Origin of the sequence: Halomonas sp. ALS9, assembly GCF_001651035.1 — a bacterium.
In the GTDB taxonomy this organism is placed as follows: domain Bacteria; phylum Pseudomonadota; class Gammaproteobacteria; order Pseudomonadales; family Halomonadaceae; genus Vreelandella.
The window spans coordinates 519,045-749,730 of record NZ_LXRG01000192.1; the positions used below are offsets into that span (position 1 = coordinate 519,045).

Consider the following 230,686-nt stretch of genomic DNA (forward strand, 5'->3'; position numbering starts at 1 on the left):
CCAGCGCCAGAAAAGCAGTATTAGCACCAGCAATACACCGCCGCCGATGATCCAAAGGTCGCTTTTCCCGACAGCCAGAATGTCGCCAAACAGATAAGCATTGAGGTCAATACGCACCCCAGCAAGAAACGACACGGCCACCAGGCCAACCGCCAAGGCCGAGTGCGCCATGACCCCGAGCAGGGTATCCATGGCATAGCCGCGCCCGCTAAGTAGCGACACACAACCTGCCATCACCAGGGCGACCGTCAGCACCCCCAAGAAAATGGAGACGTTCAGTAACAGCGCTAATGCGACGCCCAGAATGGCGGCATGCGCCGTCGCATCACCGAAGTAGGCCATGCGCCGCCACACCACGAAACACCCCAACGGAGCAGCCGCCATCGACACCAGCACCCCGGCGAACAGCGCACGCCACATAAAATCATCCAACATTGGCTGCCTCCTGATGATGGTGGCGATAGAGCGCCAATGTCTGGGCGGTCTGGTCGCCAAACAGCGCCTGATAATGCGGTGATGAGGCAACGTGCTCGGGTTCACCTTCGCAACAAATAACCCGATTTAGGCACAGCACGTGATCGGCGGTGCGCATCACCACGTGGAGATCATGACTGACCATCAACACAGCGCAGCCGTAGGTGTGGCGTACGCTTTCAATATGTTGATAGAACGCAGCGGTACCCCGGTGGTCGAGCCCTTGGGTCGCCTCATCGAGAATCAGAATGTCGGGCTTTACCAGCAGCGCCCGAGCCAACAGCACACGTTGAAACTGGCCGCCCGAGAGTTCGCTCATGGCGGCATGAATCAGCGCCTCGGCACCGGCATCTTCCAGCGCCTTTTGTAAATCGCGACTCGAATGGCGACGCGGCAAGTTGATAAAGCGCTTGACCGTCATGGGCAAGGTGGGATCCAAGTGCAGCCGCTGCGGCACATAGCCGATACGCTGCTGGGGGGCGATGGTCACCTGTCCCGAGGTCGGCGTGACCGCACCGATCAGCGTTTTCACCAGCGTGGATTTCCCCGAGCCGTTGGGGCCAATCAGGGTCACCACCTGCTGTCGATATAAGTCGAGATTGATGTTCTCAAGAATCTGCTGGCCACCGAAGCGAACGCCCAGTTGGCGAACGCTCAGAATCGCATCGCTATCAGGAGGGTGAGCAAGCCGCATGGTTAACATTCACTCTTGACGTATTTGTTATGTTATAACATATAAGTAAAATATAGGCGAGCCTCGACTCACTGTTGCGTTTATTAACCATTAACTTTTTTATCAGGAGAACCCCATGAACAACCGTTTAGCCCGTTTATCATGGCCGCTACTGGCGGCTTTCCCCCTTGTGGCCGCCGCAGAGGTGCCGCGTGTTGCGGTGGATATTCCGCCCGTCTATTCGCTTGTTGCCAAGGTAATGGGGGAGCGCGGCAATCCTGAGCTGTTTATTCAGCCCGGCGCTTCACCCCATGGCTATTCGCTACGGCCTTCTGAAGCGCAATCGCTCAATGATGCTGACCTGGTCATATGGGTAAGCGACGCGCTCACACCCTGGCTATCAGGGCCTATTGAGAACCTGGCGGGAGAGGCACACCAACTTGAGCTAATGGACGTGCCCGGGATCACGACACTGGAATACCGTGAAGGCGCGACCTTTGCGCTAAACGATGCTGATGAACACGATCATGCCCACGGCAATGACGACCATGACCACGCTCATAACCATGGACATGACCACGACCACGACCACGACCACGACCACGACCACGATGAGCATGATCACGGCGATCACGAGCACCACCATGAAAACAGCCATGACGAAAGTGGTCATGACCATCACGGCCATGACCACAGTCATACCGGCATGAATCCGCATGCTTGGTTGGATCCTGCCAATGCACGTCGTTGGCTGGATGCCATCGCCGAGCAGCTAAGTGAGATCGACCCTGATAACGCCGCGTACTATCGCGACAACGCCGCCCAGGGCAAAGAGGAGTTAACCAGCCTTCAGGAGCACATCCAGGATCGTTTGGCCAACAGCGCCGACATACGCTTTATTGTTTTCCATGATGCTTACCAGTATTTCGAGGAGGCCTTTAACGTGCACGCGGCTGGCGCCATTTCCATTGGCGATGCCTCTTCACCTAGCCCCGCGCGTATAGAGAAGCTACAAACGCTGGTGAATGATGAAGGTATCCAATGTGTGTTTAGTGAACCCCAGTTCAATCCGCAGATGGTCAATAACGTTTTCGGCGATACATCGGCGTATATCGGTGTCATGGATCCCTTGGGCGTGGGTCTGACGCTGGATGCTGACCTCTACGATGCGCTGCTGGGGCAGTTGGCCGATGAAATCACCCGCTGCACTGACGCCTAAACAGCTTTTTCTTAAACAGCTTTTTTCTGAAACAGTTTGCCGAGTTGATAGAGGTCGTGCATATATCTATCAAACGCCGAAATAAGCAGTGAGGTAAAGATTAAGGTATAAATCAGCAGCATCACTGCCATGGGGTCGTTTAGCCAAGCCAGCCAAGGCGTCGACATTGGATAACCCAGCGTATAAACACTCATGGCAGCCAATAGCTGAACCAAGAAACAGTTCAAAATAACCAGTGTAATCAACGCTGCGCGTATATCGACACGTGGCAGCGTTGTTTTCCAAAACGGCCAGTGGCGCACTTTTACGCTGATTATATTCGCACTGCTTTTATTTACACTGCTTTTAGCCACACCGCCTTCGCCGTTAAAACGCAACCGCGCTTTGCGGCGCAACAACGGGATCGCGTAGACGCCTTTTTCCTCTTCAGCAAACGCCTTCAGCACGATATCCCGATCGAGATTAGGGCCCAAGACATTGGCTGCCGCTTGATCAAAATCTGACCGGGCATGGGTTTGCGTGGCGGTTTTGGCTTGATCAGAAAGCGCTTGTAAGTGGCTTTTATCAGCCTTCGATAACTTTTTATCATTGCCGACGTTGATGTTGTAATGAATTTCATACACCTGATATAAAGCAGCGGTTACGCCCACAAAAATCATAAAAAAGACAATATATATCAGCATATTAACAGACACCTCTTAAACGAAAACTCACTTAGTCAGGCGAAAATAACTTTGTTAGCCTTCAAACTAACTTGCTGACTATGCCTTATACATCGTCTATCTGTACAGGCTCAGAGAGCTGCTAAAAAGGCGGATCAGATTCAATGTGGATAGAGTTCAATCATGATGATGGCATCATTAGGTATACAGTACTGTGTAACTTCCAAGCTAATGCCTGAAAAGAGTGTCTCAGCGAGTCTCATCGGTATCTTGGGGAGCAACGAAGAGGCCAAGTCGAATGGCTTCGTGGACTAAACCAGCAGTATGCCTAACGCCCAGGCGACGCATGATATCGGCACGGTGGGTCTCGATGGTTTTGATGCTGACATTGAGCTGATCCGCGATGGCTTTACTGCGAAAGCCGTTTGCAACCAGCTTAAGCACTTCGCTTTGACGCGTGGTCAAGGGATTTGCATGCGTGGCCGCAGCCCCCACCACCGAAGCAGCATCAACGAAGTTTTCAGGCTCCATGGCAGTGAGCACGAAACGCTCGCTCAGCGCTGCTTTACGAATGGCCACTTCCAGTTCGTTCACATTGGCATTTTTGTGGAGAAACCCACAGATTCCCTCTTCAAACAGGCGGCGAATAAAACTATCGCTAGAGTAGGTGGAAAGCACGACCACGCGGATATCTGGGCAGAGTTCCTTCAGTCGGCTTAATGTCTCCAGCCCTTTCAAAGAGACCACTGCGGCGTCGATCAGCGCCACATCAACAGCATGGTGCGCGGCATCTTTTAAGAGCTGTTGCTCAGAGCCCACCTCGGAAACTACCGTCATATTATCGAAGGTTTCAATGAGGGAACTGATCGCAGAACGTACTAGCCGATGCTCATCGGCTAGTAATATCCGGATGGTATCTTCTGAACGTTTCATGGAATTATGCCAGGCCTTGACAAGGTGAAACCTGCAGTAAACCCCCTTGCTCGTGCGGGTTCATTAGTTATCAATAGATCTATCAGGTCTCGCACGGTTCTTAGCTGCAAAAAGCGAGAAAAAAATGAGTGTAGAAACCCGTTTGCGCCTGTTCGCCCCCGCACCGTAACGCACTGACTACCAAATCAGTATAAGCAAAAACCCTGATCATTGTTCGTATTGCAGGATACCCTGGCGCAGTGCTTTGCTAATGATATCGTCAAGCGAATTACCATCATTCGTGGCATTGATAAACCTGCGCCCATCCGCTGAAAGTTCTTCCAACGCCAGTCTTTCAGACAAGCGTTTGATTATAGTAGGGCAGAGAAATATGTCACCTTTAACGGCCGCATGAAGCGCTATTTCAAGTTCACGGATACCTGCTTCTCGCAGCAGAAACCCGTTAGCGCCTACCTGAAGCGCTAATTTAACCTCAGAAAGACTCGGATTAACCGACAGGATAACAACCCGCGCTTTGGCGCCGCTTTGGCGCAGCTGTCGAGTGGCTTCAAAACCTGTTTGGCTAGGCAACTGCGCATCAATTAAGGCCACATCGACGCGCAACTGCTGTACCAGGTCTCCTAGTTCTTGAGGGCAGTATATGCTCGCTACAACATTTATATCTTTAAGGCTCCCAAGAAGCCTGCATAGCCCCTCACGAATAAAACCACTTTGATTGACGACCACTACCCTAATCGATGACTCAGAATTGCCGCGTGGGTTCATTCGCGCATCTCCACCAATGCCTGCCTGTGTCGCAGCGCGCCCTGCCAATTAGAACGCTCCCTGTTAGCGCGATAAAAATCTATCAAGTAGTGTTTTCAAGTGTGACTAATTGACTAATGCTACCTTGAGCTGCTGTGCTTTAAAGCGTGCTATGTATCAATTAGACTACATACAAACCCTTAGCAATATTTGAAAAATACCAGTAAGAGTGATTAAATCAAGCGATATTCTTTTTTAAAAGCAAGAGTGTGAATGTCACCGACTGAACGCTCACGCTCAGTAGGCAATATCTATGGATGACACCAATGCCCGCATCACTGGTCTTAAAGACGAGGATGCTAGGCTTAACGAACTACGTTCGCTCGACATCCTGGACACCCCGCACGAAGAGCATTTTGATCGTTACACACGCTTAGTTGCTCAGGTCTTCAATACTCCTATCGCCCTTATTTCACTCATCGATGAAAGTCGCCAGTGGCTAAAATCGTCGGTTGGCATGGAGGAGCGTGAAGTTCCCCGCGAATTTTCCTTTTGCGTACATGCCTTGGAACATGGCTACCTCGAAGTATCTGATACCTTGCAAAACGATTTTTTTCGCCATCATAGAGCAGTGGTCTCACACCCCTATATTCGATTCTATGCTGGCGTTGTCTTGCATGGCCCTGGTGGGCAAGCCATTGGCACCCTGTGTATCAGTGACGCCCAGCCGCGTGCGTTAACTGAAGTTGAACGTGCCTGGCTGATCGCTTTTGGCAACATCGTCGAAGAACAGATTCAGCTTAAAACACAGCTGTTCAACATGCGTCACCAAGCGAGCCGTATTAATCAACGCGACGCCCGTACAGGCCTACCCGATGAAACCCTGCTAGGGGAGACCCTGGATAATTTGCTTCATCTGGCACAAACGGAGTCTTACAACCTGGTGGTACTGCACCTTCGCCTGAACAACCTCGACGAAATCAGCCGTCTTTATGGGCGCGAAAACCGTAATGCCATCCTTAAAGCCTTAGCTGATCGCCTAACTGCCCCGGACACCGGCATACTGGCCGTGGGTACGATGGATATTGATCGTTTCGGCGCAGTGGTCTCTATCTATTCATTGCGTGACATCTTCAGCGTTATTAAACCCATCCTCAGCAAACTAAGTGCCGCCATTGACCTCAATGGTCATACAATACGACCCAGCATTGATGTGGGTATTAGCGTCTCCCCGGATGACGGCATAAGCCCAGACGATTTGCTTGAAAGAGCTCGAACAGCGCTTAAAGGGCCCAAAAGCTTCGAAAGTATCTATATTTTCACCCACCGTACCGAAGAGAGTGCGTTACGTCGGCACAATATTGAGCAACGCCTAGAATCAGCGATGCTGTGTAGCAGGCTAGAGCAGTATTATCAGCCGCTGGTATTCGCAGATGGCAGCGGCGTGATCGGATTTGAGGCACTGGCCCGCTGGCAAGATAAAAAGCTGGGTACCGTGAGCCCTGGCGAGTTTGTGCCCATTGCAGAAAAAAATGCCCGGCTGTCTCGGTTACTGACAGACTGGTCATTAGGGTGCGTTTGCGAAAAAGCTCACCATTGGCCCATCAAACCCAGCGATCCCCCGCTGAAATTGAGTGTTAATATTCCTGCCAATCAGTTTTATCAGCGCAACTTTGTCGAGCACATTCTGCAAACGCTGGAAGAGAACGACTTAGCGCCACAACGCCTCACTTTAGAGCTTACCGAGGAGAGCCTGCTAACCGATATCGACAGCGCCATTTTAACCATGCGCAAGCTACGCGACAGCGGTATTTCCTTGGCGCTAGATGACTTCGGTACCGGATACTCTTCCCTAAACTACCTCAAACGCTTGCCTGTTGACGTACTCAAAATCGACAAAAGCTTTATTGATGATCTTCCCCATGACACCAAAGCAGTCAACCTTGTCAGCGGTATTATCCGCATCGCCCATGGTATGGGCTTAGAGGTGGTTGCCGAGGGCGTTGAGCACGCAGCACAACAAAAATTATTGCACGAGCTTGGCTGCGATGTGCTGCAAGGCTATTTGTTCAGTCGGCCAGTTGATGCCAACCAAGCATTGGCTTTTCTAAAGAAATGGCCCCCACTCTCCCAACCGGCCGCCATCTAAATGGCTTCGAGGCATCCCATACTACTCATAAGCAATAACTCCTCAGCCTTCCAGTTCGCCCTGCCTTCAACCCGAGCCCAGTGGCAGGCCCATGCGCGTATGCTACAAAAACTGCACAGGGTCGCTGGCTTAGGTTATTGGCAGATGTCGCTAACGACAGGCGAGGTGTATTGGTCGAGCGTGGTTTATGAGTTCTTTGGCGTCGAGCCCAGTAGTTTCATCCCTGGGCAAGAAGCCTTCATGGCAATGGTTTACCCATCTGACCGGGAAAAAGTCGCTAAAGCGCTGCATGCAATGCTGGAAACGGGCCTTAATGACATTACATACCGGATCGTCCGACCAAACGGCAGCATTCGCTGGCTACACGAAATGGCCGATAATACGTCTCCCGATAACCCACACATTATTTTCGGCACCATGCATGACATCACTGCACAAAAAGCGCTTGAGGAGAAACTAAGAAAGCAGGCCATTACCGATGATCTGACAGGCGTATTTAACCGACGCTATTTCATGAAACGCCTTCGGCAAGCATTTTCGCACTTTCGGCGCAGTGGACAGAATGCGGCGGTTCTACTCTTTGATGTTGATTACTTCAAAACAGTCAACGATACCTATGGGCACGCCACCGGCGATCTTGTATTGCAGCAGCTCTGCAGCTTATTCAAAGAGCGATTTAGAGTAACCGATGTGGTCGGACGCTTGGGCGGCGAAGAGTTTGCCGTACTGCTGTTCGAGGTTTCATCCGAAGATGCGATGGCAATCGCGGAGGATATTAGGCAAATGCTCGCCGCCAAAGCACTCACCACAAAGTCGGGCAGCACCTGCCATATATCGGTTACCTGCGGCGTGGCCCGCTTCGCAGAGGACGACCCAACGGAAGAAAGCATCCTCCACCGTGCGGACAGATCCCTTTATCTGGGCAAACACCACGGACGCGATCAGGTGGTAGGTGATGGGGATCATTGAGGGTTGCAATTGTTATTGCTCTGCTTATCGCTGGAATGCGAGCAACCGTACTATGTCGTATCGCGATCAATGTCGTATCACACTTTATGTATACTGGCCTCGTAGGCTGCTCTCATGGTTAGCTTTATAACTAAACAACTTTTTAAGCTGATAAAGATCATGCATATACATATCAAGTTTAGAAATAACGTACGACAGGAATATTAATGCATAGATAACCAGCATCACTATCAATGGCTCATTAAGCCAAGCCAGCCAAGGCGTCGACACTGGGTAACCCAGCGTATAAACACTCATGGCAGCCAATAGCTGAACCAAGAAACAGTTCAAAATAACCAGTGTAATCAACGCTGCGCGTATATCGACACGTGGCAGCGTTGTTTTCCAAAACGGCAAGTGGCGCACTTTTACGCTGCTTTTATTCGCACTGCTTTTATTCACACTGCTTTTAGCCACACAGCCTTCGCCGTTAAAACGCAACCGCGCTTTGCGGCGCAATAAGGGGATCGCATAGGCGCCTTTTTCCTCTTCAGCAAACGCCTTCAGCGCGATATCCCGATCGAGATTAGGGCCCAAGGCATCGACTGCCGATTGATCAAAATCTGACCGGGCATGGGTTTGCGTGGCGATTTTGGCTTGGTCAGAAAGCACTTTTAAGTGGCTTTTATCAGCCTTCGACAACTTTTTATCGTTGCCGACGTTGATGTTGTAATGAATTTCATACACCTGATATAAAGCAGCGGTCACGCCCACAAAAATCATAAAAAAGACAATATATATCAGCATATTAACAGACACCTCCTAAACGAAAACTCACCTAGTTAGGTGAAAACAACTTCATTAGCCTTCAAACTAACTTGCTGACTATGCCTGTATACCGCTTATCTGTACAGGCTCAGAGAGCTGCAAAAAAGGCGGATCAGATTGCAACCCTACAATCAGTCATATCTAACGTATAGTGACTACTCCCCCGCAGGCCCCAGAAAGCGTGTTTCACTGACGCTCACTATCGAGGGGTCGTCTAATGCAACGAAGCGCAGTTCAATGGTATGGCTGGGCCGTGACAGATCACCAGCATCGGCGGTGAAGGCTAGACGTAGGCTGCGTGTCTCGTTAGCCGCCACTTCTAACGTATCCATCCCCTGCAGACGAAGTCCTGGCAAGCCCGTTGCCGATAACGCGTAGCGATGGGTCTGATCATCCTGGTTGCGTAACGTTACGTTGTAATAATTGATGATGCGGCCCTCTGCCGTGCTTTCAAATAGCGTTTGGCGGTTGCGCACAACATCGACATCGATGGGCACACGAGAATTCAAGAAACCGACTAACAGCACCACCATAGCGAGTAACGCCGCCGTATAAGCCAACAGCTGAGGGCGCCAAAAGCGGGTCGTTTTACCCTTCAGCGCGCGTTCGGTGGTGTACCGAATCAGGCCAAGCGGTTTATCAATCCGAGCCATCACGCTATCGCAGGCATCGATACACGCCGCGCAGCCAATGCACTCGTACTGCAGCCCGTCACGAATATCGATCCCGGTGGGACAGACCTGAACGCATAGCTCGCAGTCGATGCAGTCGCCAGCGCGAGTAGCCTCAACGCCCTTCTGAGAGTGATTTCGGCGCGGCTCACCGCGGGCGGCATCGTAGGAAACAATCAGCGTATCGGCGTCGAACATCGCCGACTGAAAGCGCGCATAGGGGCACATATGCAGGCACACCTGATGGCGAAGCCAACCGGCATTCAAGTAGGTAAACAGGGTAAAAAAACCAATCCAGAACAGCGCCAGGGGGTGCGCACCCAAGGTGAACGTATCCACCACTAACGTTCTAATGGGCGTGAAGTAGCCGACAAACGCTATCCCCGTTGCCAAAGCAATCAGCAGCCAAGCCGTATGTTTAGCCGTCTTTCGCCAAAGCGTATCAATGTTATTAGGTGCTTTATCACGTCGAATGCGACGGTGCCGAGGCCCTTCCAGGCGATGCTCAAACCAGATAAACAGAAACGTCCACACGCTTTGCGGGCAGCTGTAGCCACACCACACGCGCCCAGCCACCACCGTGATCAAAAACAGACCAAAGGCGCAGAGCACCAGAATCCAGGTGAGTAAGATAAAGTCTTGGGGATAAAACGTCGCCGCAAACAGATGGAACTCCTGGGCAGAGAGGTCAAACCACACCAGCGGTCGGTCGCCCCAATTGATCCACGGCAAACCGAAATACAGCGCCATCAGCAGCCAGTTTGAGTGGTGCCGAATACGCTGAAAAAAACCACCTATTTCTCGCACATAAATATGCCCCAGCTTAGGAGACTGAGAGCTAGGAGACTGATAATTGGGAGACTTAGACGGAGGCGTATGGTGTTCAACCGCCGCCTCGGTGGTCAGGTCTTGCAGTGGAATGCGTTGCGTCATACCGATATCCAAAAAAGAGGGAATGGAGGTTTATGCGGTCGAGGGGCGTCGCGGGGTAGATGATTAAGCATTTGTTAGCAGGCGCGACTTTTAAGTTAGCCGCTACTATGCCCATACAGAGATGACACAAACAGACGCAGTTTTAGAGAAATAAAGCGTATCAGTTAGTACCAGCGCACCCACACCACTGCTTTCTGATATGCTGTTTATTACTATATTTGAGCCTGTTTTACGCTTCTCACATGAGACACAGTGGTATTTTCTATAAGCAGAGAGCCGCGCTGTGCCAGCTAACACTGTGATCGAGTATTCGGGCGTTCTACTCAATGCACCGACGGTTTACCCCATGAAACGCTACGAACAGTTTGCCGATGAGATAGCCACGCTGATTCGCCAGGGCGTGCTTGGCCCTGGGGAACGCATTCCTTCGGTACGCCAGGCCAGCCGTCATCACGGCATCAGCCCTTCTACAGTATTTCAGGCTTACTACTTGTTGGAAAACCAGGGGCTTATCACCGCTCGGGCACGCTCAGGCTATTTTGTCCGCGAGCACGCTCGGCGCTTGCTGGACGAACCGCGCGTGACACTGCAGCCCACTGACCCGGCGGAGGTAGAAGTCAGCGAGTTGGTGTTCTCGGTGCTGGGCTCGCTGCAGGATGACCGAACAGTGCCCTTCGGGTCGGCTTTCCCCAGCCCCGAGCTGTTTCCGCTTTCTCGCTTGGCCACTAGCATGACACGTGGGTTGCGCGAGCTTTCGCCCCAGCAAGTGGTGGCTGATATGACCACCGGGCACACCGATCTGTGCCGACAGATTGCCCTGCGTTACATGCTGGGTGGCATTCAACTGCCGATGGGAGAGCTGGTGATTACCAATGGCGCAATGGAGGGGCTTAATCTAGCCCTGCAGTGTGTGACTCAGCCGGGCGACCTGGTAGCGATAGAGTCCCCAGCGTTTTATGCCAGCCTGCAAGTGTTGGAGCGGTTGAAACTACGCGCGGTGGAGATTCCGGTTCACCCACGGGAGGGGATCGACCTAGAGGTGCTGGCAGAGCGGCTGGAGACGCTGCCGATCAAAGCCTGCTGGTTTATGAGCCACCTGCAAAACCCAGTCGGCGCCAGTATGAGTAAAGAGCGCAAGCAAGCCCTTTATCAGCTGTTGAAACAGCACCAGGTACCCATGCTAGAAGATGACGTATATGCCGAGTTGTATTTTGGCAGTGCGCCACCTGCACCGGTCAAAGCCTTTGATGATGAGGGCTTGGTCATTCACTGCAGCTCTTTCTCAAAGTGCTTGGCGCCTGGCTACCGGGTTGGCTGGGTGGCGGGCGGCCGCTATGCACAGGCCATCTCGCGGCTGAAACTGATGACCACCATCTCGCCCTCCGTGCCCGCCCAAGCAGCCATTGCCGACTACTTGCAGCATGGCGGTTATGACCGCCATCTGCGCAAGCTCCGCCATGCTCTGGAAGCCCAACAAGGCAGCATGCTGGCAGCGGCGGATCGCTACTTTCCTGCCCATACCCGCATCACCCGCCCGGCAGGCGGCTACTTTTTATGGGTGGAGTTTCCCGAGCAAGTGGATTCGCTGCGGCTATTTAATACCGCGCTCGAACATGGCGTAAGCATCGCGCCAGGCCCGATTTTTTCAGCGACCCAGCAGTTTCGCCACTGCGTACGGCTAAGCTATGGCCACCCCTGGACACAACGCAGCGAACGCGGCATGGAAACCTTGGGCAGGTTATTAACGCTGTTCTGACTATTTTTTCAGACTAATTTATCTTTCCAGACCAGTATTGAGCCGCTGCTAGTCATACTCTCAACTTGTACTTGCAGCGCTAGCATCAGCAAAACTGATCCTTTTTTTTTAATAAATAGCTGACTCTGCTATGAAAGCCACGGAACTGTATCTCAGTCTCTTCACACTCACTTGCATTTACGCAGCCTCAGTTTTATTAACATCAATATTTACTGCACAAGCCTATCCTGATATTTTGAATGACAATCAGTCCAATTTAGACGGACTGAGTCTATTGAAGCTGGCAAGCAGTTAAGCCAGCTTCCTTCTATGGGTTTAATTAGGACGATTATACCGCCATGGAACAAGCAAAACTGGCGGCTAGTGATTGAAAAGCAGGTTGCCTGCCCCTGTAACGGAGGCCCTCACCGTATTGTTAGTGCGGCCTCCACCACCTTTGTTGACGGCTTACCCGTCGCCCGCGTTGGTGACCGCAGCTCCTGTGGTGCCAGTATCGTCACCGGCCTTGACTGGTACCCCATTGAAGGTGCTGCTGCAGCTATTCACGGCAGCAAAACCTCCTGCGGTGGGGTCGTTATTGCGGCCTCCACAGCAATCACCGGCCAGCCAAGGGGCGGCGCAATCGCTTCATCACCTCCTGCCATTCAACCGCCGCGCTACAACCGTCGCGTTGTGTTTCGCGACGAATACGGTGCTCCTCTTGCTCACGAAACCTATCGCCTTGTGCTAGAAGGTGGCGAGACCAAAGAGGGACAGACCAACGCCGAAGGTGAAGCTGAACTTATGGATTCAGACCTTGCCGCCAAAGTGGTCGATATACTGATTAGGAGCAACTGAAATGGCCGAGTGGCAACGTATCGCACAAACAGTCACCACCCCAGCCACGCTGGATGATCCTTTTATCGTCACTGTGCCTTGCTTACATAAAGACCAAGCACCTGAGATCGCTGAGTGGATTGTCGAGGAAATTCAGGTCAACGTAGAATCCGAAGACGGCCAGCGCATAAAACGACAGAATGCCTACAACGCTCAGGAGGCAATGGATCGCTGGCGACGGGAAGCCGAGTCGCTAAACAGTGCTCAGCGTCTTGCCCGAAATATGGCAAGGCCGAAGTTTATGCAAATCGAACGACATGCCCGCCGAGCGGCACTTGCTAGTTGGGCTTGGCTCACGATGCCTGGAGGCGTGTGGGATCATAAACAATACTTTGACCCAAGAGTGGATCCTGAAAGGGGAAGGCAGTTTGAAACATCAGGAGAAACGACTAGACGACACCACCATAAGTACCAAGGCTACGAATATTTTTACGATATTTGGTCTAATATTCACTATGGCTACGTTGGCCGTTACATTGGCTTCTCTGAAGACGCTCTATTAGACGGCGCGGGTCTCGCGCAGTTCGCAAGCGATGTTGCAGAATTTAAAATGCCAGAAAACCGGAGCAACACTAACGGTGAGGGGTTTCGACGCTTTGACGATGATACCGACTACCTTTCGGTTCGCTTAGGTATATCAATGTTTGAACGTTTTACCCCGCAACAGCTAACAGGCCCCCTGCTGATGAATGAGATTACTCAGGTAGAGTACCCGGAGAAAGTGGGCTCCAAAATACCCCATACTTGCCAAGGCGTCAGAGAGCGAGAAGAATGATTCCACTCTACCGTCGTAAGATGATAGTGCTACCACTAGTTATCATTATTAGCTTTCTCGTCTGGCTAAGTTACCTATGGGCGATTGAGAGCTACCGGCCCAGTTTTAAACAAACACAAGTCCTGACGGAGATTGCGGATAAAATCCAGATCATTATGCTACAAAATGATCTAGATTGGATTCAAATAAAAGATGGAAAAGTATGGCCAGAGTCACTGCGTGGGAAATTTTTCAATACTCTTATTAAAGATATATCAAGTGCAAACAAAAAAATAGAACAGGCGCGTTTTTCATATTTGTGCCGAGACAAATGTTATTTTACTGCATATTTTTACTTAAATCTACCAGATGAATTTGTTCTCGAACCATATCGATATTTTCAGTACAACCCTGATGGTCACTTAAAACACATAGTAGGCCAAAGGTATCAAACTAGCTCTCAACTCACTGAGCATCTGCAATTCAACCGACTCGGATGGGATGAAGAGTTTGTTCCATCCATCTCCGAAGCCCTTAAAGAAGACGTTGGAAACGTATATTTCTTTTGCGAGCCTTTAGAGCAAGAGCACTGGCATTTTTGTCGTGGCGAGTATGACTGATAGTTATAAGCTTGCACTATATCTTTCCTAAAAATCGGGGCAAGCGCGCTACCGTGTTTTATGTAAATAAGCGCGCCCGATAAACAAAAAACACATAAAAGCTCCAATACCGCCGAAAATCGTCATCATCAAGCCTCTTACAACTATGCAATAGGAACTTCGATGGTCACAGCCTGTAGCCCCCTGCCAGCGGGCACCGCCGCCATCACCGTACCAAGGCCCTAACATGAAGAAAGCCGCCCTCTCCGCGCTGGTTATCGCCTCGCTTCTCGCCCTGTTTTTTGGCTGGAGCCTATACAAAACAATCAGCGCCCCCGCCAGGACTCAAGTCGTCAGCCCACAAGGCGGCTACCTGATCGAGTCCGTGACGGTTTTTGACCCCCTGGAGATTTTAAGCGGCCTTCTTGTTCCCTTTTCAGAGTGGGGCCAGATGTCGTACCTGCGCATCATCGACCGCCAGGATCCGTCGAAGGTTTACCGCACCCCGATGTTTGCCACTTCGTATACAGATTTCTCGCTTAGATCAGAAGATAGTCGGTACCTGGACGCGATAGTATGGGTAAAATTCGACAAGCAAGAGCAACGCTTCATTATCGGCATGCCGGACTGGCGCCCGAACTGGCGCAACATTTTTATCAGCAACACACCCTACAAGTCGGACGGGGATTTCACGCCTTGCATGGAGCGACTCTCTCCGGAGGAGCGTGCCTTAGGATTCGGGGGGAAATGGCTGAGTCGCCTGAGAGCGTTTACGATGGTGACGCCGTGTTCAGCCAACCGCTAGGCTGGCTGGAACTTCGATGGGCTAGCACCCAGCCTGCTGGATACTAAGCCGCCTTGTTGGAATAACAGAACTCCCTCTAAGCGCCAAAATCGCATAAAGCGAAATTAGCTTATTGACCAGGTCGGGCTTGAAGTTCGGCATGCTGACCACTCCTCGACCGTTTTAACGATCTCACCAAGACCAAGGCGTTGGTGGTTTTTTACAGCATCAATGCTGACCGCATAGCAACTGATCTGGTTTTTTAGTGAAAAACTGGGTCTGTTATGAAATACAGCGAACGATAGACTATTCCGATGAAGTCACACAGTGGCTATACCGGCCCACTCTTTAGTTAAGACAGTGGCTGTCATCGGAGGAAGCGTCATGCTCGGAATTGAGGCCATTGATCTGGCCAGGGTGCAGTTTGCCTTTACTATTTCCTTTCACATTATTTTTCCCGCCATCACCATTGGCTTAGCCAGCTATCTGGCCGTGCTGGAAGGGCTATGGTTAAAGACCCAGCGGGATACCTATCGCCACCTTTACCACTTCTGGTCAAAAATCTTTGCCGTCAACTTTGCCATGGGCGTGGTCTCAGGCATTGTGATGGCGTACCAGTTTGGCACCCACTGGAGCGGGTTTTCCGCCTTCGCAGGCAGCGTCACGGGGCCACTACTCACCTACGAAGTGCTCACGGCCTTCTTTCTTGAGGCCGGCTTTCTAGGGGTGATGCTATTTGGCTGGGAGCGCGTCGGCCGAGGCCTGCACTTTTTTGCCACCTGCATGGTCGCACTCGGCACGCTCGTATCGATGTTTTGGATCCTCTCCTCCAACAGCTGGATGCAGACCCCGCAAGGCCACGAGATCATCGATGGCGTGGTGATTCCCGTTGATTGGATGAAGATTGTCTTCAATCCCTCTTTTCCTTACCGACTGGCCCATATGGCGCTGGCGGCTTTTTTAAGCACAGCACTGTTTGTCGCGGCCTCTGCCGCGTGGCTATTGCTACGCGGCAAACAGTCGCCTGAAGTTCGCACCATGCTCTCCATGGCGCTGATCATGCTGGCGATCACTGCACCGCTTCAGGCCGTGGTGGGGGATTTTCATGGTCTGAATACGCTGGAACACCAGCCCGCCAAGATCGCCGCTATCGAAGGGCATTGGGATAACAGCAGCGGCGAACCCACGCCACTGATTCTGTTCGGCTGGCCCGATATGGCGGGCGAAGAAACACGCTTCAAAGTGGAGATTCCCGTGCTGGGCAGCCTGCTGTTAAAACACAGTCTGACCGAGCAAATCCCCGCACTTAAGGAGTTCGCTCCGGAAGACCGCCCCAATTCGACCATCGTGTTCTGGAGCTTTCGGTTAATGGTCGGGCTTGGGATGTTAATGATCTTACTTGCCATCGTGGGCAACACCCTGCGCGTCAAAGGGCGGCTATATACATCCCGCCGCTTTCTGCTGTTCACGTTAGGCATGGGGCCAGCGGGGCTCGTGGCCTTGCTGGCAGGATGGTTTACCACCGAAGTAGGCCGTCAACCCTGGGTGGTTTACGGGTTATTAAGAACCGCCGATGCAGCCTCCGCGCACAGTGCTGTGCACCTAAGTATTAGTTTGAGTGTTTTTGTGGTGGTGTATTTGGCTGTCTTCGGCACCGGCGTTATCTACATGATGCGCTTGGTCAATAAAGGGCCAAGTGATCCTTCCTCGCCTGCCTTAGGTGGCCCTGGCCATCAACGCACGCCTGCCCGCCCTCTCTCGGCGGCTAACGAATCGCTGACGACTCACTAAAGGATAAGGGGTGCACCATGGGAATCGATCTATCGCTCACCTGGGCCATTATCATTATGTTCGGCGTGATGATGTATGTGGTCATGGATGGCTTTGACTTAGGCATTGGCCTACTTTTTCTACGCGTTCATGACGAGCAGGAACGCGACATTATGATGAACACCGTTGCCCCCGTGTGGGACGGCAACGAAACTTGGCTGGTGCTAGGCGGCGCAGGACTATTCGCCGCCTTCCCACTCGCCTACGCCGTCGTGTTGGAAGCGCTGGCGATTCCACTCATCGTGATGCTGTTAGGGCTTATTTTTCGTGGCGTCGCCTTTGAGTTTCGCTTCAAAGCCTCCCCCCAGCGGCGCCATGTGTGGGATAAAGCCTTTATTGGCGGCTCGCTGATGGCGACCGCGGCACAAGGGGTTGCCTTGGGCGGCTATATTCAGGGTATCGCTTTCGATGGCGCTCATTTCAGCGGTGGCTCACTGGACTGGCTAACGCCTTTCTCGCTGTTTTGCGGCATTGGTCTGCTGTTTGCCTATGCACTACTGGGCAGCACCTGGCTGATTATGAAGACCGACGGCGCTCTGCAACAACGCATGTACCGGATCACTAAGCCTCTGATGCTCGGGCTGCTGGTAATGATCGCTTTCGTCAGCGTATGGACGCCGCTGGCCTACCCGAACATTGCAGAACGCTGGTTTTCCCTGCCCAACTTGCTGTGGTTCTTACCGGTACCGCTGTTAGTGGCGCTGACCGGCTGGTGGCTATGGCGCGCTATCACCTTTCAAGACAACGCGCTGCCGTTTGTGCTGGTACTGGCGCTGGTCTTTCTAGGCTACAGCGGTCTGGGAATTAGCCTGTGGCCGACGATTATCCCGCCTGATGCGTCCATCTGGCAGGTCGCCGCCCCCGCCCAAAGCCAAGGCTTTGCCTTAGTAGGCACGCTGTTTATTCTGCCGATCATCTTGATGTACACCGCCTGGAGCTACTATGTATTCCGCGGCAAGGTGAAACCTGGCGATGCTTATCATTAACCCCTTTCGCCACCCGTATTGAGGAGCAAGACAATGAAACCTCTCGCCAAGCGCCTGGGCTGGTTAGTCACTATCTGGCTTTCGAGTGTGGGTGTTCTATTGCTGATTTCGTTGGGGCTTAAGTTTGTGATGGGAATGGCTGGATTGACTAGTTAAAACGCTCAACCCAAGAAGAGGCGTAATTCGGCTTTGATGGGCTCGGTGATATGGCGTGGGTGTTGATTTGCTTATCTAAACAAACTTGTGCAACCAGTCCTTCCATTAATCCACTCTGGATAATCTGTCTGAGCGTTCTGATCTGCAAATCTATTGAGCGTAAATTTTTCGGCGACACGGGAGAAGTGCTGATTAGCTGCCCAATGACATTCCTTAAGAGGTTACTTCTATTCAATACCCTAACTTAGCTTTTTTTACTAAATTAACCTTGTTAAGATAGCTAGAAAACTAGGCACACTGATTAAAATTTGCTAGGGAACGCTGGACTTGTACTCACTCCATCTCGCGTGCAACGCACGCCCTGCCCTTGCTTTATTGAACTCGCTGTTTTGACACTGGCTCACCTGAACCAGTTATAAAATGGTTCTATCGAAGTAAGGTTCAGAAATGACATCCCTTTTGTTGCATAGCGGTAAGACAGAGCAGTATCGCGCACTAGGCGAAACGGGTCAGCCGATCTATCACTCTGCTTTACAATTACGCAAAGCCATTGCCCGCCGATTGAAAGGCCGGGAGCGTCACCTAGCAATCCCACAACGTGACCAGCAAGGCGAGGGTGTAGACTGGTACAGTGGAATAACAGGCGACGTAGTGCCTTGGAGAAGCGCGACCGAAAGCGAAAAAGAAGATGCGCGCCTTCAGCTAGAGTCCTTTAGAAAAGAGATCCAAGCGGTTGAAATACCCGATGAAGGACAAGGCGGCGACCGTGAAGTCTTTGCCCGTTTGCTCAAATGGGTTTGCCATTTTCCAGATGATAACTTCGTTTACTTAGTTAATGGTACACCGGTGCTCACTTTCTGGGGTTTTACACACCCGGAAACCGACCGACATGCCAACCCACTTCAGTGCCTTTATCCTGAAGCCATACCGGAGCCTTCATCGCCGATTGCTTCCACCCCTAAATCACTAGCAGCCCAAACGCCGCTCGCTGAAACGATGATAGTTGAAGAAACAAAGCGCCCCTGGTGGCGTCGCATGTGGTGGCTGCTACCTCTCCTGTTGCTTCTTCTAGGGTTGCTTTTGTTTTTTGGCTTAAAGGCCTGCTCTACTTCAAATACTGGGATAAATTTGCCATCCGGTAAAGTGCCCGAACTGACGTCTTCTCAGCCGGTGTGGAAGGGGTGGGATGTATGGCCTTTTAAGGTAGAGTCCAGAGACATTGCATTGCGCGATGGAACCATAGGGTTGAATGGTGATTTGGATCTGCCAGCGTTCAGAAGCAGACTAGGAGCGCTAGATTGGGCGCTCCCAACTACTGGCCTCCCAACCACAGGCCTCCCTAATATCGGCCTGCCTGATGCTAACAATACTTTGAACTTACCCGGCACATCACTTCCTACCGGTGAGTTGCCAGAAATAAGCGAATTGCCGCAAGGAACGGCACCACAAGAACCTGTCGCAGTGGAGCCGGGAAGCCCTGATACCATTGCGCCTCCCGAGCTGGAGCCACTAAGCCTGCCCGCCGACTCTCCGGACGGTGCCGCAGAGTTTCTCAACGGTAACTGGCGCGGTGCTGGCGTAATGGATAGCCAAAGCGGCCGCCCGCTTCAGGTAAGGTATGTATTTGATCAGGGTGAAGGTCAAATGCAAATCCGTCGCGGTGGTGCTAACGGCATGGTTTGTATTGGCCCTGTGGCCGCCACGATGCAAGGCGGTGAGCTACAAGTTGAGGCCCAAGAACATGCTCGCTGTGAGGACGGTAGCAACTACGAGATGCCGCGAGTGGAGTGTCGTCAAGGCAGTGGCGAAATAGCTGACTGTGCAGCCAGCTACGATGACGAGCCTTTTCCCATGCAGCTGCAGAAAGCCAGCGAATAGGACGGTAAATGCACTATGTTGCCTGAGATAATTAATTTTGAAGAGGTGGTCACTTTAGTCAGCCACTCCGGTGTTCAATTCATCGATTTCGGTTTAACACTGGACCCACGTAAAGAGCCGGCTGGGGAATTTATGTACCTAGCCACCGCTGACAAGATGCTGGCTCGCCTGCTGGTTAACGAAGAGGATGGCTCTCTTTTTCACGAAGTAGAGCCTGGTAAGTTTGAAACAGTCAAACAACCGCAATTCGATATGGCGATGGCAACCAGCCTTGAGCAACTGAACGCCACTTGGCTTCCGCTCCCATTCTTCCGTTTTCGCCCGCCAAGCAAGTTTGATGAAGGTCCCGCTAACTGGGCACGTATGCGCCTTATTGCCCTTGATGAGCCAGATATTGATGGCCATACCCACCGTCTGACGCTGGCGTTTGATACACAAACACTTCCACGTCGCGACAATACGGCTTACCTGTGCCCCACCAATGACGATGTAAACTCTGGCACTAACTTCCGCTTAGCCACTAGCACATCCAATATGCGCTGGTTTCTTGATCAGTCTTGGGTCAAGGAGTGGCTTGAGGAGCTTTTTCGCGAAGCCAACCCTAAGCTCGACAGCCAAGAAATGCGTGAAGGGCTAGACGAATGCCAGCACTTAGCACACTACCTTAACGTGCTCAGTTTGCTGCGGCGGCCAATTGAAGAAGAGCATAAAAAGCAAGATCCGTATGTTGAGATCCCTGATATAAAAGTGATTTCTCAACAGGAAGGCGTGATCCCTGTTGACTTAGTACTGGATGTAGGCAATTCGCGCACATGCGGCATCCTGGTCGAAGACCACGGTCAATCAGGCATGGGCTTGAAGCATAACTACGTGCTGGAGTTACGTGACCTCGTTGATCCTGAACGTGTCTATCGAGAACCTTTTGAAAGCCGGATCGAGTTTTCACAAACCTTCTTTGGCAAAGATCATTTATCAGTCAAAAGTGGCCGCCACGATGCTTTCCAATGGCCAACAATTGCACGAGTCGGTGTTGAAGCTGGCCGTTTAGCGGGGCGCAGGCGAGGTACCGAAGGCTCTACAGGACTCTCAAGCCCTAAGCGCTATTTGTGGGATGATGACACCTACCGCCATGGCTGGCGTTTTAACAGCGCCTATGTGCGCACTGATACCGAACCCCATGCCACAGCCGCCCCATTCTCTCACCTAATCAATGAGTTGGGCGATGCCCTCTACACGCTGAATGAAGAGGATCAGCTACCGGTTTTCAAACCTCACTATTCGCGTAGCTCATTGATGACGTTTATGCTGGCAGAGGTGTTAGCTCAAGCGCTGATGCAAATAAATAGCGCAGCACAGCGCGTTCGCCAAGGCCACACGAACCGTGCTCGACATCTGCGTTCCATTACACTCACTGTCCCGCCAGCCTTGCCTCAAGCAGAACGAAGCCTGTTTGTGTCCCGCTTAGAGCAAGCAGTAGCGCTCATCTGGAAAAGCCTGGGCTGGCATGAAGATGAAGAAGAGAGCAACCCCTTTGAGGCCAGCGATGACGGTACGCTGCGTGTACCGATGCCACGTTTACGCGTGGAGTGGGATGAAGCTTCCTGCGGGCAGTTGGTGTACCTTTATACCGAAATAAAAGAGAACTTTGCTGGCCATCCTGAGGAGTTTTTCGCGACCCTTGCCCGCCCCGACAAGACGGATCGCGAGCGGATCACTCTAGCGACGATTGATATTGGCGGCGGCACAACCGATTTGGTCATTACTGACTACTATCTTGATCGTAATGGCGCTGCTAGCGGCGGCAGCAATGTCTTCGTGGTACCTGAGCAGCGATTTCGCGACGGTTTTCGTGTAGCAGGCGATGATATTCTACTGGATGTTATTCAGCTTTTTATCCTTCCAAGCCTCGAGGCGGCACTCAAGGAAGCAGGGGTCACTTCAGCTGATGCCATGATGTCACGGCTATGTGGTCAGGAAGGGGCAAACGCTCAGGATCAAGTGCTTCGTCAACAGCTCAACCTTCAAGTATTTACCCCTCTCGGGCTAGCACTGCTTGAATCCTATGAAACCTTCGACCCTGAAAAGCCTACAGGGCCTACGACTCTTACCTACGGCGAACGCCTGGGCGAGCAAGCAGTGAGTGATTCGGTACATCGCTACGTAAACAATGCGCTGCGCCGTGAGCTTGGTCTTGATGTCACTTTTAACTTGATGAGTATTCCACTCACGTTCAATTTATTGGAAGTTCACCACGCCTTTATAAAAGATCGTTTTAATATCTGCAAAACACTCGCCTCTCTGTGCGAAGTGGTCTTTCAGTATCAGTGCGATAACCTATTGCTCACGGGCAGGCCTTCACGTTTACCAGGTATCCAAGCATACCTGCGCAAATTATTGCCCCTTCCCCCTGGACGTATTTTGCCAATGCAAGGGTACCGCACTGGCAGTTGGTATCCTTTCCATCGCAATGGGCGCATAGATGATCCAAAGAGCACTGCTTCCGTAGGCGCTATGCTTTGCCTGCTGTGCGCTCAGCGCAACCTCTCTAACTTCTTTTTCAATGCAGCGGCGTTACGGCCCTACTCAACCATTCGCCATATCGGCCTGATCGATAACAACAATACGATCCCTCACACGGATGTGACTTACCGCGACATCACGACTACTGAAAATGGCACCACCATTACGCTGGATAATGAAGGTGTAGTGGAACCTCCCACTATCGAAATGCGCGGACCGTTAAGGATTGGTTTCCGCCAGCTAAGTGCACAGCGCTGGACAGCATCACCTCTCTACACCCTGGACTTTACTGCGACAGGCGCCGAAAAGCTGGCTAAGGCGGAAGCCAAAACTGGCCAAGCACCAGTGTTGAAAGTGAGATTAGATGTCGATGAACGCGCTGGGAAAGGAAGTTTAATCAGCGATCGCCTGAAGATCGTCAGCGTTGATACTGATGGAGAAAGCAGTTTTAGCCCGCGTGACCTCAAGCTACAGCTCAATACCCTTAATGATGCCGGGCTGGGAGATACCAACTACTGGCTGGATAGCGGGAGCGTGAAGCGCATATGAACCAGGTGACCCAAGAACAGTTAACACCAGAGCAACAACGACTCAGCGAAAGCTGGAAAGCTTTTCACGTGGGGGCTGGCGCAGCCATTGAATGGATTGAAGAAGTCCGCGATAGCGCACCAAGCCTTGATAGTGAAGCTGACAACCTTGAGCTGGCTCTCTATCGCTCCCGAAACCTGGCACAGAGTTTGTCAAAAGCGGCAACTACGCCGATGACCGTGGGGTTTTTTGGTCTCTCACAGGCAGGTAAGTCCTATCTAATTTCAGCCTTAGCGGCGGGGAAAAACGGTAAGTTAGAAACCCGCTATGGCAATTCCCGCCTAGACTTTATTGAACATGTAAACCCGGTAGGAGGAGGCAAAGAAGCAACGGGATTAGTCACGCGCTTTAGCCGTGCATCCACCTCTTCAGGCTCCGATGAGTTCCCAGTTGAGCTCAAGCTGTTTAATGAGGTAGAAGTAGCGAAAGTACTGGCAAATGCCTGGTTCAACGACTTCGACCACGAGCGTGAAGATGTTTATGAAATCGATGAAAGCAAGATAGCCAGTATCCTATCGCCTCACGAAGGTAAGTTAGGTCAGGAGTCTCAGCTCGGCGTAACGCCGGAAAACGTTGTAGAGCTATGGGACTATCTACAAGCAAGCTTTCCGAAGTCAGTCAGCAAGCTCAATGCTAGATACTGGCCCCAAGTGGTCAGACTCGCACCAACGCTCAGTAGCCATCAACGAGCAGATCTGTTCTCTATTCTATGGGGCGAGCAACCCGAGCTAACCAACCTCTACCGCCAGCTAGCCCAGACACTCGGCTCCCTAGGGCATGCAACTCGTGTTTTTGCGCCACTCCGTTGCCTAGTGGTTAATGATGGCGATGGTTTTAGCCAGCGCGACAGCATTATGAATGTCGACATTCTTGAACGTCTAGGAACCGCGCAAGACCAGCAGCTTAATATTTGCCCAGCCACAGGTGATGCACTTGGAGCGCCCGTCAACTTGCCAGTAGCTCAGCTTGCAGCACTCACAGCCGAGCTGACGTTTCCTCTGGTTGAACCCACCCGCGATCCAAGAGTAGAAAAAGTTGACCTTCTAGATTTCCCTGGTTACCGAGGCCGACTGAGCCTGCGTAATATCGGCGAAGCGGGCAGCCAGGAAGGGCTCTCCCAGCTACTCTTGCGCGGCAAAGTCGCATACCTATTCGAGCGTTACACCGATAGCCAAGAAATGAATGGCCAAGTGGTATGCACTAGCTCCGACAAGCAGAGCGATGTGACCAGTGTCGGCCCCGTTCTAACCCGCTGGATAGAAAAAACACAAGGGGCCACGGCGGCAGAGCGTGGTCAACGTGACCCAGGATTAATCTGGGCGCTCACCATGTTTGATAAGCGTATCTCGGGTGCCTTGCAGCAAACTGAAAGTCAGCTACGCGAAGGGTGGGAAGGCCTGGTCAAGATGACCATGCTTGAACGCTTTGGAAGCTTTGAATGGATGCAGCAGTGGGCACCCGATAAGGCCTTTGACAATACATTTCTGGTTAGAAAGCCGCGGCTCCCCGTGCCTTTTTTGGTCAGTAAAGAGGGTTGTGAAATTGCCATCGAAGATGATGCACGTGATGCCTTAACCAGCATGCAAAGAACCTTCGTTGCTAGCCAAACCGTGCAACGCCACGTAAACCAACCCGCCGACGCTTGGGATGCCATGCTCGCCCTCGATGATGGCGGCATGGCGCGTATTGGAGACTACCTAGGACGAATCGCGGGCCTAGAGTACAAGCTAGGACGCATCGAAAGCCAGCTCAAGGATAGCTACCGCACCTTAATCACCGATCGTTTAGCGCGATGGCATTTTGGCGACACTGGCGGTGAAGTGGCTGAAAAACGCGACATTGCGAGCCGTTTCTGGAAGGAGCTGCAAACGCGCCTGTATTCGATGGGGGAGCTGCAACACAACCTTGAACTCTCTGACGAGCTAGTGCGTGACCTCTACTTAAGCGACAGTGAAGACAGCCTGTCAATAGAAGCAGGAGGTGATAACAACATAACTGCCAATGATGGTGGGTTATATGGCAGCAGTGGCTTCGGACTAGAGAGCGGTTTTGGTGAAATGCCCTTCGGTGATAGCCAGGGGGCGACATCAGACACTCCGGCCATCGCTTCGCAAGCCCCCATTCTGCAAAGCGCTGATCACCGCTTTGCCCGAGCTATCTACAACGCATGGGTTGGACATGTACGCGAGCTTCCCCAGCGTCAGGGGTTACTCAGCATGCTTGGGCTTGATCGTGAACTGGTTAAGCTATTGGCGGATGAGCTCATCACTGCCTCTAGCCGACTCAAAGTACAAGACAAATTACACGAAGCATTATTACAGCGCATACAAAGTGGAGCCCGTCGGGATCGGCTAGTAGCGCGTCAGGTACTCGCCGCCCAACTGGTGCTGCGTGACTTTATTGCCTGGCTGGGCTTCCACTACGTTCCCGTGGAGCAACGCCCGAACAGCTTCGTTGGCGCCAAAACGCATCTGTTCGGCTACGAGCGCCTCTCTATCCCTAAAGGCGACCTCCCCCAATTGCCTGAACAACCGGTCAATCAAGCCATGGTTTATCTTGGGGACTGGTTATCAGGGCTTTGTCTAATGACCCAAGAGAATGCTGGTCACAGCGGTGGGCGTGAAATCACCATCGAACAAAACGAGCGGCTCGGCGAGGTGTTGGGGCTGTTCTCTGCAAAGGAGAAGGAGCATGCGTAAAATCGAGCTCCGCCCACTTTCTACCCCCAAACCAGGTTACGGGCAGCTAGTGATTATTGGTGGCAATGCTACCGGCGCGGGGATGTCCGTAGACATTCAGCGCAATCAGGATGAGCACTTCTTACAAGATAATGGCCGATGGGGAAGTCACCCTTTCAAATTTGAACTGCCTGCCCTGCAAACCGATAGCGATGGCAACCAGACGGCGGTTGTGGACAAGCAGATCGTCGACCCACTGCTGGAAAACCCCCATGCCACCAATATGGCCAGATTTTACGGGCCAGATGGGGCTGAGCTGGGGAGAGCGCGTATAAAAGTCGCTCGCGACCTGATCTCTTCTGGTGCCAGTGGCAGTACACCATCTTTGGTGGCAGGTGCTGCCTTAAACACTCCACCTGAGCCGCCCCCCGCTCAACCAATTCCTGAGCCTGCGCTCGTCGAGCCTGAAATAACAGCGGCGCCACCCGAGCCCCCTAAGGAGACGAAAAGTGGTGGTCGGCGCTGGCTGTGGGTAGCGCTAGCGGCTCTATTGCTACTCATTATCTTGGCCGCTGCCGCATGGTTCGCTTTGTCAATGCGTCACGACGAGCCCAATGAGAGCGAAGCAATACAAGAAGAGCCTTTACTAGAAGAAGAGCCTTCCGAGCCAGAAGAGGAAGCTGAAAACGAGGCCGCTACGGAAGACAGTAGCCCTCAGCTCGCTGATCCCGATGCTGGAGAAGACACAGCGTTGTGTTCTTTGCAGCGAATGAATGAGCAAAGCGAACTAGAATTTATCCAAGCCTGCACTGCTGCCGACAGCGATACGTCAGCAATGATAGACGTGATTGGTGAAGCCCTTGCCAATGAGCACTGCGGCATCGCACGCCGACTCTATGCTAATGAGGCGCTCAACGGTGATATCGAAGCAGCCATTGGATATGCCCGTCAATTTGATCCTGAGCAACATTCTCCAAGTGCCTGCTTCCCCGAGCCAGACACCGAAACGGCTATTTTCTGGTACGAGACGGCACAAGGCATTGATGCTGATAATACTGAAGCCAACCAGCGGCTTGAGGCGCTTCAACAATGACGTTACGCGCAGCATTACTCACCCTGACGATAAGTCTGCCTATCGTCACAGCGCCTCTCGTTTTCGCTGACCAACGCCCTTTATTACAAGAGGGCAAAGAAACCCTTTTCCAGCGGATACTGACCACACCCGGCTGTCATCTTACTCAGCAAGCTGGTGCAGCTGACGGAGATATTCAGCCTGTTTTTAGCCGCTTTTATGTCTACCAACGCAGCCAAGAAAACAACGAAAACTGGCTAGAAGTAGGACCCGACAGCTACGGCGGCACCATCGGTTGGCTGCCCGAGTCCTGTACCGTCGACTGGAAAATGCAGCTTACGCTGTCATTCACCAGCCCAGCCAATCGTGAGCGCCTAATGTTCTTCGAAGAGCAGGATGGATTGACGAAGATATTGGATGACTTCGAACCCTCCGGCCAAGTGGCGCCCTTGCGCGCTAAACTGCTCAGAGATGGGGAAGCCCCCGGTATTGTGGCGCAGGAGCCTGAATACTTTGTCGACCTTCACGAGCAGTTTTATTTGCTGCCGATTCTTGAGGGTGAAGAAATCATGACCGAAGCGGGCTTTATGACGCGCTTACTGCGTGTTGCATCGGTTAGTGAAGCCATTGAAGAAGGACAGCAAGAGCAGCAGGATCTTTCCGCACAGCTACGCGAGTTTAATGCTGGTGTGGTATTTGTTATCGATTCAACTGCGTCAATGGGCCCTTACATTGAACGAACCCGAGAAGCCGTTGGGCGCATATATCAACGAATAGAGGATCAAAACTTAACAGACCAAGTAAAATTTGGCTTGGTGTCATACCGCGATAGCATAGAGGCTGCACCGGAAGTTGAGTACGTCACTCGTATGTTTGCTGACCCTAATAACGTCGAAAGTGGAAGCGATTTTATGGCCAGTGTCGCCGACCTTAGCGAAGCACAGGCGTCTACCGTTGGCTGGGAAGAAGATGCTTTTGCTGGCGTTATGCAAGCAGTAGAAGATATCGAGTGGAGCAACTTTGGAGCGCGCTATATCGTATTGATCACCGATGCGAGTGCGATTGAGGGAGACAGCGAGCGCTCTTCTACAGGCTTTAATGCGGATCAAGTTCGCTTAGAGGCTGGCCGCCAAGGTATCGCCGTGTATACGTTACATTTGAAAACACCCGCCGGCGAAAATAACGGCGACCATGCCAGAGCCGAAGCCCAGTACAGCAACCTATCCACTTTCGCGGGAACGGGTACCTCCCTGTATTACCCGGTCAATACGGGTGATGTGGAGCTATTTGGTCAGCGAGTTGATGCGTTAGCCTCGGCGATTACCGACCAGGTTCAAGCAGCCTACCTAGGTGATGAGGCTATCGGCAGCGCTTTAAATGCAGATGAGCCTGATGATCCAGGCGAACAGCGTCTAGTGAATGATCTTGAGGTGATTGGTCACGCCATGCGCCTGGCCTATCTTGGTCAGGTCACCGGTAGCCAAGCTCCTCCGGTGTTCGAAGCATGGATCAGCGATCGCGATCTTATTGCCCAAAATATACCCACCACTGAAGTACGTGTGTTGCTGACAAAAGGGCAGCTCAGCGATCTTAGCGACGTCGTTAGTGAGATTCTTAATTCTGCCAATGCCGGCCTTATCTCACCCACGGATATGTTCGAGCGGCTACGCTCTGTCGCCGCCGCTATGGGCGCTGACCCCAGCCAGTTACAACAAAGTGAAGGGCAGCACCTAGGTGAACTTGGGTTGCTGGGAGAGTATCTCGAAGACTTGCCCTATCAAAGTGAAGTACTCAATCTCGATGAGGAGACCTGGCTTAGCTGGGATGGCCTTCAGCAGGAGCGCTTCATCAGGCGCTTGGCAACCAAGCTACGCCATTACCAGCGTTATAACGAAGATGTTGATCGCTGGGTCTCATTAGCGGAAGGCGCTGACCCACGCGACGATGTTTACCCCATTCCTATTGAAATGATGCCCTGAGCGCCACCATGCTAAATTTAACTGAATTACGCGTGGCGCGTGGGAAAGGTAGTGAACGGCATGAAGTTCATCTCCCTGAGCTAGCACTTGCAGCAGGCCAAGTGGCGGCTATTGTCGGCCCAAGCGGCTGTGGAAAAAGTACGCTACTGGAAGTCCTTGGGCTTTTGCTGACACCAACTACATTAAGTAGCTTCACGCTTGGTCCACAACAAACAAACGTGGCGGCGTTGCTGCATGCTAGCGACGAATATTCTCTCGCTGAAATCCGTTCCAGAGATATTGGCTTCCTATTGCAAAGTGGTGGCCTCTTACCGTTCTTGAGCGTACGCGACAATATTGCCCTTCCCCGGCTATTGATGGGGCTCCCGCAGCAGAGTGAACGTGTTGATCATGCCTGTGCAACGCTCGGCTTAGAGCCACTGCTTGATAAGCGCCCGGGGGCACTCTCCATTGGCGAACGTCAACGTACTGCTTTTGTACGTGCGATGGCACATGAGCCACGCCTACTCCTCGCCGACGAGCCAACAGCTGCACTTGATCCAACCTCTGGCGAGCGATTATTTGGCCTTATTGTTTCACTTGTAAAAGAACTCGATATGGCTGCGCTGGTGGTATCCCATGACTATACGCTGGTGGCTCAGTTCAAGCTGCCACGCTTAACCGCCTCCTTGACGCCGGGAGGTTGTCGCTTTGCCTTCGCACACTAAACGCTTGGTCTTAATTGCTCGCTTAGCCCTTAAGGATCTTTGGCATGACCGCCAAGTTTCGCTATGCATTGCAGCCGCGTTGGTAGCCGTTATTGCCCCACTGCTGCTCCTTTTTGGCCTAAAGCACGGTGTCATTAGCCAACTACAGAGCGAGCTACTTGACGATCCACGTAACCTCGAAGTGCGCATGCTCACTAGTGGCAGCTATGACGATAGTTGGCTAAACGATCTTCGTGAACGCCAGGAGGTAGGTTTCGTCATTGGGCAAACGCGCTCACTTAACACTCAGGCCGATCTACTCAATGACTCTCAGCGCTTCGTGGAGGGCGCAGAGCTGATCCCTTCCGCACCGGGTGACCCGCTATTAGCCAGCCTGGGCCGTCACCCCGAAGGCACTGAAGTAATACTTAGCGAACCTGCCGCTAGACGCCTTGAAGTGGCAGAAGGCGATCTATTAACGCTCGCTGTCAGCCGTCGGCTCGATGGCCAGCTAGAGCGAGGCCGCCTGGAAGTAGCGGTAGTGGGGGTGCTGGCAGCTGATCGCTTTCCGCGCCCAGCAGCGTTTGTAGACCTCTCTTTGCTAATCGAGCTTGAGCATTTCCGCGATGGTCATTCGAGCCCAACGCTTGGGGTAGAAAGTGGCTTAACGCGTGGTGATTATCCCTTGCGTTACGCTCGCGCGCGTATCTATGCCAAGGATGGGGACGCAGTCCAAGGGTTGGTGAGCTGGCTTGAAGAGCAGCGCATTGACACCTCCAGTCGCCTGGCTGAAATCGAGAATGTTCGCACTATCAATAAAGTCCTAGAGCTTGTTTTTGGTGTCATCGCCGCGACCGCCCTGGTGGGTTGCATGGCTTCAATGAGCGGCGCCTTCTTAGCCAACATTGACCGCAAACGCCGTGAGTATGCAGTGCTGCGCTTGCTCGGCTTCCAACGTTCAGCCATCGCAGCCTTCTTAACCGTTCAAGTTGGTGTATTAACGCTACTTGCCTTTGTTGTGGGACTCGGCCTATTTGCGCTAGGTTCCGCCGTCTTTAATCGCGCCTTGGCCACTAGTTATATGGCTGCGGGGGTCGTTAGCCACATAACCCTCACCCATGCATTGATCGCTCTGATGCTGACGCTTGGTATCGGTTTACTGGTGGTCGTCGTGGGCGTTGCCCGGGCCTATGGGATTCAGCCATCGGAGAGTCTACGTGAAGCTTGAACGCCGTCTTATTGCTCTTATTGCAGGCCTGGGTGTCTCGTTTACAGCTCACTCACAACCCGAGTGGGATGAACGACTCTATAACCCTGCTCCCCTTGATGACGATGTCGTACTGCCCATGCCATGCGGTGGCGCGATGACGTTTCGCCAGGTTCATGTACCAGTCACCAAGCCACTAGATGACTTCCCTGTGCAGGTAGGCCAAGACGGTACGGGGTGGGGATATGTAGAACAGAGTCGCCCGGCTTTTATTTCTGGCAGCTTTGCTGATGAGCAAGCGGCGTCCTCACGCCATTACCTTTTAGCCAAGTACGAGTTAACTGAACTTCAGTACGACGCGCTCATGGAAGATACTTGCCCCGAGCCTTCTAATCGAAAACGCTTTCCCAAAATAGAGCTGAGCTGGTTTGATGCCATGCAGTTTAGTGACACTTATAACCTTTGGTTGCGCGAGAATACTCCTGAATCGCTACCCCAAGAGGACGGTGCGCTTGGTTTCATGCGATTACCTACTGAGACTGAGTGGGAATATGCCGCGCGGGGCGGCCTTGAAGTCAGCACTGCAGAATATCGTGATTCACGCTACCCCATGCCAGAAGGGATTAACGCTTATGAGTGGTATTCCGGCGCCCAGTCGTCCAACGGTCGACTTCAACTGGCGGGGCTTTTAGCACCTAATCCGCTGGGTTTTCACGACATGCTTGGTAACGCCAGCGAGATAATGTTTGAACCTTTTCGCCTTAATAAACTTGACCGCCAGCACGGCCAGGCAGGTGGTTTTATTGTTCGAGGTGGCAACTACTTAAGCCCACTTGAAGATATCCGCACGGCACTGCGTGGAGAAGAGCCTTATTACAGCAACGAAGGACATACGCGTGGTCGTGCCAACAGTATGCGTCTAGCGCTGGTGGCACCGACGTTAACTTCCCGTGAGCGTATTTCTGCAATAGAAGAGCAGTGGAAAGCCCTAGGGTTAGGTGACGTTGAGGAAGATGGCTCCCCTGGTGCCGCAGTGCAGCTGGCGGCGCTAGCCTCTGAGATAGAAGATAATGTTTTACAAGAAGAGCTTCAGTCGCTGGAGCGCCAATTACGCGCCAGCAACCAACGCCAGGAAGAAGCACGCAATCAAGCGATTCGCGCAAGCCTCAACCTGGGCGCCTTCTTATGCACCAAGTTAGAGGACGATGGCGTCTTTTTTGACTTTCTCGCCGAGAACTATCGCGTCAATTGTGAAGGTGATAGCCCCGATGCCAGCTGCGGCATGCGCGAAGCTCGCTTATCGGAGCAAGAGCAGCGCCTTCAAGGCCTTAGCCGCTATTACGCGAGCAGCTTGGTTGAATCAGCAACTCTCTACGGCTCAGAGCCTATTGAGGAGCAAGTACAAGTATTCAGCGAAATCCTTACTCGCAACTCCCAGTTAAGCGGATTAGAGCCCTACCTTCAGACTTACTGGCAGCATCAGCGCCAGTTTATAGATGACCAGCGCATTAACGCCGAGGCTTGGCTAGAAAGCTGCAAAGCCATGGCAGAACAATAACGACCACTAACTAGCACTAGGGAATATCTCATGAAGATACATATACCTTTTTTTAAACAACTTCTGCTTAGTACCGCTATTGCCAGCACTTTATTTCTTGCTGGCTGTGCCAGTACAGGGAGCAGTGTACTTAGTGGAAACAACAGTGGCCGCCAAGCCGCAGATCCTCGTTTAACTCAAGGCGATGATGCCGAGTTTTTCAGTAAATCTGGCCTTCAATCGTGTGCAGCAGGGGCGGCTGTCGGTGTCATGGGCTGCATGCTCAGCGGCACGAGTAATCATGCCCAATGCGCCATTATTGCTGGTATTAGCGCCTGTGGTGTAGCGATGGGGGCCAACTACTATCTAGATCAGCGTCGCAGCGAATACGCATCTAGTGCAGAACGCCTCGCAGTAATGAGCCAAGATATACAAGAAGATACCCAAAAGGTAATCGCGCGAACTGAAACTGCTCGTCTTGTCATGGCCGAAGACCGCCAACGTATTGAACGTATTGAACAAGAAATTGCTGAACAGCGTGTCAATCAAGTATCCGTGCAGCGAGAGTTAGCCGGTATCGACAGTAATATTGGCATACTGCGCCGCGATCTTAGCAATATGCAGAAATCTGTTAGTGAATATCAGAGTGTTGCCCAGCTAGAGCGCCAAGAAGCCAGCCCTGCTGAAGTACAGAAGGTAGAGCAAGAAATTGAAGTCATGAACCAACAAGTACTCGCTCTTCAACAAGAAGTAGATGACCTCTACAGCATGCGTTCAGCAATTACTCTTGGCTAAGGAGCCCCTATGAAACTTCGACTTATCGTCGCTGCCAGCAGCCTAGCGATACTCAGCGGTTGTGCAACAACGCCTGAAGCCTGTGACCCAAGCCAGGAGGCCAGCTTACTGGCTAAGCTCTCTTGTGATGCTGGTGGAGGCTACCGGGCTCGCATTGATGCAGGCGAGGAGCAGGTTTACCAAGACCAAGAAGAGAACGCGCTATTTCGAGATATTCAGCGTCAGATTATGGAACAGCAGCGCGCCACCCGAAATGAATTGCGGGTTACTAACCAACAACAATACGAACTTGAGCGCACGATGGAACAGCTGGTTGCTCGATTACAGAATCGCACACAGGAACAGCTAGGGTTACAGCACCAGTTGAGCGAGGTAGAGCAGCAGGTGCAGGCAGGCTCTTCTTCACAAGAAGCTGACACGGAAACCTTCGCAGAGCGGGAAGAGCGGCTCAATGCTCTACAAGAACAAGTGAATCGGCTTCAGCAAAGTTTAGGCTATACTCCGTGACGCCAATGCCACTGTCTTATTTCATGGAGGAACGCTATGCAGCGCGTTCTGCGTGAGGAGAACCTAGCGCTAGCTGAGCCTCTGCAGCCTGAGCGGTTGCAGAAGCTCGTCTATCGCTATTGCCCCCCCAGTATTGGCAACTTGTTCGCCCTACCGCGAGTAGGCAGTTTGAATACTTTGGAATGGTGGACGGAGTTATCTGGTCAGCCTCGCCACTTGAACGAGCTATCAGCAGATGAGCAGGAAGTGCTGAAGCAGCGCCTCAACCAGCGCTTATTAGCGTTAGGCAACCTGATCACTGAACTTGAAAAGCGGGGCGACCCCGCTGCTTCAGAGTTGCGAGTATTACCCACTCATCCAGATACCAACAACCTCTACTCGATTAATGGTGAGCCGCTTTTAATCCGCTGGGTGCCCGTGTTTTCAACGTCGGCGCCCTCCAGTGTGATATCTCCAAACGCGACACCTAGACCTCCGCCGACTGCCATGAGGCCACCTTCTTCAGCACCTGCCTCTCCCCGTCGTCGCTGGGTCATTCCGCTGCTATTGCCGCTATTAGCAGGACTGGCACTGCTGGGTTTATGGCTGACTTTCGCACACTGGGAGCGCTTTTCTACTCCTTGGCAACGCAGCGAAGGCAAAACACTACCTTTTGCCTGCCGGAATGACGATGCGCCGCCACCTGAATTCGTCACTATCTTTGATACTTCTGGCTCGATGAATCTTAACATTCAGACGTCTCCGGAAGATGAGCAGTGGTTATTCAACATGCCAGATTTTTTACGTGAGTTAAGAGCCAACGATCCACGTATGCAACGGCTTATAGCAGGCCCTTCGCGTCTTACTGTCGCCCAACATGCATTTAGTGATCTTGTTCAAGCCATCGATCCTAGCATCGACATTGGGTTAGTGACCTATCAAGGGTGTGATACAACAGTTGTTCAGGGCATTTTCTCTGCAGATCAGCGCCCTCAGCTCATAGAGGGAGTGCACCGGCTTGTCGCCGACGATGGCACACCACTAGCAGCAAGCCTAATAAGGGCTGCTGATATGGTTGATGGCATAAATCGCGATGCCGTCATCCTAGCCTTTGTCGACGGTGCAGATGGCTGCGATCAAAACCAGTGTGCAATTGCTCAAGATATAGCTAATCGACAGCCCAGGCTTCGGGTTAACGTCGTAGACATTTCTAATAGCGGACTTTCCAACTGCATTGCCGAACACACCGGTGGACGTGTCTTCGGATCTCAAGATGCCGAACTGATTAGCAAAATGCTTATAGATGCTGGAAGAGATGCTCTTAGTGAAGATTACTGTGATGGCTAGCTCTTTAGCCTGCTGCTCAATAATAGCTTTATAGTAATTCCGGCAGTTGGTCTTAATGCACAAGTGCAGCAACTGAACATTCTGACCAGAAGCTCTGTTTACCCACCTAGGCTCTAGAAACACGCTATTGGCGTGAGAGTGGAGCGTTATCACAGCAAATTACGCAAAAAAACCGCCGGGAAAATCGAGAAAATGGCCATTTAGAATCATTGCCACGCGGCACTTCAGGGCTTACAACTACATAGCGAGCTTTAATTAATAATTCAACAACAAGGCGGGTAACGCTATGTCAATTGAGCTGTGGCTGTCGTTTGTGCTGGCTTCGTTTTTAGTTATCGCATCCCCCGGCCCCGCCGTTGCCCTGCTGGTAATCACCGGCATCAATCAAGGCCGCAGAGCGGCTCTGGCGATGCTGCCCGGCTTCTTCTTAGGTGACTTGGTGGCTATGTCGCTTTCGTTTGCAGGCGTGGGCGCCCTTCTGATGGCGTCGGCGGAGCTATTCGCCATCGTCAAATGGCTCGGGGTTCTTTATCTACTTTATCTTGGCATCAAGATGTGGCGTGAATCCGGCCAATTGAATGACCTGGAAGCCTCTGGAGCGAGCGTCAAGCAAGGCACCGCAAAGGCATTTTGGGTGACACTCCTGAACCCCAAAAGCATTTTATTCTTTATGGCCTTCATGCCGCAGTTTATCAACCAGTCCCAGCCCTTGGCGCCCCAACTGGCAATTCTGTTTACCACCTTTCTTGTGATGGGTGTCATCTCCGATCTCGGCTATACATTGCTATCAACAACCAGCCGACAACTGATGACCGCCAAGTTTCGCCGCCTGCTACATCGTTGTGGTGCTGGCAGCTTGATTGGCGCTGGGGTATTGATGACCGTGATGCGCCGCCCAGCAGGGTAGTATCAGCTTGGTATTTAGGCCCTGCGATAACGCGGCATCCACCACATCGCAGGGCGAACAGTGTTACAGCGTGAGGCCAAGCAACAGATACATAGCCAGGGAAAGCAAGGCGACGGCTAGCGCAAAGGGGATTTGCGTTTTGATATGATCGATATGGTCAGAGGCGGCCCCCGTAGAAGCAAGCACAGAGGTATCCGACAGGGGCGAGCAGTGATCTCCAAAGACACCGCCTCCCGCCACAGCAGCCACTGTGGCATACACCAGCGGTGTAATCATATCGCCGCTAAAGTTGAAAGCGAGCGGCACAGCCAGCGGCATCATGATAGCGAAGGTGCCCCAAGAGGTACCGGTTGAAAAGGCGATAACGGCGGCAATCAGGAACGTCATGGCCGGAAGCAAAGCCGGTGTTAGCCAGCCTGCGGTGGCTTCAACGATATAGTTAGCCGTACCCATGTCTTTGGAAAGTTGATTTAACGAATAGGCTAACGCCAGAATGATAATGGCGGGCATTACTCCCTTCATCCCCGCCATCGAGGTTTTCATAATGTCGCTAAAGGGAATGCCCTGAAGGCGCATAACGATACCGAGAAACACGGAAGCCGCCAGAAATGCCTCCATGGTCTTGGCCGAGTCCATGACGATAAAGGTGCCTACGGCAACGCCGATCACTACCAGTACCGGAGCGAAAAAATTCCAAAATAGGCTGGTACGTGCTCCTTCATAAGGCGGAATTTCCGTCAGCTCCTCCCCCACCAGCGGTTCTGCCCCATCACGCAGTACTTTGCCCTCTTCCTGAGCCCGACGCTCGGCTTCGCGCATCGGCCCAAAAAGCGGAATAACGCCTACGATCACCAGCCCGACGACCAACACTGATAGCCACGCATAGAGATTGAAAGGTATGGCATGCAGAAATACCCCCATTGCCTGCGCAGCATTTTCGATGGGCCCCATGCCGATCAACAAACCCGAGATAAACACTGCCCAGCCCGTGATGGGCACCATGACACTCACCGGAGCCGAGGTGGAGTCGGCAATGTACGCCAGCTTTTCCCGCGAGACCCGGTACCGATCCGTCAGGCCACGCATCGTACTACCGACAAACAGAGGGCTGAAGTAGTCGCTGAAAAAAACGAACATACCCATCACCCAGGCAACCAACTGAACCCGCACCCGCGATAAAGCACGACGTTCCACCCAGGCGGTAAAGTTCTGAATCGCCCCTGTACGTTGGAAAAAAGCGATTACCGTGCCAATGAATAACTCCAAAAGCAGTATCCAGGAGAAGCTAGTGGTGCCCAGGGTTTCCTTTAACAGCGTAGGAAACCCCATCAGCCCATTGCCCAAGGTAATCACCCCAACGAAACAGGCAACAGCCAGCGAGAAAACCGTATTGCGGGTGACAAATGCCAGCACGATGGCCAATGCCGCCGGCATGATGGACAGCAGCCCAATATGATCTTGAGGATCCATTGTCATCTCTCTTTTTATAGTGGTAGGTGGGGTCAGGTTTCGTTTTTTGCCTTACGGCGCTCCATTTCACTGGTCAGGTAGAAACCCAACCGACGCACGGGGTCGGGCGGCATCCAGCTCGCCTGGCCGAATAGCGAGGCAATATCCTCAACCGGCTGGCCGAGCGCATGGCGCGCCAAGGCATCGCCCAGGTAGGTACCTTTGACGATACCGCCGCCATTGCACCCCGCCGAAACATACAGCCCGGGCTGGATTTCACCCCAAAGCGGAGCTCCGTTATAGGTCAGCCCGGTGGTACCTCCCCAGACCTTTTCAAAGTGCACGGGGGTGAGTTCGGGATAGCGGGCCTCTAGGCTTGCTTTCAGTCCGGCCTCGATACGGGCGTTATCGGCTTCGCGTTCATAGCTGTAACGCGAGCGGATCATCAAACGGCCGTCAGCGGTGGTACGCAACGTACAGCCTAGGCGGTGTGCGGGTAGCAACCCCCAGGTCGTCGCGGCGATGCGTTGGCGCTCTGGTTCCGGCAAAGGCTCGGTAATGGCGGCATAGGTATAAATAGCGGTGAGCCGCGAAGGATCTGCACCCAAGGATCTAGAAAAAGCGTTATTGGCCAAAATCACCTGCCCAGCCGCCACGCTGCCTTCGGGTGTAGTAACGCGCCATTTCTTGCCATCAGGTACTATTTGAGTCGCTGGCGAGCGCTCATGCAGCTCGATACCGGCTTCCAATGAATCCGCTAAACCCACAATCAATGCGGCGGGCTGGACGAGATAGCAGTCCGGCGAATAAATCCCCTGGGTGTAGTAGTGCGTACCGATTCGCTCAGCGAGTTGGCTACCGTTCAAAGTTTGGTAGGAAAGCCCAGCAGCCTTCAGAAACGCTTCATACTGGTTCAAGGCACGCTGGCCTATAGCGCTACGGGCAGCGCGATAGGTGCCACTACGCTCGAGCTGGCAGTCAATACCCAAACGTTCGACACGCGCGCGCAGTAACGCCATGGTTTGTCGGCTTAACGCGTTCAGCTTCTCCATGCGCTCAAGCTCTTCGGGGCGAGCATCGTTGGCTAAGGCAATTTCCAGCATAAAGCCGGAGTTACGTCCTGGACTCCCCTCGCCTACCCGGTCAGCTTCGAGGATTTTGATGCGATCTTCAGGGCGCGCCTGCTGCCAGGCAGAGGCTGCCGCAAAACCGGTATAACCGGCTCCGATGATGACGACATCTGCCTCAGAGTGACCGCGTAGAGCGGGGCGCGGCTGGCGCTCGGCTAGCCAAGCGTTCCAGCCGCAAGGGCGCTGATGGGATGGGTGCGTAGTGTGTGGCATAGCGCGTTAATCCAGATACAGCAGGCCATGGGCCTGATTGACCATGGCGGCAACCTCTTCCTGCATGCCTTGGAGCACTTCCCGCTTGTGATCTTCCGTCATACGCGATTTGAGCATCGAACAGCTCATGGCGCCCAAGGGGTGGCCGCTATGGTCAAGAATAGGAATGGCCAGGCCGCTATATTCCGGGAGCAGAGAGCCCTCTACGCCCCGGGCGTAACCATGTTTAAGTTGGTGGGCAATTTCGGCGTCGATGTCAGCGATGGCAATCGCGTATTCGTCTATCAGCCGTTCCGCGTTATGGCTGAGTATTTCATTTCTCTCATCCGCGCCGAGATACGCGAGCAAGGCAATCGATGCTTGGCCGACGCCTAGCGGCAAACGGCCACCCGTCGCCCTAACGAAACTGCCCACGGGATAAGCGCCGTTCTGTACTTCCAAGCAGACAGCATTGACGCCATCACGAGCGAACAAATAAAAACTGTCTCCCCAGCGCTGCGCCAGCGCCAGCAACCTGGGCCGTGCCAAATCGCGCAACCCCGCGCCATTGCCCGCCTGAGCACCAAGCACTAGCAACTCATAACCCAGTAGGTAACGCCCGCGAATGGGAGAAGGTCGCAAGAATCCTTGCTGCTTGAGACCTTTTAACAACCGATAGAGCGTAGGACGACTGAAACTCAACGCATTCAAGTAATCGTCTATACTCGCACCGCGGTGACCGCCACGTGCAGTAACCTGCAATATTTGCATGGCATGAACGAGCGTCGTAGGGCCTGATGTGGTGCTGTTTTCATTTGCCGACATTATGTTTATCGTTATTTGTTTATATGAGCTAAAACATAGCAAGACAAATTCACGAGTTCATCTCACTAAATGAGACATAGCCGTTTTCAGACGATAAAACGGGCGTGAGCAGTGAGTACTTAGGGGGTTTCCCCAATAACAGGACAAGGAGTGTGTATCGATGGGGACACCTAGCAATATCGTGGCTTTTTGGCGTCTGGTTGAATGGCTGACACCCACCTCATTCCCCAAGACCAGCCCTAAACGCGATGAGCGCGAGCCGATTTACGATATTCGCACTGACTCCAAGGATGACCTCCCCTGGCAACCCGATCACCCTCATACGATCTATCGATGTGCCCAAGCGTCCCCTGGGATAACCGAGGACAATCACCGGGAAAAGTGGGCCTATGGTATTTACGCAGGGCTGATAAACATCAACACCGCACGCGAAGAGATCGAATCCTGGCTTGGGGAAAAACTTAATCATGTCGTACGCGATGAACGCCAACCGCTGGGGACATCCGCCGTCGGCTTTCAGGTCGATAGCGCAGGCTGCGTCATCGCCGAAACGTTGGTGCTATCGAGCTTCGCCTGGGCCTTTGGTGCCCTACGCAAGCAGGCCGCACAAGGGCGAACCACTCTTCATGCCAACGCATTAAAAAGCGAAGATTTTGCTGATGCCAATGGCGTGGTGTACGACCGCTTTGCCAGCGAGCTGTCAGGTGCCGAACTAACCAGCGAGAACCTATACCGCTTTTTGGCGTGGTTATTTGGCTACCTCGGGCTTGCGACGCAAACCCTGACGCCTACGATATGTCGGGTACAGTGTGTCCGCCGCCCGGTGACAAACACGACACCAGCGACCCAAACGGATAACGGGGCACATACACAGACGGAGCCACCTAGCCCCCGCCTAACCGCCGCGCTAGAAATGCTCAACAGCCTTTTTCTGGATGATCTTGCGTTAGTACAGCACAACGCCGAAAGCGGTGATATTGGCGAAGCATTAGCACACTATCTGGGTAAGCGCCCCCCACGCCATATTGATCTTCGCAAAGAGCACCAAGAAGCCTGGGCACTACTTGCCCCAGTGGCATACCCACCAGGGCGGTGGCCTACGAAAAATCGCTATCCGTTAGTCTTCAGCCAGCAGCTTGCGGTAAACCAAGCGCTGCACAGCCTCGGGGGAGGCGGAAGTGGCCTGATGGCAGTGAATGGCCCACCCGGTACCGGGAAGACGACGCTGCTAAAAGATATTGTGGCAGGCATCATCATTGAACGTGCCCAGATCTTGGCACGCTTTTCGTCTCCATCTGACGCCTTTGGAAAATCACGCCCTGCTTGGCAAAGCGGTGAGTGGCGGCAGTTTTTTGCCCCACTAGACGCCTCACTGCTTAACTTTGGCATCGTGGTGGCATCCAGCAATAACGGCGCGGTGGAAAACGTGACCTTAGAGTTTCCGAAAGCTGCAGATGTTGACCCTGAATGGGGCGACCGAAAGCATAGCCCCTTCACTGAAATCGGCTCCCGTTTGCTCGGCGATACTGGCGAAGCCTGGTCGCTATTGGCAGCGTGCCTGGGGAAGAGCAAGAACAAAACAGCGTTTGCTGATGCGTTCTGGGGCTGGGAACAAAAGAAGTCCGAAGACGACCCCGTGCATATTCCCGACTTACTCAAAGGGCCTCGACCAGCAAACGTGCCCGGTTGGCGTCAGGCGGTGGCGTCCTTCCAAAAGGCGCTCGATGAAGAGCAGGCGTGTCGCTACGAACGGCAACATGTCTACCAAGCAGTAACGACCATCAGGCAGATTGAGCAGGACATCGCGGCCTTACAACACCGAGAACAGACGCTGGCCGCGGAGTTGGCTCAAGCAGAACAGCAGCGAGCAAACGCCCTTGAACGGCAAGATGAGCACAAAGCGACGCTTGAACAAGCGTTCTTGGGGGTTAAGAGCGAGAGAGAAGCAGTATTAAAATCGGCAGAACGTGACCTGGAGAGTCAACAAAATTACTGCTCTGCCGCGGAGCACTCACTGCAAGGAGTACAGCAGCAGCTTGAACATTGCCGCGAAGATGGCCCGAGTACAGTTAAGCGATGGTGGAGTAAGTGGTTGCGCACCTTATCCAGCGTGAAAGCATGGCAAAACACTCTACGCATGCTATCCGATCAAGAAGTTGCCGCGCGCCAGCAGGTGTCAGAGAGTCTCAAGCGCAAGGCGCTTGCGCTCAACGCCTGCAACCATGCTGAACAACAGTTGAACCACTCAGCATTGTCCGAGGCAGTCGCCACTGAGCGCCAGCAGTATCAACGCAGTGAAGCTACGACCAAGGAAGCGGCCAAGCACTGCGAGCAAGTCCGCACCCAGCTTACTCAGCAGCAGGCAGCACGTGCGACGGCAGAAAAGAAAGCACTAGCGGCATATCAGACGATCGACACCTATTGCGAAAAGGTCGGTCACCGTTATTGCGTAACCCCAGACCTGCTTACCGAGTGTCCAAAAACCAAAGAACTTGCTTCGCCGTGGGCAGATCCCGAATGGGAGTCTGCCCGTGTTCGGGTGTTTCTAGCCGCGCTGGATCTTCATGATGCCTTTGTGCTCGACGCAGGAAAGCCGCTGCAGAACAACCTGCGCGGCATGATGCAATTATTACGCGGCAAAGCTCCCAACGAACTTCCAGAAGGGGTAGCGGAAAGCCTTTGGTCAAGCCTATTCCTCTTGGTGCCGGTCGTCTCAACCACGTTTGCCTCTTTTGGTCGTCAATTTGCTGAATTGGGCCGCGAGAGCCTCGGCTGGCTTATGGTTGATGAGGCAGGTCAAGCCGCGCCACAGCAATCAGCAGGTGCTCTTTGGCGAGCCAAATCGGCGTTGGTGGTTGGCGATCCCTTGCAATTAACCCCTGTCGTGACGGTGCCGGATCGCCTGCAGGGCTCGCTAGCGGAAAGCCTAGGCGTCAGCATGGAGTGGTTGCCCGGCAGCACCTCAACCCAAGCATTAGCCGATCAAGCCAGCCTATATGGAAGTACCATCGGGACTACATGGGTCGGTGCTCCATTACTGGTTCATCGTCGCTGCGATAGCCCCATGTTCGAGATTTGCAACGAAGTGGCCTATGACAATGCCATGGTGCACGGCAAACCCTGCTCCAATAGTTCGCTTTTTGAAAGCGCCTGGGTCGATGTGCCAGCGGAACAAGCCGACGGCCACTGGGTGCCCAACGAAGGGCGAGCCGCCAAAGCATTAATCGAACGGCTTATTGAGCAAGACGTAACAGCCGACGATATTTTCCTCATCTCACCTTTTCGTGCCGTGGTTAAAAAACTGCATCAAGTGGCAGCGAACTACCCTGGCATTAAGGCCGGTACGATTCACACAGTTCAGGGCAAGGAAGCCAAGGTCGTCATTTTAGTGCTGGGCGGTAACCCGCAGAAGGCTGGCGCAAAAGATTGGGCATCGGCCACCCCCAACCTCTTGAATGTCGCGGTCAGTCGCGCCAAATTGCGCTTATTTGTTATCGGTGCACGAGAGGACTGGGCCAGATATCCCTATTTTGGAAACTGTGCCGAATGGTTGCCAACACTATCGGCAGATAGCTTCCAAAAAATGGTGATTAGCTGAAAGCACGTCTATCCAAGCAGCCAATGTCAAAGAAAAATTAGCCAAGTATCATTACCCTACTCCGGATGCAGCCACTTTTCGAACGCCCCTGGCGATAGCGGTCTAGCGATGAGGTACCCCTGGGCCTCGTCGCACCCCAGTTGCACGAGCCGGCGGTAAACAGCATCGCTCTCTACGCCTTCGGCCACCACGCGGTAGCCCAGATTATGGGCCATTGAGATCATCGATTTGACCAGTGTCGCAGCACGCTCATCATGGTCTAGATGAGTGATGAAGCAGCGATCAATCTTCACGGTATGGGCGGGTATCTCATGCAGGTAGGAGAGACTGCTGTAGCCGGTGCCGAAATCATCGATGGCAATCCGCAGTCCAGCCGCGATGAGCGCCGTGAGTTGAACCGTCGCCACCTCTCCCTGGCCAACCAACGCACTTTCTGTAAGTTCCACCTCCAAGCTGGCTCGCGGCAGGGCCATGTGCGCCATCTCTCCCAGTAGCCGTAGGGCAAAATGCTCTTCCTCAAGATTGGTCGCCGACACATTGACCGAAATCTGCAGTGTCTCGCCTTGTTGATGCCACGCCGATGCCTGGCTAATGGTATGCCGCAACACCCACTGCGTGAGTGGTTTAGCCATCGGCGTATGTTCGATCAATGGGATAAACTCGTCAGGCGATAAGTCACCCAAGAGAGGATGGCGCCAGCGCAACAATGCTTCTGCTCCCGAGCATTCGCCGCTCTCTAGGTGGACACGAGGTTGAAAGACCAAGTAAAGCTCATCCTCGCTTTCCAGCGCCCGACCGATGTCGTTCAGCAGCATATAACGCCGTTGGTAATGGGCATCCAGCTCCGAGGAGAAAAGCCCCGCCCCTTTTCTCGCCTGGCGAGCATCCAAGCAAGCGGCATAAGCACTGCGCAAAATATCCACAGCTGCGACCTCGCCCAGACAAAATGGCGCGAGACCCACAGTGGGGCGAACCAATACCGGCACTGCGCGGGCAGATTCAAGCGCCAACAGCGCCTGACGAAGCCGCAGCGCCTCCTTCAACAAGTAGGTATCGCTCGCATGGTTCACCAGATGCACGAACTGGCAGCCACCCAGGTGGTAGAGCTTCACGCCCGACCCGATGGCCTGTTGCAAGCAACGGGCGGAAACTCTCACTAGTTCATCAAGGTACGCTGGCCCAAGAGTACGATGAAGCGCACTTATCTCGCCGACATCGACCACCTCGGTCAACAGCGCGACTCTCCACTCGTTTGGCGAATCTAGCTGTATATCCTGTATGTCTTCAGCAAACTGGTGACGATTAGAAAGGCCTGTTAACGGGTCAATTCTGCCAAACGCGTGCTGCAGCTCAATCTGGGCCATGACCATGGCGGCTAGATCGCAAAGCATTATCTGCTCTTGCTCAGAGAGCTCGTTTGGCTGGGTGTCCAGCACACACATCGCGCCCAGGGTGTGGCCTTCTCGCGTTACCAACGGTGCGCCCGCATAAAAACGGATGCCTGTCTTTGCCAGGTAGCTATTGCGATAGCAGTCCGAGGCGAGAAGATCGGGAATGACCAGGACTTTCGAGGCATCGCAGACCTCCCCGCAGGGAGCCGTGTCCCGGGGGATCTCCCAATGTTCGACCCCAACCCTGGACTTAAACCACTGCCGGTTCTCGTCGGTGAGGGACACGGCAGCGATCGGCAAACCGAATAGCTGACTAGCTATCCGTGTTATGCGATCAAAACTCTCACTTGGGGAGGTATCCAGCAGATTTAGCTGGCGGAGCGCGAACAGTCGATCCTGTTCCTGGGCATTCATGTACGTAACCCTACGCCAAGATGAACACTGATCCTTTAATAATATATATCAGCCCCATAATAAAATGGCATTTAATAGCGCTCATTTTTCTAGTGTTGTTATTTGTTTATCGGGCTTAGGGCTGGTTCTAGCTCAGCGTTATATTGATAAAAACCAGCATAATCAGCGCCGCTGCCGCCGGCCACGGGCTTCGCAGCACAACCCCGAACATCGTCAGCGGGATCAGCACGGTGAGGGCCGCTAGAACATGAGGCAGTTCTGCAAGCCCGCTTTTTTCCATACTCGCGATATACACCAGCCCAAGAACGCCAAGCAGAAGCCCAAACCAAACATGGCGGTTACGCAGTCGTGATGACATCTTCCTACCTCCCTTTGTGGTTAAGCGTTGATCGCCAACAGTTCGCTAACCTGAACATTACCCATAAGATGGCAAGACAAACTTAAAGGAACATATCCATGACAGATAACGTGTCATCAAGAGCTGTTGCCGCACTTAAAAACCTGTTTATTGCCGACTCACTGGCGATGCCGGTGCACTGGTTCTACAACGTCCACGATATCGACCGTGCGTTTCCAAACGGGATCACAACGTTTGAAGCGCCACCTGAGTTTCATCCGTCATCGATTATGTCCCTGCACTCCACCAGCGCCGGTGGGCGAAAGAATGCGGGGAGTCAATCACAGCGCGAGATCGTTGGCGATGTCATCCTTAAAGGCAAACAGTCGTACTGGAATCGTCCTAACGTTCATTACCACCAAGGCATGCAGCCAGGGGATAACACCCTTAACGCCTATTGTGCGTTAACCCTGATGCAAACAATGAGCGCGCCTGACCAGCACTATGACCGCGATACTTTTCTGCAAGCCTATATCCGCCTAATGACCGCAGAGATACCGGCCCATCCGGATACCTATGCTGAGTCTTACCATCGCGGCTTTTTCGCTAACCTCGAAAAAGGCCAGCCTCCACACAAATGCGGCGCCGTTACCCACGACACGCCGTCCATTGGCGGCTTGACCACTATTGCTCCCTTGGCGATTGGCGAACGCTTAAGAGGTACTTCGCTGGCCGATACCCGCAAGCTTTGCCGCAACCACCTGGCATTGACCCATCCGGACAACTTTCTCGCGGACGTTTGCGATGCCTACGTTGAGCTGATCGACGCGCTCATGTTCCGCGATGGCGATGTCAACGTGCAGGAACTGCTGCTGAAGGCAACACGCGGCTTATCCCGTCGGGATTTAACGACGCTGGTGGAAGGCACTCGCCCCGAACGTGAGGTAATAGGGAAACAGCTATCCACCGCTTGCTACATTACCGACGCGTGGCCTGCGGTGTTATACCTGGCCTGCAAGTACCATCAGGAACCACTGCGCGCCTTACAGATCAACGCAGAGGTTGGAGGCGACAGCGCACACAGAGGCGCGTTACTAGGCGTCTTGTTGGGCTTAATCAATGGCCAGGAGACTGGCGACCTGTTTGCCCGGTTAACCGAACACGCGTCGATTAACCGGGCCATTGAGGGGCTTATTGAGAAGCGTTAGGAACGCCGCTCCCACAGCGTGACTTCCGAGAGGCTATGCTGGTATTTATGCATGGTCTCGCGGATCACAAAGGGCACTTTCTCGGGCTCGCTGATCATTTTGAAGTGGGGCTCCAGCAGCTCCTTGAGGCCATCCAGGGTGCTGAAGTTTTCGCCGTTTTTCTTGAACCCACCGATCCACTCCTCCATCGGCGTGTACTCTTCCAGCCAGGTATACGGCGATGCAATCATCAGGATGCCACCGGCATTGATACGCTGATGAATGGTTTGCAGGAACTGGGCAGGCTTATACAACCGATCAATCAGATTCGCGGCCAGCACTAAGTCATATTCGCTGAACTGCGGCTTGAGGTTGCACGCATCGCCCTGATGGAAGCTGACCCGATCGGCAACCGTTTCCAGCCCCATACTTGCCAGGGTGCGTTCCTGGTAGCTAACAAGCTCACCCTCTTCGGTGCGGGTATAACGCAGCACTTTCTGCTCCGCCATTTCCACGCCCTGGCGGATAAAGTTAGCCGAAAAGTCCACGCCATCGACGTGCTCAAATTCACGGGCCAGCTCAAAACTGCCACGCCCGCTGGCACAGCCCAAATCCAGGGCGCGTTTCTTTTGACGCCCGGCCATGGCGGTTAGCGCCTTGTTGGCCAATGCTTGGGGGAAGTTGGCAACGCCAAACCATTCGTCGCCGTAATGAAATTCCGCGTACTCCGCCATACGGGCATTGCTTTCGTAATAAGCGCTGGGCAGCGTGACTTCAGCATCTGACACTACGTAGCGGAAACCCGCATGCTGGAAGAAGTGGCGGCGAAATGCATAGCGTGCGCTTAGGCGGGTTTCGTTGCCACAGGATATCCAGGAGCCGCCCTTGATCAGGTTGTGCTGGTTGTCGAACGTCGGGGTGGTGAAGTCATCGTAGAGTGGATGCACGTCAAAACCTGGGAATGGGTAAGTCGGTGTTTCTACCCACTGCCATACATTGCCCACCACATCGAACCACTGGCCGTGCTGGAAGCGCGTGACCGGGCAAGATGAGGCGCCATGATCCAAGTGCAGGTTGGCGTTGGCCGGTTGATCACTTTCAAGCTCGGAGACACCCGCTTCCTCCGCCAGGCGATGCCACTCATCTTCCGTCGGCATACGCACAGGTTGGCCTGTCTGCTGGCTTTTCCAGTTACAGAAGGCTTTAGCCTCGTGGAAGTTGACCTCCACCGGCCAATCCCAGGGCATCTCAACCTCTTCGGTCATTAAGCGCAGGAACCACTCGTTTTTCCACACCCAAAAAGTGGGATGGCTCGCTTTGGCAAAATTACGCCATCCCAACCCCTCTTCCGACCAGTAAGCATCGGTTAAATAGCCACCGGCTTCGACGAATTCGAGAAACTCGCTATTGCTGACCAGAAACTGGCTGGCTTTAAACTCTTCAACGTCGGCACGGTGATGGCCGTACTCGTTATCCCAGCCGTACCACGGGTCGTCAAACGGCTTGCCCAGCGTTACCTCACCCTGGGGAACCGTGATCAGCGCATTCTCCGGTGGCTCACCGGTGGTGCGAATGGGTGCCCAGGCAGGCTGTGGCGTCACCAAATCAAGCGACTGCTGGCGAATCAACACCGACGACGTTTCAAGATGAATGCGCTCGTGCTCGATGCCCATGATGACAGGCCAGAACGGGCTATCCCAGCCGATGGGCAGCGACACCGGCAGCTCGCGGATCAGATTAAGCACCGCCGCGCGCACCTTGGCGCGGTAGTCCATCACCTCGCTGACCGATGGCCATGAATAGTGGGCTTCGTTGAGATCATCCCAACTCATCTCATCGACGCCTACGGCGAAAATAGACTCCATATTAGGGTCGATTCGAGCGGGCAAGAGTTTCGCCAGCACCAGCTTATTGACGAAGAATGTTGCGGTATGCCCGAGGTAAAAAATCAGCGGATGCCTGAGCGAAATAGACTTACGCAAATAAGCCTCTTCACTCGCCAGTGTAGTGAACAGTGACTCATAGCGATCAAACGTAGCGGTGAAGCAAGCCTCAATCTCTCGGCGCGTCGCTTCAGGGTCGTTTCCAGCCAGATACACAGTGCGGGGAAAAAGAGCGGACGATAGCGCTTCTGGTTGCCCCAATGGCGAGCTAGTGGAAGTCATAGGTTAGAGCACCTTTTATCTTTGAACGACGATGGTTTGCATGGGTAAATGTATGGCAACATTAAAAACCAAAAACTCATACAAAAGCTAGCATCGGTTGTACAAAACTTTCCAACGTCGTCTTTGCCGGCATGTGGAGCAGTCGAAATCGCACGCTATTCTTTTTCATGCGACCTACAACACAACATTCAAGGCGCATCTTTCTCTTCTACCTCGGGCTCAATGGACTCGTTGGCTTCAATGGGTTCACCATTTTCATCCAGCAATTGGTAGTCATAAGCTGCCTGAAGGCCGGTATCTTCCACTATCGGCTGCTCTTCTGGTGCTTCTTCTACCGTTTCGTCTGTCCAGTCAGCCCAGTAATCGATATGGCCTGGATAGATGGGCGATAGCACCGCAATCAGAATGCCCACCACGGAGAAGATCGAAAACGCCTCCGCATAGCCAACGCCATCAACCAGAATACCCACCACCGGGGAGCCCACTGCCTGCCCAAGCGCACAGGCCATAAACGGCAGTACTGGCCCCATGGATAGCCGCCCCGGCAATAGCCGAATACCCGTCATCAGATACAGCCCCGTTAAGCTCATATAGGCAAGCCCAAAGACCATCGCGGAAAACATCGCCAGCGGTAACTGACTGGGGCTAGCGGCCAGCAATGCCAAGCTTGAAGACAGCATCATCAGCATCAATGCCTGGGTAATGGGCGGGTTATTGCGGTCGGCTAAATCGCTCACCACGGCACCGCCGAGCCCAGCGATACCCACCGCAAACCACAGCCAACCGGTTTGGTTAGCGGGCAGCGCACCCAGGGTAACCGCCAAGTCGGGGGCGAAAAGCCAGTACGGGGCAGACACAAAGCCCATGGCGAAAGCGAATAGCGTAAGCCGAATGAGCCGCGACCACTGCAACCGGGTGATGGGCGGCGGCGGTGCCGCGTTAGCGGGAATCACCCGTGACACTGAAGGAATGAAGTACCACGCCGCCGCTACCCCCAGACCGGTCAGAACGGCAAAGATCGTGTAGGTCAGCCGCCACGCGTCCGCAAGAAACACCACCGTCGGCACTGCCACGATAATCCCCACGCTGGTGCCTGCGTTCATAATCGAACTGACACGCCCGTGCATCGTCCGGCTTACCAGCGCCTGCATCGCGGCGGTGAGGGCGGGCATCATCAAACCGGTGCAGATACCGCAGATAAACACCCCCACACCCAGCGCAAGTGAGCCTGACGCCTGGCTGATCAACCCCAGGCCAGCCACCCCGAAGCCACCCGACAGCATCGCCAGATTACGTGCACCGAGTCGATCAGCGGCAAGCGGAGCAACCAGTGTGGCCAGCACGAAACTAATAAACGGCAGTGCCCCGATGATACCAATGAGGTACGGCGTGAGACCCAGCTCGGCGCTAATGGAGGGCACAAAAAGACCAAACGCAAAACGTGCCAGCCCGTAACTAATCGCGACCAGCGCGGCACCGAAGATAGCAAACCCTATGTTCGACAAGGTTCTCATACTAAATACTCCTAGGCCGCGTGTGACATAAAAGAAAATTCCCCTGTCAGCCTAGTGGTCACGTTGCTTATCTGCACATCACGGTGTCGATATTGGATACGAACGGGGCGCTTTAAGGCGTTGTTCGGCAAAATATCGGGGTTGCTGTGGCGATAATACTCATGGCAAGCAGATACATTTATCTACTCAAACCGTTTAAGCTGATCACTAACGTGCAAAAGGTTACTTGTTATGACCAGCGTGGCGATATTTGTCGATATCCAAAATGTCTATTACACCGTTAAAGAGTCGTATCGCCGCAACTTTGATTACAACAAGTTCTGGGCCCAGGCAACCGCTAATAGAAACGTGGTGAAAGCGATTTGCTACGCCATCGATAGAGGCGACCAAAAGCAGCGAGAGTTTCAAAACATCCTCCGAGCGATTGGTTTTGAGGTAAAGCTGAAGCCTTTTATTCAGCGCTCAGATGGCTCCGCAAAAGGCGATTGGGACGTGGGCATCGCGCTCGACGCCATTGAATACGCCGAACAGGCAGACGTGATCGTACTGGTATCCGGCGATGGCGACTTTGATCTGCTGGCCAATAAAATCCGTGTTAAGCATGGAAAACGAGTCGAAGTTTATGGTGTCCCGCAGCTTACTGCAGCGTCACTAATCAATGAGGCCAGCGCGTTTATAGCGATTGATGAAGGGCTTTTGCTAGGTTAAATTTAATTCAGAAAAGCGCATCTGCACGGTTTATGATAACTGTTGCCAACAGCAGGCCACCGCAAGAGAACGGGAGTGCCAGATTGTCGGCAGGCAGCACATTTCAGCGCTATAAAAAAACCTCAACTGCTGCAAAACGTTTATCCATCGTTTACTGGGTTATGAGAAATAACTGAACCAAACCTTCCCAATGCATACTTTCGTCTAAATTCCCTAGCCTATTCGCCCATACCGAACCTGCATAGGCTATGCACAGCAGCATGCTGCCAGTTAAATATTCCAACGCTCTGGCCAGCCAATACTCTGTTGAATAACGATGACGATATGCTCCGATGCCTTACGTTCACGATACGCTGACACGACTTAATAAAAGCAGCCCTGCACAAGCAGAATTCTATCAGGCTACCGAAGAAGTGCTCGAATGCCTGCGCCCGCTCATCGAGCAGAGCGACTACTATCACCAACACAGCATTATTGAGCGAATAGTCGAGCCCGAACGGCAAATCATGTTCCGGATAAGCTGGGTAGATGATGCTGGAAAAGTACGGGTCAACAAGGGCTATCGCGTACAGTTCAATTCCGCCCTTGGCCCTTACAAGGGCGGCTTACGATTCCACCCCAGCGTTACCTCGGGCACCATCAAATTTCTCGGCTTTGAGCAGATTTTCAAAAATGCGTTAACCGGCTTGCCGATAGGCGGCGGGAAAGGCGGCGCCGATTTTGACCCGAAAGGAAAATCGGATAACGAGATCATGCGATTTTGCCAGGCGTTTATGAGCGAGCTGTACCGTCATATTGGCCCCCACTGCGATGTGCCGGCAGGTGATATCGGCGTTGGTACGCGTGAAATTGGCTATCTCTTTGGTCAGTACAAGCGGCTCACCGGCCACTATGAAGGCGTCCTCACCGGCAAAGGGCTGAACTGGGGAGGCTCGCTTGGCCGCAAAGAGGCCACCGGATACGGCGCGGTGTACTTTGCGCAAAACATGCTAGCTGCCCGTGGAGAAGAGCTGCGCGACAAGACCTGCCTGGTTTCCGGCGCTGGCAATGTCGCCATCTACACCATTGAGAAGTTATACGAGTTGGGCGCTAAACCGATCACCTGCAGCGATTCACGTGGCACTATCTACGATAAAAGCGGTATTGATCTAGGCTTACTCAAACAGCTCAAAGAAGTGCAGCGCACCTCGTTAGAAGCCTACTTACACGAGCATCCTGATGCGCACTACATCTCGGCACGTGACTACCCCCAGAACGGTCATGCCGTATGGCGTATTCAAGCCGATGCAGCGTTCCCCTGCGCCACGCAGAATGAGCTGACCGCAAGCGATGCGGAAAGCCTACTTGCGAATGGCATCACGTGTATTAGTGAAGGGGCCAACATGCCCGCTACAAAAGAGGCCGTCGACCTGTTTCTAAACGCTAAAATTGCCTATGGGCCAGGTAAAGCCGCCAATGCAGGAGGCGTCGCTACCAGCCAGCTAGAAATGGCACAAAATAGCAGTATGGAGCAGTGGCCACTGGAAAAAGTCGACCAAAAATTAAAACAGATCATGGCCAACATTCACCGCCAGTGCGCCGATACAGCCGAAGAGTTTGGTGATAAAACCAACTTGGTTCTGGGCGCCAATATTGCAGGCTTCAGAAAGGTGGCTGATGCCATGATTGAACAAGGAGTCACGTGATCGTCTTTACTTTATAAATCGCTTATACTTTTAAAAGCACGCAGTCCTTCCTTTATTGGGGAAGGGCTGTTTTTTATTGGTTTAAACTTATTGCTTTCCAAGGAGAGTAATCATGGGACAACGTCCTGCTATTATTATTAACCGCCTTGATGCCGAGCGCCTCCAGCGCTTAATCGACAATGCATCTGATAAAGACATGGCCGTGGCCCAGCTACTAGAGGAAGAATTAGCGCGAGGTGAAGTCCGCGACCCAGAAGATATTCCGGATGATGTTGTCAGCATGAACAGCCAGGTTCGCTTCACTGACCTCACCCGTGGGCTTAAGATGATTCGAACGCTGGTCTACCCGCATTCACTGGAAAGCGTAGCAGATGGTATTTCGGTCATGGCACCCATTGGCGCGGCATTGATCGGCCTCAAAGTGGGCGACATCATCGAATGGCCGTTACCTAATAATACCGAAACACGGCTACGTATCGATGCCATTTACTGGCAGCCCGAACGCGAAAAGCAGTTCCACCGATAAGGTGCGGAAGAGAGTGAGCTAGCTCCGCTAGCTCATGGTTAGGTCAACTATTTTATAGCGATCAATAAAAAGCTATAACTAAGCATCATTTAGTTTTGCAATTTAATAAGAGATACCGCCCTCCTACAAGTAACGGTACCTGACGTCCGAGACTCGCTCTTCCCAACTGCTGTCGGCTACGTAATTTTTACGTCTGAGAGTATTATTATGAAACCCCACCACTGTTGCTTTCAAAGCAACAAACATGTCACTCAATGGTCTCTTTCCTGCCTGTCAAGTCGCTTAACGTTAAAGCACCAAAAATTACATCGATAACGGCAAGGACAGGACATGTTTTCAGAGCAAGTATTTTCAAAAAAACAGCTGCAGGAAGCTATCGAACTGCGGCATGAGCTTCACCAGAACCCAGAGCTTAAATTCCAAGAAAATGATACCGCGAGACTCGTTGCTAATCGCCTTCGCAAACTTGGTTATCAAGTAACGGAAGGCATCGCCACCACTGGCGTCATGGCAGAGCTGGGTACAGGGCGGGAAGGGCCTGTGCTTGCATTTCGTGCCGACATGGATGCACTGCCTATCAATGAAACCAACGCCTTTGCCCACCGTTCCCAGCGAGAGGGCCTAATGCACGCTTGCGGCCACGATGGGCATACCGCCACACTGTTGCTCGCTGCAGAAGCTATTATGGCAATGCGGGACGAGTTGTGCGGCCATATAAAACTGCTGTTTCAGCCGGGCGAAGAAGGTGGCAACGGTGCCGATTTAATGGTCAAAGCGGGTGTGCTGCAAAACCCTAAAGTGGACGCAGTGTTTGGCTACCATAATCGCCCAGGCTTCCCCGCGGGTCAGCTGTTCGTTAAACCTGGCCCAGCAATGGGGGGGAACGACACTTATAAAGTCACTATAGAAGGCGTTTCTGGTCACGCAGCCATGCCGCACTTGGCGGTGGATCCTATTTATATAGGTTCATCGCTGGTACAGCAGTTGCAGGGGTTGGTAGGCCGCCATAAATCACCGCTGGAAGCGGGTGTTATTACAGTAGCTTCCTTCCATGCTGGCGATGCTGCCAACGTTATTCCCGGCCATGCCGAGCTGCTGGTTAATATTCGTAGCGACCGGCCTTCCTCCCGCGACGCCCTGGCAGGAAAACTTGAGCAAGTGACCCAGGGAGTATGTGCAGCGCATGGTGCTTTTTACCATATAGAGCACTTGCACCAAGTTCCCCCGCTAGTAAATGACCAGAACTGGTCCGAACGAGTGTTGTCCATCGCCACCAAACACTCCGTTAGCAACGATATTCAAAAGTTGGACTATATGCCCACCATGGGCGCGGAAGACTTTGCTTTCTATCTTCAGGAAGTACCTGGCTGCTTCTTTTTTGTCGGCAACGGCGACGGTGCTTACCTGCATAACGAGCGTTATGACTTTAACGATCAAGTCCTACCAGTGGCAGGCGGCATGTTCGTCGCACTAGTTAAAGAACTGCTAACAAAGCACTAAAAAAACCTTTACTTATAGTCCTTTACTAAGCCATTAGGTTTAAAAATAACGTTCAAAAATAAGGATCAAAACTATGCAAGGCGTACTCTCTTCTATAGAGCGAGTGGGCAATAAGCTGCCCCATCCTTTTATTCTATTTGCCATTCTGGCGGCTATTGTCGTGGTGGTTTCCGCCATACTCGCTACCTTGGGTGTTTCTGCGATTAACCCCCAAACCGATGCAGAGGTTTACGTGCGCAGCTTGCTCTCAGCGGATGGGATCGAGTTCATGTTGACCAGTGTGGTTAGTAACTTTGTCAACTTTCCCCCGCTGGGGCTAATTCTGGTCGTCATGTTTGGCATTGGCCTGGCGGATAAAGTCGGCCTGATGTCGACGTTGATGCAGGTCAGTGTGGCGAAAGCGCCGCCCTCTCTGCTTACTTTCTGTGTTTTTATGGCCGGTATCTGCGGAAGCATCGCATCGGATGCCAACTATCTAATCTTAATTCCCTTAGCGGCTATGGTGTACTACTCAGTTGGACGGCATCCGATTGCGGGTGCAGCTGCTGCTTACGCTGCCGCTGGAGCGGGGTTTGATGCCAGCCTCTTCATTACTGTGGGGGACGCACTGTTTGCCGGCATTACTACTGACGCTGCACGCTTAGTCGACCCTGAAGCCTATGTGTCACCAATCGATAACTACTATTTCGTCGCCTGCTCGGTGTTTGTACTCGCGACTGTTGGCACCTTGATTGTCGATAAAATCGTGGAGCCCAGGCTTCAGCGTACCCTGCCGATGGGCAAGGACTTTAAAACTGATATCGTCAAACCGGAATTGACCGAGGCAGAAAAGCGAGGCCTCAAGCGCGTCGGCATTGCCACTCTGCTCTATCTAGCGCTGGTGCTAATAGCCGTGGTACCGGAGACATCGCCACTGCGCAATGACGAAGGCGGGCTGATTCCATCGCCGTTCCTACGCTCGCTGGTGCCGCTTATGTTTATCTACTTTGTCACCATTGGGTTGGTTTACGGTATCACCACCGGAAAGATCACCAGTAGCCGCGATGTACCCCAACGCATGGCAGAGTCGGCTAGCGACCTAGCCCCCACCCTAGTGCTGTTCTTTGCCATTTCGCAATTTATTGCCTACTTCCGCTGGTCGGAGCTTGGTCAGTACATTGCCATTGAAGGCTCAAACATTTTGCAAAGCACCGGGTTTACTGGGCTCCCGCTAGTGGGCGCGTTTATTGCTATGAGCGCAGTTCTTAACGTCTTTATGACCAGCGGCTCGGCCCAATGGGCATTAATGGCGCCGGTTTTCGTTCCCATGCTGATGATGATCGACTTCGATCCCGCCTTTGTATTGGCGATGTTCCGCATCGGAGACTCCAGTACTAACATCATCTCTCCAATGAGCCCCTACTTCTCGGTCGCCCTGGTGTACATGCAGCGCTACAAACCTGATATGGGATTAGGCACGCTCATCGCCACCATGCTGCCATTGGCCATGAGCTTCTTGATCGCCTGGTCTGCATTTCTGATGTTCTGGCTGGCTATGGGGTGGCCGATTGGCCCCGGCGTTTACATGATGGCGAACTGATGCCGCTAAGCATCACTGCATCGTCAGCATAAGTTTCCATAAATAGTCGGCAGCGGGCGACAGCCTTCTGCCGACTCGGCGCACTAGGTTACCCTGACTGGTGGCAGCCATGGGGTGCTGGATGGGTACTGCTTTCAGCAACCCAGCCTCTATTTCATTGCGCGCAGCCGCCGCCGTCATAAATGAAACCCCAATGCCCGCACTCGCCATTCGTCGTGATACGGAGTGCAAATTGCAGCGATAGCTAGGCGTTGCCGGTTGCCCAGCAGCGCTGAACAGGGCGTTAACGAATTGCTGCGACCCCGACACATCCGGTAGAAAAATTAGCTTATGTTTTAATAGCTCCGCCACCGAAACACTTTCCTGACTAGCGAGAGGATGAAACAGAGCAACCAGTGCACACAGCGGCCCTCGCTCAAAAGAATGCACAATGAGCCTTGGATCAGAAACTGGGCCATAAGTAATAGCGATATCAACCTCGTCGTTAGCCACCATTTCATGGGGTTCACGTGGATAGTAAATGCCTGTTTTGATATCGATAAGCACGTCTGGATACTGCTTCGAAACCCGTCGCATCACGTAATTGATAAAGCTATCCACAAAGCCATCGCCCACAGATACCACCACCTTCCCCGCCTGCATGTTACGCAGACGAGCAAGTGTATCCTCCAACTCTGAATTCAGCCGACGCTGAGCTAGAAAACTATCCACCACCAGTTGGCCCGCTTCCGTCAGCATGACATGACGCCCCTGCCGTTCTAGCAGCGCCATACCCAAATCCTGCTCGAGGCCTCGCACCTGGCGGCTCACCACGGAAGGGTTGATATGCAGATGCTCTGCCGCTGCGCGGATACCGCCGCAACTGCGAACTTCCAACAAATAGAAAGCACGTTTATCCAGTATGTCCATGAGCTAGCCGTGAGGAACGGAAACAATAGATCAGCATAATAAACTGACGTTAGCTAGCTAATCGAATTTTTACCAATCATAGCTATCGCCTACGCAAACTCGATCTCTAACCTCCCCGAGTGCGCCGCTGGCCGGGCGCTGCAGAGCAGGATTTCCCCGTCTGGTGCAGATATGCCATTCGGATAGGTAACTTCCCCCTGCACTAACAAACAGGCACACTCGCCACAGCTCCCGCTTCTGCACCCATAGGCAGGCTGAAGCCCGGCTTTCTCGGCGGTTTCTAACAGGCTTTCGCCCGGCTGCCAGTGGGTAACGACGTTTGAATTGGCAAAGCTGACTTCTACCGCCTGTTCTGCAACGGGCGCTGTAAACGCTTGTGCCAGCGCTGAAGGGCCAAACGCTTCCGTGTGTATCTGCGCGGCTGATAACCCGAGCTCTAACGCCTCCTGATGGTAGCGCTGAACAAAAGCCGCGGGGCCACAAAGATAGAGCTGCACCTCGGCAAGCGCCTGCTCGCTAAGGAACTGTTCACTAAGAGCACGTTCCAGCGACACCCGACCAGCCATCCACTCTTTTCGAGCAGTCGCCGCACCCGTTACATGGCGCCGCAAACGCAGCCCTCGCTGCTCAAGGTCGAGCAGCTCCTCACCGAAAGGCGCCTCAGCCATAGCGCGTACGCTCTGAACTAACGTCACCGGGCCACGGCCTGCAGCGGTTAGCTCATGGGCCAGGCTGACTAACGGCGTAATACCGATGCCGCCGCCCAGTAGCACCCAGTGGGCGCGCTCCACCCCGCTGGCCGCCGCTGTAAACGAACCCGTTGGTTGACTGACGGCTAGCTCCGAGCCCACTTTTAGCGCTTGGTGCAAGTAACGCGAGCCTTCTCCGTCTGCCTTGATACTGATGCGGTAGCTCTTTTCGCGGCGACTGCCGGATAGCGTATAGCTGCGCACCAGCGGCGTGCCATCCAGACGCGGCACACGCAGCATGATGAACTGCCCAGCTTCAAAAGGAGCCAGCGCTATGCCCTGCTGACAACTCTGCAAGTAGAAAGAGCGAATCTCGGGTGTCTCCTCCACCACGGCGGTCACCTGAACACGCTGTAGAGCGGAAGGCGCAAGCGCCTGCCAGGGCCCATGGGGTTCAGCCTCAACTGCTACTGCACCTGCATGACTACGCCAGCGCAAGGCCCCCGGTCGCCACACGATATGCCGTGGCGTTAAACACCAGTAGCGTTCAGCGCCGGGATAACGCGCCCCAGCGCTCTCCTCGTCCACCAGCCGCGCTTCACCGGAGAGGTGCAGCACATCGCCGCTGACAAAATCAGGTATTACCAATGCAGCGCGACCGCTGGCCAGCACGTTGCCCAGGGTGTTGAAGAACTGATTGCCTGCAAAGTCAGGCAGGATCAGATCAGCCCCCTGGCGGCGAATAAACCCCGCTTGCCCACCGCGATGGGAGGCGTCCACCTGCACGCCCTGGTCGGTAGGCGCATAACTCCCCACAAACGCCGTTAACGCCCGATCAATATGCGCCAGCAACGGCTCTGGCAACTGATCAATGGTCGCGTCGCGCAAGGTTAGCACGGGGCCCGGCTGGGGCTGCACCGACCTCATCACCGACCAGTCGTGAATGTACTGCGGGCAATTACCGAAGGCGTGAACGACGTCTAGCTGCCATTGACCTGCTGAACCCCGCAACACGCCATTGACCCGATTACGCCGGCGCGTGGGTAGCTCGATACCCAGCATCCCCAGGCTAGCACCGCTGGTAAGCAGCGGTATAAGGGGGTCATCTGCAGGCGGGGTTATGGCGAGATCGAGCCGTGTTTCGTCAGAAGCCTGAACAAACCCCGGCGCCCCCTCCAACAGCGTGATCCACGGCCAGCCGTCACTGTCCACCGCGGCCGCAGCCACAAACGGCAGTTGAGGAAAAAAGTGCTGCAGTTGGGGCGTTAGAAAGGGCCGCATCACCTTGCTGCCAATCTGCGCCATCTGTTGCTCCACCCCGACCACGCGCTGCAGGGCAAGCTCGCCCGCGTGCCACGGGCTGGTAGTAACGGCGTTTTCCACTCTCGACTCCTGGCGGGCAGATCGTCCGCTCCGTGTTAAGGCGTTGTGTCAGTTAGCTCAGCGCACCAGGCCTACTTGGGTAACCGCCATAGGCACAAAGCCTTCCAGCGCTTCGATACGCTGCAGCCAAGTACGGATATGCGGGTAGGGTTCCAGCGACACATTGCCTTCGGGGGCGTGAGCGATATAGCTGTAGAGCGAAACCTCCGCCAGCGTAGCCTGCTCTCCCGCCAAGAAGGGCTGATCAGCCAAGTGAGCATCGATAATTTCAAACAGCGCGTGGGCATCGGCAATCAGCGGTTCAGGTTCGAACGGAGCATTAAAGACCGTCACCAAACGAGCCTTCATAGCGGAGTTCGCCAACGGCCCTGCCGCCACGGACAGCCAGCGCTGCACCTGGGCTTGACTCAGCGGATCGTCCGGCAGCCAGCGGCCAGTGCCTTGCCCAGAACCATAGCGGCGCTCCAGATAGACCAGAATGGCATTGGAATCCGCCAGGATCACCCCCTGGTCATCAAGCACCGGCACCTGCGCGAAAGCGTTCAGATTCAGGAAAGGCGACGCTTTGTGCTCGCCTGCGGCAAGATCGACATCAATAAAAGTGGCGGGCAAGCCAAGCAGCGAAAGCATCAGCTCAATACGGTGGCAGTGACCGGAAAGCGGGTGGCGATAAACCTTGATAGCGTTAGACATGGGTTGGCTCCCTGAATTAGCTGTTTAAGAACTGGCGAACGTCAAAGCCGTTAGCGACGTTGTCTATCCTGAGCGAAAACAGGAACCGCAAGAATGGTGGTTTTTAACAACAGAAAATTGCGCTGGATGAAATAATCAGTTGACCAACTGCTTCCGCAGCCAGGGGGTCGCAAGTTCCAAAAATGTCATAACGCTGGCAGGTGCCCGTATGCCAAGGGCGTAGGTCAACGCCAGGGAGTGCGCCGCGGGCCAGAGTGATTCAGCGACAGGTTCGAGCAGCCCCTGCTGGCAAGCCCGGCGCGCCTCTAGCTGATAGCAGCACACAATACCCGCGCCCTCAATGGCGGCCCGCAGCGCGGCACTAGATGCGCTAATGGTCAGCCTCGGTTCAAAACGCAGGGATTGGCCTCCAGCCAACCGCCAAACGGACGCCAGCCCCTCCTGTGAGCAGTGAATAAGCGCGTGGCGGGCCAGGCTACTCAGGCTATCCGGCCGCCCTGCCTTATTTAGATAGCGGGGGCTGGCAAACAAGCCAATGCGCAAATCGCCCAGCTGCCTGGCGTAAACGGCGGCAGGCAGCGGCCCGCGCATCAGGTGAAGGTGCGGCGGTGCTTGCGTTCCAATTCGGTGGGAGTGCTCATCGGCCAGCAGGCAGACCTTCAATGCCGGGTGCTGCGCTTGCAACCGCAGCAACAGAGGCAGCAAGAGGGGTTCTAGCAACGACTGGGGTGCCTGCAAACGTAGCGTGCCGTTAAGCTCGCGGTGCTCCTGGCGCGCGCTGGTTTCGGCGTCGGTTACCGTGTGGATCAGCGGGTCGGCGTGTTCGCGTAACCGCTCGCCCGCCGCCGTCAACGAACTCCCCCTGGTCGAGGTAGTGATCAAAGCGACACCCAGGCGCTGCTCCTGAGCGCGCAGCAAGCGGTGGAGCTTGGGCGACGACACGCTGCTCGCTTCAGCCGCGGCCTGCACGCTGCCGTGCTTGGCAACGGCAGATAGTGCCGTTAAGGCTTCAAAGCGCAGCGGCGATTCAGGGAGGAGCGCCATGGTCAGCCACGGTAGGCGAGCGCCGGGTCGGCACGCAGCTGCTCAGCAAGAAAATCAACGAAGGTGCGCACGCTGGCAGCGCGCCCACGGCCTGCCGTTACCCAAATATTGATAGGGATGGCCACTGGTTCGAAGCGCGTTAACACTCGCTGTACCCTACCTTCAGCTTCACTGGCAGCCACCTGGTAAGACAACAGCCGCGTAAGCCCGGCACCCGCCTCAACCGCCGTTAACGCCGCGTGAATAGCGCTGATGCGCAGCCGTGGCGAGGGCGTTACCTCAATGCGCTTGCCCTCCTCCTCGAACCACCAGTGGCCGCTCAAGTTGCCGCCTTCAGCCACCACCGTGGGCAGCGTTTCCAGCTCAAGGGGGTGTGTCGGTTCGCCGTGTCGGGCTAACCACTCGGGGCTGGCGCAAACCACTTGGCGCACCTCACCAACCAGCACGGTCAAGTGTTGGCAATCCTCGGGCACATGCCCGATGCGCACCGCCACATCGACGCCCTCCTCCTGCAGGTTAACCGGCCGATCGATCAATTCGGCACGCACCTGCACCTCTGGGTATTGATCCAGATAAGCGACGATTTGTGGGGTAACGAAGTACTCACCAAACAGCACCGGCGCGGTCACGTTTAAAAGACCGCGTGGAGTAAGATAGCTACCGGTCGCGGCGGCCTCAGCCTCGGAAAGCTGTGCAAGCACCTGCTGAGCATCCTCCAGATAACGACGCCCCGCCTCCGTTACGTGTACCTGCCGCGTAGTGCGCTGTAACAACGCAACGCCCAAGCGCGCTTCAAGCGCCGCCACCGCCCGAGTCACCCGAGGAGGCGACAGTTCAAGCTGCCGCGCGGCAACCGAAAAACTCTCTAGCTGAGCCACCGCTGCAAATACACGCATCTCTTCGAATCTATCCAAGTTCGCTCCAGGAACAGCGGTAGAAATAACTGCCATATTTTACATCGCCACCAGCGGATAAAATAATGCCCTCCGCTTAACCGCCCTCACAAGGCGCTTAACTTACGTTTTCTTCCACCCACTGATCTAGTTTCATCGTGACATCTTCGACAGTGACCATCGCCATTGCCCCATCGAATTCAGCTTTGGCGCCCCAGCGGGCCTGAGATACGGTCTTGCCAGTGAATTTTTCTAGCGCTTCTGAATAACGGTTAACACACCATTGCACAGAGCTATAAGGGCCTGACCGATGAGGATTACTGGCAGCAAACAGGCCTAACACGTCGGTACCCACCGCGCTGGCTATATGCGCGGGGCCGGTATCCGGCGCGACCAGCAAGTCAGCGTGAGTCAGTAGTGCCGTTAGCTGTTTGAGATTATCCTGGCCGCAAATATTGGTGGGCACCTCTTTCATGCTAGCGGTGATCGCCTCGCAGTACTCTATCTCGGTGGGAGATGGGCTACCGACCAACAGCACATTCATATCATGCTGCCGAATAGCGTAGTCAGCTAAATGTGCGTAGCGATCGACGCTCCAGTTCCGCAAGGAATGGCTGGCACAAGGGCTGATGACAAGGTTTTTACGATGAGGGTCTAGCTTGGCCCAGGCAAATTCATGATCCCCTTCTTCAAGCGGAATGGACCATCTCGGAGGGGCAGCAGTAAGCCCAATCGGCTCAAGAAAACTGGCAAGACAATCCCTGACATGCTGTTGCGGCGCAGGGGCTATGCGGCAATTAATAAACAAGCTATGGAGATCTTTACTACGGGCTTTATCGTAGCCCACTTTTAACTTAGCGGGCACCAGCGCAGCGACCAAATTAGCGCGTAAAGAGACCTGCATATGAAGCAAGACATCAAATCGTCGGCCTTGCATTGCCTGACGAAATTCATGGTAACCCCGCCAACCGGCATTTTTATTGAAAACAATAAACTCCACACCCGGTATGTCACCCACTAATTTTTCCTCAAGCTTGCCAATTACCCAGACAATATGGGTATCTGGGTAACGCTCTTTAAGCTCTAAAACAATAGGAATGACGTGGGTAACATCACCAATGGCAGACAAACGAAGCAAACAGATTGAATTAATCAATGGAACCCCTTGTTGTATTATTTTAATAATTGAGCTAAAAGCTGGACATATCGATAGCGACCATTCTCCTTGTAGCGATATAATATCCTTATTGTTAATTATCGAAGATAATAAAATAATAACTACCGAAGATGACCAAACTTCAAAAGCACCTATCTATTAGCTTTCACTCAATAAGCTGAATACGATTTCTCTTCTATAAGACGTGAACCCAGTAATACATTGACTTCTTTTTTGATTGCAGCACGCCTATCGTTAGTTAAATAGACAGAGCGAGCCAGCTCGATAAACGCGGGCCCAAAGTCCTGACTTTTCTCATGATCGCGAATGGAATCTTCAATATCCCACAGCTGCTCATTGATGCTCCTCAGCTGGCCACGCAGTTCAGCTACTTCGGGGCTATCCGGTATCTCATCTTCCCATGCCTCACCTAATTCATTTAGCTCTTGGTGAACATTTTCAAGCTTATGCTGATCTTTAATTCGCGCTGACTTAATCTCAAGGATGGTAATTTTGTCCAGCACCTCGCCAAAAGAAATCGCCACTTCCATTGCATCTGCCATTCTCAAACACCCTTATTTACTCGTGAAAATTAACCATTCCTGTGAACATAGAAACAGGGCCAATCCAAACCCATAAAACGAGCTTAGTGAGATGCCCTGCGCTCAATGGCACTTTTACGGTATCCCTCTCAGGACACGCCCGAACGCTTCAAGTTCCAAGGCGTATAAATCCACTCACTACACCTGTGCTAGGCTAAATTAAGCTTCACCGCTAACCGATGCCCCATCTGCACAGCCATTGATCAACAGGATTTAGGCAGCGCCTCTTTCCAACGTTGACAGAATTCTTATCGCCTCTCTTCGCGATTGCTCTATAGTCGAAGAATGCTAACCGGATGAGCCCAGCCTATGGCCGTTGACCTGCAAGCGCTCTACCCCAAACTGATTCATCTAATGCTGGACGCCGTCTTCGTGGTCGATAAAGACAACCAGATTGTCTTTGTGAGTGATGCCTGTGAGTCACTACTCGGTTACGCACCCCGCGAGTTGATTGGCACCCTGATTACTAACTACATGCACCCTGACGATTTAGCGGCCACACGGGACTCCATTGACCGTGTGATGAACGGCAAACCCCACATGGATTTCCGCAACCGCTATATCCGCAAGGACGGCGGCATCGTGCATATCCTGTGGGCTGCCCGCTGGTACGAAGAAGAAGGTGTGCGGATCGGTGTCGCGCGAAATGTCACAGCGCTTATGCAGGCCGAGGAGGAACTACGCTATCTTGCTCACCATGATCCACTGACAAAGCTGACCAACCGAGCGCTATTCTATGATCGGTTGGTCTCGGGGATAAGTGCGGCCCACCGTCACCAGAACATCCTGGCGTTGCTGTTTCTGGATATTAATGACTTCAAGGGCATCAATGATGTTCATGGGCATGCCGCGGGAGACCGAGTGCTCTGCACGGTAGCCAGACGGTTGGAAGGCTGTGTGCGAGAGACGGATACAGTCGCCCGGATGGGCGGCGATGAATTCACAGTGCTATTAACGGATATCAAGTCGACGACGGCTGTGACGGAAAAGGTAGATCAGATACTCACCGTCATGAGCGAGCCATTAGGCGCTGAATTTGGCGAAGTGAGCATGCCATCTTGCAGCATCGGCGTGGCCTGTTATCCCGAAGATGGCAGGGACGCCGATACCCTGCTAAGCCGTGCAGATAGCCATATGTATCAGATCAAAAGGCGCAATCGCTAGCAGGCGACAAGCTTGCGGAAAACCAATATGGATCCGCAGCCCACTTAAGCAGCCTGCGCTAGGCCATTTTTAATGGAAAATTGACCGAATATACTTACTAATATTATAGAACATAGATATTGAGTCTACATGCCGCTAACATCCCTTAGCCGGCGTGCCGGAAAATGCAGTAGGTGCGCGAATCTTGAACATACAGCCTAATTTAAATTTATAATTTGGCGTCTCTACTTGAGGTGTTATGATTCAGGGAGGATTGGTGCATAAATTCTATGTCGCTTTAGTGGCGTTTTTGCCAGTCGCCGCACATGCGAATGCTGTCTGGCCCGCGTTATATTTAGAAACTCGCCTATTTTCGTGGTGGGCAATATCTGTAGGTTTATTGATCGAGTATCTTTTTGTACGAAAGTTGCTCCTTACTCCCCCTCAGAAAGCGGCGGCGGCAACAGTCACGGCAAATATCGCATCTGCAGTTTTGGGCGTCTTGCTTATTCCTTTAGCAGGTATTGCTTGGGAGGTATTTCCTGGGCTAGTTTTCTATCATGTATTCAATATGGGTACTTTTAACCCTATTACGTGGTGTGCGACGTTCCTTCTGGCCTGCACAGTGAATGTGGCTATTGAAGGACTGGTGTATAAAAAAGTGTTTAGGCTTGGTTTTATCTTTAAAAGCAAGCTGTTCCTGTGGTTTATGCTGGCCAATGCCGCAAGCGTTGGTGTTGCTATGGCAAGTTTAGCAATGTATCCGGTGCAGCCATGAAACATAACCAAGCCATTAAATTCGCTCTCTTCGGTCGCCAGACGCGCGTTCCTTGCGCCGTTTATAGCGGGCGTTAAACCTAGCATGGAATCTAGAGCAGGAGTTATCGTTGGTAATAAATGAAGTACCACCTTTAGATGCACCGATGGATCTACTTCTTTTGGCGGATCCGTCTAAGGAGGCAGTCAAAAAGTACCTGGATCAATCTCGGTGTTTCGTAGCGTACTCCAAGGATATGGCAACTGGAGTTTGTGTCGTCAAACCGATCGCAGGAGGAGCGCAAGAGCTGATGAATATCGCCGTTTCGCCAGCGATCCAGCAGAAAGGTGTTGGCACGCGACTTCTAAAGCATGTTATTGAAAAAGCGAAAGAGTCAGGTGCACAGTTCCTAGAGGTTGGTACTGGCACTTTCGGTTATCAATTGACTTTCTACCAGCGGGAGGGCTTTAGAGTTAAACGCATCGATAAGGATTTCTTCTTGAAAAACTATCAAGAGCCAATCATTGAAAATGGGGTTCAACACAGAGATATGCTTAGGTTGGCTCTTTATTTTTAGAGCGATGATTTTCGTCAACGAATGGTTTAACAAAATAGTGCACGCGTCAAATACGTGACTACGGCGTTGTATCAGTGCAGCCTAAAAATCCGCTCCTGGCAGGATGCCGCTACTAGCGAACCTGAGCGGCCTTTCACGATGGGCGGGAAACGGCCCATGGCTGCAATTAAGAGTCGCCCTGAAAAGGTCATTTTACACTATTCAAAACTTACCATTTGAAGGGTAGTAGGATACCTCGCGGCGGTGTGCCTACTCGCATTAATGGGGACAGAATATGAATCTACACAAATATGCCGCGTGCACGGAAATAACGTTGCTAGGCCTTACCATCCCCACTGTGCATCAACAGACTGCTTCGGATCAGACGGCGTGGTTCTCATCATCAAAAATTCTCTCGATAGGCAAACCGAATGCGCGAGAAATCTGGAAAGCAAGTGGCAAACTGGGGTCGTACCTGCCATTTTCAATCGCGTTAATCGTCTGACGTGAGACGCCCAAGATCGTGGCCAATTTCTGCTGCGACCAGTTGTGCTGGGCTCGTAGCTCTTTAAGTTTGTTTTTCATTGATATCGGTTCTTAGCAATCATTAACCCCACGATCCACATCAGCCCCATTATTGGCCAAACCCATAGCCATGGCAGATGAGGTGCACCAATGTTTTCCATGAAGCCATAGCTAAACGTCAACAGTGCAGAGGCTGCAAATGCGAATCCCAGAGCTTCGAACTGAATGCGCAATTGCATCTCATCCAGCCGTCGCATCTGCCGCACTACCGCCCAACACATAAATGCCGCAGGGATAACGGGGGAAAGTGTGATGGCCACACGGACTACAAAATCGGCATCATGAAAGTGAATCAGAGCGAACAATGACACCGCTAGCACTACCATGTAACACGCCAACGCAGCACCCATCTCGTAAAGGTATCTCATCTATGCAGCCTCCTTTGTAAAGTAAGCTTTACGGTAGCTAATGCACGACTGATAGTAAAGCTTGCTTTACATTTTTTTGGGAGGGGGTCGTGGGATGCTCTCAGGGATCACTTCTTTAAAAGCGGCCTGCTTGGCAGTCGATAGCAGCCCCGTGTCAATGTGGGTAAAGGGGACGGGGTTATTGGTCGACGGCGGCGACCCATTTCACCTAGGTCTCGATCAGGCGCTCCTTGTGCTCCTCGCGCAAAGCGGTGAGCTCTCAGCAGGCCTACTCACAAAGGTTGCTCCCTAAGGGTTTGCCTCCTTTTTGTCTGCGCCCAGCTTGGCGTAATCAGCCTATAACTCCTACGTTGTTATAGAAGCTGGTCAAAGACGGGTCGTGAAAACGAGTCTTGAAAACGGGTTTTAAAAACACAGGGAGACGTAACGATGGATGCACTTGCGCGCAAGCTGGGCCTCAAGACGGATCCCACCATATTTTTCACCTCTGCTGGGATTATGATCCTTTTTTTAGTGGCGCTGTTGATTGCGCCGGGCCCCATAGGCGAAGCCTTCGGCGCTGGGCGGCAATGGATCGTGACTAACCTTGGCTGGTTTTTTATTTTCGGGGTCACAAGCTGGGTGGCATTTCTACTGTGGGTGGCGATCAGCCGATACGGGGCAATTCGACTGGGGGGCAATGATGCCAAGCCCGCTTATACCAACGCTTCCTGGTTCGCCATGCTGTTTGCTGGCGGTATCGGCACGGTATTGATGTTCTGGGGGGTTGCCGAGCCTATTTCCCACTTTGCGACGCCTCCACGGCCGGGTGTTGAGCCCTTCTCTGTTGACGCCGCCGACGATGCCATGAGCTTTTCGATTTATCACCTGGGGCTGCATACCTGGGCGATTTTCGCCATGCCGGGGCTAGCATTTGCGTATTTTATCTATCGTTACAACCTGCCGATGCGTTTTAGCTCGGTCTTCTTCCCTCTGTTAGGCGAGCGCATTTACGGCCCCATCGGTAAAGCTCTCGATATCTTTGCCATACTCGGCACCCTATTTGGCGTGGCGGTTTCTATCGGCTTGGGCACCCAGCAGATTAATGCGGGGCTAACAGAACTGTTTGGTGTGCCGGATGCCGTGATAACGAAAGTGTTGATCATCGCCGTTCTGACCACCGTGGCCGTGGGGTCCATCGTGGCGGGGTTGGATTCAGGCGTGAAGCTGCTCTCTAACATCAATATCGGCATGGCCGTTGGCCTGTTGGTGTTTGTGCTGTTTACCGGCTCGACGGTTTTCCTTTTGCGTGCCGTTGTCGAAACCTTTGGGCTGTATATCACCAACCTGCTGCCCATGGCTTTCTGGAATGACACCCTAGCACGCTACTCCAGCGATGGCGGTGCCTGGGGGTGGCAAGGCAGTTGGACGGTATTTTACTGGGCCTGGACGGTGACCTGGTCTCCGTTCATCGGCATTTTTGTAGCGCGGATTTCCCGCGGGCGAACTATCCGCGAATTCGTGCTGGGGGTGCTGTTCGCTCCCTCCATCTTTACGCTGATCTGGTTTGCGATTTTCGGCTGGTCAGCGATGGAAATTGACGGCATAGGGCCAGAGGCCCGGGCAGCCATGGGCGATCAGGCCGGCACCATATCCGCTGCCGTCGCCGAAAGCATTCCGCTCGCCATGTTTGCGTTTTTTGAGAACTTCCCCGCCGCTACTTTGATTCAGGGCCTGGCGGTGGTGATCGTCGCCATCTTCTTTGCCACCTCCTCAGACTCCGCCTCCCTGGTCGTCGATATGCTGTGTACCGGCAGCTCCGACCCTGGCCCATGGCACCAGCGGGTATTTTGGGGCGTATCCGAGGGCATGCTGGCTGCCATGCTGATCGTGTTGGCGGGCGATGCCGGGCTTACCGCCCTGCAGGAGGTCATCACCGTTGTCGGTCTGCCGATGTTTATCCTGGTATTTATCATGATGTTCGCGCTATATCGCGGCCTCTCCCATGAAGAGCTCAGCGAAGTACGAGTAGGCAGCCCACCCAAGCAGGAAGAGCTAAGGCCGGAAGATTAGGCTGCACACAATAGTGGCCTGCGAGAATTCACAGGCCACTATTACACATCGATAGAGTTCTACCTTTCTAGACCAAGCCAACTCTGGCTTATTCAGTGAGTGTTAGCGCCTACCTACGTTAAAAGGGAATGCTTACCGGAATGCACACAACCACCCGTCGAGTGACTTAGGGTTCATTTCAGGCGCTAAAGATTAGCAATACGGTAGCGGCTTAGAGATTGGGTGGCCTGGGCAAAGTAGAAGCACCTACCCGGAGATAAGAACTAATAAAAATTAGATTAATGTTAATAAAACGATGGGTAGATCATTAGAGCAAAACGCTACTTAATGGATGGCTGATGTTCTCAGCGCTTAGATAAATTATCGCTCACTGAGCAGGCTCAGTGAGCGTTTTATGGGTAATTTTGCCAAGCCGGCGCCATCACCCAAAGTAAACATCAGTTTTATTACGCGATTTCGTTCACAACCCAACTGACCACTTCTTCATTACCAAATTCTGCTTTCCACCCTTGAATGACTTTGTGGTTCCCGCCACGGGTTTCTACCACTTCGCCAGTGTGTGGGTTCTTGTAGACCTTCAAAGGGCGTTTTTTACGGCCATCCGTATCGCTTGTGCTTACCTTGCCCGCTTTTGCTGGTTTAGAGCGGTAAGATGGGTCAAGCATTTCGCATACGTCGCGCGCTAGTTTTCCGTGCTCAGTCATAAGCGCTTGCAGTCTTTCTTTGAACTCAAGCTCTTCTTTTAGCTCACTGTTATTTTCCAGTGCTTGCAGCTCTTCTTGTAGCTGCTTTAACAACTGTTCTTTTTTGAGATAATCACTCAGTACCGACGCCATGGTCTAAATTCCTATATTTTTAAAATTTATTTAAGATAACTCTTAAACGTATATCTTACGCATTATAGCTTTAATATCGTCATCGAGAAAAGGAAAGCTCAAGTTTAATCAATGAGCATGGGCGCGCCATTTAGTCGCAGGCGCCTTTTTAACAATTTGTTTCGCTCGGCAGGATTTGAACCTGTCCCCTCGGCTTCGGAAGCTAATACCTAACCGTGCCGATCAGCCACCCACTGAAAAACCTTAGCGGCACAATCTATTTTATCCCGATTGATGCCGACTGAGCTTGCCCGCGCTAGGCGTACAAGAGGCATCTAGGAAGCGATTGATGTAGAGTTTTCAAGCGTCGAGCGCCAGATTGTAGCTTTTGATGTAGAAACGATTAATTAGCCAATCAGCTCTGAGTAATTTTGAGCCATATAGTGAATGAGCTCTACGCATTTTTTCGGTTGAAATAGGGCAATTACCGTGCCTACGAAACTTGGGACGATTCACTTCTTCACAAACCGTTGGCACCAGACTCCCTGGTAACGACTCCGGCCAAACCACCAAAAAACGTGATACGATAATCTGCTATATTCGTTATATTTTCTGTCATTTCTACCGACAATATCATCGTAAAGGAAAACAACTTTCACCATGTCGTCAGCTACAGACTGCGTCGCCACGCTTATTGATGACTTCCAGCAACGTCGACCAATCCGCGCCGGTTCACTGATTATTACCGTCTATGGCGACTCTATCGTTCCGCGGGGCGGTACCGTGTGGCTTGGTAGTCTGTCGAAACTGGTGGAGCCTATCGGTATCAATGAGCGGCTAGTGCGTACCTCTGTTTACCGGCTGACCCATGAGACCTGGCTACGGGGTGAAAAGGTGGGTCGTCGCAGCTACTACCGATTGAGTGGCCCTGGGCGGCGGCGTTTTGAACAAGCTTTCAAACGCGTCTATCACGGCGCTCAGCCTCCTTGGTCGGGCCAGTGGACATTAGCATTGCTGACACAGCTCCCCCCAGACCGGCGTCAGCAGATTCGTGACGAGCTCGAATGGCTGGGTTTTGGTAGTTTTGCACAGGGCGTGCTGGCACACCCTACGCTGTCATGCGCAGAAGCCATGGCGGCCTTGCAAGAACTGGATGCGGCAGACGATACGATCGTTATGCAAACTCAGGCCATGGAGCCCATGACCAGCAAACCGCTACGACTCCAGGTCAGAGAGAGTTGGAACCTCGACGAATTAGCCGAGCTCTACCAACGTTTTCTGGTTAAGTTTCGCCCCCTCTGGAACGCCCTCAACACAGAGAACCATTTGGGCCAGGAAGCGTGCTTCATTGCGCGAACCTTGCTTATTCACGAGTATCGCAAGGTTCAATTACGCGATCCTCTTCTGCCGGACGAACTCCTCCCCACGGCGTGGGAAGGCCGCTATGCCCACCAGCTCTGCCGCAATCTCTATCGTTTGCTCTACGAACGCGCAGAGCGCTGGCTAGATCGACACCTGGAAACCGCCGAGGGCCCATTACCCGCCCCCGGGCCCAGTTTTTACCAGCGCTTCGGCGGGCTGGAATGAGCACTTAACAAGATCACTGAACAAGTCGTCATATCGAGCATACCGCAATTTATGATTATGACGACTGATCCAGCGTCTGCTGTTTAGGCTGAGTGTCACCGGCTAGCAAAGCTGGGCGGTCAGCATCGAGTTCTGCCAGCGGTTCACAGGCTTCCAAGCTGTCACGGCAACGGGTCACTAAACGCTGATACTCTTGGGTGCCCTGCTGCTTCCAGGCAAACTCCTCATCGCTCAGCGTGCGCTTGACCTTTGCAGGTGACCCCATCACCAGTGACTGGGGCTCACACTCGAAGCCCGCCTTAACGAAGGCTGCTGCCGCCACGATAGATCGCTCAGCAATGTTGGCACCGTCCATCACCACGGCGTTCATCCCCACCATGGCATCACGCCCAATCACGCAGCCATGCAGTACCGCGCCATGTCCGATATGGCCATCCTTCTCAACCTTAGTGACGCAGCCCGGAAAGCCGTGCATCACACAGGTATCCTGAAGGTTGGATCCCTCTTCCAGCACAAGACGGCCGAAATCGCCGCGCATCACCGCGCCAGGGCCTACATAACAGTTGGGACCCACGATCACATCCCCGATCAACACCGCAGTAGGGTGTACATAAGCCGTCGGGTGAACCACTGGCGTCACCCCTTCAAGTCGATAGTAAGGCATAACGTTCTCCGTTAGTTTGATTGGCCGTGGCGACGGCTTTGCACCACCACGAAGCGGTTGGCAACAAAGGCTTGATTACATAGGGAAGCATTCGCGGCAGGATTGTTAGACGGTGCCGCTTTAACGGCATCCTCAGGGTATTTGCGCATGCTTTCTGGATAGGGTGTCCAAAAATCACGGCCATAGGTAGCGGCGACAGCCCGGTCAAGAATCTCACGATGAAGGTCGAACATCTGCTGCGCTGATTGCGTCATGGGGCGCTCCTGCACTCACTTATTTTTTTGATACGCTATATTCTTGAAGACTATCTTTCCCGTAACAAAACATCAAACGCTTTCCCTGCCACCACTTACTTAAGTAGTGATGTACTAACTGTCGATAAACTCGATAGATATGAGCTGGGTATGCCTTCTTGAGCTACTTAACCGTCTTTCATACCATGGTCTAAGGCCCCTCATCTCTTTGCAAAAAATACATGCAAGCTATTGTTAAAAAAGCATAAATAAACCAAAACAATCATAAGCGACACACTAAAGACAACTAAGCAATATTGATGTGTATCAAAATAAACCTATACTCGGCAGATATTCATCCTGCGCACCCCAGGCCGAACTGAGGTAAAAATGCCCTCTACTCTAAAAATAACCACACCCATGGAAGGCGTTTTATGCATCACGCTGAAACGCCCGGAAGCACTGAATGCGCTTTGAACGCCATGCCTTCACTTTTCTGGCGGGCACCGCCGACTGCGACGAGGGTATTCGCGCCTTCCTAGAAAAACGACCAGCCTCTTTTAAAGGGCACTGAGACAAGGATATTCCCCATGAGCCAAGCGCCCCTGCTTTACAGCGTCGAAGACGGCGTCGCCTGTATTACGCTGAACCGCCCCGACAGCCTGAACAGCTTCAATACCGAAATGCATGCCGAGATGCGCAAGGTGCTTAAGGCCGTGCGCCAGGATCCAAGCGTTCGTGCTCTGCTGCTGACGGGTAGCGGCCGCGGCTTCTGCGCCGGTCAAGACCTTTCCGACCGTAGCGTCGCGCCCGGCGAGCAAGCCCCCGACCTCGGCGAGTCGCTGGAGAAACGCTATAACCCTATGCTGCGCGCCCTTAAAGACATGCCGTTTCCGACTATTTGTGCGGTGAACGGTGTGGCTGCAGGTGCTGGTGCCAACATCGCCCTGGCTTGCGACATCGTGTTGGCGGCTCGCTCGGCAAGCTTTATTCAGGCCTTCTGTAAGATCGGTTTAATACCAGACTCCGGCGGCACCTGGACACTGCCTAACTTAGTCGGCATGGCCCGCGCCAAGGGCTTGGCAATGCTGGGCGACAAGCTTCCCGCCGAGACTGCCGAGCAGTGGGGCATGATCTGGCGCTGCGTTGACGATGAAGCGCTCCAAGAAGAAGCCATGAACATGGCTCGCCACCTGGCCACTCAACCCACACGCGGCTTGGCACTAATTAAGCGCGCCCTGCATGCCAGCAGCGATAACAGCTTCAACGAACAGCTCGATCTGGAGCGCGATCTTCAGCGGCTGGCCGGGCGCTCGGAGGATTACCGCGAAGGCGTCAGCGCTTTCATGGAGAAACGTCACCCCACCTTTAAGGGAGAGTGATATGCCAGCACTTCCTAGCACCGCCACTATTGGCGTTATCGGCGCAGGGGCCATGGGTGCCGGTATCGCTCAGGTAGCCGCCCAGGCTGGCCACTCGGTGATTCTCTTTGACAATCAACCGGGCACAGCAAAAGCCGGTATCGACAACATTCGTCGCCAGTTGGAAAAGCGTGTTGCCAAGGGCAAAATGCCTCAAGGTGATGTGGATAACATCATCGCTCGCCTGCAGCCTGCCGATGCAATTGATGCCCTGGCCGATAGTCGCCTGATTATCGAAGCCATCGTCGAGAACCTTGAGATTAAGCGCCAGGTGTTTGCTCAGCTCGAAGCGCTATGCTCACCGGAGACCTTGCTCGCCAGTAATACCTCATCACTGTCGATTACTTCCATTGCCGCCAATCTTGAATACCCCGAGCGCATGGCGGGGCTGCACTTCTTCAACCCCGCGCCGGTGATGAAGCTAGTGGAAGTGGTGTCTGGACTGGCGACCACCACCGAGGTCGCTGAGACTCTGTTCGATACCGCCAGCGCCTGGGGCAAGGTCGCGGTGCACGCCAGTTCCACCCCGGGCTTTATCGTGAACCGCGTGGCACGGCCCTTCTATGCTGAAGGTCTTCGCCTGCTACAGGAAGTTGCCAGCGATGCCGCCACCCTGGATGCACTGATGCGCCAGGCCGGCGGGTTCCGCATGGGGCCTTTCGAGCTGATGGACTTGATCGGTCATGACGTTAACTACGCCGTGACCCGTTCGGTGTTCGATGCCTACTACGGCGACACCCGGTTCAAACCCTCCCTGGTGCAACAGGCGCTGGTTGAAGCCGGTAGCCTGGGGCGTAAGTCTGGCCAAGGCTTCTTCGACTACCCTCCTGAAGGAGAGCGTGCAAATACCGTTATGGCTCAGCCCAAGTTTGCAGCACCAGCAAACGCGGAACTGCCCGCACTTGTCGTACAGGGCGCGAATAGCACCATCGCTCCGCTGCTGGAACGCGCTCAGGAAGCCGGGCTTGATGTGGTACATCGCGAATCGCTACAACAAGACGGTACGTCTCGCTTGTACCTAGGCGACCTGGTGCTGGCCCTCAGCGATGGGCGCTGCGCCGCCGAGCGCGCGGTTAATGAAGGGCTCGAAGCCCTGGTACTGTTCGACCTGTGCCTGGACTACCGCAGCGCCAGCGCCATAGGGCTTGCTGCCAGCCATACAGCGTCGCCCGAGGCCCGCCAGCTTGCCACAGCTTTCTTCCAACGTTTGGGAATGGATGTGGCCTGGCTGACCGACACGCCGGGGCTGGTGGTATTGCGCACCGTGACCATGCTCGCCAATGAAGCCGCCGATGCCGTTTTGCAAGGTGTCTGCAGCGCCCAGGATGGCGACCTGGCCATGCAGGCCGGGGTCAACTACCCACGCGGCCCCTTGGCCTGGGCGGACTCGCTGGGACTGCCCTTCGTTCACCGTACCCTTACACACCTGCAGCAGAGCTACGGCGAAGAGCGCTATCGCAGCTCTTTCCTGCTGCGCCGCAAAGCCCTGAGTGAGGAAAGCTTTCATGAGTGACTCCCAACTGACCCCGCAACAGCTGGCGGAAGCCTGTGCCGAGGCAATGTTTTCCCGCGACCATGCCAGCCAAGGGCTGGGTATGCGCATTACGCGCATGGCACCCGGCTTCGCCGAACTGACCATGACCGTGCGTCAGGACATGGTGCAGGGGCACGGCAACTGCCATGGCGGCTTTCTGTTTGCCCTGGCCGACTCCGCCTTTGCGTTTGCCTGCAACAGCTACGATGAAGCCACCGTCGCCGCTGGCTGCAGTATCGACTATCTCGGCCCCGCCCAGTTGGGCGATGAGCTCACCGCCACCGCCGAAGAGCGCAGCCGCCGTGGGCGCACCGGCATTTACGACATCACGTTGCGCAATCAGCACGGCGATACCATTGCCTTATTCCGTGGACGTTCCTACAAAATCCGCGGCAGCGTACGCCGCCTGGAAGACACCGCTGCTGGAGACAACCAATGAAAGACGCGCTAATTATTGATGCCATACGCACTCCGATAGGTCGCTACGGCGGCGCACTTTCAAGCGTGCGTGCCGATGACCTGGGGGCCATTCCCATGCGCGCCCTGATGGAGCGCAATCCGAACATAGACTGGTCGCTGGTAGACGATGTCCTTTACGGCTGCGCCAACCAGGCAGGGGAAGACAACCGCAACGTAGCACACATGTCTGCGTTGCTCGCGGGGCTTCCCGTTGAGGTGCCCGGCTCCACCATTAACCGTTTGTGTGGTTCTGGAATGGACGCCGTCGGCAACGCTGCCCGCGCCATCAAGACCGGTGAAGCGGGGCTGATGATTGCTGGCGGTGTGGAGTCGATGTCCCGAGCCCCTTTTGTGATGGGTAAGGCAGAACAAGCTTTCTCACGTCAGGCCGTCATCTTCGACACCACCATCGGCTGGCGCTTTGTGAACCGTGCCATGAAGGCCCAGTTCGGCATCGACTCCATGCCCGAAACCGCCGAAAACGTCGCCGAACAGTTTGTTATTTCCCGGCAAGACCAAGACGCCTTCGCACTCCGCAGCCAACAGCGTACCGCCGCCGCCATGGAGGCCGGCCGCCTGGCCGAAGAGATCACTCCTGTCGAAGTCCCCCGGCGCAAACAGGATCCGCTGGTGGTAGATAGCGATGAGCATCCGCGCGCCACCACGACCGCCGAGCAACTCGCCAAACTGCCCACGCCCTTCCGTGAAGGCGGCAGTGTTACTGCGGGCAATGCCTCAGGCGTTAACGATGGCGCCTGTGCGCTGCTGATGGCGTCACCTGAGCAGGCCGAACGTTTTGGCCTGAAAGCCCGCGCTCGTGTAGTAGGCATGGCCACCGCGGGGGTGGAGCCGCGGATCATGGGGTTCGGCCCCTCACCCGCCACCCGCAAGGTCCTTGCCCAGACCGGGCTTACCTTGGATCAGATGGATGTTATCGAACTCAACGAAGCGTTCGCTGCTCAGGCGTTGGCGGTTATGCGCGACCTAGGGCTTAGCGATGATGCCGAACACGTTAACCCCAATGGCGGCGCCATCGCACTCGGCCACCCGCTGGGCATGAGCGGCGCTCGACTCGTCACCACCGCCCTGCATGAACTCGAACGTCGGCAAGGACGCTTTGCGCTATGCACCATGTGTATCGGTGTCGGCCAGGGCATCGCGATGGTCATTGAGCGCGTATAAGCCCATAACTAACACCATTCTCTAGACCATGGCGCATTTAGACACTAGTCCAATAACAACTTGCTTGACCGGAGCCCCCTGATGAATCAGCCCGCTACGCCTATCGACACTGCAACTCTCGACCCCTTGGAAACTGCCAGCGTCGACGAGCTGCGCGCCACTCAGTTCAAGCGCCTGAAGTGGAGCCTGAGGCACGCTTACGACAATGTGCCGTTCTACCGGCAGTCTTTCGATAAAGCCGGGGTACATCCCGACGATATCCAGACACTGGCGGATCTCGCCAAACTGCCGTTCACCACCAAGGCCGATCTACGCGACAACTACCCGTTTGGCATGTTGGCCACGCCGATGAGCGAGATCGTGCGTATCCATGCCTCCAGCGGTACCACGGGGCAACCCACGGTGGTTGGCTACACCCAGAAAGATATTGATGTGTGGTCCGATGTGATGGCGCGCTCAATCCGTGCCGCTGGCGGCAGCCGCAATGACAAGGTGCATGTGGCGTATGGCTACGGCCTGTTCACCGGTGGGCTGGGCGCGCATTACGGCGCCGAACGCCTGGGTTGCGCGGTCATCCCCATGTCAGGCGGCCAGACCGAGAAACAGGTTCAACTGATCCGTGATTTCGAGCCGAACATCATCATGGTCACCCCTTCTTACATGCTCAACATCGCGGACGAAATGGAGCGCCAAGGCATCGACCCTCACAAGCTGCCCCTGCGCACTGGCATTTTCGGTGCTGAACCCTGGACCGACAGCATGCGTACTGCTTTAGAGCAGCGTCTGGGCATCGACGCCCTCGATATTTATGGTCTCTCCGAGGTAATGGGGCCGGGCGTGGGCATGGAGTGTCTGGAAACCAAAGATGGCCCGACCATCTGGGAAGATCATTTCTACCCCGAGATCATCGACCCCGCCAGCGGCGAAGTACTCCCCGATGGCGAATACGGCGAGCTGGTGTTCACCACCCTGACCAAAGAAGGCCTGCCGGTAATTCGCTACCGCACCCGCGACCTGACCCGCCTGCTACCCGGCACCGCACGCCCCATGCGGCGCATCGACAAGATCACTGGCCGCAGCGATGACATGCTGATCATTCGCGGGGTGAATGTGTTCCCCACACAGATTGAAGAGCAACTGCTCAAGATCGCGTCGCTTTCGCCCCACTACGAGATCGAAGTCAGCCGCCAAGGCAATATGGACACGGTACTTGTACGTGTCGAAGCTAACCATCATGACATCGCCCGCGACCCTGTGGCCTGTGAACAAGCCGCGAAAGAGCTTCAGCATGCCATCAAGACATACATTGGTATCAGCAGCCAAGTTGAAGTGTGCCCGTTAGAAAGCGTTATGCGTTCGATGGGTAAGGCTAGGCGCGTCAAGGATCTTCGCTGATTCAGTTCTCTAATTGCTTGATGTCGCTATGAACGTGCATCGGCGCATAAGCATTAAAGTATTTATACGTAGGGGATTGCTCTCATCGAACAAAGACAATCCCTTCCTGAAAGAAGGATAACTTCGTGAGCAATTGATGTCGTGTATGAGGACTATCATGTTGAGCACCTCACTATTCCCGTAGACAAAAGCCCCTAATTAAGCCGCTTTATTAGTAATCACTTAGAACCCTCAACAAAAACAGACAAACTACCAAACGTAAGTACTAACACATGTACTTACGTCTATATTCCCGCGCGACAGAAACAGCAAAAAAATCCTAACCCCATGTTTATTAAATACTTTAAATATTCTTTCCAATTCGGAACTGATTAGCTGATGATTCCGACCTTTTAGGTGTTCAGCGAGTGTCTTAGGTTTGGTTGCATAACAACGACAATGTCACCCAGCGAGATACTGCAATGCAACAAACCCCAAAAGGCAAAGCTGTCATCAATGAGGTGGGCTTACGCGATGGACTACAGAACATTGCCTTCACCCTGCCAACCAACAAAAAAATAGCGTGGATTCATGATGCCTATTTAGCGGGCATGCGTGAAATGGAAGTGGGCTCCTTTGTTCCACCCAAGCTGCTGCCACAGCTGGCGGATACTGCAGAGCTTGTGACCTACGCCAAAACACTACCCGGTTTATTCGTATCAGTTCTTGTGCCGAATTTAAAAGGGGCCGAGCGAGCCATCGCCAGTGGGGCAGATCTGATGATCCTGCCTATTTCCGCCAGTCGCCAGCATAGCTTAGCCAATGTGCGTAAGACACCCGATGAAATGATCGCAGAGGTGGCACACATCATAACGGCGAAAAAGAACGCTGGTTCCGAGATATTGGTTGAAGCCGGCATCGGCACGGCATTTGGCTGCACGCTTCAGGGGCATGTTGACAGTAGCGAGGTACTGCGCATTATGCAGGCAGCGCTAGAAGCAGGCGCTGACCGCGTCAGTATGGCGGACACCGTAGGCTACGCCGATCCAGCCATGGTGCGAGAGCTGTTCGGACAAGCCATCAAACTAGCGGGGGATAAGTGCTGGCGAGCACACTTTCACGATACTCGGGGCTTAGCACTGGCCAATGCCTACGCGGCGCTTGAGGTAGGGATCACACGCTTCGACGCCTCTCTAGCAGGGATCGGTGGCTGTCCTCATGCACCAGGAGCAAGTGGCAACGTGGCCTCTGAAGATTTGGCCTACATGCTGGGCAGCATGGGGTATGAGACCAAGATAGATATTCCCAAACTGCTAACACTCAGGCAGAAGCTGGCGAACTGGCTGGAAGGTGAGGAAATGCACGGCACTCTCTGGAAAGCAGGTTTACCGAAAACGTTCCAGCCTAACCACCAACTTGCTGAAGTGTAACGAGGTTATTATGAGCAGTTCTATTCCTGGCAAGACCACGTTGCCCCTCGACGGTATCCGCGTCATTGAATTTAGTCACATGGTTATGGGCCCCACTTGCGGCATGATCCTGGCAGATTTAGGCGCCGAAGTTATCAAAATTGAGCCGCCAAGCGGCGATAAAACACGCCAGATGACCGGTCTAGGGATGGGCTTTTTCCGTACTTATAACCGTAATAAGAAGAGCGTAGTACTCGACATCAAGTCTCCCGAAGGAAAAGCGAACCTGCTAGCGCTATTAGCCGAATCGGATGTCATGATTGAGAACTTTCGCCCTGGGCTGATGGACTCGCTGGGGCTAGGCTACCAAACGCTGTCAGCGAAGTTTCCCGAGCTCATCTATGTGTCTCATAAAGGATTCCTGCCTGGCCCCTACGAAAATCGTTTGGCCCTTGATGAAGTCGTGCAGATGATGGGCGGGCTCGCCTATATGACCGGCCCCGAAGGCCGACCATTACGCGCCGGCGCCTCCGTTAACGATATCATGGGGGGAATGTTCGGAGCGATTGGAGTGCTTGCCGCCATTATGCAACGCGGTAAAACCGGTAATGGGCAAGAAATTCAAAGCGCTCTATTTGAAAACTGTGTGTTCCTCTCCGCCTCCCATATGCAGCAGGCTGCCATGTCTGGAGACATACCGCCTCCTATGCCATCGCGGGTCTCTCCCTGGACGATCTATGACGTCTTCACGCTAGCCAATAATGAACAGTTGTTTATCGGGGCTGTGAGCGACAAACAGTGGGCAATCTTATGCGACGTGCTGGAGCGACAAGATCTCCTTGACGATCCGACGTTGCAGAAAAACGAACAACGACTCAACGTCCGCGATGATCTGTTGGCAACCTTAGGCGAGACCCTTAAGCATCATCATATTGATGAACTCTCAGCGAAGCTGGATACCGTTGGCTTACCTTATGCCCCCATTACCCGTCCCGACGAACTGCTGCAAGACGAGCACTTAAAGGTGAGTGGTGGACTGGTGCCCATGCAGACGGATGACGGTGATACCACCGATGTCGTGCTGCTGCCATTAATGATGGGAGGTAAACGCCCTCAAGTGCGCCATCCCCTGGCCAAAATAGGAGAACACACCGAGGAAGTACTGGGAAGACTGACCAACCGGGCATGACGCCATGCCCAGCTACTGACATATGATTCATAAAGACAACTATAAAGACAATGACAACAATGGACATCGCTATGAAAGCAACTATTAAAACACTTATTGCATCAGTCTCTATCGCCAGCTCCATCAGTAGTGCCATCGCCGCTGATTATACGATGCGCCTCGCTCATCAACTGCCTGGCTCACATCACGTCGCACAGGCAATTGAAGCCTTCGCAGATGAGGTGAAAACTAACAGCAATGGTCGTATCGAGGTGCAAATATTTGGCGGTGCCCAGCTTTACGGGCCTACGGAATTCCATGCCGCTGTCGCGCGTGGCCACATAGAAGCGGCATCGATTGTTAGCCTATTGTGGGGGGGCACCATTCCGGAAATGCAGGTATTTAACATCCCCTATCTGATGACGGGCCGCCACCAGCTTGAACAGTTTCCAACCTCCGAAGCGGCAGCAATACTGGATGACAAGATGGCATCCAAAGGGGTCAAGAATCTGGCTTGGTTGCTAGACGCCAACAATGCAGCATTCACCTCCTCTGACGCACCACTCATTGCCCCTGACGATTTTCAGGGTACTAAGATTCGCGGATTGAGCCGGGTATTTGATGCCGGCCTGATCGCAATGGGAGCCTCACCCGCTACCATGCCTGGCTCGGAGGTCTATCAGGGGTTGCAGACTGGCGTTATCGATGCCGCCATTACTAGCACCGATGCTGTCTATTCGAGGCGCTATTTTGAAGTCCAGGACTACGCGGTAGCCTCCAACCTGATTACGGTCTATCAAAACATTATTGTTAATCCACAATGGTGGGAAAGCCTGCCAGAAGACCTCCAAAGCTTGGTCGAGTCAGCAGCTTCTAGCACCGAAAATGTATTGCTACCGGAAACTGACGAAATCGATCCTACGGGGATCGCAAAATTAGAAGAGAACAATGTGGAAGTCACTGTGCTATCCGACGAACAAGTCGATGCTCTGCGGATTGCGATGCAACCGGCCGTTGAGCAAGCATTCATTGAGAGTGCCAACGACGGTGAACGGCTGATTGAGCTGATTAAGCAACTCTAAGCTACCAAGATATTTTCTATATCGACATGGGTAGTAAGAGGAGAGGCCGCCTCTTCTCTCAATAACAGCCGAGCCGGGGGTGTTGATGCTCCTCGAAAGGATAGATTATGAATAATTATACAAAATCTTCTATGGGTAAGGCCGACGTCTTTCAACCGCCGTTGGTATGCCGTTTATTGAGCCAGTTAGTATACTGGATTACCACCTTCGCTATGGCGATATCTGCCGCTAGTGTTTTGGTAGCACTAGCGCTGATAAGTTACGCCGTGGTGGCTCGTTATCTGCTTGGGCAACCCTCTCTCTGGATTAACGATGTAGTGACCTTCATCTTAGTTGGCATCGTTATGTTAGGTGCCGCAGCCGCCCTTAGAGAAGGCCGACACCTTGGTGTCGATTTGTTCACTGAGCGCCTCAAAGGTCGTCGCCAGCGTGGGGCACAGGCTTGGTCGATGTTTGCTGTGCTACTCGTCGCACTCTACTTGGTGGTCGACGGCTGGCAGACTGCCATGTTCTCAAAAATGCTTGGCATGACAACGCTGGGGTACGTGGAGATTCCCCTGTTCTGGCTACAGTTGTTGATTCCTCTGGGCGGAATAATGCTGATGATGGTATGCCTGGATTCATTGCTACGATTGTGCTTCGGTGGCAAAGCTTTCGTCGATTCATGTCAGGAAGAGGAACACTGATCATGATCACGATACTACTCATTCTTCTTGGCTTGGTTCTATTACTGTTTACCGGCCTCCCCATCTTTGCTGGCTTGTCGATCTTTGGTGCTGCTTTGCTGGCGGGAACGCCAGGTTCCCTGGGCGGCCTTACTGAGATAGTTTTCAATAAAGTCAGCATGTATGTACTGTTGGCGATTCCTCTGTTTGCGTATATGGCCCATATCATGATTCGTGGCCGCATCGTAGATGACCTTTATGACACCGCCTATACGCTGACTCGTCATCTGCCAGGAGGGGTCGGGATAGCCACTATCATGGCGTGCATGATTTTCTCAGCTATTTCCGGTTCAAGTGTGGCGACTGCGCTGACCATCGGCGCGGTAGCGATTCCGCAGATGATTCGCTACGGCTACGACCCTAAAGTAGCCTATGGCCTAGTCGCAGCTGGCGGCACGCTGGGAATTCTGATTCCACCCTCCGGCCCTATGATCATCTATGGCGTTGCCACGGACACCTCCATAGGCGGGCTATTTATGGCGGGTCTTTTCCCCGGTCTAATGCTAGCCGGGATATTCATGATTGCGACCTCCTTTCAACAACGTCACGCCAAGCGGGCGCAACGAGCCTCTCTTACTGAAGCCATTCAGGCAATCCGCAAATCAGGTTGGGCAATCGCCTTACCGACCATGGTACTCGGCGGAATGTATCTAGGGGTCTTTACTGCGACAGAAGCAGCGGCTATTGGCGCAACACTGGCGCTATTAATCGGTTTGTTAGTGTATCGCAGCATTGGTCTGCGTGAGATATGGACATCAGCCATTGATGCCAGCCGTACCTCCGCCATGCTATTTATGATCTTGGCAGGTGCCGCTATCTTTAGCCATGCATTGACTAAAATGATGATCCCACAGCAAATTGTAGCGTTTGTACTGAATGTTGACCTAGGAGTCTACAGCTTCCTGATCCTCATGATGTTAATGATTTTTATACTCGGCATGTTTCTAGAGTCCATTGCCATTATTTTAATTACTTCGCCTGTCGTTATGCCGGTTCTAGCGCTGCTGGAAATTAACCCAATCTGGTATGGGGTACTGCTAGTCATTAATTTGGAATTAGCGATGATTACGCCACCAGTAGGAATGAATTTATTCACTATTAAGGCGGTGACCAACGCACCGATCGGCCAGATTATCCGTGGTTCAGCACCCTTTGTAATGTTAATGGTAGTGGGGTTAGCGCTGGTACTAATTTTCCCCCAGATTGCCATATGGCTGCCTAACAGCATGATGAGCATGGGTAACTGATAATTCTCAGTGAGACAATATTCGGTTTGAGCTTGGCGAGATTAGCCTGTCATCATAGGTTAGTCTCGCCTTTCTAAATACCCTATATCAAAAACGGCTAATATTTCTCAATTTGTATTAGTCAAGTGATCGAAAAGCGCCCTTGCTGGAACACTAAGTTTTGCATAATCCCTCACGCAAGCGACGAAAGTGCGTGTTGCCCATGAATCATTGAGCGGAATGGCCTTAATGTTCATTGCTGTTTCATATAATGTTGCAACTTCCAGCGGAACCACGGCAATAGCAATGTTGGAGTCAACAATCCGACAAGCCGCATCAAACGTAGTGACATGTATACGAAATCTAATGGGACTGCCTAGCGCACTAGCCTCTCTCTGCAGTGTCAAACTGACAAGGCTGCCTGGAAGAATCTCTACATGGTCATAGGGTAACGTGTCTTCAAAAAAAAGGCTGGGCTTGTCTGCCAATGGATGTTGAGCATTGACGACAATCGCTAACTGATCAGTAAGGTATGGCTGAGAATAAAGGTTTTTAGTGTGGGCATCCGCCCAGCAGATACCTATATCTCCTCGGCCCTCTTCAATACCTCTGGTGATAAGCGAGCTGACCTTCTCCTCAAGGGTAATACGTACCTTCTCATGAGCTTGCATGAAAGTACTGATCTGTTTCGGCAAAAACTGACAGATCACCGACAGGCTTGCCAAAATTCTTAAATTCCCCTGCACACCATCGCTAAACTCACTAAGTTCAGCGTGCATCCTCTCAAGAGCAACGAGTGTCTCTTTTGCAGACCTTAATAGCACTTCACCGGCTGGAGTGGGTACTGCACCTCTCTTACTACGCTCCAATAGTTTTACGCCAACCTGCTCTTCTAAAGCACTTAAACGTTTGCTGACGGCGGAGGGTACAATTGCAATTCTCTCCGCAGCACCTGTGATACTTCCTTCTTCACAGACAGTAATAAATATTTGAAGTGCATGTGGATCGTAATATCTCACTGGTTACTCCAGTTTTGAACAAACATGGCTCAGCTTGCTCGTAGCCAAACAGTATCGTAGCTCGCAAAGCGGCAAGAAGAACCGCACTTTTATTAACGCAAGTATTTCACTCCACCAACACCTATCGTTATCCGACTAAAGTAGTGATATCAGTTTCGACACCCCCCAAACAGTCATCTTAGTTCAGAAAAAAAGGAAGTTAAGAATCACTTATCTTTGGCTGCTTTCCCTTTATAAACCAAGCATATTGGCTCCATGGGTCATCACAAAGTCTTAAAGCGACACACAAAAATACTTATTGATAAAATATTTTGTGTCACTATACTTCAAGTAAGATAAGTCACACTCCCTGACACACCGACGCCGCGGAGGTCTCTATGTACGCGCAGCTCGTGGAAACCGGTTCTAGCAAACTCAAAACGCTTGATGAGATGGATCCTGAGGAACGCCAGTTCCAGGAACGCATCAATAACGAAATTAAAATCGAACCCAAGAATTGGATGCCGGATGCCTACCGCAAGACATTGATCCGTCAGATCTCACAGCACGCGCACTCCGAGATCGTCGGTATGCTGCCGGAAGGCAACTGGCTGACACGCGCGCCGACCCTTAAGCGCAAGCTGCAGCTAATGGCCAAGATTCAGGATGAGGCGGGTCACGGCTTGTACCTGTACAGCGCCATGGAAACCTTGGGTGCCGACCGCGACGAAGAGGTCGATAAACTCCACGACGGCCGCGCCAAGTACTCCAGCATCTTCAATTACCCGACGCTCAACTGGGCTGATATGGGCACGATCGGCTGGCTGGTCGACGGCGCAGCCATCGTCAACCAGGTGCCGCTACAGCGCACCTCTTACGGCCCCTACGCGCGCGCCATGATTCGTGTGTGCAAGGAAGAGAGTTTCCATCAGCGCCAGGGTTATCAAATCCTGCTGACCATGATGCAAGAGGGCACTGACGAGCAGAAAGCCATGGTGCAGGACTCCATAAACCGTTTCTGGTGGCCTTCGCTAATGATGTTCGGGCCCTCCGACGAAAACTCGCCCAACAGTGCTCAGTCGATGGCCTGGAAGATCAAGCGTCACAGCAATGACGAGCTGCGCCAACGTTTCCTTGACCAAACCGTACCGCAGCTAGAACTGCTGGGCTGCACCGCGCCTGACCCGGATCTCAAATATAACCAAGAGACCGGTCACTATGAGTTCGGTGAAATCGATTGGCAGGAATTTTTCGACGTAGTGAAGGGCAACGGCCCCTGCAACCGCGAGCGTGTCGAGGCACGCCGTAACGCCATTGATAACGGTGCCTGGGTGCGTGAAGCCGCCGTGGCTTATGCCGCCAAGCGTCAACGCCGAGCGGCCTGATTTTTAAACCTGTCTTTCAAAACTTGTCTTTCAAAACCTAGCTTTTAAAACCCAGCTTTTAAAACAATACAGAGCCCCGTGGCACGGGGCTCCTTGACCACAGAGGCTTTCCTCATGGCTGACTGGCCCCTCTTCGAAGTTTTTATACGCAGCAAGCACGGCCTTAATCACAAGCACGTTGGTAGCGTACACGCCGCCGATCGCCGCATGGCCATTGAAAACGCCCGCGAGCTTTATACCCGCCGCAATGAAGGAGTGAGCATCTGGGTGGTTCCGGCCAGCGAAATCACCGCCTCTTCTCCCGATGAGAAAGAGCCGCTGTTTGACCCGTCTAACGACAAGGTCTATCGCCATGCATCCTTCTACAAACTGCCGAAAGAAGTCGGCCACATGTAAGGGAGGCAGCGATGAAAAACATAGCTCAGAAAACACAAGCACCGCTGACCGATTACCTGCTGCGCCTTGGCGACAGCGCCTTGGTACTCGGCCAGCGCCACGCACAACTTTGCGGTAAGGCGCCAGCGCTGGAAGAAGAACTGGCCTTGATGAACGTGGGTCTCGACCTCTTCGGTCAGGCGCGCAACTGGTTGGGCTATGCTGCTGAACTGATGGCCGCTGATCTGATGGCTGCTGAACCAGAAGGCCAGGTTCATGATGCCGACTCTTTAGCCTTTCGCCGCGATGCCCAGGACTTTCGCAACCTGTTGCTCGTCGAACAGCCTAACGGCGACTTTGCCGATATTATGGGGCGCCAGTTCCTGTTCGATGCATGGCACGTCCACCTGCTTGACGGGCTGTCTCACTCCAGCGACCCGCGCATTGCTGAAGTAGCCGCCAAGTCGCTTAAGGAAGCGACGTACCACCTACGCCGCTCCTCTGAATGGGTGATTCGCCTGGGCGATGGCACGGAAGAGAGCCACACCCGCATGCAGCGAGCGCTCGACAACCTTTGGCAGTTCACTGGTGAGCTACTGCAGGGCGACGAGATTGATCACGCCATGTTAGCAGCCGGCATCGCGCCTGACCTGGAAACCGTTGCCACTCGCTGGAAAGCCACCGTGGAAGAGGTGCTTGAAGAAGCCACGCTGGTGCGTCCTTCCTACGACGCCTGGATGTATACCGGCGGCAAAGTCGGACATCACACCGAGCACCTGGGCTTTCTGTTGGCGGAAATGCAATACCTGCCGAGGGCATATCCCGATGCGACCGTCTGGTAACCATCCGTCTGCGTCTATCAATAACAGACCTAACGTTGACAGGCTTACCGATGACTGGCCTTCCAGCGACTTGATCGGCAGCGACCGCAGCGGGCTGCCGCCCGCCGGTGACGAAGGCGATGTCAACGCCGTGCTGGCTGTACTACAGGAAGTGCCCGACCCGGAAGTGCCTGTGGTCAGTGTGGTTGAGCTGGGCATTGTGCGCGATACCGCTTGGCTTGATGGACGGCTGGTGGTCAATGTGACCCCAACCTACTCCGGCTGCCCGGCCACGGAAGTTATCGAACAGCATATCCATGAAGCGCTGGTGGCCGCTGGCTACGCAGACCCACTCATCCAGCGCCGCCTGTCACCCGCCTGGACTACCGACTGGTTGACGGACGCCGGTCGCGAAAAGCTGCGTGCTTACGGCATTGCGCCACCGGTAGGAAGTGCTAGCAAGCGCAGCCTGACCGGCCAGTCTGATCCAGTCGTGCCCTGCCCTTTATGTGGCAGCAACGCGACCGAACGCGTCAGCGAATTCGGCTCTACGGCCTGCAAGGCGCTCTACCGCTGTCGCGATTGCCTGGAGCCTTTCGATTATTTCAAGTGTCTGTAAAACGACGAGACCATTTCCCATGAGCCGATTTCACGCCTTGACCGTCAAGGATGTACGCAAGGAAACCCATGATGCCGTTTCCATTGCTTTCGACATTCCCGACGACCTGCTGGACGCTTTTCGCTTTACCCAAGGGCAGTACCTGACGCTGCGCCGCGATATCGAAGGTGAAGATATTCGCCGCTCCTACTCCATCTGCACCGGCGTCCACGAACATGAGCTAAGAGTCGCCGTCAAGCTGGTGCCGGGCGGCAGCTTTTCGACTTTTGCCAACCAGCAATTGCAGCCCGGTGACCGCCTGGAAGTAATGCCGCCCCAGGGCAAGTTCTTTGTGCCTCTCGACCCCAGCCGAGAAGGACACTACCTGGCGGTGACCGCTGGCAGTGGCGTCACCCCCATCATGTCGATTGTTTCCACCACCCTGGAAAGCGAGCCAAAGAGCCGTTTTACCGTCATCTATGGCAACCGTTCTACCACGGGCACGCTGTTTCGCGAGCGCCTGCAGGATCTCAAAGATCGCTACCTGGAACGCCTTAACATCATTTACGTGTTCAGCCGCGAGCAGCAGGAAATTGATCTGTATAACGGTCGGATCGATGCCGATAAGTGCAACGCCCTATTTGACCGCTGGGTAGACGTGCCCAAGCTCGACGCCGCGTTTATCTGTGGCCCGCAAGAAATGACCGAGATCGTGCGCGATGTGCTGACCCACCATGGCATGCCAAAGGAAAAGCTACACTTTGAGCTATTCACGACAGGGCTACCCACGGCAGGCGCCAAGCGCCGCCAAACGACCAGAGCCGCTCAGCTTGAAGCTGAAACTTCGCACATCAAGGTAATCATCGACGGCCGCACTATTGAATACGACTTGCCCCGCAATACCCAGAGCATCCTGGAAGCAGGTAACGAGCATGGGGCCGATCTTCCATTCTCATGCAAGGCCGGCGTGTGCTCCACCTGCAAGTCAAAAGTCATCGAAGGCGAGGTGGAAATGGACGCCAATTTCGCCCTGGAAGATTACGAAATAGATGCAGGCTACGTACTGTCCTGCCAGTGCTATCCAATCAGCGACAAGGTGGTGCTTGACTATGACGAGGTATAAACCCTAACCCACCTACGCCCAAGCCGGCGACTCCGTCGGCTTTGTTGATCCTGATACCAGCAGCTAATACCAACAACTGATCCCCAAAAGATGGGCGGGAGAACACTCAATGCCAGTTTTACAGAGTTACATCGCCGGCCAGTGGTTCGGAAAAACCGAGGCCAAAGCACTGATCAGCGCCATCAATGGCGAAACCGTTGCGCATACCCACCAAGAAAGCATCAACTTCGCCGAAGCAGTGGCGTATGCCCGCAACACCGGCGTGAAAAACATGTTGGCGCTGGATTTCCAGCAGCGGGCAGCCATTCTCAAAGCGCTGGCCGCCTATATCCAAGAGCGTAAGCGTGAGCTCTATGCCATTTCTCATCACACTGGCTGCACCAAGGCCGACTCCTGGATCGACATTGACGGTGGCTTCGGCACCCTGTTTACCTACGCCTCCACAGGCCGCAAGGAACTGCCCTCCGGCAACGTGGCTCACGAAGGCCCGGTCACCCAATTAGGGAAAGATAACCACTTCAACGGCACCCACATCTTGGTGCCCCGCCGCGGTGTTTCTGTCCATATTAATGCGTTCAACTTTCCCATCTGGGGCATGCTGGAGAAGTTCGCTCCCGCCTTTCTGGCAGGCATGCCGTGTATTTTCAAACCAGCAACCGCCACTAGCTACCTGACCGAAGCTACCGTACGCATCATCAACGACTCTGGCCTGTTGCCGGAAGGAGCCTTGCAACTGGTGATTGGTGGCGCCGGTGACTTACTAGACCAACTGGAAGAACAGGACTTTGTCACCTTTACCGGTTCAGCAAACACGGCCCTGATGCTGAAAAGTCACCCAAACATTATGGCCAAGAGCATCCCGTTCAACGCCGAGGCGGACTCACTCAACAGCGCCATCATGGCCCCGGATGTCACCCCGGAAGATGAAGAGTTCGAGATCTTTGCCAAAGAAGTCGTCAAGGAGATGACCGCCAAAGCAGGCCAGAAATGTACCGCCATCCGGCGGGTGTTAGTGCCCGCCGAGCACCTGGATACATTGGCGGACATGATTAAAGAACGCCTTTCCAGCATCGTCGTCGGCGACCCTTATGAAGAAGGTGTGCGCATGGGCGCCCTCTCTTCTCGTGATCAGCTCCACGACGTCAACGAAGCCATCGAACGCCTACTGGAAACCAGTGAGTGCGTGTTGGGCAAAGATGGTAGCTTCAAGCCTGTCGGCCAGGGAGTCGAACACGGCGCGTTTATCGCTCCCCACTTGCTGATCAACCACAATCCGTTGAACGACGGCGGTGCGCACGACATTGAAGCCTTTGGCCCCGTCGCTACCCTAATGCCCTACCGCGGCATCGACGAAGCGCTGGCCATCGCTGCCAAAGGCAAGGGTAGCCTGGTCACCACACTGACCACCAAAGACCCGGCCATTGCTGCCGAGATGATTCCCGTCCTGGCCGCGCATCACGGCCGCCTGCAGATTCTGGATGCCCAAGCCTCAAAGGAATCCACTGGCCACGGCTCACCGTTACCGATGCTCAAACATGGCGGGCCCGGCCGCGCAGGCGGTGGCGAAGAGCTGGGTGGCATTCGTGCGGTTCATCACTATTTACAGCGCACCGCTATTCAGGGGTCGCCCACCATGGTCGCGGCAGTGACAAGGCAATATGTGCGTGGCGCGAAGGTGATCGAGACTGACGTCCACCCGTTCCGACGCCATTTTGACGACCTCCAGGTTGGGGAATCATTGTTAACCCACCGCCGTACCGTCACCGAAGCCGACATCGTCAATTTCGGCTGCCTTTCCGGCGACCACTTCTATATGCACTTCGACGATATTGCCGCCAAAGAGACCCAATTCGGCCAGCGTATTGCCCATGGCTACTTTGTGCTGTCGGCTGCTGCCGGTCTATTCGTTTACCCAGGCGAAGGCCCCGTGCTGGCTAACTACGGCCTGGATACCCTGCGCTTTATTACGCCCGTGTTGGTCGGCGACACTATTCGCGCCCGCCTCACCTGTAAACGCAAGATTGACCAGGGCCGGGTGTCACCTGATGGTCACCCGCAGGGCGTGGTGATGTGGGACGTGGCGGTGACCAATCAACATGATGAGTTGGTCGCCAGTTACGACATTCTAACGCTGGTCGCGAAGCGGCAGTAACGGTTCAGCCGGTAAAACCAGAAACAAAAGTAAGGCAAAAGCAAAACGGATGACAGGGCATACGCTCTGTCATCCGTTTGTTTAGCAAGGACGTTTTTAATACAGCAACTGCGGCAGGAAAAGCACAATAGCGGGGAAGATAAGCACGAGCAGTGCGCGTAGGGTACCCGCGACCCAGAAGGGGGTGACACCACGGAAGATAGTGCCGGTTGATACATCCGGCAATACGGCTCGCAATACGAACACGTTCATACCGACAGGGGGCGTTATCAAACTGATCTCGATCACGATCACTACCAAGATGCCGAACCACACCAAATCATAGCCAAGTCCCGCCACGACCGGGAAGAAGACCGGCACGGTCAGCAGCATCATCGACATACTTTCGAATACACAGCCGAGCAGTACGTATATGGCCAGGATGGCGAGAATAACCACGAAGGGCGCTACGTTCAGCCCGGTGACCAACGCCAAGAGATCATCGGGAAGCCCCGCACGGTTAATAAAATTAGCAAAGATGAGCGCCGTCAACACCACCGCAAATAGCATCGCTGTTGTACGCACAGTGTCCATAAGGACATTCATGAGTATAGTCGGCGTCAAAGCACGCTTGAGTAGCGCAATTACAAAGGCACCCATTGCGCCAATACCCGCTGCTTCAGTTGGGGTGAATATACCCAAATAGATGCCGCCGATAACCAATACGAACAGCGCTAGGGTGCTCCCCACATTTTTTAGCGCTGAAAAGCGCTCATTCCAGGGGACTTTTTCGGCCGCTGGCCCAGCGCTGGGATCACGCCACAGAACCCACTTAACCGCGCCAAGATACATCACAATGCCCAGCATGCCGGGGATAAAACCCGCTGCAAACAGTTCACGAATGCTGGTCTCGGTAATGATGCCGTAGATCACCAGCATCACGCTGGGAGGAATCAGTATCCCAAGGGTTCCGCCCGCTGCAATGGAGGCCGCCGCCAGCGAATCCTTGTACCCGTATTTGCGCATCTGAGGCATTGCTACCCGCCCCATAGTGGCACAGGTCGCAAGGCTCGACCCACAAATAGCACTAAATCCTCCACAAGCCACAATGGTTGCCATCGCCTGACCGCCCTTACGGTGACCAAGGAAACCGTTAGAGGCTCGGAATAGCGCATCTGAGAGCCCAGCATGGGACACCAAATTACCCATCAAGATAAACAGGGGTATCACCGATAGTCCGTAGTCCCTAGCGGTGTCTACCACCCGCCGCGACGCCATGGCTTCAGCCGCGTTCCAGTTACCCGTCAGGTAGTAGAAGCCCACAAAGCCCACGATCCCCATGGCAAACGCCAGAGGCATGCGCAGGAATACCAATATCAACAGCGCTGCAAACCCATAAAGTGCTTCAGTCATGCTTATCTCCCTGGCTGACGGGGCCACCACACTTAATCACACCCACGCCTTCTAGCAGGTAACTCACCGCTCGGCCTAGGGTGAGCAGAGCGGAAAGAAACAACATGATGGCAATCAGGTAGATAAGGTAACCATCGGGAATACGTAGAAACTCAGTGACATCGCCCCACTCGAAAGCACGCACGCCCAGCGCCCAAACCCGTGTAGCAATCACCCATAAAGCCACTGCGATAATTAGGTTGACGATCATCTGGCGCAGCCATATCCAGCGCGCAGGGAATACGGCGTCCAAGAGATCCACGCTCACGTGCTCTTCACGCCAGCATGCTACTGGCAGTGACAGGAACACCACAGCGGCCAGCATCTGCTGAGTCAACTCGACGGTTCCAAGGATAGGTAGATTAAAGAAGTAACGGCCTACTACGTCGGCATTCGTCAGCAGCATCAAGGCAAATAGGGTGGCACCCGCCACCCCCTCCAGCGCCAGCTGCATGACCCTACCGACATTTGACCAGCGAGTCGTCAGGATCGGCATAGTCGCCCTCCACTTGGCGAAGGGTAATTATGATTGTGGCACTAAAGATGCCACGCTCTCTTGTGTAGCAGCTTCTTCAAGTTGTTGGTGGAAGTACTCAAGCGCCGCTTGCGCATCGATACCCCGCTCACTGACGTTCTCAGACCAAGTGTCAACGAGGTCATTACTGATACCACGCAGCGTTTCAAGATCTTCGTCACCAAGAGCCGTAAAGGTATGACCCTGCTCTTTGGCGAACTCGACGCCTCGCTCATCGGATACATCCATCATGTAGCCGAATAGTCGCGACAGCCGCTCACCCGAGACTTCTTCCACAGCGGCACGATCCTCTGCAGACATCTCATCCCAAATACTCGGATTAACCACGATGGTGAAGCTGCCTCGATAGAAGCCCCCATCCACCGTCAAGGTATAGGGAAATATCTCGGCTACCCGAAAGCTTCTAAGACCTTCCGGCACCAGCATAGCGCCATCAATAACGCCCTGAGAGCCAGCTTCATAGACCCCGGTTGGCGGCAGAGCCACACCGGTCAGGTTCAGGGCATTAGAGAGGTCTCCCATCACCCCGCCACCGACGCGAATGCGCTCGCTCTCCAGATCGGCAAGGGTTTGGTACTGCTCACGACTAAAGATCCAACCTGGGCCGTGCACGCCCGCAGCCACCACATCAACGCCACGATGCTCATCAGCTTGCGCTAAGTGCTCCTGGTGCGTATGCCAGTAAGCCGCAGAGGCGTTCTCCGACGAGAAGTCTTCGAAGGTAGGGAACTCAGGTAACTGAGTGGCCAGAAAGCGCCCAGCGTTATAGCCATGGAACACCCAGGTAGCGTCTGCGATACCATCGGCAACCATTTCCATCTGGGAAGCTGGAGGCCCCATATCATGTATCACATCTACGGTTACGCGACCTTCCGTCGCCTCTTCAATCCACGCTTTCCACGTTGGCCATACCATGGTGTTGATGCCGTGATTAGGGCCAGCCCAGGTACTCACGGTGATAGTGGTTTGCGCTAGAGCGGTGGTACTCAGCGTCGCAGCGGCGATAGCGCCGATCATCAGGTTTGTTGTTTTATTCATTTTTCTTTCCTCTGGTCGTCACGAACGGGGAGCGTCAAACGTGATACTTTATTATTGCTATAAGAAAAATATCTGAATCACGTTAGTTATCACAATGCCTGCAGATGCGTGGATCGTGCAACGATCCATCGACTAAAAGATGCTAATACTTAAGTAGTAATTTATATTTTTTGTTAAATTACAAACGGTTAATCTAAAAAATAGATTCTTAGAGTTATTCCCAATGACCACAGGGAAATAATTTTTCGCCAATTTTTTTGTTACATAAATCACATCATCCGAGACACTAATGACGCGCCATTGATCAGGTAAGGCTTAACATCGGCTACCAGAGGACGAGTCACCTGTATCGAGCCTTTAGCCAATTCTTTCCAACTGCCGTTCAAGCTTGCGCATGGTATTGAGCAAATCACGATATTCACCAACGCTTAGGGTCGACACCAGATTGGCTTCCCACGCCTGTGCTTCGGGTACTAACTTATTAAGTAGCGCTTGCCCGGCCTCTGTCAGCTGTAAGTCATGTAGTCGCTGATCTTGCTGTGATGGCGTGCGGTTTATCAGCCCACGGTCTTCCAGCGACTGAATAGCTCGAGACACACGAGCTTTATCCATATTGGTGTAGGCGCAGACTTTTTTAGCGGTTAAATCATCACAGTGGCTGAGCCACGCAAGCACACGCCACTGGGCGATGTTGAGTTGATAGGAGTCGGCATAAAGCTTTTCTAGCGCCTGACTGATCCGATCAGCCAGACGGTTAAGCTGATAGGGTAAAAATTGATTGAGGTCGAGCTCTGCCCTGGCCGAAGACTCCAGAGATGCATCGCCGCCGACTTTATCCATCGTCATTATATTTCTCCTAGAGCCGCCATTTATCTGGGGTGGTAATGAAAAATCAGCACGATAGCTGGGAATGTGGGCACCAGCAACGCGCCTATCGTACTGACCACATCATACTGACCACCTAGCGCAAGAGAGTCATCCTCGCTCCATCCAATAACACTCTTAGCTTCCCCCAATAGCACCTCGTCACTTACTGCTCCTCAACATATATGGGCGTCATCAGGCGTAGCCACACCCTATCAGAACAAGGTGAAACAGTGCCGACAGGTAATCTCTCTTGCAACCGATTTATCGATTTTAATTATTATACTTAAGTATAGATCTGCAACAATCATCTGATTTATTGGGCATTATTGCTAATCCCGTGCAGAAATAAGACTGATTTATCTGTAGACCACTGGACATTTAGTTTCATTAGAAACTATCCTCCTGGCATACAACAATCCAATAAATACCTGAACCACCCTGATAGCACCGGAGAAATCATGAGCAAGAAATTCGCGTCCCATGCCGACACCCAAGAGAAGCAGATCAGCTTCACCAAGCTGGCAGAAGGGCTCTATGCTTACACGGCTGAAGGCGACCCTAATACGGGCATAGTGATTGGTGATGACAGCGTAATGGTCATCGATACCCAAGCAACGCCTATCATGGCTCAGGACGTCATCCGCCGTATCCGCGAGGTAACCGACCTACCGATTAAGCATGTCGTGATGACCCACTACCATGCCGTACGTGTTCTCGGTGCTTCCGCCTACGATGCGGAGAATATCTACGCCAGCCAGAGCACCTATGACCTGATTGTCGAGCGTGGCCAGCAGGACTATGAATCTGAAGTCGGCCGTTTCCCTCGCCTGTTCAAGGGAGTGGACTCTGTACCTGGACTAACCTGGCCAAACATCGTCTTCCAGGAAAAGCTGACGGTGTACATGGGTGAGCGTGAAGTACAGATCATTCACCTGGGCCGCGGGCATACCAAGGGAGATACCATCGTCTGGTTGCCGAAGGAAAAAATCATGTTTTCCGGTGACCTCGTTGAGTATGGCGCCACCCCTTACACCGGTGACGCTTACCACGAGGACTGGCCTTCCACGCTGGATCGCCTACAGGCCATGCAGCCCCAAAAGCTGGTACCCGGCCGTGGCGATGCACTGCAAACGGTTGAACAGTGCCAGGAAGCCATTCAAGGCACCCGCGACTTTTTGAATGATATGTATGGCAGTGTCAAAGCGGGCAAAGCGGCGGGCAAGTCTCTCTCCGAGTGTTACGCCGAAACCTACGCGGTACTTAAGCCGAAGTATGGTCACTGGGTCATCTTCGATCACTGTGTGCCTTTCGATATCACTCGCTGCTACGACGAAGCAGGCGGCGAATACCCGGATCCCCGCATCTGGACGGCAGAGCGCGATACCGCTATGTGGCACTCGCTGCAGGACGCCGTCGAAAATCAGTAAGTGCCACCAGTGACACCCACTGATCATGCCCAGCAGTCGGGTGTAATTCACCCGACGCTGAAGGGGAGCAATAGATGCCAACAACCTATAAAAATCCTGTCTATCCTTACCGGCGCCCGCCTGAACTCGATGTTCAAGAAGCTCGCCACTATCCGGTAGTGATTGTCGGAGCGGGGCCTAGCGGCCTCGCCGCCGCCATCGATTTGGCTCAGCAAGGCGTTAATTCGATCGTTCTGGACGATAACAACACCGTTAGCGTGGGTTCACGAGCGCTGTGCTTTGCCAAGCGCTCCCTGGAAATTGTCGACCGCCTGGGCTGTGTTGACCTGATGCTGGAAAAAGGCGTCACCTGGCAGCGTGGCCGCGTTTTCTTTCAGGAGCGCGAAGTCTATGACTTCAACCTACTGCCGGAAGATGGCCACCGCATTCCCGCCTTCATTAACTTACAGCAGTACTACTTTGAAGAGTTTCTGGTCAACCGCACTCACGACTTTCCAGAGCAAATTGACCTTCGTTGGCAACATAAGGTCATCGACGTTGATGCTCAGCCTGACAGCACCGCCATCAAGGTCTCGACCCAGGATGGTGATTACCAGCTGACCTGTGACTACCTCCTCGTTTCCGATGGCGCTAACAGCCAAATTCGCGACATGCTGGGCCTTGAGTGCAAAGGCCAGGTATTTCAGGATCGTTTCCTGATTGCTGATGTGGTGATGAAGGCAGACTTCCCAACAGAGCGCTGGTTCTGGTTTGATCCCCCCTTCCATCCTAACCAGTCAGTGCTGCTGCACAAAGAGCCCGATAATGTTTGGCGTATCGACTTTCAATTAGGCTGGGATGCTGACCCGGAAGAAGAAAAGAAAGAAGAGAACATTCGGCCACGCGTGCAGGCAATGCTGGGCAAAGACGTGGAGTTTGAGCTTGAGTGGGCCAGTGTCTACACCTTCCGCTGCCGCAAGATGGATAACTTCATTCATCACAGCGTGATCTTTATGGGCGACGCGGCGCACCAGGTATCACCCTTTGGTGCCAGGGGAGCCAATGGTGCCCTGCAGGGCGTCGACAACTTAGTCTGGAAACTGGCTCGGGTTCTCAAACAGCAGGCACCCAAGACGCTTTTGTCCACCTACAACACTGAGCGCCAACATGGCGCGGCAGAAAACCTCCTTAACTCTACCCGCGCCACTGATTTTATTACCCCGAAAAGCCATATCAGCCAAGTGTTCCGAGATGTGACGCTGGAGCTGGCTGAGCAACATGCCTTTGCGCGTAGTTTGGTCAACAGTGGCCGCCTCTCCATGCCATGCCGCTATGACACCTCACCGCTCAATACACCCGATGTTAATGGTGGCCCGAGCGAACTGCGCCCCGGCAGCCCGGCCAAGGACGCTCCCATTCGATTGAGAGAAGAGAACGCCTGGCTACTCAATCAATTTGGCGATGGCTTTGTGTTGTTACTCGACGGACGAATTGATGGTGTGCACGCCGACACGCTTGCCACATCGTTTAAAGCGCTATTAGGCCGTTGCACTGATTTAAGCATGGTGGTCGTGGGCCCTGCACCGGATGTGCTTAGCGCTCTACCGCGCACAACCATGGTGGACGACGCTGAGGGGCTAGTGACGCAACGATATGGCCTGAAAGCAGGTGGCGGGTACCTTATTCGCCCTGATCAGCACGTTGCTGCGCGCTGGCACGCTATTACTGCCCGCAAGGTTGAAGACGCATTAGACCGCGCGCTAGGCGTTTACCTTGCGGGTGCCGCTGACACTACCTTCCAGGAAAGTTGCCATGCCAAGGCTTGAAATGAACCCGAATTTCACTGATCCAGACGCCTTTTACGCCGCGCTAACGGCGCTACATCGCGACCGTAGCGAGTCAGAGAGCGAGCGCATCAATGCACGCCTAATCCTGTTACTGGCTAACCACATTGGCGATCAGCAGGTGCTTGAAGAGGCAATTTCCCATGCAGGGTTAGTGGGCGACAGTTAGTGGGCGATAAGTAGCCGACATACATTGTTCACTATAACGTTCAAATAACGCAGGACTTAACAATGACTGAACAATTGCAATATCAGAGCGGTTTTCATAATCACTTTTCAACCGAAGCACTTCCAGGGGCATTGCCGATTGGGCAAAACTCCCCTCAGAAGTGCGCTTATGGGTTATATGCAGAGCAACTAACCGGCTCCGCATTTACAGCGCCACGTCATCAAAATTTCCGTAGCTGGCTTTACCGTATTCGCCCTTCTGTCGTTCAGAGCGCGTATCAGCCACTCGAAAATCACAAGGTACACACCGCTCCATTAGATAAACCAGCGGCAGATCCCAATCAAATGCGCTGGGATCCCGTTTCTCTACCGAGCGAGCCGACTGATTTTATCGACGGCTTATTTACCATTGCCGTCAATGGCGATGCGGGTACACAGGCTGGCGTAGGCGTGCATGTCTACACCTTTAATAAAGACATGACCGAGCGTTTTTTCTACAACGCTGACGGAGAACTGCTGTTTGTTCCCCAACTGGGCGCCATTCGTCTACGTACCGAATTTGGTGACATCGAGATCGATAATGGTGAAATTGCCGTTATTCCACGCGGTGTGAAATTCCAAGTGCGCAGAGCTCAGGGTGTTGATGCTGCGCGGGGATATATATGCGAGAACTATGGCAGCCCTTTAGAGCTTCCAGGCCTCGGCCCCATCGGGTCTAACGGTTTAGCAAACCCGCGTGACTTCCAAAGCCCCGTGGCAGCCTATGAAGACCTGGAAGGCGACTACCGTTTAGTGGCTAAGTTCTCTGGGCGTTTCTGGGAGAGCAAACTCGACCATTCGCCGTTAGATGTCGTGGCGTGGCACGGCAACTGCGCGCCTTATAAATATAATCTGGCTAATTTTAACACCATCAATACGGTTAGCTTCGATCATCCGGATCCGTCAATCTTCACCGTATTGTCGTCCCCCTCCGATACGCCGGGAATGGCGAATCTTGATTTTGTCATTTTCCCACCGCGCTGGATGGTTGCCGAGAATACCTTTAGGCCACCCTGGTTCCATCGCAATCTAATGAGCGAGTTTATGGGGCTGATACACGGCGAGTACGATGCCAAAGCGGAAGGCTTCACGCCTGGCGGCGCCAGCCTACATAACTCAATGTCGCCCCATGGCCCCGATGCTGAGACATTTGAGAAAGCCTCCAACGCGGAGCTCAAGCCCCATTTCATAGGCGACACCCTGGCCTTCATGTTTGAGAGCCGCTACTTCTTTCACCCGACCCCTGCGGCGCTGAATGCTGACTTCCGTCAACGTGACTATGTGGATGTTTGGTCGACGCTGCGCTCCCACTTCAACCCCAGCCAGCCCTGAACCCTATATTTCCCTGACGACAAGGATTGATTCACCATGAAACTTGCAACACTTAAGCAGGGCCGCGACGGAGAACTTATCATTGTTTCCCGTGACCTTTCACGTGCAGTGAGCGCTGTTGATATTGCGCCCACCCTTCAGGCAGCTATCGAGGAGTGGGCGACGGTTAGCCCCAAGTTGGAAGAGCGCTATGCACAACTTAACAGTGGCAGTGCTGAAGGTGCTTTTGCGCTGGACCAGAGTACGCTGCACTCCCCTTTACCACGTGCCTATCAATGGGCTGACGGCTCCGCCTACCTGAACCATGTCAAGCTGGTACGCCAGGCACGTAATGCCGAGATGCCCGACACCTTCTGGACTGACCCGCTAATGTATCAGGGCGGTAGCGACGGTTTCCTGGCCCCCACTGAGGATATCGAGGCGGTGAGTGAAGAGCATGGCATCGATTTTGAAGGTGAGATCGCCGTTATTACTGACGACGTGCCGATGGCAGTGACCCCCGAGCAAGCCGCTAAGCACATTAAGCTAGTGATGCTGGTCAACGATGTGAGCCTGCGTGGGCTGATTCCCGGCGAGCTAGCGAAGGGCTTCGGCTTTTTCCAAGCCAAGCCCGCCTCTTCTTTTTCGCCTATTGCGGTGACTCCCGATGAGCTGGGCGATGCCTGGCAGGATGGCAAGGTACACCTGCCGCTGACCGTACACCTCAATGGCGAGAAGTTTGGCGAGCCTGAAGCCGGGCCAGATATGATTTTCAGCTTCCCACAGCTGGTTGCCCATGCGGCCAAGACCCGCTATCTAGGCGCGGGTGCTGTTATTGGCTCGGGCACTGTTTCCAATCCCGACCCCGATGGCGGCCCTGGAAAGCCAGTGGCTGATGGCGGAGTGGGCTATAGCTGTCTAGCCGAAGTGCGCATGGTGGAGCAGATACTCTACGGCCAAGTAAAAACGCCCTTTATGCGCTTTGGCGACCAAGTGCGCATCGAGATGTTCGACCGCGATGGTAACAACATCTTTGGTACGATCGACCAGCAAGTCGTGAAGTACCAGCCAAAATGACGCGAGGCAACATAAGGAAAGCAACATGACGACACTTTACGGCTATTTCCGTTCGTCGGCTGCTTATCGGGTACGTATCGCCTTAAACCTGAAGGGCCTGGACTACGACCAGGTGCCGATCAATCTGGTGAAAGGCGAGCAACGGGGTGGCGACCATTTGGCACGCAACCCCCAAGGGATGGTGCCTAGTCTAGTGCTGGATGACGGCTCAGTGGTTAACCAGTCGCTGGCTATCTGCGAGTATCTCGATGAAGTGTATCCCGAACCCGCGCTGCTACCGGCGGATGCGTTAGCCCGCGCCCAGGTTCGCGCCCTCGGGCAATTAGTGGCTTGTGAAGTTCACCCCCTCAACAACCTGCGGGTGCTCAAGTATCTCGTCGGTGAGCTGGGGGTAGATGAGGAAGCTAAGCTAGCCTGGTATCGCCACTGGATTGCTGAGGGCTTCACAGCCATGGAAGCAACGCTCTCGACTGACCCCAGCAGCGGTGATTTTTGCCATGGTGACACCCCAACGCTTGCAGATATCTGCCTAGTTCCCCAGGTGTATAACGCCGAACGCTTCGAGTGCGATTTATCAGCGTACCCGACACTCCAGCGCATCGCTGCCAACTGCCGGACACTGCCAGCCTTCCAAAAGGCAGCACCCGAGGCGCAGCCTGACGCCAGCTAAACCCTCCTGAACAGGCCGCGCATTGCGCGGCCTGCCTTTCGCTTGGCGGGCAGCCTCAGGCGGCTTCGACAGCGATGGTTTTCGAACGACCTTGGCGTAATTCGATCAGCAGCTTCTCGCGGCGCGCATTCGCTTTCTCGGCGGCAGCTTCGCGGACTGGCCCGTAGCCACGAATCTCTTCCGGCAGCTTGGACAGTGCCAAAGCAGTGGCATGATTAGTGCCATCAAGACGCGCCACTAGCTCGTCAATCAGCTGCTCGTAGTCCGCCAGTAAGGCACGGTCGAGCTTCCGGTCTGCGCTGAAGCGGAAAGGGTCGAGGGCCGTGTTGCGCAAACCGCGCATCTTGGCCAACGCGCCCATTGCCTTCAACATCCAGGGGCCGAAGCGACGCTTCACGGGCCGCCCTTGCGTATCCTTACGGCCACTCAACAGCGGTGGCGCCAAGTGGAAGGTTAGCTGGTAATCACCCGAGAACGTTGCTTTCACTTCATCCAGGAAATCGCTCTGGGTGTAGAGCCGCGCCACTTCGTACTCATCTTTATACGCCATCAAGCGATAGAGCTGATGGGCGACGGCTTCACTCAATGCTTGGCCACCGTTTAACGCTGTTTCTGCTTCGCGCACTTTTGTCACCTGGGTGACATAGCGCTCAGCCCAGGCACGGTTCTGATAGCGCTCCAGGTGGCGACGATTACGCGCGACCACGTCGTCGAGAGTGGCATTCGTGAGCAGTGGCATCGTATCAAGGTGCTGCTGTAGATAGTCGGGCTCCACCGCTGCCAAACGGCCCCAAGCAAATGCCTGGCGGTTCTTTTCCACAGCGACGCCGTTAAGCTCCAGGGCACGCTGCAGCGCAGGCTCAGACAGCGGTACCAACCCTTGTTGCCAGGCAAACCCGAGCATCATCATATTGGAAAACACCGTATCCCCTAGCAGCTGTTCAGCCAAGCGGTTGGCATCCAGCGATGCAAAACGTTCGTCTCCTACCGCTTCACGCAACAGATTAAGGCGTTTGCTGGGCTGCATATCCGCGTCGCGGTAAAGGACATAGTCCGCGGTGGCTAGCTCCGCCAGGTTGGCAACAATACGGGTGGTCGGCTGAAGCACGTTCAGCGCTTTCTGCGAACTGGCCACGACCATGTCACAAGCAATGACAGCATCGGCCTGCCCCGCTTCGATGCGTACTTGATTCAGCTCGTTGGGCTGCGCTGCCAAGCGAACATAGCTAAGTACCGCCCCGCCTTTTTGAGCGAACCCCATAAAGTCGAGCACGCTGGAGCCCTTGCCTTCCAGGTGTGCCGCCATCGTGATCAACTGCCCGACGGTCACCACGCCCGTGCCACCAACGCCCCCCACCAGCAGGTCATAAGGGGCCTTCAGAGGCGCGATAGCAGGATTAGGCAAATGCGCTATACGCTGCCAAAAGGCGTTATCCGCCGCAACCCCCTGGCCTTTACGCAGCTGGCCACCTTCAACAGTGACAAAACTGGGGCAAAAACCACTGACGCAGGACATATCCTTGTTGCAGGAGGACTGGTCTATTTTGCGCTTGCGGCCTAGCTCGGTCTCCCGCGGCACCACCGATAAACAGTTGGACTGTACGGAGCAATCACCACAGCCTTCGCAAACATGATGATTGATGAACACCCGGCGGGCGGGATCTTCCATCAAACCACGCTTGCGGCGACGACGTTTCTCCGCCGCGCATACCTGGTCATATATCAACACGGTGCAGCCGGGAATCTCGCGCAGTTCACGTTGCAGCGTATCCATCTCCTCTCGCCCGTGGAAAGTCACCTCCTTAGGAAACTCTTTTTCATGCCCTCGATACTTTTCGGGTTCATCGCTGACTACCATGACCCTGCGCACGCCTTCATCCAACGATTGCCGGGCAATCATGGGGACATTGATTTGCCCATCGACTGGTTGACCACCCGTCATGGCCACCGCGTCGTTGAACAGAATCTTGTAGGTAATATTGACGTTGGCTGCCACCGCCTGGCGAACGGCCATGGAGCCCGAATGAAACCAGGTGCCTTCTCCCAAGTTCTGGAAAATATGGCCATTTCCGGTAAATCGGCTTTTACCTACCCAGTTAACACCCTCGCCACCCATCTGAATTAACGATTCGGTGCTGCGATCCATCCACGAAGCCATAAAGTGGCAACCAATACCCGCCAGGGCTTTGCTGCCTTCAGGCACCTTGGTTGAGCTGTTGTGTGGGCAACCCGAGCAGAAATACGGCATGCGGCGCACACCGCCAAGTTCCTTAACGCCTGCTTGGCAAGCATCAACGGTTGCCAGCTTGTCGCTAAAATCAATCTCGAAAAAGCGCGTAAGGCGCTCTGCCACGAAACCAGCCAAGAGACGCGGGCTCAGCTCGCCAACATAGGGAATCAGTGGTTTGCCGGTTTCATCCTGCTTGCCGGTAACGATTACCTCGCCGGGATGGTCGGGTTCCGACATGTACTCCTTCAACTGACTTTCGATAATCCCGCGTTTCTCTTCAATGACCAGCACCTCACGCTTGCCATGAATAAACTCAAGGATGCCGGGGCGATGGAGTGGCCATACCATCCCAACCTTATATATTTCCATCCCCAGATCACGCAGTTTGGCTTCATCCAGCCCCAGTAAACGCAGCGCCTCAAGCAAGTCCAAATGACCCTTACCTGTGGTAACCAGCCCAAAGGTCGCCTGCTCTTGGCGAAATAGATACTGATCAATCGGATTAGCCGTGGCAAACGCCTGTACGGCGGCTAGCTTGTGCTCAATGCGGGTCTCGAGCTGTGGCCCCGGCAAATCGGGCCAGCGATAGTGCAGCCCGCCCTCCGGCACTTCGAAGTCGGGCGTTAAGTAGTCGGGCAAGGGAGGCACCTCGACTGAAGCACCACTCTCCACGGTTTCAGACACGGCTTTAAAACCCACCCAACAACCCGAGAAGCGTGAAAGGGCATAGCCCCAGAGCCCAAAGCGTTCATACTCCGCCAATGACGCAGGGCTTACCACCGGCATAAACCACGCCATAAAGGCGACATCAGACTGGTGCGGCATGGAGGACGACACACAGCCATGGTCATCCCCCGCAACCACCAGCACACCACCCGTCGGCGAGCTGCCGTAGGCATTACCGTGCTTCAAGGCGTCACCCGCGCGGTCAACGCCCGGCCCTTTGCCATACCACATGCCGAAAACACCCTCGACTTGGCGGTCAGGATCCGTTTCTACCTGCTGGCAACCCAGCATCATGGTGGCGGCCAGGTCTTCGTTGATAGCAGGGACAAAGTCGATGTGATGCTCTTCCATGGCGGCTTTCGCCCGCCAAATCTCTTGGTCTACACCGCCCAGGGGCGAACCACGATAGCCGCTGATGAGCCCTGCCGTATGGCGACCATTGCGGCGGTCAAGCTCGGCTTGGCGTAAGGCAATGCGTACCAAGGCTTGGGTGCCAGTGAGAAAAATACGGCCTTCGCCACGGCTATAGCGGTCGGCCAACTGATAGTCATCGAGGGCAATATCGAGAGTCTGGGTAATAGAACCCGCCTGCTCAGCGATTGAGGGGGTGGTCATGAGCGTTCACCAGTACGGTTGAAGAGTTATGGTTGTAATACGCTTGAGTCTAGCCAAGAGCGCACTAAAGGTGCTTGCTAATTCACCCTTCAAAACCCTGGTTATCAATCATTAATTTCATTTTTAGCGTTTTTTCGCAATGATATTCAACAAATCACAAATAAATGAAATATCCCTATGAAAGAAGCAACCAAAGAAATCACCTTAGACAGGCATGATCAGCGTATCCTTACCTTGCTTCAGCAGCAGGGGCGCATTACCAACAATGAGCTTGCCGAACAAATAGGCCTCTCCCCCGCCGCCTGCTGGCGACGCGTCAAGGCGTTGGAAGAGAGTGGCGTTATTCGCCGCTTTGCTGCACTGGTGGAACCCAGCTTGGTGGGCCAGCCACTATCAGCGCTGGTCATGGTGACGCTGGTTCGCCATCACATCGACAATACTGTCGAGTTCGAAAACCGCATCCTGCAATACCCGGAAGTGCTGCAGTGCTATGCCACCACCGGCAACGCCGATTTCGTGCTGCGCGTGGTGATTGAAGACATGGCCGCTTATGACCGGTTCCTGAATGAAAAACTCTTCACTCTGGATGGTATTTCCCAGGTCAACTCCAATTTCGTGCTGCGTAATATCAAAGAAGAGACCGCTATCCCGATTCGCTGAATCAGCCAGCATGGCTCGCTCTCACCGAGCACTACGCCTTAAAATTTAAGACGTAAATAGAGTGCCAACCTCTCCAAAATTAGTTGCCATTGAAACTATTCAGAGGCAAGGTAACCCATGTGATTTACGCAACCCAGGAAGACGCCTTTGCTTGAGGATAGGCGTTACCAATAACAACATTTATCAATAACAACATAGACGCTAATAGCGTCGGCTCTGGAGTTTCAATATGAATAAATCAGCTCGCTTACTAGTGGCTGCCACGGCTGTTTCAAGCATGGCGTTCAGTATGTCTGCACTTGCACAGGCAACGATCACCGTCAGCACGTGGGGCGGCCCTAATCATGGCGTTAATACCATTGTTTGGCCGACCTGGAAGGCATGGATTGAAGAAGCCACCGAGGATCGTGTCACGGTAGAAGTAGTGCATGATATGGGGCCTCCACCGGCACAAATGGAGATCGTTGCGGATGGTATTGCGGATGCCAGCTGGATTTTTCACGCTCATATGGCGGGCCGTTTTCTAGCAACGCAGTTGCCTGAATTCCCTACGTTTGAGGAATTTTCCTCAGAAGATGCTTCCGCTGCGTATTGGCATACCCATCAAGAGTATCTGCAGCAAGCCAATGAGCATCGCGGCGTCGACGTGGTTGCGATGGGGGTACATGGCCCTGGCCAAATATTCACCCGTGATCAAATTAGCTCAATTGATGAGCTTGCGGGCAAACGGCTGCGCGTGGGTGGCGGCGTGATGAGTGGTTTAGCCGAGGCAATGTCCGTGACCGGCGTCGCCATTCCTCCCACTGGCACCTACGAGGCCGCCTCTCAGGGGGTTGTAGACGGTGCGATGCTAACGCTTGAAAGCTTGCGCAGCTTTCGCGTTGCCGAAGTAGCCCCACATACCCTCACCGTAGACGGCGGCTTCTACCGCGGCAGCTTTGCAATTGTTATGAACCCCATGTTTTGGGATCAAGTATCAGACGAAGACCGCGCGGCGATTGAAGGCGTATCGGGTGAGCAACTTTCACGCTTGTTTGGCTACATGATGGATGTATCCGACCAACGCGGCGTTGAGTTTGGTGAGGAAAATGGCGCGACCTTTACCCAGGCATCGGAACAAGACATTGATTACCTGCGGGGCGTTGCTAGTAATTTGCTGGATACCTGGAGTGAGGCCGTAAAGAGCCGAGATGTGGACGCACCAGCAGCGCTTGCCTTCTTTCATGAACAGTTAGTCAATGAGGCGGCTGAAGAAAGTATCGCCTCGAGTGTTGTTAGTGACTGAAGCAGTAGATTGAACGTTCTCGCCGCTGCTTATGGCTGACGGCGGGAACCTATTGTCAATTAGTCACGCTTCCCCAGTACTTATTTTTTCCAGTGCTTATTTTTTCCAGTGCTTGTTTTTTCTAGTACTTAGTTTCCCCAGTACTTACTTTATCCCATCACTTAGCTTCCATACCCATTTCAATCTAAATCCTCCGCATCCTGTTTCATTTGAAACCAACTTGATCCGCATCAAGATACTTCACCTCTCAGCGACTAATACTACTACCCTCATCAAGAACGCCTGAGGGAGAACTATCATGGGCATGGGTACTGCGAAGAACGCAGACAACACCTTTTGGTGGGGACGCCTAATAGAGCGCTCCCAACAATAGTGGATGGGAGCGCTTTAACTGCTCTAATTCAGACGCTACTTAGAATCTGTTTCTGGAATTGGGTCAGGAAGCCTGGTGACGCAGCCGCGGGCTAGCCAATTCTCCCACCACGGTGATAAGCACCAGCAGGGCCAACAGCCACGGCCACTGAGTGCCTACCTGGAGGGTCGCAAGGCCCAGCGCATCGATGAAAATTAACACGATGCCTAACGGGCTAACGTAACGCACCATAAACAGCCACAGCGTGTACTGGGTACGGGAGAGCCCTAGTTCCTGCCTGAATATTTCAGTACGCAGCAGGAAGCCTGCCATGAGTGCCATGCCCAAACCGCCTAACGGCATCATCCAGCGGGAGGTTAGGTAGTCCAGCCAGTCGAAGAAAGTGCGGCCTGCTAGCGTCCAATCCGCGCCCATGTTGAATGACAACATGGCCAAAGTACTCACCAACCACAGCACAATACCCACACCCCAGGATGCCCGTTTACGCGTTATTCCTTTGCTTGCCACGAGCCAGGCCACGGTCGCTTCGATCATCGAGATCGACGATGTCAGCGCGGCCATCGATAGCATCACAAAGAACAGGACGCCAAACAGCGTACCAAACGGCATCGCTTGGAAGGCCAATGGCAAGCTCATGAAGATCAAACCTGGCCCTTGGCCGGGATTCATTCCGTTAGCGAAAATAATCGGGAAAATAGCCAAGCCTGCCATTAGTGCGACAACGGTATCGGCAATGGCCACGCTGAATGTCGTGCGCGCGATGGAGTGCCCTTCTGGCAGGTAAGAGCCGTAGGTAAGAATCGCGCCAGAGGCGAGCGACAAGGTAAAGAAAGCATGCCCCAGTGCCGCTAACAACCCTTCGCTGCTTAATCCTTCCGTATTGAAAGAGAACAGAAAACACCATGCGTCGGCGAAGCCACCGGAAAAAGCACCGTAGCCGATCAGTATCCCCAGCATGATGACCATGCCTGGCATCATCCAACTGACGCTCTTTTCAATGCCGGCTTGCACGCCTTTGCCCACGATGAACATGGTCAGCACCGTCACCAGCGTGCTCCAGGCACCTAGCGTCCAAGGGTTAGCATTATTGGCGGCAAAAATTGCCGCCATGTCATCGACGCTATTACCCGCCAGCCCACCGCTCAGCATCTTCCACAAATAGGAAAACGACCAGCCCGCAACCACGACGTAGAACGACAGAATCATGAAACCACACAGCATGGCCATCCAACCGAAGATCGACCAGAAGCTACCACGGCCCGACTCATGCACTACCCGGCGGATAGCGTCAATCGGACTGCCTCGCCCACGGCGGCCGAAGCTGATTTCAGCCATCATGATGGGGACGCCGACCGCCAATATGCAGGCCAGGTAGACCAGCACGAAAGCACCACCCCCGAACTCGCCAGTGATGTAAGGAAACTTCCAGATATTACCCAGTCCCACTGCAGAACCAGTGGCTGCCAGTACAAATCCCCAGCGGCCCAGCCACAGCGTCTTGGGAGGCGTATTTGTCGTTGTCATTGGGAAACCTTATAAATTGATATTGTTTTTAGGCTATTTATTTATGCACAGCGAAAACAACTACTTAAAGTTGATTAGCTGTCTCTTAAAGCCAGCTAAATGCAATCAGCCAGTCATCGAGAGCAATCTATTAAGAGTCTAGGGAGATAGCGATAGGGCAGGAATAGGGCGGCATCGCACTCAGCGCGACGCTAAGCCATATAAACGAGACGCAGCTGTAAACTAATCGTTACACTTGAAAGGAAATGCCGCTGGACGGAGTCTTGCCGTTGCATTTTTCTGACACCCCGTAAAGAAATCGTGACAGTTAATTTACCTGTCATGGATTTTTTTAAGAGTCTTCTTGAGCACCAATGCCGTAACGTTTGAGTTTATTGGCAACGGTTGTATGCGAAACGCCCAGCCGCTTTCCCAGCTGGCGGCTAGAAGGGTACTGTTGATACAGCGTAGTTAAGATGTTGCTTTCCACCTCTCCCAGCATGTCGCTCAAGCTTCCCTCTAATGGGATGCCAGCCAACTCAGGCGACTCCTCTCGATGAGGAAGGCGCAAATGCACCGGCTGGATGGCTTTTTCTTCACACAGTGACACTGCCTGGAACAGCACATTTTCCAGCTGTCGAACATTGCCCGGCCAGTCGTAACGGGTGATTTTTTCCAACGCAGCAGGCGAAAGCTCGGGCACAGGACAGCCTATCTGACGCGCCGCACGATCCAGCATATAGGCTGCCAAGTCTGCGATGCCATCCAGGCATTCTCGTAAAGGTGGCACCTGTAGCGAAAGCACATTGAGCCGGTGATAAAGATCGAGCCGAAACACCCCCTCACTACACAGCTGAGGCAAGTTCTGTTGAGTGGCACAGATTACCCGGACATCCAGGAAGGTTTCCTCGTCGCTCCCTACACGCCGGAAACCACCATCCTGAAGAAAGCGCAACAGCTTCGTCTGCAGCCGGGGACTCATTTCACCGACTTCATCAAGAAATACCGTGCCACCTTCGTTAAGCTCCAGAAGGCCCAGCTTACCTTCCGGCCGAGCGCCTTCGAAGGCACCGGGGGCGTAACCGAAAAGCTCTGTCTCAGCCATTGATTCAGGCAGCCCGGCACAGTTAAGCACCACAAACGGCGCTTGCCCTCGGGGGCTTGCCAAATGACAGGCTCTGGCCACCAGCTCTTTCCCGGTTCCTGTTTCCCCCACAATCAACAACGGTGCCTCTAATGGCGCCATGCGACGCGCCTCGTTGATGACGGATTCCAGTCGCGAACTCGACTGAAAGATGGCCTCAAAGCCACGCAGCTCCTGTCGCTGCACCTGATAAATACGCGCACCGATACGGTCGGCACGGTGTAACGTCACGACCGCCCCCGCGAGAGAATCAACCTTAGTATCTTCCGTGTGCAGTGGTGCGATATCAGCCAGGTAGGTATCCCCTTTCAGTTTGATCCGCAATCCATTGATGCGTGAGTTGTTTCGGCGAATCAAATCGGGCAGATCCACCTCGTCAAGGTAACGATCCAGTGAGAGCCCCGGCACTTCTTGAACGCGCACGCCTAAAACCTGAACAGCACTACGATTGGCCGCCACAATTCGGCCCTGCATATCTATCGACATCACTGGGTCAGAAAGCGAGGACAGCAGCGCATCCAGCTCCAAATGACGCCGCTCGCTGGGCATCAAACTGGCGCGCTTAACACCAAACACGCCGGGAATGGCTTCCAATACCGGTTTAAGCGTCTGTAGCTGCGCATTGAGTAATTTTGGAACATATAAATAGATGGTATTGCCCTGATCGCCCCCTACCTCTCCCCGGGCAACATTAATTCGGTAGTCAGCAAACTGGGCCACTATATCGCGCAGAATACCGATTCGATTCTGGCAGTAAAATTTAAGACGCATAGAGCCCTCACGGCACAAAACCAACTCAGCTACTTAGCCACCACTCACTGGCAGCCCCTGCTCTTCTTTCATACTGCGCAGTATTATTTCTGAGCGAACCTGGGTGACATTAGGATGAGGCAATAAATGATGATGAATAAAGTCTGAAAACGCTGTTAGATCCTTGGCGATGATATGTAACACATAATCTGCGTCTCCCGACACAGAATAGGCCTCGCGCACCATGGCATGCTTCGTCAGTAACGTCACAAAATCACCATCCATGCTTTCACCATGAGCTTTGAGATTAACTCTGGTGATGGCACGCAACCCAAACCCCAGGCTGGTGGCATCAAGCCTAGCCGAATACCCCTTAATGACACCTTCGGCTTCTAACCGTGCTTTGCGTCGGGAGCACTGCGAGGGAGACAGGCTGACTCGCTCTCCCAATTCTGAATTGGTGAGGGCTGAGTTCTTTTGTAACTCTGACAAAATTGCAAGATCATAACGATCCAAGGAAATTCCGTGCATACAGTACTCCTATTGCGCACATTCTGTGCACTATTTGGCTGCATGTTAGGTTAGTTTGCAACCTAATTGTACCGGCTCTTCCCTATACTGAACTTGTCACCCAACAAGACAATAAAGGAGAGACAGCGATGGGCCCCTTCCCTCATGACGCACCCAAAGCAACCATCAATGATGCAAACCCAGCGGGCACAGATGGCTTCGAGTTTGTTGAATTTGCACACCCCGAGCCGGAAAAACTGGATAGCTTATTTCGGCAAATGGGTTTCGTTCCTGTTGCAAAACATCGTGACAAGTCGATCACCGTTTATCGTCAAGGCGATATCAACTACCTTCTTAACAGTGAGCCTAACTCGCATGCGTCAGCGTTTATTGAGGCGCATGGCCCCTGTGCACCGGCAATGGCTTGGCGCGTCGTTGATGCTCCGCATGCGCTAAAACGTGCCGTCGACTTGGGTGCAGAAGAGTTCACGGGTAATAAGTCCATCGATGCGCCTGCGGTTATTGGCATTGGCGGCTCGCTGCTTTACTTTATTGACACCTATGGCGAAAAAGGCAGCTGTTATTCAAACGAATTTGAGTGGTTCGATGAGGCAGACCCTAATCCTAAAGGGTTTGGTTTTTACTATCTTGACCACCTCACTCATAACGTTATTCGCGGCAATATGGACACGTGGTATAAGTTTTACCACGACACCTTTAACTTCCGCGAAATACGCTACTTTGATATCACCGGTAAAATGACAGGCCTTACCAGCCGTGCATTGACTTCTCCCGATGGTAAAATTCGCATACCCATTAATGAAAGTGCCGATGATCACAGCCAGATCGAAGAGTACTTGCGCGAATATAACGGCGAAGGCATTCAGCATATCGCCATTGCAACGAACGATATCTACACCGGCACTGACTTAATCGCTGATGCAGGGCTCGAATTTATGCCTGGCCCGCCGAGCATCTATTACGAAAAGTCGTTAGAGCGCGTTAAAGACCACCAGGAACCTCTCGATAAACTGCGTAGCCGTGGCATTTTGATTGACGGCGAAGGTGTCGTGGGCGGCGGCGAAACCCGAATTTTGCTACAAATTTTCTCAAAAACGGTCATTGGGCCCATCTTCTTCGAGTTTATCCAGCGTAAAGGCGATGATGGTTTTGGAGAGGGCAATTTTAAAGCACTTTTCGAGTCCATCGAAGAAGATCAAATTAACCGCGGCGTGTTGCACAGTACCGCTGAATAGTAAAAGGGCACACCGTGCATGACGCTTGGCGTAACTATGAAAATGCCCCCCAAGAGGGGGCTATTATTTGCCCTTCCAGCGCTATACCAGAAGGCAAAGCACGCTGCATGGAAATAATGACCAGCAATGGATCTTTCCCAGTCATTGCAGCACGTATAAATGGCACGATTTATTGCTACGTCAATGCCTGCCCTCACCAATATTTACCTTTAAACTATCGGTCGGACAGTATCATTTCATCAGATGGGCACCGTTTTCTATGCAGTGCGCATGGGGCAGCGTTTGACATTAAAACAGGAGACTGCTTAACAGGCGGCTGTGATAAACTTGACGCCATACCTGTATTTGAAGATCTAGCAGGCAACTTATGCATCAAGCATAGAAAGCCTTAAACCATTCACCAATACGTTATAGCTTATCCCCGCATCTCTAGCTAAAAATATGATAATAATGATGGGGTCGAATAAAACTCCACCACTATTCAACCGAACAATAAGCGAACTCAACGAGTCCGCTTATGGGTAAGATAGCGGGACAAGATAGCTTTTCACAAGCGCTATACCCACCAAAAACCTATTACCGCCTGGATTAATATATTTTCATACGATACGTTCTTCCCGTATCACTTACTCTAAGCTAGGCAGCATTGAGTGAATACGAGCTAGCGTATTAAAAATATGTGGCTTAAGCGTCAGGATCAACCACTTCGCCAGCGTTCAGTGAAACTCACCACCGACCTCCTCAATCGACGCAGCATCGTCTCTGTGGCATGTTTGCGTCTCACCATTGATCTTTAGGGAGGTTAAGCAAAACCGCCATGCCTGATAATTCTTTCTGGATTGAACTACTGAGTAACCGTGGCGTGAGTTCGGTAGCACTGGTGTGCATTATCATCCTGTTTCGCATTTTTGCGGTGCGCATCATACGCGGCCAGAAAGAGATCCTGTCTGATTACCGCCGCGTGTGGCTAGCCCGGATCCGGAATACCACCGTGGTTCTCGCCCTGGTCGGCTTAGTGTTGATCTGGTTGCCTTCTCTGCATGCCTTCGCGTTGTCCATCACCGCCTTCGCTGTAGCGTTAGTTATCGCCACCAAGGAGCTGATCCTGTGTTTGTCGGGCACCGTACTGCGCGTTGTCAACCAGCCTTTCGAGATTGGAGACTGGGTTGAGATTGGCAACCTGCGTGGTCAGGTGGTCGACGAGACCATGCTGGCAACGACCCTTCAGGAAATTGGCGGGCCCGTGGGACGTTTTGAATACTCGGGCAAGACAATCGTGGTACCCAACAGCGTTTTTCTAACCACCCCGGTCAGGAACCAGAACTTCTTCAAGAAGTGGGTATATTTCGAAGTCTGCGTCGTACTAGAGCCTGATGTGGACATGCGATCGGCTCTGCCGGCATTAGAGGAGGAGGTGGCGAAGTTACACGTTCCTCATGCCGAGTTGGCCCAACGCTACAGCGCATTGATCAGGAAGCGCAGCGGCATCGATATCGCAGACCCCCATCCTCGCATGACGCTTGCCACCACGGACATCGGAAAACAGCGCTTGGGCGTCACGCTGTTTTGCCCTACTTCCAGTGCTTTTGAGCTGGAGCAGAACATTAACGATGCCGTACTGCGCCGTTACTGGCTACTGCGCAATATGGCGAGCGCACCGAAGGAGGAATAAAAAGAAGGAGGAGTGAATAGAAACCGCCAAACTATGGCCTCGGAATACGCCTACCATGACAACCTGAAAACCCCGATGACCAGTCAGTGGATACGCTATCGGTGCCATAGCAAAAAATCAGCAAAGCTCGATACCTATTTACCTGCCTTCCCTATATTATTCCTCACGTCGCTCTTCCTGCGACTTTATGGAGTGCTTGAGAAATGAGCCTGGCCGCTGTACTGCGTGCTCTACCTGGTCATCTGAAACATCAGCGCCCCACACTAGGCGACATTCTGGCCGCCCTCGATGAACGCGCCACCCCCTTGGTGCTACTGCTTTTCGCAATCCCTGCGATTGTGCCCACGCCAGGCATTCCCGCAGGCATGGTGTTTGGAACCGCGCTAGCCTTCATTGGCCTACAGATGGCGATCGGCACCAAGTGCATCCGGCTGCCGCTGGGTATTGCCCGACTGCGTATCGGGCGACAACAGCTGGAGCGTATTTTAGGTAAAGCGACCCCACATCTCGAAAAACTCGAGCGGCGCCTATGCGTGCGCCTGGGGTGTCTTATCACGCCTTTTGCTATTCGGAGCATCGGCGTCGTTATTTTTATCATGGCCTTGCTGATAGCCCTCCCGATTCCATTTGGAAATACGTTGCCTGGGTTGGCAGTACTGATACTGTCCCTTGGCATTGCTCAGCGAGATGGCATTGCCGTCGCTGCGGGGCTCGGTCTTGCTGTAATTGCTGCGGTTGTTTCCACAGCGATCATCGGTGGCAGCTGGCGGCTTATCGAAATTTTCTTTAAGGAAACAATGCTCATTTCAGCGTGAACAGCGAAAAGATTCCCAGGTGGGCACGGATACAAGGCCAGGCAGCAGGCAGAAAGTGATGCTTATGGATAGAGACATAAGGGCACCCTACCGGTTCACCGAGGCACTGAGAGGGATAGTCAGCTTCATGGTCGAAAGCCATGCGTACCGTCCACTGGCGGACTTCAGGGGAATATCGATTAGCTTCATCCCCTCAAGGTTTGGAACCTCTAGGAATCCAGGAACGGTTCAAAAAAACGTTCCTGGCCGGTACCGACAGTCACACGGGAGTGCCGCCTGACCGCTATCCATTCTATTCGGCAATATAATGAGGTTGCTTTTATAGCGCTGTTAATCCTAACGACCTTTCCGTAACATTTTCCAAACCTGTGAAAATACGACCAATAACAGTAGCGCGATAATCCCCTGCGAGATAGGTCGAACGAATAGGGAGCTCACGTCGTCTTGAGAGAGCAACATTGCCAAGCGTAGATTTTGTTCCGCCATTGGCCCTAACAGCACTCCCAGCACTACGGGAGCAAGGGGGAAGGCGAGTCGATGGAGTAAATAGCCGAGCAACCCAAACCCTAACATGACATACAGATCCATCATGTTCCCTTTGACGGTATAAACCCCCACCGCCATTAGCACTAAGGTTGTGGGAACCAATAAAGCGGTAGGCATGCGCAACACCTGCGCGAACAGGCGGGTAGCCACCATGCCGCCCAGTAATAGGAGTAGCATCGCTGTTAGCAGCATTTGCCACATAAAGCCGAAGACCACATCAGGCGACTTCGTAAACAGCTGGGGCCCGGGCTGAAGTCCATGAATCATCAGCGCACCGAGCACCAGTGCAGCGACTAAATTGCCCGGAATCCCTAGCGTTAAGGAAGGAATCATCGCCGAAGCATTGTCGGCACTGTTGCCTGATTCCGCTGCGGCAACCCCCACCGGGTTGCCAGTACCGAAAGAGTCAGGGTTAGCGGATTTGCGCTTCGCTTCGTTATAACTCAGCAAAGCCGCCAGATTGCCGCCAGCACCTGGCAAAATGCCCACACTGACGCCTATCAGTGATGAGCGCGTCCACGTGCGCCAGTGCTGACGTATCAATGTCAGTGCATTCCCAGTCGCATCGACTTTGAAGCTAGCTTCATCGTAATAGGTGGCGTTGCGTTTCTCGGCCATTTCCAGCACTGGCGGAATCGCGTAGAGGCCGATGAGTACGATGATCAGGTCGAAGCCCCCGCTTAGATAAAGCGAATCGAACGTATAGCGTTCCGCTCCACTGATGGTATCAACGCCTACAAGGCCGATGATGATGCCAAATAGAGCGCTGAGCATGCCCTTGCTGATATCACTGCCCACCAACACGGCGATGCTTACCAGACCGAACACGGCCACCCAAAAATACTCGGTGGGCCCAAAAGCGAGAGTGACCTGTGCCAACAGAGGCGCTAGCGTCATTAGCGCTACAGCGCTGACCATTCCCCCAACGGCTGACGACCAGCACGCCGTCTTGAGGGCCAGCCCGCCCTGCCCATTGCGTGTCATGGGGTAACCATCGAATGTCGTCGCGATGGCAGCTGGCGTTCCCGGGATTTTTAGTAAGATGGCCGGAATGGCGCCACCGTACATCGAGCCATTGTAGATACCTGCCACCAACCCTAAAGCGATCACAGGATCAAAGCCATAGGTCAGGGGAAGCATCAGAGCGATGGCCATCACCGGGTTAAGCCCCGGTAAGGCACCGATCAAGATACCCACCAGCGTACCCACTAACAGACTGACCAGGGAACCAAACTGCAGGGCCACGGGTAGTGCGTTGAACAGGGAATCAAACATAGCGTGTCACCCTATTTAGGAAACCAGGAAAAATTCGACGGGCAAGGGGCGTTTCAGCACGATCGCAAACAACCCGTATAACAGGATGATGAAGCCCACCGTAATACCTATAACCACGCTGGGGCGCCTTTCACCGAGCACCAGCGCCAGTAATATGATGAACAGCGTGCTAGTGGAGTAGAAACCCACCGTTGGCATGGCCAGGTAATAGATCAGGCAACAAGCGACTGTCGCCATAAAGCGCCCGGGGTGATCGATTAAGGGGGTGGCGATACTGCTCGATTCACTTGCTCCCAGCGTCTGCCTAACGCCTTTGAAGATTAAAGGGAGTGAGAAAAGGCACATCAGCATGCCTACCCCCATAGGTACGTAAGCTGCGCCGGCATCAAAGCCATTCCCCACCCAGACCACCGTACAGCCAAGGATGAGGAAGGCGACGCCAGAGATAATATCTCTGAAATTCATGAGCAAATTACCGTCCAATCAGCATGGATTAGTTTTTCTTAAGACCAAGCTTGTCGAGTGTCTCGCCAATCGCTTCGGTTTCCTGCTGCAGACGCGCACGAAGCTCCTCACCACGTACAAGGTTGAGTGTTTCACCTTGCGCAGCCAGGAATGCTTGGAACTCGGGATGCTCTACCGCTCTTGCAACGGCGTCGGCGATGACATTAACGCGCTGCTCATCCATACCCTCGGGTGCCAGCATCATGCGCCACAATACGGTTTCCAGCTCAGGATGGCCCAGTGCTGCAAGGCCTGATGCTTGGGGGAGGGCCTCGTTATCGTCGGCTGAGGTCACGAGCAGACACTTGGCCTTACCGTCCTCTACATAGGGGAGCACCGGCGTGATAGAGCCACCGTAAATATCTACATGGCCCCCAAGGAAGTTTTGCAGCGTCTCACCGGCGCCGCCGAACGGAATGGGGCGTGCTTCAATGTCCGTGGCTGCGAAAATACGCTCTGCCGCCAAGCGCATGGTTCCCCCGACACCGTCGTTGCCATAGGTGTACTGACCGGGGTTGCGTTGTAGCTCGGCTAGAAACTCCTCACCCGTTTCAGCGGGGAAGTCTGGCGCGACACACATGGTGTAGGCACTCTGAGAAGTGCTAGTGATGGGGGTCAAAGTCTCGTAAGAGTACTGAACACGCTGCATGTGCGGCACGGTGGTAATAGGGCTATTCCAGGTAGAGAGCAGTGTGTAGCCATCGGGCCTGGCACGGGCAATCTGGTTCACTCCAATAGCACCACCTCCACCGGCGATATTCAACACGGCCAGTGACTCTCCTAACTCCTCCTGAAGGTACTGGTTAAGCATGCGTGCCACGTTGTCAGTGCCGCCGCCAGCGGGTGCCGGTACGACAATTTCGATGGGGCGATCAGGGTAGCTATCAGCCATAACAGGCAGAGCGGTCAACGCTGACAGAGCAACAACAGACGTAAGTTGTAATGTTTTCATTGTTAGATACCTTTCTTTGGAAGTTCAGGATGTTAAGGCGTGCATCAGGAGTGGTCTCATGCGGGTTGATCGCCGAGGGTGACACGGTAACGGAACCGCTCAGGCCGTCCGTGTACGCGGCGAAACTCGATGACTCTTCCTGCGGGATTGCGGGCAATACGCTGGATGACAGCGACCGGTGCTTCTGACGCTAGCTCCAATTGCTTGGCGCTAGTCTCGGTAGCAATGCCGAACGACAGCTCGTCGGTGGCCGACGAGATTAAAATCCCGAATTTCTCCAGAAATACGGGATATAACAAAGGGCCCATCGTTTTTAGGTTTAACGACAAGAGCTCTTCGAAATCGGGTAGGCGTAGGTAAACCTCTTCAAACAACATCGGTTCGCCTGACCAGAGACGAACGCGCTCCAGTTTTATGCAATGGCTGGCCGAGTCTGCCCCAAAGGCTTTCTGTACCTCAGGGGGAAGAGGGACTTCCTGGCAGCTAAGAATTCGGCTTTCTGGAATGACGGGGATATCGGGATCGTCCACGTCATGAACATGGAAGAAGCGAAACAGGTCGGCTCGGAAAGCAGGTTGCTTAACGAAAGTCCCAGTGCCGCGCCGACGATCCAACAGCCCCTCATCGACCAACTGCTTCAGAGCCATCCGCATGGTGGCCAAAGCAACGCCATACTCTTCGGCCAAACGGTTCTCCGAGGGGATCATGTCGCCTGGTTTCCACTCCCCATTGGCGATCCTTGACCCTAATTGATCGCGGAGTTTGGCATACAGAGGTAATCTTCCGTCCGTATCAGCAGTGAATCTGGATTGCATAGGGTCACCCAATGGTTATCTTTGATTTCTTGAGGTCATTGAAGACCCGTGTATACTTCTAGTCAACCAGTTCTCTAGAGAACTAGACTTATGTATAACAAGCTAGCCGATGCGAAATATCCAGGTATAACGTTATGAGGTGCCAAAAGTGAAAGCAGGTTTTGATTGTCATGCTCATGTTTACGGGCCTGTTAACAACGTCCAAGGGTCAAACTACAGCCCCTCGCGTCCTGCGCCGCTTGTGGATTGGCAAGAACATCTCGCCAGCTGCCAATTAAGCGGTGGCGTATTGGTGCAACCGAGCTTTCTGGGCAATGACAATCGGCAACTGCTTGAAATTCTTGCCAAGTTGGATCACTCATATCGCGGCGTCGCTCAGCTAGCCAAGGAGACAACGCTTGAGGAAATAGCCGCGCTTGATGCTGCTGGTATTGTGGGGGTGAGGTGGAATCTCATCGAGGGGCGAAGCGAATTGCCCAACCTCAAGGATCCTCAATGGATAGACTTTCTGGATCATCTTAAAGCCATGGACTGGCATCTTGAGCTGCACCTGGAAGGCAACCGGCTGCCTGAAATTTTTCCAGCGTTGCACGAGCATGGCGTGAAGTTAGTCATCGATCATATTGGTCTACCCGTCGAAGCCGTGCCGATGCAAGATCCAGGCTGTCGTCTGATACTTGAGGCCGGGCAGGCAGAACGAACCTGGGTGAAGCTCTCGGCTCCCTATCGCTCACCGGTGGCCGACCTAAAGCCGCATGTTCAAGCTCTGTTACATCATCTTGGGCGCGATAGATTGGTGTGGGGCAGTGACTGGCCGTGGACACGCCATGAAGAGAAGCATACTTACCTCGACACTTACGGATGGCTCAATCACTGGATTAGCGATGCTGATGATCGCCAACATATTCGTGATATCAGCCCTCGATCATTGTTTAAGTTCGAGACTCGATAGAGGTGGGATAAGAAAACAATAAAATAAGGCTGAATTCATATGAATTAATAAGGCTCTTCGTCACGTCATGTGGATTTAATATTCATTAGCTGTTTCGTGTTTCAGGGTGCAAGGCGGTCTTAAGCTCCAAGCGCAACACTATTGTAAGGCCTGAGTCCGAGCACAGGTTTAGTTATCTACCTAGCGGAGATAACTCCACACTGAGTGGCGAATAACCTAAAATTTTAGCATATTGCTGTAAAGTGACTACGAAAAGCGACGCGATTCAGGGCTTGCAAACAACTTTTCGACCACTCTCCAGCCTGCTTAAAAGCCACAGAAAAGTGCTAACTAAAAGAGATAAAAACAGTGAAAACCAAAAGGCAAAACTGGAAGGCAAGAACTCTACACTTGCACTCAACACAGCACTAAACGCTACCAAGCTGAGCATCCCAAGCTGCGTATTGGCTAACGTGACGCGGGCTATTTCAACGCCATATCGCTGATGAAGCGTCAACGCTATCGTTAACATGCCGATGGGGAAACTCAGCACAATACCCGAGATAGCGGGATCGAAATTAACCAACAGAATTGTCGCCAAGCAGACGACGGCTCCCGCTAATACACCGCGAATGAGCAAGTCACCCCAGCGTACGGGCGCCGAAATGGCTTTGGAAGAAAGCCCGATTGAATTAATGTAAACCCGCGAAAACAGTAACGTTACGCCAAAAAGCGCCAACGCTAAGAAAACGCCTCCTGGCAGTTGATCCGCTATTGCTGCGGCAAGGACCCAAATAAGTGCAGAGCAAGCAACACTGACAACAGCACCCCGTCGCTTAGCAAGCAGCACGTAGCTAAGACAGAATATCAACGTCGCCAACATAGCATGCAACGAGCCCAGTGCCGCATCAGCGACGAACGGGTCGGACTGCTCACGAATCATAAAAAAGAAGCCAGGGCCCAGGACTATTGGCGTCCCTGCCAAAACACCTCCGATCTTGGGGCCCAGGCGAACGGCTGCAAGCGATACGCAGATCACCACCAGCGTAGTGGAAAACCACTTTACAAAAATAAGGCTTAGCATGGGTATATTCTCAGCCCGCTACATGACGTCGCCGCTGTTAGGCCCCAGCGTCTGCCCAAGGTAGAGGTCGCCATCGGGTGAGGCCGCAAGCATAAGCGCCGTGGGCGCAACTTCTTCCGCTTTACCAAACCGACCTAGCGGGAGTTCGGCTTCTTTATTGGCAACCCACTCTTTACTAAGCCCTTCTAACATCGGCGTTAGGATAGGCCCTGGTGCGATGGCGTTGGTAAGAATCCCATAGGGTGCTAACTCTCTCGCCATCGACTTAGTAAGCCCCAATAGCCCCGCCTTCGCGGAGCAGTAGTGAGATAAGCCCACGCCTCCTTTGAGTGCTAGCTGGGAGGAAATATTGATGATCCGACCGCTTTTTTGTTTCACCATCTGCTCGGCAACGTAGCGGCCCACTAAGAAGGTACCGCGCAGATTAATACTGATCATTCGATCAAACGTCTCAGAAGACATTTCCAAGAAAGGCGTTTCATCCAGGATGCCCGCGCAATTGACCAGCACATTAATGGCCTGGTGATGATTGATCACCTCATCCACCATTAACTGAACAGAATCTTCATCAGCGACATCGACACGATGATGCGTTGCACTGCCTCCGAGCAATACGGCTATCTCTTCACATGCATCACGATTGAGATCGGCCAAGGCAACGGTGGCGCCTTCTGCATGAAAACACTCCGCAATAGCCCGGCCGATACCGCTAGCGCCGCCCACGACAAGCGCAACTTGTCCCTGAAGTTTTTTAGACATAAGGATCACTCAGCTTATTAAATAAAAGAAGCGAGGATGTCTCCTCGCTTCATAGGCAGATGATTAGCTCGGCCAACGCACGGTCAAGCCGCCATCGACCACCAGTTGCTGGCCCGTTACGTAAGCTGCATCGTCACTGCTCAGAAAACGTGCAGCACGAGCGGCTTCATCGGCATACCCCACACGCCCTAAAGGAATTGACTTACCGGCTGCCGCTAAGCCGTCAGGCCCCAGCGAATTAACCGGATCCAGCGACTGAGGCGTCTCGATCAGACCTGGAATCAGGGTATTAACACGAATACCTCGGGGGGCTAGCTCAACTGCCAGGGACTTTACTAATCCTACTAAGCCACTTTTGGCTGCCGCATAATGGGCGTGGTTATCCCATCCATACACGCCACCGGCGATAGACGAAATAGCCACCATAGCGCCGCCTTTCTGCATTAATTTGGAAGCGCTACGGAACACCCTCATTACGCCCGTCAAGTCGACTGACAGCATGTCGTCCCATGCTTGATCGGTAAGCTCCTCTAGTGGTGCCTGGCGTAGAATGCCTGCTCCGGCCACAACGATGTGTAGGGCACCAAAGGTGTCGATGGCCGTCTGCGCAAAGTGATCGCATTGGTTAGCATCTCTAACGTCTAATGCAACCGCCACACACTCGCCGCCAATGGCTTTTACAGCGGAAACCGTTTCCTCGACATCGTGGGGATCGTTCGGGTAGTAGCCTGCCACTACCTTAACGCCAGCCTTGGCATAGCTGACAGCAAGGGCTTGGCCAATGCCACTAGCGGCACCTGAAATGATAGCCACCTTGCCTGCCAAGCCATCGTCGCGGGTTAATACGCTCATGCTAAAGCCTCCTCAATAGGGTCATTTTCAAGATGATCCACATGGCGCGTACCGAACATCAGCAAGCCACTGAGAACTAAAGGCAAAGAGCCCGCTAAAATCGCTGCCCAAATCATACTGACGCCAATCGTCAGCAGTATGGAAACCAAGCCGGAGCCAATAATCGCGCCTACCGGGGCCATTACGTGAGCCACGTTAGTACCCGTGCCACGAACGTGCGCGGGGAAAGATTCGCCCATATAGAACAAGATGGCAGCGAAAGGGCCAAGCAGGAAAAACAGCGTTATGGCGTACATCATGTAGATAAAGCTGTCATTAGCTGGGCCAAGCAACATAACGATGCTGGCCAAACCGCCCAGCAGGAACCCAACTAAAACGGTGTTGCGGCGACCAACACGATCCCCCATCCAGCCATGGCTCAGGTAGCCTACAAAACCCACTGCGTTAGCCAGAATCAATACGTAAAGAGAGTTTTCAAAACTAACCCCTTTCGCTTCAACTAATACTGTAGTGCCCAGCACCGCAAAGACTTGAATGGCCATCCAGCTGAATAGCCAGACCAACGATAGCGAGATGGTATGACGGCGCAATTCTGGTGAGAAAACGCCCTTTAGGCCCTGATTATTTCCAGTGTCGACCTCAATATCTTGCTCAGCAGCCAACTTTGCGGCGCCTGCTACGTCTCCAGCCTTACGACGACGTTCTACTTCTTTAATAGCCGCAAACACTGGAGATTCAGGCAACTTAACCGCCATAACGATAACAATAATCGAGGCACAAGCAGCGACAAAGAAGCTGCCGCGCCAGCCCACTACGGGCAATAACAGTGAGGTCATACCTGCTGCGAGTAGAGCACCCACGGGCCAGCCACTCTGTACCAGGCTGTACATGAAGCCACGCCCCTTGGCCTTCTTATAGATCTCATTGAGATAAACGGCGTTTACCACCTCTTCTGAAACCGCAAAGCCAGAGAAAGCGCGAATAATCACCATCGAAGCCGCCCCCATGGCGACACCCGATAGCCCAGAACTCACTGCCCCACCGATCACCAGTAAAATCAGCGTTTTCTTGCGGCCATAACGGTCAAGCATGAAGCCGACGACCAGCGAAACCAAAAATACGCCTATCGTCGCAAAGGTGTTAATGGCCGTGGCTTTAGCCGCACTCCAACCAAAATCCTCAGCAATGACAGGAAGCAATGTTCCAAACAAGGTGTAGTCGTAGACCGACGCTACCCAGGCAATAAAGCAAACCAGCGAGGCATAGCCGATCTGCTTTTTGGTGATGACAACATTCCAGGGCTCATCAGCATGCTGACTTGCCTCGGCAGTGGTATTTGAATTTGGCTCAGCCATCGACTTCACCCTCTTTTCAATTATCGTTTTGTATTATCAGTAATGCTTATCGGCATTAGCTGCGTGGGCTGCGCTTAGCGAAGTCATCGGCGATCTCATCGAAGGTACAGAAGCGCACGCCCTCGTGGCTCTGCATATATTCAATCAGACGCTCAAGCATCATCAGCACTTGAGGGCGGCCCGAAACATCAGGGTGAATGGTCATGGTAAACACCGCGTAGTCGTTCTCGCGGTAGACCCAATCAAACTGGTCTTGCCACATTTCACCCAGATGACGCGGGCTGACAAAACCATGGCTGTTGGGCGACTTTTTGATAAACATCATTGGTGGGAGGTCATCGAGATACCAGTTGGCAGGAATCTCAATCAAATCGGTTTCCTCGCCGCGAACCAGCGGCTTCATCCACTCCTTCGCAGGCTTGGAGTAATCGATCTTGGTCCAGGAGTCGCCAACGCGAACGTAATAAGGGTGGAAGTCATTGTGCATTAAGCTGTGGTCGTACTTGATACCACGCTCAAGTAAAAGCTCATTGGTGACCGGGCTAAACTCCCACCACGGGGCCACATAACCTGTTGGTCGCTTACCGGATAGCTTAGTGACCAAATCAATGTTGTAGTCCAGTACGTCCCGCTCCTGCTCTCGCGTCATAGCGATAGGGTTTTCGTGACTATAGCCATGAACGCCAACCTCGTGACCGGCATCAACAACGGCCTTCATTTGCTCCGGGAAGGTCTCAATGCTGTGGCCGGGAATGAACCAGGTCGTCTTCAGGTTGTAGCGATCAAACAGTTTTAGCAGTCGCGGCGCCCCCACTTCACCAGCAAACAAACCGCGGGAAATATCGTCGGGCGAGTCCTCACCACCGTAAGACCCCAGCCAGCCAGCGACGGCATCAACGTCAACACCAAATGCGCAGAGAATCTCTTTTTTAGCCATTTTGAACACCTCGTTGTTGGTACTTGGATATGGTGTGTTTGAAGCAGGTGAATGGCCCCTATCACCAAACACCATAAATTGAAGATTGGACACAAAGGTCATTTGTGTCAATAACGTATTACCGACTGCCAAGAACGCTCAACGCACCACTTCTCGCTGCACCAAAAAAGCAAAAAATCGCTAAAAAACACGGAAAATGCGCTATTAAATGGATAAATTCATAAATTTTGGCCGCAAAGACCTAGGCTGCTTGGTGCAGCACATCTTTAAAGAAGCGATGAAAAATATTTAAATGCCCCAAAATTGAGCGTTTTTTTGACCAATGAATCCGGGTTACATTTTAAGAAAAGGCTCCAAATCGCTAGATACTGCCCCTATCGCAAGTATCTAGCGCTTTACAGGACAGCAGTGACCTAGGAGAGGGTGGCTCAAGAAATTTTGAGCAAATAAGGCGGGAGGTCTGGCTCTGGAAAAACGGACAAAACTTTTAACCGGCGCCGAGTACGCTCGGCAGCAGCCTGGAGATGTGCTTGCAAACTTGAAGCGGCAGCATCGAAAGCACCAAACAATAGATGGTCAAGCACCAGCTGATGCTCCCTCAGAAGGGGTTCGTTCGGGGGCACACCAACCGTCTGAAAAAACATGCGATTGACGATCACCGGCAGCTGGCTCTGGGCAATCATCTCGCAGGCTTTGCGGTTTCGATAGTGACGCAGGCACTGCTGATGCAAATCTTGCTCAAGGGCCGTTATCGATGCGGCATTCTGCAGTTCGGGATGGTCAATCAAGCGCTGAGTGCTTGCTTTCATAGCCTCTAACTCAGCTTTCTCCAGCAGTGGGCCTGACGCCTTGAGCGCCGCCGGTTCAAGCAGCGCGCGAATTTCGAAATCTTCAGCTACTGCCTGGGCGGTCAGGGGGCCCGCCAGCCAGTGGGAGTAATTATCTTTTTCCACCAGCCTTTGATTACGGAGGCGCCCCAGTACTTGCCTGGCAACGGTGCGGCTAACGCCATAATATTCGCTAAGCGCGGTCTCAACGATCCGAAAGTGACCAAAGGCTAGGCAGGTGGCAACAGCCTCCTCCACCTCGGCATATATACGATCAGAGATCGGACGAGCATCGATCTGGGACTTATAGTCAGCAGCTAACCCCAGCATTTCCGGCGTCAGCGTCTGACGCTCCGGCGTGACCGTTTCAGGCTCGGACGTCGCCAAAAAACCACGCCCCTCAAAGCGACTGATCACCCCCTCTTGATGCAGCAGCTCAAGCGCCTTGCGCACTGGCCCACGGCTGGTTCCATACATCCTCGCCAGCGGCCCTTCAAGCAGCACCAAGCTGGATGGCAAACGCTGAGACAGAATGGCATCACGTAACGATTCTTGAATCTTGGCATAGCGTGGAGCCTGCCCTTCCTGAATGCTGTTAGAACGATCGTCAATGGTCAGAACCACATCCTCCACAAGCTTATCCTTCCCTAGTTGTTACCAATTCCTGCCTACCCGTCGCCATCAAAGCAAAGATACATGCAAATTGTTATATCTTAACACCTCCCACCCTGCCTTTTGAGCCGAGCAAAACCGGCAATAGCCTGCCCAACACCCTCAAACCGACACCCGCAAAGCTTTCATGTAGTTTTTCCCTTTTAAAACAAAATATTAAAGCCACACAGACAAATTTCCACCACAGAATTATCGCTCACCGCTTGCGCAATAATGTTTTTTGTATCCATACTACATTTTATAATTTTAAAAATGATCACGCCATTGTCGCCAAAACTGACTACCAATAATTCAGAGGAACAATGCAATGGGAACTACAAAAGATATCAACGCACCGGCAACATCGGCTGGATCAGACAATAGCCACCAGAACTTGCTGGAAGCCTCTATCTTGCCCGTCTGGCTGAACCAGCGAACGATCGGTTTCTTTGGTTTTATATGGTTATGGATCGGGATGGCCGTCATCATTGCCACCTTCCAACTCGGCGCTGGAGGGGTGGCTGGCCTGCCACTGATTCAAGTCGTGGCCATTATCTTCTTTGCCAACCTTGTGCTTGGCATCGTGATGAGCCTAACCGCGGATATTGGTACCGAACACGGCCTCTCCTTTGCCGTTTATTTACGTGCTCCCTTTGGGCTTAAGGGCACGCACCTCCCTGCCGTCTCCCGCGGGGTAGTCGCCGCTATTTGGTTCGGCGTACAAACATATCTCGGCGCTCTGGCCCTTAACGGCATTGTGGAGTACCTGTGGGGGTTTGATAATTGGATGGTGTGGTATGTGCTTTTTGCTGTCGTGCAGATCGTCAACACCGCTCTCGGCATCCGCGCAGTGGAATTACTGGCATCAATCGCCGCCCCCTGCATCGTCGCCATCTCCGTATGGATGTACTTCACCCTCAACGTGTTAGCCGAAACCAACGGCACCAATATATGGACCTTTGTTGGCGATCAAAACGTGGTGCCTTTGGGGCTGTTCTTCGCCAATATGGCGTTTTGGTCAGCACTCGCGGTAGATATTCCCAACTTGACCCGCTTCCTACGCACGCCGGGAGGAGAGCGCAGCTTCTTCGCCCGCAATCGCAACGTCTTCGTCGCACAGTTTCTGGCCTTACCGGCGACCCAGGCCTGGATTGCGTTGATTGGTGGCGTATCGTTTATCGCGGCAGGTGACTGGAACCCCGTCACCGTTATTCAAGGCCAGGGCGGTGGCTTAACCATGGTGGCGCTATTAGTCATGGTGATACTGGCTCAGTGGTCTACCAACAATGCCGCCAACTTGATTCCGGCCGCCCTTACCTTCGTCAATGCCGGGGCACCGCGTATTAGCTACCCTGTTGCCTTGGTCATCGCCGGTATCATCGGCACCGCCTCCATGCCCTGGTTGATTCTGAACAACTTGTTTACCTTCCTCAGCTACTATGGCGCGGTACTCTCCGCTGTCGGTGGGATTATGGTCGCGGATTACTATATTTTGCGGCACCGTCGCCTTAACGTGCCCGCACTATACGATCCCGCAGGCCAGTTCCGGTTTTTCAATGGTTTCAATCCCGCTGGCATTATCGCCTGGCTGGTGGGCGGGGTCATGGCGCTAATATTCCTACAGTACGCCTATGCCGTTGGCTTCATTACCGCATTGGTGGTGTACGTCATACTGATGAAAACCTGGATCCTGCGTCGCTATCCTCAAGAAGAGCTAGCGAGCAATTTTGATGATCGTTTTCTAGCGACATCAGTCGGCATGAACTGGGTCTACACCGAGCAGAAACGCTTCGAGCGCCTGACGACCGATGACATCCCGACCTCTGCGCTTAAGCGTGAAGATCGCTAAGCTGACATTCATCGTCGCTACAGCGCCAATCGACTAACTCGGGGGACTTTTTTATGGCCCATTATCCAAGCACTGCCCTTGCCATCGGCGAAGCCATCAAACATGGCAAGCTCGACCCGGTCATGCTGACGCGCCAATGCCTGGCGGCAGCTAAAGACAGTGACGCGGTTTTTATATCGCTCACGCCAGAGCGCGCCATGTTAGAAGCCGAAGCTGCCGCTCGGCGCCAAGAACACGGCGCGTCTCTGGGGCCGCTTGATGGCGTCCCAATTGCCTGGAAGGATCTGTTCGATGTTGCAGGGGTCGCAACGACGGCTGGCGGTCGAGTGCTGGGCGAAGAGCCCGCCAAGATCGATGCCACGGCGGTTCGCCATGCGACTGCGGCGGGCATGGTATGCCTGGGCAAGACCAACCTGACAGAACTGGCCTACTCTGGCCTTGGGCTAAACCCACACTATGGCACGCCTCACCACACGCCGGGCACAGGAGAGACCAGGGTGCCCGGCGGCTCAAGTTCCGGCTCCGCAGTGGCCGTCGCCAAAGGCATCGTCCCTGCAGCTATCGGCACCGACACGGCGGGCTCGCTGCGTGTGCCTGCTGCCTTTAATGGCCTGACAGCCTATCGCCCATCCCAGGCACGCCATAGTCGGCAAGGCGTGACGCCCTTAGCCCATAGCCTGGACACCATTGGCGTTATCGCCACCTCCCTAGAAGACTGCTTGGCCATTGACGATGCCATGCGAGGAGAAGAGGTCACAACGCGGGAGGCTGCTGACCCCGAGCGCACGGTCATCGTGCTGGATACTGCCTATCTGGATGACGAGCGTATCGAAGAGGGCGTACGGCAAAACCTAGAACGCAGCGCCGAGCAGCTTGTTAATGCAGGCTTTCACCTGGTCAGACGCAAGCTTGCCAGCGTGAGCGGCACCCTGAATCTTATTCAACAGCACGGCTGGCTGGGCGCAGCAGAAGCTTACACCGAGTACCGTCAGCTGTTGGAAAGCGACGCGGCAGAGGCGATGGATCCCAGAGTTCGGCAGCGACTGTTGAGTGCGCAGAAGATGGCACCGAACAGCATAGTGACGCTTTATCGCCAGCGCCGGGCACTTCAAGCGCAGCTTCGCCAGGAACTCGCCGAGGCAACGCTACTCTCGCCTACCGTTGCTCACGTTGCGCCGTTCCTTGCACCTTTGGAAGATAACCCAGAGCGTTTCGCTGAAGTGAATCTCGCCACGCTGCGGCTAAGCATGGTGGCAAGCCTGCTTGATGCCCCGGCTGTCGCACTGCCTAGCGGTCTTGACGAGAATCAGCAGCACACCAGCATTCAGCTAACGGCACCTTGCGGAGAGGATGAGGCGCTCATGAGAGTTGCCCTTGCTGCCAGCTATCACTTGGGTCTCTCGACTGAAAGCCGATAGTCCCGTTGCCAACCTGAATTAACTGTTAAAGGAGCGGTTATGTGCGGATTATGCGGCGTATTCGGCGGTGAAAACCACTGGAGCACTCACATCGAAGACCCTGAACAGGCTCACTACGAGCGTCGCCGTTCCAGGGCCTACCGGGCAGAACTGATCAACCGCGTACTTAAGCCGCATCGCCTAGTGCTCGAGGATTTTCAGGCATCCAGCTTTGTGATTGCCACCGCGACAGGCAAACGCGAGATTGTCCAGGATCTAGGCGGCATCTGGCGCCAAGCCGAGCTGATGACCGGGCGGGATATCGACCCTTTGGATGCAAATTTTCTGGCATCGTTAAACTAACGCTTAGATGTTTCTAGCTTGCCCCAGAGAGGAGCCGATCAATGAACGACCCGACGCCACTGCTACCGGTTCATGTGATATCCGGCTTTCTGGGCAGTGGCAAAACCACCTTGCTCAAATCGGTACTGGCCAGTGAAGACTTCGGCGACAGTGCCGTGCTGATCAACGAATTCGGCGACGTGGGCCTGGACAACCGCCTGCTGGGTGAAATCGCCGAAGATGCTGTGCTGCTTTCCAGTGGCTGTGTCTGCTGCACCATCCGTGGCGAGCTGTCTGAGGCGTTAAGACGTCTGATGTCACAGCGGCAGGACGGTAAGATTCCGCCCTTCAAGCGCATCATTCTGGAAACCACTGGTCTCGCCGACCCCGGCCCCATCGCTTCAACGATCACCGCAGACCCAATGCTACGGCATCACCTGCGCCCAGGCACAAATCTCACCCTGGTCGACGCCCTCAACGCCACCGACAGCCGCAAGCTCCAGCCGGTGTGGGAGTCCCAGATTGCAGTAGCCGATAAACTCGTCATCAGTAAGGTCGACCTGGTCGATCAAGCCCAGCTGAATGAGGTTCAAAGCCTGATTGACACCATCAACCCGGCCGCGCAGCAATTGGGCCAGGAAGCCTTACAACAGGCCAGCGATGAGCTCTTCGGTAGCGGCCCTCACATTGACCACTACAGCTACTCAGAGGTAAAAACATGGCTTGGCCCCTGGCGCAAACCGCCAGAGCCGGAGGCGGTTAATCATCTGGGGGATGTTCAGTCATTTCGCCTCTGCTTTGATGGCGAAGTAGACTGGACGTGCTTTGGCATTTGGCTCTCGATGTTGCTCAATCGCCATGGCAGTCAAATCATGCGAGTCAAAGGTGTGTTACATGTCAAAGATGATACCCGCCCGGTGATCATCCACGGTGTTCAGCACACCATTCATCCACCGGAGCACGTAAGCGACTGGCCTAAAAACGACCGCATCTCGGAGCTGATTTTCATCACTCATGGCATCACCGCCAAGCGCGTGACAGACTCGCTGGAGACCTTCATGAAGGCCGTTAGCAACCACCCAAGCCCCAGGATATTCCATGCATGAAGCGGCATCACCCAAAGAGCTTGCCATGCCCTATGTGAATCGTGGCCCCGTTACCCTAAGGGTGCTCGGCACCTCGGTGACACTGCTTGAAAGTATTCGCAAGCGTGCCAGGGAAGACCTGGGCATTCGCCTTACCTTCGAGGTACTCGATGGCGTTGCCGCCCAGCAAGCGGGGGTGCTAACCCCGGACAGCTTCGATATCTATGACCAATGGTTTCACAACGTCGACTTCGTGTGGCCCGCTAATGCGATTCAACCCATTCAGGTGGATCGCATCACACACTGGGACATGATCAATGATCTGCCCAAGACAGGTAGGCTAACGCCCCACGCGCCCCTGGGAGCAGGCAGTAATCCGGTCGATCTTCTCTATGTCCAGCCCGATGGCTGTTACGGTTCTCGCCCAAGCGGGCATATCACCATGCTCCCGGTTAGCCACAATGTGGACAGCTTCGGTTATCGCATGGACATGCTCCCAAAAGGGCTGGATATCAACCAAGAGAGCTGGAGCTGGTTGCTGGACAAGCGCTGGAAAGGCATGGTCAGCCTGCAAAATGACAGTGCCATCGGCGCCATTGACGCCGCATTGGCCGCCAAAGCAGCGGGGTTGGTCGAGTTCGAAGACCTTGGCAACCTGAGCGTGGCAGAGATCGACTGCCTGATTGATTGCCTTATCAATCTCAAGCGTCAGCAACACTTTCGCGCCTTCTGGAGCAACCAGGATCAAGCCTCTTCCGATATGGTGCGCGGCCGGGTCGGCATCGAAAGCCTCTGGTCACCCGCCATGACGGATCTCAAAAAACGCAACATCAAGGTGCGCATGGCGGCACCCACAGAGGGCTATCGCGCTTGGTACGGCGGCATGTCAATCTCACGGCATGTGAAGGGGCGCACGCTAGATGCGGCTTATGACTACCTCAACTGGTGGATTTCAGGATGGCCCGGCGCCGTCATGGCCCGCCAGGGCTATTACATTTCCACCCCAGAACTGACCCGCCCTCACCTATCCGCTGCGGAGTGGGACTTTTGGTATGGCGGCCAACCTGCCGCCAAGAACCTTCCAGGCCCCGATGGCACTTCTGATCTGATTCATCGAGGCGAAATCCGCGACGGCGGAGACTACCAGACAAGAATGAGCCGTATCGCGGTGTGGAATACCGTCATGGATGAGCATAACTATTTGGTCAGGCGCTGGAATGATTTTATGTCAGCTTAAAGTGCAAGCTTCGTACTGGCAGATGACTAAAAGCACATGCCTCCGCCTCTTGGTTCTCAAGAGCTTACGCGGAGCTCTTGCTTACTCGGCACTTTGTCTCTGCCCACCAGCTACCATCTAAGCAATACTGCTCCTGCAGCACACCCGCCAAAGCTGGAAAATGTTATGAGTCCCAATAGAGCCCGCCACGAAGGAGCGTTGAAAAGAAAAGCTTACGAGCCTCATCCTACTTCGGCAGCTTGTGCTAGGCTAATTTCAGTAGAGAGTTGAGCTCGTGCCCGAAAGCTAAAAGGCAGCGTATAGCTATGCAGCGCATAAGACTGAAAACGACCCAAAGCGGACGTTCGCAGAATAGAAGCCCCTGGTTCACAATGCGTTTTTTTCTGGTCATTTCTGTAACGTGAAGGCTTGTATTGCCAGAGGATAATCTTGCAAATACATATAAAACAATTGCTTATGATCAGAGTTTTTATGCTTATGCGCAATGTTCAGAGACGGGTGATAATGTTAACGCGCATGCGCATTTTTCTAACGAGCCTTACTAGCAGGAAATAGTATTTACGCCTTTTTATCAGTAGATTAGATGCATTTTGGCAAGGTGGGCCTTCCCAGAAAAACGCGCATGTGCATGAGTAAAACTGTTAAGTTTCTAGAGAAGTATGCGGGCAGGAAGGAGGTTTAATGAAAAAGATGTTTTTAGCTTCATCTTTCGTGGATGTGGCCGATTTATTCGTGAAATTCGCCGAGGAAAAATGTGCAGGCAAAACCGTTACATTTATACCTACTGCGAGCCTTGTCGAAGAAGTGAAATTTTATGTGGACGCTGGAAAAGAGGCCCTTGAAAAACGTGGGCTAATTGTTGATGAGCTTGAAATTTCAACGGCAGCACAAGAAAAAATAGAAAGCACGATTCAAAAAAATGATTACATCTATATTACTGGCGGCAACACTTTCTTTTTACTTCAAGAGCTGAAAAGAACGGGTGCGGATAAATTAATATCAGCACACATAAATTCAGGAAAAATGTATATTGGAGAGTCTGCCGGTTCCATTGTGCTTTCATGCAATATTGAGTATGTAAAAGACATGGATGATTTCACTGCCGCGCCGAACATAGGGACGTTTTCATCATTAGGTATGATTGATTTTTATCCGGTTCCTCATCATACAAACTTTCCATTCAAAGAGTCAGTTGAGAGCATCATCTCTAGTTATGAAGGGAAAATGGGTCTTTGTCCAATTAGCAACACACAAGCAATTATCGTAAATGGTAATAAATTTGAGATCTGGGGCACCGAAACTTAACAAGTTACTGCACCGGAAAAATAACTCGCTGGCGCTCGTCATTTTCCGGTGAGTAAAGCGTTACGTGTATTGAACTTGGAGGCTCCGTGAAGCCTGAAATAAAGACCAAATTTTCGACGTACCCAGATGAAGCGCAAAGGAAGCTTGAGGCCGTCCATCACCTCATTCTTGCGGTTGCGGAAGAAAACGATTTGGGTGAGGTTGAAGAAACTCTCAAATGGGGTGAGGCAAGCTACCTTGTAAAGGGGGCACTACGATTCGAATGGATTGGAAGGAGAAAGACCCTGATGCCATAAAGGTATATTTCCATTGCCAGACTACATTGATCGAAACCTTCAGGGAGATATACCGCGATGAATTCGAGTATGAGGGCAAAAGAGCGATTGTTATCCCCCTGGACGCAGCTATCAAAGAAGGGCCATTAAGCCATTGTCTCCAAATGGCATTAAAATACCATAGCTTGAAACATCGTCCTTTGCTTGGAGCTTGAGGTGACGAAAACACGTAACAAAGCCATTAAATACGCTCCCTACGGTCGCCGAACCTCGTTTCACTCGGCCGTTTATGGCGGGCGTTATGTGCCAGAGGGAAACATTCGAGAATGGGGCTAAATCAAAAGCTTGTCGAGTTCCGAAAAAAGATAAGGAACAATCAAAAATTTGTGATTGATTCGCTGATTAGTGATCATGCGACGAATATCTGTATTTTTTGCGGTGAAGATGATGATTTAACCAAAGAGCACGTAATTCCTCAGTGGGTTTACGACCGCTGCACGAAAAGATATTTTGTAACCACGACGAACAAAGCTTCACAGAGCTACAACAAAACAACGGTTCCTGCTTGTAAAGATTGTAACAACAGTATCCTCGGGGAGCTGGAGAGATATTTAAAGCACAAATTCAGTGATATCGATCTAATTGAAAGTTATTTTGCTGACGATGACATAGAAAAGATCATTCTTTGGCTTGAGACGCTAGAATACAAATTTCAGGTTCTTGACTTAAAAAGAAATCTGAACAAAGTTAAAGGCTCGGATTACATTCCATATATTGGAAAAATGCCCATCGCTATGTTTCAAGGGCCGATGGATCAAAGCCCTTCAAAGGTGTTTTCAAACTTAAGACATGCTCTAAAGGCTCTATCCGTAAAATCAAAAATGGCTAAACTAAATTCACTATGTGTTCTCCGCACAACGAACCCGGACTTTCACTTTTTTCACTCAACTAACAACTTTATTTTTATAGAGCTTGCGCAGTATAACGTTGCATTCTTCTATTTCTACAAGGAAGAATTTGCCAGCCCTAAGGAAGCAGCGTCCAAAGCACAACAAATAGTAAAAAACGAGTATGCATCAGCAAGCACATAACAAACGGCTTCACGCAGACGTCCAAACCTCCGCAGTTTTTGTGGTTTCGCTGCGCTGCACTCTATCACAAAAACTGCTCCGGTTTGGCCGCTGGTGAGCCGGGCGTTATGTGCTCAACCTAAAGGACTATTGCATTGCGGAAAGAACTTAGAGAAAGAATTGTCGAGGTATGTGAACTCAAAATAGAGAGAAAGGGTGCGACTGTGGGACTGTCGTTTTATGCCTTTTTTAAAAACAAAAACGACCAACCAGAGGTACTCATGGAAGCCGCTCGTTGGTGGATAGAAACGCACAAATTGGATCACTTCGAAAAGGCGGTAAAGATCAAAGAAATGGTTCTATCCGGTGTGTAGTTTACCTCTTAAATCACATAACAAGGCGCAGCACTACGCAACCTTCGGCTACCGGACGCTCGCGCCGGTATGTGCGGCGTTAATCAGAACTTCCTTAAAGACCGCTTTTGGCCGAAAGCAGCTAAACAAAAAAAAGGGGCCTGCGATTTCTCGCAGGCCCCTTTTTTTGCAATTTGGCGCGCCCGGCAGGAATTGAACCTGCGACCCTCGGCTTCGGAGGCTAATTCTAAGTCTTGCCGATAAACTCACCAATCTAAGCACCCTAACAAAAAAAGGTCATTTTAATTTATAAAAAAAACAGCTAGTTGTAAAGCTTCAGCCCCCTCATAGCTCTTTCCGCTTTATCCCGATTTATACCGACCGTTGCCCATCGCCTCCATCAAAGTGGTCACATAGTGTGATTTTAAAATGTCGGGTTTTCGGACGGTTTTGACCTTTGGCGGTAGTGCCTTACCTGTATTTCTTAACAAACCATGATGATCAACTCGGGAAAAGCATCTCCTCTACCCCCACTGCAAAACTGCCCAATAAGATGATAAGACGCCGTTTATTGAGCGGCTTACCAATCAGAACAAGGGCTACTTTTTCCCACGGCTTTCAGTAAGAGCTTAATGAATAATTCGCTTTATATGGCCTGCCGAGCGGGCGTCAACAGACATGCTGCATACTTGAACTCGGGGATCTTGCCGTAGGGATCCAGCGACGCCGCGAGCTGCCCGATGGCGTATCACAAATTACCTCAGGGTGATGCGGAAAGCCGTGACCGATCAGCCGCTGCTCAAGAAGATGGAAAAGGCGCTGACGACCCTGGCTCGGCATACCGAGCAGATCGCGAGGCACTGGGTATCGGGGCTAACCAATGCACGGCTGGAGGGGATGAACGGTTTGTTTCAGGCAGCGAGATCACACGCACGCGGCTAAAGGAGAGGCTAACTTCATTGCCATGATCTACCTGATGAGCAGCCCCGTGGGGTGTCTGCTTGATTAGGCCAATCCACATGAAACGTCAAAGAGCCTAAATATTGGCTGCCGATAGCTACGTCACTTTAAAAAATCAACATGCTCTGCTTTGCATATAAGTCTAATATGTCGACGCAGCGCTTAGCCGCGAGGATTCCGGTACGCTGTGACACCACAGCTCTACTTTCGTCTTACCTATTAGCGTTTCATCAGCGTAGCGAGGACGGCTCGGGCAAGTGCGATATTGTATCTACGACTTCCGTAAAGACGGCTATTCTCGATAAACACCAAACTCTCCCGCAACTTCCGCCAGCTTATTGTGTAACGCCGTCAGTAGCTCGGCCTTGGCCGAACTGGCGCGATGGATCATGCCAATTTGTCTGAAGACTTGGGGCTCACCGAACGGCAATGTCAGCATGTCGCGACCGTTCTCGCGCACCGCGATATTTGGCACGATGCTGGCACCAAGGCCCGCGGCCACGCACTCCACGATGGCCGGCACGGTGTCGATCTCAGCGATGTCCTTCACCGCTATGCCTAGCCGAGCTAGCTCGTTGTTGATCATCGCGCCCAACGGCACGTTACTGCCGAAGCGCACGAAGGGCAACGTTTCTAGCAACTTTTGGACCGGCATCGGCGGTGTGCCGGGCGGCGCTATCACTACTAGCGGCTCGCGAATGAATGGCGACCATAAGAGATCGCGCGAAACGCCTGAGTGCTCGGCGACCACCGCCACATCCAGCCGATCGGCGTTGACGTCACTGATCAACGTTGAAGACATACCAACTCGTAGGTTCACGTTCAGCTCGGGGAATTCCTGACGCAGTGCCACTATGGCACGCGGCAGTAGGCCTATAGTACTGGTGCGCACTGAGCCAATATTAAGGGTGCCCGTCACCTGCTTCCCGGACAGAACACCACGGGTTTCATCCACCAAGGCCAGAATCTGTTTAGCCGTTTCAAGCATTTTCAGCCCCTGCAGGTTGAGGCAGGGAGGACGGGAGTCACGATTGAACAGCTTAGTATCTAGCTCCTGCTCAAGCGAATGGACCTGTTGGCTAACAGCGGAAGGGGTCAAATTCACAATCAAGGCCGCCCGCGCGAAGGTGCCATGCTCAGCGATCGCTACGAATGTTCGTAGTTGGCGAGTGTCCATAACCTCTCCTCAAGTGAAGAAATACTTAACATAAAGGCAAATATTATTCGCTTTTGTATAAAAAATCTTCCTGTATTCTAAAAATCAATTCGAAAGCAGTCGACTGTGATGCTACGCCGATCAGTGTCCGGCTGCTCTCGTTACAACAGGGAGGATCTGATTTGGCACTACAACCCACCATTCTAATAACAGGCCCCGACCTTGCCCCCACTGCAAAGCAAATGGCCGAAGACGCTGGCTATACCCTCGTTCACACCCCCCCCTATCCATCTGAGGAGGTACTCACTGACTTCCTCAAACAGTACGACCCGGTTGGAGTCGTGTCTCGGATGGGGCAATTTGGTGCCGGCGCTATCGCAGCAGGGAAATCGCTACGAGTTATCTCCAAGCATGGCGCAGGCGTCGACAATATCGACATTGATGCGGCTACCCAACATGGTATCCAAGTCATCCGGGCGGCAGGTGGCAATGCCGTCTCTGTTGCGGAACACACAGTTGCTCTAATGTTCTCGACGATCAAACGTTTGCTGCCAATGGATGCGGGCATGCGGGCAGGGCGCTGGGAAAAGGCGGGTTTCCTCGGTCGAGAATTATCTGGCATGCGTTTAGGTCTAGTGGGTGGCGGCGCTATCGCTGCCGCCGTAGTGAAGCTGGTGAAAGGCATGGGTCTGGACGTGCTCGTCTACGATCCCTATGCCTCGGTGGACGCCATCAAAGCTATGGGCGCACGCCGCGCCGAACGCCTCGAGGACCTACTCCGCCAATCGGACATCGTTAGCCTGCACTGCCCCCTTACCCAAAGCAATAAGCACATCATTAACGCCGAGATGCTCGCCCTAATGCCGGCCGACAGCTACGTCATCAATACTTCTCGGGGTGGTCTGATCGACGAGGTGGCCCTGCTTGCCGCCCTAGAGAGTGGTCATATTGCAGGCGCAGGACTAGACACTTTCGAACAAGAGCCGCCATTGGACGTGAATGCTCTGGCCGCGTCTGAGCGAGTTATTCTCACGCCCCATATCGCAGGCGTCACCAAAGAAGCTGGCAAGCGCGTCGGCGAACTGGCGGTGAGCGGTATCGTGGACTTCCTCGCTGGAGAAACGCTGCCGAAAGCCCGCTTGGCCAACACCCTAGCCTGAACGCACCATCTTTAATGTTGAGTCACATGACGGAGTAATGCCATGACAGTCGGAAATAGAGTTCTTCAGCGCCAGCACCGTGTCGACGACGACCTCGTTAAGGCGTTCGCGGCACTGCCTGTCGCGGTGGTCAGCGATAGTATGTCCCGCGTATTCGCTGGCGGCTCAGGCCTTCGTCCCATGCATCGCGATGGCAACCTCGCTGGAGTCGCCCTTACTGTTCGTACGCGCCCCGGTGATAACCTGATGCTGCACAAGGCCATCGACATGGCCCAGCCCGGTGACGTCATCGTCTGCGATGCCGGAGGGGACACCACCAATGCCCTGATGGGTGAGTTAATGCTGGCTTACGCGGTCAAGAAAGGCGTTGCAGGTTTCGTGCTCAACGGTGCGCTGCGCGACCTAGATGGCTTTCGCGATACCAACCTGCCGACCTTCGCCGTAGGCGTCACGCATCGCGGCCCATACAAAAACGGGCCAGGTGAGATCAATACTCCGATCAACCTTGGCGGAATGGTTATTGAGCCGGGCGACCTAATTCTGGGTGACGCCGATGGAGTGCTGGCCGTTCCCTACGCCGATGCCGAGTCGGTGCTTAAAGCCGCCCAAGCGAAACAGGCTGCTGAAGAAAAGCAGATGGCCGCCATCCACGCCGGCGAGAACGACCGCACCTGGGTTGATAAGGCTTTGGAAACGACGGGCTGTAGTCTCCTGCGAGGCTGAGTTTGCACCTGCCCAAAGCCGCCGTCCCGCTGGCAAACGCTCGGCTTCGCGCGTACTTGGCGGGCAACGCGGCTTCGGCTGTTGGCACCTGGGCGCAACGTGTGGTGCTGCTATGGCTCGCCTGGGAGATGACAGAGTCGAGCTTCATGCTAGGGCTCATGGCAATGGCGGACCTACTGCCATCGATGGTTGTGGCTCCCTTTGCAGGCACATTGGTCGATAGACAAGATAAAATTCGCCTAGCCTTGTGGCTGCAGCTTCTCTCAATAGCACCGCCTTGCATTATGCTGATTGCCATAATGGCCGAGCTTGTCAGCCCGGCAATGTTGCTAATCGTGGCTGGATTAACTGGCATCCTGAGCGGATTCGATCACCCAACGCGTATGGTCGTTGTCGGCAGCATCGTCCCTAAAGAAGATGTGCCTGGAGCGATAGCGATCAACTCCATGGTGTTTAACCTTGCGCGGATGTTAGGTCCAGCTGCCGCTGGCATGGCGCTAACGCTGGGAGCACTTTGGTCAGTCTTCTTATTTAATATAATTAGCTATTTGCTCTTTGCACGGATACTAGCGCGGCTTTCCCGGTCAGAAAATACTAGCCAAAGGCGAGAGTTTGGAGGTTTCGAGGGGTCGACGGAAGGCAAACTCAGCCACTCAACATGGTCAGCAGTAATACATGCACTGACTGGACATCACAAGCTCTTGCTGCTGTTCTTCGCCCTTCTAGCGCTATGTTATAGGCCTATTTTCGAATTATTACCGGCTTTTGCCGGTCAGGTCGTTATTGGAGAAGCAGCAACAGCAAAAGCCTTCTCTTTAATGACGTCGGCTCAAGGGCTCGGCGCGTTAGGCGGAGGGTTGATGACTTCCCTCTTACTGACAAAAGGCTCTCCTCTCTCACTGGCCATAGGCTTCGGACTATCGGCGGTATTGGCATGCGGATTCTTTCTGATTAGCCATGTGTTATGGGCAGCATTATTAGCACTCGCATTTTTGTCAGCGGCCATCCTTGCCAATGGGGTGTGTACGCAAGTTGTTCTACAGACACAGGTGCCAGAGTCGGTGAGAGGAAAAGTATTGTCACTCTATACAATGATCTTTCGAGGCCTACCAGCCATGGGGGCTATGGCAGCCGGACTAATCGCCGAGAATACATCCAACCGCGTCATCTTCGGCTTGAGTAGCTTACCAATAGTAGCAATGTTGCTCGTGCTGCTAGTGGCTCTAAACAAGGATCGTAAAAGCTGAATTACTTATAGACCTCAAATATGTAGAAGACTTTGAATATGTAGAAGACTTCAAATCCCCATAACTTTAATAAATAAATTATTATGAGTTACTAAATAACTTGTAAAACCTCATCACAGACCAAGCTAATGTACCTCTTTTGTTACGCATTAGCGGGTTTCGATTAGGCTCGTTCCCCGTTCCGACATTGCCTCTACCCAATGAAGAACATATAGATTGATATCGCCTGAGGCATATTTTCATCTATTTGCTAAGCCATACTAATAAACTACAACTAAAGCGGCATATACAAGGCCCAAAAAACACGGTTCTTCAATGAAGAGATTCTACATCTTTCTTCAAGAAAAACGCGCTTTATACAGAAAGCCTTTTCATGTTCAACTTCTTCCAGAAGCACTCTTACCAATAGCTTAAATGCCATTGGTTCGTGCCTCTTCGATTATAGATCAATAACTAACAATATGAACAAACCCGAGCAAAACTCCAAAATGCGCTGTACCGGATGTTCCTCGAACGGTAGAGACATAACAACGATTAATGAGGTATCGATATGAAAGCCTTGAAGCCCTCTTTAGTAACTAGCCTACTCGTCATGGGTATAGCCACGACAGGTGCTACTCAAGCCGCTGATTGGACCGGCTACACCTATTCGGCGGTCTCCACCACCGCGGCAGTGAAGGGAATGGAGCGCATCACAGACCGTGCTGAAGCTGAAACAGAAGACCTATCGATCACGCTGCATTTAGGAAAGACACTGCAGATCGCCTCCAGCGATATTACCCAGGCTGTCGGCAATGGCTTTATCGATTTCTCGGCTGATCTGTTTTTCTCCGGCAACGTGCCCATAGCGCGTATCCTCAACCTGCCAATGCTGATCCAGAACGATGAGGAGTGGGATAAAGCCTATGCGGCCATGGCTCCCTATCTCACGCAAGGCTTCGCCGAGCAGGATGTCACCTTTCTGGGCGCTTATCGCTACCCGCAACAAGTCATTTTCACCTCGTTCGAGATCGACTCCCTCGACGATCTCGAGAATCATAGGATCCGAGTGACCTCACCCGAGCAGGGTGCCTTCGTCGAGGCCTTTGGAGGCGCGCCGATCACCCTATCCGGCTCCGAGGTTCCAACTGCCCTGGAGCGTGGCGTAATTGATGGTGTGCTGACAGCCAGTGCGGGCGGTGCAAAAAACTGGCACGAGTTCCTCGACTACAACTACCGCTTACCGGTGAACTACGCCTATAGCGCCATTATCGCCAATACCAACGCCTACGAGTCGCTGAGCGAAGCCGATCGCGAGACCTTCACCACCATCATCAGAGAAGAGGCTTCTAACATCACCGAGGCCTTCCTTGTAGACGAACTGGCCCAAAAAGAAGCTCAGGCGGACGCTGGCATGACCATCGTTGAAGCAAGTGATGCAGAGATCGTTAAGGCCCAGGAAGCCCTCACCCCCTTCTGGCAGGAATGGGCCAGCGAAGCCGGTCCTGAGCATGAACAGGCACTGCAGGATGTGCTCAAATCGCTCGGCAAGTGATTGATCTTTAAGAGGTTATCAACATGTCTTTCCTTCAACATGAAACAAGAAAAGGGCCGGCCTCCGCCGGCCCCATCTTTGACGTACTCTCCGCTAATGTGCGAATTCTCGCCAGCGCTGGACTAATAACGCTAACGTTATTGGTCGTCGCCGAGATCGGATCACGGTTGCTTTTCAACAGCTCCCTACATGTAGTGGAGGAGCTCTCCGGCTACTTGGTTATCGCCACCACTCTGTTCGGCGCTAGTCTCGCGATCAGGAACAATGCATTGTTTCAGGTCGGTTTTATATACGAAACCTTGCCGCCTCGAGTCAGACAGGTGCTTGGTCTGGTGTACGTCGTGCTAGCAATGGGCATTTGCGGCGTGCTCGCCTGGCACTCCTTCCTGCTCGTCATGAGTTCGTTTGCACGCGGCAACGTGGCACCCACCGCCCTGATGACACCGCTTTGGATCCCACAGATGCTGCTGCCTGTAGGCCTGTCCGTGATGACCCTATTCCTGTTAGAGCGTGCCTTGCTGCAACTAGGCATCGGAGGACAACGCTGATGGATGCAATCATTGCCTTTTCCGTCTTGCTGCTACTGATCCTCGGCGGTCTTTGGGTGCATTTCGCTGTAGGAGCCGCGGCCCTTGGGTATCTGTGGCTGATGAAGGGATTCGCTGGCTGGAATGCCCTTGGAATGGTTAGCTGGGGGGCATCCAATAGCTTCACTCTAGCCGCCATTCCGCTGTTCATCTTGATGGCGGAAATCCTACTTGGTAGCGGCCTGAGTGGTCGGCTTTATAACGGCGTCGCACCCTTCATGCGCCGCCTGCCAGGCGGACTCCTACATACCAACATATTGGGCAGCGGCATTTTCGCCGCCGTCGCTGGCGGCAGCGCTCCCACAGCCGCAGCTATGTCGACCGTGGCCCTGCCAGCCCTATCCGCACGGGGCTACCAGAAGCGTATCATCGCTGGCTCACTGGCCGCCGGTGGCACTCTGGGCATATTGATTCCGCCCTCAATCACGATGATCATTTACGCTACCTTCACCGAGACCTCTATAGCCAAGCTGTTCGCGGCCGGACTGGTACCGGGTATTCTGCTGGCTGGCTGCTACAGCCTGTTTATTGCCGTGCGCTCGCTACTTAATCCCTCGCTGGTGCCACGTGACACCACCAAGTTACGGCTTTCAGACTATATAAAGGCGGCCCTGGATGTTGTGCCGTTCATGATATTGATCGGCTTGGTGCTGGGCAGTATCTATGCGGGCATCGCCACGCCTACTGAGGCCGGCGCTGTCGGCGTAGTTGGGGCAGTAGTGATCGCTGCCGCCTACCGTCGGCTCAGCTTGAGCATATTACGCAAGGCCATCTCGCGAACCCTGGTCATGAGCGGCAACGTGCTGTTTATCGTCTTTATTTCGATGATTTTCGCCTACGCCACCGCGCTATCCGGCGTCGGCGAGGATCTTGTTAGCTGGGTGTCCGAAGCGGACATGTCGCCGTTCGCTTTTCTCATAATCTTGCTGGTCACCTTCGCCATCCTCGGCTGCTTTATGGAAGGTCTAGGCATGATCGCGATCATTGTGCCGGTCATCTTTCCAGTGCTGATGGCGATGAATATCGATCCAGTGTGGTTTGGCGTGTTCGTGGTCATCCTGGTCGAACTCGGCCAACTAACGCCGCCACTGGGCATCATCCTGTTCGTGGTCGCAAGTTCGGACCCCACCGTTAAAGTCGAAGACGTCGTCATGGGTGTGCTGCCCTTCTTCCTGATCATCCTGGCCTTCCTGATTCTGCTTATCTGGTTCCCCGACATCGCCCTGTGGCTCCCTAACAAGACCTTTGGAGGTTGAACATGGCATTCCCCTATCCCGACCCGATGCTGATTGAGGCCGAGGTTTTCACTAAGCTGCCGACGTCACTGAGAAGATCCGGCCAACGCTCTTACTGGGCGGATCGCAACCGGCGCGGGGCGGTGGTCGACAGTTTCATCGAGGGTCCATCCTTCGATCTTGAAGGAAACCTGTGGTTCGTTGACATTCCTTTTGGTCGGGTCTTTCGCGCTTCACCTAACGGCGCCGTCGAGCAGATCACCGAGTACGAAGGCCAGCCCAACGGCCTGAAGATCGACGCCGCAGGACGCATCTACATTGCCGACTTCCGCAACGGCATTATGCAGCTGAATCCGAGCACTGGCGAGGTGACTACGGCGCTGGGCGATGCTGACACCGAGGGCTTCAAGGGCTGCAACGACCTGCACTTCGGCCCTGACGGCTCGCTGTACTTCACCGATCAGGGCCAAACCGGCTTGCAGGATCCCACCGGCCGTGTCTACCGCTGGCACCCGGATAGCGGTCGGCTGGACTGCCTTATCGACAAAGTGCCGAGCCCCAACGGGCTGGTGCTCGATAAAGTTGGCCATGCACTCTACGTAGCGGTAACCCGTGCCAATGCTGTCTGGCGTCTGCCGATCTCGGACAGCGGGCGAGTGGTGAAGGCCGGGCTATTCCTCCAGTTTTCCGGTGGTCGCGCAGGACCGGACGGGCTGGCGTTGACCGAGGATGGCGGCGTAGTGGTCTGTCAGACGGGCATGGGGCTGGTTTGGGTGCACGATGCGCTAGGTGTGCCAATCGCCGTAGTGAGATCCCCTCGTGGGCTCGGCACCACCAACTGCGCCTTCGGCGGGCCGGAAGGCCGTACACTCTTCATCACTGAGTCTGACACCGGCACTATTCTGCGCGCTGAGCTGCCCGTCGGCGGCTTTCCCATGGCCTCCGGCTGGGGTATGTGATGCTGACGGCGAAGCCGCAGCCCGATGGCAGCTTCCTCGCCTCCTGTTCCAGTGCGTCGCAGAGCAATGAACCAACAGAGCGAGGAATCCGTGTCGACCCAACGGAATCACCAAGACAGTGACGATGCCGCCACCGAGCGACCCTGGCGCCGACGCCCCGCCGTAGACTCACCGAACCCGCCGCCGCGGCCGGACTGGCTCGCCCGAGTAATGGAGCCCTCGCTGGCCCCGGAGCAGGAGATCGTCGATGCCCACCACCATCTGTGGGACCGGCGCGGCTTTCGCTATCTGCTCGAGGAGTTCGTCGACGACATCGGCGACAGCGGCCATCGGGTGACCGCCTCAGTCTATGTGCAATGCCGGACGATGTACCGCGCCGGCAGCCCAGAGGCCTATCGCCCGGTCGGTGAGGTCGAGTTCGTGCGCGGGATCTCCGCCCAAGCGCGCAGCGGCCACTACGGCCCCACCGATGTGGCGGCAGGCATCGTTGGCCATGCCAACCTGCTGCTGGGCGCTGACGTCGCGCCGGTGCTCGAGGCGCTGATGGAAGCCGGCGGCGGGCGCTTTCGCGGTGTGCGCGTGCCGGTCGCCGCGCATCCCGACCCGGCCGTGCGCTCCAACCCCGTGCCAGCGCCAGAGGGGCTGATGGTCAGCACGGCCTTCATTCAGGGCGCGCGGGAATTGGCCCGCCGCGGCCTGTCGCTGGACGTGTGGGCCTACCAGACCCAGCTCGACGAAGTGGTTACCCTGGCGCGGCGCGTGCCGGAACTGACGATCGTGGTCAATCACGCCGGCGGACCTCTGGGCGTCGGATCCTATCCCAGTCCTCATAGTGACCATAACTCGATCCATCGCCAGGCCTGGCGCGACGGCTTGGCGCAACTGGCCGAACTCCCCAATGTGATGCTCAAGATCGGCGGCTTTGGCATGCCGATCATGGGCTTCAGCTTCAACACAGGAAAGACGCCACCGAACTCGCAGCACCTTGCCGATGCCATCGCCCCCGACGTAGACGCCTGCATTGAGCGCTTTACACCATCGCGCTGCATGTTGGAGAGCAACTTCCCTGTCGATAAGGGCAGTATCTCCTACGGCGTGCTGTGGAATGCCTATCACCGACTCACCGCCTCCTGGAGCCAGGAGGAACGCAACGCCGTGTTTCACGACACGGCTACACGGGTCTACCGGCTACCCGCCGGTTCCTGACCTAACTAACCGCGCCGTTAAAGAGCCATGGCCGCAAGTTCAACAACAATATCGGAGTACGCCAACATGAAACAACGTTTTTTAAGCTTGTCCCTCGCCGCTGTCGCGTCGACTTCCCTCCTGGCCGGCGCCAGCCTCGCTCAAGCCGACTATCCCGACAGACCGATCAACTTGGTGGTCGGCTACTCCGCCGGTGGCGGCACGGACGTCATGGCCCGCACAGTCGCCAAGTATCTGGAGGAGCAGTTGGGCGACGGCGCCACGGTGGTGGTTAAGAACATGCCTGGCGCGGGCGGCCAGATCGGATTTTCGGCGCTAGCCTCGGCCAGTCCAGACGGCTACACGATTGGCACTATGAACCTGCCAGCTGCCCTGGCACTGACCTATGACCGCGACGCCGACTACGACCTGAACAGCTTTACCTGGCTGGCCAACGTGGTCGCCGACCCCAACACCCTGGTGGTGCCGAAGGAATCGGACATCACCTCGGTGGAAGAACTGATCGCCGCAGCCAGGGATGCCGACGGCATGATGCCGGTAGGCCTGTCCGCGCTGGGCGGCAATGATCACTTCTCCGCCATCCAGTTCGCCGAGACTGCCGACGTCGAGTTGAACTATGTGCCGTTCAACGGCGCCGCCCAGGCTCGCAGCGCGCTGATGGGCGGCCATGTGGCCATGGCCACCATGGCCTTCAGCCAGACCGTAGGCTTCGAGGACGAGCTGCGCGTGCTGGCCGTGCTATCCGATGAGCGCCTGGAACAGGCCCCGGACGTACCGACGGCCAGCGAGCTCGGCTTCGACATCGAGATGGGCTCATTCCGCGGTCTGGCCGCGCCGTCCGATCTGCCGGACGGCGTCCGCGCCGCGCTGCTGGGCGCCCTGGAGGAGATGGCCGAAGACGCTGACTTCCGCGCCGACATGGCTAAGCAGGGCAACCCGCTTAGCGTAATCTACGGCGACGACTACCACGACCTGGCCGAGGCCCAGGACGAGGTGGCTCGGCGCATCTGGGAAGAAACGCCCTGGAAATAATCTCATTTAACAGACCGACGCGAGGCACTGCTGTCCCGCGCCGGTTTACCTCTATTTCATCCCCCGGCGCACCTGCCTCACTCAATACATGGTCACACTGAATTACTCCCCCCCGACCATAGTCGTAAGCCCTTTACTGGCCGTTCGTTATGGCATTAGCGGCCAACCCCGATGACATGGGCTTTATAAGCTCTCCTCTCAACAGATACAGAAAAACTTACTACATAGTTAAACATTATTCGCTTTTATCAAGTAATTCTGTACTGTTCACTGCACTAGACGGGCTTTGCCTTTTAGACCATCCGTGAATATAAACGGGAGTACAACAACATGAACACTAAGTTTTCGACCATCGCCGCCACTCTTTGCCTCGCTAGCATTACCTCGACTCAGGCCCTCGCCGACTATCCCGAGAAAAGGATAGACCTGATCGTCGGTTATGCGGCAGGTGGTGGAACTGACGTGATGGCCCGCACCGTTGCGCCTTTCCTTGAGCAGTACCTTGGCGACGACGCTACGGTCGTAGTGAAAAATATGCCCGGCGCCAGCGGCCAGATCGGCGTCACCGCCACAGCCCAAGCCGAGCCCGATGGCTACACTATCGGCACCTACAACCTGCCCGGCATGATGGCCCGAACCCTTGACCGCGACGCCGACTACGACGCCGATAGCTTCACCTATCTGGCCAACGTGGTAGACGATCCCAACGTGATCGTCACACCTAAGAACAGCGACATCGACAGCATGGAAAAACTGGTCGCTGCAGCCCAGGAACGTGATGGCGCCATCACCGTCAGCATGTCAAGCCTCGGCGGCGATGATCACTTCTTCCTGATTCGGCTCTCCGAGGAGACCGACGCTGAATATACCATCGTTCCCTTCTCGGGCTCCGCGCCAGCACGTAGTGCTCTCATGGGCGGCCATGTCGCGATGGGGATCATCAACTTGTCGGAGGTGATCAACTTCCGTGACGAGCTAAATGTGTTGGGCATTGCAACCAACGAACGCTCTGAACTACTAGAAGGTGTGCCGACCTTTACCGAGCAAGGCTACAACCTTGTTAACGGTGCGTTGCGTGGATTTATTGCCCCCTCCGGCCTGCCGGAAGAGGTCGAGGCCAGTCTGATTAGTGCCTTCGAGAAGTCCTACGAGGATCCAAAATTTCAAGAGGCTATGCTCAAATCTGGGAATCCTACCAGTCTGACGACAGGAGATGATTTTCAAGCACTCAACGCAGAGCAGCTTGAACTGGCCGAGCGTGTTTGGGAAACCTCACCCTGGAAATAAATTGAGTGGCCGGGGTGTTCAATCACCCCGGCCGACCATGGTCAGACCCCTTCCTCACGCCCCGTAATAAGATAAACGTCTCCTCCACCATGTCACTCGACTCGCTTGGTGGTAGACGCTCTACGAGCAAGTCAGCCAGAGAATAGAACATGAAACAGACCACTTCAGGGCAAGGACCTCATCCCGACCTCATCACCGGTATCGCCATCATCGTTGTCTCAGGGTTTCTTCTGCTACGCACACCCGACATGCCGACCATGAGTTCGATGCTGCCTATAACAATGCTGAGCACGCTAATCGGGCTCTCTGTATTAATGATCTTACGGGTTTTCATCGCCACTCGAAGCGAGCGTTTTAAAGCCCCGCGACTCAAAATCTTCGAAAATTTGCCGCGCTTTCTCGGCATCGTCGTGGCCATTGGGCTCTACGTGGCCGGCGTGAGCTTGCTCGGCTTTTACACAACCACCGCGGTTATGGTGCCTTTGGTAGCGTGGAGCTTCGGCTATCGGGATATCAAGCGGTTGCTGCTGGCGGATCTGATATTCACCGGAGGCTTGGCGATAATTTTCGCCTTGCTGATGGGTCAGTATCTCCCCACTGAATTCTTCATACGCTGAACGAGGGCTGACACATGTATGGAAGTTTGATTGATGCACTCCCAGCGGTGCTGTCTCTCGGCAATTTCGCCGCTGTCGTGCTCGGCGTCATAACGGGCATCTGTATTGGTGCCTTGCCCGGGCTTAGCGCCACCATGGCAATCTCGGTACTGATTCCCTTCACCTTCGGCATGGATCCACTGGTGGCACTCGGCATGATGGCCGGTATCTATAACGGCGCCATGTACGGTGGTGCTATTCCCGCGGTGCTGCTGCGCATTCCCGGCACCCCCGCCGCCGTAGCCACCAGCTTCGACGGCTACCCAATGGCCCAGCAAGGCAGGGGCGGCTATGCGCTTCAGGTCTCAGTCGTGTCATCCGCCATCGGCGGCATCGTCTCGGCCATCGTGCTCATGCTATTGGCCCCGCCGCTGGCCAAGGTAACGCTGCTGTTTGGCCCCTCCGAGGTTTTCTGGGTCGCCGTCTTCGGCCTCTCGGCCATCGTCTTCCTGCTCGGCGGCGACGTCCTCAAGGGCTTGTTGAGCGCCTGTTTCGGCGTTTTCGTCTCGCTGGTCGGGCTAGACTCCATCTCCGGTTATGACCGCTACACCTTCGGCCACCTGGAGCTACTTGACGGTATCAACATCGTGGTGCTGCTCGTCGGGCTCTACGCCATACCGCCGGCAATCGCTCTCCTGGAGGAAGTCGTGGATGTCGACACCTCCACGGCCACAAAGCTCAATACGACGAGCCTCTGGAAGGCCTTTCCGAGCATGCTGAGATTCTGGAAGACTTGGCTGCGCTCTTCGGTGATCGGCGTGTTCGTCGGCATCCTGCCAGGCGCTGGCGGATCAATGGCGGCCTTTCTTAGCTACAACGAAGCACGTCGCGCATCCAGTAATCCCGACGAATGGGGAAAGGGCGAACCCGAGGGCGTAGCGGCCTCCGAGACCGCCAACAACGCCGATACCGCCTCGGCACTGATTCCCGCCTTGACGCTCGGCATCCCCGGCACCGCGGTGGCTGCAGTGATGCTCGGTGGCCTGATGATCCACGGTCTGCAACCTGGCCCGATGCTCTTCCGTGACAACCCCGACATTGTGTTCGGCTTCATGTGGCAGTTCCTGTTCGCCGCTATCTTGTTGATCGTGCTCGGCGGTGCCTTGGCCACCAATAGCTTTGCCCAAGTGTTACGCCTACCGCGCCCGCTGCTTGGTGCCTTCATCATCACCTTAGTGGTTGTAGGGGTTTACTCGATCAATGGCCGAATGTTCGATGTCTACTTGATGTTAGGCTTTGGCTTAACCGGCTACTTTATGGACAAACTGAAGTTCCCATTACCCCCCGTCGTATTAGGACTGATTCTCGGCGGCTTCGCTGAGCAGAACTTGCGACTGGCTCTGCGTATCGGTGGCGGCGATTGGACAGCCTTGGCAGCGAATACAACGTCGAAGGTGCTTATTGTCATGATTCTTCTGGTCATCCTTATGCCACTCATTTCACGACTGTCCCGCCTCAAGAAGAGCCAGTCGACGGCATAGTACCCCGATAATAATTTAGGCCATCCGGTCTGATACAACATGAAAGCGCGGCGCCCCTGCCGCGCTTCTTCTGTTGTTTGCCCCCGATGGCCGGGGGGTTGGATGGCAATGCTGATGGCGCACCCCTTCTCATCGTGCTGGCAGACGATGCCGGACTGACCGCTCTAAAGGAAGTGATCAGTATGGTCGGCCTGCAGATGTTTATTTTGATGTTTGCGTTGTAACTAGGACTATCTCAGGAGGATCTGAGTGGAGTGAGAGCGGGCACGCAGCCGAGTACGAAGGAGTAGCGACCGGCGGAGTAGTCGGTATAACACAGGGATAGAGTTCTATCTTTATAGACCAAACAGACGCTAGCTCATTCAGTGGGTAGCAGTGCCTACTCCAGCAGGGAGCACTTACAGAGAAGAAGGGTCACTTCCAGCCCTGGCGGCCGGTAAACACGGTTTTTCACCTACAGGGTAACGTTGTTCTTGTCGCCTTCGATATCCGATAGGGTACATCGGCTAATGCCAACCAGCGTGGCATAACGGTTTTGATTCAGCCCCCGCACATCGCGCCGCAGGGCACGTAACAACTGCCCTTCGGTGAACTCGCCCGCATAAAAGCGTTTCAGCAACGTCACTAACGCCGCTTCATGATCATCAGAAGCATGTTTTTTTATAACAGCCCCCAGCGCTTGAGCCGAGTATCAAGAGTGCGCAGGCCCATGAATCTCACCTCCCATATTCGGGGGCAGGTAACGATAATTAACCCGCATCATGCCAAGCCTTATCAAAGTAAACCTAAACCGTCAGGTTCAAGGACCACTTGTACGCAGCATAGTACTCAAGTTATCCAATATGAGCAGTGTAGTGCGCAAAATTAGCTTCAGGAAGAATTAATGAGCAGTATTCTGCACAACACAAAGCAGCAGAACGTTTTAAGGTGCCAACGAAATCCAGGGCGATTCAGTCACGGTTCTCGCCCAAGCGGGCATATCACCATGCTCCCGGTTAGCCACAATGTGGACAGCTTCGGTTATCGCATGGACATGCTCCCTAAAGGGCTGGATATCAACCAAGAGAGCTGGAGCTGGTTGTTGGACAAGCGCTGGAAAGGCATGGTCAGCCTGCAAAATGACAGTGCCATCGGCGCCATTGACGCCGCGCTGGCCGCCAAAGCAGCGGGGCTGGTCGAGTTCGAAGACCTTGGCAACCTCAGCGTGGCAGAGATCGACTGCCTGATTGATTGCCTTATCAATCTCAAGCGTCAGCAACACTTTCGCGCCTTCTGGAGCAACCAGGATCAAGCCTCTTCCGATATGGTGCGCGGCCGGGTCGGCATCGAAAGCCTCTGGTCGCCCGCCATGACGGATCTCAAAAAACGCGACATCAAGGTACGCATGGCGGCGCCCACAGAGGGCTATCGCGCTTGGTACGGCGGCATGTCAATCTCACGGCATGTGAAGGGGCGCACGCTAGATGCGGCTTATGACTACCTCAACTGGTGGATTTCAGGATGGCCCGGCGCCGTCATGGCCCGCCAAGGCTATTACATTTCCACCCCAGAACTGACCCGCCCTCACCTATCCGCTGCGGAGTGGGACTTTTGGTATGGCGGCCAACCTGCCGCCAAGAACCTTCCAGGCCCTGATGGCAGCTCTGACCTGATTCACCGAGGCGAAATCCGCGACGGCGGAGACTACCAAACAAGAATGAGCCGCATCGCGGTGTGGAATACCGTCATGGATGAGCATAACTATTTGGTCAGGCGCTGGAATGATTTTATGTCGGCTTAAAGACAAGGCTTCGCACTGACAAGCTAACCGCGTGATGACTAAAAGCACATGCCTCCGCCTCTTGGCTTTCACGAGCTTAAACGGGGGTGCTTGTTTGTTCCCCAGCTCGCCTCTAATCAAGACTGCACCTACTAAACATCCGCCAACGCAGGAAAATATTACGAGTCCACTTCAGCAGGCAAAGAAGAAGCGTTTAAAAGAAAAGCTGACGTGCCTCAGCCTACATGTCGGCTGTCGCTGCGGTCTCTGGTGCGCAGATAGCTCACCAGCAGATGACGTCCACAGCAGACATATAGCGGGAAATAGCAGTGGTGATCGTAATAGCGATTAGAGAACTTGCCAGGTTGGTCACCGTGCACGGGAATATCGGTGCCATCGACTTCCAGCACGATTTCCTTCAGTGGTTCGTTATGCTGTTCAATGCAGTTATGCCACAGTAACTCATGGGCACCATCGCTTGCCGATCGGCATTCTGCTCTATCCGGCACAGCGTCGACTTGCCTTATTCCAAATGAATGACGACTAACGCCGCCGCGGGTAAAAACGGGCCCAGCCCTTCGGGTTGCACCACAACGCGGTTCGCGATGAAACGTCAACAGGCCCTAATATCCCTGAGTGTTTTACGCTGTTTGAAGACATCCGTTGGAATGCCAAAGCGGTCGGAAAGCCCACAAATTTGGCGCCAGTTAAGCTTACGTTTACCGGACAAAATGGACGAAACAACAGACTGAGCGCCGATTTCCGGCAAATCATTTTGGGTGATGCCGTGCTCTTCCATAAGATAACGAAGCACATCAGTATCCCCCGCGACAGGCATGGGGCGTACACGCTCATCATATGCCTCAAGAAGATCACCAAGACATGCCGCAAGGCTGGATAAGTAATGATTTTCATCATCGCCAACCAGATTTAGAATTTCATCAAGCGCTTCTACTTTCTCGTCATACTCATCCTCTGATTCTGGCGCAGAGAGAAGAGGTGCAATGTACTGCTAGTGAGTAGCTGCTTGATCAAGAACGGCATTCATATCTTCACTCCTTCCACTTACCCTTGTCATATTCAGGATGATCGAGAATATGGCGGATAAAAACGCGCTTAGCGCGATAATGCACAGTTGCTATCAGTCGAATCTTATTGCCACCAATGTCAAAAACATGGTGGGGTACTCCCCCGACTAACAGCTTTAGTTTATTTACTGAATTATAGAAGTAACCTTAGCACTTTTAATCAACCAGCAGAGGTAGAATCGGGCATCTCCACCTACTTTACTGACAGTGCTAAGTAAAGCATGGAATAGCACCTAGCCTGATCGTAAATAGGGTTAAGCGCTCAATCGCTTACTCAAGGGGGTTGCGTGACGACAGAGCAGCGACCAGCTCCCGAGCAAAGCGTTGAGCAGAAGGCAGCGCGCCAAAACTCCATACCGGCGGTAAGCGCAATAGATTGGCGTTTTTAACGCTGGGTAAATGTTGCCATAAACCACTTTTCGCCAACGTGTCTTCGACCCCAGCGGGCACCGGCTCGACAACGACCAACGCGGCCTCAGGATAGTCGTAGAGCGCGTCGATACCCACGAGTGAAAATCCCCCATTCGCAGATGTCAATACATCTCATTTTGTTTATCATATGCATCCATCCCGGAAAGGTGGTCATGGCACGACAGCCAAGACCTCCGCTTTCTTATATCGGCTTCATAAAAACGCAGCGGCAGGGTGCTGCAGTAAAAACGATAGGATCGACACTATGCCTCTTGGGAACACCTCCAACACAGCGCGCAAAGCACGGCTCCTGCGCGCGCTGGCGCTGATCGCGATGGGTATCACACCCGCGACCGCCTGGGCGCAGACGAGTGCTGCCAATCAGTCCCTGGATACCCTCACCGTCACGGGCTCCGTACCGACCTATGGAGATACGCCACCTCCGGCCTTCGCCGGTGGCCAAATCGCGGCGGGTGGCCGCGTAGGACTGGTCGGTGAAAAAGACGCGATGGACGTGCCTTTCAACGTCATCAGTTATACCAGTGAGCTGATGGAGAATCAGCAATCTCAGACACTGGGCGATACCCTGCAAAACGATGCCTCGGTATCGGTAGGGCTAGGCTTTGGCATCTATGGCGAAGCGTACAAGGTACGCGGCTTTAGCCTGACCGGTGACGACGTGGCTTATGGCGGCCTCTACGGCGTGCTGCCACGCCAGATCATCAACAGCGACCTTGCCGAGCGCGTCGAAGTCTTCAAAGGCGCCAGCGCCTTTACGTCGGGCATTCCCATCGGCGGGAGCGGCGGTATTGGTGGCACCGTCAACATCGAGCCCAAGCATGCGGGGGATGACCCGATGCTCAAACTATCCAGTGGTTATCGCTCTGATGGCTACGGCGAAGTGGGCGTCGATGCTAGCCAGCGTTATGGGGATCAGCAGCAATGGGGAGCACGAGTAAGTGCCACGCGCGGCCGTGGTGATACCGCCATTGATGACGAAACCCAGCGCGATACCTCCTTCGTCGTTGGGCTCGACTACCGTGGGGATCAAGGCCGGATATTGTTCGATGTCGGTCATCAAAAGCTCACCCTGGATGGTGGTCGTTCAAGCGTCAACACCGGCGCGGCCACTCAGGTGCCCGCTGCGCCGGACTCCACGTTGAACTACACCCCTTCTTTCGGTGGAACCGAGCTAGAAACCAATTTCGGTATGGTCAGGGGCGAATATGACCTCACCAACACCTGGACCGCGTTCGCAGCCTTGGGGGGCAACCGCACGCTCGAAGGCATCGTGTCGGCGACTCCGCGCCTTACCGATGATGCAGGTAACGCCAGGGTCAACGACTTCGAGACCGACAACCACATCGACAACGTCGCCAGCCAGGCGGGGCTGCGTGGCTACGTGCTGACCGGCCCAGTTAGCCATGACATCACCTTTGGCTACTCTAGCGCCTATCGCAAGTTCGACACGGACTGGAGTTTCCTCGCGGCAGGCACGACCAACATCTATGATCCCGCCGATTTATCTCGCCCGGATGGCATGCCTTTCGTGGGGGGTAGCGTGACGCGCACACGCTCCCAAGGGGTCACGCTGAGCGACACGCTTGGATTCATCGATGACCGACTGTTGCTGACGCTGGGCGCACGCCATCAGGAACTCGAGATCGACGAACGTCCTAACAACGGCAGCAGCAATCGCTATGCCGATCGCCGGGTAACCCCCGCCGTCGGCGCGGTGTTCAAGACCACGGATAATATCTCGCTCTACGCCAACTACGTCGAAGCATTGCAGGATGGCGGCACGGTCACCGATACCACAGCGCTGAACTTTGGTCAGCACTTGGGCATTGCCCATGCCGAGCAGCACGAGGCGGGCGCTAAGTTCGACTACGGCAATCTAGGCGGTGGCATTAGCCTGTTCCAGATAGAGCTGCCCTCTGCAGCGGTCGTCGATGGCATCGGCAACCTGGATAACGAGCAGCGTAATCGCGGCCTGGAGCTAAGCCTTTACGGTGAGCCGACGACAGGAGTGCGCCTGTTCAGCAGCGCGACCTGGATAGATGCCGAACTCACCAAAACACAGGATGGCAACGAAGGAAATGACGCCACGGGCGTTCCTGAGTATCGTTTTGTGTTCGGTGGCGAATGGGACACGCCCTTCGTCGAGCGTCTCACTGCCACTGGTCGCGTCCTGCACACGGGCTCGCAGTACGCCGATGTAGCCAACGACTTGGAGCTGGATTCCTGGACACGCCTCGATCTTGGCCTGCGCTACACCACACCGGTCGGTGGCGCTGATTGGATCTGGCGCGCAGGCATCGACAACGTTACCGACGAAGATTACTGGTCAGGCGCCTCGACGTCCTTTGCAAATTATTTGGTTCAAGGCGAACCGCGCACCTTCAAGCTTTCGGCGACCGTCGAGTTTTAAGTAACGCATCCTCTTTGCCGTTACCATGAGGGCGCTTCCTATGAAGCGCCCTTATCTTTCCGCAGCCGAATGGGGCTGTTGGTATAACGCTAACAGCATGATGCCCATGAGCCCATCTTGCGACTCCTGACCCTCAAGAGCTGACCCGTTAATTATTGTTTTCTCTTAACTTTTACTCTGCTCCCGTCTAACAAAGACTGCATAGGCTACACACCTGCCAACGCTAGAGAACGGTACGAGCCCTCAGCAGCAGGCCCCTAATGAGCGTTGAAAAGAAAAGCTTACGAGCCTCAGCTTTCTTCAGAGGCCTGTGCTAGGCTAATTTTATTAAGCACTGGGCACGAGATCGGAAGCAAATAGCATAAGGCTGAAAACACCCCCAAAGCGTTCCTCCGAAAAGTACAGCAGGCTCGCGAATTTTGGATATACCGTCTAATGGGAATTAATAGCTCATAAAATTAAATGCTTAGGGAAGCAGCACAAGCTGTATTTGCCAGAAAAAAGTGCCAGCACGCTCATTCAATCATAGAGCGCGCCGTCTAATACGTTGTTATGTTTGGTAGGAGGAGCCCTCGATTTGGACGGGAACAAAAATATATTGGGTGGTGTAAGAGCTTTTAGCCCACTGCTACAAGCCTATGAAGCTGGATATTCAAAGGAAGAGATTAAAGCTGGAATTCTAGAATCTCTTGAACCTGAATTTGAGAACCCAGAAATTCTAGATAGGTATGGGATCGACCTCTGGGCGGTCGAATCAGTTAATGTTACCAAAGTGCGAATTAACGGGTGGTCCTCTGATCTATACGATAAAAGCATTGAGGTGCGTAGAAGCCTTTTAGCTAGTAATAAAAATACATGTGCTGAGATATGTTCACAATGGGAGGAGCAGATCGGAAAAGCGCTCACTTTCTACTGGAACGCGGTTAGATTTGAGCACCATAAAGGTAATTTGCCAATTGATGAGTATGCCTATGAATTATTCAGGAATATTGGTGCTCTAATTGAGGGCACGCTCCAAGTTTACTTAAAGGAGCTGCTCCACATTGCATCCTGTGCTCAAGGCGAGAGTACGTCCTATTCAGAAGTCTCTTCTTTAAGTTTAGGCAATGTTGTCAACAAACTCAGTGAAAAGCTTGGTGATTCTGACATATTTACCTTAAATCCCTGGGGTGTGCCTCTCAATCAGTGGCGAAATATTGCACAGCATTTTTCTATCGATACCAAAGATTCTACAATTACTTGTACGTATGGAGCGAAAAACCAGCATTTCATTAGGCTCGAAAGAAAAGAACTGATGGAAGTGGCTAGGTCTGTTTTTACTCTGTATTCGGCAATTCGAACCTCACAAACCATATTTTTCTTAGATAATGCTGACTCATTGATTTCTCACTGTAAGGGTTCCAAACGAAAAGATGTGGATGAGCAATTCCAATTTTGTGTAGGCGCAGCATCTCAAGGTTTTGAAGTAATTGATCTAAAAGTTTCAGATGAGAAAGCATACGCACAGTTTTCCGATGCAACAGACGAGGATTCACTGGAGCGCGCACTTCATGCTTCACAATTCGTTTATCAACTTTGGGAAGTTACTAGATCAAGCGTTGTAGTTATTAAGTACGATACTAAATCAGGAAAAAAGTCTTTAGTAACTACTGCAAAATCGGAGGACTGTGAAAAGGTCTATAGCGGTGAGGAAAGTTTCGCGTATTTGTCAAAGGTTGTTGATTTTGAAACCGAACAAAAGACATAACAAGGCGCTGCTGGCGGAAAATTTTCCTCTGCGCTCCAAAATTTCCGCAGAGCGCGGCGTTAAAAACAAGGAGATCGAATGGATTCTCATATTTTTATAGATAATTCGAATATTTTCGGAGGTGCTCAGAGAGCGGCAGCAACCCATGAGCCAGAAGCATTCTGGATGGCGGTGAGGCTTTATTACCGAAACTTTTTTCAGCTGTTGGAACGTGAGACAAATCCGGTTACTAAAGTCCTCGCTGGCTCCGTTCCTCCAGGGAACGAAGTGCTCTGGGAGCATGCGAGGAGATACGGCTATAACACAGATCTTTTGCACCGTATTGAGAAAGATGACGGTCGGCTGGTTGAGCAGGGCGTGGACGAAATAGCGCACCTTAAAATTGCGAATGTCCTTCTTGATCATGAACCTCCACAGACCCTTGTTCTAGTCACTGGAGACGGAAATGACTCAGATTTTGGTACCAGCTTTACCAAGCAGGCAGAGAGAGCACTGAAGCGCGGATGGGACGTTCATGTGTGGTCTTGGGCGGACCAACTTCAGGGAAGTTTGCTCGCCTTTCTTCTATCGGTTCTGAAAACCTCATAGTCAACCAACTCGACAACTACTATCGGTCTATAACATTTGTTCAGGGTGGGACCTATGATGTAAACGGTTCTCATGTCAACGTTTCTGGCCGCGTGGTCAGTGCACCGAACTTTTAACAAGGCCAAGCACGGCGACGCCTACTACATTGCGGCTTCGCCTCCATTCCGTAGCCGCGCATGCTGGCTGGCGTTATGCACTTCGCACAAATTGGTGAAACATGCTGGATTTAGCAATCCCTCTTAGAGAAACCATTGATAAGTCAGCACTATCTGAGATGATCGAGTGGTTTTCGGATATTCCCTCCGATGCAGCATAGTATGTTATTTCAGATTATTGCTTTGATGACAGCCAAAAAAAGAATGACGTTGCTTCCTTCGCCGTTCTCCTTAATCACGACACTCTTTCAAATATTGGAAGCTACATTAATGCGTTTTCTCCAAAGGACTTAAAAAATACCAAGTATGCTTCCCCTGATTTCTTGAAGTACCTTAATACCCCTGTAATATTCAGTTTTACTTTTGCAGTTGAGAGAGATTCTAGATTTCTAAAGGACTATGCATCAAAAGAAAATATGGAGGCGTTTTTTGGCGGATTTGAGGAGTTCGTGCAAGCTATCAATGAATCATCCTCTTTCAAACCTGGCTATATTGATGGAGTTCTTAGGCGCGCAAGAGAAATGCGTGAGTCCCTAAAGGCCAAGAGCGCGAATCTTCAGCTCTCAAGACAGATTTTTTTGGTGGCAACCTTTGCCAGTGTTGTATTCTATTACCTCAACAAAGTTAAGTCTCCGTCACACATTGCATGGGTGTCAGATCGGGATGCCTTGATAGATAGGGGCGATGGATTTATATACGACCTTTCATACTTCATGTTCCTTGCAGAGCACATGAGGGCACCTCAGGGCAAGCAAGCGGAAAGAAGTACGGTCATGGATAAACCACATTTCATATACCCCATCCCACCGAAGAGCGGCATTAATGATCATGATGTACTTGTAAGAATCCCGGACTACCTGGCTGGCACACTTGCCGATCTTGATATCTCAGCAAACGAGTTTTCTAAAGATAAGTACTACACAGTTCTAGAGCACGCGTTAGTTAACTCAAGAAATCATGCCATAATTCATGTTCGCGGCGGGGGTCAAGATATCTACACAAGACGGCTCGTTTACAGGTAGTATATATCGCGCTTGGCAATGGAGAAAAATGCATAACACCTATGAGCCTTCTCTCTGTCAATAAGCCGCAGGTTTTTTATTGGCCGCGTCAGCGGCCAATATCAAGTCCCTGAGCCAGTGATCCTACTTCATCTGTCATCGTTGGCTGTGAGTGACTTACAGCAAACACCTATTGAGGCTCTCTTAACGTGGTGGTTCACCACTGCCAAACCGGGTTGCTCCTTGCAGGTGGGTCTGGGGCACTAGACATTCATCGGTTAACCGGCATCTGTCCTATTCAAACAGCGGGTTACTTTATAGTCCCAGTTAGTTTCAGGTTCAGCGCCGGTGTAAGCCCACTCGCTCAGGGTATTGGTGCACGCCAGCAGGATGGATAATCAAAGCGACGGGCTTCGAGTTGGGTGTAGAAGTCGGGTTTCAGATCTCAAGATCAGTCAGCAGACACCCGGTTTCAGCACACTACGTGATGATCCAGTTAGACGTTGATCATCATCCTGCTGCGTGACTAACTCGTTAAAAAGCGTTGTTCATCAAACACCTTCTCGTTCTTTAACATGAAATAAACCGCACGCCCCAGCTTGTGAGCCAGAGCCGAGAGGGCTTTGGCTTTACTCATGCGTTTATGGAAGCGTTGCAACAGCTTTTGTGCACCAGGATTGCCGCGCAGATAAAGCACAGCAGCTTCAGAGAAAGCCCACTTCAGATGGGCATTACCAATCTTGTTGCCCTGGGTGCCATAGGTCTTACCAGCCGATTCGGCTTTGCACTTGATCAGTCGGGAATAGGAGGCAAACTTCTGGACAGATTCAAAGCGTCGAATATCACCCACTTCATACAGAATAGTGAGGGCCAGAATACGGCCAACGCCGGGAATAGTTTTTAATAAGTGGTAGTAGGTTGGCTGATGCTTTTTGGCTTGCTTTTCCAATAGCCATTCCACTTGGCTTAGTTCTCGGTGGTAGCACTCTAAAACGGCCATAACTAAATCGATATTGCGCTGAACGAGCGGGTCATCAAAGGTTCTGCCCAGTTGCTCTCTGGCACTGACATTTTTCAAATTGACCTTGTTGGGTGGCAAATTGTACTGAATCGTGGTGTTGACAACATGAGCTTTGAGATCCGCACCATGACGAACGAGCCCAGTGCGACGACGAAGTAAATCCCGTGTTGCTCGCATACTACGAGGGTAGGCATAAGCGAGGGGGAAGTTGCCACCGCGAATAAGTGCTGCAATCTTGTAAGAATCCACGCGGTCATTCTTGGTTTTACCGCCATGAATGGCTTTCATATAAAGGGCATGACCGAGAATGAAAGCAATGCCCTGATCTTCACAGAAATCGGCGATCCAGTACCAGCAATGCATGCATTCAACCCCGATGACCAGATCGTCCAGGTAGGGTTCGATCAGATGCAGCAGAGGCTCTGGTTTGGCTGGGATCTCTTTATGCAGAAGGATTTCACCCTACTGATACAGGATGCAGACATACAGGCTACGGGCATGCAGATCAATTCCACAGTAGTGACGATGAGTGCTATTGTAAAAGTTCATTGAGTCTTCTCCTGTTTGGTTTGGTCGCCTTTTCAGCTTAGCCAAACGGCTGAGCTGGGGGAGAAGGCTCAATGAGTATCAAGTTCTTTCAGTCGGACAAAATCACGCTGTCATGCCTTTTGCAAAGAGCGCAAAAAGCCACGCCAGCATGCTTTCGCCGCTGCTGAAGAAAGGCGTTATATCAGAGACGACTAAAAGATAGCTCTTGGCCGAAAGCAGCCCAAAAAAAGAGCCCACGATTTATCGTAGGCCCCTTTTCTGATGTTTGGCGCGCCCGGCAGGATTTGAACCTGCGACCCTCGGCTTCGGAGGCCGATACTCTATCCAACTGAGCTACGGGCGCTTGTGGGTGCGTATCGTAACTGTGCGGGGGCGCTGTGTCCAGCCGTATGGCGCTTGAGTCCATTGGTCAATTGACCGTTTTCCCCGCGGTGGTGCATGCTTTGGGAGCACTTCTGCACCTTCATCGACTGGGAACATAATAATATGAAAACATTTGCACGTAGCACGCTGGTTCTGGGTGTCTCACTGGCGCTGGTAAGCGCCGCGAACGCCAACGATTTTGCTGATATGGATCCCGTTACCCTGCGCCTGGCCCATGTGGTCAATGAGCAGGATGGTTTTCACATTGCCGCCACCAAGTTTGAAGAGCTGGTGGAAGAACGTACCGACGGCAAGGTGGATATCGAGATCTACCCTAATGCCACGCTAGGTGACGAACGCACGCTGCTGGAAGGCATGCAGATCGGCACGGTGGATATGGGCGTGATTACCAACGGCCCGGTGGCCAACTTTGTCGAAGAGATGGCGGTGTTTGAACTGCCGTTCCTGTTCCCCTCCCCGGAAGCCGCTTACGCAGTGCTCGATGGCCCGATTGGCCAGGAGCTGCTCGACAAGCTTTCCGAGGTGAACCTGAAAGGCATGGCCTACGCCGAGCGCGGTTTCCGCAACCTGACCAACAGCGAGCGGGCAGTGAATTCGCCGGAAGACCTGGACGGCCTGCGTATCCGCGTAATGGAGAACCCGGTTTACACCGATACCTTCCGCGAGCTGGGGGCTAACGCTATCCCCATGGCGTGGACGGAAGCGCTCACCGCCATGCAGCAGGGCACCATCGACGGCCAGGAAAACCCGGTGAACGTGATCCACTCGTTCAACCTGGATGAAACCCAGAACTACATGACCCTTTCCCGCCATACCTACGCTCCCGCGATTTTTGTCATGGGCATGCCCGCCTGGAACCAGCTGCCTGAAAACGCCCAGGAAGTATTGCTAGCGGCAGCTCAGGAAGCGGCCGAGCATGAGCGCCAGGTGAACGCCGAGATGGAGAGCGAACAGCTGCAAGCGCTGCGCGATGCGGGCATGGAGATCAACGATACGCCGGATATGGAAGCCTTCCAGGCGGCTGTTGCGCCGGTGTATGAGAAGTACAGTGAGCAGTTCGGTGATTACCTGCCGCGCATTCAGGAGGCGCTCAAGTAAGTGACCACACTGACTCAACCGCTGTTAAGGCTGCTAAGGCGAATTGAGCGCGGGCTGGATGCGATCATCCAGCCCGTGGTCTTTGCGGGCATGGCGGCGCTGATTGGGGTGATTACCCTACAGATTGTCTCGCGGGTGTTTTTCAGCGCAGTGGGCTGGACAGAAGAAGTCGCCCGCTTTCTGCTGGTGTGGATCACCTTTTTAGCGGGCACTTTGGCATTCCAGCGTGGGCGGCATATTGCCGTGACCTTTGTGGTCGACGCCCTGCCCGGCCGCCTGCGCCAAATAGCAAAGCTTGCCGCCCTGCTGATCGTGCTGGCGTTTATGATCGCGCTGATTGTGATCGGCTACCGCTATATGCAGGTGCAGAGCTTTCAGAAATCCGCCTCGCTGCGGCTGTCGATGACCTACGTTTACGCGGTGATGCCGATCTGCGCGGCCATTATGGCCTGGTATGCGCTGGTCGATATTGTTGAGCTGCTGATTAACGGCGAAACCGCCCAACCCCAGGAGGAGTCGCTATGACGCTGCTGCTGTTTGGGCTGTTCTTCCTGTTTATGCTGCTGGGTGTGCCGATCGCCTTTGCGATTGGCGCCAGCACGCTCTACGCCCTTTACCAATCCGGCGTACCGCTGATGGTGGTCACCCAGCAGATGTTCCAGGGCATTAACTCCTTTGCCTTGGTCGCCATCCCAATGTTTATCCTCGCCGGGGATTTAATGGCCCAGGGCAAGGTAAGCGAAAAGCTGGTCAGCTTTGCCGATTCGCTCGTCGGCTTTATGCGCGGTGGGCTTTCGGTGGTTTCAGTCATGGCAGGCATGTTCTTTGCGGCCATTTCAGGCTCAGGTGCTGCGACGACTGCCGCCGTGGGCTCAAGCCTGGTACCAGAGCTTAAGCGCAAAGGCTATGACCCGGCCTCGGCGGCCAGCTTGATTGCCGCCAGCGGTACCATTGGGGTGGTGATTCCGCCCTCGGTGCCAATGATCATCTACGCGGTCATCGCCCAGCAGTCGGTTTCAAAGCTGTTTCTCAACGGCTTTTTGCCGGGGTTAACGATGGGTTTAGGATTAATGGCGATTGCGATCACCCAAGCCTATAAGCGCCAGTACCCCAAAGGCACGCCGCTGTCGCTGGCGACCATCTGGAATACCTTTAAAGACGCCAGCTGGGGATTGATGACGCCGGTGATTATCCTCGGCGGTATCTTCACGGGGAAATTTACCCCTTCAGAGGCCGCCGTGGTGGCGGTGAACTACGCCATGCTGGTGTCGCTGTTTGTCTACCGTGACCTGACGCTGCCGCAGGTTTATAAGCTACTGATCCGTTCGGCGATGACCACCGCGGTGATTATGCTGGTGATTGCCATGTCGGCGGTGTTGAGTTGGACGCTCTCAAGCTGGCAAGTGCCGGGGGCGATTGCCCAGGCGGTGCTATCCCTTTCCACCAATCCTTATGTGATTATGCTGCTGATCGTGGGGATTATTCTGCTCACCGGGGTGTTTATCGAAACCGCCAGTGCGCTGATTATTCTCACTCCAGTGCTGCTGCCGCTGGTGCTGCAGTTGGGGATTGACCCGATCCACTTTGGTTTGATTATCGTAGTGGGGCTTTCTATTGGCATGATTACCCCGCCGGTGGCGATCAACCTCTATGTGGCGTCTTCGATTACGCAACTACCGCTGGAGCGGATTACCCGGGCGATTATCCCTTACCTGCTGGGGCTGATCGGGGTGCTGCTACTGGTGGTTTATGTGCCGATTTTGTTGGGCTGGTCGGGGCATTAGCCAGAAACGCAACGGGGCTTGCCAATGGCAAGCCCCGTTTTTATACCCGCTATAGCGTTAGGCGTTAGAACGCCTCCCACTCATCTGCAGCGTGCTTTGCCGTTGCCGGTGAGGGCTTGGATGATGGCTGTGATGAGGCGTGCGATGAAAGCGCGGGGCGCTTCAAGCCATTATCACCGCCACGCTGCTGAGACGCCGGAGAGGCTAGCGCCTGATGCTGTGGCTCGTCTTCACCGAGCACAAAGGAGTTGATTAGCTGATTCAGATGCTCTGCATGGCGGCGCATATTGGCGGCGGCGGTGGTTGACTCTTCTACCATGGCGGCGTTCTGCTGGGTCATGGTGTCCATTTCAGCCACGGCGGTGTTGATCTGGCCGATACCGCTGCTCTGCTCTTTGGCACCGGCGGTGATCTCGCCGATTACATCGGTGACTTTCGCGACGCTAGAGACGATCTCGCGCATGGTGTCGCCCGCGCTACGCACCAGCTTCGCGCCCGATTCAGTGTGCTGAACAGATGTATCGATAAGCGCACGAATCTCTTTGGAAGCATCGCTTGAACGGCTGGCCAGCACCCGCACCTCTTGCGCCACTACGGCAAAGCCACGGCCATGCTCGCCCGCCCGTGCGGCTTCCACCGAAGCGTTAAGCGCCAGAATATTGGTCTGGAAGGCAATCGCATCGATCATGGTGATGATGTCGCTGATGCGCGATGCGGAGTCGTTGATATCGCGCATGGTGGTCTCAACCTGCCCCATGGCAGTCTCGCCTTCGCGGGCCACATCAGCAGTAGACTGAACCAGCGTGTTGGCCTGCTGGGCATTGTCAGCACTGTGATTAACGGTTGAGGTGATCTCCTCCATGGAAGCTGACGTTTCCTGGAGATTGGCCGCCGCCTGCTCGGTTCGGGTGGCAAGCTCATCGGAGCTTTGTGAGATCTCACTCGCCGCTTGGTGGACGCTCAGCGTACTACTGCGCACGTCGCGCAACGTGGTCTGCATGCGCGCCACAAAGGCGTTAAATTGTGCGCTTAGCTCGCCAATCTCATCGCCGCTTTCAACCGCTAAGCGACGGGTTAAATCACCGCGCCCCTGAGCAATATCGTGCATCGCCGCGGTCGTGCGTTTGATCGGCCCCAGCGTGCGACGCACTAGGCCATACGCGATCAGCGCAATAACGATAAATAGGCCCAGCCCCAACAGGGAGGCAAATATAATGCCTTGGCGCAAATCAGCGGCAGCCGCGGCTTCAAGCTCGGCAATGGCGTCGTCAGCATCGGTAACGTAAACCCCTGCACCAATGAGCCAGTCCCATTTTTCAAGGCGGTCAACGAAGGAGTGCTTGGGTTCAATTCGGTTGGTACCTGGGTAGTCCCACATATAGCTGTAGAAGCCACCACCACTCTGGGCGAGCTTAATGATCTCGCGAATCAGGTAAGTGCCATCAGGCGTTTGCGCGTCGATCATGTTGGTGCCTTCACGCTCTGGTGCAGGCGCCGTGACGATATTGTTACCGTCATAGTCGTAGATGAAGATGTAGTTGTTATCTTCAAAGCGCATGGAACGCACCAGCTCGGCTACCCGCTGTTTGGCAGCCGCATCGTTGGCACCGGCTTGTTCGTAAATGGGCTCGATGGCAGAAGTGGCCATCTGGACGATATCGCGCACCGCTTTGCGGCGCTCTTCAATCAGCATTTCACGCTGTTCTGCCAATACGTCGTGGGTGTCTTGGATGTTGCTGTAGGCTTTAAACCCGACCAGGGCAACCGTCACTATTAGAAGGGGGAGCAGTACCAGTATCAGCACCTTGGTTTGTAAACCCAGGGCGCGTTTAGAAGCAGAGGGAGTGGTCATTTGTGAGCAAGTTCCAAAGTCTGTCTTGAGGGATGAGTTTTTAATAGTTATAGGGGCCTTATCGACCTAAAATGCACAGACTTTAACCAATTTGCGGTGTTTTTTTACTTAATATTCAATTAATTAACAATTAATACTTAGGTTCATAACCTAAGTTAAGGCTTCCGATAGCGTATACGTTCATCCTGAAGTGGTGGTGGCCAAGGATGGCCCGTTTTAAGCTAGATGCTTAGCCACCTTCTTCGGTTGCCCTGACCTTTCTACCGCCTGGTCAGGGCGACCTTTTTGTTTTTAAGGCTTACCTTCATCAGTGCTTTCGACCGCCGCCATCTTAACCCAGCCCCATCCATTCCTGACTTTCTTGATCGTTGCCCTTGTTAATTGCTAGCGCCATGGGCGTATCATGGCATTAGCAAGTCACAAGGAGAATGGCAAGCATGGTTCAAACCCCCTCATTTTTTAGCGCTGTCTTGCTCCTGCTCCCTCGGTTGGCTCACTTTGCCTGGCGCGTATTACGCAATTTTTTTAAAAATCACGGCATCCTGCTCGCCGGCGGCGTGGGCTACAATATTTTGCTCTCTATCGTGCCGCTTTTTGCCGTGCTGGTGGTGCTATTAACCCACGTGGTGGATCAGCAGCACCTTCTCAATGTACTGTCGATACAAGCACGCCATATGGCACCCGCCCATGCCGAAGTCTTGGTTGAGGCCGTGCGCAGCCTGCTGGATTCCCGGGATGTCATCGGCATTCTGAGCTTTCCCATTTTGTTGCTGTTCAGTTCCTTCGCCTTTCGTATGCTGGAAGACGCTTTAGCGATCATTTTCCATGCGCCGGATAGCCCGCATATCAAGCGTAGCGCCTGGGTATCAGTGCTGCTTCCTTATGCCTTTATGGTGGTTCTTGGGGCGGCGCTTATGGTGCTCACGCTGGTGGTCACCCTGGCCAGTTCGCTGAATGCGCTGGTCATGCTGTTATTTGAACGGGAGCTGCCTTTGGCGGGGTTTTCAGAGCCAGTGCTTAACATAGCCAGTTTCACCGGGGTGTTCCTGTTGTTCAGCGCTATCTATAAAGTGCTGCCAGTGGTGCGCATTGCCTTGCGTCGAGCAATCGTAGGCGGCTTTGTGGCAGCCCTGCTATGGGAAGGGGTTCGGCTGTTACTGGTCTACTATTTCGCCAACCTCTCATTCGTTAACGCCGTCTACGGTTCATTGGCGGCGCTGGTGGTCGTATTGATTAGCCTGGAAGTGGGCGCCGTCATTTTACTGTTGGGCGCCCAGGTGATTGCCGAACTGGAACGCAATACCCGCCTTGGGCTGCCATGGTACGTCAATCCAAATCGCCAGCCGATTACACGGGTTGATTGACGTTAGCTAGCGGTCGCTTCGGCCTGCGGACGCCGCTCATCAAGCATCCCTTTATCGAGAATAAAGCGGATGATCTCTTCCAGCCCCACCCCGTCATACAGATTGGTAAACACAAAGGGCCGTTCGCCGCGCATTTTTTTCGAATCGCGCGCCATGATGTCGAGCGATGCGTGCACCTGCTCGGCGATATCCATCTTGTTGATAATCAATAGATCTGATTTGGTGATACCCGGCCCGCCCTTGCGGGGAATTTTGTCGCCTGCGGAGACGTCGATCACGTAGAGCGTGAGATCAGAAAGCTCGGGGCTAAAGGTGGCCGAAAGATTGTCGCCGCCCGACTCCACCATGACCAGCTCCAGCTTGGGATGGCGCGCCTGTAGCTCGTCGATGGCCGCCAGGTTCATCGAGGCATCTTCGCGGATCGCGGTATGCGGGCAGCCGCCGGTTTCTACCCCCAGAATGCGATCCGCCGGTAGGGCATCGTGCTTAAGCAGGAAGTCGGCGTCTTCGCGGGTGTAGATATCGTTGGTGACCACGGCGATATCGTAGTAATCCCGCAGCGCTAAACAGAGTTGCTTGAGTAGCGCCGTTTTGCCAGACCCTACCGGGCCGCCCACGCCAATACGTAAACAGTGAGTCATAATGAAAATCTCCTAACTTCTAAACAGTCGTGAATACTGGGTTTCGTGTAGAGCGCTTGCCAGGGCTAAGCCGGGCAGCACGGGGCCTAGCTCGTCGTCATCTAATGTAAGCGCTTGGTCAACGGCAGCCACTAATGCTGGCCGCAGCTGTTCTATAACGCGCTGGGCGGCGGTGTGGCCTAGCGGCAAGGCTTTGCAGGCCACCGCAAGCTGGTTTTCCAACCACGCCCAGGCAAAGCCCAGCAAGGTTTGGCGAACAGACACGCCGCGGGCATGCGCCGTATAGGCAAATAGAGTCACATAGCCTGCATGATCCGGCAGCAAGGGCAGTGGTAAGTCCTCACTTGGCAGTTGCTCTTCTATTGGCAACGGCTCTTCTATTGGCAATAAGTCCAAGCTGCCCAGCAGGCGTTTAAGCGAGGCGCCCAGGCGGGTATCTTCCGCGGCTAACTCAGCAGTTTCCCGCGTAGCGGCCAGCCACTCATCCCAAACGGCAATGGATTCACCATCTGCCTGATCAAACGCTTCGTGCAAACGCGCCAGCACCGGCAGCTCACAGCGGGTTAGGCCATCTTCCAAAACGCCATTCAGCCATTCAGCAAGACTGGCTTCATCGCGTACCCAGTCAAGCTCAAAGGCGCTTTCCAGTCCTTGGGAGAAGGCAAAAGCACCGATGGGTAGCGCAGGGCTGACCAGTTGCATTAAGCCTAGCAGCGCCAGCTCATCGCTTTGGCTTTTTAGCGCAGCTGAATCAGTGGGCATGGTGGTGCTCATGTGCGTGGTCGTGAGAATGCCCATGGTCGTGGGAATGGCCATGACCGTGCGAATGGGAATGCCCGCCGCCCACTTGGTTATAGGCGCCGGGCTCTGGGTCGAAGGTGGCGTTGTGGTGCTCTAGCTTGGCACCCAATAATTCGGCGAGCTCTTCCAGCACGTGGTCTGGCGGAAAGCGCACCCAGGCACCCTTGTCGTCTTCACCCAGCGCCAGCTGTACGTGGCGATTGCCTAGGTGGTAGGCAAGCCGCGCCAGCGGTAAGCCAGCACTCACTCGCGCGGTAACCACCGGTTCTACTGCCGCGCAGACGCGCACGACTTCGCCGCTTTCGGCTTTCAGGCCTTCACCGCTGCGCAATACTGGGCCGCGATCTAGGAATAGACCCAGTTCACGGCCGCTATCGCTTTGGGCTTTCAAGCGCCCGCGGATGCGTAGCTCAAAGGGCAGCGTCAGCGTGTCGCTCGCCGCGCTTTCCTCTATCAGCCCTAAACGTTCTATCAGTTTCAGCATTGCTATCGTCCTTTCGCTATCTATGAGGCTGTGCCGGGGGTAGGCCTACGAGAGGGCGCTGTGAATACATCCTGTACGCTACTTTTGCCATCTGACCTCCATGGATGGAGGAAATGCCGGAAATGTAGGGAACAATTTCCGGCCATGGCAAAAGACCCTCTCTACGGCCTACCCCCGTCACCTCTACCTAAGTGAAATAGCCTTAATTAAAATAAATGATAGCGCTGAGCCAGCGGCAATTCGGTGGCGGGCTCGCAGGTTAAAATTTCGCCATCGCAGCGCACTTCATAGGTTTGTGGGTCGACGGTTAAATCGGGGCAGGCGTCGTTGAGCTTCATATCCTGCTTGCGCACTTGGCGTACGTTTTTACACGCCGCTAGTTGGCTATTGAGGCCCAATGTCTCTTTAATGCCAGCGTCTAACGCAGCCTGGCTAACAAAGCTAAGCCGGGTTTGGCTAGCCGCACGACCCAGGGCGCCGAACATATAGCGGTAGTGTACCGGCTGGGGCGTCGGAATCGAGGCGTTGGGGTCGCCCATGGGCGCCGCCGCAATCATGCCACCTTTGATCATCATCGCCGGTTTTACGCCGAAAAAGGCCGGTTTCCACAGCACTAGATCCGCCAGCTTACCCACTTCGATGGAGCCTACTTCATGGGCAATACCGTGGGTGATCGCCGGGTTAATGGTGTACTTGGCGATATAGCGCTTGGCGCGGAAGTTATCGGCGCCCAAAGCTTCGTCTTCTGGCAGCAGGCCGCGCTGTACCTTCATCTTATGCGCGGTTTGCCAGGTGCGGCAGACCACTTCGCCAACCCGCCCCATGGCTTGGGAGTCTGAGGCAATCATCGAGATTACACCCAGATCATGCAGAATATCTTCCGCGGCGATGGTTTCGCGGCGAATACGTGAGTCGGCGAAAGCGACGTCTTCGGGAATATTGGGGTCGAGGTGGTGGCACACCATCAGCATATCGAGGTGTTCGTCGATGGTGTTGACCGTGTAGGGCCGTGTCGGGTTGGTGGAGGACGGCAGCACGTAGGCTTTCGAGCAGGCAGTGAGGATATCCGGGGCGTGACCGCCGCCTGCGCCTTCCGTGTGGTAGGTGTGAATGCAGCGCTCATTAAACGCCGCCAAGGTGTCCTCCACAAAGCCCGATTCGTTCAGGGTATCGGTGTGGATCGCTACCTGCACATCGTAAGCATCGGCGACGTTGAGGCAGTTATTGATCGACGCGGGCGTGGTGCCCCAGTCTTCATGCAGCTTAAGGCCCATGGCGCCCGCTTGAAGCTGTAGCTCCAGGGATTCCGGCAGGCTGGCATTGCCTTTGCCCAGAAAGCCGATGTTCATGGGCATATCGTCCACCGCCTGCAGCATTTTGCCGATATGCCAGGCGCCGGGGGTGCAGGTGGTGGCGTTGGTGCCGGTGGCCGGGCCGGTGCCGCCGCCGAGCATGGTGGTAATGCCGCTCATCAGCGCTTCTTCCACTAGCTGTGGGCAGACAAAATGGATATGGGCATCCAGGGCGCCAGCGGTGAGAATTTTGCCTTCACCGGCGATAATTTCGGTGCCAGGGCCAATCACGATCTCGACATCCGGCTGGGTATCCGGGTTACCGGCTTTGCCAATCGCGGCAATGCGGCCATTTTGAATGCCCACATCGGCTTTAACGATGCCCCACCAGTCTAAAATCAGCGCGTTGGTGATGACTGTATCCATCACCGTGTCGTCGGCACGCTGGCTCTGGCCCATGCCGTCGCGGATCACTTTGCCGCCGCCGAACTTCACTTCATCACCGTAGTGGGTGGCGTCTTTTTCGACTTCGATCCACAAGTCGGTATCGCCCAGGCGCACGCGGTCGCCTACCGTGGGGCCGTACATATCGGCGTAGGCTTGCCGACTGATCTTGTTAACTGGTTTCATTGCTTACCTCCATCGAGCGCACCCATCACATCACCACGGAAGCCGTAAATTTCCCGCTTGCCCACATAGGGAATCAGCGTGACTTCACGGGTTTGGCCGGGCTCAAAGCGAATCGCCGTGCCTGCGGCCACATCCAAGCGGTAACCCCGCGCCTTAGCGCGATCAAAAGTCAGGGCGGGGTTGGCTTCGGCAAAGTGATAGTGGGAGCCAATCTGAATCGGCCGGTCGCCGGTATTGGCCACTTCAACGCTGATCCGCTCACGGCCCACGCACAGTTCGATTTCACCGTCTTTTAACTGATATTCACCGGGAATCATTTGGTTGCTCCTTCGTTTTGTTGTGAGGTGTAAGGAGTAAGATGTGAGGAGTAAAACCACTCACCCCTAACCATTCACCCCTCACCCTTAACCCCTCACACAATAGGCGTATGAACAGTGACCAGTTTGGTGCCGTCGGGGAAAGTAGCTTCCACCTGGACGTCGTCGATCATTTCGGCGACGCCTTCCATCACGTCGTCACGGCTGAGGATCTCACGGCCATAGCTCATTAAATCCGCTACGCTGCGGCCGTCCCGGGCGCCTTCCATAATCTCAAAGCTGATTAGCGCCACCGCCTCGGGGTAGTTGAGCTTTAAACCGCGTGCTTTGCGGCGCTCGGCCAGTTGGGCGGCGGAGAACAGCAGCAGCTTGTCTTTATCTCTCGGGGTTAATTCCATGGCATATGTCTCCAGCAGTGCATCACAGGGATACTGATTAGGTTAGCCAAATTCGTGGCGTATGTGCGGCGCGGTCGATCCAACGGGGGCGCAGCAGGTGCCAGGCTTGTTCACATAGCGCCCAGGCTTCATTGCGCGAGTTACCTAAATAGCGCAGCAGTAGAACGCCATGACGGACGGTAACTGCCCAGCGCGGATTATCCGGTAGCGCTTCACGCAGGGCATCATTCGCCGCAGGCGCGTCAGCAATGCCCACCGCCCACAGCGTCGCCTGCACGGTGGCACCGCCTTGGCCCCAACGACCTTTAAAGCGTGGGTGAAGCGGATCAAGCGGCTGGCGCTCTAGCCACAGCGGCTTGCCATCCAGGGTTAAGCGAAAGTGCTGCTCAATCCGCCCGGAAATATAAGGCAACTCGCTGGCCGGGCGGCCTAGCGCCATCACTTCCCAACCCAGGCAGCGGGCGCTGCCGTGAAGGTCAATCTGGGTGCGCTGCTCGCCCTTGGAGCCATCAAAGGCGATGGTCTCCTGGGGCAGCCACTCAAGGGTGCCGCCCTCTTCAACGCTCAACTGGGTGTGCTGCGTCCAGGCAACGCCCTGGCTGTCGGCTTTATAGAGTTTATTAGCGGCAGGCGTGGTGAGTAGCGCATGGGCGCCGCGCTCTACGTGGGCGCTGATGGTAAGTGCATCGCCGCTGACCAACCCGCCCGGCGGGTGCAGGACGTAGATATGACACGCCTCATCACTGCCTTCCGGGTAAAACGGACGCTGCACCCGTAGCGGCCCGGCGTGGCGGGCTTGCACCATGCGGGTGGCGCCATCGCGGTTGGCAAAGCGTAACGCCAACGAAGCCGCCCAGTGGCGGCCTTCGTCGAAGCGGTGGCCGGAGGCAACGTGTGGTTTTGCGAGGTCGCACAGAATCATGGGTAGCTATCGCTTCCTTTTCACTAAGCCTTTGGCAGACAGATATTCACTGTGCCCTTTAACTTAATAGAAGCAATTAATGCGCCAAAATGGTGAAAAACTCTATTGGGCGTTCAAAGCGGGGGTATAAGCCAAATAACATGGCAGACTCCTTCTTCTTTAAGCACTATTTACGCACTAAAAAAGATCAAAGACAGGAAAAAAGCACCAAAAAAGTGCATTAACAGGCCTGGTTTACATTTCCAGCACCATCACTGCACCACGACCCGGTCTCGCCCGCCGCGCTTAGCTTGATAAAGTGCTTGGTCTGCCCGCTGCAGGGAGTGGTGATAGTCAGGATGTCCGTCGTGGAGCGTAACGCCCACGCTAATCGTCACGTTAAGCAGCGTATCCGCGCCCGCGAGCAGCGGCTCTTTAGCCACCGACTGGCGTAACCGTTCAGCAAATAATCGACTACCCTCATGATCGGTATCCACGAGTACAATTAAAAACTCTTCGCCGCCCATGCGAAACACGTAATCTCCGCCCCGGGTGGAGCGGTCAAAAATACTCGCCACCTGCTGCAGCACGCTGTCGCCTGCGTCGTGACCATGGGTGTCGTTGATCGACTTGAAGTGATCGATATCGACCATTAACAGCGCAAAACAGTGCTCCGAATGGCGGGCAATATCGATTTCGCGGCTGAGCACGACCGGTAGAAACTTGCGGTTGAGTAAGCGGGTCAAGCTGTCGCGTCCGGCATCTAAACCGGAAGCACGCTCGAGTACATCGTCGAGCAGCATCAACACTGTGCGGGTGGCATCTCGAATCTCGCCCAGCGCCTCAAGCCGCTGGCTGGAATCTTCATGTAGCAGGACTTCCAGCCATTCACGATCCACTTGCTGAATATGCCGGGAGATAGTGGCGATCTCCGGCGCGCCCTCAAACGCATGGCACGCTTTATGGAGATACCAAAGACCAAAATCGGAATTGGCTAACTTCGGCAGCGTAGCGATATCGTGCTGGGCAGCCACCGCAAACATCAGCGCATTTTCCCAATTGAGCAGCGCCGAACGCTGGCGCTCACGCTCGTCACCGATGCTTTGAGTGAGGGAAAATAGCTTGTACGCCTCTTCGGTGCGCGCATTACGGTCGCTGGCCACTGAGTAGGCGTGGCTCATGATTTCCATGGCCATATCGATATGCTCGGAGACATACACCGAGGCATTGCCTGGGGAGAGCGGGCTTTCAAACGTGGCGCTAATTTGCTGATAAAACGCCTGCTTCAGCTGGCGTGCCCCGTTAAGCACCAGGTTGACCGGTATATCGATGCGGGCATGCACCTGTCCAACTTTCTCCTGCTGCTCAACCAGAGCTTCAAAATCGGCGTGCTCAACGGTAAACATCGCCTTCAGCCAACGCTGCATAGAGGGATTTAAGCGCTGTTCCACTTGATCATTAGACAGAAACAGCGAGGCATGCGGGTCTTCCAGCATCACCCGATAAAAATGCTCAGCAAAGCGTTCACCGTGGCTCTCCACCAACGTCTCTACTGCTTGCCGCAGCGGCTTAGGCGTGCGTTCTAGAAGCGTTTGCCACTCGGCGGCGAGCTGATGTTTATCTTTATAGCGCATACCCCACCCGATTCTGATTGCTAAAGCCATCCATGTTACAGACAAAGAATCGCCTATAACCGAACACAGAACAGGGTTTTAGTGAATAGAGGCGCTCTTAGTTGATCACTGCCTCAGAGGCTTTTCGACTATGTGTATTCCTTGACGGGTGCCAACACACACTGTATATCAATTGATACATCTCTGAGGTATCAAAAGAGGAAGTCACTATGGATGCCCATTTCACTCAATACCAACCACCCAAAGCCTTAGCTTCGGGTTACTGGCAACAAATTGGCCTGCCTTCCCGTGGCCGCAAGCTGCATGAGTTATTGCATGAAGGCGTGGAGTACCGAGTTTACCCCCAGCTTGCCAAAGTATCAGGTATCGAGCAGAAAGCACTGGCGGGTTACGTGGACATTCCCCCTGCCACGTTGAGTCGCCGCGCCAAGTCGGGCCGTTTCAAGATGGCGGAAAGCGACCGGCTGTACCGCTTTGCCGAACTCTTCAAAGCAGCGCTGGATCTTTTCGAGGGTGATGCAGAGGGCGCCCGCGCCTGGCTGCTCAAACCCAATGCCGGGCTGGGGGGGCGCAGGCCGGTCGAGATGAGCGCTACCTCGGCGGAGTATCAAACGGTGCTTAACCTGATAGGGCGGCTGGAGCACGGGGTCTCGGTATGAGCGAAGTCACCGCTTACCGGCTGGTGAAGCGCAAGTTTCAAGAGACAGCGTTTGATGGCGAAGGTGCACGGCTTTACGGTGGGCGCTGGAACAGCCCAGGCAATGCCTGTGTATATGTGGCAAGCTCTGAATCGCTGGCGCTATTGGAAATTATGGTGCATCTGGAAAGCTATCGCCTGCTAAATGCCTATGCGCTGCTGCGCCTGACGCTGCCCGCCGAGAGCATTTTAAGCGTTGGCGTCGAAGATCTACCGGAAAACTGGCAGGAAGCGCCAGCGCCAGCAGAGACTGCTGAGCTAGGTGATGGCTGGCTGACATCCGGCCAAAGTCTGGCGCTGGCACTGCCTAGCGTGGTGGTGCCGAGAGAGCTCAACTACATGCTCAACCCGGCACACCCTTTATTTGATCACGTCGTCGCCACGGCCGAGGCGCTAACCTTCCAACCCGATTCAAGGCTCTGAACCGGGTGTGGATAACTTAAACCGTCAGATGCTGCTTGATCAGCTCATTAGAGAGCTCACTGATCTCTCCTTTGGCCACCGGGCGGCCGCGATCCATGATCACGAAACGGTCGGCGTACTTGCGGGCAAAAGGTAGTTTCTGCTCTACCAGTAACACCGTTAAACCGTCTTCGTTGATCAACTGGCGGATTACCTGGCCAATTTGAGCGACGATATTGGGCTGAATGCCCTCCCCCGGTTCGTCCAGAATCAGCAGCTTAGGCTCAATGACCAGCGCGCGGCCAATGGCCAGTTGCTGCTGTTGCCCGCCAGAGAGATCGCCGCCACGGCGGTTTTTCATCTCTTTAAGCACCGGGAACAGCTCGTAGACCCGCTCGGGGATTTTCTTCAGCCCGTCGCTGCGGGCGGCAAGACCGGTGCGCAGATTGTCTTCCACGGTGAGCAGCGGGAAGATTTGTCGCCCCTGGGGCACATAGCCGATGCCCAGGCGCGAGCGCTCTTCCACCGCTTTCTTGGTTAGCTCAATCTCGCCCGTCTCAGTGGTGTAACGCAGCTTGCCGTTTTTCACCGCGACTTCGCCCATAACGGCTTTTAATAGCGTGGTTTTGCCTACGCCGTTACGCCCCATCACGCAGGTGCACTGGCCGGTGGGCACGTCAAGATCCAGATCCCAAAGGGTATGGCTTTCGCCGTAAAACTGGTTGAGTTTTTCGATCGCGAGCATCAGGCGGCCTCCTCATCGTCTGCACCCAGGTAGACCTCGATGACTTTGGGGTCGTTGGAGACCTGATCCATACTGCCTTCCGCCAGCACGCTGCCTTGGTGCAGTACGGTCACCTGGCGAGCGATTGAACGTACAAAGCCCATATCATGCTCCACCACCACCACGGACTGCTTTCCAGCAAGCCCGGTGAGCAGCTCGGCGGTGCGCTCCATCTCCTGCTCGGTCATGCCCGCTACCGGCTCATCCACCAGCAGCAGGCGTGGGCGCTGCATCAGCAGCATGCCGATCTCCAGCCACTGCTTCTGGCCGTGGGAAAGAATCCCCGCGGGCTGATGGCGAAGCTCCGCTAAGCCGATGGTTTCCAGTACTTCGTCGATACGGTCTTTGATTTCACCGGTCATACGGGCTGTAAGCGTAGGGAAGATCCGCTTATCGGCGGCCATGGCCAACTCAAGATTTTCAAATACCGAAAGCGCTTCAAACACCGTGGGCTTTTGAAACTTACGGCCAATGCCCAGGCTGGCAATATCGGGCTCGTTCATATTCAACAGGTTATGGCGGCTGCCGAACCAAACGCTGCCGCTAGTGGGTCGCGTTTTGCCGGTGATGATATCCATCATGGTGGTTTTACCCGCCCCGTTGGGGCCGATAATGCAGCGCAGCTCACCGTCGTCGATGGTTAGGTTGAGATTATTGATGGCTTTGAAGCCATCGAAGCTCACGGTGACATCTTCCATGTAGAGAATCGGGCCGTGGCGGACGTCCACCGGCGAGGCCTGGGGCGCCATGAAATCGAATACACGGTCACGCTGGGTCAGCGATTGCAGCAAACTCATGCGGAGGCCTCCTTGGGTGTGGGATCAGCGTTCGGGTCAGCATTTGCCGTATCGTCGCGTTTGCGACGTTTGAGATAGCGAAACAGCCCCGCCACCCCTTTAGGCAGAAACACCGTGACCAGTACGAACATCGCCCCTAGCGCAAACAGCCAGGCATCGGGCATGACGCCGGTAAAGATGGTTTTGGCGTAGTTGACCAAAATGGCGCCAATCACCGCACCATATAGCGTGGCACGGCCGCCTAGCGCTACCCACAGCACAATCTCGATGGAGAAAATCGGTGAGAACTCGCTGGGGTTAATAATCCCCACCTGAGGCACGTAGAGCGCTCCCGCCAAACCGGCCAGCATGGCGGAAACCACAAACACAAACAGCTGAAAGCGTTCGACCCGATAGCCGAGAAAGCGCGTACGCGCTTCGGCGTCCCGAGTAGCGATGCTGACCCGGCCCAGTTTGCTGGTAACAATCGCCCGGCAGAGGATAAACCCCAGCGCAAGCGCGACCCCGGTAGCCAGGAAGAGCCCCAAACGGGTGGCATCACTGCGTAAGTCAAAGCCGACAATTTCGCGGAAATCGGTCAGGCCGTTATTACCGCCAAAGCCCATTTCATTGCGAAAGAAGGCCAACATTAAGGCAAACGTCAGCGCCTGGGTAATGATTGATAGATACACCCCGGTGACCCGTGAACGGAACGCTAAAAAGCCGAACACCAGCGCCAGCAGCCCCGGTGCCAGCAGCACCATGGCAAACGCAAACCAGGCCATATCGAAGCCCTGCCAGAACCACGGCAGGCTGTCCCAGTTCAGGAACACCATAAAGTCGGGCAGTACCGGGTGGCCGTAGGTGCCGCGATCGCCAATTTGGCGCATCAAATACATGCCCATGGCGTAGCCGCCAATGGCAAAAAAGGCGCCGTGGCCGAGGCTTAAAATACCCAGATAGCCCCACACTAGATCCACCGCCACCGCCAGCAGCGCATAGCTTAAGTATTTACCGAACAAATTGACCGTATAGGCGCCAATATGCAGCGGGTTATCCGGTGGCACCGCCACGTGTAGCAGCGTCACCAGTGCCAGCGCGGCGACTAAAACGCCGAGAAAAATCTGCGTCGAACGTTCGCTGAACGGGCGTGTTAGCCAAAAGTTTGTCGATGATTCGGTCGTTAATGACATCGTTTAGCCCTCCGCAGCCCGGCCCTTCTGCGGGAAGAGTCCACGCGGGCGTTTTTGAATGAATAGGATGATAAAGACCAGCACGATAATTTTGGCCAGCACCGCGCCTGCCCAGGGTTCCAGCACCTGGTTGATAACCCCCAGCGATAGGCCAGCGACTAGCGTACCCCACAGGTTGCCCACACCGCCGAACACCACCACCATAAAGGAATCGATGATGTAGTTCTGACCCAAGTTGGGGCCGACGTTAGTCAGCTGGGATAGCGCCACACCGGCAAGACCGGCGACGCCGGAGCCCAGCGCAAAGGTCATGATATCCACGCGGGTGGCGCGAATACCCATGGAGCGCGCCATAGCGCGGTTCTGGGTCACGGCACGTACCTCAAGCCCCAGCCGGGTGCGGCGCATAATCAGCATTAGGCCCGCGAACACCACCAGCGCAAAGCCGAGTACGTACATACGGTTGAGCGTGAGCGACAGCGCATCGTTAACCACCAGCGAGCCGCTCATCCACTCGGGGGTGATGACGGTACGGTTGAGCGGTGAAATCACCGTGCGCACTAGCTGCTGGAGAATCAAACTGATACCGAAGGTTGCCAGCAGGGTTTCCAGCGGACGGCCTTTGAGGAACTGGATAACGCCGCGTTCAATCGCCACACCAGCTAGCGCGGCCACCATAAAGCCGGCGGGAATCGACAGAATCAACGCCAATCCTGGTTGGCCAGGTAGCAGTTGCTGCATCGCCCAAGTGGTATAGGCACCGAGCATCATCAGCTCGCCGTGGGCCATATTGATCACGCCCATGACGCCAAAGGTGATCGCCAGGCCAATCGCCGCGAGCACCAGCACCGAACCCAGGCTCAAACCGAAATAGAGCGTTTCCAAACCGCGGTTGATTTTGAGCTGCTGCTCGATGCCCGCCAAAGAGGCTGCTGCGGCGTTGGCGACCACCGGGTCATCACCATTGGCCGCTCGGCTTAAGGCCACACGAGAGCGTGGGTGCAGGCTGCCATCCAGCGCTTCGACCCCGGCCATTTCACCCGCTTCAGCGCGATAAATCGCCACCGCCTGGGTCAGGCGATAGCGCACTTGATCATCTTCCTCCTGCTCGATTAGCTCATTAATGGGCTGCACTAGCTCACCGTCCACCTCGCCTAATAAGCGCTCAGCCGATGTACGGCGGCGCTCAACGTTGGGCGAGTAGAGGTCAACGACCGCAATGGCACTGCGCAGTTGATTACGCAAATTGTTATTGATACCAACGCGCTCCAGGTCGCGGCGGGACATCTCGCCCAGCGCTTCGCCGGTCAGCACATCGGCCACCGGCCAGTCACGGCCACGGTTCTCCAGCACCAGCACAAAGCGGCCGTCTTCGGTGCGCTGTAAGCGGCCATCCAACAAGGCCTGCAGCCAGTCGCGGGCGCGCTCGTCGTCGCTTTGCAAGATAGCGGTGATGGCTTCGCCTTTGGCGGTGTAGGATTCAACGTCCAGCGCTTCTAACAGTTCGAGCGCGGCCGTATCATTACTAGAGCTGCTGGCGGCGTCTGTTGATTGTGCCTGCGCGGTGAGAGTAGTCCCCACCAGCAGGAAACAGAGCAGCGCCAAGGAAAGGAAACGCCTCATGGGGTTCTTCCTTTGGTTATCTAAGAGGGAAAGATAGCGTGCTCCTTGCCGCGCTTACCATCGAACCACGGCGCGGCAAGGGGGTGTTATGCGTTACTCAGCGAGTGCCGCTTCGGCTTCTTCTGCTGCGGTGCTGCCACCGCATGAACCGTTAACGACGTTGAAGTTGCCGCACTCCATCGGCTTGCGCCAATCGGCAATCAGGTCGCGCGAGCCAGGCAGGTAGTCAGACCAGGCGTCGCCCGCCACGGTAGACGGTGTTTGCCAAACGATATCGAACTGGCCGTTGTCTTGAATTTCCCCAATCAGCACCGGCTTGGTGATGTGGTGGTTGGGCATCATCGCCGCATAGCCACCGGACAAGTTAGGTACGGTTACACCGATAATGGCGTCTTTCACCGCATCGACGTCCGTAGTACCCGCTTTACGCACCGCCTCAGCCCACATATTGAAACCAATGTAGTGCGCTTCCATGGGGTCATTGGTGACCGCTTCTTCGTCGCCGGTGTACTCAATCCAAGCATCGATAAAGTCGTAGTTGTCGTCGTTATCGACGCTCATGAAGTAGTTCCAGGCGGCCAGGTGACCCACCAGCGGGTCGGTATCGATACCGGTCAGTTCCTGCTCACCCACAGAGAAGGCGACGACCGGAATATCGGCAGCGTCGATCCCCTGGTTAGAGAGCTCGGTGTAGAAAGGCACGTTGGCGTCGCCGTTAACCGTGGAGATCACTGCGGTGGGTTTACCCTCTTCACCGAAGCGACGAATTTCGGCCACGATGTTCTGCCAATCGGAGTGGCCGAACGGCGTGTAGTTGACCATGATGTCCTCTTCCGCGATGCCGTGTTCATCCTTAAGGAACGCTTCGAGGATGCGGTTGGTGGTGCGCGGATAGACATAGTCGGTACCGACCAGCGCAAAGCGCTCGATACCCACTTCATTGATCAGGTACTCAACCGCAGGAATGGCCTGCTGGTTAGGTGCCGCGCCGGTATAGAAGACGTTTTCAGAGGACTCTTCGCCTTCGTACTGTACCGGGTAGAACAGCAGCCCGTTGAGCTCTTCGACGACCGGCAACACCGCTTTACGGGACACCGAGGTCCAGTTGCCGAAGATCACGTCCACTTCTTCTTGGGCCAGTAGCTCGCGGGCGCGCTCGGCAAATAGCGGCCAGTTAGAGGCGGGGTCAACTACCACGGCTTCTAGCTGACGACCCAGCAAGCCACCGGCTTCGTTCTGCTGTTCAATGAGCATTTCGACGGTGTCTTTAAGAACCGTTTCACTGATCGCCATGGTGCCGGAAAGTGAGTGCAGGATACCGACTTTGATCGGGTCTTCGTCTTGGGCGATGGCCTGGGTGCTGGCACCCATAACAGCGGCGGTCAGCAGAGCCGTTGCGAAACGGCCACCTGACAGGAATGGGCGCGGGTGTGTCGAGCGTTTGAGAGTGTTCATTGTTAATCTCCTTGCACCCCTTATGGCTGGGGTTTGTTATGACCGAGGCTTGATGATTGGCTTCGCACTTGGGGTTGTTGTGTTAGCTACCCCAATACGTCCACTAGCCAATACATTTACTAGCCATTAACACCTGCAAGGGGTGCGCCAGATTGGCACAAAGTGGTCTTATAGCTATTTAATCAGCCACTTAATAATCATCATAAAATTTCAACATTCCCTGAATGCACCAAAATAAAGCGCAACACCGCTACCCAAGCACGCTCTCAATGCACCAACAAGATACGGCGCACCAATTAAGCACACGGGCTTTTTGAACACATACCGATAACGCAATACTCACCTAATGGTTACAAATACACTCTTTGTTATCAGTTAAAAAACTCGATAAAAAGAGGTAAATAAAAAAAGATAAAAAAAGATAAAAAAAGATAAAAAAAGGAGCCTTGGTATCACCAAGGCTCCTCGCTATTCACCCTTTTAAATGGCGGTGCTAAACAGCCACGTCGGGCGAAATCTTCTTACGCCGTTTTTTCAGTAACGGTAGACCGAGTGACAGCACGGCAACTACCAGCAGGCCTAGCGAAATGGGCTTGTCGATAAAGGTCGTCCAGTCGCCACCAGAGATCTGCAGTGCGCGGCGCATGGACTCTTCCATGATGTTGCCCAAAATCAGCGCTAGAATCAGCGGCGCCGCGGGGAAGCCAAACAGGCGCATGCCCAGGCCGACCAAACCAAAGCCAAGCAGTAGCAGCAGATCAAATACGCTGAAGCTCATACCGTAAACACCGATCATGCAGAAGATCAGTATCAGCGATAGCAGCAATGGGCGAGGCATATCGAGAATTTTGGCGATATAGGGAATCAGCGGTAGGTTAAGCGCCAGCAAGAAGATATTACCGACATACATACTGGCCACCACGCCCCAAAATACGTCCGGCCGCTCTGTAAGCATCATCGGCCCGGGGTTAACGCCCATGACAAGCAACGCACCAAGCAGAACGGCGGTGGTGCCTGAACCAGGTACACCCAGCGTTAGCAGCGGCACGAATGAGCCGGTACAGGCAGCGTTGTTGGCGGCTTCTGGTGCCGCAACGCCCTTAATATTGCCGGTTCCAAAGGTGTCGCCATCTTTGGCAATGCGCTTTTCCATGCTGTAGCCAAGGAACGAACCGATAGTTGCGCCCGCGCCTGGCAGTACGCCGGTGAAGAAACCCAATATCGAACTACGACCAATCGGGCCAGCGATTTCTTTCACTTCGCTACGGGTTAATTTCAGCGAGCCAATCTCATTGCGGGGCATTTCTTTACCACCGCCGCCACGCAGCAGCATATAAAAGACTTCTGCCAAGGCGAAAATACCCAGCGCCACCACCAGGAAGTCGATACCGTCGAGAAGCTGGATCGAACCAAAGGTAAACCGCTCGGTACCGGTCTGCGTGTCGATGCCAATAATCGAGATAATCACCCCCACCACAGCGGCAATGAGTCCTTTAACCAGCGACTTGTCCGACAACGAAACGACAGCGGTTAAACCCAGCACCATAAGCGCAAAGTATTCAGCAGGGCCAAAACTTACGGCCACTTTTGATAATAGAGGTGCGACCAACATTAAAAAGACGACTGAAATGGTACCGCCAGTAAAGGAAGCGTAGGCAGCAATTGCCAGCGCTTTACCCGCCTGACCTTTTTTAGCCATTGGGTAGCCGTCAAAGGAGGTCGCCACGGTACCCGCGACGCCGGGAGCATTAAGCAGGATCGACGACGTAGAGCCACCAAAGATGGCGCCGTAGTAAACCCCTGCCATCAAAATCAAGCCCGATGAAGGCTCCATGGCAAAGGTGATAGGAATCATCAAGGCAAGTGCACTGATAGGGCCCAGGCCCGGCAGCATACCGATGATGGTGCCAGCAAATACGCCGGCAAAAACGTAGGCAATATTGATTGGCTCAAGCGCGATGCCAAAGCCGTACATCAAATTATTGAAGGCATCCATGGGAATTACTCTCTTAAGAACTGCTAGCGGAAAGACCTGCTAACAAGGCTTTGTTTAGAAAGGCAGCACGCCAGTGGGCAGGTAAACATCCATCACCCGCGTCATGGTCAGGTAGAGCGCCAGCACTACCCCCAGCGATGTAGCGAGGTTGACCCCATGGCGGCGATAACCGTAATAGGCCGTCAGACCAACGCAGAGTAGCGTTGAGGCGAGCACAAAGCCCAGAGGTACCAGCAAAAACGCATAGGCGGCAATCGCCAGTGAAGTCACGATGACCCGCGCCCACGGCGTCAACAGCATTGGGCCTTGGGTGGCTTCTTGGTCTATCTCATTAGCACCGGCTATCGGGGTAGGTTTCTCGAAAAACAGAAACACCGACAGGATCAGTAGCGCGAAGCCCAATACTTTAGGAAAGAGGTCAGAATCAACCGGCCGTGGCAGGGGGAAAGTAGGGATTTGCCACGCCATCGCGATATAGCCAGCAGCTAATACCGCAAATACCAGTGCTAACCACTGATTGGTATTTAAACGAGTCATAGGAGTCTCTCCGAAGGAGCCAACACGCCTCCAGCGGTTAACAAGCTTGTTCTTAACAACCAGTTTTAACGACTAGTAGCTAACAACCAACGGTTAACGACAGGAAGCCCCAGCCGCACTTGGGCGGCTGGGTTATACAGGAGTAGGGTTACTGGCGCAGTAGGCCAAGCTCGCTCAGCACATCGCTGAACTGCTCTTGCTGCTGATCCAAAAAGGCGCCAAATTCTTCGCTGTTTTGATAGGCGTCGATCCAGCCTAGTTGGTCACTCGCTTCGCGCCATGCGTCGGTTTCCAACATTTCGGCGAACAGATCTTCGTAGTAAGCAACTGCTTCTTCAGGCATACCGGGAGCGCCCATCACGCCGCGCCAGATATCGAAGGTGTAGTCGAAGCCCTGCTCTTGATACGTCGGCACTTCGCTCAAGCCGCCGCCCAAACGCTCTTCAGAAGAGACGCCCAGCGCACGTAGCTGGCTGCCTTCGCCTAATTGGCCAACCGCTTCGCCAGCACCGCCGACAACGGCTTCAATGTGGCCGCCCATCAGGTTAGTCATGGCATCGCCACCGCCCGAGAACGGGATGTAGTTGACCGACGAGGCTTCCATACCGGCCGCAGAGGCAAGGCCCGCAATGGCGATATGATCCATAGAGCCAGGGGCACTGCCACCGCCCACGCTCAAGCTGGGATCTTCTTTCAGCGCGGTGAGCAGATCTTCAAGATCCTGATACTCAGAGTCCGCCGCGACCAGAATGATGGAGTAGTCAGTGTTAATCCGCGCGACCGGGGTAAAGTTGGTGTGGTCGTAACGCGAAGCGCCTGCCAGCGGCACCAGAATCATCGGCGGGCTAGTGGCAAACAGCTTATGAGGGTTGCCTTCATCGCGCGCTACTTGCGCCCAGGCTACGGCACCGCCGCCACCGGGTACGTTGATCGCAGCAAAGCTCTCGTCGGCCAGTTCTTCTTGCTGAATCACCCGTGACATGGTGCGCACGAGGGTATCCCAACCGCCGCCGGGGTTAGCCGGTGCGACGAATTCGATAGAGCGGCTCGGGGTCCACTCTTGCGCCTGTGCGGCGGTCGTCATTGCGGCAAAAGCGGCGAGGGGTAGCGCAACTACAGATAACCGCTTGAGGGTAAGCGAGGTCATGATGGCGTTCTCCACGTATCAGTGTTGTTGTGTGATGATGTTGCTATGTAGCGCTTCTTGTTGTGAGACTGCACGTCGCGAACGTTAGAAGACCATGCCCCTGACCGACAAGCTTGTGCGCATAAAAGACAAAAAGTTCTTTATGGGCATTTTGTTCATTTTGTTCACGCCAACTTGCTTGTGGCATGCATTTATAGCATGCACTTATAGAGAGTCTAGCCACTTGTGTGCCGCCTCCAACAGCCGATAGCGACGCTCGGGTCGCCCTACATCACCATAGCCCAGCTCGGCACTGACTGCCTGTTCGGCGACTAAAAATTCTAAATAGCGGCGCGCGGTAGACCGGCTGGCGCCCATGGTGCGCGCCATTTGCATGGCGGTGAGGGAGTCGGGAGCGTCTGCCAGGGCGTCAATCACCCGGCGCAACGTCAGCCGATCAATGCCCTTGGGCAGGGCTTGAGACTGAGCGGCGTTTTTAGCCCGCGACGACTCGCCGGGCTGCATGCGCGCCAGCACAGAATCCAGCTCGTCTTGGTTCATCTCGGCCCGGTTGGCCAAGGCTTCACGCTCACGACGAAAGCGGGTCAGCATCTGAGTCATTCGGGTGGCTTCAATGGGCTTGATCAGGTAGTCGAACACCCCGCCACGCAGCGCCTCGCTGATGGTTTCCACTTCCCGTGCGGCGGTGACCATAACGATATCCACATGCACATAGTCGCGGCGAATCGCCCATAACAGCTCCAGTCCTTCAACATCGGGCAGGTAGGCATCAAGCAAAATTAACTGAATGCTAGCAGCCTGCTCGGCCATGATGGCCTTGGCTTCACTACCGTTGCGCGCCATGCCCACCACATAAAAGCCATCGCTCTGTTCAATAAAGGCCCTATGAATATCGGCAATGCGAAAATCGTCTTCAACGACCAAAATACCGTACTGCCCATCAGACATTGCCTGCCTCCCTAGCTGTCGTAGTCACTGTTTTTGGTACTGCTTTGGAATTGTTGTTGAGAGCGCTGTTGATAGCGTTGTTGAGACTGCTGCTGGTCTGGCTGCGCGCAGAGCGAGCGGTCGAGTACCGCGATAAAGCACGCCCCGCCCAGCTCGCTCTCCTCCAGGGTCACGGCGCCGCCGTGCTGGCGGCAGAGCCTGGCCACCAGCGCTAGGCCGATGCCCTGGTGCTTACCGGCTTTGGTCGAGAAGCCTTCCTGGAAAATCGACTCGGCGAGTTCGGCGGGCACGCCAGGCCCGTTGTCCTCCACTTCGATCAACAGCTGCTCGCCCAAATCGGTGAAAAACAGGCGAACGCTGGGCTCTTTACTCGGCCCATTCAGCGCGGCATGGCAGGCGTTGTCCAGCAGGTTACCCACCACGCTCATCATTACCTCTTGCCCGGTGGGCGTTAGCGGGCAGGAGAGCGAGCTTTGCTCATCAATTTCCAGCGCCACGCCCAGCTCCCGTGCGCGGGTTAGTTTACCCAGCAGGGTGCCGCTAAGCACGGCGTCGGCTACATTGCGCATTAAAAAGCTCATCTGCGCTTGGGCGCGGGCGGTTTCCTGATGGATCAGCGCCAAGGCTTCCTCGATTCGCTCTAACTGCAGTAACCCGGAGATGGTGTAGAGCTTATTGGAGAATTCGTGGGCCTGGGCGCGCAGCATATCCACATCGCGGCTGGCCTGGGTTAGCGCCTGGGATAGATCAACGATCTCGCGACGGCTGCGGAAAGTCGCCACCGCCCCCTCAATTTCTCCCTCGTGCAGAATTGGCACCCGATTCACGATGACAGGGTGATCGCCCAGCCACATCTCCTGATCGAACTCTTGCTCGCCGCGCCTAAGCACCTCCAGTAGCCGCGAATTAGGCACCACCTCACGAATGGGCTGCCCCAGCAGCACATGCTCATCGTCCAAGTTGAGAAAGCGACGCGCCTGCTGGTTGACCAGGGTAATATGGCCCTCGCGATTGACCGCCAGAATGCCTTCGTGAATCGACTGCAAAATGGCTTCTTTCTCCATTGCCAAGCGGGCAATTTCGTAGGGTTCCAGGCCTAAAATGACCTTTTTAAGATGCTGCGATAGCCAGTAGGCGCCAGCAAAACCCAGCGTAATCATTAGTGCGACCAGCGCCCAGCCAAAGCTGTTATAGCGCGCCACGTCCATGGCCACCCGATCCATCATAAAGCCGACAGACACCAGGCCAATGATATTGCCCTCTTCATCCCATATGGGCGCTTTGCCACGAATGGCCGTGCCCAATGAACCGGTCGCCTCGGAGACGTAAAACTGGCCATGAATCAACGCCTGATCATTGTCGCCGCCTACCATTGGCTGACCAATTCGCTCCGGCACGGGGTGGGAGTAGCGAATACTTTGGGCATTGCCCACAACAACATAGCGAGCGCCGGTTTCATGGCGAATGCGCTCTGCGAGGGGCTGAATAATGAAAGCGGGGTCGGGGATCGCAAAGGCATTAATAATTTGTGGCATCGAGGCCACCGTTTTAGCCACCGCCAGCGCTCGCTCACCCATCTGCTGGCTAATAATTTCCGCCTTGCGGTGATTGAGATAGGTGCCCTGTGCCAGTAGCATGCCTGCCAGCAATAGCCCGACTAACAGCATTACCTGCAGGCGAAAACTGCGTTTATACCAACTGCGCCTTGCGCGGGTGCGACGCCAGCGCTGCAGGTCGGCTAATGTTCGGGGGCGAGAAACGCTCATAGTTAAACTCGAAATGCGTGACCGCACCATTATGGCACGCGCCAGCAAACGACGTTAATTGCCATCACTCGTGTCATCGTTCGCTGATATAATACGCCTCTGCCGAAACCAAGGAGGGATGTAGTGGCAATCGTTAGATGGATTATTGTGCTGGCCTGCTGGCCACTATGGTTAAGCGCTGCTTATGCCAACCCGTTTTACGCTCCACCACCTCCCCTGGAAGATGCGCCGGTGTTCAGTGGCGACGCCGAGCTGGGCTTTACCCACCTTTCGGGCAATACCAATAGCCAAACGCTGATTGGTAAAACGCTGCTGACATGGCTAACCGGTAAATTCACCTATTCGCTGCGTGGTGAAGTGCGCACGGTGAGTAAAGAAAACGAAACCAGCGCCGAGCAGTACCTGATCTCCGGACGCGAGCGCTATGAGCTAGACGGCCCGCACTATCTATTTGGCTTTGCCCGCTGGGAGAAGGATCGTTTTGCCGGTTATGATCAGCAACTGTCAGCAATTGGGGGTTACGGGCGCCAGATTCTGGAGAACGACACCCATACCCTGTCGTTAGAAGCGGGCCCCGGCTATCGTCACGACCGGCTGCGCGAGTACGACGATGAACGCTTGATGGTGACCTACACCGCGCTGGATTATCGCTGGGGGTTTTCCGACTACGCCGATATCCAGCAGGAAATGTCGGTAGAGTATACCAACCAGAACACCACCTCCCGTTCGCTAACGGCGCTTACCGCCCGCCTTAACGCGAAGCTGTCGCTGCGCCTATCCCACGAACTTAAGCACAACTCCCAGCCACCCGATGACACCAGCGCGCGCACCGACAGTACCACCAGCGCCTCGCTGCTCTATCGTTGGTAAGCCCAATACTGGCTTAACGATTCTGACCCCGGTGCGCCCACCCGGTCATACGCTTTTCCAACTGGGCAAATAGCTCGTACATCACCATGGCCATGGCGCTGATCACCAGCAATCCGGCAAATACCAGCCCCATGCGCATTTGCGAGCCAGCGCTCATCATCAGATAGCCAATACCCTGGTTCGAAGCGACGGTCTCTGACACCACCGTGCCTACAAACGCCAGGGTAATGGCGACCTTCAGTGAAGCAAAGAAGTAGGGCAGCGAGCGCGGCAGGCCGACTTTCAGCAGCACATCCATACGCCGCGCGCCCAGCACCCGCAGCACATCCTCCATTTCAGGCTCCAGCGTGGCTAAACCGGTCGCCACGTTGACCACAATCGGGAAGAAGCAGATTAAAAAGGCGGTGAGAATCGCCGGTACCGAGCCAATCCCAAACCAGACCACTAAAATCGGCACGAAAGCGACCTTGGGGATAGCGTTAAAGCCCACCAGCAGCGGGTAGCAGGCGTTATACAAAAAGCGCGATGAGCCGATAATAAAGCCCAACACCAGCCCAACGGCAACGCCCAGGCCAAAGCCAATCAGCGTGGTCCAGAAGGTTTGCCAGGAGTGCATGGCGATGGGCCCGGAATAGGTCACCAGTGCCTGGGCGGTCTCCAAGGCGCTGGGAAAGATAAAGCTGGGCACATCAAACAGCCGCACGGTGACTTCCCAGATGATGACCAGTGCCACCACCGCGATCCACGGTGCAAGCCGTTCAATTAACGGGTTATGTTTCGTCATAAGCGCGCCTTTCATTAAGTACTATTAATTTTAAGTACTGCGTACTTCGCCAATCTGGGCGCGCAGTTCCTGCACCAGATCAATAAAGGGTTTTTGGTAAGTGGTTTCCAGGGCACGGGGGCGCGGCAGCTCAATTTGGCGGCGTTCAATCACCCGGCCAGGGCGGCGACTCATGATGTAGACGGTGTCGGCGAGAAACGCCGCTTCACGCAGGTCGTGGGTCACCAGTACTACCGTAAAGCGCTGCGCCTCCCACAGGTCGCGCAGCACACACCATAGCTCTTCGCGGGTAAACGCATCCAGCGCACCGAAGGGTTCGTCCAGCATCAGCAGGCGCGGTTGGTGAATCAGCGCCCGGCAGATCGACGCCCGCTGCTGCATACCGCCAGAAAGCTGCCACGGGTACTGGTCTTCGTAGCCTTCCAGCCCTACGGTCTTGAGCAGCTTGCGCGCCCAGCCGACAAACTCTTCGCGCCGTTTGCGAAACTGATGGCGGTAAGGTTTGACGATTTCCAGCGGCAGCAAGACGTTATCCAAGGTAGTGCGCCAGGGCAGCAGATTAGCGTTTTGAAACGCCATGCCGGAGATCTTCAGCGGCCCGGTGACCGGCTCTCCATCCACATTAACAGCCCCGGTCGTGGGCGCATGCAAACCGGTGCAAAGTTTCATAAAGGTCGACTTACCGCACCCAGAAGGCCCAACAAAGGCGACAAACTCGCCTTCGTGGATGCTTAAGTTAATATCTTCAATAGCGTTACCCGACGTATCGTAGGCCAGGCTAACGTCATCAAAGGTGACGAACGCTGCCGACATGCTTATTCACCCTCAGCCGAAAACAGCATGCGCGCTTGCTGAGTAGGTAAGTAGCTTGAGTTAAACACCTGGTCTGGCGACGGCACAGAGGGCAAATCATAGGCGTCGGCGACAAGCTGGATAGCTTCCTGCAGGCGCGCTTCATCGACGCCGCCGACACCATTCTCACGGGCATCGGGGGTATCAACGACACTCTCCAGAGCAAGCTTCAATCGACGGGTTTCCATCTCCACATCAATCAAGCCGTCACGGTTTTTGACGTACTCAATGGCGGCTTCAGGGTCGGCAATGGTTTCGCCCAAGGCCCTATTGAAGGCGCGCAGAAAGCCTTGCACAGCTTCGGGATTGTCTTCGGCGAAGGATTCACTGGCGATAATCGCGTTACCGTATAGCGGCACGCCATAGTCGGGGAACGGCATAATCGTCAGTTCATCTTCACTCATGCCACGCTCTTCAAGGTTAAGCAGGCTGGTGAAGTAAAAGCCGGTGATGGCGTCCACATCGCCCCGGGTTAGCAGGGTTTCACGCAGCGTGGGGTCGACGTTCTGCCACTCTACTGCGTCAGCTTCCATGTCATTAGCGGCGGCAAACACGCCCCAGGCGCGGTAACCGGTGTCAAAGGCGGGGGCAGCGATGGTTTTACCATTCAGATCAGCCGGGCTCTCGATACCGCGGTCTTTACGGGCAAACACCGCAGCGGGGGTACCATCGTAAACGATATAAACGCCCTGAATACCGGGGCCGTCGGGGTTTTCAGCGAGAAACTCGACCAGCGCGTTAAGATCGCCAAAGCCCATTTCATAGGCCCCAGACGCCACGCGGTTAATTGCCCCTGCCGAACCACTGCCGGAGTCGATTTGAACGTCCAACCCCTCTTCAGCGAAGTAGCCTTTTTCAGCAGCCATTAAAAACGGCGCGGAGGGGCCTTCAAAGCGCCAGTCCAATTGAAAACGTATTTGGGTGTCATCGGCATGGCTGATCGCCGGTATTAATAGTAACGCTGCCACGCAGCCAGTGAGCAGGCGCGCAGTAGAGTGACCAGGGGTTGGAGTAGAAAAGGAAGGCTTTAGAGTAGAAATAAAGGATATTGAAGCGGGCGTCATCATCGTGAGCATACCTTGTATACAAAATATGTTTTAGCTCTGCAGCAATGCTGCCATTTTTAGTTTTTTAACTATTTATCAATGTATTAGACAACTTTTTAAACACTAACCGCTGGCCTTATGTCGTCAATATGGTGCATTTGCACCTTGAGAGCGCACCAAAATAAATCATGTTAGACGTTAGTCTAAATTACCGGTATACTATGTTCAGTTTCCTGTCCTTGCGCCATTCATTGAATGGCGCTTTTTTTTATCCGTTATTTGGCATGTAAATCAGCACGTCTTAATTAGTACTACTTAATTAGTACTACGCCGCTTAACACAAAGCGTTGATAGGCTGCTGTTTTGCCAGCCCTGCCCCTACAAGGTATTCACCATGAATCACCCCGCCACAAGCGGCGAAGCCCCTGACGTTAACGGTTCTGGGCGGCTTTCGCTCGGCGATCCCGTCGTTTTAATCTTGAGCATCGGCTTTATCGTCGCTTTCCTGGCGCTATCGCTTTACGACGTAACGCTGGTAGCCGACTCTATCAGCAAAGGCTTCGCCTGGACGGCATTAGCCTTGGGTAGTTACTTCCAATTGCTGCTGCTACTCACGTTCTTTATTGCGATGGGTTTGGCGATAACCCCAGCCGCAAAAGCCAAAATCGGCAATTTAGATGCACCAGAAATGAGCACGTTTAAGTGGCTGTCGATTATTTTGTGTACGCTGCTGGCGGGCGGCGGGGTATTTTTTGCCGCCGGGGAGCCGGTCTACCATTTCATCGTCACGCCGCCCGCTTTTAGTAGCGAAGCAGGCACGCCGGAAGCCGTTTCCAACGCCTTGGCGCAGTCGTTTATGCATTGGGGATTTATTGGCTGGGCGGTGTTAGGGTCGTTAACGGCTATCGTGCTTGCCCATGCCCACTATGTGAAAGGTCAGCCATTACAGCCGCGCACCCTGCTCTACCCTTTACTAGGAGAGCGGCTAATGCGCGGGCCCTTGGGCGGCATCATTGATGCGTGCTGCGTTATAGCGGTTGTGGCCGGCACGGTGGGCCCCATCGGCTTTCTAGCAACTCAAGTAAGTTTTGGCCTGCATGAGGTGTTCGGCCTGCCCAACAGCTACACCAGCCAATTGGTTATATTAGCGGTGTTAGCCAGTATGTACGTACTTTCTGCCATGAGCGGTGTTCACAAAGGGATGCAACTGCTTAGCCGTTTTAATGTGTTCCTGGCACTGGCAGTAGGGGGCGTCATTATGCTGTTTGGCCCTAGCCTATTTTTATTCAATAGCTACCTTTCCAGCATGGGGGTCTATATAAGTGAGTTCTTCCCCATGGCCACCATTACAGCGGAAACCGCTCCCGCCTGGTGGATGCAGTGGTGGACGGTGTTTTTCTTTGCCTGGTTTATCGGTTTTGGCCCGCTGGTAGCGATTTTTGTGGCGCGTATTTCCCGCGGCCGCAGCATCCGCGAGATGATCGTCGCTGTGGCAGTTCTAGCCCCCATTGCCACCACCGTGTGGTTTACTCTGCTAGGTGGGTCAGGTATTTACTACCAAATGACTGGCGTGATTGAGCTGAGCGAGGCGCTTAATAACTTCCAGTTTGATGTCGCGACGTTGACGGTTGCCCAGGCCCTGCCGGGCGGTGCTTGGATGACACTGGCCATTTTAGTGCTGACGACGATATTCGTCGCCACCACCGGCGACTCGATGAGCTACGCCATTGCGGTTGTAGGTGCAGGCCACGACGACCCCAGCCCTTATATGCGGGCCTTTTGGGGAATCGCCATGGCAATAATGGCGGCCGTACTTTTATATATGGGCGCAGGGCAGATCTCGGCTCTTCAACAATTTATTGTGATAACAGCCATCCCGGTGTCGTTCATTCTATTGCCCTCATTGTGGGATGGCCCTAAAGCAGCCTACGCCATGGCCCGCGAACAGGGCATTATTGACTAGTGTGTTGCTCTACAGCGCTGGCTACCCTATAGCCCTTCCAGCAGGCGCAGAATCATCTGCGGCTGCTGGTTGGCCTGGGCCAGCATAGCGATGCCTGCCTGTTGAAGGATACGCGCGCGAAGAAGGCTGGAAACTTCCTTGGCGTAATCGGCATCCTGAATGCGCGACCGCGCATCAGAAGTGTTAACGATGCTGTTATTGAGCCCATCAATCACACTTTCAAAGCGGTTCTGAACGGCGCCCAAATAGCTGCGCTGTTGATCTAGCCGTTTGATCGCTTCATCCACCATATCGATAGGATTACCCGTCGAACTGCCATCGTCCAATACGTTTAGGCCTTCCAGCCCCAAACCCTGCAAATTCATCGCATCAAAGCGAACGGCAATGCTATCACCAACGTTAGCACCCACCTGAATATTCAGTGACTTAGTGTCATTCAACAGCCCAACACCGTTGAACTTACTCTGCCCGGCAACGCGGTCAATCTCTTCCATGCGCTGACCAATCTCGGCTTGGATAGAAACAAGATCGTTAGAAGAATTGGTGCCGTTAGCCGCTTGTACGCTCAGCTCACGAATGCGCTGCAGGTTATCGTTAATCTGATTGAGCGAGCCTTCCGCCGTCTGCACCATAGAGATGCCATCATTGGTGTTGCGGATCGCCTGGGTCATGCCTTTAATTTGTGACGTCATGCGATTGGCAATCGCCTGGCCAGCAGCGTCATCTTTGGCACTATTAATGCGCAACCCGGAAGAGAGGCGCTGCATCGCGGTCTGCATAGATTGCTGACTGCCGCGCAGATTATTCTGCACGCTAAGCGACATCACATTAGTATTTAGGCTGAACACCGCGTGCCTCCAGGGCAGGTAGCTGCCCGCTTTCTGGCAGCTATAGTACTACTATCGGCCTATCAGCAAAAATCATGAGCGTTTTTGTGGCTCAAGGCGACGGCCACTGCTCGACAGCACCTCATCGACCGGCTTTCTCACATAGCTGTGATGGAAGTAGCCGTCATCAATGACCTCCCCATCCCACGCAATAATGTCTAGATCCATGGTGCGAGGGCCCGACTTAATCGCCCCCCGAACGCGGCCCAGGCGATCTTCGAGCCCTTTGAGGTAGGCGCGAAACGCCTCACGCTCAAGCGGCGTGCTCACCAATAGTGCGGCGTTTAAGAAGTCGGGCTGCTGCTGGTAACCCACCGGCGCGGTACGAATCGCTTTTGAACATGCCAATAACACACACTCGCGGCTGATAATCTCCAACGCTTGAACGAAATTATGGTCGGGGTCGATATTGGATCCCAATGAGATAAAACACTCATGGAGCGGGGCGGTATGCGCGGAAGGGAAAGGCGTAGATAAAGACATAGGTGGTAAAGACATAGGTGGCATAGCGACATCCTATTCAAAGTGACGTCTGATAGAACTACCCTGAAATAGGGCACTTCTTTTACACCTATAAATCTAGCGCTTCGTGCAAGCTCTGTATAAGTTATTGACAAACGCTGCACTCACGCAGAAAGTCTTCCTATACCAATAAAATAATAGGGAACGCTGTATGCACCAACAAGCTGCTCTGATAACCGGCGGTGCCACCCGCTTGGGACGCTGCTTCTCCGAAGCCCTGGCCGATGCAGGTTACGACATCGCCCTCCACGTTAACCGCTCCCGGGAGGAAGCCGAAGAAGTCGCCAGCGGTATCCGCGCCAAAGGTCGGGAGTGTGAAATATTTTGCTGCGACTTTTTAACCGACAACGTGAACGACTTGGTTCAGTCGGCGAAACGCCGTTTCCCTGGGCTTAGCCTACTGCTGAACAGCGCCTCCACCTATGAACCAGCGCCAATTGCGGCGACCGAACTGGCGATGCTAGAGACCCAGTTTCGGATCAATATGTTTACCCCGCTGCTGCTTACGCGCCACTTTGCCGCGGCGGTTCAAGCGGGTCAGGTGATCAATATCATCGATAACAAAATGGCCTATCACCAGTATCCCTACGCGGCGTATCTGCTGTCGAAAAAGAGCCTGGCGGAAATGACCTGCATGGCAGCGTTAGAGTTTGCCCCGCGCATTCGCATTAACGGCATCGCTCCCGGCGTCGTACTGCCTGCCTCCCAGCGTACTAGCGATTATATTAAGTGGCGAATTGAAGGCATTCCGCTGAAACATCAGGGCGCCCCTGACCACCTTGTACAAGCTTTGCACTATTTATTGGACAACACTTTTGTGGTGGGGCAAATTCTGTTTGTCGATGGCGGAGAGTCCATCAACCTAGAGGGTCGTCACTCGGAAAATTACGGTTCCTGAAAAACACTGCCCTTAAAACGTCAATTCTATGTTTACTAAATTCACTGTTACTAAATTCACTGTTGCTAAACTCACTGTCGTTAAATTCATTTATACTAAATTAACTAATGCTTTGGGCCATAGATATCTCATCCTCCAAGCAGCTACCACTACCGTAGCCGTTACGGGTAAAAAACACCCTTTCGGGTTAGGTAGTGGGCAGCTCGCGTCAGCAAAAATGATGATGGCATCACTTGGGTAACCTACGCAGCTGGGTTACTATTTTGCCGCTTTCCGCTTCACCCCCACGGCCACTAGGAACTCCTCGGGTTAACGTTTAATTGTTCTGGATTATCTCCCCATGATCGCGAAGCTTTTTCTTCACTGGCGTTGGCTCGCTGCCTGGACTCTCGCCAATCTGCTGTTGGGTTGGTTAATCGCAAGTCGTTATATTCCCTATATCGATCCGGATGGGGCAACGCAATGGGGCTATCTCCTACTGATTTTCCTCGGCCATTTGTCTCTGTTGATTTGGCTGGGCGCTCTGCCGTTATTCCTATTGGCGAGCGTTATTCGAGGCAAGTGGTTATGGCTGGTAACGACGCTGTGGGCCAGTGCCCTGCAACTGCTTCTCCTGCTGGATACTTTTGTCTACGCCCAGTATCGCTTCCATCTAAGCGGTTTTATTCTTGACTTACTGCTCAACGCTGGCGGCGATGTTTTCAGCTTTTCCTGGGTAGCTTGGAGTCTGGTCATCGGCGGGGCTCTGGGCATGTTGGCGCTTCAAGGCGTCATAGGAAGACTGTTGAGAAAACGTTCGCTATCTTGGCCTGTGTGGTCGGTGCTGGCCATCAATGTCGTCGCCCTTCTCAGTGTGCATGGCTGGCATGCCTGGGCAGATGCTCACTATAACCGTGAGATCACAGGCATGACCCGTCATGTGCCGGTTTTCTATCCGGCCACCGCTAAACGTTTCTTCGTCGAGCAGGGTTGGGTAGATGCCCAGGCAGTACGCGATGCCGTGGATCTGGAGGCAGCGCCAGGCGGCGAGCAAGACCTGATCTACCCCATCGCTCCGCTATCGTGTCAGCCACCCGCTTCGCCAGACAATCTAATGCTCGTTGTCCTGGATACACTGCGCCATGACATGCTAAACCCTGAAGTAATGCCGAACCTCTATCGCTATGCCAACCAGCCAGGTTGGATCAAGGCTAACGAGCATATCAGTGGAGGCAACTCCACTAAGGCCGGGGTATTCAGCCTTTTCTACGGTTTGCCGGTGAACTACTGGGACGCCTTTACTGCCAGTCAGACACCGCCGGTGTTAATGGAGACCCTAAAAGAGCAGAACTACCGCTTCAAGGTGCTCTCCTCAGCTACCCTTGTTAGCCCCGCCTTCGACCGCAACGTCTTTGCCGGATTGGACGATGTCTCGCTCCAGCCAGCCCAAGGCGAACCTTGGGAGCGTGACCTTCAAATCACCAACGATTGGCTAGCGTGGGCAGAAGAGGAGAACCAGAATCCAGATAATCGCCCCTTCTTCAGCTTTCTTTTCTATGACACCGTGCATGGATACAGCCATCCACCCGACTTTCCCCGCTTCACCCCTTACTGGGAAAGCATCAATCATATGCTTCTAAGCCCGGAGTTCGACCCAGAACCTTACTGGAATCGCTATCGGACGGCAGCACGCTATGTAGATCAACAGTTGGGCCGCGTGCTTGACGACCTGGACACCAAAGGACTGCTGGACGATACCACCGTGGTGATCACTGCAGATCATGGCGAATCTTTCAACGAGCACGGCAAGAACTACTGGGGCCATGGTAGCAACTACACAATGGAGCAAGTAAAGGTGCCGCTGGTCATGCATTTGCCGGGGCACGCGGGTGAAGAAATCACCCGGCGCACGCACCATGCTGATATTGCGCCAACGCTGCTCGAAGAGGTACTTGGCTGTGAAACTGCGCCCGAGCGCTATACCCTAGGCCACAGCCTGTTGGATCGCGAGACGAAGCGTGAGTGGATGCTTTCAGGGAGCTACATGGGCTACGGTATCCTATTACCCGATTACCAGATCGCTGTGCACCCAACCGGTACTTTTGAGGTCTATGATTACCAAATGAATGAGCTTGACGAATTACGCCCCGACCCGGTTGCCTCAACTCAAGTACTTCAAGCCTTATCACGCTTCTATCGGTGAAGGGAGGAAGACGTCGAGCAATTGCCTGATGGAAATAGACATCAGGAAACACATCCAAAGCTGATTATGCGCAACCGCTTTAACTTTCGGCTAGCGCTTCCCCTTGCAGGGCGTGCAGAGAGTTCGTTTCCAGAAACACCCTAAGAGACAACGCCAGGCAAGGCGCAAACGCAGCGAGGCCGCCCGAAGGCGGCCTCGCTACCAATCTCCACAACCAAGGTTTATTTTTCGTCAACGTCATCTTGGTCAGGCTTAATGTGATCAGCATCCGCGGTTTGCTGCACCCCTTTCTTAGGGTCGCTTTTAGCCACGGGTGTCGCCACGGGTGCTTCTTCCGTCTTCTTCTCTTCAGCGGTTGACTCCACTACCTGCACGGGTGCAGGCGGGGTCTTACCATTCTTGGAGTCGCCAAAGTAGAGCGTAGTGTGCGGGAAAGGTATTTCGATACCCGCCTCATCAAAGCGCAACTTAACCAGACGGTTGTAGGCACGGCCAACGGCCCACTGGTCGCCCGGCGTGGTTTTGATCACCACACGGATATTCACAGAGCTATCTGCCAGCGCGACAACGCCAGCTACCGTCAGGTCGGCTAACAGCTTATGGCCATGCTCTTCGCTAGCTTTAAGATCTTCAAAGGCCAGTTGGAGCTGCTCAATGGCTTCATCGATGCTTTCGTTATAGCCAATGCCATACTCGCCTACATGGTTGCCGTACTCACGCATGTAGTTAGAAACGGTATCCACACTGGAGAAAGGGATGATGTGGTAGGTTCCCGATAGATCACGAATACCGACGGAGCGGATACTAAGCCGTTCGGCGGTTCCTGTTATACCGCCTACCGTCACCACATCGCCGGTATTCATGGCGTTTTCTACCTGGATAAACACCCCGGTGATGACGTCCTGCACCAGTTTCTGAGCACCAAAACCAATCGCCAGACCCAGCACACCGGCACCAGCAATCAGCGGGCCGATATTGATACCAATTTCCGACAGCACGATCATACCGGTAATCGTCACCATGGCGATCGCCAGCGCATTGCGGAACAGGCTGAGCAGCGTTTTCGCCCGCGCCGAAGGTTCGCCGTAGCCAGTCTCAGGGTTGAGCTTATGCTCAATCAAACTCGCCAGCCCCAGCCAAACGGCGATAGCTACAATCAAGATCACCGCGACGCTGGTCAGGTTGCCGACCAGGTTGGCTCCGCGCTCAGAGGCGTACCAGGCAGCAAGATCAAAGGCGCCCCAGGCGTTCAGTACCACCATGATAACCACGATCAGAATGATCGTACGCAGCACGCGTAGCGCATTGGGAACGTAGCTATTTAGACGCTTTTCAAGCAAAGGTAGCTTACGCCGCAAGTCGTCTGACAGCGTGATACGGCGGCCAATGGTTTGAGTAAGAAAAGACGACACCAACAGCCCCACCACAATCGCGGCCAACGACTTCAGAGTGGCATACATCACAAACGGCAGCGCATCGCCGGGGCGCGTAAGCGTTAGTACAAAAACGATCAAGAAATACAGCAGCGCGAACAGATGCCAGGTACGGGCCAACAGCTGCATCGAGACGCGGCTGGCGGTTAAGGTTGTCTTTGCCGCTATCTCGTTCATGTTGTCGCGCAGGCGGGCGCGGTTTCTCAGCACCACAACCACCGCGTAGATAAACGCCAACAGCATAATCAGCGTGCCGACGGCTTGACCTAGCGAGGCCGCCACATAGAAGTTGACCAGCGGTACGACCACCATCAGGCCGTAACCGACCATGCCGATCAAACGGGCCAACCAGCGGTTCCAATAGGAGGCTTCTTGGGCGGAAATAGGCAGTAGGCGCAGCCCTTCGTAGCGCGACGAGAACAGCATCCGCACAGCGGCTTTAAGCAGCTCAATAATTAAGAACGCATTTAAAAACAGCGAGGCACGAGTCGAAAGTTCACCGGTTTCCCCAACCGCAAACGTCGCCACTAAATTACCGCCCACATAGGCCAAACCGACAAGCAGTACATCGATAACCACCGCAATCGCTACGCAGGCAATCAAGCGCAGTACGGGGGTTAAGTTATTGCCATTTAGTGACCAGCCACTGATTTTGGTAAACAGCGGTTTGGCGAGGCGGCGGAAAATCATAAACATCGCAAAGGTGGTGACAATGACGATACCCAGATTGATCGCCGCACTGGTGAACGCCGCCATATCAAAGACACTGTCTGCCTCCCCACCAGAGAACAGACCACCCACGATGCTAACCACTTGCTCAAACTGCCCCCCCACATCGCTGACTACACGACTGGTGAGTTCAGCTAACTGGCGCGGCAATGAGACATCTTCAGGCGCTATCTCACCGCCCTGGGCAGCGGCTTCTGGCGAAAGTTCGCTGGCCACACCTGCGGGCAGCGCTGAGGCTTGATTGCGCAATATCTCAATCAACTCCTGCCGTGACTGCTCATCTGCTAACAGGTTCGCCAAGGCCTCGTAAGAAGTAGGCGCCGCCTCTGTGGTCGCTTCTGAGCTGTCCGCGCTAGCCGATTCACTCGGCCCGCTCTGCGCCATTGCTGGCGTGGCCATTAAGACAATCATTGCCAACAGCCAGACACCTAGCCAGGGTATTAAACGAAGTGGCTTCACACCTAAACCTCCTTTTGGGTGAGTGTTGTGTTCAATCTAACGGCTGCCCGATGTTCCGCAAACTAACATTAGACTTCCGATACTGCTTACACTCTACTCTGACACTTTATACTAACAAGCCAGCTTGTTAAAAAGTTGTACAGGATAACATGGCTTGATTAATAAGGCGTTTTACTGGCACAGCGGCACTAGCCACTGCTGTGCCAATAGTAAAACTACGGCGTAACGTGCACCTTTGGCGACCACAATCCACGCTAGCGCACGCCACCAAGGAAGTCGGAACACGCCAGCCAGCACGGTGAGCGGGTCACCAATAATCGGCGCCCAGGAAATCAGCAGGCTCAGCTCGCCAAAGCGATGATACCAACCTTCTGCGCGCGCCAAGCTGCGCGGCGATGCAGGAAACCAGCGGCGATCTTGAAACTGGCGTGCGTAACGGCCCATCACCACGTTAATCATGCTACCGAGGGTATTGCCTGCCGTTGCCACCCACCACAGACCCAGCGGCGACTCGCCAAGACACCACAACCGCGCCAGCCACACTTCCGACCCACCGGGAAGCAGTGTTGCGCTGACCAGGGCGACAAAAAACAGGCTTAGCATGGTGTTGCCATGATCTTAGCGGCCCGCGTTAGCGCGGCACCTGTCCACCTAGCTGCTGGGTTATTTCATCAGCCGTTTGGCGCACCAGCGCACCCAAGGTTAGCAAACGCGCTTCTGGGATTCGCGCTACAGGGCCTGAAACCGAAATCGCCGCCAGCGGTGCACCGTGCTCATCGAACACACAGGCGGCCACGCAGTGCAGGCCAACGGCATGCTCTTCACGGTCGCAGGCAAAGCCTTGGGCACGAATTTGCCCCGTTTCCACATGTAAGGTATCGGGCTGATAGAGCGTATTGGCGGTCACTCTTGCCAGCTCGTGACCATCCAGCAGTTGAGCCCGCTCGTCATCGGCCATCCACGCCAGCAGCGCTTTACCCACCCCAGAGGCGTGCAGCGGCGCGCGGGAGCCTAGGCGAGTGATCATGCGCATCATCTGCGGGGACTCGTGCTGAGCGAGAAACACCGCCGTCGCTCCATCGCGAATGCCCAAATTCGCGGTCTCACCGGTTTCCGCGGTTAAACGGCGCAGAAAGGGACGGCTGGTGGCCACCACGTCGCGAGCCTCAAGAAAGCTATTGCCGATACGGAAGGTTTTGACATCAATACGCCACAGGCCCTGTTCGTTCTCCTGGGTCACAAAGCCCTGGCTCTGCAAGGCTTGCAGCAGCCGGTGGGTGGTAGAGGGCGCTAATTCGGCCATCTCTGCCACTTCTGAAAGGGCTAACCCAAGCGGGCTGGCTGATAGATATTCCAGCAGCGTTAAACCACGCACCAGCGACTGGCTATGGCCTCCGCTGGCTTTGGCGGTACTCGCCGGACGACCAACCGTCCTGCGTTTAGCTTCACTCACCTGGTTCTCTCCTACTCGCTATCTCCTGGAGGCGACTCCCTTAAAAGAATCTCTCTTCGGAGGTGCTTTTCCTGGAACACAAAGAGCATCAGGATAACGTGCCAATGCCGCCGTTGTCGCGTTTACGGAAACGAATTCCATTCATTCAGCGATGCCGCCAGTACGGTGGACGTTTGGCGATAAAGGCATCGATCCCCTCTCCTACATCCTCGGCCAGCATATTGCAGGCCATGGTTTCTCCGGCAAAGGCGTAGGCTTCATCAAGTGGCATGGTGAGTTGGCGGGCAAACATGGCTTTCCCGGTGCGCACCGCCACGGCGCTTTTAGCGCAGATACTATCGGTCAGCTGAGTAGTTACCTCATCCAACGTATCTTCTTCAGCTATTCGGTTAATCAACCCGCACTCGGCGGCTTTCTCGGCGTTGATAAACTCTCCAGTAAGTAGCATCTCCATGGCGCGCTTGCGTGCAACGTTGCGGGAGAGCGCTACCGCTGGGGTGGAGCAAAACAGACCAACGTTGATACCCGAAACAGCAAAGCGGGCACTGCGGGCAGCGACAGCCAGGTCACAGCTTGCCACCAGTTGGCAGCCCGCGGCGGTTGCAATACCCTGCACTTTGGCGATGACCGGTACCGGCAGGTGGACAATCGCCTGCATCACCTCGCTACAACGGGCAAACAGCGCTTGGTAGTAGGCTTTATCAGGGTTGGCGCGCATCTGCTTCAGATCATGCCCGGCGCAAAAGGCTTTACCTTCCGCCGCGAGGACGACACAGCGCACGCTGCTATCGTCAGCAATCTCGGTCAGGGCGTCATGAAGTGCTCCCAGCATGGCTTCCGAGAGCGCATTAAAGCGCTCAGGCGCGCTCATTATCAGCGTCACAACACCTTGATGATCAAGGCGCTGCAGAATGGGAGCGGTTGAAGATGATCCTTCAGAAGGGGCTTCAGAAGAGGGTCTGTCAGAGGTGATGGGCATGGTGAACTCCTGGTTTTGAGTAACACTTTTGCCCATCAGTCTAGCCTACAAGGCTTGTGCACGATGCTTGCCTACGGTGCACTCGCTTATTTTTTCATTAGGCGGGTATCGCGGCCTAATGGGTGCGGCTCGCCGCGCTGTTTGGCTAGATCAATTTGGCGCTGACGTTCCCGTGCCGCTGCACGGGTTTTTTCCGGCAATGAATCGATGCAGTGTGGGCAGCTAATGCCCGGCTCATAGGCTGAAGACTGCATATCCTCGACTGAAATCGGCATGCGGCAGGCGTGGCACTGTTCGAACTCGCCTTTGCTCAAGTCGTGGCGAACGGTGACCCGGTTATCGAACACAAAACACTCACCGCGCCATAGCGACTGCTCTTCGGGGACTTTTTCCAGGTAATTCAGCACGCCGCCTTTAAGATGGTAGACCTCTTCAAAGCCCTCTTTAAGCATAAAGCTGGAGGCTTTTTCGCAGCGGATGCCGCCGGTACAGAACATCGCTACTTTCTTATGTTTTTCCGGGTTGTAGTGCTCGCGCACGTACTCGGGAAATTCGCGAAAAGTGGTGGTTTTAGGATCGATTGCACGCTCAAAGCTACCGATGGCCACTTCGTAATCGTTGCGGGTATCGATCACCAGCACTTCCGGGTCGGCGATGATGTCGTTCCAGTTTTCCGGCTCGACGTAGGTACCCACGGTGTCGTTGGGGTCGATATCGGGCACGCCGAGAGTGACGATCTCTTTTTTGAGTTTGACCTTAGTGCGGTAGAACGGCGTCTCGTCGCAGTAAGACTCTTTGTGGTCAATATCGGCTAAGCGTGGATCAGCTGTCAGCCAGGTAAGCAGCGCGTCAATACCCTCGCGGCTGCCCGCTACCGTGCCATTAATACCCTCTTTGGCGAGCAGCAAGGTGCCTTTTACGCCGTTATCCAGCATGGTTTGGCGCAGCGGCTCACGCAGCGCTTCAAAGTCGTTGAGGGTGACGAATTTATATAGCGCCGCGACCACAATGGGCGGCATTGGGGTAGACATCGGGATGGATACAGACATGCAAAGCTCCAGGTAGTCATCCTCGTAAAGGACGGACCGGGTTAAAAGACGCGCATATTTTAGCGCAATCTGCACTGGAAAACGTCGATTTATTCGACACAACCTTACTGAAAGCTTCACCCCACGCAGCCGCTGTGAGGCGTATATTGTCACTATTCCCTCACGCAACTTGCGGAGAACATCATGATTATTCGTCGTTCTAATGAGCGGGGCTTCGCTGACCACGGCTGGCTACGCTCTTTCCATACCTTTTCATTCGCCAACTATATGGATCCCAAGCATATGGGATTTAGAGCCCTGCGCGTGATCAATGAAGACCGCGTAACGGGCGGCCATGGCTTTGGCGCCCACCCTCACCGGGATATGGAGATTATCTCCTACGTACTGGAAGGTGAGATGGAGCACAAAGACAACATGGGCAACGGCGAAGTGATGCGCCCAGGCGATGTTCAGCGCATGTCGGCAGGCACTGGCGTACTGCATAGTGAGTTCAATCACTCCAAGCAGAACGAGCTGCACTTTTTGCAGATTTGGATTGAACCCAAACAGCTCGGCATTAAACCCAGCTACGAGCAGAAAGCCTTTCCTACCGCCGAGCGTCAAGGGCAGTGGCGCCTAGTGGCTTCTCAAGAAGGGCGCGATGGGTCGGTGAGTATTAATCAAGACCTAAACCTATACTCGGGCCTGTTTAGCGCGGGCGAACAGGTAGCACCTCCCCCTTCACGCTACGCCTGGCTGCATGTAGTGAATGGCGAAATGGACGTTAACGGGGAGACCTTGAGCGCAGGTGACGCCGCGGCGTTTCAGCCGGAGGAGTCGATCAATCTGACAGGGAAAGAAGCGGGCGAAGTGCTGTTGTTTGACTTTGCTTGATTACCGACACCAACTAAAACGGCGCCTCCTAAGAGGCGCCGTTTTTTTACCGCCTTTTTGACTAACGACGTTTTAGCTATTTTGCGCCGAGTAGAGCGCACGAATCTTCAGCGTGTGGTCTACTTTTTTCAACGCTTCCAGCGCCTGGGGGCCGTAGGCTTTATCTACATCAATCACCACGTAACCGACTTTCTCGTTGGTCTGCAGATACTGACCGGAGATGTTAATACCGTTTTCAGACAACACACGGTTGATCTGCGACAGCACGCCCGGCACGTTGTCGTGAATGTGCAGCAAACGGTGCTTGTCCGGGTGAGCGGGCAGTGCCACTTCGGGGAAGTTGACCGAGGTCACGGTGGTGCCGTTATCGGAGTAAGTGATCAGTTTTTCTGACACTTCGATACCGATGTTCTCCTGAGCTTCCAGGGTGGAGCCACCCACGTGCGGGGTCAAAATCACGTTTTCCAGGCCACGTAGCGGGCTCTGGAACTCCTCGTCGTTACCTTTCGGTTCAACCGGGAAGACATCAATTGCGGCACCGTTTAGCTTGCCTGCTTTAATGGCATCCGCCAGTGGCTCAATTTCTACTACACTGCCGCGGGCGGCATTAATCAGGATAGCGCCATCTTTCATGGCGGCAATCTCTTTCGCACCGATCATCCAACGGGTAGAGGCAAGATCCGGCACGTGCAGGCTGACCACATCGGAACGGCCCAGCAGCTCTTCAAGGCTGCCCACTTGGCTGGCATTACCCATGCCCAGCTTGGCAATGACATCGTAAAAGATAACGTTAAAGCCTAGCGATTCAGCCAGTACCGAAAGCTGCGCGCCGATGCTACCGTAACCAACGATACCGAGGGTTTTACCGCGCGCTTCGTGGGAATTCTTGGCAGACTTCAACCAGCCACCCTGGTGGGCACGGGCGTTTTTCTCGGGGATACCGCGCAGCAGCATAATCGCTTCTGCCAGCACCAGCTCGGCCACCGAACGGGTGTTGGAGTACGGCGCGTTAAACACCGCGATACCGCGGGTAAGCGCCGCGGTTAAATCGACCTGATTGGTGCCGATACAGAAACAGCCAACGCCCACCAGCTTCTCCGCCGCCTCGAACACGCGTTCCGTTAGCTGGGTGCGGGAACGAATACCGATGAAGTGAACATCGCGGATCTTCTCAATCAGCGCGTCTTCATCAAGGGATGTGGGCAGATGCTCGATATTTTCATAACCGGCGTTGTGAAAATTGTCCACCGCACTCTGGTGGACGCCCTCGAGTAGCAGGATCTTGATCTTGCTCTTGTCCAGGGACGTTTTGGCCATGGCTGAATCAACCTCTATGGTCGGCGGCATGCGCCGTGTATCGGTTCACGGGAGGCGCATATCGTAGCACAGCCCGCGTCGTTCAGGCCGGGTGTGAATGATGAAAAGTCTGCGTGCTGACGATGAATGAACCGCAAGTCGCGCAACACGCTGTATTGAAGAGGGCAGACGCCGCCCCCCAGCCTCGGTGTATACTGTGGGCCTATTTTAAAAATACCGGTTTGTAGGCACCCCCAATGAGCGACACGACACCACCCCCGCAGGACTTTGCCGCGACGGTTGAGCAACTCGAATCCATCGTTGAACGTCTCGAGTCAGGCGAGCTCTCATTGGAAGATGCACTGACCGCGTTTGAACAAGGCGTGCGGTTGACCCGCGATGCCCAACAGCGTCTGGATAGCGCCGAACTCAAGGTGCGGGCGTTGAGTGAAGACAGCGAAGGGCGTTTAAACGTAGCGCCCTTCGCTGGCCCCGACGACCCCAAGGATGCGGCCGAGGATGACAGCAAGGAGACGCCCCCATGGTAGCCATGCAGCCTAGCCAGCTTGCCACCCTGCGCCAGACCAGCAATGCCCGGGTAGACGCCACGCTAGCGGCGCTGTTTGATAGCCGCCCAGCGGTAGCGCCTCGGCTTGAAGCCGCCATGCGCCACGGCCTGCTGGCGGGTGGTAAACGCCTGCGCCCGCTGTTGGTATATATGGCCGGGCATGCGTTAGGCGCGGAAGATGAGGCGCTGGACGCCCCTGCCGCCGCCATCGAGTTAATCCACGCCTATTCGTTGATCCATGATGATTTACCCGCTATGGATGACGACGACCTGCGCCGCGGCCAGCCTACGGTGCATAAAGCCTTCGATGAAGCGAGTGCGATTCTGGCCGGCGACGCTCTGCAGGCGCTAGCCTTCGAAGTGCTGGCCAGCAATGCACACCCGCGGCTGGGCCATTTGGTGCACACCCTGGCCTCCGCCTCTGGACGTGATGGCATGGTGGCGGGGCAGGCGCTGGATTTAGACGCCGTCGGCGGCCACCCGGATGTGGACGCCCTAGCCCACATGCACGCCCATAAAACTGGCGCCCTCATTGTCGCCGCTGTGCGCTTGGGGGGCCTGGTAGCCGTTGAAGACAATGACCCCCGCTTAGACGCGCTTACTCGCTACGCCCGCGCCATTGGTCTAGCCTTTCAGATTCACGACGATATCCTGGATGTGACCGGCGACACCGTTACCCTAGGCAAAACGTCAGGCGCCGATGCCGCACGAGCCAAGCCCACCTACCCCAGCCTGCTGGGATTAGAAGGCGCTCAACGCAAAGCGCACAGCCTGATTGACGAGGCCATTGCCGCGCTCGCCCCACTGGGCGAACGTGCTGCACCGCTGGCCGACTTAGCCCACTATATGATCGAGCGCGACCACTAAAGATGCCCATGAAGCTGTTCGACGAAATCCCCCGCGAGCGCCCCACGACGCCGCTGCTCGACTCCTTTGACCACCCCGCCGCGCTGCGGGCCATGAACGCCTCCCAGCTCGCCCAACTGGCCGACGAGCTACGCGCCTACCTGCTCTATAGCGTGGGTGTTTCCGGCGGTCACTTTGGCGCCGGGCTCGGCGTGGTCGAGTTGAGCGTTGCCCTGCACCATGCCTTTAATACGCCCCACGACCGTTTAGTATGGGACGTTGGCCACCAGGCTTATCCGCATAAAATCCTCACCGGCCGCCGCGAGACGATGCTAAGCATTCGCCAGCACGGCGGCTTGGCGGCGTTTCCTCGCCGCGCCGAGTCCGAGTACGACACTTTCGGTGTGGGCCACTCCAGCACATCGATTTCAGCGGCGCTGGGCATGGCACTGGCAGCGAAGGCACAGGGCGAAAAGCGCCACGTATGTGCGATTATCGGCGACGGTGCGCTTACCGCGGGCATGGCCTTCGAAGCTCTGGCCCATGCGGGCCATGTGGATGCCAACCTGCTGGTAGTGCTCAACGACAACGAGATGTCGATTTCCGAGAACGTCGGCGGCATGGCGACCTACCTTGCCCGGGTGCTCTCCAGCAAGCCCTACCTGAAAATACGCGAAGAGAGCAAAAAAGTGCTTTCCCACCTGCCCGGTGCACTGGAACTTGCCCGGCGCACTGAAGAGCATATGAAAGGCATGGTCAGCCCCGCCACGCTGTTTGAAGAGATGGGCTTTAACTACGTTGGTCCCATCGATGGTCACGATCTGGACGCATTAACCCATACGCTGGAAAACCTGCGCGACCTCGACGGCCCACAGTTTCTGCACATCAAAACGGTGAAAGGCAAAGGCTTCCTGCCCGCCGAGGCGGATCAGATTGGCTACCACGCTATTACCAAGTTGGAAAAACCCGACACGTTAGCCAACGCGACGACGGTCAAGAAACCGACGGCTAACGCGTCACCAGCGAAGAAAAAATACTGCAATGTGTTCGGCGACTGGCTGTGCGATATGGCGGCAAGCGACCCGCGCCTGATGGGTATTACCCCCGCCATGCGCGAAGGCTCCGACCTAATTCGCTTCTCTAAAGAGTACCCTCAGCGCTATTTCGATGTGGCGATTGCCGAGCAGCATGCGGTAACGCTTGCGGCGGGTATGGCCTGCGAAGGCATGAAGCCGGTGGTGGCGATTTATTCCACCTTTTTGCAGCGCGGTTACGATCAGTTGATTCATGACGTCGCGGTACAAAACCTGGACGTCACTTTTGCGATTGACCGCGCGGGCTTGGTGGGCGAAGACGGCCCCACGCATCACGGCAGCATGGATCTCTCCTTTCTGCGCTGTGTGCCCGGCATGGTGATTCTGGCCCCGGCGGATGAAGCCGAGTGCCGCGCCATGCTCAGTGCCGCCTATCACCACCCTGGCCCTGCCGCGGTGCGCTACCCCCGTGGCACCGGCCCTGGTGCGGAAATTCCCGCGCATCTTGAGCCACTCGCCATTGGCAAAGCGGAAGTGCGTCGCCATGCCGCCAACGACGGCGTGCGTATCGCGCTACTTGCCTTTGGCAGCCTCAACAGCCCCGCTGCGGAAGTCGCCGAAAAGTTGAACGCCACCCATATCAATATGCGCTCCATCAAACCGCTGGATCGCGATGCGGTGCTGCACGCCGCCGACGAGCACGAGCTATTGGTGACACTGGAAGAAAACGTGATTGCCGGTGGCGCGGGCAGCGCCGTCAATGAGCTGCTCCTCGCCGAAGGCGTTCAGGTAGAAGTGCTCAACCTCGGCCTACCGGACGCCTTTGTAGAGCACGGCACGCCTGCGCAGCTGCTTGCCGACTGCCTCCTGGATAGCACAGGCATTGAGCAAGCTATTCGCGCTCGACTGCCATAAGCCATTATTTTTAAATTATTTGAGACCAATATGCTATTTCTAATTATTATTTTCGCCTTGATTGGCCTTGCATTCGGCGGCCCGGTGGGCCTGTTGATTGGCGGCGGCCTGGGCTGGTGGCTAGGCAAACGCCTTAGCCATCGCCTAAATATCGCCCGGATGCGCATCCAGGAAGGTTTTCTGGAATCGATCTTCTCGGTGATGGGTTGCCTGTGCCAAGCCGACGGCAAAGTCACCGAAGGCGAGCTGGACGTCGCCGAAAAATTGTTTGATCAAATGCACTTACAGGGCGAACAGCGTGCCAAGGCGCGCGCCGCCTTCGAGCGTGGCCGCGCCGATGACTTTAATCTGGACGCCGAGCTGGCCAGCGTTAACCGCCTTACCCAGCGCCAGCCGGTTCTGCGTCAGGTATTTATCCAGGTGCAACTCTCGGCTATCGCGGCTGATGGCGTGCTGCACCCCGCCGAGCACGAGATGATTCTGCGCGTTGCCCGCGGCGTAGGCTGCAGCGACGCCGAAGTGCAGCAGATCGAAGCGATGCTGCACGGCGCCGCCGCCAACTCCCAGGGCGCTAGCGAAGAAGCGCTTAAAGACGCTTACCGCGTGCTAGGGGTTTCTGAAGATGCCAGCGACAGCGAGATCAAAAAAGCCTACCGCCGCCTGATGAGCCAAAACCACCCGGACAAACTGGCTGGCAAAGGCCTGCCCGAAAGCATGCGTGACGTCGCCCAAGCGCGCACCAGCGAAATCGGCAACGCCTACGAACGCATTCGTGCGGCGAGGGAGAGCACTTAAGAGCGGTGCTTAAGAGCGGTGCTTAAGAACAATGCTTAACAAGTCAGCTCAAAAACGCAGTATATAGAATCGACAGTGTCACTAACGCCCGCTAGATTGAAGTTTCCATTGTTACTGTCAGCAGGGAACACGCCATGATCACGCTATACACTTTCCCCCAATCCCGCTCGCTACGCGCAGCGTGGACGCTTGAAGAGTTAGGCCTTGAGTATCAGTGCCAGCACGTGGCGTTGGATAAAGGCGAGGGGCAAACAGCCGAGCATTTGGCGCGCCACCCGGACGGCAAGGTACCGGTGATTGAGGATGGAGAGCTAACGCTATTTGAGTCGGCACCGATTTGCCGCTACTTAGCCGAGACGTACGGTGATGGCTCGTTACTACCCAGCGATCCCGCCGCCCGCGCTCAGGTCGACCAGTGGCTCAGCTTTATTGTCACGGAAATTGAGCAGCCATTATGGAATCAGGCCAAACATAAATTTGCCCTGCCCACAGATAGGCGGGTTCCCGCTATTTTGCCGACCTGCGCTTGGGAGTTTCAGCGTGCGCTAAGCGCACTAGAGCGCCGCTATAACGGGCAAGAAAACCTGGTGGGTAATACCTTTACCCTCGCGGATCTGTTTTTAACCCATACCTTGTCTTGGGCAATCAGCATGAAGCACCGCTTACCCGAACCGCTGATGGCTTATCGCGAACGCCATATTCAGCGCGCCGCGATGACAAGGGCAATGGAAAAAGAGCAGGCGGCAGCGAAGGGCTAATCAGAACCAACGGCATCAAAACGCTTCAAGACCGTTGCTGTCTCAGTACGCGGCAACGGTTGTGTGTGCTCCAGGCTAGTCGTCCGCTAAAAACCAAGCTCATCAAGCAGGTCGTCTACTTGATCCTGCCCTGTTGCCACATCTGTTTTGTCTTTACCCACCTGTGGCCCATTACGCAGTTTGGCATGTTCATCGCGATCATCTTCAAGCTTAACGCCATCGGTAACGTTGGGCACATTATCGACTAACACCTGAACAAGCTGCTCTTCGATGAGCTTGATGACTTCGATCATTTTCTTAATCACTTGGCCGGTGAGATCCTGGAAGTCCTGGGCCATCATGATTTCAAGCAGCTCTTTTTGCGTCGCCCCCGTTGCGGCGGGCAGCTTATCGCTCAAAAAGCGCTGGGTATCCTCGACAAGCTGAGGGTCACCCTCTACCGCGGCGAGTTTGGCTGCCGCTGCCTGCCAGCGCTTATTAAGCGCCGCGCCCTCTTCTTCAAGACTATCTTGCACTGGCTGCGCCCGCTCAACGGCGTTCAATGCCCTTTCTGCGGCCTGCTCCGTCATTGAGGCAACGTAGTTGAGCCGGTCATTGGCATCCGGTATCGCTTGCGCCGCCTGGGTAATCTGCTGATCTAAGCCCAGCTCTTTCATGCTGTCCCGCAGCAGGCGCGTTAAGTGGCCAATGCGATGCACCATCTCATCAGTACTGTCTTTTTTGCCCAGTACCGACGGCATGGTCGTGTCGTGGGCGTTGTTAACAGTGCTCATGACAATCCTCTTGTTGGAAAATCTTATTGAATGTCGTTTTGGGTGTGGTGATAGACATCACTATACGAACCCGCTGTGGTTTTTAAGGCCGTTCGACGCTACATAACATCCAGGTCAGCAGCAAACCCCAATACTACTTTCGGCTTAACATCCTAAAACTTAAGTTTAACGCTTAGTTAATAGAAAGATTCTGCGAGTTACAGGTATTTTCATACCCTAAAAGCTGTCTAATTGTCACGCGGGTTCAAGTAGGTAATGGCTCGAAAACAAGCTATTAACCGTTAAGCAGCCGAAGCGTGCGGAAGAACGGCGCTATAAACGGCAAAGTAGTGACAGACACTGCCGCCAATCACAAATAGGTGCCAGATCGCGTGGTTGTAGGGAATAGCGCGCACGGCGTAGAAGATAACCCCTAGCGTATAGGTAATTCCTCCTGCAGCCAGCAGGACGATACCGGTTTTCGATAAGCTGGCGGCCAGCTCGCCTGACGCCAGCACGATCATCCAGCCCATGAGTAAATAAATCGCTACGCGTAATACCGAAAAGCGCTGAGGCCATAGCAGTATGCAGGCAATGCCCAGGAGCGCCAACGACCATACGGCGGCAAACAAGACCCAGCCCGTAGTGCCGCGCATATTGACGAGCAAAAAGGGTGTGTAAGTACCGGCGATGAGTAGATAAATCGCGCAGTGATCCAGTAGCTGAAAGCGCTGCTTCCAGCGCCGATGAGGGATGCCGTGGTAAAGAGTCGAAGCGGTATACAGCAGAACCAGCGTGGTGCCGTAGAGGCTCAGGCTGACAATTTTCCACGGGTCAACATGGGCAGCGAAGCTCGCGGCCACCAGCAGCACCGCCATCCCCACCAGGCTAAGCACGGCACCGATACCGTGGGTGATACTGTGCAGCCACTCTTCAACGATACTGAATTCGCCCTGCTCTTCACATACGGTTTTCATTCTAGAGCGCTCCTAACGAACTCCTCTTTAATAGCACTCCTTCTATCACCCCTTACGCTCAATATCCACATCGCTGGCATGGGTGAAATCATCCAACGCCATCATGTGACCGAGCTTACCCGCTTTAGTAGAGAGGTACTGCTCGTTATGGGGATTCAAGCCGGTGGTGATCGGCAGGCGTTCCACCACGTTCACCCCATCGCGGGTGAGCGCGTCTACTTTGCGCGGGTTGTTGGTCATTAATCTTAACGACGTAATGCCCAGGTGGTTGAGCATTGGCACGCACAGGTCGTAGCGGCGCATATCGGCGCCAAAACCAAGCTGTTCGTTGGCCTCAACCGTATCGGCGCCTTGATCCTGCAGATGATAAGCGCGAATTTTGTTTAACAGGCCAATTCCGCGCCCTTCCTGGCGCAGATAAAACAGTACGCCGCGGCCCTCTTCAGCGATGCGTTTAAGCGCTTCCTGCAATTGGTAGCCGCAGTCGCAGCGCATGGAAAACAGCGCATCGCCCGTCAAACACTCGGAATGTACCCGCCCCAATACCGGCTCGTCGCCGGTCACATCACCCAGAGTTAGGGCGATATGATCCTTGCCAGTGGCCTCATCTTCGAAGCCATGCATAGTAAATGTTGCCCAGGGCGTGGGCAGCCGGGAAGCGGCAATGAAGCGAATGGTCACAGGTTACCTCGCTGATTGACCAAACCAGTTAACCACACCAGTGTTGGCAAAGTGGGCCAGTATTCTAACAGGAAGCGGCGCACGCCTCACGCTGGCGAAGAAGCTAAAATCGGCTAATTAGGCGAGAAAAATTGACTGGGTGCGACGATTTTTGCCATCGAGTACGCCGCTCTAATGGCTATCTTCAAGTACAATTGCGTTCATACGTTCCCCGATACGGCTTCAAGTACGATGCGGGCAAATTTCTTAAGAGCAAGTGTCTATGACCCCTACACCTTTGCAAAATGATCGATTCCTTCGCGCGCTAGCGCGTCAGCCCGTCGACCGCACCCCGGTGTGGATGATGCGCCAGGCGGGCCGCTACCTGCCGGAATACTGCGCCAGTCGGGCCGATGCGGGCAGCTTTATGGATCTGTGCCGCAACCATGATCTGGCCTGCGAAGTCACCCTGCAGCCCTTGGAGCGTTACCCGCTGGATGCGGCTATCCTGTTTTCAGATATTTTGACCATTCCGGATGCCATGGGCCTGGGGCTCTATTTTGAAACCGGCGAAGGCCCTAAATTTCGCAAAACCGTGCGCACCCCGGAAGAAGTCGCCGCGCTAAGCGTACCCGACGCCGAGCGCGACCTGGATTACGTGATGCGCGCAGTGTCGACCATTCGCCGCGAGCTGAATGGCCGTATGCCGCTGATCGGTTTCTCCGGCAGCCCCTGGACATTGGCGACGTATATGGTCGAGGGTGGTTCCAGCAAAGACTTCCGCCATCTGAAAACCATGCTCTACGATACGCCGGATACCATGCACCAGTTGCTGGATACCCTGGCCCACGCGGTGACTGACTACCTGAACGCGCAGATCCGAGCGGGCGCCCAGGCAGTGCAGATTTTTGATACCTGGGGCGGCGCGCTGTCTACACCCGCGTACCTGGAATTTTCGCTGCGCTACATGGAGCAAATCGTTTCCGGACTGATTCGCGAGCACGAGGGACGCCGCGTACCGGTGATTTTGTTCACCAAAAACGGCGGCCAGTGGCTTGAGCATATCGCCTGTGCCGGTGCCGATGCGCTAGGTATCGACTGGTCTACCGAGCTTTCCGATGCGCGCGCTCGCGTTGGCCACAAGGTAGCGCTACAGGGCAACTTGGATCCCAACGTGCTGTTTGCCCGCCCCTCAGCTATCCGTGCTGAAGTGGCTCGCGTGCTGGAAAGCTACGGCCACGGCCCTGGCCATGTGTTTAACCTGGGCCACGGCATCAGCCAGTTTACCAACCCCGATAACGTCACCGCCTTTATGGAGGCGCTGCACGAGCTAAGTCCCCAATATCACCGCGATATTCCGACGCACACAAATGCACAGCATTCAGGAGCCAATTGATGAGCGATTTACGCGACGACCAGTGGTTTACCGAAGTCTTCGATAGCCACGGTAGCGCTTTCTCACTAAAAATCTCTGCAAAGCTGCTGGATGTGCAGAGCGAGTACCAGCACCTGGAGGTTTACGCCACCGAGACCTACGGCAACCTGATGGTGCTGGATGGCTGCGTGATGCTGACCGATCGCGATAACTTTCTTTATCACGAGATGATCGCTCATCCGGCACTGTTTACCCACCAGGATCCCAAGCGAGTGGTGATTATCGGTGGCGGCGACTGCGGCACGCTAAAAGAAGTGCTCCGCCACCCAGGCGTAGAGAAAGTTACCCAAATTGATATCGATGAAGAAGTTACCAAAGCGTCTGAACGCTTTTTCCCGTCGTTGGTAGAAGCAAATAACGACCCGCGCGCCGAGTTGCTGTTCGCTGATGGCGTCAAGTGGGTCGACGATGCACCTGATGAGAGCATTGATGTACTGATTATCGACTCCACCGACCCGGTTGGGCCTGCTGAAGGGCTGTTTAAAACCGACTTTTTAAAGCGCTGCCATCGTATTTTGAAAAGCGGCGGCGTGATGGTGCAGCAGAGCGAATCACCGCTTTACCACACGGGTTCGATCATTCGTGAATTACGCCACGATATGCTTGAAGCGGGTTTTAACAGCGTTGCCACGCTGCCTTTCCCGCAGCCTGTTTACCCCTCAGGCTGGTGGAGCGTGACATTGGCGGGTAAAGCCACCGATGTGAATACGTTCCGCGAGCAGGCGGCCGCCAGCCACGACCTGCCCCTTGAGTACTACAGCGTTGAAGCCCATCGTGGCGCGCTCGCCCTACCGCCGTTTATGCGCAGGGCATTCGCAAGCGAATAAACCGCACTCCGATTGCCCGCCTTTCTGTTACCGCTCACCTCAGCTTGCCCTATAAAGGTGCAAAGCGAGTTGAGCGGTAACTTTTTTGCACCTAGACCTTCGTCTTGAATTCGTTGAGTAGCGTTGAAAAGCGCTGAATTAACGCCTGTACCCTTGTTGGCATCTTCCTTGCTAGGTTTAGTTACATGCTACGGCATGCATAGCGATACCAATTACTGATTTCAGCGACTGATTTCAATAGCTGATCTTCAATAGCTGATTTTCAATAACTTCGAGGGAAACTAAATGTTCAATAAAAAACACCTAGCGCTGCTAGCGTCCGCTGGCTCACTTAGCCTAGCGGGAATGGCGACTGCTCAAGCCGATACCTTGGAAGATACGATTGAGCGTGGCGCCGTTCAGTGTGGTGTGAGCGATGGTTTGCCGGGCTTCTCCGCACCCGATGACGACGGCAATTGGCAGGGCCTGGACGTTGATGTTTGCCGCGCAGTAGCGGCAGCGGTACTCGGCGATGCAGAAGCCGTTAACTACATTTCCCTTAACGCCGTTGAGCGCTTCACCGCCCTGCAGTCTGGCGAAGTTGATGTTCTGTCACGCAACACAACCTGGACGACCACCCGCGACACTACCCTGGGTCTGAACTTCACCGGCGTTAACTTTTACGACGGCCAAGGCTTCATGGTCTCTCGCGATTTGGGCATTACCGGTGCCGATGAGCTCGACGGTGCCTCCATCTGTATTCAATCAGGTACCACTACAGAGCTGAACCTGGCTGACTACTTCCGTGCTAACGACATGGAATTCAACCCAATCGTATTTGATACCTCTGAGCAAACTGTGGGTGGTTATCAAGCTGGCCGCTGTGACGTGCTGACATCTGATACTTCTCAGCTAGCTGCACTGCGTATCCAGCTTGATGACCCTGAAGCGTCAATGATCCTGTCTGACGTTATTTCCAAAGAGCCGCTGGGCCCTGTGGTTCGTCAGGGTGACGACACTTGGTTCAACATAGTGAAATGGTCGCTGTTTGCGATGATTAACGCAGAAGAGTACGGCGTGACCAGCGGAAACGCTGAAGAGATGCTCAGCTCTGAAAACCCCGATGTAGCTCGCTTGCTTGGTCAAGACGGCAACTATGGCGAGGGCATGGGTCTTGAAGCGGACTGGGCTTACAACATCATTAGCCAAGTCGGTAACTACGCTGAAAGCTTCGAACGTAACGTGGGTATGGACTCTCCGCTGGAAATTGAGCGCGGTGTAAATGCCCTGTGGAACGACGGCGGCTTCCAGTACGCTCCCCCGATTCGCTAAGCGTCTCGCTTGACCCTGGCCCGCCGCCCTCTTCACAGGTTTCTGTTAAAAGGGAATAGGCGGGCCATCTGATTGACCTTCCGTATCGCGGAGACGCCACCCATGTCTGTAAGACCTAACGCTCGCCCCGCCGGCCAAAAGCCGCCGTTTTGGCGAGACCGCGCTAAGCGCGCACTTATTTTTCAGCTCATTTTAGTCGCGGTTGTTGCGGCTTTCCTGATCTATATTATCGGCAATACCCAAGCCAACCTGAATGCTCGCGGCATCACGACAGGCTTTGGCTTCCTGGGCAACACAGCCGGCTTTGGTATTGGTCAAACCTTAATCGAGTACTCATCCCAAAGCACCTACGGCCGCACCTTCATTATCGGCTTGCTCAACACGCTGTTAGTGGGCGGACTAGGCGTGTTAGCGGCCTCGATTATTGGTTTTATCGTCGGTATTGCGCGGCTATCGCCTAATTGGCTGATCTCTAAACTGGCCAACGCGTATATCGAAACGTTTCGCAATATCCCGCTGCTGCTGCAAATTTTCTTCTGGTACTTCGCTGTGCTGCGGACGCTACCCAGCGCCAGGGAAAGTATGGCGTTTGGCGAAGCCATTTTCCTGAACGTGCGTGGGCTGTACCTGCCCCAACCGCTGTTTGAGTCTGGATTTGGGCTGATCCCCGCTACCTTTGTGGTGGCAATCATTGCCAGCATTGCGTTGGTCATTTGGAACAAGCGCCGCCATGAAGCCACCGGGAAGCGCCTGCCGGTCTTCTGGATGTCGCTGGTGATTATTTTTGGCCTGCCATTGCTGGTATTGGTGGCCACCGGTGTCCCGGTCACCTGGGAGATGCCGGTACTGCGCGGCTTTAACTTCGGCGGTGGTATCACCATCATCCCCGAATTTTTGGCCCTGTGGCTGGCGCTGTCTATCTATACCGCATCGTTTATTGCTGAGATTGTGCGCTCGGGCATCCAGGCCATTCCCCATGGCCAAACGGAAGCCGCCCAGGCATTGAGCTTGCCGCGCAAGTTAGTGTTACGTTTGGTGGTCATCCCCCAGGCCATGCGCGTCATCATTCCGCCGCTCACTAGCCAATACCTCAATCTGATTAAAAACTCGTCACTGGCCACCGCCATCGGCTACCCCGACTTAGTCTCGGTTTTCGCCGGTACCACGCTCAACCAGACCGGTCAGGCCATCGAAGTAATTGCCATGACCATGGCGGTTTATCTGATCATCAGCTTGCTGGTGTCCATGTTCATGAACTGGTTCAACGCTCGCGTTGCGCTAGTTGAACGCTAGGCCGGAGGCGACCCCATGATTCACAATAAAGAAACCATACCTCAGCGCCCGGCTCCTAAAGGAACCATTGGCCCGATTGCCTGGCTACGCGGCAATCTGTTCAACGGCCCTATCAACAGCATCTTTACGCTGTTGGGCCTGTATGTACTGTACCTGCTGGTGGTACCAACGGTTCAGTGGGCGTTTATTGATGCCGACTGGGTGGGCGATAGCCGTGAAGACTGCTCACGAGTAGGCGCCTGCTGGGTATTCGTCAATGCGCGCTTTTCTCAGTTTATGTACGGCCTTTATCCGAGCAGCGAATATTGGCGCGCCAACATCGTGTTTGCCATGTTTGCCGGCATTATTGCCTGGATGGTCATCCCGCGCCTGCCGTTCAAGCGTTGGATGGCACTCTTTGCGCTGCTGATCTTCCCGGTAATCGCCTACGTACTGCTGCACGGCGGCTACTTCGACCTACCACGTGTTTCCACCCACCGCTGGGGCGGTTTGATGCTGACCCTGCTACTGGCCAGCGTGGGGATGATTGGTGCGCTTCCTATTGGCATCGTGCTCGCCCTTGGGCGACGCTCGAACATGCCCATCGTCAAAACCTTCTGCGTGATTTTTATCGAGTTTTGGCGCGGTGTGCCGCTCATCACTATTCTGTTTATGGCCTCGGTAATGCTACCGCTGTTCCTGCCTTCAGAACTCAGCGTTGATCGCCTGGTACGTGCATTGATCGGCCTGACGCTATTCCAAAGCGCCTATATGGCCGAGGTCATTCGTGGTGGTTTGCAGGCGATTCCTAAAGGGCAGGATGAGGCCGCCGCAGCGCTAGGGATGACGTATTGGAAGCGCATGGGGCTGATCGTGATGCCGCAAGCGCTAAAAATGATGATTCCGGGTATCGTTAATACGTTTATCTCGCTGTTTAAAGACACCACCCTGGTGATGATCATCGGGCTGTTTGACCTGTTGGGCATTGTGCAAGCGGCGCTTTCCGACTCGCGCTGGCTGGGCTTCTCTATCGAGGGGTATGTATTCGCCGCGTTCGTGTTCTGGATCTTCTGTTTCAGCATGTCGCGCTACAGCCAGTATTTAGAGCGCAAGCTAAACACCGGCCATAAGCACTAGCTCAGGTACTAGTTCAATCGCTAGTTCAAGAGCGAGCGCCGCATCTCATTACGTTTTAAGTAGGATTTCAACATGACACAAGCAGCCACAAACACCTCTGAAACCAGTACGTCTGACACCAGTACTTCTGACCTAATGGTCGAGATGCGCAACGTTAACAAGTGGTACGGCGATTTTCACGTACTGCGGGATATCTACCTTGAGGTGAAGCGCGGCGAGCGTATCGTGGTGTGCGGCCCTTCGGGGTCGGGTAAATCAACGCTGATTCGCTGCATTAACCACCTTGAAGAGCATCAAAAAGGTGAAATCGTGGTGGGCGGTGTACCGCTGACCCAAGACGTTAAGCGTATTGAGCAGATTCGCCGTAGTGTCGGCATGGTGTTTCAGCACTTTAATCTGTTCCCGCACTTATCAGTGCTGGAAAACTGCTGTATCGCGCCAATGTGGGTACAAAAGAAACCCCGCAAAGAGGCCGAAGCGCTGGCGATGGAATATCTGGAGCGGGTACGCATTGCCGAACAGGCGACTAAATACCCAGGGCAGCTTTCGGGTGGCCAGCAGCAGCGGGTGGCGATTGCCCGCTCGCTGTGCATGCACCCTGACGTGATGCTGTTTGACGAGCCCACCTCAGCACTCGACCCCGAGATGATCAAAGAAGTGCTCGACGTTATGGTGGAGCTGGCGGAAGAGGGCATGACCATGATCTGCGTGACCCACGAAATGGGCTTCGCCAAACAAGTGGCTGACCGGGTCATCTTTATGGATCAGGGTCAAATTATTGAAGAAAACGCACCTGAACCCTTCTTCAACAACCCACAATCCGAGCGTACTCAGCTGTTCCTAAGTCAGATCCTGGGGCATTAATACACAGCCCTAGCAACAAAGTAGCTGTGGATAAGTACCTCATCATGGGCCTCACTGGAGGCCCATGATGTTGAGCAGTCGTTTAAAATAGCCGCTATTACAAACGGCTATTACAACTAGCTATTAAAAACAGTTATTAAAAACAGGTATTAAAAACAGTCAAAAAAGGATAAACACATGATTGAAAAGCTGTTTATTGACCGCGCGCCCCAGCCCATCGCCCCCTTTTCCCACGCCTGTCGGGTAGGCGACTTGGTGTTTATCACTGGGCAAATGCCGACGGTGCCCGAAACTAACGAGATGCTTTTGGGCACCTTCACCGAACAGACCCATCGGGTGATGCAGAACCTGGCGATTGTGTTGGAAGAAGTCGGCAGCGCCTTCGAATATGTGGTGCAGTCCCGGGTATTTATCACCAATATGGGCCACTTTGAAGAGGTGAATAAGGTCTACGCCAGCTACTTCCAGCAGCCGTTACCCACTCGCACCTGCATTGGGGTTACTGGTTTAGCGGGCGGTGCAGATGTAGAAGTCGATATGATTGCTTGGATTCCACCGTCTCAGCAGTAAACCTTGTAGCAGTAAGCAACCCTTGTCAGGCGTCTTTTTCACGGCTGCCAGTACGCTACGACGCGATTGCGTCCCGCTTCTTTAGCGGCATAGAGGGCTTGGTCAGCCTGGCCGACGGCCACTGCCTGACTCTGGTCTAAATCACTGGAGAGCGCCAAGGGCGCAATGCCAACACTGACAGTGAGCGTCACCATGGTGGGTGTTTGTGCATCCCCCGCCGTCAGATAAAACGGCTGTTGGGCTATGCGTTCGCGAATACGCTCACCCAGTTCCACCACCTGCTGGTGGGATAACTCACCCGCCGTAACGGCAAACTCTTCACCGCCAAGCCTCGCCAAGCAATCCTCTGGGCGCAGGAGTTCATGTACACGCTTTGCCATCTCCACCAGCAGGGAATCCCCCGCGGGGTGGCCATAGCGATCATTGATATGCTTGAAGTAATCAATATCAATCATCAGTAAATAATAATCTGCAGCTGAATCAAATTCTTGGAGCTGCGCTAAGTGATTAGCCAGCCCACGTCGATTACGCGTGCCGGTCAAGGCGTCAAACTCTGCCGCCACCCAGGCCTGCTCTTCGATTTTTTTGCGTTGGCTAATGTCGATGACCAAGCCGCCGATCCGCGCCAAATACCCATCAGCGGTGTAGTAACTCTCCATCACCAGTTCATGCCAGCGCCAATGACCCGACGCTACCCTAAGCTGCACATCAATACGGCATTGGGTTTGCAGGCGCTGCTGACATTCGCGTATCAACCCAAATACGCGTAGCCGGTCTGCGGGCATGGCATGAGCCAGCAAGCGACGCAGCGGGAGCCTAGCGTAATCGCCAGGATACCCCAGCGACAGCAGCAACGCCGAAGAGCACCAGGTAGCACCGCTGCGCGTGTTGATCTCCCAGGTACCACAGGCGGCGACCTGCTGCAGCAGATCAACCTGACGCTGCCTGCGGGTAAGCTGCTGACGATAAATAGCCGAGGCGATCAGCTCAGCGCCAATCACCAGCGCCTGTAACCCCGCTCCCTCCCAGTCAACTTCGCGTTCACAGTCGTCAAAACCCAGCGTGCCCCACCACTGGCCATCCACCATAATGGGCACGGTGACCATCGACTGTATCGACTGGCTTTCTAAATTATCGCGCAGCGTACCAGGGGCCACCCGCGAGGTAATACAGGTGTGGGGGTCACCTCGCTCGCGACGATTGACCATTTCTTCATACTCGTCATCATCAATCAGCGTGGTAAAAAAGCGAAAGCGCTTTTGCGTCCGCTCACGATAGTGCGACGCAGATGCCCACTCAAAAACAAAATCCTGCAGGACACCATTTGGGTTGCGCTCTATGGTTTGAAATATCCACACCCGATTAACACCCGACGCCTCCCCTAGCGCTGCCAGCAGTTGATCGACGCCATCGCTCCAAAAATGCTCATCTATCAAGGCACTGCTGCCGATAGAGAGGGCTTTTAGTAGGCTCGACGCATCCGGCGAGAAAGGAGCAGGCATAGTAGTGTCTCGTTACTTTTTCTTTGAGGCTACCACACAGCCTCCTTGAGGGATTACACGCTACGCCCATAAAGCGTGATGCTCGCGGGCGCTAACGGCGTTTGCTCACGGTGGGTCGTCAGCGCCTTCCCCGCCAGCGAGGTGAGCAGAATCTGCAGCGGGTCGCCGTGGCTGACCAGCACAATAGTTTCACCGCTGGCCTTTTGCTCCCACTCAGCGATTACCGCCTGCATGCGGCCCGCCACCGAACTCACCGCCTCTACCCCATGGTGCTGGTGATCGGCATCTTCAGCGTCTAACGCCCATATGCTGGCGTAGCGATCGTCACTCTGCCCTTCAAACTCGCCAAAATGGCGCTCTCGCAAACGCGTTTCCACGCTTGGGGTGAGTCCAAACGCAGTGGCAATGTGGGCAGCCGTTTGCGTCGTGCGCAGAAAATCCGAGTGCACGACAAGCGTGGGTGTCGGCCACTGCCAGTCGGCAACCCTCTGGGCAAGCTGTTGCTCGCCCAACTCGGAAAGACCGAAGTCCGCCAGACCGCGCTCCGGCGAGCTGACAATTACGCCCTGCTGATTGGCTTGGCTATGGCCGTGGCGGATTAGTAAATAGCGGTTGCGCCAATGGTCGTAAGGCGCCTGTAAAGTATTTGACATAAGTTCGTCACAAACCCTAGATTGAAAGTGTCTGCTTTCGAAAATAATCATCCTTCGCGCCAAATGTCCACTTATGAAACATTTCTCGCTTTAACGAGTGGCAAAACGCAGCAAAGGAAACACAGTTTGATGCATAGCAAGAACACAACAATAACGCACAAATGAGGCTTACCATGACAACTTCGCTCTTCCGCAAGCGCCCGCTTGCGATGCTTACCGCTATATCTCTGCTACCACTTACCCTGCTCTCTACCCACGCCCAAGCTGAATGTGAGCGCGGCGTTTTAGATGCTATATATTGCGATGAGAATGGCGATATCGTCGCTGATCGCCCCGCCGATGAGTCTGAATGGGCCAATCCTGATACGCTGATTTTTGCTTACACCCCCGTAGAGGATCCGGCCATCTATTCAGATATTTGGCAGCCCTTTATTGACCACCTATCAGACGTCACTGAGCGGGATGTGCGCTTCTTTGCGGTGCAGTCCAATGCTGCCCAAGTAGAAGCGATGCGCAGCGGGCGGCTGCATATCGCCGGTTTCTCCACCGGCCCCACGCCGTTTGCGGTAAACCTGGCCGGTGCGGTGCCGTTTGCGTTAATGGGCTCTGATGACGGTCAGTTTGGCTACACCCTGCAGCTGTTTACCCACGTTGACTCTGATATTCATGAGGTTGAGGATCTCAAAGGCAAGCGCGTTGCCCACACCTCACCCACCTCTAACTCGGGCAACTTAGCGCCCCGCGCACTGCTACCTGAACTTGGCATCACCCCCGACGAAGATTACGAAGTGGTCTACTCAGGTAGCCACGACCAATCCATGCTGGGCGTAGTGGCCAAGGATTACGATGCGGCTCCGGTCGCTTCCGAAGTGGTAGAGCGGATGGCCGCACGCGGTCTTTACGATGAAGAAGACGTGCGTCTGATCTACGAATCCGACCGTTTTCCCACTACTTCGTACAACTACGCGCACAATCTGCACCCAGACCTAGTCGAAAAAATTGAAGAAGCTTTCTTCAGCTTTGATTTTATTGGCACCGAGCTGGGTGAAGAGTTTGAGGGCGTCGAGAAATTTATTCCGATCAATTACAAAGATAATTGGCAGGTGATTCGCACCATCCAAGCCGCTAATAACGTGAGCTATACGCCAGAAAACCTGGAAGAGTAAAACCTAACGCATCGCCACCGGCGGTGCGGTTATTTTCTCGACGATGGAAGCGGACACATGCTGGAAATTACCAATCTGGTCAAACGCTATGGCCACGATGAAGCCGTGCTGAAAGGGCTTGACCTCAAGGTAGAGGGAAACAGCGTTGTTTCTATCGTAGGCGCGTCAGGCGCCGGCAAAAGCACTATGCTGAGGTGTATTAACCGTTTGGTAGAGCCCACATCCGGCTCTATCAAACTCAACGGCAATGAGTTGGTGAACCTTAAAGGCGCTGGATTGCGCCGCGCACGCCGCAAAATTGGCATGGTTTTCCAGGGCTTTAACCTGCTGGATCGCTTAACCGTGATGGAGAACGTGCTAGCCGGGCGGTTGGGTTACGTCAATCTCTACCAAGCGATTTCACGTCGCTACCCCCAAGCAGATATTGAGCGTGCCTTTGTACTGATGGAGCGCGTGGGCATCGCGCATTACGCTAACAAGCGTGCTGATGAGCTTTCCGGCGGCGAGCGCCAGCGAGTAGGCGTCGTTCGCGCGCTAATGCAGGAACCTGAAGTGCTGCTCGCCGATGAGCCCACCGCCTCGCTAGACCCGCGCACTTCTGAGCAGATTATGGTGCTGCTGCAAAGCTTGGCCAGCGAGCTGTCGCTGCCGGTGTTGATCAATATCCATAACGTTGCTCAGGCCAAAACCTATACCGAGCGCATTGTGGGCCTACGCCACGGCAAGATGATCTTTGATGGTGCGCCTGCCGACTTCAACAAAGACGCACTGGATGCCATCTACGGGGGGATTGACGCACCGGACGATGCAATTACGGATACGCCAGAGGAGCACACCCATGACTCCGCCTGACGCTCATTCCACAGCACCCCGTACTTGGAAAAAGCCGCCGTTTATTGCCAACCCAGTGCTGCGCTCCGGGTTGATCCTGGTGGCGGTGGTCTACCTGGTATGGGCCTTTGGCTCACTGCCCTTCAACTGGGCGCGTATCTCTGAAGGGTTGCCCCGCGCCGCACGTATTTTTAGCGGTGGCTTCCCGCCCAATCTTGAGCGTTACGAGCTACTGTTAACGGGCTTTAAAGAGAGCTTCCAAATCGCTATTTTGGCGACGCTACTGGGGGTCTTTCTGTCGATTCCCTTTGCTGTAATGGCTGCGCGTAATATTGCGCCCATGCCAATTTATATTATTGGCCGGGCGGTGATTATCATATCGCGCAGTTTCCACCCGGTGATTGTGGCGATTCTGTTTGTGGCCGCCGTGGGCTTTGGCCCCTTAGCGGGCATTCTCACCTTAACGCTCTACTCCATTGGCTTCGTAGGCAAGCTGCTTGCCGAAGAGATAGAAGAGATCGACTGGGGGCAGGTAGAGGCTATGAAAGCCGCTGGTGCGGGCTATATCGCCATTCTGTTTTATGCCGTTTTCCCGCAGATACTGCCACGTCAAGTTGGGCTTTCCATGTACCAACTGGACAGTAATTTGCGCGCCTCGGCGGTGGTCGGGATTGTCGGTGCAGGTGGCATTGGCGGTACGCTAATGAACGCCTTTGGACGCTACGATTACGATTTCGCCTTTGCGATTCTACTCATTATCATCGCCGTCATTTTGCTCAGCGAAGGTGTCAGCGGCTGGGTAAGGAAAAAAATATGGTAGATCATGCACAGCAGCTTGCTGACCGGGTTTGGCAACGCCACGACCGTAAACAGCTCCTTATCCGTTATGGCGTGCTTTTAGCCACCTTGATGGTGGTGGTATGGGCGGTGCGAGATATTGATATTTTCTGGCCGTGGGTGTGGGATGCGCCCAACCAGATCTCGGCGCTTGGGGCGCGCATGTGGCCACCCAGCCCCGCTGGGTTAAACGGCATCATCGCCGCACTGATTGAGACCGTGCATATTGCCACTCTGGCGACCTTCCTAACGATTTTCCTGGCGTTACCGGTGGCGTATATTGCCGCCCAGAACACCACACCTAACCGCGCCTGCCTGTGGCTAGGGCGTTTTATTCTGGTCTCCAGCCGCTCGGTAAATACCATTATCTGGGCACTGCTGTTCGTGGCGATTTTTGGCCCTGGCGTGTTAGCGGGCATTCTCGCCATTGTGTTTCGTTCAATTGGCTTTATCGGCAAGCTGATGGGTGAGGCGATTGAAGAGATTGACCGCAACCCGGTGGAAGCGATGGAAGCCACCGGAGCCTCCAAGGCCAAGGTGGTCGCCTACGCCATTGTGCCGCAAGTCATGCCAGCGTTTTTTGCCATTGTGATCCTGCGCTGGGATATCAATATCCGCGAATCAACCGTGCTTGGGTTAGTGGGCGCGGGGGGGATTGGCGTGATTTTACAGGGTGCAATTGACACCTTCGCCTGGCCTACCGTCGCGACCATTTTGATTGCCATTATTGTGCTAGTGCTGATCGGTGAAGCGGTCACCAGCTTACTGCGTCGCAAAGTGCTGTAGCCCCGTTGTTTAGAACCAGTTGTTCAGAACCAGTTGCTTAGAACCAGTTGCTTAAGCCATGGCAAGTGTTTGACCTAACGCCAAACGCTTGCCATGGTTAAATGACCATCAACGACATGGAGTATGCACAGCGATGACAACTTATATCGTGGTAGCCGACGCCGCTCGCGCACGTATCTTTACTCGTGATGCCTTGAAGCTGGCAGAACAGGAGAGCCTGGTTCACGCAGAAGGGCGGCTGCATGAAGGTGACTTGGTCACCGATGGTCGAGGCGATGTGCATGAGTCGATGTCCACTACCTCTCGCTCGGCTGGCGAAGAGGGAACGGCTACCAAGCACGAAAACGAGCTGTTTGCGAAAGAGGTCGCTCAGCGACTTTACAGCGCCCGAGTAGGCAACAGCATGGAGAAGCTAATCATGGTCGCGCCACCCAAATTTTTAGGCCTGTTACGGGATAAGCTTGATGGCCCTACACAGAAGCTCGTAATACACTCTTTATCGAAAGATCTAAGTAAAGCGTCACTAGCCGATATCCAACAGGCAGTCAGTGATTTACGCTAGCAATATCTGAAACTTAACCTTCATTCATCACTAAAGAAAGGGTCGTTCTCGCCGATAGTTTAGAAGACATTACAAACGGTACCTCCCTGAGTACTGACATGCACTTCTACGTCGAGAGCGACTATGCTATCCACCCTCCGAGTACGTATTCTATTGGCCGCACTAGTGGCGATAACCCTCGCCCTAGTCATTAACGGCATTGCCAGTTATACCACCGTAAAACATCATAATAGTCAGCAAGTTAACCGCAATTTAGAGGCGGTTGTACGTGGCAACACGCAAGCACTCAATGAATGGATGGCCTCTCGCGTCACCATGCTATCGGCCCTGGAACAGGCCACACTAGAAGACAATCCGCTACCTGCGCTGCAACAGTTAACCGCATCCGGTGGGTTTATGGCCTCCTATATGGCTTATCCAGACACCCCAAACGCTGTTTTTTCTGATGGCTGGGAGCCACCAAGCGATTATGACCCGCGCCAGCGCCCTTGGTATCAGGACGCGGTTAATGCAGAAACAACCGTTGTTACAGCTCCTTACGTCGATATGATTAGTAACGAACTCGTCGTGTCGTTTGTACACCCTTACTACCAAGAGGGTGAGCTAGTTGCTGTCGTGGGCGCCGATATCAATATCAACGATGTCGTCAAAATCGTCGCGTCTATTGCACCGACCCCATCAAGCTTTGGTTTTCTTACCACTGGCGACGGCACCCTGGTAGCCCACCCTGATAGCAGCCTTAGTCTGGAACCCTCTACCGCGCTCAGCAGTGAACTCGATAGCAGCCGCTTAGCGCAGATCACCAGCGCTGAGGAGCCCCAAGCCATGGCGTTACAGGGCAGTAATAAGCTACTGCTTGGCCAGTCGGTGGGTGGCAACAGCGACTGGCAACTATTGGTGGCGCTTGATGAAACGGAGGCAACGGCGGGCCTTCGCGCCATCGCGACCACATCGATAGTCACGCTGCTAATTGTAGCCGCGATTACAGCGGTGGTATTTGGCTTACTGCTTTCACTGCTGCTGCGCCGTTTGCTGGTTGCGCGTGACGCGATGGATGACATCGCCTCAGGAGAGGGCGACTTAACCCGCCGTTTGCCAGAAGAGGGCAACGACGAAATCACGCAAATTGCCAAGGCCTTCAACCGCTTTGTAGGCACAATGGAAGCCGTATTGGTAGATGTGCGCACCAGCAGTGAATCCGTTCACCATGCGGCAAACGAAATTGCCATGGGCGGCCAGGATTTATCCCGTCGCACCGATAACGCGGCCGCTAGCTTGCAGCAGACTTCTGCATCGATCGAGGAAATCACCAGTACAGTTCAACACACCTCTGCCTCTGCCCAGGAAGCCAACAAACTTTCTCAAACCGCCTCTGAAGTGGCGAACGAAGGCGGGAAAGTCGTGGCAAATGTAGTGACAACGATGGAAGACATCTCTCGCGCCTCCGGTAAAATCGGTGAAATCGTCACGCTAATGAACAGCATTTCGTTCCAGACCAACCTGCTGGCACTTAACGCCTCAGTGGAAGCGGCCCGTGCTGGCGAACATGGCCGTGGTTTTGCCGTGGTAGCCGACGAGGTACGCAAGCTAGCCGGACGCAGCAGCGAAGCCGCCAACGATATTCAAAAGCTGATCGAAGACTCACAAACCAAGGTGAATAACGGCACCACTTTGGTGCGCAATGCGGGGGCTACCATGCAGGATATCGTCGCGCACATTACCCGCGTGACCGATGTTTTGGAGGAGATCAATGCAGCGACCAGCGAGCAGAGCGACGGTATTAACCAAGTTAACATCGCCGTTGCCGAACTGGATCGCATGACTCAAGAGAACGCGGCCATGGTAGAAGAGTCCACAACTGCCGCTGAGCAGCTAAAAGAACAGGCCGACCATCTGGCTGGCACGATTAGTAGCTTCAAGCTTTCTCAACACCCGCCTGCGCCTCTAACCTCAAAATCGGCCAAGGCGTTGCCATCGTTTTAAGGGATTAAGGCATTGTCGGCAGCGCAATATCGTCGCTGCGTTTAGCGCCGGAAAGTGACTTGCGCAATCGCTTTCAACCTACGTCATTACCTATAGGGGCCTCATTCTGAGGCCCCTATGTCGTTATTCATCCCGCATTAACCCAGTTTCCCCTAGCGTGTGTTCCCCCTCCCTTACGAACCCTAACTACACGAGCTGACGCATACACCTAAAGTCGCACCCACTGGCGCCGATAGCATGACAGCAGATATTACGAATCAAGTGGCCTACTTTCGTCCTTAATTACCCCTGAATAGCGAGACTTTATTGATGCTGTCATCCCTACGCCTGCGTATTCTAGTGATCACTTTGGTGGTTATCGCCTTGGCGCTGATTATTAATGCTTCGGTCAGTTACACGATCTTAAAGACACAAAACGACGAACAAGTAGCCCAACAGCTTGCCTCCATTTCCCACGGCAATGCTTTGGCCATTGAAGAGTGGGTAGCCGCCCGCACCGCTATGATGGAGGCGGCTCAAGCACCGGTAAGTGGAAGAGATCCAGTTCAACCGCTCATTCAGCTCGCCGAGTCGGGCGGATTTCTATCAACCTATTTAGCGCGGCCCGACGGCAGCCTGCTTACGTCCGATGGCTGGATCCCCGGCGATGACTATGACCCGCGCACTCGCGACTGGTATAAAAGCGCCGTTGCGCAAGATAAAACCGTTGTCTCACTCCCCTACCTGGATGCCAACAGTGGTCGCTTGGTTGTGCCCTTCTCAACCCCCATCAAACGTAACGGACAGCTTTATGGCGTCATCGGCGGCGATGTAGAGATCGTCAACTTAATTGCACAGGTTAATGCTATTCAGCCGACGCCCTCTAGCTTTGCGTTTCTAAGCAGTGGCGGTGAAACGGTGATCGCTCATCCGGACTCAGCACTAACCTTGAAGCCACTTTCACAGCTCAGTGACGCGTTAACACCGGCCTCAATTGATCGCTTAAGCGCGACCCCGAATGCCTGGGAGCCCGTTGAAATTGGCGGTGACATAAAGCGGCTAGGGGCCACGCCGATTGCCGGTACCGAGTGGGAACTAGGCGTTGCACTGGACGAGTACGAAGCCACGGCGGGCCTGCGTGCCATCATTCACTCGGCGTTGCTGACGCTAGC

206 protein-coding genes, 1 tRNA gene and 3 pseudogenes (2 of these 210 only partly in view) are annotated in these 230,686 nt (G+C 54.1%); 122 read left to right on the top strand and 88 right to left on the bottom strand.

What is annotated here, in order from left to right; translation table 11 throughout:
- Both A6R74_RS16190 and A6R74_RS16195 read right to left on the bottom strand, forming a co-directional pair.
- Window positions 1–435, bottom strand: partial view of a metal ABC transporter permease gene (locus A6R74_RS16190; protein ID WP_064235503.1) — the 5' portion only. It extends 375 nt beyond the left edge of the window; 435 of the gene's 810 nt are visible here — the first part of the coding sequence; the start codon lies at window positions 433–435; its stop codon lies off the left edge, out of view.
- Complete coding sequence (locus tag A6R74_RS16195; RefSeq protein WP_306460308.1) at window positions 425–1,168, bottom strand: metal ABC transporter ATP-binding protein; 744 nt, start codon at window positions 1,166–1,168, stop codon at window positions 425–427. The genes A6R74_RS16190 and A6R74_RS16195 overlap by 11 nt, the downstream gene beginning before the upstream one ends.
- A 115-nt stretch (window positions 1,169–1,283) precedes the next feature.
- Here A6R74_RS16195 and A6R74_RS16200 point away from each other — a divergent pair, with 115 nt between their 5' ends.
- On the top strand, window positions 1,284–2,366 hold the full coding sequence (locus A6R74_RS16200; protein WP_064235505.1) for a zinc ABC transporter substrate-binding protein: 1,083 nt from the start codon (window positions 1,284–1,286) through the stop codon (window positions 2,364–2,366).
- An 11-nt stretch (window positions 2,367–2,377) separates the two neighbouring features.
- Here A6R74_RS16200 and A6R74_RS16205 read toward each other — a convergent pair whose 3' ends face one another.
- The 3 genes from A6R74_RS16205 to A6R74_RS16215 form a co-directional block, all read right to left on the bottom strand.
- On the bottom strand, window positions 2,378–3,049 hold the full coding sequence (locus A6R74_RS16205; protein ID WP_064235506.1) for a hypothetical protein: 672 nt from the start codon (window positions 3,047–3,049) through the stop codon (window positions 2,378–2,380).
- Window positions 3,050–3,277: 228 nt separating this feature from the next.
- Window positions 3,278–3,961 carry a response regulator gene (locus A6R74_RS16210; protein WP_064235507.1) on the bottom strand — a complete coding sequence of 228 codons (684 nt, stop codon included), beginning with the start codon at window positions 3,959–3,961 and terminating at the stop codon, window positions 3,278–3,280.
- Between the two features lie 207 nt (window positions 3,962–4,168).
- The gene (locus A6R74_RS16215; RefSeq protein ID WP_165603390.1) at window positions 4,169–4,687 is read right to left on the bottom strand and encodes a response regulator; all 519 of its coding nucleotides are present in this window, start codon (window positions 4,685–4,687) and stop codon (window positions 4,169–4,171) included.
- Window positions 4,688–5,018: 331 nt separating this feature from the next.
- Between A6R74_RS16215 and A6R74_RS16220 the strand changes: the two genes are divergently transcribed.
- Together A6R74_RS16220 and A6R74_RS16225 are read left to right on the top strand one after the other, a co-directional pair.
- On the top strand, window positions 5,019–6,854 hold the full coding sequence (locus A6R74_RS16220) for a putative bifunctional diguanylate cyclase/phosphodiesterase (protein ID WP_064235509.1): 1,836 nt from the start codon (window positions 5,019–5,021) through the stop codon (window positions 6,852–6,854).
- 144 nt (window positions 6,855–6,998) lie between these two features.
- Window positions 6,999–7,823, top strand: a complete 825-nt coding sequence (locus A6R74_RS16225; protein ID WP_165603391.1) for a sensor domain-containing diguanylate cyclase — start codon at window positions 6,999–7,001, stop codon at window positions 7,821–7,823.
- A gap of 84 nt (window positions 7,824–7,907) precedes the next feature.
- On the opposite strand, the gene A6R74_RS16230 is transcribed toward A6R74_RS16225, so the two are convergent.
- Both A6R74_RS16230 and ccoG read right to left on the bottom strand, forming a co-directional pair.
- A complete protein-coding gene (locus A6R74_RS16230; protein ID WP_064235511.1) occupies window positions 7,908–8,609 on the bottom strand; it encodes a hypothetical protein in 702 nt (233 codons plus the stop codon).
- A 176-nt stretch (window positions 8,610–8,785) separates the two neighbouring features.
- Window positions 8,786–10,234 (bottom strand): cytochrome c oxidase accessory protein CcoG, encoded by a 1,449-nt coding sequence (gene ccoG, locus A6R74_RS16235; RefSeq protein WP_064235512.1) that lies wholly within the window; start codon window positions 10,232–10,234, stop codon window positions 8,786–8,788.
- 346 nt (window positions 10,235–10,580) lie between these two features.
- On the opposite strand from ccoG, the gene mapR reads away from it, so the two are divergent.
- The 20 genes from mapR to A6R74_RS16330 all read left to right on the top strand — a co-directional run bounded on the left by mapR (window position 10,581) and on the right by A6R74_RS16330 (window position 35,655).
- Window positions 10,581–11,990: a GntR family transcriptional regulator MpaR gene (gene mapR / locus A6R74_RS16240; protein WP_064235513.1), complete on the top strand. Its 1,410-nt coding sequence runs from the start codon at window positions 10,581–10,583 to the stop codon at window positions 11,988–11,990.
- A 363-nt stretch (window positions 11,991–12,353) separates the two neighbouring features.
- Window positions 12,354–12,827: a PAAR domain-containing protein gene (locus A6R74_RS16245; RefSeq protein ID WP_064235514.1), complete on the top strand. Its 474-nt coding sequence runs from the start codon at window positions 12,354–12,356 to the stop codon at window positions 12,825–12,827.
- A 1-nt stretch (window position 12,828) separates the two neighbouring features.
- On the top strand, window positions 12,829–13,641 hold the full coding sequence (locus tag A6R74_RS16250; RefSeq protein WP_064235515.1) for a polymorphic toxin type 44 domain-containing protein: 813 nt from the start codon (window positions 12,829–12,831) through the stop codon (window positions 13,639–13,641).
- The gene (locus A6R74_RS16255) at window positions 13,638–14,240 is read left to right on the top strand and encodes a hypothetical protein (protein WP_064235516.1); all 603 of its coding nucleotides are present in this window, start codon (window positions 13,638–13,640) and stop codon (window positions 14,238–14,240) included. Before A6R74_RS16250 ends, A6R74_RS16255 begins: the two co-directional genes overlap by 4 nt.
- Window positions 14,241–14,466: 226 nt before the next feature.
- Window positions 14,467–15,024 carry a hypothetical protein gene (locus A6R74_RS16260; protein WP_064235517.1) on the top strand — a complete coding sequence of 186 codons (558 nt, stop codon included), beginning with the start codon at window positions 14,467–14,469 and terminating at the stop codon, window positions 15,022–15,024.
- 363 nt (window positions 15,025–15,387) lie between these two features.
- Complete coding sequence (locus A6R74_RS16265) at window positions 15,388–16,794, top strand: cytochrome ubiquinol oxidase subunit I (protein ID WP_064235518.1); 1,407 nt, start codon at window positions 15,388–15,390, stop codon at window positions 16,792–16,794.
- 17 nt (window positions 16,795–16,811) lie between these two features.
- Complete coding sequence (cydB, locus tag A6R74_RS16270; RefSeq protein ID WP_064235519.1) at window positions 16,812–17,819, top strand: cytochrome d ubiquinol oxidase subunit II; 1,008 nt, start codon at window positions 16,812–16,814, stop codon at window positions 17,817–17,819.
- A 33-nt stretch (window positions 17,820–17,852) separates the two neighbouring features.
- Complete coding sequence (locus tag A6R74_RS22380) at window positions 17,853–17,975, top strand: DUF2474 family protein (protein ID WP_082116842.1); 123 nt, start codon at window positions 17,853–17,855, stop codon at window positions 17,973–17,975.
- 447 nt (window positions 17,976–18,422) lie between these two features.
- Window positions 18,423–19,853: an SrfA family protein gene (locus tag A6R74_RS23155; protein ID WP_064235520.1), complete on the top strand. Its 1,431-nt coding sequence runs from the start codon at window positions 18,423–18,425 to the stop codon at window positions 19,851–19,853.
- 15 nt (window positions 19,854–19,868) lie between these two features.
- Window positions 19,869–22,922 carry a virulence factor SrfB gene (locus tag A6R74_RS16280; RefSeq protein WP_064235521.1) on the top strand — a complete coding sequence of 1,018 codons (3,054 nt, stop codon included), beginning with the start codon at window positions 19,869–19,871 and terminating at the stop codon, window positions 22,920–22,922.
- Complete coding sequence (locus A6R74_RS16285) at window positions 22,919–25,660, top strand: putative virulence factor (protein WP_064235522.1); 2,742 nt, start codon at window positions 22,919–22,921, stop codon at window positions 25,658–25,660. Before A6R74_RS16280 ends, A6R74_RS16285 begins: the two co-directional genes overlap by 4 nt.
- A complete protein-coding gene (locus A6R74_RS16290) occupies window positions 25,653–26,732 on the top strand; it encodes a hypothetical protein (RefSeq protein ID WP_064235523.1) in 1,080 nt (359 codons plus the stop codon). The genes A6R74_RS16285 and A6R74_RS16290 overlap by 8 nt, the downstream gene beginning before the upstream one ends.
- Complete coding sequence (locus tag A6R74_RS16295; RefSeq protein WP_064235524.1) at window positions 26,729–28,690, top strand: vWA domain-containing protein; 1,962 nt, start codon at window positions 26,729–26,731, stop codon at window positions 28,688–28,690. The genes A6R74_RS16290 and A6R74_RS16295 overlap by 4 nt, the downstream gene beginning before the upstream one ends.
- An 8-nt stretch (window positions 28,691–28,698) precedes the next feature.
- Entirely contained in the window at window positions 28,699–29,397 is a 699-nt protein-coding gene (locus A6R74_RS16300; RefSeq protein WP_064235525.1) for an ABC transporter ATP-binding protein, read from the top strand.
- On the top strand, window positions 29,381–30,604 hold the full coding sequence (locus tag A6R74_RS16305) for an ABC transporter permease (protein WP_064235526.1): 1,224 nt from the start codon (window positions 29,381–29,383) through the stop codon (window positions 30,602–30,604). The genes A6R74_RS16300 and A6R74_RS16305 overlap by 17 nt, the downstream gene beginning before the upstream one ends.
- Window positions 30,594–32,141: a formylglycine-generating enzyme family protein gene (locus A6R74_RS16310; RefSeq protein ID WP_240488251.1), complete on the top strand. Its 1,548-nt coding sequence runs from the start codon at window positions 30,594–30,596 to the stop codon at window positions 32,139–32,141. Before A6R74_RS16305 ends, A6R74_RS16310 begins: the two co-directional genes overlap by 11 nt.
- A 30-nt stretch (window positions 32,142–32,171) precedes the next feature.
- Window positions 32,172–32,915 (top strand): hypothetical protein, encoded by a 744-nt coding sequence (locus tag A6R74_RS16315; protein WP_064235528.1) that lies wholly within the window; start codon window positions 32,172–32,174, stop codon window positions 32,913–32,915.
- A gap of 9 nt (window positions 32,916–32,924) precedes the next feature.
- Window positions 32,925–33,422 (top strand): hypothetical protein, encoded by a 498-nt coding sequence (locus A6R74_RS16320; protein WP_064235529.1) that lies wholly within the window; start codon window positions 32,925–32,927, stop codon window positions 33,420–33,422.
- Between the two features lie 36 nt (window positions 33,423–33,458).
- Window positions 33,459–34,748: a VWA domain-containing protein gene (locus A6R74_RS16325; protein WP_064235530.1), complete on the top strand. Its 1,290-nt coding sequence runs from the start codon at window positions 33,459–33,461 to the stop codon at window positions 34,746–34,748.
- Window positions 34,749–35,034: 286 nt separating this feature from the next.
- Complete coding sequence (locus A6R74_RS16330; RefSeq protein ID WP_064235531.1) at window positions 35,035–35,655, top strand: LysE family translocator; 621 nt, start codon at window positions 35,035–35,037, stop codon at window positions 35,653–35,655.
- A 63-nt stretch (window positions 35,656–35,718) separates the two neighbouring features.
- Here the strand turns inward: A6R74_RS16330 and A6R74_RS16335 are convergent, their stop codons facing one another.
- From A6R74_RS16335 to A6R74_RS16345, 3 genes are read right to left on the bottom strand one after another with little or no spacing between them, the layout of a single operon-like run.
- The gene (locus A6R74_RS16335; protein WP_064235532.1) at window positions 35,719–37,125 is read right to left on the bottom strand and encodes a Na+/H+ antiporter NhaC family protein; all 1,407 of its coding nucleotides are present in this window, start codon (window positions 37,123–37,125) and stop codon (window positions 35,719–35,721) included.
- Window positions 37,126–37,157: 32 nt separating this feature from the next.
- Window positions 37,158–38,447, bottom strand: a complete 1,290-nt coding sequence (locus tag A6R74_RS16340; RefSeq protein WP_064235533.1) for an NAD(P)/FAD-dependent oxidoreductase — start codon at window positions 38,445–38,447, stop codon at window positions 37,158–37,160.
- Between the two features lie 6 nt (window positions 38,448–38,453).
- Window positions 38,454–39,251 (bottom strand): IclR family transcriptional regulator, encoded by a 798-nt coding sequence (locus A6R74_RS16345; protein WP_240488252.1) that lies wholly within the window; start codon window positions 39,249–39,251, stop codon window positions 38,454–38,456.
- Window positions 39,252–39,411: 160 nt separating this feature from the next.
- Between A6R74_RS16345 and A6R74_RS16350 the strand changes: the two genes are divergently transcribed.
- Window positions 39,412–42,849, top strand: coding sequence for a DEAD/DEAH box helicase (locus A6R74_RS16350; RefSeq protein WP_064235535.1), 3,438 nt, complete (start codon window positions 39,412–39,414; stop codon window positions 42,847–42,849).
- A gap of 56 nt (window positions 42,850–42,905) precedes the next feature.
- On the opposite strand, the gene A6R74_RS16355 is transcribed toward A6R74_RS16350, so the two are convergent.
- Complete coding sequence (locus A6R74_RS16355; RefSeq protein WP_064235536.1) at window positions 42,906–44,654, bottom strand: sensor domain-containing phosphodiesterase; 1,749 nt, start codon at window positions 44,652–44,654, stop codon at window positions 42,906–42,908.
- A gap of 127 nt (window positions 44,655–44,781) precedes the next feature.
- Window positions 44,782–45,012, bottom strand: a complete 231-nt coding sequence (locus A6R74_RS16360) for a hypothetical protein (protein ID WP_064235537.1) — start codon at window positions 45,010–45,012, stop codon at window positions 44,782–44,784.
- Between the two features lie 98 nt (window positions 45,013–45,110).
- On the opposite strand from A6R74_RS16360, the gene A6R74_RS16365 reads away from it, so the two are divergent.
- Window positions 45,111–46,199 carry an ADP-ribosylglycohydrolase family protein gene (locus A6R74_RS16365; protein ID WP_064235538.1) on the top strand — a complete coding sequence of 363 codons (1,089 nt, stop codon included), beginning with the start codon at window positions 45,111–45,113 and terminating at the stop codon, window positions 46,197–46,199.
- On the opposite strand, the gene ovoA is transcribed toward A6R74_RS16365, so the two are convergent.
- Window positions 46,196–48,343: a 5-histidylcysteine sulfoxide synthase gene (ovoA, locus tag A6R74_RS16370; protein WP_064235539.1), complete on the bottom strand. Its 2,148-nt coding sequence runs from the start codon at window positions 48,341–48,343 to the stop codon at window positions 46,196–46,198. The two genes, A6R74_RS16365 and ovoA, sit on opposite strands and share 4 nt — an antisense overlap.
- Window positions 48,344–48,531: 188 nt before the next feature.
- Window positions 48,532–49,857 carry an MFS transporter gene (locus A6R74_RS16375; protein WP_064235540.1) on the bottom strand — a complete coding sequence of 442 codons (1,326 nt, stop codon included), beginning with the start codon at window positions 49,855–49,857 and terminating at the stop codon, window positions 48,532–48,534.
- A gap of 231 nt (window positions 49,858–50,088) precedes the next feature.
- On the opposite strand from A6R74_RS16375, the gene A6R74_RS16380 reads away from it, so the two are divergent.
- The 5 genes from A6R74_RS16380 (at window position 50,089) to A6R74_RS16400 (ending at window position 55,855) form a co-directional block, all read left to right on the top strand.
- The gene (locus A6R74_RS16380; RefSeq protein WP_064235541.1) at window positions 50,089–50,565 is read left to right on the top strand and encodes a LabA-like NYN domain-containing protein; all 477 of its coding nucleotides are present in this window, start codon (window positions 50,089–50,091) and stop codon (window positions 50,563–50,565) included.
- 332 nt (window positions 50,566–50,897) lie between these two features.
- Window positions 50,898–52,250: an NADP-specific glutamate dehydrogenase gene (gene gdhA, locus A6R74_RS16385; RefSeq protein WP_064235542.1), complete on the top strand. Its 1,353-nt coding sequence runs from the start codon at window positions 50,898–50,900 to the stop codon at window positions 52,248–52,250.
- Window positions 52,251–52,362: 112 nt separating this feature from the next.
- On the top strand, window positions 52,363–52,776 hold the full coding sequence (gene rnk, locus A6R74_RS16390) for a nucleoside diphosphate kinase regulator (RefSeq protein ID WP_064235543.1): 414 nt from the start codon (window positions 52,363–52,365) through the stop codon (window positions 52,774–52,776).
- Between the two features lie 330 nt (window positions 52,777–53,106).
- The gene (locus A6R74_RS16395; RefSeq protein WP_064235544.1) at window positions 53,107–54,276 is read left to right on the top strand and encodes a M20 metallopeptidase family protein; all 1,170 of its coding nucleotides are present in this window, start codon (window positions 53,107–53,109) and stop codon (window positions 54,274–54,276) included.
- 73 nt (window positions 54,277–54,349) lie between these two features.
- Window positions 54,350–55,855: an AbgT family transporter gene (locus tag A6R74_RS16400; protein WP_064235545.1), complete on the top strand. Its 1,506-nt coding sequence runs from the start codon at window positions 54,350–54,352 to the stop codon at window positions 55,853–55,855.
- Window positions 55,856–55,867: 12 nt separating this feature from the next.
- Here the strand turns inward: A6R74_RS16400 and A6R74_RS16405 are convergent, their stop codons facing one another.
- From A6R74_RS16405 to A6R74_RS16435, 7 genes are all read right to left on the bottom strand, one after another.
- Window positions 55,868–56,764: a LysR family transcriptional regulator gene (locus A6R74_RS16405; protein ID WP_064235546.1), complete on the bottom strand. Its 897-nt coding sequence runs from the start codon at window positions 56,762–56,764 to the stop codon at window positions 55,868–55,870.
- 89 nt (window positions 56,765–56,853) lie between these two features.
- Window positions 56,854–58,836, bottom strand: coding sequence for a 2Fe-2S iron-sulfur cluster-binding protein (locus A6R74_RS16410; RefSeq protein WP_064235547.1), 1,983 nt, complete (start codon window positions 58,834–58,836; stop codon window positions 56,854–56,856).
- A 57-nt stretch (window positions 58,837–58,893) separates the two neighbouring features.
- On the bottom strand, window positions 58,894–59,529 hold the full coding sequence (locus tag A6R74_RS16415) for a glutathione S-transferase family protein (protein ID WP_064235548.1): 636 nt from the start codon (window positions 59,527–59,529) through the stop codon (window positions 58,894–58,896).
- Window positions 59,530–59,664: 135 nt separating this feature from the next.
- Complete coding sequence (locus tag A6R74_RS16420) at window positions 59,665–60,573, bottom strand: LysR family transcriptional regulator (protein WP_064235549.1); 909 nt, start codon at window positions 60,571–60,573, stop codon at window positions 59,665–59,667.
- A 2-nt stretch (window positions 60,574–60,575) separates the two neighbouring features.
- A complete protein-coding gene (locus A6R74_RS16425; RefSeq protein WP_064235550.1) occupies window positions 60,576–61,487 on the bottom strand; it encodes a LysR family transcriptional regulator in 912 nt (303 codons plus the stop codon).
- 97 nt (window positions 61,488–61,584) lie between these two features.
- Window positions 61,585–62,622, bottom strand: coding sequence for a glycosyltransferase family 9 protein (locus tag A6R74_RS16430; protein WP_205634196.1), 1,038 nt, complete (start codon window positions 62,620–62,622; stop codon window positions 61,585–61,587).
- A 170-nt stretch (window positions 62,623–62,792) separates the two neighbouring features.
- Entirely contained in the window at window positions 62,793–63,185 is a 393-nt protein-coding gene (locus tag A6R74_RS16435; RefSeq protein ID WP_064235551.1) for a DUF6165 family protein, read from the bottom strand.
- Between the two features lie 348 nt (window positions 63,186–63,533).
- Here A6R74_RS16435 and A6R74_RS16440 point away from each other — a divergent pair, with 348 nt between their 5' ends.
- The 3 genes from A6R74_RS16440 (at window position 63,534) to A6R74_RS16450 (ending at window position 65,701) form a co-directional block, all read left to right on the top strand.
- Window positions 63,534–64,388, top strand: coding sequence for a sensor domain-containing diguanylate cyclase (locus A6R74_RS16440; protein WP_064235552.1), 855 nt, complete (start codon window positions 63,534–63,536; stop codon window positions 64,386–64,388).
- 256 nt (window positions 64,389–64,644) lie between these two features.
- Complete coding sequence (locus A6R74_RS16445; protein ID WP_125410305.1) at window positions 64,645–65,145, top strand: hypothetical protein; 501 nt, start codon at window positions 64,645–64,647, stop codon at window positions 65,143–65,145.
- A gap of 109 nt (window positions 65,146–65,254) precedes the next feature.
- Window positions 65,255–65,701 (top strand): GNAT family N-acetyltransferase, encoded by a 447-nt coding sequence (locus A6R74_RS16450; protein ID WP_240488253.1) that lies wholly within the window; start codon window positions 65,255–65,257, stop codon window positions 65,699–65,701.
- Window positions 65,702–66,061: 360 nt separating this feature from the next.
- Here the strand turns inward: A6R74_RS16450 and A6R74_RS16455 are convergent, their stop codons facing one another.
- Both A6R74_RS16455 and A6R74_RS16460 read right to left on the bottom strand, forming a co-directional pair.
- Window positions 66,062–66,265, bottom strand: coding sequence for a helix-turn-helix transcriptional regulator (locus A6R74_RS16455; protein ID WP_064235554.1), 204 nt, complete (start codon window positions 66,263–66,265; stop codon window positions 66,062–66,064).
- Complete coding sequence (locus A6R74_RS16460; protein WP_064235555.1) at window positions 66,262–66,633, bottom strand: hypothetical protein; 372 nt, start codon at window positions 66,631–66,633, stop codon at window positions 66,262–66,264. The genes A6R74_RS16455 and A6R74_RS16460 overlap by 4 nt, the downstream gene beginning before the upstream one ends.
- A gap of 429 nt (window positions 66,634–67,062) precedes the next feature.
- Between A6R74_RS16460 and A6R74_RS16470 the strand changes: the two genes are divergently transcribed.
- Window positions 67,063–68,685 (top strand): BCCT family transporter, encoded by a 1,623-nt coding sequence (locus A6R74_RS16470; RefSeq protein WP_064235557.1) that lies wholly within the window; start codon window positions 67,063–67,065, stop codon window positions 68,683–68,685.
- A 446-nt stretch (window positions 68,686–69,131) separates the two neighbouring features.
- Here the strand turns inward: A6R74_RS16470 and A6R74_RS16475 are convergent, their stop codons facing one another.
- On the bottom strand, window positions 69,132–69,521 hold the full coding sequence (locus tag A6R74_RS16475; RefSeq protein WP_064235558.1) for a histone-like nucleoid-structuring protein, MvaT/MvaU family: 390 nt from the start codon (window positions 69,519–69,521) through the stop codon (window positions 69,132–69,134).
- 639 nt (window positions 69,522–70,160) lie between these two features.
- On the opposite strand from A6R74_RS16475, the gene paaX reads away from it, so the two are divergent.
- Entirely contained in the window at window positions 70,161–71,087 is a 927-nt protein-coding gene (paaX, locus tag A6R74_RS16480) for a phenylacetic acid degradation operon negative regulatory protein PaaX (protein ID WP_064235559.1), read from the top strand.
- A 55-nt stretch (window positions 71,088–71,142) separates the two neighbouring features.
- On the opposite strand, the gene paaY is transcribed toward paaX, so the two are convergent.
- Together paaY and A6R74_RS16490 are read right to left on the bottom strand one after the other, a co-directional pair.
- Window positions 71,143–71,751 (bottom strand): phenylacetic acid degradation protein PaaY, encoded by a 609-nt coding sequence (paaY, locus tag A6R74_RS16485; RefSeq protein ID WP_064235560.1) that lies wholly within the window; start codon window positions 71,749–71,751, stop codon window positions 71,143–71,145.
- Window positions 71,752–71,762: 11 nt separating this feature from the next.
- Entirely contained in the window at window positions 71,763–72,005 is a 243-nt protein-coding gene (locus A6R74_RS16490) for a hypothetical protein (RefSeq protein WP_064235561.1), read from the bottom strand.
- Window positions 72,006–72,574: 569 nt separating this feature from the next.
- Here A6R74_RS16490 and paaG point away from each other — a divergent pair.
- The 10 genes from paaG to A6R74_RS16540 all read left to right on the top strand — a co-directional run bounded on the left by paaG (window position 72,575) and on the right by A6R74_RS16540 (window position 83,585).
- Complete coding sequence (gene paaG, locus A6R74_RS16495; RefSeq protein ID WP_064235562.1) at window positions 72,575–73,366, top strand: 2-(1,2-epoxy-1,2-dihydrophenyl)acetyl-CoA isomerase PaaG; 792 nt, start codon at window positions 72,575–72,577, stop codon at window positions 73,364–73,366.
- Window position 73,367: 1 nt separating this feature from the next.
- The gene (gene paaH, locus A6R74_RS16500) at window positions 73,368–74,918 is read left to right on the top strand and encodes a 3-hydroxyacyl-CoA dehydrogenase PaaH (RefSeq protein WP_064235563.1); all 1,551 of its coding nucleotides are present in this window, start codon (window positions 73,368–73,370) and stop codon (window positions 74,916–74,918) included.
- On the top strand, window positions 74,911–75,378 hold the full coding sequence (gene paaI, locus A6R74_RS16505; protein WP_064235564.1) for a hydroxyphenylacetyl-CoA thioesterase PaaI: 468 nt from the start codon (window positions 74,911–74,913) through the stop codon (window positions 75,376–75,378). Before paaH ends, paaI begins: the two co-directional genes overlap by 8 nt.
- Window positions 75,375–76,580 carry a 3-oxoadipyl-CoA thiolase gene (gene pcaF, locus A6R74_RS16510; RefSeq protein ID WP_064235565.1) on the top strand — a complete coding sequence of 402 codons (1,206 nt, stop codon included), beginning with the start codon at window positions 75,375–75,377 and terminating at the stop codon, window positions 76,578–76,580. The genes paaI and pcaF overlap by 4 nt, the downstream gene beginning before the upstream one ends.
- An 81-nt stretch (window positions 76,581–76,661) precedes the next feature.
- Complete coding sequence (gene paaK, locus A6R74_RS16515) at window positions 76,662–77,975, top strand: phenylacetate--CoA ligase PaaK (protein ID WP_064235566.1); 1,314 nt, start codon at window positions 76,662–76,664, stop codon at window positions 77,973–77,975.
- A gap of 461 nt (window positions 77,976–78,436) precedes the next feature.
- Window positions 78,437–79,384, top strand: coding sequence for a hydroxymethylglutaryl-CoA lyase (locus A6R74_RS16520; protein ID WP_064235567.1), 948 nt, complete (start codon window positions 78,437–78,439; stop codon window positions 79,382–79,384).
- Between the two features lie 10 nt (window positions 79,385–79,394).
- Entirely contained in the window at window positions 79,395–80,552 is a 1,158-nt protein-coding gene (locus A6R74_RS16525) for a CaiB/BaiF CoA transferase family protein (protein WP_064235568.1), read from the top strand.
- 71 nt (window positions 80,553–80,623) lie between these two features.
- On the top strand, window positions 80,624–81,613 hold the full coding sequence (gene dctP / locus A6R74_RS16530) for a TRAP transporter substrate-binding protein DctP (protein ID WP_165603392.1): 990 nt from the start codon (window positions 80,624–80,626) through the stop codon (window positions 81,611–81,613).
- A 107-nt stretch (window positions 81,614–81,720) separates the two neighbouring features.
- Window positions 81,721–82,299 carry a TRAP transporter small permease gene (locus A6R74_RS16535; RefSeq protein ID WP_064235570.1) on the top strand — a complete coding sequence of 193 codons (579 nt, stop codon included), beginning with the start codon at window positions 81,721–81,723 and terminating at the stop codon, window positions 82,297–82,299.
- Window positions 82,300–82,301: 2 nt separating this feature from the next.
- Entirely contained in the window at window positions 82,302–83,585 is a 1,284-nt protein-coding gene (locus A6R74_RS16540; RefSeq protein WP_205634197.1) for a TRAP transporter large permease, read from the top strand.
- 107 nt (window positions 83,586–83,692) lie between these two features.
- On the opposite strand, the gene A6R74_RS16545 is transcribed toward A6R74_RS16540, so the two are convergent.
- On the bottom strand, window positions 83,693–84,583 hold the full coding sequence (locus tag A6R74_RS16545) for a LysR family transcriptional regulator (RefSeq protein ID WP_064235571.1): 891 nt from the start codon (window positions 84,581–84,583) through the stop codon (window positions 83,693–83,695).
- A 377-nt stretch (window positions 84,584–84,960) separates the two neighbouring features.
- On the opposite strand from A6R74_RS16545, the gene paaA reads away from it, so the two are divergent.
- From paaA to paaZ, 6 genes are all read left to right on the top strand, one after another.
- Window positions 84,961–85,947, top strand: a complete 987-nt coding sequence (gene paaA, locus A6R74_RS16550) for a 1,2-phenylacetyl-CoA epoxidase subunit PaaA (protein WP_064235572.1) — start codon at window positions 84,961–84,963, stop codon at window positions 85,945–85,947.
- A 114-nt stretch (window positions 85,948–86,061) separates the two neighbouring features.
- Complete coding sequence (paaB, locus tag A6R74_RS16555) at window positions 86,062–86,343, top strand: 1,2-phenylacetyl-CoA epoxidase subunit PaaB (RefSeq protein ID WP_022521442.1); 282 nt, start codon at window positions 86,062–86,064, stop codon at window positions 86,341–86,343.
- Between the two features lie 11 nt (window positions 86,344–86,354).
- Window positions 86,355–87,164, top strand: coding sequence for a 1,2-phenylacetyl-CoA epoxidase subunit PaaC (gene paaC, locus A6R74_RS16560; protein ID WP_064235573.1), 810 nt, complete (start codon window positions 86,355–86,357; stop codon window positions 87,162–87,164).
- Entirely contained in the window at window positions 87,148–87,762 is a 615-nt protein-coding gene (gene paaD, locus A6R74_RS16565; protein WP_082906716.1) for a 1,2-phenylacetyl-CoA epoxidase subunit PaaD, read from the top strand. The genes paaC and paaD overlap by 17 nt, the downstream gene beginning before the upstream one ends.
- 19 nt (window positions 87,763–87,781) lie before the next feature.
- On the top strand, window positions 87,782–88,864 hold the full coding sequence (gene paaE, locus A6R74_RS16570; protein ID WP_064235574.1) for a 1,2-phenylacetyl-CoA epoxidase subunit PaaE: 1,083 nt from the start codon (window positions 87,782–87,784) through the stop codon (window positions 88,862–88,864).
- Between the two features lie 109 nt (window positions 88,865–88,973).
- Window positions 88,974–91,016: a phenylacetic acid degradation bifunctional protein PaaZ gene (gene paaZ, locus A6R74_RS16575; protein WP_064235575.1), complete on the top strand. Its 2,043-nt coding sequence runs from the start codon at window positions 88,974–88,976 to the stop codon at window positions 91,014–91,016.
- A gap of 96 nt (window positions 91,017–91,112) precedes the next feature.
- On the opposite strand, the gene A6R74_RS16580 is transcribed toward paaZ, so the two are convergent.
- From A6R74_RS16580 to A6R74_RS16595, 4 genes are all read right to left on the bottom strand, one after another.
- Window positions 91,113–92,408, bottom strand: coding sequence for a TRAP transporter large permease (locus A6R74_RS16580; protein ID WP_064235576.1), 1,296 nt, complete (start codon window positions 92,406–92,408; stop codon window positions 91,113–91,115).
- Window positions 92,401–92,943 (bottom strand): TRAP transporter small permease, encoded by a 543-nt coding sequence (locus A6R74_RS16585; protein WP_064235577.1) that lies wholly within the window; start codon window positions 92,941–92,943, stop codon window positions 92,401–92,403. The genes A6R74_RS16580 and A6R74_RS16585 overlap by 8 nt, the downstream gene beginning before the upstream one ends.
- 27 nt (window positions 92,944–92,970) lie before the next feature.
- Complete coding sequence (locus tag A6R74_RS16590) at window positions 92,971–94,020, bottom strand: TRAP transporter substrate-binding protein (RefSeq protein WP_064235578.1); 1,050 nt, start codon at window positions 94,018–94,020, stop codon at window positions 92,971–92,973.
- Window positions 94,021–94,377: 357 nt separating this feature from the next.
- The gene (locus A6R74_RS16595; protein ID WP_064235579.1) at window positions 94,378–94,866 is read right to left on the bottom strand and encodes a MarR family winged helix-turn-helix transcriptional regulator; all 489 of its coding nucleotides are present in this window, start codon (window positions 94,864–94,866) and stop codon (window positions 94,378–94,380) included.
- A gap of 479 nt (window positions 94,867–95,345) precedes the next feature.
- Here A6R74_RS16595 and A6R74_RS16600 point away from each other — a divergent pair, with 479 nt between their 5' ends.
- From A6R74_RS16600 to maiA, 6 genes are all read left to right on the top strand, one after another.
- A complete protein-coding gene (locus A6R74_RS16600; protein WP_064235580.1) occupies window positions 95,346–96,314 on the top strand; it encodes an MBL fold metallo-hydrolase in 969 nt (322 codons plus the stop codon).
- A 74-nt stretch (window positions 96,315–96,388) separates the two neighbouring features.
- Entirely contained in the window at window positions 96,389–98,119 is a 1,731-nt protein-coding gene (locus A6R74_RS16605) for an FAD-dependent oxidoreductase (RefSeq protein ID WP_064235581.1), read from the top strand.
- The gene (locus tag A6R74_RS16610) at window positions 98,106–98,306 is read left to right on the top strand and encodes a DUF2783 domain-containing protein (RefSeq protein ID WP_064235582.1); all 201 of its coding nucleotides are present in this window, start codon (window positions 98,106–98,108) and stop codon (window positions 98,304–98,306) included. The genes A6R74_RS16605 and A6R74_RS16610 overlap by 14 nt, the downstream gene beginning before the upstream one ends.
- Before the next feature lie 62 nt (window positions 98,307–98,368).
- Window positions 98,369–99,676 (top strand): homogentisate 1,2-dioxygenase, encoded by a 1,308-nt coding sequence (gene hmgA, locus A6R74_RS16615; RefSeq protein WP_064235583.1) that lies wholly within the window; start codon window positions 98,369–98,371, stop codon window positions 99,674–99,676.
- Window positions 99,677–99,712: 36 nt separating this feature from the next.
- Complete coding sequence (locus A6R74_RS16620; protein WP_064235584.1) at window positions 99,713–100,732, top strand: fumarylacetoacetate hydrolase family protein; 1,020 nt, start codon at window positions 99,713–99,715, stop codon at window positions 100,730–100,732.
- A 25-nt stretch (window positions 100,733–100,757) separates the two neighbouring features.
- Window positions 100,758–101,402: a maleylacetoacetate isomerase gene (gene maiA, locus A6R74_RS16625; protein WP_064235585.1), complete on the top strand. Its 645-nt coding sequence runs from the start codon at window positions 100,758–100,760 to the stop codon at window positions 101,400–101,402.
- A 55-nt stretch (window positions 101,403–101,457) separates the two neighbouring features.
- Here maiA and A6R74_RS16630 read toward each other — a convergent pair whose 3' ends face one another.
- Window positions 101,458–104,973 (bottom strand): indolepyruvate ferredoxin oxidoreductase family protein, encoded by a 3,516-nt coding sequence (locus tag A6R74_RS16630; RefSeq protein WP_064235586.1) that lies wholly within the window; start codon window positions 104,971–104,973, stop codon window positions 101,458–101,460.
- Window positions 104,974–105,150: 177 nt separating this feature from the next.
- Here A6R74_RS16630 and A6R74_RS16635 point away from each other — a divergent pair, with 177 nt between their 5' ends.
- Both A6R74_RS16635 and A6R74_RS16640 read left to right on the top strand, forming a co-directional pair.
- Window positions 105,151–105,633: an Lrp/AsnC family transcriptional regulator gene (locus A6R74_RS16635; RefSeq protein ID WP_064235587.1), complete on the top strand. Its 483-nt coding sequence runs from the start codon at window positions 105,151–105,153 to the stop codon at window positions 105,631–105,633.
- A 229-nt stretch (window positions 105,634–105,862) separates the two neighbouring features.
- On the top strand, window positions 105,863–106,918 hold the full coding sequence (locus A6R74_RS16640; RefSeq protein ID WP_064235588.1) for a TRAP transporter substrate-binding protein: 1,056 nt from the start codon (window positions 105,863–105,865) through the stop codon (window positions 106,916–106,918).
- Between the two features lie 436 nt (window positions 106,919–107,354).
- Here A6R74_RS16640 and A6R74_RS16645 read toward each other — a convergent pair whose 3' ends face one another.
- From A6R74_RS16645 to A6R74_RS16655, 3 genes are all read right to left on the bottom strand, one after another.
- Window positions 107,355–108,815, bottom strand: coding sequence for a sodium-dependent transporter (locus A6R74_RS16645; protein ID WP_064235589.1), 1,461 nt, complete (start codon window positions 108,813–108,815; stop codon window positions 107,355–107,357).
- A 331-nt stretch (window positions 108,816–109,146) separates the two neighbouring features.
- A complete protein-coding gene (locus tag A6R74_RS16650) occupies window positions 109,147–110,709 on the bottom strand; it encodes a sigma-54-dependent transcriptional regulator (RefSeq protein WP_064235590.1) in 1,563 nt (520 codons plus the stop codon).
- A gap of 33 nt (window positions 110,710–110,742) precedes the next feature.
- Window positions 110,743–111,219: an Lrp/AsnC family transcriptional regulator gene (locus tag A6R74_RS16655; RefSeq protein WP_064235591.1), complete on the bottom strand. Its 477-nt coding sequence runs from the start codon at window positions 111,217–111,219 to the stop codon at window positions 110,743–110,745.
- Between the two features lie 128 nt (window positions 111,220–111,347).
- Between A6R74_RS16655 and hppD the strand changes: the two genes are divergently transcribed.
- From hppD to A6R74_RS16670, 4 genes are all read left to right on the top strand, one after another.
- The gene (hppD, locus tag A6R74_RS16660; protein ID WP_064235592.1) at window positions 111,348–112,454 is read left to right on the top strand and encodes a 4-hydroxyphenylpyruvate dioxygenase; all 1,107 of its coding nucleotides are present in this window, start codon (window positions 111,348–111,350) and stop codon (window positions 112,452–112,454) included.
- A gap of 14 nt (window positions 112,455–112,468) precedes the next feature.
- Window positions 112,469–112,846, top strand: a complete 378-nt coding sequence (locus tag A6R74_RS22385) for a Rieske (2Fe-2S) protein (RefSeq protein WP_082906717.1) — start codon at window positions 112,469–112,471, stop codon at window positions 112,844–112,846.
- Between the two features lie 425 nt (window positions 112,847–113,271).
- A complete protein-coding gene (locus A6R74_RS16665; protein WP_064235593.1) occupies window positions 113,272–114,126 on the top strand; it encodes a mechanosensitive ion channel domain-containing protein in 855 nt (284 codons plus the stop codon).
- A 203-nt stretch (window positions 114,127–114,329) separates the two neighbouring features.
- Window positions 114,330–114,941, top strand: a complete 612-nt coding sequence (locus tag A6R74_RS16670; RefSeq protein ID WP_064235594.1) for an exopolysaccharide biosynthesis protein — start codon at window positions 114,330–114,332, stop codon at window positions 114,939–114,941.
- Window positions 114,942–115,277: 336 nt separating this feature from the next.
- Here A6R74_RS16670 and A6R74_RS16675 read toward each other — a convergent pair whose 3' ends face one another.
- Genes A6R74_RS16675 through A6R74_RS16690 form a run of 4 tightly spaced genes read right to left on the bottom strand, consistent with a single transcriptional unit; the run spans window position 115,278 to window position 119,033 of the window.
- Window positions 115,278–116,762 carry a tripartite tricarboxylate transporter permease gene (locus A6R74_RS16675; protein WP_064235595.1) on the bottom strand — a complete coding sequence of 495 codons (1,485 nt, stop codon included), beginning with the start codon at window positions 116,760–116,762 and terminating at the stop codon, window positions 115,278–115,280.
- A gap of 15 nt (window positions 116,763–116,777) precedes the next feature.
- A complete protein-coding gene (locus A6R74_RS16680; RefSeq protein WP_240488254.1) occupies window positions 116,778–117,227 on the bottom strand; it encodes a tripartite tricarboxylate transporter TctB family protein in 450 nt (149 codons plus the stop codon).
- 28 nt (window positions 117,228–117,255) lie between these two features.
- Window positions 117,256–118,218, bottom strand: coding sequence for a Bug family tripartite tricarboxylate transporter substrate binding protein (locus A6R74_RS16685; RefSeq protein ID WP_064235597.1), 963 nt, complete (start codon window positions 118,216–118,218; stop codon window positions 117,256–117,258).
- A gap of 56 nt (window positions 118,219–118,274) precedes the next feature.
- Window positions 118,275–119,033, bottom strand: a complete 759-nt coding sequence (locus A6R74_RS16690; RefSeq protein ID WP_064235598.1) for a GntR family transcriptional regulator — start codon at window positions 119,031–119,033, stop codon at window positions 118,275–118,277.
- 148 nt (window positions 119,034–119,181) lie between these two features.
- On the opposite strand from A6R74_RS16690, the gene A6R74_RS16695 reads away from it, so the two are divergent.
- Window positions 119,182–119,985, top strand: a complete 804-nt coding sequence (locus A6R74_RS16695; protein WP_064235599.1) for an amidohydrolase family protein — start codon at window positions 119,182–119,184, stop codon at window positions 119,983–119,985.
- Between the two features lie 265 nt (window positions 119,986–120,250).
- Here A6R74_RS16695 and A6R74_RS16700 read toward each other — a convergent pair whose 3' ends face one another.
- The 6 genes from A6R74_RS16700 to A6R74_RS16725 form a co-directional block, all read right to left on the bottom strand.
- A complete protein-coding gene (locus A6R74_RS16700) occupies window positions 120,251–121,048 on the bottom strand; it encodes a hypothetical protein (protein ID WP_064235600.1) in 798 nt (265 codons plus the stop codon).
- Window positions 121,049–121,066: 18 nt separating this feature from the next.
- Entirely contained in the window at window positions 121,067–121,807 is a 741-nt protein-coding gene (locus A6R74_RS16705) for an SDR family NAD(P)-dependent oxidoreductase (RefSeq protein ID WP_064235601.1), read from the bottom strand.
- A 63-nt stretch (window positions 121,808–121,870) separates the two neighbouring features.
- The gene (locus A6R74_RS16710; RefSeq protein WP_064235602.1) at window positions 121,871–122,659 is read right to left on the bottom strand and encodes an SDR family NAD(P)-dependent oxidoreductase; all 789 of its coding nucleotides are present in this window, start codon (window positions 122,657–122,659) and stop codon (window positions 121,871–121,873) included.
- Window positions 122,656–124,014, bottom strand: coding sequence for an MFS transporter (locus tag A6R74_RS16715; protein WP_064235603.1), 1,359 nt, complete (start codon window positions 124,012–124,014; stop codon window positions 122,656–122,658). The genes A6R74_RS16710 and A6R74_RS16715 overlap by 4 nt, the downstream gene beginning before the upstream one ends.
- A 55-nt stretch (window positions 124,015–124,069) precedes the next feature.
- Window positions 124,070–124,951 (bottom strand): polysaccharide deacetylase family protein, encoded by an 882-nt coding sequence (locus tag A6R74_RS16720; protein WP_064235604.1) that lies wholly within the window; start codon window positions 124,949–124,951, stop codon window positions 124,070–124,072.
- A gap of 428 nt (window positions 124,952–125,379) precedes the next feature.
- Window positions 125,380–126,411, bottom strand: a complete 1,032-nt coding sequence (locus A6R74_RS16725; protein WP_205634198.1) for a GntR family transcriptional regulator — start codon at window positions 126,409–126,411, stop codon at window positions 125,380–125,382.
- 346 nt (window positions 126,412–126,757) lie between these two features.
- Here A6R74_RS16725 and A6R74_RS16730 point away from each other — a divergent pair, with 346 nt between their 5' ends.
- From A6R74_RS16730 to A6R74_RS23680, 10 genes are all read left to right on the top strand, one after another.
- Window positions 126,758–128,278: an NCS1 family transporter gene (locus tag A6R74_RS16730; protein WP_064235605.1), complete on the top strand. Its 1,521-nt coding sequence runs from the start codon at window positions 126,758–126,760 to the stop codon at window positions 128,276–128,278.
- A 53-nt stretch (window positions 128,279–128,331) separates the two neighbouring features.
- Window positions 128,332–129,696 (top strand): amidase family protein, encoded by a 1,365-nt coding sequence (locus A6R74_RS16735; RefSeq protein ID WP_064235606.1) that lies wholly within the window; start codon window positions 128,332–128,334, stop codon window positions 129,694–129,696.
- A 39-nt stretch (window positions 129,697–129,735) separates the two neighbouring features.
- A complete protein-coding gene (locus tag A6R74_RS16740) occupies window positions 129,736–130,038 on the top strand; it encodes a hypothetical protein (RefSeq protein WP_064235607.1) in 303 nt (100 codons plus the stop codon).
- A 41-nt stretch (window positions 130,039–130,079) separates the two neighbouring features.
- Complete coding sequence (locus tag A6R74_RS16745; protein ID WP_064235608.1) at window positions 130,080–131,123, top strand: CobW family GTP-binding protein; 1,044 nt, start codon at window positions 130,080–130,082, stop codon at window positions 131,121–131,123.
- On the top strand, window positions 131,116–132,339 hold the full coding sequence (locus A6R74_RS23160; protein WP_082906718.1) for an ABC transporter substrate-binding protein: 1,224 nt from the start codon (window positions 131,116–131,118) through the stop codon (window positions 132,337–132,339). The genes A6R74_RS16745 and A6R74_RS23160 overlap by 8 nt, the downstream gene beginning before the upstream one ends.
- Window positions 132,340–133,020: 681 nt before the next feature.
- On the top strand, window positions 133,021–133,644 hold the full coding sequence (locus A6R74_RS16755) for a Type 1 glutamine amidotransferase-like domain-containing protein (RefSeq protein WP_064235609.1): 624 nt from the start codon (window positions 133,021–133,023) through the stop codon (window positions 133,642–133,644).
- An 86-nt stretch (window positions 133,645–133,730) separates the two neighbouring features.
- The gene (locus tag A6R74_RS22960; protein WP_205634199.1) at window positions 133,731–133,940 is read left to right on the top strand and encodes a hypothetical protein; all 210 of its coding nucleotides are present in this window, start codon (window positions 133,731–133,733) and stop codon (window positions 133,938–133,940) included.
- Between the two features lie 365 nt (window positions 133,941–134,305).
- Window positions 134,306–135,010 (top strand): HNH endonuclease, encoded by a 705-nt coding sequence (locus A6R74_RS16765; protein ID WP_240488255.1) that lies wholly within the window; start codon window positions 134,306–134,308, stop codon window positions 135,008–135,010.
- 134 nt (window positions 135,011–135,144) lie between these two features.
- A complete protein-coding gene (locus A6R74_RS23165) occupies window positions 135,145–135,363 on the top strand; it encodes a DUF6500 family protein (RefSeq protein ID WP_064235611.1) in 219 nt (72 codons plus the stop codon).
- A 747-nt stretch (window positions 135,364–136,110) separates the two neighbouring features.
- A complete protein-coding gene (locus A6R74_RS23680) occupies window positions 136,111–136,284 on the top strand; it encodes a transposase (protein ID WP_082906719.1) in 174 nt (57 codons plus the stop codon).
- Between the two features lie 310 nt (window positions 136,285–136,594).
- Here A6R74_RS23680 and A6R74_RS16775 read toward each other — a convergent pair whose 3' ends face one another.
- On the bottom strand, window positions 136,595–137,479 hold the full coding sequence (locus A6R74_RS16775; protein WP_064235612.1) for a LysR substrate-binding domain-containing protein: 885 nt from the start codon (window positions 137,477–137,479) through the stop codon (window positions 136,595–136,597).
- A 161-nt stretch (window positions 137,480–137,640) separates the two neighbouring features.
- Between A6R74_RS16775 and A6R74_RS16780 the strand changes: the two genes are divergently transcribed.
- The 13 genes from A6R74_RS16780 to A6R74_RS23255 all read left to right on the top strand — a co-directional run bounded on the left by A6R74_RS16780 (window position 137,641) and on the right by A6R74_RS23255 (window position 150,789).
- A complete protein-coding gene (locus A6R74_RS16780) occupies window positions 137,641–138,618 on the top strand; it encodes a hydroxyacid dehydrogenase (RefSeq protein ID WP_240488256.1) in 978 nt (325 codons plus the stop codon).
- A 42-nt stretch (window positions 138,619–138,660) separates the two neighbouring features.
- On the top strand, window positions 138,661–139,341 hold the full coding sequence (locus tag A6R74_RS16785) for an RraA family protein (protein WP_064235613.1): 681 nt from the start codon (window positions 138,661–138,663) through the stop codon (window positions 139,339–139,341).
- A 2-nt stretch (window positions 139,342–139,343) separates the two neighbouring features.
- The gene (locus A6R74_RS16790) at window positions 139,344–140,588 is read left to right on the top strand and encodes an MFS transporter (RefSeq protein ID WP_064235614.1); all 1,245 of its coding nucleotides are present in this window, start codon (window positions 139,344–139,346) and stop codon (window positions 140,586–140,588) included.
- Between the two features lie 550 nt (window positions 140,589–141,138).
- Window positions 141,139–142,122 carry a TRAP transporter substrate-binding protein DctP gene (gene dctP, locus A6R74_RS16795; protein ID WP_205634200.1) on the top strand — a complete coding sequence of 328 codons (984 nt, stop codon included), beginning with the start codon at window positions 141,139–141,141 and terminating at the stop codon, window positions 142,120–142,122.
- Window positions 142,123–142,145: 23 nt separating this feature from the next.
- Entirely contained in the window at window positions 142,146–142,670 is a 525-nt protein-coding gene (locus A6R74_RS16800; RefSeq protein ID WP_064235615.1) for a TRAP transporter small permease, read from the top strand.
- A complete protein-coding gene (locus A6R74_RS16805; protein WP_064235616.1) occupies window positions 142,670–143,965 on the top strand; it encodes a TRAP transporter large permease in 1,296 nt (431 codons plus the stop codon). Before A6R74_RS16800 ends, A6R74_RS16805 begins: the two co-directional genes overlap by 1 nt.
- A gap of 26 nt (window positions 143,966–143,991) precedes the next feature.
- The gene (locus tag A6R74_RS16810) at window positions 143,992–144,903 is read left to right on the top strand and encodes an SMP-30/gluconolactonase/LRE family protein (protein ID WP_215117302.1); all 912 of its coding nucleotides are present in this window, start codon (window positions 143,992–143,994) and stop codon (window positions 144,901–144,903) included.
- Window positions 144,904–145,113: 210 nt separating this feature from the next.
- On the top strand, window positions 145,114–146,109 hold the full coding sequence (locus A6R74_RS16815; RefSeq protein WP_064235788.1) for an amidohydrolase family protein: 996 nt from the start codon (window positions 145,114–145,116) through the stop codon (window positions 146,107–146,109).
- Between the two features lie 66 nt (window positions 146,110–146,175).
- Window positions 146,176–147,141, top strand: a complete 966-nt coding sequence (locus A6R74_RS16820; protein WP_064235618.1) for a Bug family tripartite tricarboxylate transporter substrate binding protein — start codon at window positions 146,176–146,178, stop codon at window positions 147,139–147,141.
- A 465-nt stretch (window positions 147,142–147,606) separates the two neighbouring features.
- Window positions 147,607–148,428: a tripartite tricarboxylate transporter substrate binding protein gene (locus tag A6R74_RS16825; protein ID WP_240488257.1), complete on the top strand. Its 822-nt coding sequence runs from the start codon at window positions 147,607–147,609 to the stop codon at window positions 148,426–148,428.
- A 149-nt stretch (window positions 148,429–148,577) separates the two neighbouring features.
- A complete protein-coding gene (locus tag A6R74_RS16830; RefSeq protein ID WP_064235620.1) occupies window positions 148,578–149,045 on the top strand; it encodes a tripartite tricarboxylate transporter TctB family protein in 468 nt (155 codons plus the stop codon).
- 14 nt (window positions 149,046–149,059) lie between these two features.
- Window positions 149,060–150,565 (top strand): tripartite tricarboxylate transporter permease, encoded by a 1,506-nt coding sequence (locus A6R74_RS16835; RefSeq protein ID WP_064235621.1) that lies wholly within the window; start codon window positions 149,060–149,062, stop codon window positions 150,563–150,565.
- Window positions 150,566–150,663: 98 nt separating this feature from the next.
- Window positions 150,664–150,789, top strand: coding sequence for a hypothetical protein (locus tag A6R74_RS23255; protein ID WP_276204806.1), 126 nt, complete (start codon window positions 150,664–150,666; stop codon window positions 150,787–150,789).
- Window positions 150,790–151,019: 230 nt separating this feature from the next.
- Here A6R74_RS23255 and A6R74_RS23170 read toward each other — a convergent pair whose 3' ends face one another.
- Window positions 151,020–151,190, bottom strand: coding sequence for a helix-turn-helix domain-containing protein (locus tag A6R74_RS23170; RefSeq protein WP_240488258.1), 171 nt, complete (start codon window positions 151,188–151,190; stop codon window positions 151,020–151,022).
- Between the two features lie 258 nt (window positions 151,191–151,448).
- On the opposite strand from A6R74_RS23170, the gene A6R74_RS16845 reads away from it, so the two are divergent.
- Entirely contained in the window at window positions 151,449–152,345 is an 897-nt protein-coding gene (locus tag A6R74_RS16845) for an ABC transporter substrate-binding protein (protein ID WP_240488259.1), read from the top strand.
- Window positions 152,346–152,569: 224 nt separating this feature from the next.
- Here the strand turns inward: A6R74_RS16845 and A6R74_RS22400 are convergent.
- From A6R74_RS22400 to A6R74_RS16855, 4 genes and pseudogenes are all read right to left on the bottom strand, one after another.
- Window positions 152,570–152,847 (bottom strand): annotated as a pseudogene (locus A6R74_RS22400) (transposase); the annotation flags it as partial.
- A gap of 90 nt (window positions 152,848–152,937) precedes the next feature.
- Entirely contained in the window at window positions 152,938–153,138 is a 201-nt protein-coding gene (locus A6R74_RS22965) for a helix-turn-helix domain-containing protein (protein ID WP_205634202.1), read from the bottom strand.
- Window positions 153,139–153,376: 238 nt separating this feature from the next.
- Window positions 153,377–153,526 carry a type II toxin-antitoxin system HigB family toxin gene (locus A6R74_RS23260; RefSeq protein ID WP_082906724.1) on the bottom strand — a complete coding sequence of 50 codons (150 nt, stop codon included), beginning with the start codon at window positions 153,524–153,526 and terminating at the stop codon, window positions 153,377–153,379.
- 156 nt (window positions 153,527–153,682) lie between these two features.
- A pseudogene (locus tag A6R74_RS16855) lies at window positions 153,683–153,931 on the bottom strand (iron-siderophore ABC transporter substrate-binding protein); the annotation flags it as partial.
- 157 nt (window positions 153,932–154,088) lie between these two features.
- Between A6R74_RS16855 and A6R74_RS16860 the strand changes: the two are divergent.
- The 4 genes from A6R74_RS16860 (at window position 154,089) to A6R74_RS16875 (ending at window position 159,766) form a co-directional block, all read left to right on the top strand.
- A complete protein-coding gene (locus A6R74_RS16860) occupies window positions 154,089–156,254 on the top strand; it encodes a TonB-dependent receptor (protein WP_064235623.1) in 2,166 nt (721 codons plus the stop codon).
- 577 nt (window positions 156,255–156,831) lie between these two features.
- Entirely contained in the window at window positions 156,832–158,001 is a 1,170-nt protein-coding gene (locus tag A6R74_RS16865) for a hypothetical protein (RefSeq protein ID WP_064235624.1), read from the top strand.
- A gap of 78 nt (window positions 158,002–158,079) precedes the next feature.
- Window positions 158,080–158,589, top strand: coding sequence for an NYN domain-containing protein (locus A6R74_RS16870; RefSeq protein WP_064235625.1), 510 nt, complete (start codon window positions 158,080–158,082; stop codon window positions 158,587–158,589).
- Between the two features lie 478 nt (window positions 158,590–159,067).
- Window positions 159,068–159,766 (top strand): hypothetical protein, encoded by a 699-nt coding sequence (locus A6R74_RS16875; protein ID WP_205634203.1) that lies wholly within the window; start codon window positions 159,068–159,070, stop codon window positions 159,764–159,766.
- Between the two features lie 505 nt (window positions 159,767–160,271).
- Here A6R74_RS16875 and A6R74_RS16880 read toward each other — a convergent pair.
- Both A6R74_RS16880 and A6R74_RS16885 read right to left on the bottom strand, forming a co-directional pair.
- Window positions 160,272–161,315 (bottom strand): annotated as a pseudogene (locus A6R74_RS16880) (IS110 family transposase).
- A gap of 266 nt (window positions 161,316–161,581) precedes the next feature.
- A tRNA-Arg gene (locus A6R74_RS16885) sits at window positions 161,582–161,658 on the bottom strand.
- A 143-nt stretch (window positions 161,659–161,801) separates the two neighbouring features.
- Between A6R74_RS16885 and A6R74_RS16890 the strand changes: the two genes are divergently transcribed.
- Genes A6R74_RS16890 through A6R74_RS16900 form a run of 3 tightly spaced genes read left to right on the top strand, consistent with a single transcriptional unit; the run spans window position 161,802 to window position 164,581 of the window.
- Window positions 161,802–162,797: a TRAP transporter substrate-binding protein gene (locus A6R74_RS16890; protein ID WP_064235626.1), complete on the top strand. Its 996-nt coding sequence runs from the start codon at window positions 161,802–161,804 to the stop codon at window positions 162,795–162,797.
- Complete coding sequence (locus tag A6R74_RS16895; protein WP_064235627.1) at window positions 162,798–163,322, top strand: TRAP transporter small permease; 525 nt, start codon at window positions 162,798–162,800, stop codon at window positions 163,320–163,322. It begins immediately after the preceding gene.
- On the top strand, window positions 163,319–164,581 hold the full coding sequence (locus A6R74_RS16900) for a TRAP transporter large permease (protein WP_064235628.1): 1,263 nt from the start codon (window positions 163,319–163,321) through the stop codon (window positions 164,579–164,581). The genes A6R74_RS16895 and A6R74_RS16900 overlap by 4 nt, the downstream gene beginning before the upstream one ends.
- A gap of 64 nt (window positions 164,582–164,645) precedes the next feature.
- Here A6R74_RS16900 and A6R74_RS16905 read toward each other — a convergent pair whose 3' ends face one another.
- On the bottom strand, window positions 164,646–166,433 hold the full coding sequence (locus A6R74_RS16905; protein WP_064235629.1) for a methyl-accepting chemotaxis protein: 1,788 nt from the start codon (window positions 166,431–166,433) through the stop codon (window positions 164,646–164,648).
- Between the two features lie 437 nt (window positions 166,434–166,870).
- Between A6R74_RS16905 and A6R74_RS16910 the strand changes: the two genes are divergently transcribed.
- Window positions 166,871–167,797, top strand: coding sequence for a YihY/virulence factor BrkB family protein (locus A6R74_RS16910; RefSeq protein ID WP_064235630.1), 927 nt, complete (start codon window positions 166,871–166,873; stop codon window positions 167,795–167,797).
- A 2-nt stretch (window positions 167,798–167,799) separates the two neighbouring features.
- On the opposite strand, the gene ureG is transcribed toward A6R74_RS16910, so the two are convergent.
- From ureG to A6R74_RS16950, 8 genes are all read right to left on the bottom strand, one after another.
- Window positions 167,800–168,438 (bottom strand): urease accessory protein UreG, encoded by a 639-nt coding sequence (ureG, locus tag A6R74_RS16915; RefSeq protein ID WP_064235631.1) that lies wholly within the window; start codon window positions 168,436–168,438, stop codon window positions 167,800–167,802.
- 12 nt (window positions 168,439–168,450) lie between these two features.
- The gene (locus A6R74_RS16920; RefSeq protein ID WP_082906725.1) at window positions 168,451–169,200 is read right to left on the bottom strand and encodes an urease accessory protein UreF; all 750 of its coding nucleotides are present in this window, start codon (window positions 169,198–169,200) and stop codon (window positions 168,451–168,453) included.
- Window positions 169,190–169,723, bottom strand: coding sequence for an urease accessory protein UreE (gene ureE / locus A6R74_RS16925; RefSeq protein ID WP_064235633.1), 534 nt, complete (start codon window positions 169,721–169,723; stop codon window positions 169,190–169,192). Before ureE ends, A6R74_RS16920 begins: the two co-directional genes overlap by 11 nt.
- Before the next feature lie 206 nt (window positions 169,724–169,929).
- A complete protein-coding gene (ureC, locus tag A6R74_RS16930; protein ID WP_064235634.1) occupies window positions 169,930–171,645 on the bottom strand; it encodes an urease subunit alpha in 1,716 nt (571 codons plus the stop codon).
- Window positions 171,642–171,962 (bottom strand): urease subunit beta, encoded by a 321-nt coding sequence (locus A6R74_RS16935; protein ID WP_064235635.1) that lies wholly within the window; start codon window positions 171,960–171,962, stop codon window positions 171,642–171,644. The genes ureC and A6R74_RS16935 overlap by 4 nt, the downstream gene beginning before the upstream one ends.
- 95 nt (window positions 171,963–172,057) lie before the next feature.
- A complete protein-coding gene (locus tag A6R74_RS16940; protein WP_007112420.1) occupies window positions 172,058–172,360 on the bottom strand; it encodes an urease subunit gamma in 303 nt (100 codons plus the stop codon).
- A gap of 37 nt (window positions 172,361–172,397) precedes the next feature.
- Window positions 172,398–173,282, bottom strand: a complete 885-nt coding sequence (locus tag A6R74_RS16945) for an urease accessory protein UreD (protein ID WP_064235636.1) — start codon at window positions 173,280–173,282, stop codon at window positions 172,398–172,400.
- Window positions 173,283–173,533: 251 nt separating this feature from the next.
- On the bottom strand, window positions 173,534–174,895 hold the full coding sequence (locus A6R74_RS16950; RefSeq protein WP_064235637.1) for a diguanylate cyclase: 1,362 nt from the start codon (window positions 174,893–174,895) through the stop codon (window positions 173,534–173,536).
- Window positions 174,896–175,104: 209 nt separating this feature from the next.
- Between A6R74_RS16950 and parS the strand changes: the two genes are divergently transcribed.
- Together parS and A6R74_RS16960 are read left to right on the top strand one after the other, a co-directional pair.
- Window positions 175,105–175,554, top strand: coding sequence for a type II RES/Xre toxin-antitoxin system antitoxin (gene parS, locus A6R74_RS16955; protein ID WP_064235638.1), 450 nt, complete (start codon window positions 175,105–175,107; stop codon window positions 175,552–175,554).
- Window positions 175,551–176,015 (top strand): RES family NAD+ phosphorylase, encoded by a 465-nt coding sequence (locus tag A6R74_RS16960; RefSeq protein ID WP_064235639.1) that lies wholly within the window; start codon window positions 175,551–175,553, stop codon window positions 176,013–176,015. The genes parS and A6R74_RS16960 overlap by 4 nt, the downstream gene beginning before the upstream one ends.
- Before the next feature lie 16 nt (window positions 176,016–176,031).
- Here the strand turns inward: A6R74_RS16960 and urtE are convergent, their stop codons facing one another.
- From urtE to A6R74_RS17010, 10 genes are all read right to left on the bottom strand, one after another.
- Window positions 176,032–176,739 carry an urea ABC transporter ATP-binding subunit UrtE gene (urtE, locus tag A6R74_RS16965; protein WP_064235640.1) on the bottom strand — a complete coding sequence of 236 codons (708 nt, stop codon included), beginning with the start codon at window positions 176,737–176,739 and terminating at the stop codon, window positions 176,032–176,034.
- Entirely contained in the window at window positions 176,739–177,575 is an 837-nt protein-coding gene (urtD, locus tag A6R74_RS16970; protein WP_064235641.1) for an urea ABC transporter ATP-binding protein UrtD, read from the bottom strand. The genes urtE and urtD overlap by 1 nt, the downstream gene beginning before the upstream one ends.
- On the bottom strand, window positions 177,572–178,747 hold the full coding sequence (urtC, locus tag A6R74_RS16975) for an urea ABC transporter permease subunit UrtC (protein ID WP_064235642.1): 1,176 nt from the start codon (window positions 178,745–178,747) through the stop codon (window positions 177,572–177,574). The genes urtD and urtC overlap by 4 nt, the downstream gene beginning before the upstream one ends.
- Before the next feature lie 3 nt (window positions 178,748–178,750).
- Complete coding sequence (urtB, locus tag A6R74_RS16980) at window positions 178,751–180,370, bottom strand: urea ABC transporter permease subunit UrtB (RefSeq protein ID WP_064235643.1); 1,620 nt, start codon at window positions 180,368–180,370, stop codon at window positions 178,751–178,753.
- Window positions 180,371–180,463: 93 nt separating this feature from the next.
- Window positions 180,464–181,825, bottom strand: a complete 1,362-nt coding sequence (gene urtA, locus A6R74_RS16985) for an urea ABC transporter substrate-binding protein (RefSeq protein WP_064235644.1) — start codon at window positions 181,823–181,825, stop codon at window positions 180,464–180,466.
- A gap of 493 nt (window positions 181,826–182,318) precedes the next feature.
- A complete protein-coding gene (locus A6R74_RS16990; RefSeq protein ID WP_064235645.1) occupies window positions 182,319–183,821 on the bottom strand; it encodes a tripartite tricarboxylate transporter permease in 1,503 nt (500 codons plus the stop codon).
- Window positions 183,822–183,875: 54 nt separating this feature from the next.
- Window positions 183,876–184,358, bottom strand: coding sequence for a tripartite tricarboxylate transporter TctB family protein (locus A6R74_RS16995; RefSeq protein ID WP_064235646.1), 483 nt, complete (start codon window positions 184,356–184,358; stop codon window positions 183,876–183,878).
- 148 nt (window positions 184,359–184,506) lie between these two features.
- The gene (locus A6R74_RS17000) at window positions 184,507–185,505 is read right to left on the bottom strand and encodes a tripartite tricarboxylate transporter substrate binding protein (protein ID WP_064235647.1); all 999 of its coding nucleotides are present in this window, start codon (window positions 185,503–185,505) and stop codon (window positions 184,507–184,509) included.
- A 204-nt stretch (window positions 185,506–185,709) separates the two neighbouring features.
- Window positions 185,710–186,453 (bottom strand): response regulator, encoded by a 744-nt coding sequence (locus A6R74_RS17005; RefSeq protein WP_064235648.1) that lies wholly within the window; start codon window positions 186,451–186,453, stop codon window positions 185,710–185,712.
- Window positions 186,454–186,464: 11 nt separating this feature from the next.
- Window positions 186,465–188,219: an ATP-binding protein gene (locus A6R74_RS17010; RefSeq protein WP_064235649.1), complete on the bottom strand. Its 1,755-nt coding sequence runs from the start codon at window positions 188,217–188,219 to the stop codon at window positions 186,465–186,467.
- Window positions 188,220–188,342: 123 nt separating this feature from the next.
- On the opposite strand from A6R74_RS17010, the gene A6R74_RS17015 reads away from it, so the two are divergent.
- The gene (locus tag A6R74_RS17015) at window positions 188,343–189,089 is read left to right on the top strand and encodes a DUF481 domain-containing protein (RefSeq protein WP_064235650.1); all 747 of its coding nucleotides are present in this window, start codon (window positions 188,343–188,345) and stop codon (window positions 189,087–189,089) included.
- Between the two features lie 13 nt (window positions 189,090–189,102).
- Here the strand turns inward: A6R74_RS17015 and A6R74_RS17020 are convergent, their stop codons facing one another.
- From A6R74_RS17020 to A6R74_RS17030, 3 genes are read right to left on the bottom strand one after another with little or no spacing between them, the layout of a single operon-like run.
- Complete coding sequence (locus A6R74_RS17020) at window positions 189,103–189,873, bottom strand: ABC transporter permease (protein ID WP_064235651.1); 771 nt, start codon at window positions 189,871–189,873, stop codon at window positions 189,103–189,105.
- A gap of 30 nt (window positions 189,874–189,903) precedes the next feature.
- Complete coding sequence (locus A6R74_RS17025; RefSeq protein WP_064235652.1) at window positions 189,904–190,686, bottom strand: ABC transporter ATP-binding protein; 783 nt, start codon at window positions 190,684–190,686, stop codon at window positions 189,904–189,906.
- A gap of 2 nt (window positions 190,687–190,688) precedes the next feature.
- Window positions 190,689–191,792: an ABC transporter substrate-binding protein gene (locus A6R74_RS17030; RefSeq protein WP_240488260.1), complete on the bottom strand. Its 1,104-nt coding sequence runs from the start codon at window positions 191,790–191,792 to the stop codon at window positions 190,689–190,691.
- A gap of 373 nt (window positions 191,793–192,165) precedes the next feature.
- On the opposite strand from A6R74_RS17030, the gene A6R74_RS17035 reads away from it, so the two are divergent.
- The gene (locus A6R74_RS17035; protein WP_064235653.1) at window positions 192,166–193,734 is read left to right on the top strand and encodes a BCCT family transporter; all 1,569 of its coding nucleotides are present in this window, start codon (window positions 192,166–192,168) and stop codon (window positions 193,732–193,734) included.
- A 26-nt stretch (window positions 193,735–193,760) separates the two neighbouring features.
- On the opposite strand, the gene A6R74_RS17040 is transcribed toward A6R74_RS17035, so the two are convergent.
- Window positions 193,761–194,582: a flagellin N-terminal helical domain-containing protein gene (locus A6R74_RS17040; RefSeq protein WP_064235654.1), complete on the bottom strand. Its 822-nt coding sequence runs from the start codon at window positions 194,580–194,582 to the stop codon at window positions 193,761–193,763.
- Between the two features lie 72 nt (window positions 194,583–194,654).
- Window positions 194,655–195,128: a 2-amino-4-hydroxy-6-hydroxymethyldihydropteridine diphosphokinase gene (folK, locus tag A6R74_RS17045; RefSeq protein WP_306460309.1), complete on the bottom strand. Its 474-nt coding sequence runs from the start codon at window positions 195,126–195,128 to the stop codon at window positions 194,655–194,657.
- A gap of 166 nt (window positions 195,129–195,294) precedes the next feature.
- Here folK and A6R74_RS17050 point away from each other — a divergent pair, with 166 nt between their 5' ends.
- Together A6R74_RS17050 and A6R74_RS17055 are read left to right on the top strand one after the other, a co-directional pair.
- The gene (locus tag A6R74_RS17050) at window positions 195,295–196,041 is read left to right on the top strand and encodes an SDR family NAD(P)-dependent oxidoreductase (RefSeq protein WP_064235655.1); all 747 of its coding nucleotides are present in this window, start codon (window positions 195,295–195,297) and stop codon (window positions 196,039–196,041) included.
- A 340-nt stretch (window positions 196,042–196,381) separates the two neighbouring features.
- The gene (locus A6R74_RS17055) at window positions 196,382–198,223 is read left to right on the top strand and encodes a DUF3413 domain-containing protein (protein WP_064235656.1); all 1,842 of its coding nucleotides are present in this window, start codon (window positions 196,382–196,384) and stop codon (window positions 198,221–198,223) included.
- Between the two features lie 221 nt (window positions 198,224–198,444).
- Here the strand turns inward: A6R74_RS17055 and ybiO are convergent, their stop codons facing one another.
- The 5 genes from ybiO to trhO all read right to left on the bottom strand — a co-directional run bounded on the left by ybiO (window position 198,445) and on the right by trhO (window position 204,325).
- Entirely contained in the window at window positions 198,445–200,844 is a 2,400-nt protein-coding gene (gene ybiO, locus A6R74_RS17060; protein ID WP_064235657.1) for a mechanosensitive channel protein, read from the bottom strand.
- A 171-nt stretch (window positions 200,845–201,015) separates the two neighbouring features.
- A complete protein-coding gene (locus tag A6R74_RS17065) occupies window positions 201,016–201,447 on the bottom strand; it encodes a YqaA family protein (protein ID WP_064235658.1) in 432 nt (143 codons plus the stop codon).
- Between the two features lie 28 nt (window positions 201,448–201,475).
- Window positions 201,476–202,297 carry an IclR family transcriptional regulator domain-containing protein gene (locus A6R74_RS17070; protein WP_064235659.1) on the bottom strand — a complete coding sequence of 274 codons (822 nt, stop codon included), beginning with the start codon at window positions 202,295–202,297 and terminating at the stop codon, window positions 201,476–201,478.
- A gap of 145 nt (window positions 202,298–202,442) precedes the next feature.
- Window positions 202,443–203,276, bottom strand: a complete 834-nt coding sequence (locus tag A6R74_RS17075; RefSeq protein ID WP_064235660.1) for an enoyl-CoA hydratase — start codon at window positions 203,274–203,276, stop codon at window positions 202,443–202,445.
- A gap of 86 nt (window positions 203,277–203,362) precedes the next feature.
- Window positions 203,363–204,325 (bottom strand): oxygen-dependent tRNA uridine(34) hydroxylase TrhO, encoded by a 963-nt coding sequence (gene trhO, locus A6R74_RS17080; RefSeq protein WP_205634204.1) that lies wholly within the window; start codon window positions 204,323–204,325, stop codon window positions 203,363–203,365.
- A 183-nt stretch (window positions 204,326–204,508) separates the two neighbouring features.
- Between trhO and A6R74_RS17085 the strand changes: the two genes are divergently transcribed.
- On the top strand, window positions 204,509–205,198 hold the full coding sequence (locus tag A6R74_RS17085) for a pirin family protein (protein WP_064235661.1): 690 nt from the start codon (window positions 204,509–204,511) through the stop codon (window positions 205,196–205,198).
- Window positions 205,199–205,270: 72 nt separating this feature from the next.
- Here the strand turns inward: A6R74_RS17085 and serA are convergent, their stop codons facing one another.
- Window positions 205,271–206,515, bottom strand: coding sequence for a phosphoglycerate dehydrogenase (gene serA / locus A6R74_RS17090; protein WP_064235662.1), 1,245 nt, complete (start codon window positions 206,513–206,515; stop codon window positions 205,271–205,273).
- Window positions 206,516–206,751: 236 nt separating this feature from the next.
- Between serA and A6R74_RS17095 the strand changes: the two genes are divergently transcribed.
- The 5 genes from A6R74_RS17095 (at window position 206,752) to A6R74_RS17115 (ending at window position 211,410) form a co-directional block, all read left to right on the top strand.
- Window positions 206,752–207,042, top strand: coding sequence for an exodeoxyribonuclease VII small subunit (locus tag A6R74_RS17095; RefSeq protein ID WP_064235663.1), 291 nt, complete (start codon window positions 206,752–206,754; stop codon window positions 207,040–207,042).
- On the top strand, window positions 207,036–207,929 hold the full coding sequence (gene ispA / locus A6R74_RS17100; RefSeq protein ID WP_064235664.1) for a (2E,6E)-farnesyl diphosphate synthase: 894 nt from the start codon (window positions 207,036–207,038) through the stop codon (window positions 207,927–207,929). Before A6R74_RS17095 ends, ispA begins: the two co-directional genes overlap by 7 nt.
- A gap of 2 nt (window positions 207,930–207,931) precedes the next feature.
- On the top strand, window positions 207,932–209,857 hold the full coding sequence (gene dxs / locus A6R74_RS17105; RefSeq protein ID WP_064235665.1) for a 1-deoxy-D-xylulose-5-phosphate synthase: 1,926 nt from the start codon (window positions 207,932–207,934) through the stop codon (window positions 209,855–209,857).
- 30 nt (window positions 209,858–209,887) lie between these two features.
- Window positions 209,888–210,652, top strand: coding sequence for a co-chaperone DjlA (djlA, locus tag A6R74_RS17110; protein ID WP_064235666.1), 765 nt, complete (start codon window positions 209,888–209,890; stop codon window positions 210,650–210,652).
- Window positions 210,653–210,786: 134 nt separating this feature from the next.
- Window positions 210,787–211,410, top strand: coding sequence for a glutathione S-transferase family protein (locus A6R74_RS17115; protein WP_064235667.1), 624 nt, complete (start codon window positions 210,787–210,789; stop codon window positions 211,408–211,410).
- Between the two features lie 86 nt (window positions 211,411–211,496).
- On the opposite strand, the gene cheZ is transcribed toward A6R74_RS17115, so the two are convergent.
- The 3 genes from cheZ to ribA form a co-directional block, all read right to left on the bottom strand.
- Entirely contained in the window at window positions 211,497–212,183 is a 687-nt protein-coding gene (cheZ, locus tag A6R74_RS17120; protein WP_064235668.1) for a protein phosphatase CheZ, read from the bottom strand.
- A gap of 281 nt (window positions 212,184–212,464) precedes the next feature.
- Window positions 212,465–213,139: a PAQR family membrane homeostasis protein TrhA gene (trhA, locus tag A6R74_RS17125; protein WP_064235669.1), complete on the bottom strand. Its 675-nt coding sequence runs from the start codon at window positions 213,137–213,139 to the stop codon at window positions 212,465–212,467.
- A 45-nt stretch (window positions 213,140–213,184) separates the two neighbouring features.
- The gene (gene ribA / locus A6R74_RS17130) at window positions 213,185–213,820 is read right to left on the bottom strand and encodes a GTP cyclohydrolase II (RefSeq protein WP_064235670.1); all 636 of its coding nucleotides are present in this window, start codon (window positions 213,818–213,820) and stop codon (window positions 213,185–213,187) included.
- A gap of 262 nt (window positions 213,821–214,082) precedes the next feature.
- Here ribA and hemE point away from each other — a divergent pair, with 262 nt between their 5' ends.
- The 7 genes from hemE (at window position 214,083) to A6R74_RS17165 (ending at window position 221,215) form a co-directional block, all read left to right on the top strand.
- Window positions 214,083–215,195, top strand: a complete 1,113-nt coding sequence (gene hemE / locus A6R74_RS17135; protein WP_064235671.1) for a uroporphyrinogen decarboxylase — start codon at window positions 214,083–214,085, stop codon at window positions 215,193–215,195.
- A complete protein-coding gene (gene speE / locus A6R74_RS17140; protein ID WP_064235672.1) occupies window positions 215,195–216,061 on the top strand; it encodes a polyamine aminopropyltransferase in 867 nt (288 codons plus the stop codon). The genes hemE and speE overlap by 1 nt, the downstream gene beginning before the upstream one ends.
- Before the next feature lie 285 nt (window positions 216,062–216,346).
- Window positions 216,347–217,372: an amino acid ABC transporter substrate-binding protein gene (locus tag A6R74_RS17145; protein ID WP_064235673.1), complete on the top strand. Its 1,026-nt coding sequence runs from the start codon at window positions 216,347–216,349 to the stop codon at window positions 217,370–217,372.
- 102 nt (window positions 217,373–217,474) lie between these two features.
- Entirely contained in the window at window positions 217,475–218,665 is a 1,191-nt protein-coding gene (locus A6R74_RS17150) for an amino acid ABC transporter permease (RefSeq protein WP_064235674.1), read from the top strand.
- A gap of 15 nt (window positions 218,666–218,680) precedes the next feature.
- Entirely contained in the window at window positions 218,681–219,781 is a 1,101-nt protein-coding gene (locus A6R74_RS17155) for an amino acid ABC transporter permease (protein WP_064235675.1), read from the top strand.
- 135 nt (window positions 219,782–219,916) lie between these two features.
- A complete protein-coding gene (locus A6R74_RS17160) occupies window positions 219,917–220,645 on the top strand; it encodes an amino acid ABC transporter ATP-binding protein (protein WP_064235793.1) in 729 nt (242 codons plus the stop codon).
- 177 nt (window positions 220,646–220,822) lie between these two features.
- Window positions 220,823–221,215 carry a RidA family protein gene (locus tag A6R74_RS17165; RefSeq protein ID WP_064235676.1) on the top strand — a complete coding sequence of 131 codons (393 nt, stop codon included), beginning with the start codon at window positions 220,823–220,825 and terminating at the stop codon, window positions 221,213–221,215.
- 38 nt (window positions 221,216–221,253) lie between these two features.
- On the opposite strand, the gene A6R74_RS17170 is transcribed toward A6R74_RS17165, so the two are convergent.
- Both A6R74_RS17170 and A6R74_RS17175 read right to left on the bottom strand, forming a co-directional pair.
- Window positions 221,254–222,717, bottom strand: a complete 1,464-nt coding sequence (locus A6R74_RS17170) for a sensor domain-containing diguanylate cyclase (RefSeq protein WP_064235677.1) — start codon at window positions 222,715–222,717, stop codon at window positions 221,254–221,256.
- Window positions 222,718–222,770: 53 nt separating this feature from the next.
- Window positions 222,771–223,370: a histidine phosphatase family protein gene (locus A6R74_RS17175; RefSeq protein WP_064235794.1), complete on the bottom strand. Its 600-nt coding sequence runs from the start codon at window positions 223,368–223,370 to the stop codon at window positions 222,771–222,773.
- A 173-nt stretch (window positions 223,371–223,543) separates the two neighbouring features.
- Between A6R74_RS17175 and phnD the strand changes: the two genes are divergently transcribed.
- The 7 genes from phnD to A6R74_RS17210 all read left to right on the top strand — a co-directional run.
- Window positions 223,544–224,536, top strand: coding sequence for a phosphate/phosphite/phosphonate ABC transporter substrate-binding protein (gene phnD, locus A6R74_RS17180; protein WP_064235678.1), 993 nt, complete (start codon window positions 223,544–223,546; stop codon window positions 224,534–224,536).
- Window positions 224,537–224,593: 57 nt separating this feature from the next.
- On the top strand, window positions 224,594–225,388 hold the full coding sequence (phnC, locus tag A6R74_RS17185; protein WP_064235679.1) for a phosphonate ABC transporter ATP-binding protein: 795 nt from the start codon (window positions 224,594–224,596) through the stop codon (window positions 225,386–225,388).
- A complete protein-coding gene (gene phnE, locus A6R74_RS17190) occupies window positions 225,375–226,187 on the top strand; it encodes a phosphonate ABC transporter, permease protein PhnE (RefSeq protein WP_064235680.1) in 813 nt (270 codons plus the stop codon). Before phnC ends, phnE (A6R74_RS17190) begins: the two co-directional genes overlap by 14 nt.
- Entirely contained in the window at window positions 226,181–226,990 is an 810-nt protein-coding gene (gene phnE / locus A6R74_RS17195; protein ID WP_064235681.1) for a phosphonate ABC transporter, permease protein PhnE, read from the top strand. Before phnE (A6R74_RS17190) ends, phnE (A6R74_RS17195) begins: the two co-directional genes overlap by 7 nt.
- A 133-nt stretch (window positions 226,991–227,123) precedes the next feature.
- Complete coding sequence (locus A6R74_RS17200) at window positions 227,124–227,552, top strand: host attachment protein (protein ID WP_064235682.1); 429 nt, start codon at window positions 227,124–227,126, stop codon at window positions 227,550–227,552.
- Window positions 227,553–227,675: 123 nt separating this feature from the next.
- A complete protein-coding gene (locus A6R74_RS17205) occupies window positions 227,676–229,535 on the top strand; it encodes a methyl-accepting chemotaxis protein (RefSeq protein WP_064235683.1) in 1,860 nt (619 codons plus the stop codon).
- A gap of 309 nt (window positions 229,536–229,844) precedes the next feature.
- A protein-coding gene (locus tag A6R74_RS17210) for a methyl-accepting chemotaxis protein (RefSeq protein WP_064235684.1) crosses the window boundary here: on the top strand, window positions 229,845–230,686 show its 5' end (the start). Its footprint extends 1,015 nt past the window's final position; only the first 842 of its 1,857 coding nucleotides appear in the window; its start codon is at window positions 229,845–229,847; its stop codon lies off the right edge, out of view.

What these genes read in the sequence shown, in the direction of transcription:
- A6R74_RS16195 (WP_306460308.1), bottom strand. Translation starts at nt 1,168, where the DNA reads ATGCGGCTTGCTCACCCTCCTGATAGCGATGCGATTCTGAGCGTTCGC.
- A6R74_RS16200 (WP_064235505.1), top strand. Translation starts at nt 1,284, where the DNA reads ATGAACAACCGTTTAGCCCGTTTATCATGGCCGCTACTGGCGGCTTTC.
- A6R74_RS16205 (WP_064235506.1), bottom strand. Translation starts at nt 3,049, where the DNA reads ATGCTGATATATATTGTCTTTTTTATGATTTTTGTGGGCGTAACCGCT.
- A6R74_RS16210 (WP_064235507.1), bottom strand. Translation starts at nt 3,961, where the DNA reads ATGAAACGTTCAGAAGATACCATCCGGATATTACTAGCCGATGAGCAT.
- A6R74_RS16220 (WP_064235509.1), top strand. Translation starts at nt 5,019, where the DNA reads ATGGATGACACCAATGCCCGCATCACTGGTCTTAAAGACGAGGATGCT.
- A6R74_RS16225 (WP_165603391.1), top strand. Translation starts at nt 6,999, where the DNA reads ATGTCGCTAACGACAGGCGAGGTGTATTGGTCGAGCGTGGTTTATGAG.
- A6R74_RS16230 (WP_064235511.1), bottom strand. Translation starts at nt 8,609, where the DNA reads ATGCTGATATATATTGTCTTTTTTATGATTTTTGTGGGCGTGACCGCT.
- ccoG (WP_064235512.1), bottom strand. Translation starts at nt 10,234, where the DNA reads ATGACGCAACGCATTCCACTGCAAGACCTGACCACCGAGGCGGCGGTT.
- mapR (WP_064235513.1), top strand. Translation starts at nt 10,581, where the DNA reads ATGAAACGCTACGAACAGTTTGCCGATGAGATAGCCACGCTGATTCGC.
- A6R74_RS16250 (WP_064235515.1), top strand. Translation starts at nt 12,829, where the DNA reads ATGGCCGAGTGGCAACGTATCGCACAAACAGTCACCACCCCAGCCACG.
- A6R74_RS16255 (WP_064235516.1), top strand. Translation starts at nt 13,638, where the DNA reads ATGATTCCACTCTACCGTCGTAAGATGATAGTGCTACCACTAGTTATC.
- A6R74_RS16260 (WP_064235517.1), top strand. Translation starts at nt 14,467, where the DNA reads ATGAAGAAAGCCGCCCTCTCCGCGCTGGTTATCGCCTCGCTTCTCGCC.
- A6R74_RS16265 (WP_064235518.1), top strand. Translation starts at nt 15,388, where the DNA reads ATGCTCGGAATTGAGGCCATTGATCTGGCCAGGGTGCAGTTTGCCTTT.
- cydB (WP_064235519.1), top strand. Translation starts at nt 16,812, where the DNA reads ATGGGAATCGATCTATCGCTCACCTGGGCCATTATCATTATGTTCGGC.
- A6R74_RS22380 (WP_082116842.1), top strand. Translation starts at nt 17,853, where the DNA reads ATGAAACCTCTCGCCAAGCGCCTGGGCTGGTTAGTCACTATCTGGCTT.
- A6R74_RS23155 (WP_064235520.1), top strand. Translation starts at nt 18,423, where the DNA reads ATGACATCCCTTTTGTTGCATAGCGGTAAGACAGAGCAGTATCGCGCA.
- A6R74_RS16280 (WP_064235521.1), top strand. Translation starts at nt 19,869, where the DNA reads ATGTTGCCTGAGATAATTAATTTTGAAGAGGTGGTCACTTTAGTCAGC.
- A6R74_RS16285 (WP_064235522.1), top strand. Translation starts at nt 22,919, where the DNA reads ATGAACCAGGTGACCCAAGAACAGTTAACACCAGAGCAACAACGACTC.
- A6R74_RS16290 (WP_064235523.1), top strand. Translation starts at nt 25,653, where the DNA reads ATGCGTAAAATCGAGCTCCGCCCACTTTCTACCCCCAAACCAGGTTAC.
- A6R74_RS16295 (WP_064235524.1), top strand. Translation starts at nt 26,729, where the DNA reads ATGACGTTACGCGCAGCATTACTCACCCTGACGATAAGTCTGCCTATC.
- A6R74_RS16300 (WP_064235525.1), top strand. Translation starts at nt 28,699, where the DNA reads ATGCTAAATTTAACTGAATTACGCGTGGCGCGTGGGAAAGGTAGTGAA.
- A6R74_RS16315 (WP_064235528.1), top strand. Translation starts at nt 32,172, where the DNA reads ATGAAGATACATATACCTTTTTTTAAACAACTTCTGCTTAGTACCGCT.
- A6R74_RS16320 (WP_064235529.1), top strand. Translation starts at nt 32,925, where the DNA reads ATGAAACTTCGACTTATCGTCGCTGCCAGCAGCCTAGCGATACTCAGC.
- A6R74_RS16325 (WP_064235530.1), top strand. Translation starts at nt 33,459, where the DNA reads ATGCAGCGCGTTCTGCGTGAGGAGAACCTAGCGCTAGCTGAGCCTCTG.
- A6R74_RS16330 (WP_064235531.1), top strand. Translation starts at nt 35,035, where the DNA reads ATGTCAATTGAGCTGTGGCTGTCGTTTGTGCTGGCTTCGTTTTTAGTT.
- A6R74_RS16335 (WP_064235532.1), bottom strand. Translation starts at nt 37,125, where the DNA reads ATGGATCCTCAAGATCATATTGGGCTGCTGTCCATCATGCCGGCGGCA.
- A6R74_RS16340 (WP_064235533.1), bottom strand. Translation starts at nt 38,447, where the DNA reads ATGCCACACACTACGCACCCATCCCATCAGCGCCCTTGCGGCTGGAAC.
- A6R74_RS16345 (WP_240488252.1), bottom strand. Translation starts at nt 39,251, where the DNA reads ATGTCGGCAAATGAAAACAGCACCACATCAGGCCCTACGACGCTCGTT.
- A6R74_RS16350 (WP_064235535.1), top strand. Translation starts at nt 39,412, where the DNA reads ATGGGGACACCTAGCAATATCGTGGCTTTTTGGCGTCTGGTTGAATGG.
- A6R74_RS16355 (WP_064235536.1), bottom strand. Translation starts at nt 44,654, where the DNA reads ATGAATGCCCAGGAACAGGATCGACTGTTCGCGCTCCGCCAGCTAAAT.
- A6R74_RS16360 (WP_064235537.1), bottom strand. Translation starts at nt 45,012, where the DNA reads ATGTCATCACGACTGCGTAACCGCCATGTTTGGTTTGGGCTTCTGCTT.
- A6R74_RS16365 (WP_064235538.1), top strand. Translation starts at nt 45,111, where the DNA reads ATGACAGATAACGTGTCATCAAGAGCTGTTGCCGCACTTAAAAACCTG.
- ovoA (WP_064235539.1), bottom strand. Translation starts at nt 48,343, where the DNA reads ATGACTTCCACTAGCTCGCCATTGGGGCAACCAGAAGCGCTATCGTCC.
- A6R74_RS16375 (WP_064235540.1), bottom strand. Translation starts at nt 49,857, where the DNA reads ATGAGAACCTTGTCGAACATAGGGTTTGCTATCTTCGGTGCCGCGCTG.
- A6R74_RS16380 (WP_064235541.1), top strand. Translation starts at nt 50,089, where the DNA reads ATGACCAGCGTGGCGATATTTGTCGATATCCAAAATGTCTATTACACC.
- gdhA (WP_064235542.1), top strand. Translation starts at nt 50,898, where the DNA reads ATGCCTTACGTTCACGATACGCTGACACGACTTAATAAAAGCAGCCCT.
- rnk (WP_064235543.1), top strand. Translation starts at nt 52,363, where the DNA reads ATGGGACAACGTCCTGCTATTATTATTAACCGCCTTGATGCCGAGCGC.
- A6R74_RS16395 (WP_064235544.1), top strand. Translation starts at nt 53,107, where the DNA reads ATGTTTTCAGAGCAAGTATTTTCAAAAAAACAGCTGCAGGAAGCTATC.
- A6R74_RS16400 (WP_064235545.1), top strand. Translation starts at nt 54,350, where the DNA reads ATGCAAGGCGTACTCTCTTCTATAGAGCGAGTGGGCAATAAGCTGCCC.
- A6R74_RS16405 (WP_064235546.1), bottom strand. Translation starts at nt 56,764, where the DNA reads ATGGACATACTGGATAAACGTGCTTTCTATTTGTTGGAAGTTCGCAGT.
- A6R74_RS16415 (WP_064235548.1), bottom strand. Translation starts at nt 59,529, where the DNA reads ATGTCTAACGCTATCAAGGTTTATCGCCACCCGCTTTCCGGTCACTGC.
- A6R74_RS16420 (WP_064235549.1), bottom strand. Translation starts at nt 60,573, where the DNA reads ATGGCGCTCCTCCCTGAATCGCCGCTGCGCTTTGAAGCCTTAACGGCA.
- A6R74_RS16435 (WP_064235551.1), bottom strand. Translation starts at nt 63,185, where the DNA reads ATGGCAGATGCAATGGAAGTGGCGATTTCTTTTGGCGAGGTGCTGGAC.
- A6R74_RS16440 (WP_064235552.1), top strand. Translation starts at nt 63,534, where the DNA reads ATGGCCGTTGACCTGCAAGCGCTCTACCCCAAACTGATTCATCTAATG.
- A6R74_RS16455 (WP_064235554.1), bottom strand. Translation starts at nt 66,265, where the DNA reads ATGAAAAACAAACTTAAAGAGCTACGAGCCCAGCACAACTGGTCGCAG.
- A6R74_RS16460 (WP_064235555.1), bottom strand. Translation starts at nt 66,633, where the DNA reads ATGAGATACCTTTACGAGATGGGTGCTGCGTTGGCGTGTTACATGGTA.
- A6R74_RS16470 (WP_064235557.1), top strand. Translation starts at nt 67,063, where the DNA reads ATGGATGCACTTGCGCGCAAGCTGGGCCTCAAGACGGATCCCACCATA.
- A6R74_RS16475 (WP_064235558.1), bottom strand. Translation starts at nt 69,521, where the DNA reads ATGGCGTCGGTACTGAGTGATTATCTCAAAAAAGAACAGTTGTTAAAG.
- paaX (WP_064235559.1), top strand. Translation starts at nt 70,161, where the DNA reads ATGTCGTCAGCTACAGACTGCGTCGCCACGCTTATTGATGACTTCCAG.
- paaY (WP_064235560.1), bottom strand. Translation starts at nt 71,751, where the DNA reads ATGCCTTACTATCGACTTGAAGGGGTGACGCCAGTGGTTCACCCGACG.
- A6R74_RS16490 (WP_064235561.1), bottom strand. Translation starts at nt 72,005, where the DNA reads ATGACGCAATCAGCGCAGCAGATGTTCGACCTTCATCGTGAGATTCTT.
- paaG (WP_064235562.1), top strand. Translation starts at nt 72,575, where the DNA reads ATGAGCCAAGCGCCCCTGCTTTACAGCGTCGAAGACGGCGTCGCCTGT.
- paaH (WP_064235563.1), top strand. Translation starts at nt 73,368, where the DNA reads ATGCCAGCACTTCCTAGCACCGCCACTATTGGCGTTATCGGCGCAGGG.
- paaI (WP_064235564.1), top strand. Translation starts at nt 74,911, where the DNA reads ATGAGTGACTCCCAACTGACCCCGCAACAGCTGGCGGAAGCCTGTGCC.
- pcaF (WP_064235565.1), top strand. Translation starts at nt 75,375, where the DNA reads ATGAAAGACGCGCTAATTATTGATGCCATACGCACTCCGATAGGTCGC.
- paaK (WP_064235566.1), top strand. Translation starts at nt 76,662, where the DNA reads ATGAATCAGCCCGCTACGCCTATCGACACTGCAACTCTCGACCCCTTG.
- A6R74_RS16520 (WP_064235567.1), top strand. Translation starts at nt 78,437, where the DNA reads ATGCAACAAACCCCAAAAGGCAAAGCTGTCATCAATGAGGTGGGCTTA.
- A6R74_RS16525 (WP_064235568.1), top strand. Translation starts at nt 79,395, where the DNA reads ATGAGCAGTTCTATTCCTGGCAAGACCACGTTGCCCCTCGACGGTATC.
- dctP (WP_165603392.1), top strand. Translation starts at nt 80,624, where the DNA reads ATGAAAGCAACTATTAAAACACTTATTGCATCAGTCTCTATCGCCAGC.
- A6R74_RS16535 (WP_064235570.1), top strand. Translation starts at nt 81,721, where the DNA reads ATGAATAATTATACAAAATCTTCTATGGGTAAGGCCGACGTCTTTCAA.
- A6R74_RS16540 (WP_205634197.1), top strand. Translation starts at nt 82,302, where the DNA reads ATGATCACGATACTACTCATTCTTCTTGGCTTGGTTCTATTACTGTTT.
- paaA (WP_064235572.1), top strand. Translation starts at nt 84,961, where the DNA reads ATGTACGCGCAGCTCGTGGAAACCGGTTCTAGCAAACTCAAAACGCTT.
- paaB (WP_022521442.1), top strand. Translation starts at nt 86,062, where the DNA reads ATGGCTGACTGGCCCCTCTTCGAAGTTTTTATACGCAGCAAGCACGGC.
- paaC (WP_064235573.1), top strand. Translation starts at nt 86,355, where the DNA reads ATGAAAAACATAGCTCAGAAAACACAAGCACCGCTGACCGATTACCTG.
- paaD (WP_082906716.1), top strand. Translation starts at nt 87,148, where the DNA reads ATGCGACCGTCTGGTAACCATCCGTCTGCGTCTATCAATAACAGACCT.
- paaE (WP_064235574.1), top strand. Translation starts at nt 87,782, where the DNA reads ATGAGCCGATTTCACGCCTTGACCGTCAAGGATGTACGCAAGGAAACC.
- paaZ (WP_064235575.1), top strand. Translation starts at nt 88,974, where the DNA reads ATGCCAGTTTTACAGAGTTACATCGCCGGCCAGTGGTTCGGAAAAACC.
- A6R74_RS16580 (WP_064235576.1), bottom strand. Translation starts at nt 92,408, where the DNA reads ATGACTGAAGCACTTTATGGGTTTGCAGCGCTGTTGATATTGGTATTC.
- A6R74_RS16585 (WP_064235577.1), bottom strand. Translation starts at nt 92,943, where the DNA reads ATGCCGATCCTGACGACTCGCTGGTCAAATGTCGGTAGGGTCATGCAG.
- A6R74_RS16590 (WP_064235578.1), bottom strand. Translation starts at nt 94,020, where the DNA reads ATGAATAAAACAACAAACCTGATGATCGGCGCTATCGCCGCTGCGACG.
- A6R74_RS16595 (WP_064235579.1), bottom strand. Translation starts at nt 94,866, where the DNA reads ATGACGATGGATAAAGTCGGCGGCGATGCATCTCTGGAGTCTTCGGCC.
- A6R74_RS16600 (WP_064235580.1), top strand. Translation starts at nt 95,346, where the DNA reads ATGAGCAAGAAATTCGCGTCCCATGCCGACACCCAAGAGAAGCAGATC.
- A6R74_RS16605 (WP_064235581.1), top strand. Translation starts at nt 96,389, where the DNA reads ATGCCAACAACCTATAAAAATCCTGTCTATCCTTACCGGCGCCCGCCT.
- A6R74_RS16610 (WP_064235582.1), top strand. Translation starts at nt 98,106, where the DNA reads ATGCCAAGGCTTGAAATGAACCCGAATTTCACTGATCCAGACGCCTTT.
- hmgA (WP_064235583.1), top strand. Translation starts at nt 98,369, where the DNA reads ATGACTGAACAATTGCAATATCAGAGCGGTTTTCATAATCACTTTTCA.
- A6R74_RS16620 (WP_064235584.1), top strand. Translation starts at nt 99,713, where the DNA reads ATGAAACTTGCAACACTTAAGCAGGGCCGCGACGGAGAACTTATCATT.
- maiA (WP_064235585.1), top strand. Translation starts at nt 100,758, where the DNA reads ATGACGACACTTTACGGCTATTTCCGTTCGTCGGCTGCTTATCGGGTA.
- A6R74_RS16630 (WP_064235586.1), bottom strand. Translation starts at nt 104,973, where the DNA reads ATGACCACCCCCTCAATCGCTGAGCAGGCGGGTTCTATTACCCAGACT.
- A6R74_RS16635 (WP_064235587.1), top strand. Translation starts at nt 105,151, where the DNA reads ATGAAAGAAGCAACCAAAGAAATCACCTTAGACAGGCATGATCAGCGT.
- A6R74_RS16640 (WP_064235588.1), top strand. Translation starts at nt 105,863, where the DNA reads ATGAATAAATCAGCTCGCTTACTAGTGGCTGCCACGGCTGTTTCAAGC.
- A6R74_RS16645 (WP_064235589.1), bottom strand. Translation starts at nt 108,815, where the DNA reads ATGACAACGACAAATACGCCTCCCAAGACGCTGTGGCTGGGCCGCTGG.
- A6R74_RS16650 (WP_064235590.1), bottom strand. Translation starts at nt 110,709, where the DNA reads ATGCGTCTTAAATTTTACTGCCAGAATCGAATCGGTATTCTGCGCGAT.
- A6R74_RS16655 (WP_064235591.1), bottom strand. Translation starts at nt 111,219, where the DNA reads ATGCACGGAATTTCCTTGGATCGTTATGATCTTGCAATTTTGTCAGAG.
- hppD (WP_064235592.1), top strand. Translation starts at nt 111,348, where the DNA reads ATGGGCCCCTTCCCTCATGACGCACCCAAAGCAACCATCAATGATGCA.
- A6R74_RS16665 (WP_064235593.1), top strand. Translation starts at nt 113,272, where the DNA reads ATGCCTGATAATTCTTTCTGGATTGAACTACTGAGTAACCGTGGCGTG.
- A6R74_RS16670 (WP_064235594.1), top strand. Translation starts at nt 114,330, where the DNA reads ATGAGCCTGGCCGCTGTACTGCGTGCTCTACCTGGTCATCTGAAACAT.
- A6R74_RS16675 (WP_064235595.1), bottom strand. Translation starts at nt 116,762, where the DNA reads ATGTTTGATTCCCTGTTCAACGCACTACCCGTGGCCCTGCAGTTTGGT.
- A6R74_RS16680 (WP_240488254.1), bottom strand. Translation starts at nt 117,227, where the DNA reads ATGAATTTCAGAGATATTATCTCTGGCGTCGCCTTCCTCATCCTTGGC.
- A6R74_RS16685 (WP_064235597.1), bottom strand. Translation starts at nt 118,218, where the DNA reads ATGAAAACATTACAACTTACGTCTGTTGTTGCTCTGTCAGCGTTGACC.
- A6R74_RS16690 (WP_064235598.1), bottom strand. Translation starts at nt 119,033, where the DNA reads ATGCAATCCAGATTCACTGCTGATACGGACGGAAGATTACCTCTGTAT.
- A6R74_RS16700 (WP_064235600.1), bottom strand. Translation starts at nt 121,048, where the DNA reads ATGCTAAGCCTTATTTTTGTAAAGTGGTTTTCCACTACGCTGGTGGTG.
- A6R74_RS16705 (WP_064235601.1), bottom strand. Translation starts at nt 121,807, where the DNA reads ATGTCTAAAAAACTTCAGGGACAAGTTGCGCTTGTCGTGGGCGGCGCT.
- A6R74_RS16710 (WP_064235602.1), bottom strand. Translation starts at nt 122,659, where the DNA reads ATGAGCGTATTAACCCGCGACGATGGCTTGGCAGGCAAGGTGGCTATC.
- A6R74_RS16715 (WP_064235603.1), bottom strand. Translation starts at nt 124,014, where the DNA reads ATGGCTGAGCCAAATTCAAATACCACTGCCGAGGCAAGTCAGCATGCT.
- A6R74_RS16720 (WP_064235604.1), bottom strand. Translation starts at nt 124,951, where the DNA reads ATGGCTAAAAAAGAGATTCTCTGCGCATTTGGTGTTGACGTTGATGCC.
- A6R74_RS16730 (WP_064235605.1), top strand. Translation starts at nt 126,758, where the DNA reads ATGGGAACTACAAAAGATATCAACGCACCGGCAACATCGGCTGGATCA.
- A6R74_RS16735 (WP_064235606.1), top strand. Translation starts at nt 128,332, where the DNA reads ATGGCCCATTATCCAAGCACTGCCCTTGCCATCGGCGAAGCCATCAAA.
- A6R74_RS16740 (WP_064235607.1), top strand. Translation starts at nt 129,736, where the DNA reads ATGTGCGGATTATGCGGCGTATTCGGCGGTGAAAACCACTGGAGCACT.
- A6R74_RS16745 (WP_064235608.1), top strand. Translation starts at nt 130,080, where the DNA reads ATGAACGACCCGACGCCACTGCTACCGGTTCATGTGATATCCGGCTTT.
- A6R74_RS23160 (WP_082906718.1), top strand. Translation starts at nt 131,116, where the DNA reads ATGCATGAAGCGGCATCACCCAAAGAGCTTGCCATGCCCTATGTGAAT.
- A6R74_RS16755 (WP_064235609.1), top strand. Translation starts at nt 133,021, where the DNA reads ATGAAAAAGATGTTTTTAGCTTCATCTTTCGTGGATGTGGCCGATTTA.
- A6R74_RS23680 (WP_082906719.1), top strand. Translation starts at nt 136,111, where the DNA reads ATGCGGAAAGCCGTGACCGATCAGCCGCTGCTCAAGAAGATGGAAAAG.
- A6R74_RS16775 (WP_064235612.1), bottom strand. Translation starts at nt 137,479, where the DNA reads ATGGACACTCGCCAACTACGAACATTCGTAGCGATCGCTGAGCATGGC.
- A6R74_RS16785 (WP_064235613.1), top strand. Translation starts at nt 138,661, where the DNA reads ATGACAGTCGGAAATAGAGTTCTTCAGCGCCAGCACCGTGTCGACGAC.
- dctP (WP_205634200.1), top strand. Translation starts at nt 141,139, where the DNA reads ATGAAAGCCTTGAAGCCCTCTTTAGTAACTAGCCTACTCGTCATGGGT.
- A6R74_RS16800 (WP_064235615.1), top strand. Translation starts at nt 142,146, where the DNA reads ATGTCTTTCCTTCAACATGAAACAAGAAAAGGGCCGGCCTCCGCCGGC.
- A6R74_RS16805 (WP_064235616.1), top strand. Translation starts at nt 142,670, where the DNA reads ATGGATGCAATCATTGCCTTTTCCGTCTTGCTGCTACTGATCCTCGGC.
- A6R74_RS16810 (WP_215117302.1), top strand. Translation starts at nt 143,992, where the DNA reads ATGCTGATTGAGGCCGAGGTTTTCACTAAGCTGCCGACGTCACTGAGA.
- A6R74_RS16815 (WP_064235788.1), top strand. Translation starts at nt 145,114, where the DNA reads ATGGAGCCCTCGCTGGCCCCGGAGCAGGAGATCGTCGATGCCCACCAC.
- A6R74_RS16820 (WP_064235618.1), top strand. Translation starts at nt 146,176, where the DNA reads ATGAAACAACGTTTTTTAAGCTTGTCCCTCGCCGCTGTCGCGTCGACT.
- A6R74_RS16825 (WP_240488257.1), top strand. Translation starts at nt 147,607, where the DNA reads ATGGCCCGCACCGTTGCGCCTTTCCTTGAGCAGTACCTTGGCGACGAC.
- A6R74_RS16830 (WP_064235620.1), top strand. Translation starts at nt 148,578, where the DNA reads ATGAAACAGACCACTTCAGGGCAAGGACCTCATCCCGACCTCATCACC.
- A6R74_RS16835 (WP_064235621.1), top strand. Translation starts at nt 149,060, where the DNA reads ATGTATGGAAGTTTGATTGATGCACTCCCAGCGGTGCTGTCTCTCGGC.
- A6R74_RS16845 (WP_240488259.1), top strand. Translation starts at nt 151,449, where the DNA reads ATGAGCAGTATTCTGCACAACACAAAGCAGCAGAACGTTTTAAGGTGC.
- A6R74_RS16860 (WP_064235623.1), top strand. Translation starts at nt 154,089, where the DNA reads ATGCCTCTTGGGAACACCTCCAACACAGCGCGCAAAGCACGGCTCCTG.
- A6R74_RS16870 (WP_064235625.1), top strand. Translation starts at nt 158,080, where the DNA reads ATGGATTCTCATATTTTTATAGATAATTCGAATATTTTCGGAGGTGCT.
- A6R74_RS16890 (WP_064235626.1), top strand. Translation starts at nt 161,802, where the DNA reads ATGAAAACATTTGCACGTAGCACGCTGGTTCTGGGTGTCTCACTGGCG.
- A6R74_RS16900 (WP_064235628.1), top strand. Translation starts at nt 163,319, where the DNA reads ATGACGCTGCTGCTGTTTGGGCTGTTCTTCCTGTTTATGCTGCTGGGT.
- A6R74_RS16905 (WP_064235629.1), bottom strand. Translation starts at nt 166,433, where the DNA reads ATGACCACTCCCTCTGCTTCTAAACGCGCCCTGGGTTTACAAACCAAG.
- A6R74_RS16910 (WP_064235630.1), top strand. Translation starts at nt 166,871, where the DNA reads ATGGTTCAAACCCCCTCATTTTTTAGCGCTGTCTTGCTCCTGCTCCCT.
- ureG (WP_064235631.1), bottom strand. Translation starts at nt 168,438, where the DNA reads ATGACTCACTGTTTACGTATTGGCGTGGGCGGCCCGGTAGGGTCTGGC.
- A6R74_RS16920 (WP_082906725.1), bottom strand. Translation starts at nt 169,200, where the DNA reads ATGCCCACTGATTCAGCTGCGCTAAAAAGCCAAAGCGATGAGCTGGCG.
- ureE (WP_064235633.1), bottom strand. Translation starts at nt 169,723, where the DNA reads ATGCTGAAACTGATAGAACGTTTAGGGCTGATAGAGGAAAGCGCGGCG.
- ureC (WP_064235634.1), bottom strand. Translation starts at nt 171,645, where the DNA reads ATGAAACCAGTTAACAAGATCAGTCGGCAAGCCTACGCCGATATGTAC.
- A6R74_RS16935 (WP_064235635.1), bottom strand. Translation starts at nt 171,962, where the DNA reads ATGATTCCCGGTGAATATCAGTTAAAAGACGGTGAAATCGAACTGTGC.
- A6R74_RS16940 (WP_007112420.1), bottom strand. Translation starts at nt 172,360, where the DNA reads ATGGAATTAACCCCGAGAGATAAAGACAAGCTGCTGCTGTTCTCCGCC.
- A6R74_RS16945 (WP_064235636.1), bottom strand. Translation starts at nt 173,282, where the DNA reads ATGATTCTGTGCGACCTCGCAAAACCACACGTTGCCTCCGGCCACCGC.
- A6R74_RS16950 (WP_064235637.1), bottom strand. Translation starts at nt 174,895, where the DNA reads ATGCGCTATAAAGATAAACATCAGCTCGCCGCCGAGTGGCAAACGCTT.
- parS (WP_064235638.1), top strand. Translation starts at nt 175,105, where the DNA reads ATGGATGCCCATTTCACTCAATACCAACCACCCAAAGCCTTAGCTTCG.
- A6R74_RS16960 (WP_064235639.1), top strand. Translation starts at nt 175,551, where the DNA reads ATGAGCGAAGTCACCGCTTACCGGCTGGTGAAGCGCAAGTTTCAAGAG.
- urtE (WP_064235640.1), bottom strand. Translation starts at nt 176,739, where the DNA reads ATGCTCGCGATCGAAAAACTCAACCAGTTTTACGGCGAAAGCCATACC.
- urtD (WP_064235641.1), bottom strand. Translation starts at nt 177,575, where the DNA reads ATGAGTTTGCTGCAATCGCTGACCCAGCGTGACCGTGTATTCGATTTC.
- urtC (WP_064235642.1), bottom strand. Translation starts at nt 178,747, where the DNA reads ATGTCATTAACGACCGAATCATCGACAAACTTTTGGCTAACACGCCCG.
- urtB (WP_064235643.1), bottom strand. Translation starts at nt 180,370, where the DNA reads ATGAGGCGTTTCCTTTCCTTGGCGCTGCTCTGTTTCCTGCTGGTGGGG.
- urtA (WP_064235644.1), bottom strand. Translation starts at nt 181,825, where the DNA reads ATGAACACTCTCAAACGCTCGACACACCCGCGCCCATTCCTGTCAGGT.
- A6R74_RS16990 (WP_064235645.1), bottom strand. Translation starts at nt 183,821, where the DNA reads ATGGATGCCTTCAATAATTTGATGTACGGCTTTGGCATCGCGCTTGAG.
- A6R74_RS16995 (WP_064235646.1), bottom strand. Translation starts at nt 184,358, where the DNA reads ATGACTCGTTTAAATACCAATCAGTGGTTAGCACTGGTATTTGCGGTA.
- A6R74_RS17000 (WP_064235647.1), bottom strand. Translation starts at nt 185,505, where the DNA reads ATGACCTCGCTTACCCTCAAGCGGTTATCTGTAGTTGCGCTACCCCTC.
- A6R74_RS17005 (WP_064235648.1), bottom strand. Translation starts at nt 186,453, where the DNA reads ATGTCTGATGGGCAGTACGGTATTTTGGTCGTTGAAGACGATTTTCGC.
- A6R74_RS17010 (WP_064235649.1), bottom strand. Translation starts at nt 188,219, where the DNA reads ATGAGCGTTTCTCGCCCCCGAACATTAGCCGACCTGCAGCGCTGGCGT.
- A6R74_RS17020 (WP_064235651.1), bottom strand. Translation starts at nt 189,873, where the DNA reads ATGACGAAACATAACCCGTTAATTGAACGGCTTGCACCGTGGATCGCG.
- A6R74_RS17025 (WP_064235652.1), bottom strand. Translation starts at nt 190,686, where the DNA reads ATGTCGGCAGCGTTCGTCACCTTTGATGACGTTAGCCTGGCCTACGAT.
- A6R74_RS17030 (WP_240488260.1), bottom strand. Translation starts at nt 191,792, where the DNA reads ATGATGACGCCCGCTTCAATATCCTTTATTTCTACTCTAAAGCCTTCC.
- A6R74_RS17035 (WP_064235653.1), top strand. Translation starts at nt 192,166, where the DNA reads ATGAATCACCCCGCCACAAGCGGCGAAGCCCCTGACGTTAACGGTTCT.
- folK (WP_306460309.1), bottom strand. Translation starts at nt 195,128, where the DNA reads ATGCCACCTATGTCTTTACCACCTATGTCTTTATCTACGCCTTTCCCT.
- A6R74_RS17050 (WP_064235655.1), top strand. Translation starts at nt 195,295, where the DNA reads ATGCACCAACAAGCTGCTCTGATAACCGGCGGTGCCACCCGCTTGGGA.
- A6R74_RS17055 (WP_064235656.1), top strand. Translation starts at nt 196,382, where the DNA reads ATGATCGCGAAGCTTTTTCTTCACTGGCGTTGGCTCGCTGCCTGGACT.
- A6R74_RS17065 (WP_064235658.1), bottom strand. Translation starts at nt 201,447, where the DNA reads ATGCTAAGCCTGTTTTTTGTCGCCCTGGTCAGCGCAACACTGCTTCCC.
- A6R74_RS17075 (WP_064235660.1), bottom strand. Translation starts at nt 203,276, where the DNA reads ATGCCCATCACCTCTGACAGACCCTCTTCTGAAGCCCCTTCTGAAGGA.
- trhO (WP_205634204.1), bottom strand. Translation starts at nt 204,325, where the DNA reads ATGTCTGTATCCATCCCGATGTCTACCCCAATGCCGCCCATTGTGGTC.
- A6R74_RS17085 (WP_064235661.1), top strand. Translation starts at nt 204,509, where the DNA reads ATGATTATTCGTCGTTCTAATGAGCGGGGCTTCGCTGACCACGGCTGG.
- serA (WP_064235662.1), bottom strand. Translation starts at nt 206,515, where the DNA reads ATGGCCAAAACGTCCCTGGACAAGAGCAAGATCAAGATCCTGCTACTC.
- A6R74_RS17095 (WP_064235663.1), top strand. Translation starts at nt 206,752, where the DNA reads ATGAGCGACACGACACCACCCCCGCAGGACTTTGCCGCGACGGTTGAG.
- ispA (WP_064235664.1), top strand. Translation starts at nt 207,036, where the DNA reads ATGGTAGCCATGCAGCCTAGCCAGCTTGCCACCCTGCGCCAGACCAGC.
- dxs (WP_064235665.1), top strand. Translation starts at nt 207,932, where the DNA reads ATGCCCATGAAGCTGTTCGACGAAATCCCCCGCGAGCGCCCCACGACG.
- djlA (WP_064235666.1), top strand. Translation starts at nt 209,888, where the DNA reads ATGCTATTTCTAATTATTATTTTCGCCTTGATTGGCCTTGCATTCGGC.
- A6R74_RS17115 (WP_064235667.1), top strand. Translation starts at nt 210,787, where the DNA reads ATGATCACGCTATACACTTTCCCCCAATCCCGCTCGCTACGCGCAGCG.
- cheZ (WP_064235668.1), bottom strand. Translation starts at nt 212,183, where the DNA reads ATGAGCACTGTTAACAACGCCCACGACACGACCATGCCGTCGGTACTG.
- trhA (WP_064235669.1), bottom strand. Translation starts at nt 213,139, where the DNA reads ATGAAAACCGTATGTGAAGAGCAGGGCGAATTCAGTATCGTTGAAGAG.
- hemE (WP_064235671.1), top strand. Translation starts at nt 214,083, where the DNA reads ATGACCCCTACACCTTTGCAAAATGATCGATTCCTTCGCGCGCTAGCG.
- speE (WP_064235672.1), top strand. Translation starts at nt 215,195, where the DNA reads ATGAGCGATTTACGCGACGACCAGTGGTTTACCGAAGTCTTCGATAGC.
- A6R74_RS17145 (WP_064235673.1), top strand. Translation starts at nt 216,347, where the DNA reads ATGTTCAATAAAAAACACCTAGCGCTGCTAGCGTCCGCTGGCTCACTT.
- A6R74_RS17150 (WP_064235674.1), top strand. Translation starts at nt 217,475, where the DNA reads ATGTCTGTAAGACCTAACGCTCGCCCCGCCGGCCAAAAGCCGCCGTTT.
- A6R74_RS17155 (WP_064235675.1), top strand. Translation starts at nt 218,681, where the DNA reads ATGATTCACAATAAAGAAACCATACCTCAGCGCCCGGCTCCTAAAGGA.
- A6R74_RS17160 (WP_064235793.1), top strand. Translation starts at nt 219,917, where the DNA reads ATGGTCGAGATGCGCAACGTTAACAAGTGGTACGGCGATTTTCACGTA.
- A6R74_RS17165 (WP_064235676.1), top strand. Translation starts at nt 220,823, where the DNA reads ATGATTGAAAAGCTGTTTATTGACCGCGCGCCCCAGCCCATCGCCCCC.
- A6R74_RS17170 (WP_064235677.1), bottom strand. Translation starts at nt 222,717, where the DNA reads ATGCCTGCTCCTTTCTCGCCGGATGCGTCGAGCCTACTAAAAGCCCTC.
- A6R74_RS17175 (WP_064235794.1), bottom strand. Translation starts at nt 223,370, where the DNA reads ATGTCAAATACTTTACAGGCGCCTTACGACCATTGGCGCAACCGCTAT.
- phnD (WP_064235678.1), top strand. Translation starts at nt 223,544, where the DNA reads ATGACAACTTCGCTCTTCCGCAAGCGCCCGCTTGCGATGCTTACCGCT.
- phnC (WP_064235679.1), top strand. Translation starts at nt 224,594, where the DNA reads ATGCTGGAAATTACCAATCTGGTCAAACGCTATGGCCACGATGAAGCC.
- phnE (WP_064235680.1), top strand. Translation starts at nt 225,375, where the DNA reads ATGACTCCGCCTGACGCTCATTCCACAGCACCCCGTACTTGGAAAAAG.
- phnE (WP_064235681.1), top strand. Translation starts at nt 226,181, where the DNA reads ATGGTAGATCATGCACAGCAGCTTGCTGACCGGGTTTGGCAACGCCAC.
- A6R74_RS17200 (WP_064235682.1), top strand. Translation starts at nt 227,124, where the DNA reads ATGACAACTTATATCGTGGTAGCCGACGCCGCTCGCGCACGTATCTTT.
- A6R74_RS17205 (WP_064235683.1), top strand. Translation starts at nt 227,676, where the DNA reads ATGCTATCCACCCTCCGAGTACGTATTCTATTGGCCGCACTAGTGGCG.